169 protein-coding genes, 3 pseudogenes and 1 other annotated feature (1 of these 173 only partly in view) are annotated in these 192,540 nt (G+C 58.0%); of the genes and pseudogenes, 79 read left to right on the top strand and 93 right to left on the bottom strand.

Annotation, left to right across the window (positions count from 1 at the left end; genetic code table 11):
* On the bottom strand, nt 1-637 hold a 637-nt coding region (locus H7A77_RS05600), incomplete at its 3' end, for a TfoX/Sxy family DNA transformation protein (RefSeq protein WP_182073917.1).
* 243 nt (nt 638-880) lie between these two features.
* Here H7A77_RS05600 and sulA point away from each other — a divergent pair.
* Together sulA and ompA are read left to right on the top strand one after the other, a co-directional pair.
* Nucleotides 881-1,387 (top strand): SOS-induced cell division inhibitor SulA, encoded by a 507-nt coding sequence (gene sulA / locus H7A77_RS05595; RefSeq protein ID WP_147837859.1) that lies wholly within the window; start codon nt 881-883, stop codon nt 1,385-1,387.
* A 357-nt stretch (nt 1,388-1,744) separates the two neighbouring features.
* Nucleotides 1,745-2,824 (top strand): porin OmpA, encoded by a 1,080-nt coding sequence (ompA, locus tag H7A77_RS05590; protein WP_046899347.1) that lies wholly within the window; start codon nt 1,745-1,747, stop codon nt 2,822-2,824.
* 101 nt (nt 2,825-2,925) lie between these two features.
* Here the strand turns inward: ompA and matP are convergent, their stop codons facing one another.
* Complete coding sequence (matP, locus tag H7A77_RS05585; RefSeq protein WP_033642591.1) at nt 2,926-3,384, bottom strand: macrodomain Ter protein MatP; 459 nt, start codon at nt 3,382-3,384, stop codon at nt 2,926-2,928.
* Nucleotides 3,385-3,594: 210 nt separating this feature from the next.
* On the opposite strand from matP, the gene H7A77_RS05580 reads away from it, so the two are divergent.
* The 4 genes from H7A77_RS05580 to fabF all read left to right on the top strand — a co-directional run bounded on the left by H7A77_RS05580 (nt 3,595) and on the right by fabF (nt 8,177).
* Nucleotides 3,595-5,343 (top strand): Lon protease family protein, encoded by a 1,749-nt coding sequence (locus H7A77_RS05580; protein ID WP_182073916.1) that lies wholly within the window; start codon nt 3,595-3,597, stop codon nt 5,341-5,343.
* Between the two features lie 68 nt (nt 5,344-5,411).
* Entirely contained in the window at nt 5,412-5,930 is a 519-nt protein-coding gene (gene fabA / locus H7A77_RS05575) for a bifunctional 3-hydroxydecanoyl-ACP dehydratase/trans-2-decenoyl-ACP isomerase (RefSeq protein WP_004928144.1), read from the top strand.
* A gap of 445 nt (nt 5,931-6,375) precedes the next feature.
* A complete protein-coding gene (locus H7A77_RS05570) occupies nt 6,376-6,903 on the top strand; it encodes a helix-turn-helix domain-containing protein (protein WP_033650691.1) in 528 nt (175 codons plus the stop codon).
* The gene (gene fabF / locus H7A77_RS05565; RefSeq protein ID WP_182073915.1) at nt 6,900-8,177 is read left to right on the top strand and encodes a beta-ketoacyl-ACP synthase II; all 1,278 of its coding nucleotides are present in this window, start codon (nt 6,900-6,902) and stop codon (nt 8,175-8,177) included. Before H7A77_RS05570 ends, fabF begins: the two co-directional genes overlap by 4 nt.
* A 64-nt stretch (nt 8,178-8,241) precedes the next feature.
* Here the strand turns inward: fabF and rmf are convergent, their stop codons facing one another.
* From rmf to rlmKL, 6 genes are all read right to left on the bottom strand, one after another.
* Nucleotides 8,242-8,412: a ribosome modulation factor gene (gene rmf / locus H7A77_RS05560; protein WP_004928150.1), complete on the bottom strand. Its 171-nt coding sequence runs from the start codon at nt 8,410-8,412 to the stop codon at nt 8,242-8,244.
* 270 nt (nt 8,413-8,682) lie between these two features.
* On the bottom strand, nt 8,683-9,243 hold the full coding sequence (pqiC, locus tag H7A77_RS05555) for a membrane integrity-associated transporter subunit PqiC (protein ID WP_108680405.1): 561 nt from the start codon (nt 9,241-9,243) through the stop codon (nt 8,683-8,685).
* A complete protein-coding gene (gene pqiB, locus H7A77_RS05550; protein WP_033642587.1) occupies nt 9,240-10,886 on the bottom strand; it encodes an intermembrane transport protein PqiB in 1,647 nt (548 codons plus the stop codon). Before pqiB ends, pqiC begins: the two co-directional genes overlap by 4 nt.
* Nucleotides 10,873-12,186 carry a paraquat-inducible protein A gene (gene pqiA, locus H7A77_RS05545; protein WP_369825817.1) on the bottom strand — a complete coding sequence of 438 codons (1,314 nt, stop codon included), beginning with the start codon at nt 12,184-12,186 and terminating at the stop codon, nt 10,873-10,875. The genes pqiB and pqiA overlap by 14 nt, the downstream gene beginning before the upstream one ends.
* A gap of 76 nt (nt 12,187-12,262) precedes the next feature.
* A complete protein-coding gene (locus H7A77_RS05540; protein WP_047024933.1) occupies nt 12,263-14,167 on the bottom strand; it encodes an ABC transporter ATP-binding protein in 1,905 nt (634 codons plus the stop codon).
* Between the two features lie 5 nt (nt 14,168-14,172).
* Nucleotides 14,173-16,299, bottom strand: a complete 2,127-nt coding sequence (gene rlmKL / locus H7A77_RS05535; RefSeq protein ID WP_089192583.1) for a bifunctional 23S rRNA (guanine(2069)-N(7))-methyltransferase RlmK/23S rRNA (guanine(2445)-N(2))-methyltransferase RlmL — start codon at nt 16,297-16,299, stop codon at nt 14,173-14,175.
* Nucleotides 16,300-16,402: 103 nt separating this feature from the next.
* On the opposite strand from rlmKL, the gene H7A77_RS05530 reads away from it, so the two are divergent.
* Nucleotides 16,403-17,506 carry a YcbX family protein gene (locus H7A77_RS05530; RefSeq protein WP_046897092.1) on the top strand — a complete coding sequence of 368 codons (1,104 nt, stop codon included), beginning with the start codon at nt 16,403-16,405 and terminating at the stop codon, nt 17,504-17,506.
* A 6-nt stretch (nt 17,507-17,512) separates the two neighbouring features.
* Here H7A77_RS05530 and H7A77_RS05525 read toward each other — a convergent pair whose 3' ends face one another.
* Nucleotides 17,513-18,061, bottom strand: coding sequence for a cell division protein ZapC (locus tag H7A77_RS05525; RefSeq protein ID WP_004928171.1), 549 nt, complete (start codon nt 18,059-18,061; stop codon nt 17,513-17,515).
* A gap of 176 nt (nt 18,062-18,237) precedes the next feature.
* Nucleotides 18,238-19,248 (bottom strand): quinone-dependent dihydroorotate dehydrogenase, encoded by a 1,011-nt coding sequence (gene pyrD, locus H7A77_RS05520; protein ID WP_108680404.1) that lies wholly within the window; start codon nt 19,246-19,248, stop codon nt 18,238-18,240.
* Nucleotides 19,249-19,506: 258 nt separating this feature from the next.
* Here pyrD and ssuE point away from each other — a divergent pair, with 258 nt between their 5' ends.
* The 5 genes from ssuE to ssuB are packed head-to-tail and all read left to right on the top strand — an operon-like array spanning nt 19,507 to nt 23,819.
* Nucleotides 19,507-20,085: an NADPH-dependent FMN reductase gene (gene ssuE / locus H7A77_RS05515; RefSeq protein ID WP_033642583.1), complete on the top strand. Its 579-nt coding sequence runs from the start codon at nt 19,507-19,509 to the stop codon at nt 20,083-20,085.
* A 24-nt stretch (nt 20,086-20,109) separates the two neighbouring features.
* Complete coding sequence (locus H7A77_RS05510; protein WP_182073914.1) at nt 20,110-21,075, top strand: sulfonate ABC transporter substrate-binding protein; 966 nt, start codon at nt 20,110-20,112, stop codon at nt 21,073-21,075.
* 19 nt (nt 21,076-21,094) lie between these two features.
* Nucleotides 21,095-22,243, top strand: coding sequence for an FMNH2-dependent alkanesulfonate monooxygenase (gene ssuD, locus H7A77_RS05505; RefSeq protein WP_016928301.1), 1,149 nt, complete (start codon nt 21,095-21,097; stop codon nt 22,241-22,243).
* Nucleotides 22,244-22,254: 11 nt separating this feature from the next.
* The gene (gene ssuC / locus H7A77_RS05500; protein WP_033650683.1) at nt 22,255-23,049 is read left to right on the top strand and encodes an aliphatic sulfonate ABC transporter permease SsuC; all 795 of its coding nucleotides are present in this window, start codon (nt 22,255-22,257) and stop codon (nt 23,047-23,049) included.
* The gene (gene ssuB / locus H7A77_RS05495) at nt 23,046-23,819 is read left to right on the top strand and encodes an aliphatic sulfonates ABC transporter ATP-binding protein (protein ID WP_182073913.1); all 774 of its coding nucleotides are present in this window, start codon (nt 23,046-23,048) and stop codon (nt 23,817-23,819) included. Before ssuC ends, ssuB begins: the two co-directional genes overlap by 4 nt.
* A gap of 52 nt (nt 23,820-23,871) precedes the next feature.
* On the opposite strand, the gene pepN is transcribed toward ssuB, so the two are convergent.
* Nucleotides 23,872-26,496: an aminopeptidase N gene (gene pepN / locus H7A77_RS05490; protein ID WP_182073912.1), complete on the bottom strand. Its 2,625-nt coding sequence runs from the start codon at nt 26,494-26,496 to the stop codon at nt 23,872-23,874.
* A 336-nt stretch (nt 26,497-26,832) separates the two neighbouring features.
* Between pepN and H7A77_RS05485 the strand changes: the two genes are divergently transcribed.
* From H7A77_RS05485 to H7A77_RS05465, 5 genes are all read left to right on the top strand, one after another.
* Nucleotides 26,833-28,533, top strand: a complete 1,701-nt coding sequence (locus H7A77_RS05485; protein WP_182073911.1) for a GGDEF domain-containing protein — start codon at nt 26,833-26,835, stop codon at nt 28,531-28,533.
* Nucleotides 28,534-28,788: 255 nt separating this feature from the next.
* Nucleotides 28,789-29,994 carry a nicotinate phosphoribosyltransferase gene (gene pncB / locus H7A77_RS05480; protein WP_182073910.1) on the top strand — a complete coding sequence of 402 codons (1,206 nt, stop codon included), beginning with the start codon at nt 28,789-28,791 and terminating at the stop codon, nt 29,992-29,994.
* 217 nt (nt 29,995-30,211) lie between these two features.
* Entirely contained in the window at nt 30,212-31,612 is a 1,401-nt protein-coding gene (asnS, locus tag H7A77_RS05475) for an asparagine--tRNA ligase (RefSeq protein ID WP_033642576.1), read from the top strand.
* Between the two features lie 301 nt (nt 31,613-31,913).
* Nucleotides 31,914-33,023, top strand: coding sequence for a porin OmpC (gene ompC, locus H7A77_RS05470; RefSeq protein ID WP_072627944.1), 1,110 nt, complete (start codon nt 31,914-31,916; stop codon nt 33,021-33,023).
* A 244-nt stretch (nt 33,024-33,267) separates the two neighbouring features.
* Nucleotides 33,268-34,458, top strand: a complete 1,191-nt coding sequence (locus H7A77_RS05465; protein WP_033642574.1) for an amino acid aminotransferase — start codon at nt 33,268-33,270, stop codon at nt 34,456-34,458.
* 74 nt (nt 34,459-34,532) lie between these two features.
* Here H7A77_RS05465 and H7A77_RS05460 read toward each other — a convergent pair whose 3' ends face one another.
* From H7A77_RS05460 to cmoM, 7 genes are all read right to left on the bottom strand, one after another.
* A complete protein-coding gene (locus H7A77_RS05460) occupies nt 34,533-35,180 on the bottom strand; it encodes an MBL fold metallo-hydrolase (RefSeq protein WP_108680401.1) in 648 nt (215 codons plus the stop codon).
* Between the two features lie 64 nt (nt 35,181-35,244).
* A complete protein-coding gene (locus H7A77_RS05455) occupies nt 35,245-35,793 on the bottom strand; it encodes a YcbK family protein (protein ID WP_004928217.1) in 549 nt (182 codons plus the stop codon).
* A 180-nt stretch (nt 35,794-35,973) separates the two neighbouring features.
* Nucleotides 35,974-37,782, bottom strand: a complete 1,809-nt coding sequence (gene ldtD, locus H7A77_RS05450; protein ID WP_071991639.1) for a L,D-transpeptidase — start codon at nt 37,780-37,782, stop codon at nt 35,974-35,976.
* 221 nt (nt 37,783-38,003) lie between these two features.
* Nucleotides 38,004-42,452, bottom strand: a complete 4,449-nt coding sequence (gene mukB / locus H7A77_RS05445) for a chromosome partition protein MukB (RefSeq protein ID WP_182073909.1) — start codon at nt 42,450-42,452, stop codon at nt 38,004-38,006.
* Nucleotides 42,449-43,177: a chromosome partition protein MukE gene (gene mukE, locus H7A77_RS05440; RefSeq protein ID WP_004928226.1), complete on the bottom strand. Its 729-nt coding sequence runs from the start codon at nt 43,175-43,177 to the stop codon at nt 42,449-42,451. The genes mukB and mukE overlap by 4 nt, the downstream gene beginning before the upstream one ends.
* Nucleotides 43,158-44,480 (bottom strand): chromosome partition protein MukF, encoded by a 1,323-nt coding sequence (gene mukF, locus H7A77_RS05435; protein ID WP_004928228.1) that lies wholly within the window; start codon nt 44,478-44,480, stop codon nt 43,158-43,160. The genes mukE and mukF overlap by 20 nt, the downstream gene beginning before the upstream one ends.
* Nucleotides 44,477-45,262, bottom strand: coding sequence for a tRNA uridine 5-oxyacetic acid(34) methyltransferase CmoM (gene cmoM / locus H7A77_RS05430; RefSeq protein ID WP_033642570.1), 786 nt, complete (start codon nt 45,260-45,262; stop codon nt 44,477-44,479). The genes mukF and cmoM overlap by 4 nt, the downstream gene beginning before the upstream one ends.
* 152 nt (nt 45,263-45,414) lie before the next feature.
* On the opposite strand from cmoM, the gene elyC reads away from it, so the two are divergent.
* Entirely contained in the window at nt 45,415-46,188 is a 774-nt protein-coding gene (elyC, locus tag H7A77_RS05425) for an envelope biogenesis factor ElyC (RefSeq protein ID WP_042784114.1), read from the top strand.
* 9 nt (nt 46,189-46,197) lie between these two features.
* Here the strand turns inward: elyC and H7A77_RS05420 are convergent, their stop codons facing one another.
* The 6 genes from H7A77_RS05420 to H7A77_RS05395 all read right to left on the bottom strand — a co-directional run bounded on the left by H7A77_RS05420 (nt 46,198) and on the right by H7A77_RS05395 (nt 50,466).
* Nucleotides 46,198-47,094 carry a YcbJ family phosphotransferase gene (locus tag H7A77_RS05420; protein ID WP_033642568.1) on the bottom strand — a complete coding sequence of 299 codons (897 nt, stop codon included), beginning with the start codon at nt 47,092-47,094 and terminating at the stop codon, nt 46,198-46,200.
* Between the two features lie 151 nt (nt 47,095-47,245).
* The gene (gene kdsB, locus H7A77_RS05415) at nt 47,246-47,995 is read right to left on the bottom strand and encodes a 3-deoxy-manno-octulosonate cytidylyltransferase (protein WP_182073908.1); all 750 of its coding nucleotides are present in this window, start codon (nt 47,993-47,995) and stop codon (nt 47,246-47,248) included.
* Nucleotides 47,992-48,174, bottom strand: a complete 183-nt coding sequence (locus H7A77_RS05410) for a Trm112 family protein (RefSeq protein WP_004928237.1) — start codon at nt 48,172-48,174, stop codon at nt 47,992-47,994. Before H7A77_RS05410 ends, kdsB begins: the two co-directional genes overlap by 4 nt.
* Nucleotides 48,175-48,471: 297 nt before the next feature.
* On the bottom strand, nt 48,472-49,698 hold the full coding sequence (locus H7A77_RS05405) for a winged helix-turn-helix domain-containing protein (RefSeq protein WP_182073907.1): 1,227 nt from the start codon (nt 49,696-49,698) through the stop codon (nt 48,472-48,474).
* A 113-nt stretch (nt 49,699-49,811) separates the two neighbouring features.
* Nucleotides 49,812-50,033, bottom strand: a complete 222-nt coding sequence (locus H7A77_RS05400) for a cold-shock protein (RefSeq protein WP_004928241.1) — start codon at nt 50,031-50,033, stop codon at nt 49,812-49,814.
* A gap of 223 nt (nt 50,034-50,256) precedes the next feature.
* Nucleotides 50,257-50,466 (bottom strand): cold shock domain-containing protein, encoded by a 210-nt coding sequence (locus H7A77_RS05395; RefSeq protein WP_004928244.1) that lies wholly within the window; start codon nt 50,464-50,466, stop codon nt 50,257-50,259.
* A 525-nt stretch (nt 50,467-50,991) separates the two neighbouring features.
* Here H7A77_RS05395 and H7A77_RS05390 point away from each other — a divergent pair.
* Complete coding sequence (locus H7A77_RS05390; RefSeq protein ID WP_033642565.1) at nt 50,992-52,398, top strand: VOC family protein; 1,407 nt, start codon at nt 50,992-50,994, stop codon at nt 52,396-52,398.
* Between the two features lie 2 nt (nt 52,399-52,400).
* Here the strand turns inward: H7A77_RS05390 and lpxK are convergent, their stop codons facing one another.
* From lpxK to ansB, 9 genes are all read right to left on the bottom strand, one after another.
* Nucleotides 52,401-53,381 (bottom strand): tetraacyldisaccharide 4'-kinase, encoded by a 981-nt coding sequence (lpxK, locus tag H7A77_RS05385; protein WP_042784110.1) that lies wholly within the window; start codon nt 53,379-53,381, stop codon nt 52,401-52,403.
* Complete coding sequence (msbA, locus tag H7A77_RS05380; protein ID WP_033642563.1) at nt 53,381-55,129, bottom strand: lipid A ABC transporter ATP-binding protein/permease MsbA; 1,749 nt, start codon at nt 55,127-55,129, stop codon at nt 53,381-53,383. Before msbA ends, lpxK begins: the two co-directional genes overlap by 1 nt.
* A gap of 35 nt (nt 55,130-55,164) precedes the next feature.
* Nucleotides 55,165-57,441, bottom strand: a complete 2,277-nt coding sequence (locus tag H7A77_RS05375) for a ComEC family protein (protein WP_370528298.1) — start codon at nt 57,439-57,441, stop codon at nt 55,165-55,167.
* Between the two features lie 270 nt (nt 57,442-57,711).
* On the bottom strand, nt 57,712-57,996 hold the full coding sequence (gene ihfB / locus H7A77_RS05370) for an integration host factor subunit beta (RefSeq protein ID WP_004928264.1): 285 nt from the start codon (nt 57,994-57,996) through the stop codon (nt 57,712-57,714).
* Between the two features lie 62 nt (nt 57,997-58,058).
* On the bottom strand, nt 58,059-59,732 hold the full coding sequence (gene rpsA, locus H7A77_RS05365) for a 30S ribosomal protein S1 (RefSeq protein WP_004928267.1): 1,674 nt from the start codon (nt 59,730-59,732) through the stop codon (nt 58,059-58,061).
* A gap of 184 nt (nt 59,733-59,916) precedes the next feature.
* Complete coding sequence (cmk, locus tag H7A77_RS05360) at nt 59,917-60,606, bottom strand: (d)CMP kinase (RefSeq protein ID WP_004928270.1); 690 nt, start codon at nt 60,604-60,606, stop codon at nt 59,917-59,919.
* A 258-nt stretch (nt 60,607-60,864) separates the two neighbouring features.
* Entirely contained in the window at nt 60,865-62,151 is a 1,287-nt protein-coding gene (gene aroA, locus H7A77_RS05355; RefSeq protein ID WP_042784109.1) for a 3-phosphoshikimate 1-carboxyvinyltransferase, read from the bottom strand.
* Between the two features lie 113 nt (nt 62,152-62,264).
* The gene (gene serC / locus H7A77_RS05350; RefSeq protein WP_028127991.1) at nt 62,265-63,350 is read right to left on the bottom strand and encodes a 3-phosphoserine/phosphohydroxythreonine transaminase; all 1,086 of its coding nucleotides are present in this window, start codon (nt 63,348-63,350) and stop codon (nt 62,265-62,267) included.
* A 302-nt stretch (nt 63,351-63,652) separates the two neighbouring features.
* On the bottom strand, nt 63,653-64,699 hold the full coding sequence (gene ansB / locus H7A77_RS05345) for an L-asparaginase 2 (protein WP_033650671.1): 1,047 nt from the start codon (nt 64,697-64,699) through the stop codon (nt 63,653-63,655).
* A gap of 148 nt (nt 64,700-64,847) precedes the next feature.
* Between ansB and ycaO the strand changes: the two genes are divergently transcribed.
* The 4 genes from ycaO (at nt 64,848) to pflA (ending at nt 71,290) form a co-directional block, all read left to right on the top strand.
* Complete coding sequence (ycaO, locus tag H7A77_RS05340) at nt 64,848-66,611, top strand: 30S ribosomal protein S12 methylthiotransferase accessory factor YcaO (protein WP_182073906.1); 1,764 nt, start codon at nt 64,848-64,850, stop codon at nt 66,609-66,611.
* Nucleotides 66,612-67,071: 460 nt separating this feature from the next.
* Nucleotides 67,072-67,932: a formate transporter FocA gene (gene focA / locus H7A77_RS05335; RefSeq protein WP_019454548.1), complete on the top strand. Its 861-nt coding sequence runs from the start codon at nt 67,072-67,074 to the stop codon at nt 67,930-67,932.
* A gap of 54 nt (nt 67,933-67,986) precedes the next feature.
* Nucleotides 67,987-70,269: a formate C-acetyltransferase gene (pflB, locus tag H7A77_RS05330; RefSeq protein WP_004928286.1), complete on the top strand. Its 2,283-nt coding sequence runs from the start codon at nt 67,987-67,989 to the stop codon at nt 70,267-70,269.
* Between the two features lie 280 nt (nt 70,270-70,549).
* Nucleotides 70,550-71,290: a pyruvate formate lyase 1-activating protein gene (gene pflA / locus H7A77_RS05325; protein ID WP_031299859.1), complete on the top strand. Its 741-nt coding sequence runs from the start codon at nt 70,550-70,552 to the stop codon at nt 71,288-71,290.
* Between the two features lie 49 nt (nt 71,291-71,339).
* Here pflA and H7A77_RS05320 read toward each other — a convergent pair whose 3' ends face one another.
* Nucleotides 71,340-72,491, bottom strand: a complete 1,152-nt coding sequence (locus tag H7A77_RS05320) for an MFS transporter (protein WP_033642558.1) — start codon at nt 72,489-72,491, stop codon at nt 71,340-71,342.
* A 163-nt stretch (nt 72,492-72,654) separates the two neighbouring features.
* On the opposite strand from H7A77_RS05320, the gene H7A77_RS05315 reads away from it, so the two are divergent.
* Nucleotides 72,655-73,020: a DUF1801 domain-containing protein gene (locus tag H7A77_RS05315; RefSeq protein ID WP_182073905.1), complete on the top strand. Its 366-nt coding sequence runs from the start codon at nt 72,655-72,657 to the stop codon at nt 73,018-73,020.
* Nucleotides 73,021-73,074: 54 nt separating this feature from the next.
* Here H7A77_RS05315 and serS read toward each other — a convergent pair whose 3' ends face one another.
* From serS to lrp, 5 genes are all read right to left on the bottom strand, one after another.
* Nucleotides 73,075-74,367 carry a serine--tRNA ligase gene (serS, locus tag H7A77_RS05310; RefSeq protein WP_033642556.1) on the bottom strand — a complete coding sequence of 431 codons (1,293 nt, stop codon included), beginning with the start codon at nt 74,365-74,367 and terminating at the stop codon, nt 73,075-73,077.
* Between the two features lie 109 nt (nt 74,368-74,476).
* The gene (locus tag H7A77_RS05305) at nt 74,477-75,763 is read right to left on the bottom strand and encodes a replication-associated recombination protein A (RefSeq protein WP_046897122.1); all 1,287 of its coding nucleotides are present in this window, start codon (nt 75,761-75,763) and stop codon (nt 74,477-74,479) included.
* A gap of 67 nt (nt 75,764-75,830) precedes the next feature.
* Nucleotides 75,831-76,442: an outer membrane lipoprotein chaperone LolA gene (lolA, locus tag H7A77_RS05300; RefSeq protein WP_033642555.1), complete on the bottom strand. Its 612-nt coding sequence runs from the start codon at nt 76,440-76,442 to the stop codon at nt 75,831-75,833.
* A gap of 198 nt (nt 76,443-76,640) precedes the next feature.
* Nucleotides 76,641-80,267 carry a DNA translocase FtsK 4TM domain-containing protein gene (locus H7A77_RS05295; RefSeq protein WP_182073904.1) on the bottom strand — a complete coding sequence of 1,209 codons (3,627 nt, stop codon included), beginning with the start codon at nt 80,265-80,267 and terminating at the stop codon, nt 76,641-76,643.
* 120 nt (nt 80,268-80,387) lie between these two features.
* Nucleotides 80,388-80,882 (bottom strand): leucine-responsive transcriptional regulator Lrp, encoded by a 495-nt coding sequence (gene lrp, locus H7A77_RS05290; RefSeq protein ID WP_004928318.1) that lies wholly within the window; start codon nt 80,880-80,882, stop codon nt 80,388-80,390.
* A 654-nt stretch (nt 80,883-81,536) separates the two neighbouring features.
* On the opposite strand from lrp, the gene trxB reads away from it, so the two are divergent.
* The 5 genes from trxB (at nt 81,537) to infA (ending at nt 87,336) form a co-directional block, all read left to right on the top strand.
* Nucleotides 81,537-82,508, top strand: coding sequence for a thioredoxin-disulfide reductase (gene trxB, locus H7A77_RS05285; protein WP_019454557.1), 972 nt, complete (start codon nt 81,537-81,539; stop codon nt 82,506-82,508).
* 240 nt (nt 82,509-82,748) lie between these two features.
* Nucleotides 82,749-84,515: a cysteine/glutathione ABC transporter permease/ATP-binding protein CydD gene (gene cydD / locus H7A77_RS05280; RefSeq protein WP_033650665.1), complete on the top strand. Its 1,767-nt coding sequence runs from the start codon at nt 82,749-82,751 to the stop codon at nt 84,513-84,515.
* Between the two features lie 2 nt (nt 84,516-84,517).
* Nucleotides 84,518-86,257, top strand: coding sequence for a cysteine/glutathione ABC transporter ATP-binding protein/permease CydC (cydC, locus tag H7A77_RS05275; protein ID WP_182073903.1), 1,740 nt, complete (start codon nt 84,518-84,520; stop codon nt 86,255-86,257).
* Nucleotides 86,258-86,286: 29 nt separating this feature from the next.
* Nucleotides 86,287-87,012, top strand: coding sequence for a leucyl/phenylalanyl-tRNA--protein transferase (aat, locus tag H7A77_RS05270; RefSeq protein ID WP_182073902.1), 726 nt, complete (start codon nt 86,287-86,289; stop codon nt 87,010-87,012).
* Between the two features lie 105 nt (nt 87,013-87,117).
* The gene (gene infA / locus H7A77_RS05265) at nt 87,118-87,336 is read left to right on the top strand and encodes a translation initiation factor IF-1 (RefSeq protein ID WP_002211347.1); all 219 of its coding nucleotides are present in this window, start codon (nt 87,118-87,120) and stop codon (nt 87,334-87,336) included.
* A gap of 206 nt (nt 87,337-87,542) precedes the next feature.
* Here infA and clpA read toward each other — a convergent pair whose 3' ends face one another.
* Both clpA and clpS read right to left on the bottom strand, forming a co-directional pair.
* Nucleotides 87,543-89,822: an ATP-dependent Clp protease ATP-binding subunit ClpA gene (gene clpA / locus H7A77_RS05260; protein ID WP_025302261.1), complete on the bottom strand. Its 2,280-nt coding sequence runs from the start codon at nt 89,820-89,822 to the stop codon at nt 87,543-87,545.
* A 27-nt stretch (nt 89,823-89,849) separates the two neighbouring features.
* Entirely contained in the window at nt 89,850-90,170 is a 321-nt protein-coding gene (clpS, locus tag H7A77_RS05255) for an ATP-dependent Clp protease adapter ClpS (protein WP_004928347.1), read from the bottom strand.
* 355 nt (nt 90,171-90,525) lie between these two features.
* On the opposite strand from clpS, the gene cspD reads away from it, so the two are divergent.
* Nucleotides 90,526-90,747 carry a cold shock-like protein CspD gene (gene cspD, locus H7A77_RS05250; protein ID WP_004928349.1) on the top strand — a complete coding sequence of 74 codons (222 nt, stop codon included), beginning with the start codon at nt 90,526-90,528 and terminating at the stop codon, nt 90,745-90,747.
* A gap of 87 nt (nt 90,748-90,834) precedes the next feature.
* Here the strand turns inward: cspD and macB are convergent, their stop codons facing one another.
* Entirely contained in the window at nt 90,835-92,781 is a 1,947-nt protein-coding gene (gene macB, locus H7A77_RS05245) for a macrolide ABC transporter ATP-binding protein/permease MacB (RefSeq protein ID WP_033642549.1), read from the bottom strand.
* Nucleotides 92,781-93,896, bottom strand: coding sequence for a macrolide transporter subunit MacA (macA, locus tag H7A77_RS05240; RefSeq protein WP_182073901.1), 1,116 nt, complete (start codon nt 93,894-93,896; stop codon nt 92,781-92,783). Before macA ends, macB begins: the two co-directional genes overlap by 1 nt.
* 194 nt (nt 93,897-94,090) lie before the next feature.
* Here macA and H7A77_RS05235 point away from each other — a divergent pair, with 194 nt between their 5' ends.
* Nucleotides 94,091-95,044: a VirK/YbjX family protein gene (locus H7A77_RS05235; protein WP_089191452.1), complete on the top strand. Its 954-nt coding sequence runs from the start codon at nt 94,091-94,093 to the stop codon at nt 95,042-95,044.
* Between the two features lie 14 nt (nt 95,045-95,058).
* On the opposite strand, the gene H7A77_RS05230 is transcribed toward H7A77_RS05235, so the two are convergent.
* On the bottom strand, nt 95,059-96,717 hold the full coding sequence (locus H7A77_RS05230; RefSeq protein ID WP_033650660.1) for an ATP-dependent endonuclease: 1,659 nt from the start codon (nt 96,715-96,717) through the stop codon (nt 95,059-95,061).
* A 187-nt stretch (nt 96,718-96,904) separates the two neighbouring features.
* Between H7A77_RS05230 and H7A77_RS05225 the strand changes: the two genes are divergently transcribed.
* The 5 genes from H7A77_RS05225 (at nt 96,905) to ltaE (ending at nt 103,702) form a co-directional block, all read left to right on the top strand.
* Nucleotides 96,905-97,801, top strand: coding sequence for a lysine exporter LysO family protein (locus tag H7A77_RS05225; protein ID WP_164057333.1), 897 nt, complete (start codon nt 96,905-96,907; stop codon nt 97,799-97,801).
* 181 nt (nt 97,802-97,982) lie between these two features.
* Nucleotides 97,983-99,632 (top strand): hydroxylamine reductase, encoded by a 1,650-nt coding sequence (gene hcp, locus H7A77_RS05220; protein ID WP_042784099.1) that lies wholly within the window; start codon nt 97,983-97,985, stop codon nt 99,630-99,632.
* Nucleotides 99,633-99,688: 56 nt separating this feature from the next.
* A complete protein-coding gene (hcr, locus tag H7A77_RS05215) occupies nt 99,689-100,690 on the top strand; it encodes an NADH oxidoreductase (protein WP_099783638.1) in 1,002 nt (333 codons plus the stop codon).
* A 198-nt stretch (nt 100,691-100,888) separates the two neighbouring features.
* Nucleotides 100,889-102,610: a ubiquinone-dependent pyruvate dehydrogenase gene (gene poxB, locus H7A77_RS05210; RefSeq protein ID WP_042784096.1), complete on the top strand. Its 1,722-nt coding sequence runs from the start codon at nt 100,889-100,891 to the stop codon at nt 102,608-102,610.
* Between the two features lie 75 nt (nt 102,611-102,685).
* The gene (gene ltaE, locus H7A77_RS05205; RefSeq protein ID WP_182073900.1) at nt 102,686-103,702 is read left to right on the top strand and encodes a low-specificity L-threonine aldolase; all 1,017 of its coding nucleotides are present in this window, start codon (nt 102,686-102,688) and stop codon (nt 103,700-103,702) included.
* Between the two features lie 29 nt (nt 103,703-103,731).
* Here the strand turns inward: ltaE and H7A77_RS05200 are convergent, their stop codons facing one another.
* Nucleotides 103,732-104,079: a DUF1294 domain-containing protein gene (locus H7A77_RS05200; RefSeq protein ID WP_033642539.1), complete on the bottom strand. Its 348-nt coding sequence runs from the start codon at nt 104,077-104,079 to the stop codon at nt 103,732-103,734.
* A 150-nt stretch (nt 104,080-104,229) separates the two neighbouring features.
* Between H7A77_RS05200 and H7A77_RS05195 the strand changes: the two genes are divergently transcribed.
* A complete protein-coding gene (locus tag H7A77_RS05195) occupies nt 104,230-105,669 on the top strand; it encodes a DUF2867 domain-containing protein (protein ID WP_047024953.1) in 1,440 nt (479 codons plus the stop codon).
* A 158-nt stretch (nt 105,670-105,827) separates the two neighbouring features.
* Nucleotides 105,828-106,838 (top strand): NAD(P)-dependent oxidoreductase, encoded by a 1,011-nt coding sequence (locus H7A77_RS05190; protein WP_004928393.1) that lies wholly within the window; start codon nt 105,828-105,830, stop codon nt 106,836-106,838.
* Here the strand turns inward: H7A77_RS05190 and H7A77_RS05185 are convergent, their stop codons facing one another.
* Entirely contained in the window at nt 106,839-107,675 is an 837-nt protein-coding gene (locus tag H7A77_RS05185; protein WP_047024954.1) for an N-acetylmuramoyl-L-alanine amidase, read from the bottom strand.
* Between the two features lie 187 nt (nt 107,676-107,862).
* On the opposite strand from H7A77_RS05185, the gene H7A77_RS05180 reads away from it, so the two are divergent.
* Nucleotides 107,863-109,428, top strand: a complete 1,566-nt coding sequence (locus tag H7A77_RS05180; RefSeq protein ID WP_182073899.1) for a DUF3300 domain-containing protein — start codon at nt 107,863-107,865, stop codon at nt 109,426-109,428.
* A gap of 53 nt (nt 109,429-109,481) precedes the next feature.
* On the opposite strand, the gene H7A77_RS05175 is transcribed toward H7A77_RS05180, so the two are convergent.
* Nucleotides 109,482-109,805 (bottom strand): heavy metal-binding domain-containing protein, encoded by a 324-nt coding sequence (locus H7A77_RS05175; protein ID WP_004928400.1) that lies wholly within the window; start codon nt 109,803-109,805, stop codon nt 109,482-109,484.
* Between the two features lie 159 nt (nt 109,806-109,964).
* On the opposite strand from H7A77_RS05175, the gene H7A77_RS05170 reads away from it, so the two are divergent.
* The 8 genes from H7A77_RS05170 (at nt 109,965) to H7A77_RS05135 (ending at nt 115,219) form a co-directional block, all read left to right on the top strand.
* Complete coding sequence (locus tag H7A77_RS05170) at nt 109,965-110,507, top strand: lipoprotein (RefSeq protein ID WP_033642535.1); 543 nt, start codon at nt 109,965-109,967, stop codon at nt 110,505-110,507.
* Nucleotides 110,508-110,771: 264 nt separating this feature from the next.
* The gene (gene artP, locus H7A77_RS05165) at nt 110,772-111,500 is read left to right on the top strand and encodes an arginine ABC transporter ATP-binding protein ArtP (RefSeq protein WP_089192582.1); all 729 of its coding nucleotides are present in this window, start codon (nt 110,772-110,774) and stop codon (nt 111,498-111,500) included.
* Between the two features lie 32 nt (nt 111,501-111,532).
* On the top strand, nt 111,533-112,264 hold the full coding sequence (gene artJ, locus H7A77_RS05160; protein ID WP_033642533.1) for an arginine ABC transporter substrate-binding protein: 732 nt from the start codon (nt 111,533-111,535) through the stop codon (nt 112,262-112,264).
* Nucleotides 112,265-112,273: 9 nt separating this feature from the next.
* Entirely contained in the window at nt 112,274-112,990 is a 717-nt protein-coding gene (gene artQ, locus H7A77_RS05155; RefSeq protein WP_025159684.1) for an arginine ABC transporter permease ArtQ, read from the top strand.
* Complete coding sequence (gene artM / locus H7A77_RS05150; protein ID WP_182073898.1) at nt 112,990-113,658, top strand: arginine ABC transporter permease ArtM; 669 nt, start codon at nt 112,990-112,992, stop codon at nt 113,656-113,658. Before artQ ends, artM begins: the two co-directional genes overlap by 1 nt.
* Before the next feature lie 199 nt (nt 113,659-113,857).
* A complete protein-coding gene (gene artJ / locus H7A77_RS05145) occupies nt 113,858-114,592 on the top strand; it encodes an arginine ABC transporter substrate-binding protein (protein WP_015377297.1) in 735 nt (244 codons plus the stop codon).
* 101 nt (nt 114,593-114,693) lie between these two features.
* Nucleotides 114,694-114,945 carry a type II toxin-antitoxin system Phd/YefM family antitoxin gene (locus H7A77_RS05140; RefSeq protein ID WP_004928423.1) on the top strand — a complete coding sequence of 84 codons (252 nt, stop codon included), beginning with the start codon at nt 114,694-114,696 and terminating at the stop codon, nt 114,943-114,945.
* The gene (locus tag H7A77_RS05135) at nt 114,935-115,219 is read left to right on the top strand and encodes a type II toxin-antitoxin system RelE/ParE family toxin (protein ID WP_033633469.1); all 285 of its coding nucleotides are present in this window, start codon (nt 114,935-114,937) and stop codon (nt 115,217-115,219) included. The genes H7A77_RS05140 and H7A77_RS05135 overlap by 11 nt, the downstream gene beginning before the upstream one ends.
* On the opposite strand, the gene rlmC is transcribed toward H7A77_RS05135, so the two are convergent.
* The 9 genes from rlmC to H7A77_RS05090 all read right to left on the bottom strand — a co-directional run bounded on the left by rlmC (nt 115,216) and on the right by H7A77_RS05090 (nt 123,540).
* A complete protein-coding gene (gene rlmC, locus H7A77_RS05130) occupies nt 115,216-116,343 on the bottom strand; it encodes a 23S rRNA (uracil(747)-C(5))-methyltransferase RlmC (protein ID WP_182073897.1) in 1,128 nt (375 codons plus the stop codon). The two genes, H7A77_RS05135 and rlmC, sit on opposite strands and share 4 nt — an antisense overlap.
* 68 nt (nt 116,344-116,411) lie before the next feature.
* Nucleotides 116,412-116,891 carry a YbjO family protein gene (locus H7A77_RS05125; RefSeq protein ID WP_047024958.1) on the bottom strand — a complete coding sequence of 160 codons (480 nt, stop codon included), beginning with the start codon at nt 116,889-116,891 and terminating at the stop codon, nt 116,412-116,414.
* Nucleotides 116,892-117,052: 161 nt separating this feature from the next.
* Entirely contained in the window at nt 117,053-117,898 is an 846-nt protein-coding gene (gene potI, locus H7A77_RS05120) for a putrescine ABC transporter permease PotI (RefSeq protein ID WP_042784088.1), read from the bottom strand.
* Complete coding sequence (potH, locus tag H7A77_RS05115) at nt 117,895-118,857, bottom strand: putrescine ABC transporter permease PotH (RefSeq protein WP_042784087.1); 963 nt, start codon at nt 118,855-118,857, stop codon at nt 117,895-117,897. The genes potI and potH overlap by 4 nt, the downstream gene beginning before the upstream one ends.
* Before the next feature lie 24 nt (nt 118,858-118,881).
* On the bottom strand, nt 118,882-120,015 hold the full coding sequence (potG, locus tag H7A77_RS05110) for a putrescine ABC transporter ATP-binding subunit PotG (protein ID WP_004938650.1): 1,134 nt from the start codon (nt 120,013-120,015) through the stop codon (nt 118,882-118,884).
* Nucleotides 120,016-120,135: 120 nt separating this feature from the next.
* Entirely contained in the window at nt 120,136-121,245 is a 1,110-nt protein-coding gene (gene potF, locus H7A77_RS05105) for a spermidine/putrescine ABC transporter substrate-binding protein PotF (RefSeq protein ID WP_033642524.1), read from the bottom strand.
* Between the two features lie 406 nt (nt 121,246-121,651).
* On the bottom strand, nt 121,652-122,131 hold the full coding sequence (locus H7A77_RS05100; RefSeq protein ID WP_004938666.1) for a YbjN domain-containing protein: 480 nt from the start codon (nt 122,129-122,131) through the stop codon (nt 121,652-121,654).
* 136 nt (nt 122,132-122,267) lie between these two features.
* Nucleotides 122,268-123,170, bottom strand: coding sequence for a 30S ribosomal protein S6--L-glutamate ligase (gene rimK, locus H7A77_RS05095; protein ID WP_033642523.1), 903 nt, complete (start codon nt 123,168-123,170; stop codon nt 122,268-122,270).
* A gap of 55 nt (nt 123,171-123,225) precedes the next feature.
* Entirely contained in the window at nt 123,226-123,540 is a 315-nt protein-coding gene (locus H7A77_RS05090) for a YbjC family protein (protein ID WP_033642522.1), read from the bottom strand.
* A gap of 230 nt (nt 123,541-123,770) precedes the next feature.
* Here H7A77_RS05090 and H7A77_RS05085 point away from each other — a divergent pair, with 230 nt between their 5' ends.
* Nucleotides 123,771-124,034 carry a GrxA family glutaredoxin gene (locus H7A77_RS05085; protein ID WP_004938676.1) on the top strand — a complete coding sequence of 88 codons (264 nt, stop codon included), beginning with the start codon at nt 123,771-123,773 and terminating at the stop codon, nt 124,032-124,034.
* Between the two features lie 39 nt (nt 124,035-124,073).
* Here the strand turns inward: H7A77_RS05085 and H7A77_RS05080 are convergent, their stop codons facing one another.
* A complete protein-coding gene (locus H7A77_RS05080; protein ID WP_033642521.1) occupies nt 124,074-124,463 on the bottom strand; it encodes an inner membrane protein YbjM in 390 nt (129 codons plus the stop codon).
* A 294-nt stretch (nt 124,464-124,757) separates the two neighbouring features.
* Here H7A77_RS05080 and H7A77_RS05075 point away from each other — a divergent pair, with 294 nt between their 5' ends.
* Nucleotides 124,758-126,446, top strand: coding sequence for an aspartate:alanine antiporter (locus H7A77_RS05075; RefSeq protein WP_004938680.1), 1,689 nt, complete (start codon nt 124,758-124,760; stop codon nt 126,444-126,446).
* A 293-nt stretch (nt 126,447-126,739) separates the two neighbouring features.
* Here H7A77_RS05075 and H7A77_RS05070 read toward each other — a convergent pair whose 3' ends face one another.
* Nucleotides 126,740-126,955 (bottom strand): ogr/Delta-like zinc finger family protein, encoded by a 216-nt coding sequence (locus H7A77_RS05070; protein ID WP_182073896.1) that lies wholly within the window; start codon nt 126,953-126,955, stop codon nt 126,740-126,742.
* Here H7A77_RS05070 and H7A77_RS05065 point away from each other — a divergent pair.
* Together H7A77_RS05065 and H7A77_RS05060 are read left to right on the top strand one after the other, a co-directional pair.
* Nucleotides 126,906-127,985 (top strand): annotated as a pseudogene (locus tag H7A77_RS05065) (terminase large subunit domain-containing protein); the annotation flags it as partial. The gene H7A77_RS05070 and the pseudogene H7A77_RS05065 overlap by 50 nt on opposite strands.
* Nucleotides 127,985-129,017 (top strand): annotated as a pseudogene (locus tag H7A77_RS05060) (phage portal protein). The pseudogenes H7A77_RS05065 and H7A77_RS05060, both read left to right, overlap by 1 nt.
* Before the next feature lie 35 nt (nt 129,018-129,052).
* Here H7A77_RS05060 and H7A77_RS05055 read toward each other — a convergent pair.
* The 3 genes from H7A77_RS05055 to H7A77_RS05045 are packed head-to-tail and all read right to left on the bottom strand — an operon-like array spanning nt 129,053 to nt 131,651.
* Nucleotides 129,053-130,099, bottom strand: a complete 1,047-nt coding sequence (locus tag H7A77_RS05055) for an SH3 domain-containing protein (RefSeq protein ID WP_182073895.1) — start codon at nt 130,097-130,099, stop codon at nt 129,053-129,055.
* Nucleotides 130,100-130,137: 38 nt separating this feature from the next.
* Nucleotides 130,138-130,794: a hypothetical protein gene (locus H7A77_RS05050; RefSeq protein ID WP_182073894.1), complete on the bottom strand. Its 657-nt coding sequence runs from the start codon at nt 130,792-130,794 to the stop codon at nt 130,138-130,140.
* Nucleotides 130,794-131,651, bottom strand: a complete 858-nt coding sequence (locus H7A77_RS05045; protein WP_182073893.1) for a hypothetical protein — start codon at nt 131,649-131,651, stop codon at nt 130,794-130,796. The genes H7A77_RS05050 and H7A77_RS05045 overlap by 1 nt, the downstream gene beginning before the upstream one ends.
* Nucleotides 131,652-132,066: 415 nt before the next feature.
* Here H7A77_RS05045 and H7A77_RS05040 point away from each other — a divergent pair, with 415 nt between their 5' ends.
* Entirely contained in the window at nt 132,067-132,915 is an 849-nt protein-coding gene (locus H7A77_RS05040) for a hypothetical protein (protein WP_182073892.1), read from the top strand.
* A 66-nt stretch (nt 132,916-132,981) separates the two neighbouring features.
* Here the strand turns inward: H7A77_RS05040 and H7A77_RS05035 are convergent, their stop codons facing one another.
* The 6 genes and pseudogenes from H7A77_RS05035 to eco all read right to left on the bottom strand — a co-directional run bounded on the left by H7A77_RS05035 (nt 132,982) and on the right by eco (nt 138,895).
* The gene (locus tag H7A77_RS05035) at nt 132,982-133,149 is read right to left on the bottom strand and encodes a hypothetical protein (protein ID WP_255443854.1); all 168 of its coding nucleotides are present in this window, start codon (nt 133,147-133,149) and stop codon (nt 132,982-132,984) included.
* An 80-nt stretch (nt 133,150-133,229) separates the two neighbouring features.
* Nucleotides 133,230-134,560: pseudogene (locus H7A77_RS05030) on the bottom strand (replication endonuclease); the annotation flags it as partial.
* A gap of 323 nt (nt 134,561-134,883) precedes the next feature.
* On the bottom strand, nt 134,884-135,627 hold the full coding sequence (locus H7A77_RS05025; RefSeq protein ID WP_182073891.1) for an ankyrin repeat domain-containing protein: 744 nt from the start codon (nt 135,625-135,627) through the stop codon (nt 134,884-134,886).
* Nucleotides 135,628-135,715: 88 nt separating this feature from the next.
* Nucleotides 135,716-136,489: an ankyrin repeat domain-containing protein gene (locus H7A77_RS05020; RefSeq protein ID WP_182073890.1), complete on the bottom strand. Its 774-nt coding sequence runs from the start codon at nt 136,487-136,489 to the stop codon at nt 135,716-135,718.
* On the bottom strand, nt 136,486-137,967 hold the full coding sequence (locus H7A77_RS05015; protein ID WP_182073889.1) for a phospholipase: 1,482 nt from the start codon (nt 137,965-137,967) through the stop codon (nt 136,486-136,488). The genes H7A77_RS05020 and H7A77_RS05015 overlap by 4 nt, the downstream gene beginning before the upstream one ends.
* Nucleotides 137,968-138,382: 415 nt before the next feature.
* A complete protein-coding gene (eco, locus tag H7A77_RS05010; protein WP_033642514.1) occupies nt 138,383-138,895 on the bottom strand; it encodes a serine protease inhibitor ecotin in 513 nt (170 codons plus the stop codon).
* Nucleotides 138,896-139,186: 291 nt separating this feature from the next.
* Here eco and H7A77_RS05005 point away from each other — a divergent pair, with 291 nt between their 5' ends.
* Complete coding sequence (locus tag H7A77_RS05005) at nt 139,187-139,921, top strand: phosphatase PAP2 family protein (RefSeq protein WP_033642513.1); 735 nt, start codon at nt 139,187-139,189, stop codon at nt 139,919-139,921.
* Nucleotides 139,922-139,926: 5 nt separating this feature from the next.
* Nucleotides 139,927-140,532, top strand: coding sequence for an undecaprenyl-diphosphate phosphatase (gene ybjG / locus H7A77_RS05000; protein ID WP_033642512.1), 606 nt, complete (start codon nt 139,927-139,929; stop codon nt 140,530-140,532).
* A 39-nt stretch (nt 140,533-140,571) separates the two neighbouring features.
* On the opposite strand, the gene H7A77_RS04995 is transcribed toward ybjG, so the two are convergent.
* Entirely contained in the window at nt 140,572-141,405 is an 834-nt protein-coding gene (locus tag H7A77_RS04995; protein ID WP_033642511.1) for a hypothetical protein, read from the bottom strand.
* 217 nt (nt 141,406-141,622) lie between these two features.
* Between H7A77_RS04995 and deoC the strand changes: the two genes are divergently transcribed.
* The 4 genes from deoC to H7A77_RS04975 all read left to right on the top strand — a co-directional run bounded on the left by deoC (nt 141,623) and on the right by H7A77_RS04975 (nt 146,962).
* The gene (gene deoC, locus H7A77_RS04990; RefSeq protein WP_033642510.1) at nt 141,623-142,303 is read left to right on the top strand and encodes a deoxyribose-phosphate aldolase; all 681 of its coding nucleotides are present in this window, start codon (nt 141,623-141,625) and stop codon (nt 142,301-142,303) included.
* A 153-nt stretch (nt 142,304-142,456) separates the two neighbouring features.
* Nucleotides 142,457-143,221: a DNA-binding transcriptional repressor DeoR gene (deoR, locus tag H7A77_RS04985; protein WP_042784074.1), complete on the top strand. Its 765-nt coding sequence runs from the start codon at nt 142,457-142,459 to the stop codon at nt 143,219-143,221.
* A 981-nt stretch (nt 143,222-144,202) separates the two neighbouring features.
* Nucleotides 144,203-145,501: an HAAAP family serine/threonine permease gene (locus H7A77_RS04980; protein WP_182073888.1), complete on the top strand. Its 1,299-nt coding sequence runs from the start codon at nt 144,203-144,205 to the stop codon at nt 145,499-145,501.
* 93 nt (nt 145,502-145,594) lie between these two features.
* Nucleotides 145,595-146,962, top strand: a complete 1,368-nt coding sequence (locus H7A77_RS04975; protein WP_004938700.1) for an L-serine ammonia-lyase — start codon at nt 145,595-145,597, stop codon at nt 146,960-146,962.
* Nucleotides 146,963-147,016: 54 nt separating this feature from the next.
* Here the strand turns inward: H7A77_RS04975 and H7A77_RS04970 are convergent, their stop codons facing one another.
* The 9 genes from H7A77_RS04970 to H7A77_RS04930 all read right to left on the bottom strand — a co-directional run bounded on the left by H7A77_RS04970 (nt 147,017) and on the right by H7A77_RS04930 (nt 155,391).
* The gene (locus H7A77_RS04970; RefSeq protein WP_069100894.1) at nt 147,017-147,682 is read right to left on the bottom strand and encodes a helix-turn-helix transcriptional regulator; all 666 of its coding nucleotides are present in this window, start codon (nt 147,680-147,682) and stop codon (nt 147,017-147,019) included.
* On the bottom strand, nt 147,679-149,067 hold the full coding sequence (locus H7A77_RS04965; RefSeq protein ID WP_182073887.1) for an FKBP-type peptidyl-prolyl cis-trans isomerase N-terminal domain-containing protein: 1,389 nt from the start codon (nt 149,065-149,067) through the stop codon (nt 147,679-147,681). Before H7A77_RS04965 ends, H7A77_RS04970 begins: the two co-directional genes overlap by 4 nt.
* Entirely contained in the window at nt 149,064-149,486 is a 423-nt protein-coding gene (locus H7A77_RS04960) for a hypothetical protein (RefSeq protein ID WP_182073886.1), read from the bottom strand. Before H7A77_RS04960 ends, H7A77_RS04965 begins: the two co-directional genes overlap by 4 nt.
* Nucleotides 149,487-149,510: 24 nt before the next feature.
* Nucleotides 149,511-150,065, bottom strand: a complete 555-nt coding sequence (locus H7A77_RS04955) for a fimbrial protein (RefSeq protein ID WP_149543025.1) — start codon at nt 150,063-150,065, stop codon at nt 149,511-149,513.
* 50 nt (nt 150,066-150,115) lie between these two features.
* Nucleotides 150,116-150,754: a fimbrial protein gene (locus tag H7A77_RS04950; protein ID WP_182073919.1), complete on the bottom strand. Its 639-nt coding sequence runs from the start codon at nt 150,752-150,754 to the stop codon at nt 150,116-150,118.
* Nucleotides 150,755-150,828: 74 nt separating this feature from the next.
* Nucleotides 150,829-151,593 (bottom strand): fimbria/pilus periplasmic chaperone, encoded by a 765-nt coding sequence (locus tag H7A77_RS04945; RefSeq protein WP_182073885.1) that lies wholly within the window; start codon nt 151,591-151,593, stop codon nt 150,829-150,831.
* Nucleotides 151,594-151,672: 79 nt separating this feature from the next.
* Entirely contained in the window at nt 151,673-154,207 is a 2,535-nt protein-coding gene (locus H7A77_RS04940) for an outer membrane usher protein (RefSeq protein ID WP_182073884.1), read from the bottom strand.
* 47 nt (nt 154,208-154,254) lie between these two features.
* Nucleotides 154,255-154,791, bottom strand: a complete 537-nt coding sequence (locus tag H7A77_RS04935) for a fimbrial protein (protein ID WP_033642500.1) — start codon at nt 154,789-154,791, stop codon at nt 154,255-154,257.
* A gap of 78 nt (nt 154,792-154,869) precedes the next feature.
* Nucleotides 154,870-155,391 (bottom strand): fimbrial protein, encoded by a 522-nt coding sequence (locus tag H7A77_RS04930; protein WP_025302212.1) that lies wholly within the window; start codon nt 155,389-155,391, stop codon nt 154,870-154,872.
* 664 nt (nt 155,392-156,055) lie between these two features.
* Between H7A77_RS04930 and H7A77_RS04925 the strand changes: the two genes are divergently transcribed.
* The 3 genes from H7A77_RS04925 to H7A77_RS04915 all read left to right on the top strand — a co-directional run bounded on the left by H7A77_RS04925 (nt 156,056) and on the right by H7A77_RS04915 (nt 157,950).
* A complete protein-coding gene (locus H7A77_RS04925) occupies nt 156,056-156,388 on the top strand; it encodes a hypothetical protein (protein WP_046686743.1) in 333 nt (110 codons plus the stop codon).
* Between the two features lie 232 nt (nt 156,389-156,620).
* Nucleotides 156,621-157,439, top strand: a complete 819-nt coding sequence (locus tag H7A77_RS04920) for a fimbrial protein (protein WP_033644236.1) — start codon at nt 156,621-156,623, stop codon at nt 157,437-157,439.
* Between the two features lie 19 nt (nt 157,440-157,458).
* Nucleotides 157,459-157,950, top strand: coding sequence for a fimbrial protein (locus H7A77_RS04915; protein ID WP_226772988.1), 492 nt, complete (start codon nt 157,459-157,461; stop codon nt 157,948-157,950).
* 103 nt (nt 157,951-158,053) lie between these two features.
* Here H7A77_RS04915 and H7A77_RS04910 read toward each other — a convergent pair whose 3' ends face one another.
* Entirely contained in the window at nt 158,054-159,259 is a 1,206-nt protein-coding gene (locus H7A77_RS04910) for a serine hydrolase (protein ID WP_033633487.1), read from the bottom strand.
* A 467-nt stretch (nt 159,260-159,726) separates the two neighbouring features.
* On the opposite strand from H7A77_RS04910, the gene H7A77_RS04905 reads away from it, so the two are divergent.
* Together H7A77_RS04905 and H7A77_RS04900 are read left to right on the top strand one after the other, a co-directional pair.
* Nucleotides 159,727-161,094, top strand: a complete 1,368-nt coding sequence (locus H7A77_RS04905; protein ID WP_117286969.1) for a cystathionine beta-synthase — start codon at nt 159,727-159,729, stop codon at nt 161,092-161,094.
* A 12-nt stretch (nt 161,095-161,106) separates the two neighbouring features.
* Nucleotides 161,107-162,252, top strand: coding sequence for a PLP-dependent aspartate aminotransferase family protein (locus H7A77_RS04900; RefSeq protein ID WP_033642498.1), 1,146 nt, complete (start codon nt 161,107-161,109; stop codon nt 162,250-162,252).
* 59 nt (nt 162,253-162,311) lie between these two features.
* Here H7A77_RS04900 and H7A77_RS04895 read toward each other — a convergent pair whose 3' ends face one another.
* Together H7A77_RS04895 and H7A77_RS04890 are read right to left on the bottom strand one after the other, a co-directional pair.
* On the bottom strand, nt 162,312-163,334 hold the full coding sequence (locus tag H7A77_RS04895; protein WP_033644235.1) for an isopenicillin N synthase family oxygenase: 1,023 nt from the start codon (nt 163,332-163,334) through the stop codon (nt 162,312-162,314).
* A complete protein-coding gene (locus H7A77_RS04890) occupies nt 163,279-163,515 on the bottom strand; it encodes a hypothetical protein (protein ID WP_071845076.1) in 237 nt (78 codons plus the stop codon). Before H7A77_RS04890 ends, H7A77_RS04895 begins: the two co-directional genes overlap by 56 nt.
* 107 nt (nt 163,516-163,622) lie before the next feature.
* Between H7A77_RS04890 and H7A77_RS04885 the strand changes: the two genes are divergently transcribed.
* Complete coding sequence (locus H7A77_RS04885) at nt 163,623-164,279, top strand: HAD family phosphatase (protein ID WP_033642497.1); 657 nt, start codon at nt 163,623-163,625, stop codon at nt 164,277-164,279.
* A gap of 91 nt (nt 164,280-164,370) precedes the next feature.
* On the top strand, nt 164,371-164,991 hold the full coding sequence (locus H7A77_RS04880) for a glutathione S-transferase family protein (protein WP_172756117.1): 621 nt from the start codon (nt 164,371-164,373) through the stop codon (nt 164,989-164,991).
* A 13-nt stretch (nt 164,992-165,004) separates the two neighbouring features.
* Here the strand turns inward: H7A77_RS04880 and H7A77_RS04875 are convergent, their stop codons facing one another.
* On the bottom strand, nt 165,005-166,105 hold the full coding sequence (locus H7A77_RS04875; RefSeq protein ID WP_033642495.1) for a PQQ-dependent sugar dehydrogenase: 1,101 nt from the start codon (nt 166,103-166,105) through the stop codon (nt 165,005-165,007).
* Nucleotides 166,106-166,236: 131 nt separating this feature from the next.
* On the opposite strand from H7A77_RS04875, the gene H7A77_RS04870 reads away from it, so the two are divergent.
* A complete protein-coding gene (locus H7A77_RS04870) occupies nt 166,237-166,656 on the top strand; it encodes a GNAT family N-acetyltransferase (RefSeq protein ID WP_182073883.1) in 420 nt (139 codons plus the stop codon).
* Nucleotides 166,657-166,667: 11 nt separating this feature from the next.
* Nucleotides 166,668-167,651 (top strand): magnesium and cobalt transport protein CorA, encoded by a 984-nt coding sequence (locus tag H7A77_RS04865; RefSeq protein ID WP_033642493.1) that lies wholly within the window; start codon nt 166,668-166,670, stop codon nt 167,649-167,651.
* Nucleotides 167,652-167,724: 73 nt separating this feature from the next.
* On the opposite strand, the gene H7A77_RS04860 is transcribed toward H7A77_RS04865, so the two are convergent.
* The 3 genes from H7A77_RS04860 to speB form a co-directional block, all read right to left on the bottom strand.
* Nucleotides 167,725-168,534 (bottom strand): nitrilase-related carbon-nitrogen hydrolase, encoded by an 810-nt coding sequence (locus H7A77_RS04860; RefSeq protein ID WP_182073882.1) that lies wholly within the window; start codon nt 168,532-168,534, stop codon nt 167,725-167,727.
* Between the two features lie 104 nt (nt 168,535-168,638).
* Nucleotides 168,639-170,024, bottom strand: coding sequence for a sodium:solute symporter (locus tag H7A77_RS04855; RefSeq protein ID WP_182073881.1), 1,386 nt, complete (start codon nt 170,022-170,024; stop codon nt 168,639-168,641).
* Nucleotides 170,025-170,101: 77 nt separating this feature from the next.
* Nucleotides 170,102-171,034, bottom strand: coding sequence for an agmatinase (speB, locus tag H7A77_RS04850; RefSeq protein WP_046686736.1), 933 nt, complete (start codon nt 171,032-171,034; stop codon nt 170,102-170,104).
* 250 nt (nt 171,035-171,284) lie between these two features.
* Between speB and H7A77_RS04845 the strand changes: the two genes are divergently transcribed.
* Entirely contained in the window at nt 171,285-172,199 is a 915-nt protein-coding gene (locus tag H7A77_RS04845; RefSeq protein WP_182073880.1) for a LysR family transcriptional regulator, read from the top strand.
* A 6-nt stretch (nt 172,200-172,205) separates the two neighbouring features.
* On the opposite strand, the gene H7A77_RS04840 is transcribed toward H7A77_RS04845, so the two are convergent.
* Nucleotides 172,206-173,030 (bottom strand): SDR family oxidoreductase, encoded by an 825-nt coding sequence (locus H7A77_RS04840; protein WP_033642487.1) that lies wholly within the window; start codon nt 173,028-173,030, stop codon nt 172,206-172,208.
* A 229-nt stretch (nt 173,031-173,259) separates the two neighbouring features.
* On the opposite strand from H7A77_RS04840, the gene hisL reads away from it, so the two are divergent.
* The 10 genes from hisL (at nt 173,260) to H7A77_RS04790 (ending at nt 181,335) form a co-directional block, all read left to right on the top strand.
* Entirely contained in the window at nt 173,260-173,307 is a 48-nt protein-coding gene (gene hisL, locus H7A77_RS04835; protein ID WP_100396937.1) for a his operon leader peptide, read from the top strand.
* Nucleotides 173,283-173,409, top strand: a sequence feature (His leader region). Its footprint overlaps the gene before it by 25 nt.
* Before the next feature lie 70 nt (nt 173,410-173,479).
* Nucleotides 173,480-174,379, top strand: coding sequence for an ATP phosphoribosyltransferase (gene hisG / locus H7A77_RS04830; RefSeq protein ID WP_015377256.1), 900 nt, complete (start codon nt 173,480-173,482; stop codon nt 174,377-174,379).
* A 4-nt stretch (nt 174,380-174,383) separates the two neighbouring features.
* Nucleotides 174,384-175,691, top strand: a complete 1,308-nt coding sequence (gene hisD / locus H7A77_RS04825) for a histidinol dehydrogenase (RefSeq protein ID WP_089191430.1) — start codon at nt 174,384-174,386, stop codon at nt 175,689-175,691.
* Nucleotides 175,688-176,776, top strand: coding sequence for a histidinol-phosphate transaminase (gene hisC, locus H7A77_RS04820; RefSeq protein ID WP_072627990.1), 1,089 nt, complete (start codon nt 175,688-175,690; stop codon nt 176,774-176,776). Before hisD ends, hisC begins: the two co-directional genes overlap by 4 nt.
* On the top strand, nt 176,773-177,840 hold the full coding sequence (gene hisB / locus H7A77_RS04815; protein WP_015377254.1) for a bifunctional histidinol-phosphatase/imidazoleglycerol-phosphate dehydratase HisB: 1,068 nt from the start codon (nt 176,773-176,775) through the stop codon (nt 177,838-177,840). Before hisC ends, hisB begins: the two co-directional genes overlap by 4 nt.
* Nucleotides 177,840-178,430 carry an imidazole glycerol phosphate synthase subunit HisH gene (gene hisH, locus H7A77_RS04810; protein WP_021504315.1) on the top strand — a complete coding sequence of 197 codons (591 nt, stop codon included), beginning with the start codon at nt 177,840-177,842 and terminating at the stop codon, nt 178,428-178,430. The genes hisB and hisH overlap by 1 nt, the downstream gene beginning before the upstream one ends.
* Before the next feature lie 5 nt (nt 178,431-178,435).
* Nucleotides 178,436-179,173, top strand: a complete 738-nt coding sequence (hisA, locus tag H7A77_RS04805; protein WP_042784058.1) for a 1-(5-phosphoribosyl)-5-[(5-phosphoribosylamino)methylideneamino]imidazole-4-carboxamide isomerase — start codon at nt 178,436-178,438, stop codon at nt 179,171-179,173.
* The gene (hisF, locus tag H7A77_RS04800) at nt 179,155-179,931 is read left to right on the top strand and encodes an imidazole glycerol phosphate synthase subunit HisF (protein ID WP_033642483.1); all 777 of its coding nucleotides are present in this window, start codon (nt 179,155-179,157) and stop codon (nt 179,929-179,931) included. The genes hisA and hisF overlap by 19 nt, the downstream gene beginning before the upstream one ends.
* The gene (gene hisIE, locus H7A77_RS04795; protein WP_072627992.1) at nt 179,925-180,539 is read left to right on the top strand and encodes a bifunctional phosphoribosyl-AMP cyclohydrolase/phosphoribosyl-ATP diphosphatase HisIE; all 615 of its coding nucleotides are present in this window, start codon (nt 179,925-179,927) and stop codon (nt 180,537-180,539) included. The genes hisF and hisIE overlap by 7 nt, the downstream gene beginning before the upstream one ends.
* Before the next feature lie 154 nt (nt 180,540-180,693).
* Nucleotides 180,694-181,335: a hypothetical protein gene (locus tag H7A77_RS04790; protein ID WP_072627993.1), complete on the top strand. Its 642-nt coding sequence runs from the start codon at nt 180,694-180,696 to the stop codon at nt 181,333-181,335.
* Nucleotides 181,336-181,373: 38 nt separating this feature from the next.
* On the opposite strand, the gene H7A77_RS04785 is transcribed toward H7A77_RS04790, so the two are convergent.
* Nucleotides 181,374-183,587 (bottom strand): glycosyltransferase, encoded by a 2,214-nt coding sequence (locus H7A77_RS04785; RefSeq protein WP_072627994.1) that lies wholly within the window; start codon nt 183,585-183,587, stop codon nt 181,374-181,376.
* Nucleotides 183,588-183,754: 167 nt separating this feature from the next.
* Here H7A77_RS04785 and H7A77_RS04780 point away from each other — a divergent pair, with 167 nt between their 5' ends.
* Nucleotides 183,755-184,561, top strand: a complete 807-nt coding sequence (locus tag H7A77_RS04780; RefSeq protein ID WP_089191428.1) for a polysaccharide pyruvyl transferase family protein — start codon at nt 183,755-183,757, stop codon at nt 184,559-184,561.
* A gap of 61 nt (nt 184,562-184,622) precedes the next feature.
* Here H7A77_RS04780 and gndA read toward each other — a convergent pair whose 3' ends face one another.
* The 7 genes from gndA to H7A77_RS04745 form a co-directional block, all read right to left on the bottom strand.
* Complete coding sequence (gene gndA / locus H7A77_RS04775) at nt 184,623-186,029, bottom strand: NADP-dependent phosphogluconate dehydrogenase (protein ID WP_004938815.1); 1,407 nt, start codon at nt 186,027-186,029, stop codon at nt 184,623-184,625.
* 137 nt (nt 186,030-186,166) lie between these two features.
* On the bottom strand, nt 186,167-187,348 hold the full coding sequence (locus H7A77_RS04770; protein ID WP_072627996.1) for a polysaccharide pyruvyl transferase family protein: 1,182 nt from the start codon (nt 187,346-187,348) through the stop codon (nt 186,167-186,169).
* Between the two features lie 16 nt (nt 187,349-187,364).
* On the bottom strand, nt 187,365-188,507 hold the full coding sequence (locus H7A77_RS04765) for a glycosyltransferase family 4 protein (RefSeq protein WP_072627997.1): 1,143 nt from the start codon (nt 188,505-188,507) through the stop codon (nt 187,365-187,367).
* A gap of 14 nt (nt 188,508-188,521) precedes the next feature.
* The gene (locus tag H7A77_RS04760) at nt 188,522-189,421 is read right to left on the bottom strand and encodes a glycosyltransferase (RefSeq protein ID WP_072627998.1); all 900 of its coding nucleotides are present in this window, start codon (nt 189,419-189,421) and stop codon (nt 188,522-188,524) included.
* Nucleotides 189,418-190,575 (bottom strand): UDP-galactopyranose mutase, encoded by a 1,158-nt coding sequence (gene glf / locus H7A77_RS04755; RefSeq protein ID WP_072627999.1) that lies wholly within the window; start codon nt 190,573-190,575, stop codon nt 189,418-189,420. Before glf ends, H7A77_RS04760 begins: the two co-directional genes overlap by 4 nt.
* 4 nt (nt 190,576-190,579) lie before the next feature.
* A complete protein-coding gene (locus H7A77_RS04750; RefSeq protein WP_182073879.1) occupies nt 190,580-192,475 on the bottom strand; it encodes a DUF4422 domain-containing protein in 1,896 nt (631 codons plus the stop codon).
* 29 nt (nt 192,476-192,504) lie between these two features.
* Nucleotides 192,505-192,540 carry the final stretch of an ABC transporter ATP-binding protein gene (locus H7A77_RS04745; RefSeq protein ID WP_072628001.1) on the bottom strand. The gene runs 705 nt beyond the window's last position, so the window shows 36 of its 741 coding nt (coding positions 706-741); the start codon falls outside the window, past its right edge; it ends in the stop codon at nt 192,505-192,507.

Raw genomic sequence — 192,540 nt, 5'->3', positions numbered from 1 at the left:
CCTGAATAACCGGCTCATGCCCATGACGGCGCATCGCCATCGTATGATCGAACCAACGCACTAACTCGCTGCGTAATTCGGCCGGCAACGCCGCCTGATGATAACCGGCTATCGCCCCGCCCAGCGACAGCAGCACTCGTAGCCCCAAATTAGTCTGCTGTTTCAATAAACGGAGATAGCTGCGTTTGGCGCCATGCAGCCGCAGGTCATAAGCGTTGCGAATGCCCGCTCGCCACAGCAGACGTTCCATATTGACGTCAATATTCGGCAATGCCTTCAGTCGGCCGTGATCGCCAGCCTTAAGCCGCTGCTCCCGGCGCGCCTCCCTGACAGCTTGCCAGGCCAGCCCCACCAGCTCGTTGCGTTCCCGCCACAGCGACTCGTCAACCCAGTAATAACGCAAGGTAATGGGCACACCGCGTTTGGAATAGACCATATTGACCATTCCGCGGGCGCGAAAGGCGGGTTCCATGCTTGCCGTAGCTCGCAAATACAGCTCACCCTCCGCTATCACCGCAAACATGACGCCCTCAGCCAGCAGACCGTAACCGCCGAACTGCGACCGAGTCGTGATGGCCCCCAATGCCGCAAAGCAATTTTTAGCCTGCGCGATTCTTCTCGTCGACATCCTTTTCATAGCGTTCCTCCTTTTTAGGTTCTGGCCTTTAGGTTCTGGCCGTATTATTTCTCTCATCAATGAAAAAAGTAACGTGAACAAGTAATTAGAAAAATACGCACTATCCGTCCGCCTGCCAATCACAAAAACCGTCGGTACAAAAAATGATCGCAATTATGCGAGCCGCTACGAAAATTTGGGTTGATCTTATCCTAAATCAGGGATACTGTATAAACATACAGTAACACGACGGGCGGGAACTTTATGCGTACTCAATCACTCTACCAACCTCATTTCGGCCATGGCTCTTATACAACGCGCAATGTTGCGAAGAACACGGATGTCGGCAAAGAGAATGGCTTGATCAGTGAACTTGTTTACAACGAACGCCAGCCCGCAGTGGCTCAACTGCTGTTGCCCCTGCTGCAGCAACTGGGCAAGCAGTCTCGCTGGCTTCTGTGGCTCACGCCGCAGCAAAAATTAAGCAAACAATGGCTGCAGCAATCCGGCCTGCCGGTGGATAAAGTGGTGCAATTGAGCCAGATCAGCCCGATGAATACGGTTGAGGCAATGGAAAAAGCGCTGCAAACGGGGAATTACAGCGTGGTTCTCGGCTGGTTGCCCGAGCTAACGGAGGAGGATCGTCTAAAATTAAGACGTGCGGCAGAATTGGGTAACGCATACGGGTTTATCATGCGTCCACAACGTGACATTAGCCCGACTCACGGACAGTGTTCTACCCTAAAAATTCACTCTTCTTTGTATCATTAAGTAAATTTAGGATTTTTCCCATCATTTTCGCACCCCGTAAAGGGAACCTTTGCGGGATAAGGCAAAAAGCTAGTCCAGCCGCGGTTTGGCAAGGGAAAATGCCCTGTTGATCGCCGTTTTTTTGAGCTGAGAATGTTAGCAAATATGTACGATTCTGCGTTTTTTTTTAGAGCCTTATCACATCACACTTGTAACTTTCGCGCCACGTTGTAGACTTTACATCGCCAAGGTTGCTCTATAACGTCAGAAAAACTGGCGAGTAACAAACGAGGGCTTAAACCTTGGCGAAGGAATTTAACCAAGGGCTTAAAACAGCTTTAAAGCTCATTGCCTATTTGGATGATAACGAGGCGCAAAATGAAAAAGACAGCTATCGCATTAGCAGTGGCACTGGCAGGTTTCGCTACCGTAGCGCAAGCCGCTCCAAAAGATAACACCTGGTACACCGGTGCTAAACTGGGTTGGTCCCAGTACCATGACGTTGGCTTCTACGGCAACGGTTACCAGAACGGTATCGGCAACGGCCCAACCCACAAAGATCAGCTGGGTGCAGGCGCGTTCCTGGGCTACCAGGCAAACCAATACCTGGGCTTCGAACTGGGCTATGACTGGCTTGGCCGTATGCCTTACAAAGGCAGCGTGAACAACGGTGCTTTCAAAGCGCAGGGCGTTCAACTGGCCGCTAAACTGAGCTACCCAATTGCTGACGATCTGGACATCTACACTCGTCTGGGTGGTATGGTATGGCGCGCAGACTCCAAAGCTAACTACGGCAACGGCACTCGCCTGAGCGACCACGACACCGGCGTTTCTCCGCTGGCTGCTGTTGGTGTTGAATACGCACTGACCAAAAACTGGGCTACTCGCCTGGACTACCAGTTCGTAAGCAACATCGGTGATGCAGGTACCGTTGGTGCGCGTCCAGACAACACCATGCTGAGCCTGGGCGTTTCTTACCGCTTCGGTCAGGATGACGTAGTTGCTCCAGTTGCTCCAGCTCCAGCTCCGGCTCCAGTTGTTGAAACCAAGCGTTTCACTCTGAAGTCTGACGTGCTGTTCAACTTCAACAAAGCAACTCTGAAGCCACAAGGTCAGCAGGCTCTGGATCAGCTGTACACCCAGCTGAGCTCCATGGATCCTAAAGACGGTTCCGTAGTTGTTCTGGGTTACACCGATGCAGTAGGTTCCGCTCAGTACAACCAGAAACTGTCTGAAAAACGTGCACAAAGCGTTGTTGACTACCTGGTCTCCAAAGGCATCCCGTCAGACAAAATCTCTGCACGTGGCATGGGCAAAGCTGATCCAGTTACTGGCAACACCTGTGGCTACAAAGCTGGTCGCGCTACCAAAGCTCAGATCGAATGCCTGGCACCAGATCGTCGCGTAGAGATCGAAGTTAAAGGTATCAAAGACGTTGTAACTCAGCCTCAGGGCTAAGTTTACTCGCCTAATAAAAAACCCCGCAATGCGGGGTTTTTTTTCGTCCTTTTTTTGTCAGAGCATTCAAGACCTGGTGCAACGAAGGCGCTCTGCCCCGTTTACTTAGGTTCTTTGCCGAGAATCGCCTTCAGGTCTTCTTTCAACGACGACATCTGATTCGCATACTTCTCTTTGCGCTCAGCATCTTCGATAAGCTGCACGACGGTTTCCGACAGCGTCACACCGCGACGACGCGCCAGGGCAGCCAAGCGTTGCCAAACCAAAAACTCCAGATCGATAGATTTTTTACGCGTATGCTGGTGTTCTGCGTTAAAATGACGTTTGCGGCGGGCGCGGATCGTTTGTTTCATCCGGTTATCCAGATCCGGATTCATATGAGCGGCAATCCATGCAAGTACCTTTACCGGCTCATTTTCCAGCTTCAGCAGCTCGTTAACCGCTTCCTGAGCAGCGCTGTTTTCAATGTAGCGGGTAATGAGTTCCCCTTCCCGGTGCTTCTTCACCAGGTACTTCCATTTCCAACCGCTCTCCAGATTTTCCAGTTGCTGATATTTCATCTTGAGCTCTTCAGTGACCGCGTAACTTCAAATAAGCATAACAGCTTTACGCCGAATTTCCCCGGCAATTAAGCCGTCTTTTAGACTGTTTTTTGCACAGTCATCGCGCGATGTCAAACTCCCTGATGCCAACTGGCACTCCACATGTATCAAGCTGCCGTTATTCTTGTATAATCGCCCTTTCCCTTTTTAACGATTGCATCTAACACTTTGACCAATAACCGACTTGAATGGCAATCTTTATTGCCGGACGTAACGCCTTATCAGGCGATATTTGATACCGCCGCTCAGTTGGCACCCGTGCCCTTTTCCGCCATTCAGCCTCGGCTGGAAAATGCCCTGACGCTATTTTGTCACCCCCAATCGCCACCGCGATTCATGCTGTTGAAAGCGCAAGAAACGCGAGAATACCTGGAACTGATCGCTAACGCCGTCAAACCACTGCTGCCGCAAAACACGGCATGCCTCGGCAGCCACTATGTCATTCAAGATGGCAAGGTCAGCGTAGAGCCTGCCAGCCATGGCGATGAACCTTTCGCTGCCGGCGGTGCCTGCGTGTTCGAAGAGTGGATTGAACCGGAGCAGCTGTTTGGTTGCGTGCGGATCCACAATGGCGACATCACTCTGCAGCCCGGCCTGGTGCACCAGGCCAACGGCGGTATTCTGATCCTGTCAGCCCGGGCGCTGCTGGCCCAGCCGTTGCTATGGCTGCGGTTGAAGCAAATGATCGGCCAGCGTCAGTTCCATTGGGTTTCGCCTGACGAAACCCGCCCGCTGCCGGTCGCTATTCCGCCGATGCCGCTGGATCTGCGGCTGATTGTAGTCGGCGACCGCCACGGCCTGGCCGATTTCCACGATATCGAGCCAGAACTGAGTGAACAAGCGGTCTATGGCGAATATGAAGACGATCTGCAACTGACTGAAGTTGATGATATGGCGCAGTGGTGCGGCTACGTCAACGGTGTGATCGCCGAGCGGCAGTTACCGATGTTGGCGGCCGATGCCTGGCTGCCGCTGATCGTTCAGGCGGTGCGTTATAGTGGCGATCAGGGCATCCTGCCACTCTCTCCGGTTTGGCTTGGGCAGCAGTTGTCCGAAGCTGCACTGTACGCCGAAGAAGACCGCATTACGGCCAAAGCGTTTGAAGCGGCATTGAATGCCCGCGAATGGCGTGAAAGCTATCTCGCCGAGCGTATGCAGGATGAGATCGAACTGGGTCAGATCCTGATCGAGACCGAGGGTGAAGTGGTTGGGCAAATCAACGGCCTGTCAGTCCTGGATTATCCCGGCCACCCACGCAGCTTCGGCGAACCGTCGCGCATCAGTTGCGTTGTGCATCTCGGCGACGGCGAATTTACCGACGTCGAACGCAAGGCCGAGCTGGGCGGCAACCTGCACGCTAAAGGTATGATGATCATGCAAGCGTTCGTGATCGCCGAACTGGACCTGGATCAGCAGTTGCCCTTCTCCGCCTCGATCGTTTTTGAACAATCTTACGGTGAAGTGGATGGCGACAGCGCCTCGCTGGCTGAACTGTGCGCCCTGATCAGCGCCCTGTCACAGCAGCCGATCACACAACAGATCGCCGTCACCGGCTCCGTTGACCAATTCGGCAACGTACAGCCGATAGGGGGCGTTAACGAAAAGGTCGAAGGTTTCTTCGAGGTTTGTTTACGCCGCGGCCTGACGGGCAAACAGGGCGTCATACTGCCCGTGACCAACGTGCGCCACCTGTGCCTGCGTCAGGATGTCGTTGACGCAGTGCGCGAGGGGCAATTCCACCTGTGGGCGGTAGAGAGCGCGGCGGAAGCCTTGCCTTTGCTCACCGGTTGCCTCTACTCTGACGAACAACAGCCGAATTTGTTGGCGGCCATTCAGGAACGGATTGCGCAGGTGAGCCTGCAGGAACGCCGCCGTCCATGGCCGCTACGCTGGCTCAACTGGTTCAACCACGGCTGATCGGACTTGTTCAGCGTACACGTGTTAGCTAACCTGCGTCCTTCATTAAAATAAGGCTTACTGAGAACATGGTAGATAAACGCGATTCCTATACGAAAGAAGACCTCGAAGCATCCGGCCGCGGCGAGCTGTTCGGCGCCGGTGGCCCACCGTTGCCGGCGGGTAACATGTTGATGATGGACCGCGTGGTCAAAATGACCGAAGACGGCGGGACTCACAACAAAGGTTATGTGGAAGCGGAGCTGGATATTAATCCGGACCTATGGTTCTTCGGTTGCCACTTTATCGGCGATCCGGTCATGCCGGGCTGCCTGGGCCTGGATGCGATGTGGCAGCTGGTCGGTTTCTACCTCGGTTGGCTCGGTGGCGAAGGCAAAGGCCGCGCGCTGGGCGTCGGTGAAGTCAAGTTCACCGGCCAGGTGCTGCCGACCGCGAAAAAGGTAACCTATCGTATTAACTTCAAACGCGTCATCACCCGCAAGCTGATCATGGGCGTCGCCGATGGCGAAGTGCTGGTTGACGGTGAAGTGATCTATACCGCCACCGATCTGAAAGTGGGCCTGTTCAAAGATACCACCGCGTTCTAATCACGCTGACGAGAAGGCGGCCACTGCCTTCTCTCTAACGTTCTTCGCATGCCGTCATGTTCGACGTGATGGCATTTCTTTCTCTTATCCTTTCCCGGCTTTTCAAAGACTCCCGCCCCTCTTTTTAGCCGCCGTTAGCATCATCTTATTATTCAGTTCTCATCAAAGAGGATTAGGGCCGATAGCGAAGATGCACTGTTGGGCGATATGAAGACGCTGGGTGCTCCTTATTTCATCGCCCGACATCGAAATGTCTTCCCCCACCGCTCTCTGCCCTATGCTTACCCGAAGCGGCCAAAGCAACAGGCAGCCTGAAAGGCGGCCTCCCTCAGTACCCGCATCGGTGCGATAGCGGTTTTTTTGCATCCGGTTATTCTCTTGCCCCTCAAGATCCTCTAACATGACTAGCATAGTAACTACAATAATTGTACTTAGTGAGAAAGGTATGCAAAAAACCCGCTTTAGCGACGCGCCTTGCCCCGTAGCGCGTGCATTGGATCGCGTGGGGGAATGGTGGAGCATCCTGATCCTTCGCGATGCTTTTCAGGGGCTGTCCCGGTTCGACGAATTCCAACAAAGTCTGGGGATGTCACCCACGCTACTGGCGCGTCGCCTGAAGGATTTGGTGGCCCACGGCATTCTGTATAAAGAACGTTATCAAACGCGGCCGGCGCGCTATCACTACCTGCTTACTGAGCGCGGCAACGATTTTCTCCCGGTGTTGGCGGCGCTCTCACAATGGGGCAACAATCATCTGACCGACGGGGACGTCAGCGCCCTGTTGGTCGACGGACGCAACGATCGGCCGATCCAAGTCCAGTTGGTCAATCGTGATACCCAACAGCCGGTGCCGCCGCAGTTCATTACGCTGGCGCCAGGGCCGGCGGCAAGCGACGGCATACATCAACGCGCCGAACTGATGCGGCAGCGGCGCCTCGCCGATTTACCCGAATTTACCAAGGAGCCATCATGAGCAATCGTCGTATCGTCATTACCGGCATGGGCGCCGTTTCACCGCTAGGGTGCGGTGTTGAAGCCATCTGGCAGCGTTTGTTAAGAGGAGAATCCGGCATTCGAGCGTTGCCTGACGAGATCGTTGCAGATTTACCGGTCAAGGTCGGAGGGCAGGTCCCGGCGCTGGCGCAAGATGCTGAAGCGGGCTTCAACCCCGACGCCTCCGTCGCCCCCAAGGACCAAAAGAAAATGGACCGCTTTATCCTGTTTGCTATGGCGGCGGCGGACGAAGCCATTCGTCAGGCCGGCTGGATAGCCGATACGGACGAAAAACAAGAGCGCACAGCCACCGTCATTGCCTCGGGTATTGGCGGTTTCCCGGCGATTGCCCAGGCGGTGCGCACAACCGACAGCCGCGGCGCCAAGCGGCTGTCGCCGTTCACCATCCCCTCATTCCTAGTCAATCTGGCGGCCGGCCACGTTTCAATCAAACACCACTTCAAGGGGCCGATTGGCGCGCCGGTCACCGCCTGTGCCGCCGGCGTGCAAGCCATTGGCGACGCAGTGCGTATGATCCGCAATGATGAAGCCGATATCGCCGTGTGCGGCGGTACCGAAGCCGCGATAGATACCGTCAGCCTGGGCGGGTTCGCCGCCGCGCGCGCCATGTCCACCGCTCCGGCCGAATTGGCGCAACAGGCCTCTCGGCCCTTCGACAGCGCCCGGGACGGATTTGTCATGGGGGAAGGCGCCGGCATGCTGGTCATTGAAACGCTGGAACACGCGCTGGCGCGCGGCGCCACCCCGCTCGCGGAAATCGTCGGCTATGGCACCAGCGCCGACGCCTACCATATGACATCCGGCGCTGAAGACGGTAACGGCGCCTATCGGGCGATGAAAATCGCGTTGAAGCAGGCGAACGTCGTTCCCGAGGAGGTACAGCATTTAAATGCTCACGCGACGTCGACACCCGTAGGGGATTTGGGCGAAATCAACGCCATCAAACACCTGTTTGGCACGGCCGGGACTGTCGCCGTGACCTCAACAAAATCAGCGACCGGGCACCTGCTGGGCGCCGCCGGCGGGCTGGAAACCATCTTTACCGCCTTGGCTCTGCGCGATCAGATAGCCCCTGCCACGCTAAATCTGGATAACCCCGACCCGGCGGCGGCAGGTTTGCATCTGGTCGCGAAACAGGCGGAATCGATGAACATGATCTACGCCTTATCAAACGGCTTCGGCTTTGGCGGCGTGAATGCGAGTATTTTGTTGAAACGCTGGCGGGATGAATAAGCGCCTGAAACAAAAACCTCCGCCAAGGGGCGGAGGTTATTCCTTTTATTTGACAGGGAGCCGCTTAAGCGGTCACAGCCCTGTCTTCCATGGCTTCTCGCCAACCTCCCAGCCATTGAGACCGGGCGTCCACTGATGATTGGTAGGGACAATGTTCCCTGGAACGCCCTAAAATACCTGCCTGATACCCTCTCGAATGCGCCCTTTCCAGACGATCGCGTTTCTGTCTCTTCATGCCTCGTTTCCCTCATTTTGGTCTGGTGGAAAGAAAACAATGGCTGCTTTTTGCGCAGCCACGAGTAATCAATAGCGCTAAAAGAAGAGAAGATCAATGCGCAAAATTCACGCCAATGTCATATTTGTGAGCTACGCCCGAGGAAAATGCTAAGTGGCTGATCTGCAGGGGAAGGGGTTAACCAATTGAAATAAAATAGAAATCCCTGCCAGCGAGAAAAAACGACTTTTCACGCCGACAGGGATTAGACGATTTTAGACCAAATTATGACTAAATGCCGCCCATCTGTGCTGCGATAGCCTGGGCTTCCTGCTGCCACCCCTGCGCCAGAGTGCGCACCAGGGCATCATAGCCGTCTTCACCCTGTTTCAGCTCCAGGTTGAAAGGCCTTTTGATCAAACGCCCCTGGCGGTTCAGCACCCACTCGCCGCGAATGATCGCTTTCCCGTCAAAGCGGCCGTGGAAGCCGCTGATGGTCACGTTCAGCACATCCTGATCGCTGCTCATCGGCTGCGAAGAGACCACCCACCCCGGCAGCGCGCTGCTCAGGTTGGTGACCAGCGTTTGCTGCAGCTGCTGATCGAGCGGGCTGGCCCACAGGTTGTTCTGGGCTATCACATACTGCACGTCGTTGGTCTGATACACCACGCCGCTCTGCGCCAGATAATCCGCCACGCTCACGTGCTCCAGCCACAGCTGGCGCGTGGAGGCGGCGCTGCTGCCGGCCGCGGCCGGCGCGCCCAGCGCCGGCAACTGATAGTAAGTCTTCTGTGGCGAACTGCTGCAGGCGCTGAGCAACAGCGCCAGGGCTACCGGGATCCATTTCATCATTTCGTGGCCTTCTTCGGCTGAGGGTCATTGCTGCCGGCGGCTTCAAACACCAGCGCGTTGCTCTTCTCATTCAGGGTGCGCAACACCGGTTGCAGCTCACGCAAGACCTGATCGAGGCGCTGCATGTCGCCCACCATCTTGTTGTAAGCCGGTGAACCAGGCTGGAACCCTTTCATGCTGCGATTCAGCTCCAGCAGCGTTTTCTGCATGTCCTGCGGCAGCGCCTGCATCTCTTTGCTGGCGATGATGTCGTTCAACGACTTCATGGTCTGCTGCGTCGACTTCATGGTTTTCTGGCTTTCCGCCAGCGTCTTGGTCGCTTCGCTGATCATCGGATTGATCGGCATCGAATTAATCTTATCCAACGTCTGCATCAGTTTCTGCTGGATCTGCGCCAGACCGCCGCTGGTGGTCGGCATCAGCGGATAACCGAACAGCTCGCGCGGCCCTTTCCACGGTTTTTCCTGCGGATAGAAGTCGAGATCGATGTACAGCGAACCGGTCAGCAGGTTGGCGGACTTCATCGAGGCGCGCATGCCGCGGGATTCCGCATCTTTCAAGTGCCCTTCAATATCGAAGTTGCCGCCCAGCTGTTTCTGGAAGCGATCCGGCTCGATGCGGATCAGCACCGGAATGCGGTAATCGTTATCCAGACGCTGCGCCATGCCGTCTTTATAGAACGGCACCTGCGCCACCGTCCCCAGACGGATGCCGCGGAACTCGACCGGCGCGCCCGGCTGCAGGCCGCGTACCGAGTCGGAGAAGAACAGCAGGTAGTCTTTATGCACGGTATACAGCGAATCCTGCGTGCTGCGCTGGTTGTCGAACAGCCGGTACTCCGCTTTCTCTTTCGCCTGCTCACCGCGATCCCAGCCGTCCGGCACATCGAAGCTGACGCCGCCGCTGAACAGCGTGGTCAACGAGCCCATCTCCACCCGCATGCCCTGTGCCGACATGTCAAACGCCACGCCGCTGTCTTTCCAGAAGCGCACGTTGGTGGTGACCAACTGATCGTAAGGCGCAGTGATGAACAGCTGATAGCGCATGGCGCGCTCTTTAGGATCGAAGTAGCTGGTTTCCACCGACCCGACGCGATAGCCGCGGAACAGCACCGGATCGCCGGCGTTGAGCTGGCCTGACTTCTCGCTGTCCAGCACGATGCGCAACCCTTTGGCGTCCGGGGAAGCCAGCGGCGGCGCATCGAGCAGCTGATAGTTGTCTTTGCCGTCTTTGCCTTTGTTGCCCGGCTGCAGTTCGATATAGGCGCCGGAGAGCAGCGTGCCCAGCCCGGAGACGCCTTCACGGCCGATCTGCGGCTTCACCACCCAGAAGGCGGAATCCTGGCGCAGCAATTTCTCCATGCCGGAATTGAGACGCGCCTGCACCATCACCTTGCTCAGGTCATCGCTCAACGTGACGGTTTCCACCACGCCGACATCAACGCTACGGCTTTTAATTTTGGTTTTACCCGCTTCCAGCCCTTCCGCCGTCGTGGTCACCAGCGTCACCACCGGCCCCTGATGGCTGAAGTGGTAAAACAGGATCCAGGCGCCGATCAGCGCGGTCACGATGGGAATGATCCACACCGGCGACCAGCGTTTGATCTTCTCGACGTCCGCGACGCTATGATTATTTTCCGTCACCTTGCGGCTCCTTGTTTATTGTTTCACTTGCGCGATCCCAGGTCAGCCGGGGATCAAATGTCATGGCGGCGAACATGGTGAGGATCACCACCAGCGCGAATAGCACGGCGCCCGTCGCGGGATAAATGCTCATCAACTGCCCCATTCGCACCAACGCCGACAACACGGCGATCACAAACACGTCGATCATTGACCAACGACCAACGAATTCGACCACTTCATAAATCAGATGCATACGCTCGCTGTCGGCGCGCGGTTTCTTCCTGCCGTTCGCATCCCAGCACAGCCAACCGATCGCCAACATTTTCAGCGACGGCACCATGATACTGGCGATGAAAATCACCATCGCTACCGGATAAGAGCCGTCCCCCCACAGCAGGATCACCCCCGCCATGATGGTGGAATTCATCTTGTTACCCAGCGCCTCGGTCACCATGATGGGCATCAGGTTGGCCGGAATATACAGCATGACAGAGGTCACCAGCAGCGCCAGCGTCCACTGCAGGCTGTGGCGGCGACGCACGTAGCCCTTGGTGTGGCAGCGCGGGCAGCGCACCTGATCGGCCGGCAGGATCGCCGTGCAGCACGCGCAGGAGCGCACGCCCTGGCGCATGCCGGTGCGCCCCACCGTCAGCGGGCGATTAAGCCGCGGCGCCGGTTCGATATCCTGCCACAGCCAGCGCCGATCCACGCACTGGAAAGCGCGCACCTGCAGCAGACAGAACAGGCAGTAAGGCACGAAGCTGCTGCCGATGCCGATGTCGCCGTAGGCCATAAGCTTGACGAAGCTGACCAGCACCCCGGCGAGGAAAATTTCCACCATGCACCAGGTCTTGAACTGGAACAGCACCCGGGCCATCCACTCTTTGAGACCCAGCGGCAAGCGCACCCTGGCGCACAGCAGGATGATCGCCACCATGCAAAACGCCGGGATCAGCTGCACGAACACCATAAACAAGGTGGCCATGCTGGCGTAGTCTTCCGCCACCATGACTTCCGGGATTTGGATCAGCCGGATTTCGTTGCCGAGGCCGGCGACGCGCATGTTGATAAACGGGAAAATGTTGGCCAGCACCAGCATGAACAAGGCGCTGAGCGCGTAACCGATCGGCCGCTTGCGCGGCTCGTCCCAGCGGGCGCTGAGCGTGGTTTTGCAGCGCGGGCATACCGCTTTGCTGCCATAGGCCAGCGGCGGCAGCGCCACCAGCATGTCGCACTGCGGGCACAGCATCAGGTTATCCTGCTGCGCCGCCGAGGGTGCGGAATGACTATGCTGCTGATGATTGTTGTGGGAACACACCATATTCCTCCTAAATAACGTTGCTCACCGGCACGTCGATACCGCCCGCAGCAGCGCGCGGGCGGTATCGCAACGGTCAGCCGTTTTTCATCGCTTCCAGCTCTTCCCAGCGGGTAAAGGCCTGCTCGAGCGCCTGCTCGGCGTTAGCCAACGCCGTCAGCACTTCTTGCGTTTCGCTGTGCGGCCGCGTGAAGAAGTCGGCATCGCTCATCTGCGCCTGCAGCGCTTCGATTTCCGCTTCCAGCTGTTCGAGCCGCTGCGGCAACTGTTCCAGTTCGCGCAGCAGGTTGTAACTCAGCTTGGCCGCCGCTTTCTTCGGCTGTTCGGCCTTTTTCTCCGCCGCCGGTTTGCTCGCGCTCGGCGCCGCCTGACGAATCGGTTTCGCTGTCGCGCGCTGGTGATGCGCATCGTAGTAACCGCCGACGAAGGCGTTGATCACGCCATTGCCTTCGAAGATCCAGCACTCGGTCACCGAGTTGTCGACGAACTGACGATCGTGGCTGACCAGCAACACGGTGCCCTGATAGCCGTCGATCAGCTCTTCCAGCAGCTCCAGCGTTTCGACGTCGAGATCGTTGGTTGGTTCATCGAGGATCAGCAGATTGCTCGGCTTCAGAAACAGCTTAGCCAACAGCAAGCGGTTACGCTCACCGCCCGACAGCGCCTTCACCGGCGTCATCGCGCGTTTCGGGTGGAACAGGAAGTCCTGCAGGTAGCCCAGCACGTGGCGAGGACGGCCATTGACCATCACTTCCTGCTTGCCTTCCGCCAGGTTGTCCATCACCGTGCGCTCAGGATCGAGATCGGCCCGGTGCTGGTCGAAATAGGCCACTTCCAGCTTGGTGCCGCAGTGCACGCGGCCGCTGTCGGCTTTCAGCTGACCGAGCATCAGTTTCAGCAGCGTGGTTTTGCCGCAGCCGTTCGGCCCCACCAGCGCAATCTTGTCGCCGCGCTGCACCTGGGCGGAGAAACCGCGCACCAGCACCTTTTCGCCAACCTGATAATTGACGTCTTCCAGCTCGAATACGATTTTGCCGGAGCGGGTCGCCTCTTCCACCTGCATCTTGGCGGTGCCCATCACTTCACGGCGCTCTGAACGCTCGACGCGCAGCGCCTTCAGCGCGCGCACGCGGCCCTCGTTGCGGGTGCGGCGCGCCTTGATGCCCTGACGGATCCAGACCTCTTCCTGCGCCAGCTTGCGGTCGAACTCGGCGTTTTGCAGCTCTTCCACCCGCAGCGCTTCTTCTTTGCTCTGCAGGTACAGATCGTAGTTACCCGGCCAGGAAACCAGCTTGCCGCGATCCAGATCGACGATGCGCGTCGCCATGTTGCGGATAAACGAACGGTCGTGCGAGATGAAGACGATGCTACCGTCGAACTCTTTCAGGAAACCTTCCAGCCAGTCGATGGTTTCGATATCCAGGTGGTTGGTCGGTTCGTCGAGCAACAAAACGCGCGGCGAGCTCACCAACGCGCGGCCCAGCGCCGCTTTGCGCAGCCAGCCGCCGGACAGCGAGGAAAGCTCTGCGTCGCCGTTCAGCCCCAGCTGCAGCAGCACTTCGCTGATGCGGCTGTCGAGCTGCCACAGCCCCTGGTGATCGAGGATCTCCATGATTTGCGCCATGCGCGCCAGGTTTTTCTCGCTCGGGTCGCTTTCCACCAGGTGGGAGATCGCGTGATACGCCTTCAGGTGTTCCGCCTGCTCCGCGACGCCTTCCGCCACGAAATCGAACACGCTGCCGCCGATATTGCGCGGCGGATCCTGTTGCAGACGCGCCACGATCAGATCCTGTTCGTAGATCACCCGGCCGTCGTCCAGCGGGATCTCTTTGCCGAGGATTTTCAGCAGCGTGGATTTGCCGGCGCCGTTGCGCCCGACCAGACACACGCGCTCGTTGTCTTCGATATGAATTTCGGTGTTGTCTAACAATGGCGCATCGCTGAAAGAGAGCCAGGCGCCGGACATGCTGATTAACGACATAGTAATTATTTTCCTTCGCCGGCGTGAGTCACCAGCCAGCAGTTGTGGATCTGACGGTTACGGGCAAAATCCTGCGACAGCGTCTTGGCGGTGATCTCTTTCGCCTCCAGGCCCAGCGCACTCAGCCCTGCCATATCCATTTGGAAACCGCGCTTGTTGTTCGAGAACATGATGGTCCCGTTGCGGCGCAGCAACCGTTTCAAATCTTTCATCAGCGCCAGGTGATCGCGCTGCACGTCAAAGGTGTTCTCCATCCGCTTGGAGTTGGAGAACGTCGGCGGATCGATGAAGATCACGTCGAACTGTTCATTGGCATTGCTCAGCCACGACAGGCAGTCGGCCTGGATCAGCCGATGCTGGCGGCCGGTCAGGCCGTTGGCGCGCAGGTTCTTCTCCGCCCATTCCAGGTAGGTGCGCGACATGTCCACCGTGGTGGTGCTGCGCGCGCCGCCCAGCCCGGCATGCACGCTGGCGGTGCCGGTATAGGCGAACAGATTGAGGAAGTCCTTGCCGCCGCTCATCTCGCCCAGCATACGGCGCGCGATGCGGTGATCGAGGAACAGGCCGGTATCGAGATAGTCGGTCAGGTTGACCCACAGCTTGGCGTTATACTCTTCCACCAGCAAGAACTCACCCTTCTGCGCCAGTTTCTCGTACTGGTTTTTGCCCTTCTGCCGCTCGCGGGTTTTCAGGATCAGCTGATTCGACGGCAATTCCAGCACCGCCAGCGTCGCGTTGATGACATCGAACAGACGCTGACGCGCCTTCTGCGCATCGACGGTTTTGGGCGGCGCATACTCCTGCACCACCACCTTGCTGCCGTAACGGTCCACCGCGACGTTGTATTCTGGCAGATCGGCGTCGTACAGGCGGTAGCATTCGATGCCTTGTTGCTTCGCCCACTTGTCGAGCTTCTTCAAATTCTTGCGCAGACGGTTGGCGAAATCTTCCGCCACCTGCACGCCGCCGGTAGCGTTGCCGGCCGGGCTTGCCGCCAGCTGATAGTTTTTCTGCACGCACTCCAGCGGGCCGTTCTTCGCCTTGAACTGGCGCTCGGCGCGCAGCTGCAGGCAGCTCAACAGCTCCGGTGAGGCGCTGAACAGCGACAGCTGCCAACCGCCAAAGGCGCTTTTCATCACGCGGCCCAGCATGTTGTGCAGCGCGATCAGCGCCGGTTCGCTTTCCAGACGCTCGCCGTACGGCGGGTTGCTGATCACCGTGCCGTGCGGGCCTTCCGGCAGCGGGTTGGTCAAGCGCGCGACGTCGCCGACGTTGAAGGTGATCAGCTCGGCGACGCCAGCGCGGCGGGCGTTGCCGCGCGCCATCTCAATCACCCGGCGATCGATATCGGAACCGAAGAAGCGAGAGGTAGTTTCCTGCAGGCCGCGACGCGCGCGCACCTGCGCTTCGGTGGTGACTTCACGCCACAGTTCGGCGTTGTGACCATTCCAGGCGCTGAAGCCCCAGTGTTGACGGTGCAGGCCCGGCGCGCGATCGGCGGCGATCATCGCCGCTTCGATCAACAGCGTGCCGGAGCCGCACATCGGATCGAGCATCGGCGTGCCCGGCTGCCAGCCGGAACGCAACACGATGGCGGCCGCCAGGTTTTCCTTCAACGGCGCCTGGCCGGTGAGATCGCGGTAGCCGCGCTGGTGCAGGCCTTCGCCGCTCAGATCGAGCGCCACGCTGGCCATATCGCGTTGCAGGAAGACGTTAACGCGAATGTCCGGCTGCTGTTTGGCAACCGTCGGGCGTTGGTCGAGCTTACGGGTGAAGCTGTCAACGATGGCGTCTTTCACCTTCAGCGCGCCATACTGGCTGTTGCGGATCTCTTCGTTCACGCCGCTGAAATGCACGGCGAAGGTTTTATCCACGCCAAAAATGCTCGGCCAGTCAATCGCCTGCACGCCGAGGTACAGATCCAGGTCGCTGTGCACGCGGAATTCGTTCAGCGGCAACAAAATGCGCGAAGCCAGGCGGCTCCACAGCAGGCTTTGGTACAGAAGACGATCGTCACCCTGAAAATGTACCCCGCCCTGCACCACTTTGCAGTCGTGAGCGCCAAGCGTTTCCAGCTCGCTTTTTAACAGTTCTTCCAATCCACGCGCCGTGCTGGCAAACAGAGAGTTCATATCGTACTTATCACCAAAAAGAAAATTGTTGCGCATTATAGCTAATCCGCACCGCTTGTCATAAAGTTGCTCCCTTCTATTTAATCATCGTACGGAGATAAGGGTGATCACGCTTTCCAGACTCTACGTCCATCCGGTTAAATCACTGCGCGGCTTGCAGCTTTCCTACGCCCAGGTCGGCAGCAGCGGTCTGGCCTTCGACCGCAACTTTATGATCACCGAACCGGACGGCACCTTTATTACCGCGCGCCAATATCCGCAGATGGTGTTGTTCACGCCGGCGCTGTTACCGGACGGGCTGTTTCTGACCGCGCCGGACGGTGAAAGCGCCGCCATTCGCTTCAGCGACTTCGCGGCCGCGCCGCAGCCGACCGAGGTGTGGGGCAACCATTTCACCGCGCTGATCGCGCCGGATGAGATCAACCGCTGGCTGAGCGGCTATTTCCAGCGCGACGTGCAGCTGCGCTGGCTGGGGCCGGAGCTGACCCGCCGGGTCAAGAAACACCCTGAAATCCCGCTGACGTTTGCCGACGGCTACCCTTATCTGCTGATTAACCAAGCCTCGTTCAACGACCTGCAGCAGCGTTGTCCCGGCAGCATCAAGCTGGAACAGTTCCGCCCAAATCTGGTGGTGAGCGGCGCTACCGCCTGGGCTGAAGACGGCTGGCAGGTGATCCGCGTCGGCGACGTGATGTTCGATCTGGTGAAACCCTGCAGCCGCTGCGTGCTCACCACCGTCAGCACCGAGCGTGGCCGCAAGCACCCGAGCGGCGAACCGCTCAGCACGCTGCAAAAATTCCGCTCCGCCGACAACGGCGACATCGATTTCGGCCAGAATATGATCGCGCGCAACAGCGGCATCATTCGCGTGGGCGATACGGTGGAAGTCTTGTCAACCAAGCCGCCGCGCCCTTATGGCGCAGGTAAAGTGGTGGAGAGCGTGCAGGCGCCGCAGGACAGCGCGCACAGCGTCACGATCGAATATGAAGGAAAGGTATTTACCGGCAATAACCAGCAGATCCTGCTCGAACAACTGGAACAGCAAGGCATTCGCGTGCCTTACTCGTGCCGCGCCGGGATTTGCGGCAGCTGCCGCATTACATTGCTGAGCGGTGAAGTCGCGCCCCTGAAGAAAAGCGCGCTGGGCGACAACGGCACCATCCTGTGCTGCAGCTGCATCCCGAAAACTGATTTGACGTTGGCGTAATCCGCCTTATACCGCCCTGTCGTAAGCCGGGGCGGCGCTTTCATCCTGCGCGCAAGGTTTCAGCCGATCGTGCATCACCTTGATGGCGTCGCCCAAGACCATGGTGCGGCCGGCGACCGTCAGCTGATTTTGCGCCAGCAGGCACAGGCTGGCGTTATCCCCGGCCTCGACCACCAGCAGGCGCGCTTCCGCGCCGCTTTCCATCACTTTCACCGCCGCCAGCTCGCCGTTTTTCGGCTGCAACGGGTAGTGCTGCTGCGAGAAATGCCAGCTCTTCGGCATCAGCGGTTTCAGGAAGCGGTAGGCGACCAGCGCATTCAATACCAGCTCGGCGCGCTGTTCATGGCTCAGCTTGACCTGCTTGCACTGTTCTTCATAGGTGAAATAAAGGGCGGCGTCATCCACGCAAAAAGCGCATTCATCGAAGGCGTCCGGCGTTAACATTTTGGCCGGGAAACGTGAACGAAAGATCATACCATTAGCTAAATCCAGCATTAGCCGATCGTGTTCGGCATCAAAATACCAACGCCAATTATCGTCAGGTTTTATCTTCATTTCGTATCCTTCTCGCTGCCCATGCCAACGCCGCACTCACCCTAAAAGGCGATTTTATCACCGATGAAATAGCTTAAACATCGGATAATTCCGCGAACGATATTTAAGCTAACGAACAAAATATAGACGAGCCGGGGGCAGAAATAAACCCCCGGAATAAAATGAGAGGAAAAATATTAGATATGGGTAACGATATCTTTAATCAAACGCGGGCCGTGATAGATAAATCCGGAATAAATTTGCAGCAGGCTCGCGCCGGCCTCCATTTTTTCGCGCGCCGCCGTCAGCGAATCGATGCCGCCTACGCCGATAATCGGCAGACGTCCTTGCAGCTCGGTGGAGAGGCGACGGATCACTTCGGTGCTGCGTGATTGCAACGGACGCCCACTTAACCCGCCCGCTTGTTCGCAGTAATTCAGCCCTTGGATCAATTTTCGATCCAACGTGGTATTGGTGGCGATCACGCCATCGATATTATGCCGCACCAGGCTATCGGCAATTTGGATCAATTCTTCTTCAGAAAGATCCGGCGCGATCTTTACCGCTACCGGCACATATTTGTGATGGCGCGCATGTAATTCCTGCTGCTTATTTTTAATCGCAGCCAAAAGATCGTCCAACGCTTCGCCATACTGTAAGGATCGTAACCCCGGCGTATTCGGTGAAGAGATGTTAATCGCGATATATCCGGCATACGGATAAACTTTATCCATGCAGATCAAATAATCGTCTTTGCCCTGCTCGACCGGCGTGTCTTTATTCTTGCCGATATTGATCCCAAGAATGCCGCCGAAATGGGATTTCTTAACGTTTTCAACCAGATTGTCCACGCCATGGTTATTGAACCCCATGCGGTTAATCAGGCCTTCCGCCTCAACCACGCGGAACAAGCGCGGCTTGTCGTTGCCCAATTGCGGACGCGGCGTCACGGTGCCGACTTCCACATGGCCGAAGCCCATCGCGCCGAACGCATCGATGCATTCGCCGTTTTTATCCAGACCGGCGGCCAATCCCAGCGGGTTTTTAAACGACAGCCCCATGCAGCTGACCGGTTTGGTCGGCACGGACTGACGGACAAGAAACGCTAATGGGGTGCCGGTAATACGGCTGAGCTGACGAAAGGTCACTTCGTGCGCGCGCTCCGGATCGAGCTGGAACAACGCTTTCCTGATGAGGGGGTAGTACATGGACTCTCCTGATTTCCCGGTTGCAAACCGGGGGCGTATTATCCGGTATCCCCCGCCTAATTGGAATTGATTAAAGGCAAAAAAAGCCGTTTTTACGCAATCGTTTTCCCTCTTCATCGCCAAATCGGCGCCAATCCGCTTTTACGCATATCCAAATCAAAAAATGAGATTTAAAAAACGCGCCCGGTTGCTGGTAGGTTTAAAACACTTCCCATTAATTTTCTAATTAAACCTAACTTTTAGTTATAAGGAGTGGCAATGCGCGTTATATCACTGGCCGGTAGCCCACGCATCCCATCACGTTCCGCCGCGCTGCTCTCGCTGAGTCAGAACTGGCTGCGGCAACAAGGGGTGGAGGTGACGGCCTATACCCTGCACGACTTCGATGCCGAAGATCTGCTGTACGCCAACTTCAACAGTCCGGCGATCAAGGCGTTTGCCGACCAGCTGGCGCAGGCCGACGGCCTGCTGATTTCCACGCCGGTTTATAAAGCGTCGTTCTCCGGCGCGCTGAAAACCCTGCTGGACCTGCTGCCGGAACGCGCGCTGGACCATAAAGTGGTGCTGCCGCTGGCGACCGGCGGTTCTGTCGGTCACATGCTGGCGGTGGACTATGCGCTGAAACCGGTGCTGGCGGCGCTGAAAGCGCAAGAGGTGCTGCACGGCGTGTTCGCCGACGACAGTCAGATCCAGCTGACCGGCGAAAGCGCCACGCTCACCGACGCCGTGGCCGCCCGGTTGGAAGAAGCGCTCGCCAGTTTCTATCTGGCGCTTGGGCGCCGCAAACCGCCCGCGCTGCGCGTCGCCTCGCCGCTGACGGCGCGTCAAACCGCCTGAAATGCCTGGAAAAGGAGAGCCTGAATGAAAGAACGCAACGCTTTGCGACGTTGGCTGAACGCAGCGGCCTTCACCGGCCTGCTGTCGCTGGTCTGGGCCAACGCCGCCGTCGCGCAGGATCCGGCGCAATTTCGCATCGGTTACCAGAAAGGATCGGTGAGTCTGGTGCTGGCGAAAAGCCACCGGCTGCTGGAGGAGCGCTTCCCCGCCACCCGCATCAGCTGGATTGAATTTCCCGCCGGCCCGCAGATGCTGGAAGCCTTGAACGTCGGCAGCATCGATCTGGGCAGCACCGGTGATATTCCGCCGATCTTCGCGCAGGCCGCCGGGGCGGACCTGCTGTATGTCGGCGTTGAGCCTCCCAAACCGAAGGCGGAAGTGATCCTGGTGCCGGAAAACAGCCCGATCAAAACCGTCGCCGATCTGAAAGGCCATAAGGTCGCATTTCAGAAAGGATCCAGCTCACACAACCTGCTGCTGCGATCGCTGCAAAAGGCCGGCCTGAAATTTACGGATATCCAACCCGCCTACCTGACCCCCGCCGATGCGCGCGCCGCATTCCAGCAGGGCAACGTCGATGCCTGGGCTATCTGGGATCCTTATTATTCCGCCGCGCTGCTGCAGGGCGGCGTTCGGGTGCTCGGCGACGGCACCGATCTGAACCAGACCGGTTCCTTCTATCTGGCGGCGCGCCCTTATGTCGAAGCCAATGGCGCCTTTATCAGCCAGGTCCTGACGGTGCTGACCCAGGCCGATGCGCTCACCCGCAGCGACCGGGCGCAAAGCGTGATCTTGCTGGCCAACGCCATGGGGCTGCCGGAACCGGTGATCGCCAGCTATCTGGATCACCGTCCCCCGACCGCCATCACACCGCTCGATGCGCATACGATCGCCGCGCAGCAGCAAACCGCCGACCTGTTTTACGCCAACCGGCTGGTGCCGGTGAAGGTCGACATCTCGCAACGCATCTGGCGCCCAAGCGCGCAATAAATACGGGAGAGCATTGACGATGAGCCTGAACGTTTTCTGGTTTTTACCCACCCATGGCGACGGCCACTATCTTGGCAGCGCACAGGGCGCTCGCAGCGTCGATCACGGTTACTTGCAACAAATCGCCCAAGCGGCGGACCGGCTGGGATTCGGCGGCGTGCTGATCCCCACCGGTCGCTCTTGCGAAGACTCCTGGCTGGTGGCCGCCTCGCTGATCCCGGTCACCCAGCGGCTGAAATTTTTGGTCGCGCTGCGGCCGGGTATCATCTCCCCTACGCTGGCGGCGCGTCAGGCGGCGACGCTGGATCGCCTGTCCAACGGGCGCGCCCTGTTCAATCTGGTCACCGGCGGCGATCCGGAAGAGCTGGCGGCGGAGGGGTTGCATCTCAGTCATGAAGAGCGTTACGAAGCCTCGACCGAGTTCACTCATATCTGGCGCCGGGTGCTGGAAGGTGAAACCGTCGATTTCCACGGCAAGCATATTCAGGTGAAAGGCGCCAAACTGCTGTTCCCGCCGGTGCAGCAACCGCGCCCGCCGCTCTATTTCGGCGGATCCTCCGCCGCCGCGCAGGATCTGGCCGCCGAGCAGGTAGAAATGTACCTCACCTGGGGAGAGCCGCCGGCACAGGTCAAAGAGAAGATCGAAGAGGTGCGCGCCAAAGCGGCGGCGAAGGGCCGGCAGGTACGCTTCGGCATCCGTCTGCACGTCATCGTGCGGGAAACCACCGAAGAAGCCTGGCGCGCCGCCGATCGGCTGATCGCTCACCTCGATGAGGAAACCATCGCCAACGCGCAGCAGGCCTTTGCCCGCTTCGACTCCGTCGGCCAACGGCGCATGGCGGCGCTGCACGGCGGCAAGAAGGATAATCTGGAGATCAGCCCGAACCTGTGGGCCGGCATCGGCCTGGTGCGCGGCGGCGCCGGCACCGCGCTGGTGGGCGATGGCCCGACGGTCGCGGCGCGCATGCAGGAATACGCCGATCTGGGCATCGACACCTTTATTCTCTCCGGCTATCCGCATCTGGAAGAGGCCTACCGCGTCGGCGAACTGCTGTTTCCTCACCTCGATCTGGCGCAGGAGGAAACGCCCGCGCGCCTTCAACCGGTGCGCCCGCAGGGCGAAGTGGTGGCCAACATCTATGTTCCGCAAAAAGTGTCGCAGAGCTGAGGAGCGCCCCGATGGCAAAGAACGCGCAACGCATCCTGTACCGGCTGGCCCCTTGGGCGCTGCCGCTGGCGCTGGTGATCATCTGGCAAGTCGCCGTCGAAACCGGCTGGCTGTCCAACCGCATTTTGCCGGCGCCGAGTGCGGTGCTGGCCGCCTTCTGGCGCCTGAGCCAAAGCGGCGAACTGTGGCAGCACCTGAGCATCAGCAGCCAGCGCGCGTTGATCGGCTTTGGCATCGGCGGCAGCATCGGACTGATTCTCGGCTTTATTACCGGGCTGTCGCGCTGGGGTGAACGCCTGTTGGACAGTTCGGTGCAAATGATCCGCAACGTGCCGCACCTGGCGCTAATCCCACTGGTGATCCTGTGGTTCGGCATCGATGAATCCGCCAAGATCTTTCTGGTGGCGCTCGGCACGTTGTTCCCGATTTATCTCAATACCTATCACGGCATCAAAAACATCGATCGCGGCCTGCTGGAGATGGCGCGCAGCTACGGTCTGAGCGGTTTTCGCCTGTTCACGCAGGTGGTGCTGCCGGGCGCGTTGCCGTCGATTATGGTCGGCGTGCGTTTCGCCCTCGGGTTCATGTGGTTGACGCTGATCGTCGCCGAAACCATCTCGGCCAACTCCGGCATCGGTTATCTGGCGATGAACGCGCGTGAATTTCTGCAAACCGACGTGGTGGTGGTGGCGATCGTGCTGTACGCCCTGCTCGGCAAGCTGGCGGACGTGGGCGCACAACTGCTGGAACGCGTCTGGCTGCGCTGGCATCCGGCCTATCAACTGAAACAGGGAGAAGCGCTATGACCCTTCCCGCTCGCCTTGCGCAAGGCACGCCGGTGACGCTGGAGTCCATCGGCAAACGTTACGGCAACCGCACCGTGCTGGATAACATTCAACTGCGCATCTCCGCCGGGCAGTTCGTGGCGGTGGTCGGCCGCAGCGGCTGCGGCAAGAGCACCCTGCTGCGTCTGTTGGCCGGCCTGGAACAGGCCAGCAGCGGCGCGCTGCTCAGCGGCAATGCGCCGCTTGCCGCCGCCAAAGAGGATACCCGGCTGATGTTTCAGGATGCGCGCCTGTTGCCGTGGAAAACGGTGATCGACAACGTGGGTCTGGGGCTGCGCGGCCAGTGGCGCGACGCGGCGCTGCAGGCGCTGGCCGCGGTCGGTTTGGCGGATCGCGCCCGCGACTGGCCGGCGGCGCTGTCCGGCGGACAAAAGCAGCGGGTCGCCCTGGCGCGCGCGTTGATCCACCGCCCCCGCCTGCTGCTGCTGGACGAACCGCTCGGGGCGCTGGATGCCCTGACGCGCATCGAGATGCAAGGGCTGATAGAATCGCTGTGGCAACAGCACGGTTTTACCGTACTGCTGGTGACGCACGACGTCAGCGAAGCCATCGCGCTGGCGGATCGGGTGATCCTGATTGAAGAGGGCCACATCGGACTGGATCTGAGCATCGATCTGCCGCGGCCACGCCGTAAGGGTTCAGCCAGGCTGGCGGAACTGGAAGCTGAAGTGCTGGAGCGGGTGTTATCGCCGCCGGTCACCGCGGCCAGCCCACGCCAGGCGGCGAATTGAACGAAAAAAGGGACGGCGCAGGCCGTCCCTTTGGGTATTCACGGTGAAAAGATTAGGCGTCGAGCGCCTTGCTGATCTTCTCGTACAGATCGCCGGACAGGTTTTCCAACCCTTTCAGCTGTTCCAACGCTTTGCGCATCAGCGCCTGGCGACCGGCGTCGTAACGCTTCAGGCGAATCAGCGGTTCGATCAGGCGCGCGGCGATCTGCGGGTTGCGTTGGTTGAGATCGCTGAGGATCTCCACCAGGAATTGATAACCGCTGCCATCCGCCGCATGGAACGCCGCCGGGTTGCCGGAAGCGAAGCCGCCGATCAGCGAGCGGGTGCGGTTCGGGTTGCTCAGGCTGAACGAGCGGTGTTGCAGCAGCGCACGCACCTTGCTCAACACATCCGCCGACGGGCTGCTCCCCTGCAGCACGAACCATTTGTCCATCACCAGGCCATCCTGATGCCGATGCCAGCGCTCGTCGAACGCCGCCAACAGCGCATCGCGACACGGCAACTGGGCCGCAACCGCAGCGGACAGCGCCGCCAGCGAGTCGGTCATGTTATCCGCCTGGCGATACTGTTCGCTCACCAGTTGGTCCGCCAGCGCCGCATCTTCGCCGAACGCCAGATAACCCAGGCACACATTGCGCAAGGCGCGCTTGGCGATGTCGGCGTGCTCCACGCGGTAGCCGTCGGTCTTGTTGGCGTGATACACCGCCAGCCACTCATCGGCCAACTCCCGCGCCAGGCAGCGAACGATCGCTTCGTGCACCGCGGCGATCGCTTCCGGATCGATGGTGGCGAACAGTTCAGCGATTTCGTTCTCCGACGGCAGCGTCAGGATCTGCGCCGCCAGCGCCGGATCCAGCGTCTCGTTCAGCAACACCGCACGGAACGCGTCGGCCACGTGCAGCGGCAGCGACAACGGCTGCTTCTGCTGGTGCCGCGCCACGTTCAGTTTGATGTAGGTCGCGAGCAGGCTCTGCGCCGCATCCCAACGCGCAAACTCATTGCGCGCGTGCTGCATCAGGAAGGTCAGTTGCTGATCGCTGTACGGATAATCCAGTTTCACCGGCGCAGAGAATTCACGCAGCAGCGACGGCACCGGCTTGTGCGCCACGCCGTCGAACACGAAGGTCTGCTCCGCTTCGGTGACGTTCAGCACGTTGTTGACCGGCAGGCCACCCTTCTGCAGCGCGATGACGTTGCCTTCGCTGTCGTACAGCTCGATATCCAGCGGGATATGCAGCGGCAACTTCTCAGGCTGATCGGCGGTCGGCGCGGTTTTCTGGCTGACATGCAGGCGATATTGCTGAGTTTCCGCATCGTACTCGTCGCGCACCGTCAACAGCGGCGTGCCGGACTGACTATACCAACGGCGGAAGCGCGACAGATCCACGTTGGACGCGTCCTCCATCGCCTGTACGAAGTCATCGCAGGTGGCGGCGCTGCCGTCGTGGCGTTCGAAATAGAGCTGCATCCCTTTCTGGAAGTTCTCTTCCCCCAGCAGGGTGTGCATCATGCGGATCACTTCAGAACCTTTCTCATACACCGTCAGGGTGTAAAAGTTGTTCATCTCGATGACTTTATCCGGACGAATGGCATGCGCCATCGGGCTGGCGTCTTCGGCGAACTGCGCGCCGCGCATCACGCGCACGTTATCGATACGGTTGACCGAACGCGAGCCCAGATCGGAACTGAACTCTTGATCGCGGAACACCGTCAGCCCCTCTTTCAGGCTGAGCTGGAACCAGTCGCGGCAGGTGACGCGGTTGCCGGTCCAGTTGTGGAAGTATTCGTGGCCAATCACTGCTTCGATGTTCAGGTAATCTTTGTCGGTGGCGGTTTCCGCCTTCGCCAACACGTATTTGGAGTTAAAGATATTTAACCCTTTGTTCTCCATCGCGCCCATATTGAAGAAATCGACCGCCACGATCATATAAATGTCGAGATCGTATTCCAGACCGAAGCGGGTCTCGTCCCACTTCATCGAGTTTTTCAACGAGGTCATCGCCCAGTCGGCGCGATCCAGGTTGCCGCGATCGACAAACAGCTCCAGCGCGACCTTACGGCCGGAACGGGTGGTGAAGCTGTCGCGCAGCACGTCGAAGTCCCCCGCCACCAACGCGAACAGGTAGCAAGGTTTCGGGAACGGATCCTGCCATTGCACCCAGTGGCGACCATCGGCCAATTCACCCTGGCCAATACGGTTGCCGTTCGACAGCAGGAACGGATAGCGCGCCTTGTCGGCCACGATGCGGGTGGTAAAGCGCGCCAGCACGTCCGGGCGATCCTGGTAATAGGTAATATGATGGAAGCCTTCGGCTTCGCATTGCGTGCACAGCGCATCGCCGGACAGATACAGCCCTTCCAGCGCGGTGTTTTTCGCCGGGTGAATATCGTTGACGATGGTCAGAGTGAATTGTGCCGGCAACGCTTCGACGATCAGCTGGTTATCCTGCTGACGATAGGCGCTCCACGGTTGACCGTCGACCTGAATGCTCACCAGCGTCAGATCCTCGCCATCCAGCACCAGCGGTGCGCCGGCCGCGCCTTGACGTTTGATTTTACTGACGGCGGTCACGCGCGTGGTTTCCGCGTCCAGACTGAAGTCCAAATCGATGTCGGTCGTGGTGTAATCGGGCGCGCGATAATCGTGGCGATATTTTGCCTGTGGCTGTTGTGTCATAAAAACCCTTAAACGTCTCAGTGAGTTATAGGTGCCAGGTCGCTCTTCTCCTCCGCGCCGTCGCTGGAGATTTCCCCTGCGGCGCTCGGCGAACCTGATTGTGAATAAACTGTATCACAGCTGGCTGAAAAGCCCAGATCCGCCGGGCAAGCGCGATAAAGAAATCAGAGGCAAATCATAGTTCACCCACCAGATGGCAGCGCGGGTGACCAATGGATAAATAAAAATCAGCATTTAATGCTAAAAAACCGCCTTCGCGGCGCTCCGGCATTGTTGAGGCGGCACAGGCGGCATGATGGTATAATTGCCGAATCAGGCTCAGGGATGACTCGCACTATGAAAATCAAATACGCTATCTATTTTTTCACCCTGTGCCTGATGACCTCCTTCTCGCTGTTCATCGTCGAGGAACTGCTCGAAGCCCATACCGAGTACCGCGATAACCAGCTCAACCTGTATAAGATCGATCGCGCCAAAGAAATCTCCGAGGCCTTTCAGGCTTCGCTGCTGGCTCACCGTCTCAAACGCTTGAGCCTGATCGATCCGCAAATCACTCGCGCGCAGTGTCTGGCCGCCGATCGGGTGGCGCGCGAGAAAATCGCCCGGATCCGCGAGCATCTGAACGACACGGTCGCCAGGGAGCTGGGTGTGCGGCAAAAAATCGCCGCGCTGTCGATGATTGGCCTGATGGAACAGTTGCTGGATAACGACAACCTGCAGCTTTCGCAGGTCAACAACGCCAACGCCAACCTGTTCAACATCAACAGCGCCTATTACATCTCGCAAACCAGCAAGAGCTATTACCGCTACACCTACGATACTCGAATGGTGGATACCGACTCCTTTATGTTTCTCGAGGCCATTCGCCTCAACAACCGGCTGAATATGTCGCTGACGGAGTTAAGCGATCAGATTATCGACGTCAACGTCAGCCCGCTCGATCGCAAAGACGCCTATCTGAAGTCCATTCAGTTGACCGGCGTCCTGAACGCGCTGAGCACCCGGTTGATCTTCATGAAGCTCAACTACGACGACGTGCAAACCACCAGCATCGTCAATCAGTTGCTCACCCAGGTGTCTACCGAACGCCTCAAGCAGATTACCGATGGACTATACACCGCCATCAATACCCAAAAGCCCTACCCCGCCGCGCTGATCTCACGCTATGTCGACGAGTTGAGCGGGCTTTCTCAGACGCTGTATCAACGCAGTTTCGAGCTGGAAACCGTCGCTTCGCGTCACAAGATTTATGACAGCCAGACCACCATTTACGGCATGATCGCGCTCGCCGGTCTGGGAGTGCTGCTGTTCATTTTGCCGGCGCTGGTGTTCTGCACCAACATCAACCGCTGGTTGACCAAAACCCACAACAATATCGTGCGGCTGTCGCGCGGCGAGATGAATATCGATCGCAACGACGCCTTCTACAGCCGGGAACTGATCGCCATCAGCGACGCCATTCAACAGCTCAGACAATATCAGTTGGACAAGGTCTCGCTGGAAAGCGAGAAACAGCTGCTGATTAAAGAACTTGAGGCCTCTTCCTTCCTCGATCCGCTCACCAACATTTATAACCGCCGTAAATTCTTCCTCGAATGCCAGCTATTGGGCGACGGTAGCTACCCGCAGGCCTTTTGCCTGATCGATATCGATAACTTCAAACAGCTCAACGACAGCTACGGCCACGACGTGGGGGACCGGGCGCTGGTGGAATTCGGCCATCTGTTGCAACGCGCGTTTCGCGCCAGCGACATCTTCTGCCGCTACGGTGGCGAAGAGTTCGCGGTGCTGCTGGGCAACTGTTCGTTGGACAACGCGCGGGACATCATGGAGCAATTGCGCGCCCGCACCCATCGCCTGACGCTGAATCTGGCCGACGGGCGGCAAGTGCGTTTCACCACCAGCTGCGGCATTGCGCCGGTCAACGCGTTCACTGCGCTGCAGGCGGCGATCAAACAGGCGGACGAAGCGCTCTATTTTTGCAAAAAGAACGGCAAGGATCGGGTCAGCGTGCACACCCAGGCCGGGTTTATCTGATTTGTTGTTTAAAATAATTAACATTATAATTTTTATGACTAATTAGGCTAAGTCATTCACCTTACAGGCATATCTGGCTTTTTTCCCCCGCCGCCGTCGCCAGCCCGCCATAAAGGCACGTTTAATCCTCGACCCGCTTCGGTGATTTATGGTGTGATGCAGCTTCAATAACAGGATAATCCGGGTATACTCCACCCCCACTTTTATGATTATCCGGATTTGGACACGCGCCTGACGAGGATGCTGTAACGCGCTATGACTCAATACGCTTCCCCGATTTTGACATCACTGCTTGATACCGATGCTTACAAGCTTCATATGCAGCAAGCAGTGTTCCATCGCTATCCCGCGATCAGCGTGGCGGCGGAATTCCGCTGCCGCGGCGACGAACTGCTGGGCGAATATGCCGACGAGATCCGCGCGCAGGTCGCCCTGATGAGCCAGCTGGCGCTGACCGACGCAGAATTCGCTTACCTTTCGGGCCTGCCCTTCTTCCGTCAAGATTACCTGAGCTGGCTGCGCACGTTCCGATACGATCCGCAGCAGGTGACCATCGACAACCGCGACGGCAAGCTGCAAATCCGCATCGCCGGGCCGTGGCGTGAAGTGATCATGTGGGAAGTGCCGCTGCTGGCGGTGATCAGCGAAGTGGTGCACCGTCGGCGTTCTCCGCTGGAGACGCCGGAACAGGCGGTAGCCCACCTGCAAACCAAGTTGGCGCAGTTCAAGATGCTGGCGGGCGATTTGGATCTTTCACGCTTCAAGCTGATGGACTTCGGCACCCGTCGCCGTTTCTCCCAGGGCGTACAACAGGCCATCGTCAGCACCTTGCAGGCCGAATTCCCGTACCTGTCGGGCACCAGCAATTACGATCTGGCGCATCAGCTCGGCCTGGCGCCGGTCGGCACGCAGGCGCATGAATGGTTCCAGGCGCATCAGCAGATAAGCCCGGTGCTGGCCAACAGCCAGCGCGCCGCATTGCAGGCCTGGCTGGATGAATACCCCGATCAGCTTGGCATCGCGCTCACCGACTGCATTACCATGGATGCTTTCCTGCGCGACTTCGGCCCGCAGTTCGCCGAGCGTTATCAGGGGCTGCGCCACGATTCGGGCGATCCCGTCGAGTGGGGCGAGAAAGCCATTGCCCACTATCAGAAACTGGGCATCGATCCGATGAGCAAAACGCTGGTGTTCTCGGACAACCTGGATCTGGAAAAAGCGCTGGCGCTCTATCGCCACTTCTATCAGCGCATCAATCTCAGCTTCGGTATCGGCACGCGCCTGACCTGTGATATTCCGGGCGTTAAACCGTTGAATATCGTGATCAAGCTGGTCGAATGCAAAGGCAAACCGGTGGCTAAGCTCTCCGACAGCCCCGGCAAGACCATCTGCCAGGACCAGGCATTCGTGCGGGCCTTGCGCAAGGCCTTCGATCTGCCGCTGGTGAAGAAAGCCAGCTGAACCTTCTCTATATAGAGAGAAAGAAAGCCGGCCCGGTTTACGCGCCGGCTTTTTTGTTTTTATCCCGAACGCCCTCTTTTCAGTCAGCCGCGATAAATGTTGCGCCAATCCGATGATTTCTGCTTGTGCTCTGCACCGCGGCAAGTAACATAGCCATTGCCCCCATATTCTTGGGTTGTAAGCTATTTCTAAACCAAATTATTAAAGAGAGAAATCTATGAGCGTAGTGCCTGTAGTCGACGTACTGCAAGGTCGTGCTGCGGTTGACAGTGAAGTCACCGTACGCGGCTGGGTACGTACCCGGAGAGATTCAAAAGCTGGTATCTCCTTCCTGGCCGTCTATGACGGTTCCTGCTTTGATCCGTTACAGGCCGTCGTTAATAATTCTCTGCCGAATTATCAGGATGAAGTGCTGCATCTGACCACCGGTTGTTCGGTTGAAGTCACCGGCAAAGTCGTCGCTTCACCGGGCGAAGGCCAGAGCTTCGAACTGCAGGCTACCGCAATCAAAGTGGTCGGCTGGGTCGACGATCCGGACACTTACCCGATGGCGGCCAAGCGCCACAGCATCGAATACCTGCGCGAAGTGGCTCACCTGCGCCCGCGCACCAACCTGATCGGCGCCGTGGCGCGCGTACGTCATACTCTGGCGCAGGCGATCCACCGCTTCTTCCATGAAAATGGGTATTTCTGGGTCTCTACTCCGCTGATCACTGCCTCCGATACCGAAGGCGCCGGCGAGATGTTCCGCGTGTCCACGCTGGATCTGGAAAACCTGCCGCGCACCGACAAAGGCACCGTCGATTTCAGCGAAGACTTCTTCGGTAAGGAAGCCTTCCTCACCGTTTCCGGCCAGCTGAACGGCGAAACCTACGCTTGCGCGCTGTCGAAGGTTTACACCTTCGGCCCAACCTTCCGCGCCGAAAACTCCAACACCAGCCGCCACCTGGCGGAGTTCTGGATGATCGAACCGGAAGTGGCCTTCGCTACGCTGGACGACGTCGCCGGCCTCGCCGAAAGCATGCTGAAGTATGTGTTCCAGGCGGTGCTGGATGAACGTGCCGACGATCTGAAATTCTTCGCCGAGCGCGTGGATAAAGACGCTATCGCTCGTCTGGAGCGCTTCGTGTCTTCCGATTTCGCCCAGGTGGATTACACCGACGCCATTGAGATCCTGCTGGCCTCGGGCCAAACCTTCGAAAACCCGGTTTCCTGGGGCATCGATCTCTCTTCCGAGCATGAACGTTACCTGGCGGAGAAACACTTCCAGGCGCCGGTGGTGGTGAAAAACTACCCGAAAGACATCAAAGCGTTCTACATGCGCATGAACGAAGACGGCAAGACCGTCGCGGCCATGGACGTGCTGGCGCCGGGCATCGGCGAAATCATCGGTGGCTCGCAGCGTGAAGAACGCCTCGACGTGCTCGATCAGCGTCTGGAAGAGATGGGGCTGAATAAAGAAGACTACTGGTGGTATCGCGATCTGCGCCGCTACGGCACCGTGCCGCATTCCGGTTTCGGCCTAGGCTTTGAACGTTTAATCGCCTATGTCACCGGCGTGCAAAACGTGCGCGATGTGATTCCATTCCCGCGCACGCCGCGTAACGCAAGCTTCTAATTTATACGATCACACGTTTTTTAAACGATTTCGTTACAAAACAAAGGCCAGCATCGCTGGCCTTTCGCATTTTTTAATATTGACGCACGTCACAAAGTTCCCGAAAAATTACATTTAGTTACACATACTTTCCTTTTGCAACCTGATTGGGACATTGGTATCATTTTCGTCCTAGATTAACCCGCCTGTGAATGGAACACTGCGTTCAGACACAGGACGACACCAATCTATCAACAATAGTTCCCAAAGAATTATTGGCGGCAGTGGCAAAGGTGTCCGAATAACACCAATGAGGGTAATAATGATGAAGCGCAACATTCTTGCAGTGGTAATCCCGGCTCTGTTGGCTGCTGGTGCAGCAAACGCAGCTGAAATCTACAACAAAGACGGCAACAAGCTGGATCTGTACGGCAAAGTTGACGGTCTGCACTACTTCTCCAAAGACAAAGGTAATGACGGCGATCAGACCTATGTTCGTTTCGGCTTCAAAGGTGAAACCCAGATTACTGACCAACTGACCGGTTACGGCCAGTGGGAATACAACGTTCAGTCCAACCACTCCGAATCTCAGGGCACCGAAGGCACCAAAACCCGTCTGGGCTTCGCCGGTCTGAAATTCGCTGACTACGGCTCCTTCGACTACGGCCGTAACTACGGCGTACTGTACGACGTGGAAGGCTGGACCGATATGCTGCCAGAGTTCGGTGGCGATACTTACACCAACTCCGACAACTTCATGACCGGCCGTACCAACGGCGTTGCGACCTATCGTAACAACAACTTCTTCGGTCTGGTTGACGGTCTGAACTTCGCTCTGCAATACCAGGGCAAAAACCAGAACGACAGCCGTGCTCTGAAAAAACAGAACGGCGATGGTTTCGGTATCTCCTCTACTTATGACATCGGCGAAGGCGTAAGCTTCGGCGCTGCCTATGCGTCATCCAGCCGCACCAATGATCAGAAAGATTTGTCTACTGCTGATGGCAAGAAAGCTGACGCATGGACCGTGGGCGCGAAATACGACGCCAACAACGTCTACCTGGCGGCGATGTATGCAGAAACTCGCAACATGACCCCATACGGCGAGTCTGACTTGACTATCGCTAACAAAACTCAGAACTTCGAAGTGACCGCTCAGTACCAGTTCGACTTCGGTCTGCGCCCAGAAGTGTCTTACCTGCAGTCTAAAGGTAAGGACCTGGCTGGCCGCACCGCGCACAACGCTCGCTTCAACGGCGGCGACGCTGACCTGGTTAAATATGTTTCTGTTGGTACCACCTACTACTTCAACAAAAACATGTCCACCTACGTTGATTACAAAATCAACCTGCTGGATGACAACGACTTCACCAAAGCTAACGGCATCGCAACTGACGATATCGTAGGCGTTGGTCTGGTATACCAGTTCTAAGTTGTCTCGCTTATCGGCGGTTCACCGTCGGCTAAGTTAAAAAACAGGGCTTCGGCCCTGTTTTTGTTTGTATCAGCCGGTAACTTTTTATCCTGCCGATTCCCCCTTCCCCATCATTTTTTCTGTCGAATCCTTCACGTTCATAAGATCGCGGTGTTTTTATCGCAAACGGTTGGCAAAGCCGATAACTGGCGCTACCCTGATGCTTCTGTCTGCTTAACTCCGAGATTTGGAAGCACCTGACATGTTTGAAAAAATCACCGCCGCACCCGCCGACCCGATCCTGGGCCTGACCGACATTTTCCGCGCCGACGCCCGCCCGAATAAAATCAATTTAGGCATTGGCGTTTATAAAGACGAAACCGGTAAAACCCCGGTGCTGACCAGCGTAAAGAAAGCTGAACAGTATCTGTTGGAAAATGAGACCACCAAAAACTATCTCGGCATTGAGGGCATCCCGGCGTTCGCCAGCTGCACGCAAGAGCTGCTGTTCGGTAAAGAGAGCCCGATCGTCGCCGATCGCCGCGCGCGCACCGCACAGACGCCTGGCGGCACCGGCGGCCTGCGCGTGGCGGCAGACTTTATCGCCAACCAGACCAGCGCCAAACGCATCTGGATCAGCAACCCAAGCTGGCCGAACCACAAGAACGTCTTTAGCGCCGTGGGCCTGGAAGTGCTGGAATACGCCTACTATGACGCCGCCAACCACGCGTTGGATTTTGACGGCCTGCTGAACAGCCTGAAACAGGCGCAGGCCGGCGATGTCGTGCTGTTCCACGGCTGCTGCCATAACCCGACCGGTATCGATCCAACGCCGGAACAGTGGGCGCAGCTGGCTGAACTTTCCGTCGCCAACGGGTGGTTGCCGCTGTTCGACTTCGCTTATCAGGGCTTCGCCAACGGCCTGGAAGAAGATGCGCAGGGCCTGCGTATTTTCGCCGCCAAACATAAAGAACTGATCGTCGCCAGTTCCTATTCGAAAAACTTCGGTCTGTACAATGAGCGCGTCGGCGCTTGCACTATTGTAGCCGCCGATGCCGAAACCGCCGATCGCGCCTTCAGCCAGGTGAAAGCGGCCATTCGCGCCAACTACTCCAACCCGCCGTCACACGGCGCTGCCGTTGTCGCCACCATTCTGGGCAACGATGCGCTGCGCGCGATGTGGGAACAAGAGCTGACCGATATGCGCCAACGCATTCACCGCATGCGTCAGCTGTTTGTGAACACCCTGCAGGAGAAAGGCGCGCAGCAGGACTTCAGCTTCATCATCCAGCAGAACGGCATGTTCTCGTTCAGCGGCCTGACCAAAGAGCAGGTGCTGCGTCTGCGTGAAGAGTTTGGCGTTTACGCTGTGAACTCGGGCCGGGTGAACGTGGCGGGCATGACGCCGGACAATATGGCGCCGCTGTGTGAAGCCATCGTCGCCGTGCTCTAAGCGCGTCGGCGAAAGCCACCAGTTTGAAGGGGCGCGCTATGCGCCCCTTGATTATTTCTGCCGGGAAATGATCGTTACCACACCGCCGGCTCTTCGCGCAGGAACGGGTTGGTCTGGCGCTCGTGACCGAAGGTCGACATTGGACCGTGGCCGGGAATAAAGCGCATGTCGTCGCCTAACGGCAACAGCTTGGTGCGAATAGAGGCGATCAGCGCCTGATGGTCACCGCGCGGGAAGTCGCTGCGCCCCACGCCGCCGTTAAACAGCACGTCACCCACCAGCGCCAAACGCGCCTGCTCATTGATAAAGACGATGTGGCCCGGTGTGTGCCCAGGACAATGCAACACCTTGAGCTTTATCTCGCCCACCTGCATCTCATCGCCTTCCGACAACCAACGGGTCGGGGTCAGCGGCGCACACTCTTCCAGCCCGAACATCCGGCTCTGCGCCGGCAAACCATCCAGCCAAAAAGCGTCCTCTTTATCCGGGCCGTAAATCGGCACCTGATAATGTTCCGCCAGCTCCGCCGCCGCGCCGACGTGATCCAAATGGCCGTGCGTCAGCAAAATCTGCGTGATTGTCACACCCTGCTTCGCCACTTCCGCTTTGATTTTTTCCGCTTCGCCGCCGGGATCGACCAACGCCGCCTGCTGCGTGTTTTCACACCAGATCAGGCTGCAATTCTGGCTAAAAGCGGTAACGGGAATAAGATGGTATTTCATAAGGCTCCAACGACAATAACGCCGCCTCCGCAAGGAGCGGCGTTATTCACTGAGGGCACCGCGATTACCAGCTCCGAACCGGGCCGGTATCGATGTGCACGAAGTTGCTACGTGGGTAATATCCTACACCACCAGCGCGCATTTTTAACGCCGCTTTACGGATATTACTCAATTGGATACCTTCAATATGGAAATCCATCGCCTGGCCCTTGGTATGGTAGCTGTGCTTGGCCACACCACGGCTGTGCGCGCGCAATTCGTTGTTGGTATCTACGGAACGGTAACCGGAGATCAGCTGCACCGGCTTGCTGGTACCCAGCAGCCCCTGCAGGCGATAGAGGTGATCAAACAAACTGGGATCGATCGATTTAACCTTGTTGGCGCGATAATCGCGGAACAGATGATTTAGCCGAACCAACTCTTCTTTATTGTAGCCTTTGCCGTCAAAGAACTCGGCTTTAATAGATTCACCGGTATTCAGGTTATTCAACACTAAAATACGCGGTCGAGCGGTGGAAAGACTGGCAAACGCCTGCCCTGGAAGCAGCGCTATGCCCATAGCTGCGCCGCCTAGCGCCAGCCATTTACGGCGATGATGATCAATTTTGTCCATGACTCTGTTAAACCCGGCAAGAATGTCAAAATAAATGCACAAAGCAGCGCACTGTCCGAACCATAACCGCCTGCGTATGCTGAGTCAACCCGCGATACGCCTAGGTTTACAGGCCCCCAGGTAAGAGGGCCTGCGGTATAGCCAAACATTCTGACCGTTATTTATTTATAATTACTGCATTTACTGCATTAATTTTTTGGCCTGAGCCAAAATTTGTGCGCCCGATCTCACCGTATTATCATAATTGTAAATATCTGTACGGAATTGCGGTTGGCCGTCATCCGAAACCCAGGCGGTCAGATAATACAGTTTTACGGGAATACGCTGGCGAATATTCACATAAGTGGTATTCCCTTCTTTCAGCGTGGAGGAAACGCGGCTATTGTTCCAGCCGGCATCCTGCAGCAGCATATTCGCCAAATCGGAAGCCTTGTTCACCCGCACGCAGCCGGAGCTAAGCGCGCGAATGTCTTTCTGGAACAGGCTGTGGTTCGGGGTATCGTGCAGGTAGATCGCGTCCGAACTCGGCATATTGAACTTGAAACGCCCCAGCGAGTTGGTGGCGCCCGGCGCCTGGCGCACGCGATACGGGAAGTTGCGCGCAGAGACCATGCTCCAGTCGATCATCGCCGGGTTGATCACCTCCGCATCGTTGCTCCAGCCCGACAGCACGGTATAGCCGTGTTTCTGGAAATAGTTACCGTCGCGCATCGCCTTCGGCACGATATCCTCACGCACCAGCGTAGTCGGTACGTTCCAAGGCGGGTTGACCACCACGTTGTTCAACGCGCTGCTCATCAGCGGTGTCTTGCGGCTCGGTCGCCCGACGATAACGCGGGAGGACAGCACTTCGTTGCCGTTCTGGTAGTAGGTCAGCGAGTAGTTGGGAATATTCACCATAATGCCGGTGCCGACATGCCCCGGTAAAATTCGCAGACGTTGGATATTCAGCGCCAGCAGCGCGGCGCGGGTTTTCGGTGACACGTTGAGCCACTCGCGAGTGCGCACGCCGATCACGCCGTCCGCCGTCAGCCCCTGCCATTTCTGGAAACGTTTGACGCCCTCCACCAGCTCGTTGGTATAGAGGTTGTCGCTCACCACGCTGCCGACCTGCGGCGGCGTCTGTTCAGCGGTCAACTCCGTCACCGGCGCCGCCGACGGACTGACCGTCACACGCCCCTTCTCTTCGTCTACCGTCAGCCCGCCGTCATCAGGCTCATTGCTCTTCGCCGAGACGACCGCCGGCTCCGGCTCGGCCTCCGGCGCCGAAGCGGCCAGCATGCCAGTGCGCGTCAGGATTTCACGCAGCGCAGGAATATCGTTGCTCATTTGTCCTGGGCGCAGGCTCGGGCCGCTGCCCACCTGCGGCCAGGGGCGGTTATCCGCCAACATATCGCGCAGCGCCTGATGCATCTTGGCGTATTGCGGGTGCTGCGGCGCGAGCGAATTCACATAGCTCAGCGTGCGCGCCTGACGCACCGCCAGCTGCCATTGGTTGATCACCGCAGTGGGCGGCAAGCCAAGCTTGTAGGGAATATTGCTGTACAGCCAACTGGTGCCGTTGGCGCCGATAGCGGACACGAACTGCAAATAGCCCAACATCGCATCGGACAGCACCACATCGCGGCCTACGTCATTGAGCGCCGGATTGGTCAACATCTTCACCCATTGGGTGAACTGCGGCTGCACGCCGGACATCGCCAGCTCGGCCAGCTGCTGTTGAAACTGCTGAACGGCCTCGCGATCCTGCCACATCGGCTGCATATGATTCGCCGCATACAGCGGCGCCAGCGTGGAAAGGTAGTGCAGATCCATGCCGCGCGGCAACGCGGCCAGCAGTTCAGAACGGCTCTGCGCAACGGACATGCCTGCTGATGCCACCGGTAACGCCGTTACGGTGGCCAATGCGGAAAACGACGACACAAGACTACAGGCGATAGCGCCACTCAGCGCCAAACGTCGTAGAGAGTTTCCCTTTTTAAGCAACATCCCTTGCCCCCTGTATGCTCACAAAAAAAACGTCAAAAAACTGCATATAGCTTCAGTATACAAACAGAAAGGCCGTTTCGCCCTGCGGACGTCGAATTACTGTTTATCTGATTAAACTAACCGCTTTTCAACGGATAAAAAAGCAGGACTATCATCCACGCGCACAAAAAAATAGCCACCCTGCGGCGGCTATTTTCAGATTTTTAGGGCGTTTTTCTGCGTTACGGCGTTTCGACCGGCGCAGTACCCAGCGCCGGCGGCTCGCTGGCGAAACCGCGCAGCCCCACAACGTGCACATGCTCGTGGTTCTGGAACACCTTACGCACCAGTTTATAGGTGGTGCCCTTCTCAGGACTGATGTTTTCCGGCGCCGCGATGATCAGCTGCATCTCAAGACGGTCACACAACTCGAACAGCGTGGCGATCGATTTGGCATCCAGACGCGCCGCTTCATCGAGGAACAGCAAGCGACATGGCGAGATATCTTTACCGCGCAGGCGGCGGGATTCTTCTTCCCAGCTCTGCACCACCATCACCAGAATTGACATCCCGGTACCGATGGCTTCACCGGTAGACAAGGCGCCGCTTTCCGCACGCAGCCAGCCGTCGGAGCCACGGTACACTTCCACTTCCATCTCCAGGTAGTTGCGGTAGTCCAGCAACTCCTCACCGATGGTTTGCGGCGTGCGCTGCCCCATATCGATCTGCGGATTCAGACGCTGATACAGCTTGGCCAACGCTTCGGAGAAGGTCAGGCGGTTGCTGTTGAACAGATCCTGATGCTGTTCCTGCTGCTCGGAGAGCACGTCCAGCAGGGTGGCGTGCGCTTCGCGCACGTTGACGTTCAGACGGACGCTCTTCACCTGACCGAAAGCAACGGCCTGCAATCCCTGGTTCAGCATGCGAATGCGGTTCTGCTCGCGCTGAATGGTTTTGCGAATGATGTTGGCCACGCTTTTCGAACTGATCGCCAGCTTCTGCTCGCGCGCGGTCAGTTCTTCGGTCAGACGGCCCAGCTCAATCTCCATCTGCTCGATGGCCTCGACCGGATCATCGGTACGGATGATGTCCTGGCGGATACGTTCGCGCAGGTGTTGGTACACCGCAATATAGAACTGAATCTTACGCTCCGGCCGCTTCGGATCTTCCGACAGACGCAGCACGTCGCGCAGGTGTTCGTTGTCCGCCACCGCCAGACGCAGCGCGCCGAGCGCCTTATCCGACATCGAGCGCAGCTCGTCGCCATCCATATACGCCAGCTCGCGGCGATGCAGGCGGCGTTCCATGCCGTTGTCTTTCACCAGACGCATCACCGCGCACCAGCCCGCCTTGGCGGTCACCACCTGCTCGCGCAGCTGATGGTAGTCGCGTTCCAGCTTGCGCAGTTTCTTCTGCAGGCCATCCATTTCGGCTTCGCAGAAGGTCAGCTGTTTCTCCAACTGATTGCGGCGAGCGCGGTTGTTGCTCAGCGCCGCATGCAGCTCGTCGCGGCGCTGACGCGCGCGCGCTTCCGCGTTGGCGTCGGCCTGCACGCCGATATCCACCAGCTCCTGGCTCAGCTCTTTCAACATGTCGCGCTTGGCGTCATACGAGCTTTTCAGCGAGGCCAGCACCTGGCTGTATTGGGTGAACTGGGTTTGATATTGACGCAGCTGCTCACGGGCGCGGGCGCGTTCGGCTTCCGCCTGTTCCAGACGCTGGCGCAGCTTGTCGTTGAGATCGTTGTTGGCATTCTGCATGCCGGCGGAGTCGGTATAGCTGAAGTGCGCGCGACGCTGCACCACCTCTGTCAACGCGAACGCCTGCTGTTTGGCCTGACGCTGCACGCTTTGCGCCTGCGCGTAGTCCTGCTGCAGCTGTTCATGCTGCTGCGGATCGCTCTGCAGCACCGACAGCAGCGGCTCCAGTTTGGTCAGCGACACCCCGTGCTGTTGAATGTGGCGCGCGGCGTCCTGCGCTTCTTCCAGCTCTTCACGGATCTCGTCGACGCGATCCTGCAGCGTTTCATCGTTCAGCAACGACACCAGCGGCATCAGGCGGTTGAGCGCGGAAATGCCCTCTTTGGCCTGATCGTACTGCTGGCGCTGCTGCTGATTCTGCGCTTCGTGATTGTTCAGCGCACGTTCGATCTCGCCGCGACGGGCGTTCAGATTGCGGATCTCCGCTTCCGGGTCAGCGTCGAACGCCACCGCCAGATGGGTGCCGATAAAGCGGCTGAAGGCCTGATGCGAACGCTGGGTTTTCTGCACGTCGAACGACAGCGTGGCATAGCGCTCCGCCAGCGTTTCACGCTCGGCATGCAGCACTTCCAGGCGGTTTTCACGCGCCGCGCGGCCGAACAACGGCACTTCCGGGTAACGGGAATAACGCCACTGGCGATCGGCGATCTTCACCACCACCGCTTTGTCCTGCTCTTCGACGGCGAATACGCTGTCATCGAACGACTGCGGATCCCCTTCGATCAGGTAAAGATCTTCCGGGCAATCTTCCAGCCCTTCCAGCATCTCGCGCACCAGCGACAGATCCGGCACCACGATGGCGTGGCGCGAAGGGCCGTACAGCGCCGAGAAGTAAGGCGCGTCGTCGATGGTGACATCATCGTAAATTTCCGACAGCAACACGCCGCCGAAACGTTCGGCCAAGGTGACCAAGCGTTGATCTTCCGCGCCGCCCGGCTGGCTGAGACGTTCGATCTGCGCTTCCACTTCGCGCTTGCGGGCCGCCACCTCGTCGCGCTCGACGGTGGTTTCACGCTCACGCTCCAGCAGCTGCTGCATGTATTCGGTCACCTGCTGGCTGTTTTCCAGCGGCTCTCCGCTCTGCTCGCTGAGCTGGCTCAGGGCGTCCTGCGCCGCCAGCCACACCGGTGCGCGCGCCGTCAGCTCACGGATGCGCTGCTGGATCTGCTCCAGCTCCTGGCGCATCTCCATGCGGCGTTCACCGGCTTCGCTGACGTTCTGCGACAGCGCTTCCAGGCGCTCTTCCAGCTCCTGCTGCAGCATGTCGAGATCGTCCGGCTGGTACTCCTGACCATGGCGTTTGCAAAATTCTTGCAGCAGCCGCTCGGCGTCCTGCTGCGAGCGCAGGCGCTGTTCCAGTTCGCTCAGGCGCAAACGCAGCGGCTGAACGCGCTCGGCGAGGTGTTGCTGCGAAGGCCAGTCGCGCAGCAATTCGCGCGCACACTGCCAGGCTTCGCTGCGGCTGACCTGGCCGGCGATTTTACCCACCAGCTGATAGGCCTGCTCGAACTGGCCGTGCGCGGCGTCGGCCACGCTCAGCTTCTGCTCCAGCATCAGCAGCGCTTCGGTCGCCTCCTGCTCACGAGCCTGGAAGGTGTCCAGCCACTGTTCGGCGTTGTCGGCGGTCAGGTCCGGCAGTTGGCACAGCGCGCGCGCGCGCTCCAACGCCTGCAGCGCCTGTTGGTACTGAATGGCGCGGGTCTGCTGCACGTCAAGCGCCTGCTGGTAGTCGGCCAGCTGGCTCTTCAGCTCATCCACTTCCAGCTCGGCCGCTTCGGCGCGCGCTTCGTTCTCGGCCTGCTGCTCGCTCGCCTCGGCCACCACTTCGTTCTGCTCTTCCAGACGGTAGGTCAGCTCTTCCAGATCGGCTTCATAGCGTTCGATCTTCTCCTGCTGACGCATCGCCGTCTGCACCAGGTTCAGGTGGTCGCTGGCAGCCTGGTAATCGGTTTCCAGATCGGATTCGGCGCCGCTCTGCTCGCTCAGCTCACGCGCCATTTCCACATGGCGATACTGTTCGGCGGCCAGCTGCTTGCGGCTGCCCAACAGATCGCTGCGCAGCGCCAGCGCGCCGTCCAGGTGGATGCGGCGTTCGTTGGCGTGTCGCATATAATCCGCCGCCACATAAGAGGTGGCCTCGGAGATCAAATGCTTGAACAGGTCGCGATCCGACTGGGTAACGCGGATCGCTTCCAGCGTCATGCGGTTTTCGCGCAGCGCCGCTTCCATGTCCTGGAACGCCTTGCGCACGCCGCTGTTTTCCGGCAACAGGTAGTCGCGCAGCGAGCGGGTGATGGCGCTGGAGATGCCGCCGTACAGCGACGCTTCAATCAGACGATAGAATTTGCTGCGATCGGCGGACGAACGCAGGCGTTTCGGGATCACGCCCAGATCGAACATCAGCGAGTGGTAATCGGTGATCGAGTTGAACTGCTTGAACTGCACGCCTTCCATCTCTTCCACGCGCTCTTTCAACTCTTGCAGCGACAGCACGCGCGCCTGGCGCTCACCCACGGTCTGGGTCAGCAATTCAGTCGGCTGTACCGCGGTCGGCAGGCCCTGGATGGTGAAAGGTTTGATATCGACCTTGCGATCGCGTCCCGCCACCTGCTGCAGACGCACGCCAACCACCACGCGCTGGTGGCGCGAGTTGACGACGTCGAGGGTGGAGTAACATACGCCGGCGCGCAGCTTGCCGTGCAGGCCCTTGTCGCGCGAACCGCTGGTGGCGCCCGCTTCGGTGGTGTTACGGAAGTGCAGCAGCGTCAGATCGGGGATCAGTGCGGTGACGAAGGCCGCCATGGTGGTGGATTTCCCCGCCCCGTTCCCGCCGGACAGCGTGGTCACCAGCTCATCGAGATCAAAGGTGCGGGCAAAGAAGCCGTTCCAGTTAACCAGCGTCAGCGAGCGAAATTTACCGCGTTCAATCATTCCTGTTCATCCTCTGCACCGTCAGGAGCGTTATCAACCTGCTGATCCTCAGCGTCATTCTCATCGTTAAGCGACAGGCTGGTTTCAACCGGCATCGCCTCGCCGTCGCGAATCATGCGCAGCTGCGCTTCACGCGGATCGTCGCCGCTGCGCACGTCGGCGCCGAAGCGGAACACCGCCTCGGTAATGCGGAACTTGCTGCTGTCATTGCCCATGAAATAGACCATGCCGAGGCGGCGCAGGCGGTTGAGCGAGGTGCGCACCTTCTCGTGCAGCTTCTGCCGATCGAGATCCGAACCGGTAGAGCGCTGGTTGACGAACTTGAGCAGCTTGTTCTCATCCGCCAGGCTCAGCAGTTCATCGTACAGCTCCTGATGGCTGAAAATGCCTTCGTGCGCCAGGCGCTCGGGGCTGAGATACAGGTAACACAAGATCTTGCCGACCATCATATCCAGCTCGGACAGCACCGAACGCGGGATCAGCGTGGTGGAGCGCGGGCGCAAATAGAAGAAACCTTCCGGCGCCCGAATCAGCTCGACGCTGTAACGGTTGTAAAACTCTTCCAGCTCATCCTGGAAATCCATTAAAAAGGCGTGGTTGTCCAGCTCATCGATACCGATGTGACGACCCGCGCGCAGTTGGCTGTCCAGCGCCGGGAACAGCGAGTTGGACAACGCTTTGGCCAGCTTGACTGGCATTACTTGTTCAATATTTGTCGATGACATGGGCCTGGACCTTGGCTCCGTAATCATTGATTGCCTGCCATTCCGCCGGCAACCCTGAGAAATCTGCTTCAGCCACACCGAGGCGCACTGCCTGGTCGACCACTAAACGTGCCACGTCGAAATGACGCGCACGCGGATATTGCGCCAGGTAATCGCGCATCACCGCTGCAAGGTTGAGCGGCATCTGCTGTTCCTGGTACACCTTCAACGCCTCTTCGATCATCGCCGCCAGCTGTTCGCGAATCTCGCTGAACTCTTCGAACTCCAGATCCGGCGGCAGTTCCCCGGTCACTTCCTCGCTGCGCAACGCCAGTTCTTCGTCGCGCATGTCCAGCAAACGATCGGCATTGGCATGGGTCAGCGCCCACGGGTGGTCGAAATAGGTTTGCACCGACTGGCGCAGGCGTTGGGCGAACACGCGGTTTTTATCCATATCGATAGCGGTACGGATAAATTTGTGTACGTGGCGATCGTAGCCGATCCACAGGTCGATCGCCTGTTGACCCCAGCTGATGATGCGATCCAGCTTGCTCTGCAGATCGAACACCAGCTTGTCGACGAAGCCCAGCTCCACGTTGCCGAGGGTCGCGTCCTGGATGCGCAGCAGGTTGGCCTGCAGCTTATCGCCCGCCGCATCCAGCGTATCCTGCAGTTCGCGCAGGGTGCCTGAGGTTTCCGACAGCAGCATTTCGCAGCTGGAGATCGCCGCCCGCCAGTCTTTGCTCAGCAGCGCCGCGATGTCATTTTTCACGCTCTGCTGCTGCTCGTCCATCACGCGTTGCGTCATGTCGATGCTGTCGAAGATTTCCGCCACCGAATATTTCAACGGCGCGAACACGTTGCGGTGCCAATGGAAATCGTCGCCGCCCTCGTCGGCGGCATCGGCGGCGCGCTTCAGTTCCTGCGCCACGATCGACAGCTGCATCGACAGACGCAGCGTGGAGAATTCGCGTTGGCGAATATAGTAATCGGTAATGCCAATACCCAGCGGCGTCAGGCGGTAAATCGCGTTACCGTCCGCCAGTTCGCTGGTAAAGCGGTTCAACAGGCGCTGGCGCACCATGTCGTTGATCGCATTGTTGGCGCGCATCGCCACCGTTTCATGCGTCTGTTCAAAACCCTTGCTGACATGGCGAAATGCATCAACCAGCTCACCTTCGCTCATCTCGCCGTCCAGCCGTTCGCCATTCAGGGTGGCGATAGCGAGCAGAAATGCGAGACGCTCCGTAGGGAGCGAAATAGAGAAATCATTTTTCCGTGCCCAGGCGACCAGTTCGGGTACTGTCTGGGAAAATTCACTCATAGTTCGTCCTTCAGGTTTGGTTTATGCGCCATGACGTGAATATAGCGCCCCAAACTCACGTACGGCTCCTGCCGGCAATAGTGCTGTTCAAGCGCCAGTAACTCTTCAAATTTTTGGGTTTGCAGCTGTCTGCTCTGCAGATAGTCGTGGAACACCCGCACGCCGGTTTTGCCGCTGATGCGCATGCCCAACTGTTCCAGCCAGCCGTAGACCAATAGCGGATCGTGCGGATATTGCGGCGACAGCGAACGCTTGCGGCGCCGTCTGACCTCGGGATCCACCAATTGGAAGTTACCCAACACCACGTTACGCATCAAGAGACCGTTGGCGTTGAAGAACATCAGCGACAGCGCCCCGCCCGGCGTCAGACAATCGCACAACGCCTGCAGCGCCGCCACGGGTTCAGCGATCCATTCAAGCACTGCATGAAACAATATCAGATCAACCGGCTGTTCCAAATGTTGAGCGATATCCTGCGCAGAACTTTGTACGAATTGCATGTTCTGGCTCACACCTTTCTGCTCCGCCAGCTGCGCGGCGCGCTGGATCATCTCACCAGAAAGATCGCACAACAACACCTGATGTCCTAATTCTGCCAGTTGGCAAGCCATATGGCCTTCACCGCCCCCGGCATCGAGGATGCGCAGCGGCCGCTGCGGCAACTGGGCCAGCAGCCCGGTCAGATCCTGCCAAACCACCGCCTGGCGGATTTTTCCTTTCGTGGTGCCGTAAATATTACGCGCAAATTTTTCAGCAATATCGTCAAAATTACGATCCTGCATGGACAACGGCTCCGCTGATCTCAGTCTTGTCGGCGGCAAAGCGCACGCCCATTCAAACCTGCTATTTTGGCACAGACTGGCTTAGAATGTATCTTCTTGCGGCCTGTTTATGCCTGGATGCCGTTTTTTCACTCAAAAGGATCTGATTTTCGATGCTGTTCAACCTGAAAAAGTTCTTTGGCGCTCTGCTGATGCCGCTGCCGCTGTTGATGCTGCTGATGGGGCTGGCGCTGCTGCTGCTGTGGTTCACCCGCTGGCAAAAAAGCGGTAAGACGATTTTCACGCTGAGCTGGCTGTTTTTACTGCTTTTCAGCCTGCAACCGGTGGCCGACCGCCTGCTGCGGCCGATCGAAGCCGAATACCAGACATATCGCGGCAACGATGCGGTCAGCTATATCGTGGTGTTGGGCGGAGGCTATACCTACAATCCCGACTGGGCACCCAGCTCGAACCTGCTCGGCAACAGTCTGCCGCGCGTGACGGAGGGCGTGCGGCTCTATCTGGCGCACCCTGGCGCCAGGATGGTGTTTACCGGCGCGCCCGGCGGGCGCATGCAGAGCAACGCCGCCACGGCAGCGCTGGTAGCGGAAAGCCTGGGCGTGCCGCGCAGCGACATGGTGATCCTGGGGGAACCGCGCGATACCGAGGAAGAAGCCGCTCAGGTCGCCAAGTTGGTCGGCGAACACCCCTTCCTTCTGGTGACTTCCGCCAACCATCTGCCGCGCGCCATGCGTTTCTTCGAGGCTAAGGGCCTGCACCCGATCCCGGCCCCGGCCAACCAATTGGCGATCGACTCGCCGCTGAATATCTGGGATCGCGCCACGCCGTCGTCCATGTTCCTCGGCCATACCGAGCGCGCCTGGTATGAAACGCTGGGCAGTCTGTGGCAGCGGCTGAAAGGCGCGGATAGCGCCGGCGCCGAGTAAGGCCCCGTTTCAACCGGCCAGCCAGGGCAGCAGCTGTTGCGACGCATAGTCGAACGGCTGCCGCTCCAGCTTGCCGGTATGGATCAAACGCCCTACCGCTTCCCACACCACGTACAGCCAGCGCCGCGCCAGGAAAGCGTCGGCGACCGGCGCCCGCTGCAGATAGCTGAACAACAGTTGGCTGGGCATGCCCGCTTCGCAGAGGCGGAAAAGATCGTATTCGCGCGGCGCCCACAGCACCACACCGGGATTAAGCATCGCCAACAGCTGATCGCTTTTGGGATCTTTCAACATGCTGCGCAGCGACAGGTTACCGTGCACCAGGACACAGGGATCGTCGAAACCGACGAAGAAATGGGTCAGCGCTTCGCGCGTGCGGTACAACAAACGCCGATCTGCCATGGTCAGCTGCGGGGTAGTGAGATTGACCACCGTCGCCCACAGCACTTCGACCCGCTGTTGATACCAGCAAAACCAGTCATTTTCCTGCGTACTGTCAACGGTGCCGACGCTGCCATGGCTGTCGATGCGGTGCCAGGCCAACATCCCGTCAACGATCTGCTCCATTAACATGTTCCAGCGATCCGGCGAACGCGTTGGCGCTTCGGCCGACACGCCGCGCAGACGCTCGATCAGCAGGATTTCCGTATACGGCGCCTGGTGGGTGCATACCACGCCGTACACCGTGGGCAGGCGGATATCCCCGTCGCGCGCCAGCATCGACAGCTTGTACGCCTCCTGCTGGGCGATGCCCTGGCAGATAAAACTTTTCGCCATCAGCGGGATAGCGTTGCCCTGGCGATCGTACAGTGAATACATGTGCGCATAAGGCTGTTCGCTCACCCGCTCCAGCCGGCTGACGGACTCACCCAGCACGATGCTCAGTTCGGCGCGTAACTGCTCCATAAGGCATTCACCTCAGGCTAATAAGGGGGTATGCGTAACATCATCGAACGGTGAGCGGAAAAATTCTTCAACGCAGATCAACAAAACGGGGATCAATAATGGGAGGTATTGCATCGTCGGCGCGTTGCGCGCCGCGCCGACGAAATCAGGCTCAGGGTTGAATGCTGTCGCGCACGCGCTGGAGATCTTCCGGCGTATCGACCCCCACGCTCGGGACCGCTTTCGCGACCGCCACGTGGATTTTTTCACCGTACCACAGCACGCGCAGCTGTTCCAACAGCTCGATCTGCTCCAACTGGCTCGGCGCCCAGCTGACGTAGCGGCGCACGAAACCGGCGCGGTACGCATAGATGCCGATGTGGCGCAGCAGGCTATCGCCGATGCTCCCCTTCGACGCGGCGAAACGCTCGCGATCCCAGGGAATGGTGGCGCGCGAGAAGTAGAGCGCGTAACCCTGCGCGTCCATCACGACCTTCACCGCATTGGGGTTGAATGCCTCTTCGGCGCTGTCGATCGGCACCGCCAACGTCGCCATGCCGGCCTGGCTGCCCGCCAGGTTTTCCGCCACCTGCCGCACGATAACGGGTGGGATCAGCGGCTCATCGCCCTGCACGTTAACGATGATCTGGTCGTCGGCAAAGCCGTAGTGCGCGATCACTTCCGCCAAACGCTCGGTGCCGGAATGGTGATCCGGGCTGGTCATGCACACTTCGCCGCCGGCGGCTTCTACCGCTTTGGCGACTTCAGGGTGATCGGTCGCCACGATGACGCGGCTGGCACCGGACTCACGGGCGCGTTCCATCACGTGCACCACCATCGGCTTGCCGTGAATATCGGCCAGCGGTTTGCCCGGCAAACGGGTTGAGGCGTAGCGGGCGGGAATAATAGCGATAAAACTCATGCGTGCTTCTCGTCCAGCGACAGCGCACGCGCTTCATTTTCCAACAGCACCGGAATGCCGTCGCGCAGCGGGTAAGCCAACCCGTCCGCTTTGCACACCAGCTCCTGGTTTTCTTTATTGAAATAGAGTTTGCCGTTGCATACCGGGCAGGCAACGATTTCGAGTAAACGGTGGTCCATGCATCCTCCGCAAGGGGATAGGTCATCTGGGAAGGCTGTGAGGATAGCATAACGCCCGGCCTCAGGTTAATCATCGGCGGCGCCAAGCCGCCGATATTTCCTCATGGCGCCCGCGCAACGGCTTGAACTGCGGCGCCACACGGCGTAGAATTTTGTGATGAAAATCACAAAAAAGACCGTAATACGTGATCAAACGTCTGCATAAAATCATCGCTCTGTTCGCTAACTTCAGCCACTGAGCCCCCTTTGTAACGAGCGGCGCTTAACTTCGTTTTACCCCACCGACGGCGTCGCTCGTTATCCCACTTCCCAGCCGGCTCCCCATTCAGCGGCCAACGCCGCCGGAATGTCGCCCAGCGCAACGCGTTGCGCGCCGTGCCAATGAGCCGTGCGCGCGATGGCTTGCCGGATATCCTGAGTTCGCTGTTTGCCGAAGCGCACCTGCGGCTCCGCATGGAAACTGATGATCTCGAAGATGCCCTGGCGTCGGTGCGCCTTGGCATCAATCCGCCCCACCATGTCGCCCCGATGCAGCACCGGCAACGTGAAGTAACCGTAGCGGCGTTTTTCTTTCGGCGTGTAACACTCCAGCCGATAGTCAAAGTTGAACAGCTCCAGCGCCCGACGACGATCCCACACCACCGGATCAAAAGGCGACAACAGGCTGGTGACCGTCGATTTGAGTTTGCCCTGCTCCGCCAGCGGCAGCAGTTCCGCCAGTGATTCATGCACATAAAACGGCCCTTCCAGCCCCTCGACCCGCACCGGCGTAATCTCGCCCTGCTCCTGCAGCGCTGCCAGCAAGGCTTTTGGCGCCACGCGCTTCAGCCGATAGTAGTCCGCCAACCACTCGGCGCGGAAAATGCCCAGATAGCGGCAGGTGCGGCACAGCATCTGCCGGCGCGCCTGCTCCACGGGCAGCGCATGCCGCGCATCGTCCCAGGCCGGCAGCAGCCTTTCGGTCAGATCGTAAACCCGGTGGAAATTGCGACGTTCGGCCACCATCAGTTTGCCGGCGGTAAACAGGATCTCCAGATGCCGTTTCTCCGGTTTCCAGTCCCACCATCCGCTGTTGCCCTTCTTCTCGGCGCTGAAATCCGCGGAGCGCACCGGCCCCTGTTGTTCGATGTGCCGCAGCAAGCTGTCCATCGCGGCCTGGTGCTGCTGCACCCAGTCGACGGAGTATTTCCAGCCCATATCATGCGGCGCCAGCATGCGGTGGCGCAGCAGACCAAAATCTTCGATCGGCAGGAAACAGGCCTCGTGCGCCCAATACTCGAACAGCTTGCGGCCGGCGAGCGCCTGTTCAAGCCACTCCGGCTGATAGGCTCCCAAACGGCTGAACAGCACCAGATACGGGCTGCGAGCAACGACGCTAATGGTATCGATTTGTAACAGCCCCATGCGCTGGATCGCACTCACGACGTCATCGGGCCGAGTCTGGCGTTTAAGCGGAGAAAGCAGCCCCTGGGCGGCAAGGTGCAGCGCGCGAGCGGCGGTAAGGGAAATGGTCGGGGTGGTCATCCTGATATCCGTGGCGAGTAGGCAATGGCCTGATAATAGTGGATATCGCGGGATTTATCTTCGCCAGTGCTTGCGGGTGGCGACACCGGCACTGGCGAGGAAGGAGGATGCGATCAGAACGCGATAACGTCTGCCGCGGACAGCCCATGCGAGCTGCGATAGATCGAGAACTCAACGTTCTGACCTTCGTTCAACGACTTATTTTTGGTGTTGGCGATAGCGTTGCGATTGACATAGATTTCGTCGCTGCCATCTACCGGTGAAATAAAACCATAGCCTTCGGCCTGATTAAACCATTTCACACGGCCCATTTTTAACACAGTATTTTTAAACATAACTTATATCCTTTTACTTGAGCATCCTTGACAACGTCATTTTTTATATTGTCTGGACGCTACCAGCCCATCCTAAAGTTTTTCGTAACAAACCTCTCGTGAGCAAAAAATTAAAAAACCCGCACTAAGGCGGGCTTGTTGAACTTAATATCTTCCGCATGACTCAGCGCTGAAGCGTCACCATGGTTGTATTAAGATCTCTTTATACGCGTTCCCTGTCTTCTTACAGAGCAACTACGTTGGCGGCAGCCGGCCCGCGCGGGCTGTCCTGGATGGTGTACTCGACGCGCTGGCCTTCAGCCAGGGTCTTGAAACCGTCGGTCATGATTGCGGAGAAGTGTACGAATACATCTTTGCCGCCATCGTGCTGCTCAATGAAACCAAAACCTTTGCTTTCGTTGAACCACTTAACTTGACCCGTCTTCTTAGACATTACTTTTACCTTTAAATATATTTACAAAATCTGCCATAAGAGGCAATTGCGGCCATTTCAGAAACATTACTTATGGGAGGTACTTAGAAGGTTCGTCTTTGAAGCGGAATCGGATGATAACGTTTTTGGAGGAACTGCTTAACTCTAAACTCGAACATAAATAGGTCTGGATCACAGGCCGACTTGCATTTACTCATAAAAATGCTGAATGCACAAGGGGTTTATTGCATTAAATTCATAAATACGCCGAATTTATTTTTATCCCCCTGAATATGCATGACTTAATTTAACGCTCGCCGCGGCCGATCCATCGCGTTCCCCTCCTCACCGGGGCATCGTTTGTCCGTCCGTGCGCTGCAAATGAGAGCTAACGCATAAAACTCTAATATGCTTGCCACGTCTATAACAAATCCCAAATCAGATGGCTAAACTTGAGGGGAAAACAAGGCAGACGGCTTTTTCGCCAGCACTTTTGCCGCTAAAAACACTATTTTTCAGATTATGCTGAATCAAGGAGCTATGCGCATGACCGCCCAGCAGTTCGTTTCACCTAATGAAATCCGCGCCAGATTCTCTCACGCGATGTCGGACATGTACCAAAAGGAGGTACCGCTGTACGGCGATCTGCTGGAACTGGTGGCGGAAACCAACCGACAGGTTCTGCGCGAAGATGCCGCACTGGCTCATCAACTGCAAATCACCGGCGAGATCGAACGCCTTGCGATGGAGCGCCACGGCGCGATCCGGGTCGGCACGGCGGACGAACTGGCCACCCTGCGCCGTCTGTTCCGGGTGATGGGCATGGCGCCGGTCGGTTACTATGATCTGTCGGTGGCGGGCGTTCCCGTCCACTCGACCGCCTTTCGCGCCGTACACGAAGACGCCCTGCAAATCAGTCCGTTCCGCGTGTTTACCTCCCTGCTGCGCCTGGAGCTGATAGAAGATCCCGCGCTGCGTGAGCTGGCCGAGCGCTTGCTGGCGCGCCGCCGCATCTTTACCGATCGCGCGTTGGAACTGATCGCGCTGCAGGAAGCGCAAGGCGGGCTGAATGAAGTGCAGGCGCAAGAATTTGTCGAACAAGCGCTGGAAACCTTCCGCTGGCACAACCAGGCGACGGTCAGCGCCGAAGAATACCGGCAGTTGCACGATCAGCATCGCCTGATCGCCGACGTGGTGGCGTTTAAAGGGCCGCATATCAATCATCTGACACCGCGCACGCTGGATATCGATCGCGTTCAGCAGGCGATGCCCGCCCGCGGCATTACGCCCAAGGCGGTCATCGAGGGCCCGCCGCGTCGCCGTCGCGCGATCCTGCTGCGCCAGACCAGCTTCAAGGCGTTGGAAGAACGCGTCGATTTCGTCGAGCATGACGGCCGCGTCGTCGCCGGTCATCATACCGCGCGCTTCGGCGAGATTGAACAGCGCGGTGTGGCGCTGACGACTAAAGGAAGAGAACTCTACGACCGTCTGCTCAAGGCCACCAACGATGCGCTGCAGGCGCCGCCGAGCGAGAAAAATGCCGAACGCTATTATCAGCTGCTGGAAGAAAACTTCCGGGCGTTTCCGGATGATTACGCCACGCTGCGCGAGCAACAGCTGGCCTGGTTCCGCTATTTCCCAACCGAATGCGGCCTGGCGGCCAAAGAATCACTGGATAAGCACAGCACCCTGGAGCAACTGATCGAGAAAGAACACGTTCGCTTCCAGCCACTGGTATATGAAGATTTTCTGCCGGTCAGCGCGGCGGGGATTTTCCAATCGAATCTGGGGGATAGCCGCCATACACAGTACAATGCGGCGTCAAGCCGGGCAGCGTTTGAACAAGCGTTGGGCAGTGAGGTGATCGACGAGCTGGCGCTGTATCAGCAAACCCAGCAGCGCTCGCTGGAAGCCTGCGCGCAAGCCTTGGGGCTTGTCACGCTGGCATCCTGAGATTACTTAGACAGCAGGGACTCGATATCCTGCAGCAGTTGCTCAGCCTGAGCGGACGGTAGCACCGCATCAACCGGTAGATACCACCAATTGGGCTGGGCAAAGGCGCGACACTTCACCGCGTCCTTCTCCGTCATCAACAGCGTTTGATCTGCATTAACCAACGCCGCCAGCTGCGCCTGCTGATATTCCTGATGATCGGCAAACGCCACTTCCTGCACGACTTCGACGTTCAACTTTTCCAACGTCGCGAAGAAACGCGGCGGATGGCCGATACCCGCCATCGCCACCACGCGCGGCAGCTCGGCCGCCGGGCGACGTTCACCGCTCAGCAGGTTCACCGCATCACGCGCCTGCAGACGCATGGCAATTTCCCCGGCCTGCGCCACGCCGCCATTGGCGACACGCGCATCGACACTGCCAAGCCGCGCAGCGCGCTCGCGCATCGGCCCGGCCGGCAACCACCAGCCGTTACCGAAACGACGCACACCGTCGATGACCACCAGCTCGAAGTCACGCTGTAAAGCGTAGTGCTGCAAGCCATCGTCGGTGATGATCACATCCAGCGGCTGTTGTTGCAGCAGAGCCTGCACCGCCTCGGCGCGCTTGGGCGCGATCGCCACGGGCGCCCCGGTACGCTGATAAATCAGCACCGGCTCATCACCCGCCTCGCGGGTCGACGTATTCTGACCCAGCACCAGAGGATAGACCGCCGACTTGCCGCCGTAGCCGCGCGACACCACCCCAACACGGTAGCCCCGTTGCTGCAGGTGCTCCACCAGCCAGATCACCATCGGCGTTTTGCCGTTGCCGCCGGCGGTGAGATTACCCACCACCACGACCGGCACCGGCGAACGCCAACTTTTACGCAGGCCGCAGCGGTAACTGAGGCGGATCAGCCAACTGAACAGGCCATACAGCCACGAGAGCGGCAATAGCGCCAGATAAAGCAGCGAACCGCCGGACCAGATGCGCTCAATCATTATTGACCAAACTGCATGCGGTGCAGCTGCGCATAGGCGCCCTGCCGCTCAAGCAACTCGGCATGCTCACCGCGTTCGACGATGCGGCCGTCTTCCACCACCAGGATCTCGTCCGCCTTTTCAATAGTCGACAGACGGTGCGCGATCACCAGTGAAGTTCGGTCTTTCTGCAGTTCGTCCAGCGCGGCCTGAATGGCCCGCTCGGACTCGGTATCCAGCGCAGAGGTCGCCTCATCCAGGATGAGGATCGGGCAGTCACGCAGCAGCGCGCGCGCGATGGCGATGCGCTGGCGTTGGCCGCCGGACAGCATGACGCCGTTTTCACCGATCACCGTATCCAGGCCGTTTTCCATCTTGTTGATGAAGTCCATCGCGTACGCCATTTCGGCCGCTTTTTCGATCTGCTCGCGGCTGTATTCGCTCTCACGCGCATAGGCGATATTGTTGGCGATGGTGTCGTTGAACAGGTGCACGTTTTGCGAAACCAGGGCCACCTGATTACGCAGTGAGGCCAGGGTGTATTCGCGCAGATCGTGGCCATCCATCAGAATTTCGCCTTCCTGGATATCATAGAAACGCGTCAACAGGTTGGCGATGGTCGATTTCCCCGAACCAGAACGGCCCACCAGCGCTACGGTCTTGCCTTCGGCGATGTTCAGGTTGATATCACGCAGCGCCGGCGTTTCCTTCGACGGGTAGTAGAAGGTGACATTGCGGAATTCGATATCGCCTTTCGCGCGCTTCACTTCGCGGGTGCCGGTATCTTTTTCCTGTTCCATATCCAAAATGGAGAACAGCGTCTGGCAAGCCGCCATCCCGCGTTGGAACTGGGCATTGACGTTGGTCAGCGACTTCAGCGGACGCATCAGCGCAATCATCGACGAGAACACCACGGTAATGGTGCCGGCGGTCAGGGTTTCCATCACGCTTGGGAAGCTGGCGGCAAACAGCACGAACGCCAGCGCCAGCGAAGCGATCAGCTGAATGATCGGATCGGAAATCGAAGACGCGGAAACCAGCTTCATGCCTTGCTGACGCATGCGGTTGCTGACCGAATTAAAGCGCTCGGTTTCCACCTGCTGGCCGCCGAAGATCAGCACTTCTTTATGGCCTTTCAGCATCTGTTCGGCGCTGGTGGTCACCTGCCCCATCGTGTTCTGCATGTTTTTGCTGATGTTGCGGAAACGCTTGGACACCAGGCGAATGGCAATGGAGACAATCGGCGCCAGCACGATCAGGATCACCGACAGCTGCCAGCTGTAATAGAACATCATGATGAACAGGCCAATGATCGAAGCCCCTTCGCGCACCACGGTCACCAGCGCGCTGGAAGAGGAGGAAGCCACCTGTTCGGAATCATAGGTAATGCGCGACAACAGGGTCCCGGTGGACTGTTGATCGAAGAAGGCCACCGGCATTCTCATCATGTGGCCAAACAGGCGGCGGCGCATCTGCATCACCACCATGCCGGAAACCCAGGAAATGCAGTAGCTTGAAACAAAGCTGGTTACGCCGCGCATCAACATCAGCGCGATGACGGCCAACGGCATCCACACCAGCACGCTGCTGTCGGTTTTTCCAAACCCATCGTCCAATAGCGGTTTAAGCAGAGACAGCATCAGCGTGTCCCCCGCTGCGTTCATAATCAACGCAATGGCGGCTACAATCAGCCCGGTCTTAAAAGGAGTGATCATCGGCCAGAGTCGACGGAATGTCTGCCAGGTCGAGAGATCTTTATCATTCATCATGCAAATACCAGCATCGGAAGAAATAGCGGCCTATTTTACTCATTATCACCCTCTACGCCAAACCGCTGATGGTACCAACGGGGCATTAATTGTTCGCGAAAGCCCTTAATTTGCCAATCGTTGTCGAAAAAAAGTACCGATAACTGGCCGGAGCGCGTCGTATCGCGCCATATAATGCCATTTGCCCGGTATCTGGCGACCACTTTACGCGCCGGCAAACGCCATTTGTTGTAACGAGATGCTGACGCCAATGCCGCCTGAGGATTGATCGCGCGCAGAAACGGCGGCGTGGAAGAGGTTTTGCTGCCATGATGCCCCACCTGCAACACCGTCGCCGCCAAGCGATCGCGCCGCAATCGGAGCAGCTGCGCCTCCGCCTTTTTTTCCGCGTCGCCGGTCAGCAGCAGGCTGTGTTTCCCGTCGTCGATACGGATCACGCAAGAGTCGTCATTGCCCGGCTTTTTACGCGTTTTCGGCGGCCACAGCACTTCGAATTGCAACCCCTGCCAGCGCCAGCGCTCACCGGCGACGCAGGGCAAGTGCCCCTCCCCGCGTATCGGGCTGCGTATCGTAGCCCCTGGAAACGCCCGTCGCACCGTCGGCAGGCCACCGGTATGATCGAGATGATCATGGCTGATAATGATCTGTTCCAATTCAATCCCCCGCCAGTTCAACATTGGCAAAATATGCCGTTCGGCGGCGCTGCCGCCCGGCCAACGATCGCCGGTATCGTACAGTATTCCCTTGCCGTTTCGCTCAATGACCACCGCTAAACCGTGCCCGACATCGAGCATATCGACTCGCCAGCGGTATCCCGGCTCTTTTTCCCGCCACAGCACACAGCATATCGCTATCGTCGCCAGCCCCGGTGCATAACGCCGCCACCAATGAAAGCGCCAACAGACGACGATGAGCCACCCCGCCGCGCTGGCCAGCAGCGAGGCAGCCCCCAGATCCATCCAACCGCGTTGCAGGTAATGCAGCGGCACAAACACCCAGTACAGCGTGAAGTCCGCCAGCCACCATAGCCCGTAGCTTAACGAGGGCAAGAAGCCAAATATCACCGCCAGCAAAATCAGCGGCACCGTCACCAATGAGACAATAGGTACCGCCCACAGATTGGCGGGTAGCGAGGTCAGCGTCAGGCCCAGAAACAGCGCGGCCTGCATCGGCACCAGCAGCAGCGTCATGCCGAGCTGAATATGCAGCCAGCGCACCGGCGCCCCATACCAGGCCGACCGGAATCGCTCACCGAGCGGCGCCCATTCAAACCAAAAAATCAGGCAACCTACCGCCAGCACCGATAGCCAGAAACTGTCTGACAATACCGCCAGCGGATCGCACAGCAAAATCAGCCCGATACACCATAGCCACACCTGCCAGGAAGAACAATGAACGCCGCGCAGGCGCAGCAACATCCACAATGTCATGGCCAACACGGTACGCACCGCCGGCGGCTGGGCGCCCACCAACCAGACATAGATCAGCGTCGCCACCCAGCCCGCGACCAGAGGAAAACGATAGCCAATCAGATGGGAGGGCAGAAAAAACTGCAGCGCCCGCAGCGCAGCCCAGAACAAAATGGCGACCATCGCCACATGAAGCCCTGAAATGGCCATTAAATGCGCAATACCGGTTTTCAGCATCAGCGTGCGTAAAGGCTGTTCCAGCGCGGTTCGCTCCCCAAACGCCAGCGCCAACAATACCGCCTTGTAACGCAGCTCACCGATGTTGGTTTCCGCATGGCTGATTATGCGCTGACGCAGGCTACAACCGCCATCCAGCAAACGGGCCTGCCTGACCAGGCCCGTCAACGGCTGGCGCTGTGCGATCGCCCAACGTTGGCTGTCGAAGCCCCCTTCATTGAGCTTGCCGTGCACCGGCCGCAAGCGCAGTTTCAATTGCCAACGCTGCCCGGCGCACAGCCGCTGCTGTTCCGGGGCCCATAGCGTGGTAAACATCAATGCAGGCGCCAGCCAATGGCCATCGATCCGCTCGATACGCATTAGCGTCTGCTTGCTGGCGGCCGGATTCAACGCGATGCTGCTTACCTGCACCACCGCCGTCACTTCCGGCCCGCGGATCAAACGCTCCATTTGCCCGATCAGGCTTCCGGCATTGAAAACCGCCCACGCGAACCCCAACCCCAGGCAGGCCAAATAACGGCAGAATGGCCTGCGCGTGCGCAGCAGTAAACAGACAACAAGCAAAAGCGGCCACAGCAGCCATTGCTCGGGCAACTGCGGTAAAACCAACAGCGGCAGGATGCCGCAGATAACGGCGAATATCGCCAGATCCAGCGAAATTTTGATCGCTTTTCTCCCATCGGCTCCGCCATGAGCAAAGACGCGTCACGGCAAGCAAGCAGGATCATTCAGGCGACACGTCGCCGCCAGCGGGCTTTAACGAAGATGCGCTGAACATGGCAGGATAAGAGAGATCTATGCAGGAGCCACATCGTCAATGCGGCGCAGTACGCAACTCGCGAGCGTATCGCGGAGAATTGCAGGCGAAAAAAAACGGCGCCTTACAGGCACCGTTTTATATTCTTTTCAAGCAACAACGCTATGAGCAGTCAGCGACTAGCCATAGATATTGGCGCGGTCACGCAACTCTTTGCCTGGTTTGAAGTGAGGAACGTACTTGCCGTCCAGCTCAACTTTGTCACCGGTTTTCGGGTTGCGACCTACACGCGGGGCACGGTAGTGAAGAGAAAAACTGCCGAATCCGCGGATCTCAATGCGTTCGCCCTCGGCCAGCGTAGCGGCCATGTGCTCAAGCATCTCTTTCACTGCATCCTCAACGGCCTTCGCCGGAATATGAGATTGCTGGCCAGCAAGTCTTTCAATAAGTTCAGACTTGGTCATAGTACCTCCAAGCTTTGCAGCTAAACTACCGTATCGGGGCGGTCAGAGACCGCCCCCCGTCATTACTCGCCTTTAGCCGCTTTGAAAGCTTCAGCCATTGCGTTAGAGAAGTTGCCTTCTTCCTGTTTGTTGTTAACAGTTGCGATGGCGTCTTTCTCGTCAGCTTCGTCCTTAGCACGTACGGACAGGCTTACAACGCGGTTCTTACGGTCAACGCCGGTGAATTTAGCTTCAACTTCGTCACCTACGTTCAGAACCAGAGTTGCATCTTCAATGCGGTCGCGAGAGGCTTCAGATGCACGCAGGTAACCTTCTACGCCGCCTGCCAATTCAACTGTAGCACCTTTGGCGTCAACTGCAGTGACTTTACCAGTAACAATAGCACCTTTCTTGTTCATAGACAGGTAGTTATTGAACGGGTCTTCAGCCAGTTGCTTCACGCCCAGGGAGATACGCTCGCGCTCTGCGTCAACTTGCAGAACAACCGCAGCGATTTCGTCGCCTTTCTTGTATTCACGTACTGCTTCTTCGCCTGCAACGTTCCAGGAGATGTCAGACAGGTGAACCAGGCCGTCGATGCCGCCGTCCAGGCCGATGAAGATACCGAAGTCAGTGATAGACTTGATTTTACCTTCAACGCGGTCGCCCTTGTTGTGGGTCTCTGCGAACTGCTGCCATGGGTTGGATTTGCACTGCTTCAGGCCCAGGGAGATACGACGACGTTCTTCATCGATGTCCAGAACCATCACTTCCACTACGTCGCCCACGTTAACAACTTTGGACGGATGGATGTTTTTGTTGGTCCAATCCATTTCAGAAACGTGTACCAGACCTTCAACGCCTTCTTCGATTTCCACGAAGCAGCCGTAATCAGTCAGGTTGGTTACACGGCCAGTCAGCTTGGTGCCTTCTGGGTAACGTTTCGCGATAGCAACCCATGGATCTTCGCCCAGCTGTTTCAGGCCCAGGGATACACGAGTACGCTCGCGGTCGAACTTCAGCACTTTAACAGTGATTTCATCGCCAACGTTGACGATTTCGCTTGGATGCTTAACGCGTTTCCAAGCCATGTCAGTGATGTGCAGCAGGCCGTCTACGCCGCCCAGATCAACGAATGCACCGTAGTCAGTGAGGTTCTTAACGATACCTTTAACTTCCATGCCTTCCTGCAGGTTTTCCAGCAGTTGATCGCGCTCAGCGCTGTTCTCGGATTCGATAACCGCACGGCGAGAAACGACAACGTTGTTGCGCTTCTGATCCAGCTTGATGACTTTGAACTCAAGCTCTTTGCCTTCCAGGTGCAGAGTGTCACGTACCGGACGCACGTCAACCAGGGAACCTGGAAGGAACGCGCGGATGCCGTTCAGCTCGACGGTGAAGCCACCCTTCACTTTGCCGTTGATAACACCGGTTACAGTCTCAGCTTCTTCGTAGGCTTTTTCCAGCGTGATCCAAGCTTCGTGACGCTTAGCTTTCTCACGGGACAGCAGGGTTTCACCGAAGCCGTCTTCAACAGCATCCAGAGCAACGTCAACTTCGTCACCAACCTGGATTTCCAGCTCGCCCTGGGCGTTTTTGAATTGCTCAGCCGGGATGGCAGACTCAGATTTCAGACCGGCGTCAACCAGTACGATATCTTTGTCGATAGCAACAACAACGCCACGAACGATGGAACCCGGGCGGGTTTCGATTTCTTTTAAGGATTCTTCAAAGAGTTGAGCGAAAGATTCAGTCATGTTGTTAATCTTCAGGGTTCTTTAGTTTAACGTCCATTTAGCATCCCGCCGAATGGGGTTGTTTCACATACCCCGCCATTGGCTCCATGCCGACAGGGTTTAAGGTTACAGGGGTAAAATTTTACCCGATATATTGCGATACCGCTATGACAAATATGACAAAAAGCCAATAGCGCCGCCGCGCTTATTGCTGCGGCAACGCCAACACTTTCTGTGCATACGTCAACGCCTGCCGGATCACTTCTTCGATCGACATGCTGGTAGAATCCAGCACGAGGGCGTCAGAAGCGGGCACCAGAGGCGCGATAGGCCGATTACGGTCACGGTCGTCCCGTTCCTTTATCTCGGCTAAAAGACGTTCAAAGTTAACATTAAAGCCCTTTTCCTGCAACTGCAGCATGCGGCGGTGCGCGCGCTCCTCCGAGCTGGCGTCGAGGAAAATCTTGACCGGCGCGTCCGGGAACACCACCGTGCCCATGTCGCGGCCATCGGCAATCAGGCCGGGCGCCTCGCGAAACGCGCGCTGGCGGCGCAGCAGCGCCTCGCGCACGCGCGGAAACGCCGCCGCTTGCGACGCAGTGTTGCCGACGGTTTCGGTGCGGATCTCATTGCTGACGTCCTCACCTTCCAAAATCACTTGCAGCTTGCCGTCCTGGGCAACGAAGCGAACATCGAGATGTGCGGCCAGCGGAACCAGCGCTTCCTCAGAAGTGATATCCACCTGATGATGCAACGCCGCCAGCGCCAGCACGCGATAGATCGCGCCGGAATCCAGCAAACGCCAACCAAGGGACTCGGCCAACGCTTTACACAGCGTGCCTTTGCCTGCGCCACTTGGTCCATCAACGGTTATCACCGGGGCTGTAGCCGTCATTTCTCTCTCCTTCAGGTAGAAAACCTCACAGAGACACGGCGCGCTTCGACTCGAAGCCCGGGTGCTCTGTCACCTGCCCAATCAGGGGCAAATACGGTGGCGTATTATACGCTGCCCTACGGCGATCTGTTACCCTGGAACTGTCCGGTTGTTGAAAATAAGCGCACAACCGCGAAAAAGTATAGAAGAAACGCCGGTCGCCGGGGGTTAAAAACGATAAAGGCCCGCAAAGGGGCCTTAAAAGAAATGATCTGACGGTTACGCCGGCTGGCTGATGCGCGCCAGCTGTTCGAAATAGTCCGGGAAGGTTTTCGCGGTGCATTTCGGATCGAGAATGGTGACCGGGGTATCCGACAGCGCCACCAGCGAGAAGCACATCGCCATGCGGTGATCGTTGTAGGTACCGATCTCGGCGAACTGCAGTTTGGCCGGCGGCACGACGTGAATGTAGTCTTCGCCCTCGTCAACTTCCGCCCCCACTTTACGCAGCTCGGTGGCCATCGCCGCCAGACGGTCAGTTTCCTTCACCCGCCAGTTGTAGATATTGCGGATGGTGGTCGGCCCCTCGGCGAACAGCGCCGCGGTGGCGATGGTCATCGCCGCATCCGGAATGTGGTTCATGTCCATATCGATGCCGCGCAGTTCACCGCGGCTGCACTCGATGAAATCGTCGCCCCAGGTGATGCGCGCTCCCATCTTCTCCAGCACATCGGCGAATTTGGTGTCGCCCTGCACGCTTTTGCGGCCGATGCCGGTCACGCGCACGGTGCCGCCTTTGATCGCCGCCGCCGCCAGGAAGTAGGACGCAGAAGAAGCGTCGCCTTCAACCAGATAGTCGCCCGGCGCGATATACGTCTGGTGCCCCTGAATATGGAACACCCGGTAATTGTCGTGGCTCACCGATACGCCGAAGGTGCGCATCAGGTGCAGCGTGATGTCGATGTACGGCTTGGAAACCAGCTCGCCTTTGATGTGGATTTGCGTATCCTGCGGCGCCAGCGGCGCAGTCATCAGCAACGCGGTCAGGAACTGGCTGGAGACGCTGCCGTCAACGGTGACGTCGCCGCCCTGGAAACCGCCGCGCAGGCGAATCGGCGGGTAATCGGTCTGCTCGAGGTAATCAATCTGCGCCCCGCCCTGGCGCAACGCGTCCACCAGATGGCCGATCGGGCGTTCTTTCATGCGGGGTTCCCCGGTCAGCACCACATCACCTTCACCAAGGCACAGCGCCGCCGCCAGTGGGCGCATCGCGGTGCCGGCATTGCCGAGGAACAGTTCCAGCGGCTGGTCGGCCACCAGCGGCCCGGCCACGCCGGTCACTTCACACACGGTGCGGTCGGCGGAAAGCTGGTAGTTCACGCCCAACGCCTGCAGCGCATTCAGCATATGACGCACATCGTCGCTGTCCAGCAGGTTGGTCAGCCGGGTCGTTCCCTCCGCCAGCGCTGCCAGCAGCAGAGCGCGGTTAGAAACGCTCTTCGAGCCGGGTAAGTTGACGGTGCCATTGACCAGGGCGACCGGTTGTAACGTCAGGGAATCCACCATGTGAACAAAACTCTCCAATTCTGATAAACGAAACGGCTCCGGAATAATGCCGGAGCCGCTTTAATGCAAAAGGACAACAGCCTGGTCAGCCCGCGCCCGGCGAGCTGACGGAATCAACCGTGACGACGCTCGAAATCGGTCATAAAGTCGGTCAGCGCCTGTACGCCGGCCAGCGGCATCGCATTGTAAATAGAAGCGCGCATGCCGCCAACTACGCGGTGACCTTTCAGCGCCTGCAGGCCAATGGCCTCGGCTTCGCTGAGGAACACCTTGTCCAGCGCCGCATCGGCCAGCTGGAACGGCACGTTCATCCACGAGCGGTTGGCGATGGCAACCTGGCTGCGGTAGAAGTCGGATTTATCGATGGTCGCGTACAGCAGCTCGGCCTTGGCCTGATTGCGTTTTTGCATCTCCACCAGGCCGCCCTGCTCTTTCAGCCATTTGAACACCAGCCCGGACAAGTACCAGGCGAAGGTTGGCGGGGTGTTGAACATCGAATCGTTCTCGGCCAACACGGTGTAATCGAGGATCGACGGCACTTCTTTACGCGCCTTGCCCAACAGATCGTCACGCACGATCACCAGCGTCAGACCGGCCGGGCCGATATTTTTCTGCGCGCCGGCGTAAATCACGCCGAAGCGGCTGACGTCGAGCGGGCGGGACAGAATGGTCGAGGAGTAATCGCCGATCACCACTTTGTCGCCGAAGTCCGGCGTTTCATCGATGGCTACGCCGTCGATGGTCTCATTCGGGCAATAATGCACGTAAGCCGCGTCGTTGCTCAGCTGCCACTCTTTCATCGGCTTGATGCCGCTCAGGCCGTCGATGCGGGTTTTCACGTCGATGACGTTCGGGGTGCAATACTTTTCCGCTTCCTTGATGGCGCTGTGCGCCCAATAGCCGCCGTCGATGTAGTCGGCGGTGGCCTTGTCGCCCAGCAGGTTCAGCGGCAGCGCGGCGAATTGCGCGCGGGCGCCGCCGTGGCAAAACAGCACTTTATAGTTGGAGGGGACTTTCAGCAGATCGCGCAGATCCTGTTCCGCCTGCTCGGCAACGGCGATGAATTCTTTGCTGCGGTGACTGATCTCCATCACTGACGTGCCCAGGCCGTGCCAATTGCACAGTTCCTGTTCCGCACGACGCAACACTTCCACCGGCAGCATCGCCGGGCCAGAGCTAAAATTATAAACCTGAGTCATTTCCCCTCACCACATTCACTGTTCGCCGCAGAAAAGCGACCTGTCGAAAAGATGCCCGAAGCTAACGCTCGCGTTAACCAACCCTTCGGTTTTATCACTCACGCCCCATGGCTGCAACGCTTATTCGCCCGCCGGCGGCAAACAGGCGCGCCGGGTTATGACAGGCTCTGCGGCCGGCGCGTTTTTTTGGACGATAAAACCCTGCGACATGGGGAAATTCAGCGGGTTAACGCGGTGTTTTATGCTGTATTCAGCCGAGATGGCTGCGGGAGCCCGGACGGCCCCCGCAGGAGAGAAAACGATCAGTACTGATTGAACATTTGCTGGATCTGCTTCGCGTCTTTGGTTTGCGTCAGCGCCAGCTGCAGCAGAATGCGCGCTTTTTGCGGATTCAGCGTGCCGGCGGCCACGAAACCGTATTTGGCGTCGTCCACTTCCGCATCCTCGGTGGTCGCGCCGGTCGGCACGCGCGAAGAACGCACCACCGCCACGCCGTTGTGCGCCGCCGTCGCCAGAGTGTCGAACACGGTTTTATACAGGTTGCCGTTGCCGACCCCGGCGCTGACGATACCCTGGTACCCTTCGGCGATTAGCGCCTTGGCCGGCGCATCGGAGGCGTTAGCGTAGTTGTAAATGATGCCGACCTTCGGCAGTTCGTTCAGCTTGCTGACGTCGAACGGCGTCTCCCGGGTGTGCTTGCGCTGCGGCGAACGCTGATAATCGATCTTGCCGTTGTGGATGTATCCCAGCGGGCCGAAGTTCGGCGACTGGAAGGTTTGCACGGCGGTGGTGCTGGTTTTAGTGACATCTCGTGCGTCCAGCACGCTGTCGTTCATCGCCACCAGCACCCCGCGGTTGGCCGATTGCGGATCCGCCGCCGTCACCACCGCGTTATACAGATTGAACGGGCCGTCGGCGCTCATCGCCGTCGCCGGCCGCATCGCCCCGACCAGCACTACCGGCTTGTCGCACTTCACCGTCAGATCGAGGAAATAGGCCGTCTCTTCCAGCGTATCGGTGCCGTGGGTGATGACGAAGCCGTCGGTTTTGCCGCAGTCGGCGTCAATTTTCTTCGCCAACGTCAGCCAGACCTGATCGTTCATGTCCTGCGAGCCGATGTTAACCACCTGCTCCCCCTGCACGTTGGCGATGTTCTTCAGCGCCGGCACCGCATCGACCAGCGCCTCGACGCCCAGTTTGCCCGCGGTATAGTTGGATTTCGTCGCCGAATCGCCGCCGCCGGCGATGGTGCCGCCGGTCGCCAGCAGGGTGATGTTGGGCAGCGCCAGCGCCGAGGCGCTGACGCCGGTCAACAAAAGGGTTAACACGCTGAGTTTCACTGATTTCATTAGATTTCTCCGTGACAGATAACTCGCTGAATTATGGCCTTTATCCTTAAAAAAACTGTGACTTTGCCGCCGCTTTAGGAATACGTGGAGCTCCAGCGTAAAACCCCGTATCATTGCGCGTTTTTAGTACGCGCAAAAAGTGAAGACAATGACGCAAACTTTTATCCCCGGTAAAGACGCCGCCCTGGAAGATTCCATCGCCCGTTTCCAGCAGAAACTGAGCGATCTCGGTTTCAACATCGAAGAAGCCTCCTGGCTGAACCCGGTGCCGCACGTATGGTCGGTGCACATTCGCGATCGCGATTGTCCGCTGTGCTTCACCAACGGCAAAGGCGCCAGCAAAAAAGCCGCGTTGGCCTCTGCGCTGGGTGAATATTTCGAGCGCCTGTCCACCAACTACTTCTTCGCCGATTTCTATCTGGGCAAGCAGATCGCCGAAGGCGACTTCGTGCACTACCCGAATGAGAAATGGTTCCCGATCCCGGCGGACGATGCGCTGCCGGCCGGCATCCTCGACGAGCGTCTGCACGCCTTCTACGATCCGCAACAAGAGCTGAGCGCCAGCGATCTTGTCGATCTGCAGTCCGGCAATGCCGATCGCGGCATCTGCGCGCTGCCGTTCACCCGTCAGTCCGATCAGCAAACGGTGTACATTCCGATGAACATCATCGGCAACCTGTATGTTTCCAACGGCATGTCCGCCGGCAACACCGCCAACGAAGCGCGCGTGCAGGGCCTGTCGGAAGTGTTCGAGCGCTATGTGAAAAACCGCATTATCGCCGAATCCATCAGCCTGCCGGCGATCCCGGAAGAGGTGCTGAACCGCTACCCGGGCGTGGTGGAAGCCATCGCCAAGCTGGAAGAGGAAGGTTTCCCAATCCTCTCCTACGACGCCTCGCTGGGCGGCAACTACCCGGTGATCTGCGTGGTGCTGTTCAACCCGACCAACGGCACCTGCTTCGCCTCGTTCGGCGCGCACCCGGACTTCGGCGTGGCGCTGGAGCGCACGGTGACCGAACTGCTTCAGGGCCGCAGCCTGAAAGATCTCGACGTGTTCACCGCGCCGACCTTCGATGACGAAGAAGTGGCGGAACACACCAACCTGGAAACGCACTTCATCGACTCCAGCGGCCTGATCTCCTGGGATCTGTTCAAGCAGGACGCGGACTATCCGTTCGTTGACTGGAACTTCAGCGGCAGCACGCAGGAAGAGTTCGCCACCCTGATGAACATCTTCGACAAAGAAGACGCGGAAGTGTACATCGCCGACTACGAACACCTGGGCGTCTACGCTTGCCGCATCATCGTGCCGGGCATGTCCGATATCTACCCGGCGGAAGACCTGCTGCTGGCCAACAACAGCATGGGCGCGCACCTGCGCGATACGCTGCTGGCGTTGCCGGGCAGCGAGTGGGAGCCGGAAGAATACCTGGCGCTGATCGAGCAGTTGGACGACGAAGGACTGGACGATTTCACCCGCGTACGCGAACTGCTGGGCATTGCCAGCGGCAAAGACAACGCCTGGTATACCCTGCGCGTGGGCGAGCTGAAGTCGATGCTGGCGCTGGCGGGCGGCGATCTGGATCAGGCGCTGATTTGGACCGAATGGACGCAGGACTTCAACGCCTCGGTGCTGAGCCCGGCGCGCAGCAACTACTACCGTTGCCTGCAAACGCTGTTGCTGCTGGCGCAGGAGCCTGAGCGCGAAGCGGCGCAATACTATACCGCGTTCGTGAAAATGTACGGCCAGGAAGCGGTGGACGCGGCCTCGGCCGCCATCAGCGGTGAAGAGCGCTTCAACGGGCTGTTCGCCGTCGATGCCGATCTGAAGGCGTTGCCGGCCCATCAGGCGCTGCTGGCGGCCTACGAGAAGCTGCAGGCGGCCAAGCGCCGTCACTGGGCCAAGGCCTAATCGCCATTGGGGGTACCGCCACTTTTGGGGTACCCTCCCCGGTCAAACGCCGCACTCCGCTGCGGCGTTTTCATTTTGCGGTTTATTTCAACGCATTCTGTTTTATTTTCCCGCAGGAAAATAGGCGGTTAAACGAGCATAAGAATAAATAAACCGGCGATTGTTGCCGGACGGTGAAATAATAATTAACCGATAATTAAACTTTCAGCGACGAACGGCGACAAAACGCCTAAAAATTTAACTTTGACACCCTCGGCACATCGGGTGGATTCAAAAAAAATTGCAAACATTAAAAAATTGTTTTTTGTTTAAATTCAATAAATTAACCATAAAAACCACACAAAAAACATGTCATTTTGGCACTCTACTTCCCCGCCTTATGATCCAAATCAAATTTTCCCCTATACTGCTTTGCTAGTATCTCATTGCGTTGTTTTAACCCTTAAGAGCGAGAGTTAGTTTGAAAACTGACAGCCCATTCGATCTGATTTTACCTGCGGCAACGGCGAAAATCGCTGAAGATGCCGGCGTGTATAAAGCCACCAAACATCCGCTGAAAACGTTTTATTTGGCGATCACCGCCGGTGTCTTCATTTCCATCGCCTTCGTTTTCTACATTACGGCGACCACCGGCACCGCCGGCGTGCCTTTCGGGCTGGCGAAACTGGTCGGCGGCATCTGTTTCTCTCTCGGGTTAATGCTGGTGGTGGTGTCGGGCGCCGACCTGTTCACCTCTACCGTGCTTATCGTCATCGCCAAGGCCAGCGGCCGCATCAGCTGGGGCCAACTGGGCGCCAACTGGCTGAACGTTTATCTCGGCAACCTGGTCGGCGCGCTGTTCTTCGTGGCGCTGATCTGGTTCTCCGGCGAGTATATGGTCGCCAACGGCCAGTGGGGCCTGAATGTTCTGCAAACCGCGGACCACAAGCTGCATCACACCTTTATCGAAGCCGTCTGCCTCGGCATTCTGGCTAACCTGATGGTCTGCCTGGCGGTCTGGATGAGCTACTCCGGCCGTACCCTGACCGACAAGATGCTCGCCATGGTGCTGCCGGTCGGTATGTTTGTCGCCAGCGGCTTCGAACACAGCATCGCCAACATGTTTATGATCCCTATGGGCATCGTGGTCAAACACTTCGCCACGCCGGAATTCTGGCAAGCCGTAGGGGCGGTACCTGAGCAATTCGCTCATCTGACAGTAAGCAACTTCATCATCGACAACCTGATTCCGGTCACCATTGGTAACATCATCGGCGGCGGTCTGCTGGTTGGGTTGACTTACTGGGTAATTTATCTGCGCGGGGGCCGCGAACAGCACTAAGCTGTGAGTTACCGCGCGCAGAGTTAGAAATCCACAATCAAAGGTAGGTGTACAATGACCGAACTTAACGAGAAATTAGCCAACGCTTGGGAAGGTTTCAGCAAGGGTGACTGGCAGAATGAAGTCAACGTTCGTGACTTCATCCAGAAAAACTACACGCCTTATGAAGGTGACGAATCCTTCCTGGCTGGCGCAACTCAAGCCACCACCACCTTGTGGGACAAGGTTATGGAAGGGATCAAACTGGAAAACCGCACTCATGCGCCGGTTGATTTCGACACCAACGTTGCTTCAACCATCGTTTCTCACGACGCGGGTTACATCGCCAAAGAGCTGGAAACCATCGTGGGTCTGCAGACCGACGCCCCTCTGAAACGCGCGCTGATCCCGTTCGGCGGCATCAAAATGGTCGAAGGTTCGTGCAAAGTGTACGGCCGCGAACTGGATCCGCAGCTGAAAAAAGTGTTCACCGAATACCGTAAAACCCACAACCAGGGCGTATTCGACGTTTACACCAAAGACATCCTGAACTGCCGTAAATCCGGCGTGCTGACCGGTCTGCCAGACGCTTACGGCCGTGGCCGCATCATCGGCGACTACCGCCGCGTGGCGCTGTACGGCATCGACTTCCTGATGGCCGACAAGCTGAACCAGTTCAAATCGCTGCAGGAAAAACTGGAAAACGGCGAAGACCTGGAAATGACCATCCAGCTGCGCGAAGAGATCGCTGAACAGCATCGCGCTCTGGCTCAGATCAAAGAGATGGCCGCCAAATACGGTTACGACATCTCCGGCCCGGCCACCAGCGCCCAAGAAGCAGTGCAGTGGACCTACTTCGGCTACCTGGCCGCGGTGAAATCCCAGAACGGCGCCGCCATGTCCTTCGGCCGCGTGTCTACCTTCCTCGACGTGTTCATCGAACGCGACATCAAGGCGGGCAAACTGACCGAAGAGCAAGCGCAGGAACTGATCGACCACCTGGTGATGAAACTGCGTATGGTGCGCTTCCTGCGTACCCCTGAGTACGATGAACTGTTCTCCGGCGACCCAATCTGGGCGACTGAATCCCTGGCCGGTATGGGCGTCGACGGCCGTACCCTGGTCACCAAAAACAGCTTCCGCTTCCTGAACACCCTGTACACCATGGGGCCGTCTCCGGAGCCGAACATGACCATCCTGTGGTCTGAGAAGCTGCCGCTGAACTTCAAGAAATTCGCGGCAAAAGTGTCCATCGACACCTCTTCCGTACAGTACGAAAACGACGACCTGATGCGTCCTGACTTCAACAACGATGACTACGCCATCGCCTGTTGCGTCAGCCCGATGATCGTCGGTAAGCAAATGCAGTTCTTCGGCGCCCGCGCCAACCTGGCGAAAACCATGCTGTACGCCATCAACGGCGGCGTTGACGAGAAACTGAAAATGCAGGTCGGCCCGAAAGAAGCGCCGATGATGGACGAAGTGCTGGACTATGACAAAGTCATGGCCCGCATGGACCACTTTATGGATTGGCTGGCCAAGCAGTACGTGACCGCGCTGAACATCATTCACTACATGCACGACAAGTACAGCTACGAAGCTGCGCTGATGGCGCTGCATGACCGTGACGTTTATCGCACCATGGCTTGCGGCATAGCCGGTCTGTCCGTTGCGGCCGACTCCCTGTCCGCCATCAAGTACGCGAAAGTCACCACCATTCGCGACGAAGACGGCCTGGCTATCGACTTTAAAGTGGAAGGCGAGTATCCGCAGTTCGGTAACAACGACGCCCGCGTCGATGACATCGCCTGCGACCTGGTGGAACGTTTCATGAAGAAAATTCAGAAACTGCGCACCTACCGCAACGCGGTACCGACTCAGTCCGTACTGACCATCACCTCCAACGTGGTGTACGGTAAGAAAACCGGTAACACCCCGGATGGCCGCCGCGCCGGCGCACCATTCGGCCCAGGTGCCAACCCGATGCACGGCCGTGACCAGAAAGGTGCAGTCGCCTCCCTGACCTCGGTAGCCAAACTGCCGTTTGCCTACGCGAAAGACGGGATCTCCTACACCTTCTCCATCGTGCCTAACGCGCTGGGTAAAGACGACGACGTGCGTAAAGCCAACCTGGCGGGCCTGATGGATGGTTACTTCCACCATGAAGCCTCCATCGAAGGCGGTCAGCATCTGAACGTCAACGTAATGAACCGCGAAATGCTGCTGGACGCGATGGAAAATCCTGAGAAATACCCTCAGCTGACCATCCGCGTCTCCGGTTACGCCGTGCGCTTCAACTCGCTGACCAAAGAGCAACAGCAGGACGTCATTACTCGTACCTTCACTCAAACGATGTAATAACGCCGACCGGGCGGGAAACCGCCCGGTGCCAACGTCAGGGCCGGTTCTGCCGGCCCTTTTCTCCCACCGCTCTCCCCTGACTCTGTACGAGTCTGTTTTGCCGGACATCTATACTTAAATGGATAGCCGGCAAAACAGTTATCCGGCAACTGACCGGCCGACAGGCATCATTACCCCCGGTGGCGGATCCCCGCCGCTGCATCGCAGATACCTGGCCGGCGGCCACGCGCCTATTTTTAGACTGCGTTTGACAGTCCATATTGGAGAAAACCCCGCAATGTCAGTAACTGGTCGCATCCACTCCTTCGAATCCTGCGGCACCGTCGATGGGCCCGGGATCCGTTTTATCGTCTTCTTCCAGGGCTGCCTGATGCGCTGCCTCTATTGCCATAACCGCGACACCTGGGACACCCACGGCGGCAAAGAAGTGACCGTCGAAGAGCTGATGAAAGACGCGGTGGCCTACCGCCACTTCATGAACGCTTCCGGCGGCGGCGTGACCGCGTCCGGCGGCGAGGCGATCCTGCAGGCTGAATTCGTGCGCGACTGGTTCCGCGCCTGCCATGCCGAAGGCATCAACACCTGCCTGGACACCAATGGCTTCGTGCGCCGCTACGATCCGGTGATCGACGAATTGCTGGACACCACCGATCTGGTGATGCTGGATCTGAAACAGATGAACGACGAGATCCACCAGAATCTGGTCGGCGTCTCCAACCACCGCACGCTGGAATTCGCCCGCTATCTGGCGAAACGCAACCAGCGCACCTGGATCCGTTACGTGGTGGTGCCGGGTTGGTCAGACGACGATAAATCGGCGCACCTGCTGGGCGAGTTCACCAAGGACATGACCAACATCGAGAAAATCGAGCTGCTGCCTTACCACGAGCTGGGCAAGCACAAATGGATAGCGATGGGGGAAGAGTACAAACTGGACGGCGTGCATCCGCCGAAGGCCGAGACCATGGATCGCGTCAAAGGCATCCTGGAAAGCTACGGCCACAAAGTGATTTACTGACTGACGCAGCGCCAAAGAAAAAACCGGCTCATGGCCGGTTTTTTTATGCTCAGGCGGCGGCGAACGGCGTGTGATGGCGATCCGGCTTCTGCTTTTTCAGCAGCATCAGCAGGTAAACCAGCGCCACGGCGGCGATCATCACGAACAGCACGCGGTCGGAATAGTTCTGCATCAGCAGCGCCGTCATCGATGGGCCCAGCAAGCTGCCGATGGTGTAACTCATCAGCAGCGCCTGGTTCATCGCCACCAGTTCGTGCGGCATTGCCTTCTCACAGGCCCAGGACATCGCCACCGGATACAGGGTAAAGCCGGCGCAGCCGAGGATGAACAGTGAAGGCGCCATGGCGTAGTTGCCGAGCATCGCCACGCTGGCGAGGATCACCACAAACACCTGAATGCGCAGCACCAGCAGGCGCCCGTAACGATCGGCCAGGCGCCCGACTGGCCATTGGCCGACGATGCCGGAGCTGACCAACAGCGCCATCCAGTAGCCGACGTTAGCATCGCTCATGCCCTGATGAGAGAGATACAGCGGCATCAGGCCATACAGCGAACCGAGCACGATGCCGGAGATGATGCAGCCGTTGATGCCCAGGCGCGCGCTGCGGCGTCTCAACATTGTCCATACCGCCGCCTGCTGCGGCTCGTCTTCATGGCGGTTTACCCGCGCAAACAGCATCGGCAGCATGGCGCTGATCACGATCGCGGTCACCCACGGCACCACGTGCAGCAATTCGGTCGAGGTCATGCTCAACAGTAACTGGCCGGTCACCGTACCGAGGTAATAGACAATCATATAGGCCGCCAGCAGCTGGCCACGGTTGCTCAAATTGCCGCTGCGCAAAAGCGCGCTCTCCACGATCACCCAGATCCAGGCACACCCGACGCCGGCGAAGAAGCGCCAGCCCAGCCAGCTCCAGAAATCGATCGACAGCACCATGCCGGCGGTCGCGGCGGCGAACAGCAAACAAGAGAGATGATAGCTGCGGGTGAAGCCAACGCGCTGGATCAGTTTGCCCGCTACCAATGTGCCCAACAGGTTGCCGCTGAAATAAGAGGAGCTGACCATACCCACTTGCCAGGTCGACAGCTGAGCATGGGTTAACCAAAGCGGCACTAACGTATTCAAAACGGCAATGGATACCGTGAGCAGCAAAAGGCCGCAGAGCAATAAGAGCACCGGGCGGGAGTAAGCGGACATAGTGAAATTGTGACCGAACGCGCAATGAGAGTGCGCGCATCATGCCACTGGCGATAAAAAAGTCAATCGCCTCTTATCATTCCAGCGCACGATTTGTTTCCGGCTAAGCGGCTGAAAAAGCGCTATGCTCAGCGCAGAGCGGATTTAACGACGGAGAAGCGAGATGAGTCAGGCAAATAATGCGGCGGTCGAGACCTTGCTGGCAGACATCGGCAGCACGCACGGCGAGCTGCTGGAGATCGTACAACAGGTGCGCCGGGTCGCTGCGGCGAGCGGCAGTGGCGTCACCGAATCGGTCAAATACGGCGGCATCATGTTCTCGCATACTCAATTTTTATGCGGCGTTTTCGCCTACCGCAATCACGTCACGGTGGAATTCGGCCAAGGACACCGACTGGAAGATCGCTATCAGCAACTTGAAGGCAACGGCCAATATCGGCGGCACATCAAGCTCCACTCGCCCGCCGAAGTGAAAAGCAAGCATCTGGCGGACTACATTAAACAAGCCTACGCGCTGGCGACAGACTGAATTTCCGACATAAAAAAAAGCGCCCGCAGGCGCTTTTTTCAAATGCTTTGCCGTTTAACCGATGTATTCCAGGCCGCCCATATAAGGACGCAGCACTTCAGGCACCTGAATGCGACCGTCGGCCTGCTGGTAGTTTTCCAGCACCGCCACCAGCGTACGGCCAACCGCCAGGCCGGAGCCGTTCAGCGTGTGGACCAGACGCGGCTTCTTGTCGGCCTTGCTGCGGCAGCGAGCCTGCATGCGGCGCGCCTGGAAGTCCCACATGTTGGAGCAGGACGAGATCTCGCGGTAGGTGTTCTGCGCCGGCAGCCACACTTCCAGATCGTAGGTCTTGCAGGCGCCGAAGCCCATGTCGCCGGTGCACAGCAGCACCTTGCGGTAAGGCAGGTTCAGCAGCTGCAGCACTTTCTCCGCATGGCCGGTCAGCTCTTCCAGGGCATCCATCGAATCTTCCGGACGGACTATCTGCACCATTTCGACCTTGTCGAACTGGTGCATACGGATCAAACCGCGGGTGTCACGGCCGTAAGAACCGGCTTCCGCACGGAAGCATGGCGTGTGCGCGGTCATCTTCAGCGGCAGAGTTTCCTCTTCCACGATCTCGTCGCGCACAAGGTTGGTCAGCGGCACTTCCGCCGTTGGGATCAGCGCGTAGTTGCTGCTGTCGGCTTCTTCTTCCAGCGGGCGGGTATGGAACAGGTCTTCGCCGAACTTCGGCAGTTGGCCGGTGCCGTACAGCGTGGCGTGGTTGACCAGGTAAGGCACGTAGGCCTCCAGGTAGCCGTGCTGTTCGGTGTGCAGATCCAGCATGAACTGGGACAGCGCGCGGTGCATGCGGGCGATTTGCCCTTTCATCACCACGAAGCGCGAACCTGTCAGCTTAACCGCGGCGGCAAAATCCAGCCCGCCGGCCATTTCGCCCAGATCGACATGATCGCGCACCGCGAAGTCGTATTGGCGCGGTTCACCCCAGCGGGTGACTTCCAGGTTTTCGCTGTCGTCTTTACCGTCCGGCACGGCGTCGTCCGGCAGGTTAGGCAGCGTCAGGGCATAATCGCGGATCTCGCTCTGCAGCGCATCCAGTTCCGCCTTGGCGGCATCCAGCTTGTCACCCAGCTCGTTCACTTCGCGACGCAGCGGCTCGATGTCTTCCCCACGCGCTTTGGCCGCGCCGATGGATTTCGATCGGGAGTTGCGTTCCGCTTGCAGCGTTTCAGTTTCTACCTGCAGAACTTTGCGGCGTTCTTCCTGCGAACGCAGCAGATCCAGATCGAGTTTAAAGCCTCGGCGAGCCAGTTTGACGGCGACTGCGTCTAGCTCATTACGCAGCAGATTGGGATCGAGCATGCTAATCCTGTGCTTGTTGTTATTGAAAGAAGTGTTGTTGTTCTATGCGGCTGATTTATAGCCGCATAAAAGAAGAGTGATACCCGCTAACCTTACCGCAACGGCCACGCTAGCGGTAGCGTTTTGTCGGGCTATTTTGATCCTGCTCAGCCAGCCATGCCAACTTTTCGCCGATTTTCCCTTCCAGCCCGCGCGAGGTCGGTTGATAGTAGCGCGTGTTGGCCATTTCGGGCGGGAAGTAGTTCTCGCCGGCGGCGTAGGCGTTGGGTTCGTCGTGAGCGTAACGGTATTCCGCCCCCAACCCCATTTCCTTCATCAGCTTGGTCGGCGCGTTGCGCAAATGCTCCGGCACGTCATAATCGGCCTGCTCTTTGGCGTCGCGCATGGCGGCCTTGAACGCGGTGTAAACCGCGTTGCTTTTCGGCGCGCAGGCCAGGTAAACAATCGCCTGCGCAATGGCGCGCTCACCCTCCGCCGGCCCCACGCGGGTGAAACAGTCCCAGGCGGCGATCGCCACCTGCATGCCGCGCGGATCGGCGTTGCCCACGTCTTCAGAGGCAATCGCCAACAGACGGCGCGCCACATAGAGCGGATCGCCGCCGGCGGTAATGATGCGCGCATACCAGTACAGCGCGGCGTCCGGCGCCGAACCACGCACCGATTTATGTAGCGCGGAAATCAGGTCGTAATAACGGTCGCCCTTGTTGTCGAAGCGCGCGCTGCGCTCGCCCGACACCTCCTTCAGCAGCTCCGGCGTCAGCACCCGCACGCCTTTGGCGTCGAGCTCCGCCATGTCCGCCATCATTTCCAGGCTGTTCAGCGCCCGGCGCGCATCGCCGCCCACCAGCTCCGACAGCAGGCGGCGCGTTTCCGCCGGCAGCTCGACGTTCTGGCCGCCAAAACCGCGCGCCTTGTCGTTCATCGCCTGATCCAGCACCTGGCCGATATCTTCGGCAGTCAGCGCCTTCAACAAATAGACGCGGGCGCGCGACAGCAGCGCCGAGTTCAGTTCGAACGACGGGTTTTCGGTAGTGGCGCCGATAAAGGTAATGGTGCCATCTTCAATGTGCGGCAGGAAGGCGTCCTGCTGACTTTTGTTGAAGCGGTGCACTTCATCGACGAACAGAATAGTGCGGCGGCCGGCGTCGCGGTTTTGCCGCGCCCGCTCGATCGCCTCGCGGATCTCCTTGATCCCGGAGGTCACGGCGGAGATCCGTTCGACGTCCGCCTGACCATAACGGCCGATCAGCTCTGCCAACGTCGTCTTCCCTGTGCCCGGCGGCCCCCATAGAATCATCGAGTGCAGTTGCCCGGCCTCGATAGCGCGCGGCAGCGGCTTGCCGGCGGCCAGCAGGTGCTGCTGGCCGATATACTGCGCCAGCGTGGTCGGCCGCATACGCGCGGCCAACGGCTGGAACTCGTTCTGGGAAAAATCGAGCGACAGATTATTACTCACTTGCACCTCACTGGCGCTGGTCGTCCAGCGTCACCCCCTTCGGCGGGGTAAATTTGAATTTGGCCGGATCGGCGGTGACGTTCTGCTGGCTTTTCAGCGTATAAGCGCTGCGCTGGCCGTCCTGCTCCACCGCGGCGAAGCTGCGGATGGTGCCGCTGTTGGTCACGCTGATGGCGAACTGCTTCAGGTTGCCGCTGGCGGATTTCGGCGTCAGCTCGAAATCATCGCCCTTTTGCTTCACGTTGTACTGCTTCCAGTCGCTGGCATTGTTGCGGGTGATCAGCATAAACGGCGTATTGCCGGTGGCGTTCTTCAGCCAGGTCGCCGTCACCTGCTCAACGAACGGGTTATAGAACCACAGGGTTTGGCCATCGGAGACCAGCACGCTCTCATCGGGTGACGTCATGTGCCAGTTGAACAGGTTCGGCCGCTTCACCCACAGCTCGCCTTCACCCTGTTGCACTGCGGCGCCGTCGGCGCTGGTCACGGTTTGCGAGAAGCTGGCGTGGAAACTGTTCACCTTCGCCAGGCGACTTTGCAGATCCTGTGCGGCGTCGGCCAGCACGGAGGTAGAAGCGAATCCCGAAAGCAGACAGCAGGCAACTAACAGTTTTTTCATTATTCCAGATACCTTATGAAATGCGTTAACCGCAAGGCGGCGCCGTGCGGGTCAAATCAACCCTTTACCCCGTTACTTTACCCGAAGCCGGCGAACGGCCGGTAGGCCAATGTTCCGAGAAGAAACGGGTTTACGCTTCTTTGCACAAGGGCCGCTTAAGCGGCCCTTTCTTATTGAGTTGCAATGGCTAAACGACCATCAATCGTGCCGCGGCGGCGCCAGCACCTCGCGGTTGCCGTTGTGCCCCTGCTCGCTGACGATGCCCTGCGCTTCCATCTGTTCGATGATGCGCGCGGCGCGGTTATAGCCGATGCGGAACTGGCGCTGTACGCCGGAGATGGAGGCGCGGCGTTTATCCACCACGAAATCCACCGCCTGATCAAACAGCGGATCCAGTTCTTCGTCACCGTCCATACCGCCGCCGGCACCGCCCTCGCCGTCTTCACCGCCGCTGAGAATGCCCTCTTTATATTGGGGCCGCTCGCGCGCTTTCCAATCCTTGACCACCGCGTGCACTTCCTGATCGCGCACGAATGCGCCATGTACGCGCACCGGGATCGAGGAGTTCGGCGCCAGATAAAGCATATCACCCATGCCCAGCAAGGACTCGGCGCCCCCCTGATCGAGGATGGTGCGGGAGTCTATCTTGCTCGACACGGTAAAGGCGATACGCGTCGGGATGTTGGCCTTGATCAGGCCGGTGATCACATCCACCGACGGACGCTGGGTCGCCAGCACCAGGTGGATGCCCGCCGCACGCGCTTTTTGCGCCAGACGGGCGATCAGCTCTTCGACCTTCTTGCCGACCGTCATGATCAGATCGGCGAATTCGTCGACCATCACCACGATGTACGGCTCTTTCTCCAGCACCGGCGGCGTGATGTCCATGCTGTCGGTCGGTTTCCAGAACGGATCCGGGATCGGACGCCCCATCGCTTCGGCCTGATCGACGCGTTCGTTGTAGCCGGCCAGGTTACGCACGCCCAGGGCAGACATCAGCTTGTAGCGGCGTTCCATTTCACCCACGCACCAACGCAGCGCATTGGCGGCGTCTTTCATGTCGGTGACCACATCGGTCAACAGGTGCGGAATGCCTTCGTAAACCGACAACTCCAGCATTTTCGGGTCAATCATGATAAAGCGCACTTCTTTCGGCGTGGCCTTATACAGGATGCTCAGGATCATGGCGTTGACCCCGACCGATTTACCGGAGCCGGTGGTACCGGCGACCAGCAAGTGCGGCATTTTGCCCAGATCGGCCACCACCGGCTCGCCGGAGATGTCTTTACCCAATACGATGGACAGCGGCGACGGGTTGTCGCGGAAGGCCGGGCAATCCAGCACCTCGCGCAGGTATACCGTTTGCCGCTTGGCGTTCGGCAGCTCCAGACCGACATAAGGCTTACCGGGGATCACTTCCACCACGCGCACCGCCGAAGTCGACAGCGAGCGCGCCAGATCGCGCGACAGGTTGGAAATGCGCGCCGCTTTAACGCCCGGCGCCAGATCCAGCTCGAAGCGGGTGATGACCGGCCCCGGCAAGATGTCCACCACGTCGGCTTTCACGCGATAATCGGCCAGGCTGGCCTCCACCAGGCGCGCTTTCTGTTCCAGCGCGAAGGAATCGACCGGCTCCACTTCTTTCGGCGCTTCGGTAAGCAGATCCAGCGTCGGCAGAGGCGTGGTCGGTTTCTGCAGCGGCTGATCGTTGCGCATCAGGAACGGGTGAATCAAGCTGTCCATCGCCGGATGCTGCTCGGCCTGAGGTTGCTGAGGCTGCTGCACCTGCGGCTGTTGCTGCGGCTGCTGATACGGTTGCTGCTGCGGCTGTTGGTATTGTTGAGGCTGCGGGTGCGATTGCTGAGGTTGGGCAGCCGGCGCCGCAGGCTCAAACTGGCCGAACGGCACGTCGTCCTCTTGTTCGCTTTCCAGTTCAATGCGCTCTTCAAGCTGCGGCGACAGCGTGAACATCGGCTCGCTCGGACCATCGTCCACCAGATCCGCCATCGGCGAGAAGCTGAAAGCATTGCGGGTATCGACAGGACTGGCGGCCGGCGCCTGCGGAGCAGGCTCTTGCTGGCCATAACGCGCCTGCTGCTGCTCGGCGAATGCCTGACGCAGCGCAGCCTCTTGCCGCGCTGCTTCGTCGTCCTGCTGGTCTTCGCCGTAACGCTGGCTCTGTTGCTCGGCGAACGCTTTGCTCAGCTCAGCCTCCTGCTGAGCCTGTTCATCATCCTGCTCCGGCGCGTAGCTTTCGCCGTAGCGCTGGCTTTGCTGCTCGGCGAACGCCTGGCGCAGCACGGCTTCTTGCAGCGCCTCTTCTTCCTGCGGGTTCGCCGCCGTCAGCTGTTGAGGCTCCGCCTCTGTCTGGCGCTGTTCCTGTTCGGCCGCACGCTGCGAAGGCAGCTTGATGCCGTAGGAAGCCAGCTCGCGACGGGTCGGGATGCGCACCGGGTTCGGCCGCGGCAGCTCAGGACCGATGCCCTGCTTAACCTGCGGATTGCCGTCGCTGGTCGCCGTGAAGGCCGGCATAAAGGTCGCCGCCGCAACGCCCGCAGCAGCGGCTGCCGCCGTATCCGGCTGCGGTTTGGCGCCGGTGGCGCTGAAACCGCTCGAACTGCCGATGTCAACGCTGTCACGCTGTGCGGCGGTAAAATCAAAGGGAGAACGCGCCGGCGGCTGCGGCGCGGCCGGCTCTTGCCAGTTGCCAAGGCGCGGCTCATCGTCATCCTGATAAGGATCGACAGGACGCGTCGCCTTAGGCGCAGGCGTTTCTTCCGGGATCTCGAAGGAATACAGCGGCGGCGTAGCGTCTTGCGCCGGCGCACTTACCGGGTGCTGATTGACCGAGGCCGGCGCGGCCGGCGCCACCGTTACCGACGGCGCCTGAGCGGCGATCGGCGCAGCGACGGGCTCGTGGATCTCTGCCTTCACCGTCGGTGCAGGCGAAGCCACCGGCGCGCTGGGTGCGGCTTCTGCTTCAAGCTCACCATCGTCGGCGCGCAGGCCGCTGAGCAACGGATCGGCGGCGTCTTCCGCCGCCGCTTTGGCGCTTTCGGTAACCGAAGGCGCGGAGAACAGCACGTCGTCATCGGCGGCCGCGGCTCCGGCGGCGGTCGCGGCAACCGCTGCGGCGGCGCCCTTCCCTGCCTGCTCAGGCTCGTCGTCAACGTAACGCTCGTCATCCTCGAAATAGCGCTCTTCGCGACGTGAGCGATTGGTCATCACCGTCGCAACGCCCAACACCGCCCCGCCGATCTTCTCGGCGATCACCAGCCAGGACCAGCCGGTAAACAGCGTCAACCCCGCCGCCCATACGCACAGCAGCGCCAGCGTAGCGCCGATGCCGTTGAACCACGGCAACATGGCGTTGCTCAGCAGGCTGCCGATCACGCCGCCGGAGGCGAAGTAATAGAGATCGTCAACGTTCAGCGCCGCCAACCCACAGGAGGTGAGCACTAACGCCAGGGTGCCGATCAGGCGCAGGGAAAGCGCGAAATAGTCGATGTAGTCTCTGTTGCTGCGTTGGCGATAAGCCGCCCAGCACAGGACCAGCATGATCGGCGGTATCGCGTAGGCGAGCACCCCGAAGGTGAAGAACAGCGTATCGGCCAACCAGGCCCCGACACCGCCGCCCAGATTGTGAATCGGCTCATGCCACGCGGTCTGCGACCAGCTTGGGTCAGACGGGTTGAAACTGACCAGCGCAGCCATGAGGTAAACGGCAAAAATCGCTACCACGATAAGCACAGCTTCCAGCAAACGCCGGCCACTGCTGAGTCTTTTCAGGGTAACTTCTTTATCTTCTGTATATTCCTGGCTCAAGAAAGGCTCTCCAGGTTCCTGTTAGCTGACATAGCAACAGCGCCGAGAAACTGCCCCGGCGCCGAAACTGTATGAATAAACAGGAGTGTAACCAATTTAATCAGGTTTTGCACCTGCACCTTACCGTGTTTTGATAACCAGACGGTTACTCTGTTTCACTTCTTCCATCACTACGTAGGTACGGGTGTCGTTAACCCCCGGCAAACGCAGCAAGGTTTCACCCAGCAATTTGCGGTAAGCCGACATGTCCGGTACGCGGGTTTTCAACAGGTAGTCGAAATCGCCGGAAACCAGATGACACTCCTGAATCTCTTCAAGCTTCTGCACTGCCGAGTTGAATTGCTCAAACACATCCGGCGCGCCGCGGTTCAACGTGATCTCCACGAAAACCAGCAGGGACGCATCCAGATAATGCGGGTTCAGCAATGCGGTATAGCCATGAATGAAACCCTGGCGCTCGAGACGGCGCACGCGTTCCAAACATGGTGTCGGGGATAACCCCACGCGCTTCGAAAGCTCGACGTTCGAAATACGCCCATCCTTCTGCAGCTCATTCAGGATGTTGCGGTCGATACGGTCAAGATCTTTACCCGGGCGTTTCTTGTTGTCTGCCATTATTATTGTCTCTCTTATTTTCTTCCGTGCACTTGCCACACCCTAGCCAACGTCAATGTGTAAGGGTTCGTTCCAAGCGAAGACCCGATGCCTGTCATGTGCTTCTTCACTACCATCATTCCACGCCGCGCAGCCTGTCTGTCCAACTCCGTGCAGCGCCGGCAACGATGTTTCGGTCGAGAAAAAATCAGCAAACGCTTGCGCGCCCTGCTCCGCACTCCCGCTACGTATCGTCGCCTTGCGGCGCAAATACGTACGATTTGCTGGTGTTACGGGGATAATTTCTTCTTCCTATGATGTTTTCGCAAATGCGCAGCGGATTGTCAAAGTAAAAGAAGCAAAATCAGAACAACGTACCGTCATGAAAAGTCTGCATCCCATTTTTGATTATGAATCGCTGGCTGATAAACCCCGGTCGGGAGCGGCGGAAGCCGCAGAGTGCGCCGTTTTTGCACGGTTGGCGATTCGCTGGCCGAATGCGGCTTTGATAAGTTAAATTTCTGCGTTCGACGACCGATTTACCGACAACGGATGCATTAATAGGCGACAACTATCATACAAATCGTTAACAACGTCGCCCGGCGCTTTTTTTACTGCGCCATTTTCCCTACAATCGGCTTCATTGTCCGCCATTGTGGAATAAAGAGGTTATTCATGGGCACGGCTAAACATAGCAAATTACTGATTCTGGGTTCCGGCCCGGCCGGTTACACCGCCGCCGTCTACGCGGCGCGCGCCAACCTGAACCCGGTGCTGATCACCGGTCTGGAACAAGGCGGCCAGCTGACCACCACCACCGAAGTGGAAAACTGGCCCGGCGACGCCGAAGGCCTGACCGGCCCGGCGTTGATGGAGCGCATGCGCGAGCACGCGGAGAAGTTCCAGACTGAAATCGTCTTCGACCACATCAACAGCGTCGATCTGCAGCAGCGTCCGTTCCGCCTGTTCGGCGACAGCGGTGAATACAGCTGCGACGCGCTGATCATCGCGACCGGCGCCTCCGCCCGCTATCTTGGCCTGCCTTCCGAAGACGCATTCAAGGGCAAAGGCGTTTCCGCCTGCGCAACCTGCGACGGTTTCTTCTACCGCAACCAGAAAGTCGCGGTGGTCGGCGGCGGCAATACCGCCGTTGAAGAAGCGCTGTACCTGTCAAACATCGCCGCCGAGGTTCACCTGATCCACCGTCGCGACAGCTTCCGCTCGGAGAAAATCCTGATCGACCGGCTGATGGAAAAAGTGAAGAGCGGCAACATCGTGCTGCACACCGACCATACGCTGGACGAAGTGCTGGGCGATGAAATGGGCGTGACCGGCGTGCGTATCCGCAGCACCAAAGCGGAAAACGAAACCCGTGAGCTGGAACTGGCCGGCGTGTTCATCGCCATCGGCCACAGCCCGAACACCGGCATCTTCGGCGGTCAGCTGGAGCTGGAAAACGGCTACATCAAGGTGCAGTCCGGCATTCACGGCAATGCGACCCAAACCACTATCCCCGGCGTCTTCGCCGCGGGCGACGTGATGGATCACATCTACCGTCAGGCGATCACCTCCGCCGGCACCGGCTGCATGGCGGCGCTGGACGCAGAGCGTTATCTGGACGGCATCGCCGGCGCAGAAGTCTGCTAAGACGTTTTCATCATCGGCAAAAAGCGGCTCTCGAGCCGCTTTTTTTGTTTCTGGGTTCAGCAATCTCTCCCTCCCATCTGTTATAGCCATATTTGCCCGCTTTATTCTTTTCAGTCTGCCGGGTCACGAGGTAACATGAGGCCTCGCTTGTTTGTCGCCGATTGCGCCAAACACTATTATTTAACAGTACGTTAACCCAGCCCGTAACAAACGGGCGCCGGCGACGCAGACGCATATCTGATGAAAAAAACCAGACAGCAACAGTTAACCCGTTGGCTTAAAACCCAGAGTTCGTTAGCGCAGCGTTGGCTGCGCCTTTCCATGCTGTTGGGGTTGTTCAGTGGCCTGCTGATCGTGGCGCAGGCGTGGCTGCTGGCCAGCCTGCTGCACGCCCTGATCATCGAACACACCCCGCGTGAGCAACTGATCCCTTCGTTTATCTGGCTGGCCGTCGCGTTCGCGCTGCGGGCGCTGCTGAGCTGGCTGCGGGAACGGGTCGGTTTTCTGTGTGGGCAGGTGATCCGCCAGCGCATGCGCCGGCAGGTGCTGGATAAGCTGCAGCAGCTCGGGCCGGCCTGGATCCAGGGCAAACCGGCGGGCAGCTGGGCCAGCATCATCGTCGAACAGATCGAGGATATGCAGGACTATTACTCGCGCTATCTGCCGCAGATGTATCTGGCGGTGTTTATCCCGCTGCTGATCTTGATCGCCGTCTTCCCGATCAACTGGGCCGCCGGTTTGATTCTGTTGGCGACCGCGCCGCTCATCCCGCTGTTTATGGCGCTGGTGGGCATGGGGGCCGCCGACGCCAACCGCCGCAACTTTGTGGCGCTGGCGCGATTGAGCGGTAACTTCCTCGACCGCCTGCGCGGCCTGGACACCCTGCGGCTGTTCGACCGCGCGCAGGCCGAAACCGCGCAGATCGCCAAATCCTCCGAAGACTTCCGCAGCCGCACCATGGAAGTGCTGCGCATGGCCTTCCTCTCCTCCGGCGTGCTGGAGTTCTTCGCGTCGATCTCCATCGCCGTAGTGGCGGTGTATTTCGGCTTTTCTTACCTCGGCGAACTCAACTTCGGCAGCTATGGCCTCGGCGTAACGCTGTTTTCCGGTTTTCTGGTGCTGATTCTGGCGCCGGAGTTCTTCCAACCGCTGCGCGATCTCGGCACCTTCTATCATGCCAAGGCGCAGGCGGTCGGCGCGGCGGAAGCGCTGGAAACCTTCCTCAGCGCCGAAGGCGAGCAGATGGGCAACGGCACGCGGAAGTTGCCCGCCGATCAACCGCTGACGCTACAGGCGAACGAATTGGAAATTCTGTCGCCGAACGGCGTGCTGCTGGCCGGGCCGCTGAGTTTCACCCTGCAACCGCAGCAGCGCGTGGCGCTGGTCGGGCTGAGCGGCGCCGGCAAAAGTTCGCTGCTCAATCTGCTGCTCGGTTTTCTGCCCTACCGTGGGTCGTTGACCGTCAACGGCATCGAACTGCGTGACCTGTCCGCAGAGAACTGGAGGCAGCAGCTGAGCTGGGTCGGGCAAAACCCGCACCTGCCGGCGCAAACCTTGCGCGCCAATATCCTGCTGGGCTGCCCGCAGGCCGACGAAACGCAGCTGCAGCAGGCGGTGGAACACGCCTACGTCAGCGAGCTGCTGCCGTATCTGCCGCAGGGGCTCGACACCGAAGTGGGCGATAACGCCGCCCGTCTGTCGGTCGGCCAGGCGCAGCGCGTGGCGGTCGCCCGGGCGCTGATCGGCCCGCGCCGCTTGCTGCTGCTCGATGAACCGGCCGCCAGCCTCGATGCCCATAGCGAACAACGGGTGATGCAGGCGTTGAATGCCGCTTCGCATCAACAAACCACCCTGCTGGTGACGCATCAGCTGGAAGATACCGAAGACTACGATCAGATTTGGGTGATGGATAACGGGCGTATCGTGCAACAGGGCGATTACGCCACCCTCAGCGCCCAACCGGGCCTGTTCGCCACTCTGATCGCCCACCGCCGCGGGGAGCTTTAATCATGCGCGTGTTGCTGCCGTTTTTGGCGTTGTATCGCCGCCATAGCCTGCTGATTAGCCTGGGCATCATTTTGGCGATCGTCACCCTGCTGGCCAGCATCGGCCTGCTGGCGCTCTCCGGCTGGTTCCTGGCCGCCTCTTCGCTGGCCGGATTGGCGGGCCTGCTAACCTTCAACTACATGCTGCCCGCCGCCGGCGTGCGCGGCGCGGCGATCTTCCGCACCGCCGGGCGCTACGCCGAGCGCGTGGTCAGCCACGACGCCACCTTCCGCGTGCTGTCGCACCTGCGGGTGTTCACCTTCAGCAAGATCCTGCCGCTGACGCCGGGCGGCATCGCCCGTTTCCGCCAGGCCGACCTGCTCAACCGCCTGGTGGCGGACGTGGACACGCTGGATCATCTTTATCTGCGGGTGATCTCGCCGCTGATCAGCGCGGCGGTGGTGATCCTGGTCGTCACTTACGGCCTGAGCTGGCTGGATCCTGCGCTCGCCCTGACGCTCGGCGGCATTCTGCTGCTGTTGCTGCTGCTGGTGCCGCCGGTGTTCTATCGCGCCGGCAAACCGATCGGCGGCCAACTCACCGCGCTGCGCGGCCAATACCGCACCGACCTGACCGCCTGGCTGCAGGGGCAGGCGGAACTGGTGGTGTTCGGCGCCGTCAACGACTTCCGCCAGACGCTGAACGCCACCGAACAGCGGTGGCAACGCCACCAGTGGCAGCAGGCCTCGCTGAGCGGCAAGGCGCAGGCGCTGATGATCCTCGCCAGCGGGCTGACGGTGACGCTGCTGCTGTGGCTGACCGCCACGGGCATCGGCGGCGATACCCAACCCGGCGCGTTGATCGCGCTGTTTGTCTTCGCCGCGCTGGCGTCGTTCGAAGCGCTGATGCCGGTGGCCGGCGCCTTCCAGCATCTCGGTCAGGTGATCGCCTCCGCCACGCGAGTCAAACAGATCATCGATCGCCAACCGGAAGTCACCTTCCCTGCCGCCGGCCCGGCCGCTGCCGATCGGGCGCAGCTCAGCCTGCAGCAGTTGAGTTTCACCTACCCCGATCAGCCGCAGCCGGTGCTGCGCGACGTCACGCTTGAGGTGGCGGCCGGCGAACACATCGCCTTGCTCGGCCGCACCGGCTGCGGCAAGTCCACCCTGCTGCAGCTGCTGACCCGCGCCTGGCGCACCGACGGCGGCAAAATTCTGCTCAACGGCGAACCGCTGGAGGATTATGATGAAACCACGCTGCGCCGAATGACCACGGTCGTCAGCCAGCGAGTGCATATCTTCAGCGATACGCTGCGGGAAAACCTGCGGCTGGCCGCACCGAATGCCGACGACGCTCGCCTGAGTGACGTCCTGCAGCAGGTGGGGCTCGGCAAATTGCTGGCCGGCGACGGCGGGCTGAACGCCTGGCTCGGCGAAGGCGGCCGCCAACTGTCCGGCGGCGAACAGCGCCGTCTGGGCATCGCCCGTGCGCTGCTGCATCCGGCCCCGCTGCTGCTGCTTGACGAACCGACCGAAGGGCTGGACGCCGAAACCGAGCAGCAGATCCTGGCGCTGCTGCGCCGGCATTGTCAGGGCAAGACGCTGATCCTGGTGACGCACCGCCTGTATGGCCTGGAACATCTCGACCGCATTTGCGTGATGGACGACGGCCGGATTGTCGAACAGGGCAATCACGCGGCCCTGATGCGCCAGCAGGGCCGCTATGCCCGCTTTCGCAACCGTATCAGCAACCTGGCGCCTTAATCGGCCCGTAGAGGACGCAGAGACCCTGTATGCGCATCGTTAAGCTCTCCCCGCAGTCGCTGGCGTTTCCCTCGCCTGAGGGCGCCCTGCGCGACCCCAACGGCCTACTGGCGATCGGCGGCGACCTCACGGCGCCGCGGCTGCTGGCGGCCTATGAGCGCGGCATCTTCCCCTGGTATTCGCCGGGAGAGGCCATCCTGTGGTGGTCGCCCGATCCGCGTGCGGTGCTGTTCCCGGCCGAGTTTCATCTTAACCGCAGCCTGAAACGCTTTCTGCGCCACGATCCGTTTCGCATCACGCTCAATCACGACTTCGCCGCGGTGATCGCCTCCTGCGCCCACCGGCCGGATGAAGGCACCTGGATCGGCCCGGAGGTGCAGCGCGCCTATCAGCATCTGCATCGCCTCGGCTACGCGCACTCGGTGGAGGTCTGGCAGGATGATCAACTGGTTGGCGGCATGTACGGCGTGGCGCAGGGCGCGTTGTTCTGCGGCGAATCGATGTTCAGCCGCGTCACCAACGCCTCAAAATGCGCATTGATGGCCTTTTGCCGCCATTTTGCCGCTTATGGCGGGGAATTGATTGACTGCCAGGTGCTGAACGCTCACACTGCCCGCCTTGGCGCGCGTGAAATTCCGCGCCGTCAATTCTTGCAGCAGCTCAGTACCCTTCAACGGCGGCCTTTGGCACCGGCGTGCTGGGCGCCGCAAGTCATATCCCCACAGCCGGTTGAACCGCCCTATCCAGTAAACTAATTGATGGAAACGGTGCAATGTTCACCGACACATCTTTACATAATGGGGGTTTTTCGGCATTATCTTGCCGGTTAAAAACTAAGGTAGTTAGACCTAGAGGATTCGATGGCCAAAGAAGACAATATTGAAATGCAGGGCACCGTTCTTGATACGCTGCCCAACACCATGTTCCGCGTTGAATTGGAAAACGGGCACGTGGTAACCGCACACATCTCCGGTAAAATGCGTAAAAACTATATCCGCATCCTGACGGGCGACAAAGTCACTGTAGAGCTGACCCCGTACGACCTGAGCAAAGGCCGCATTGTCTTCCGTAGCCGTTAATCGGCTCACCGCGCGCCACACGCTGGCGGCATCGAGGATGTAATCCCTCGGGAGCCCTTTCCGTTTACCCCCGCAGCGACGTTAAACAACGGGTTGCAGGTGCGCAGGTAAACTGAGAGGGCTCACTCGTTTCTGTTGTACGGTGAATCTCACCCATAAAAAAAAGCGATGCCGAAGCATCGCTTTTTCTTTGCCTGCAGGCAGCCTTAGTGCACCGCGCCCTCGTCCGCCTTGCGCTTGGCGGCGCTGAGGAAGTGGTAAGTCAGCTGTTTCTTGTCCTTGTCCAGCTCGACCTTCACGGAACCGCCGTCCACCAGCGAACCGAACAGCAATTCGTTGGCCAACGGTTTCTTCAGGTTTTCCTGCATGACGCGCGCCATCGGACGAGCGCCCATCGCACGGTCGTAGCCCTTCACCGACAGCCAGTCGCGCGCTTCGTCGCTCACTTCCAGCGAGACGCCCTTCGCATCCAGCTGCGCCTGCAGTTCGACGATAAACTTGTCGACCACCTGCTGGATCACCTCGGTAGACAGATGGTTGAACCAGATGATGTTGTCCAGACGGTTGCGGAATTCCGGCGTAAACACCTTCTTGATCTCTTCCATCGCGTCGGTGCTGTTGTCCTGCTGCACCAGGCCGATCGACTTGCGTTCGGTTTCCCGCACACCGGCGTTGGTGGTCATCACCAGGATCACATTGCGGAAGTCCGCCTTGCGGCCGTTGTTGTCGGTCAGCGTACCGTTGTCCATCACCTGCAGCAGCAGGTTGAACACGTCCGGGTGCGCCTTCTCGATCTCATCGAGCAGCACCACCGCATGCGGATGCTTGATCACCGCATCGGTCAGCAGCCCGCCCTGATCGTAACCAACGTAGCCCGGAGGCGCGCCGATCAGACGGCTGACGGTATGCCGCTCCATGTACTCGGACATGTCGAAACGCAGCAGCTCGATATCCATCGCCTTGGCCAGCTGTACGGTGACCTCGGTTTTCCCGACCCCGGTCGGCCCGGCGAACAGGAAGGAACCGACCGGCTTGCGCTCGTGGCCCAGACCGGCGCGGCTCATCTTGATCGCTTCCGTCAATGCTTCGATCGCCTGATCCTGGCCGAATACCAGCATCTTCAAGCGATCGCCCAGGTTTCTCAGCACGTCGCGATCGCTGGCCGACACGGTTTTCTCCGGGATGCGAGCGATACGCGCCACCACGGATTCGATATCGGCCACGTTGACGGTTTTCTTGCGCTTGCTGGCCGGCATCAACCGGCTGCGGGCGCCCGCCTCGTCGATCACGTCAATCGCCTTGTCCGGCAGATGGCGATCGTTGATGTATTTCACCGACAGCTCCACCGCGGCGCGGATCGCCTTGGCGGTATAACGCACGTCGTGGTGCGCTTCATACTTGGTCTTCAGGCCGTTGATGATCTGGACGGTCTCTTCCGCCGTCGGTTCGGTGATATCGATCTTCTGGAAACGGCGCGCCAGAGCGCGATCCTTTTCGAAGATGTTGCTGAACTCCTGGTAGGTGGTCGAGCCGATCACCCGGATCTTGCCGCTCGACAGCAGCGGTTTGATCAGGTTGGCGGCATCCACTTGCCCGCCGGAAGCCGCACCGGCGCCGATGATGGTGTGAATTTCATCGATGAACAGGATGCTGTTCTGATCCTGTTCCAGCTGCTTGAGCAGCGCCTTGAAGCGTTTCTCGAAGTCGCCGCGGTATTTGGTGCCGGCCAGCAGTGAACCGATATCCAGCGAATACAGCGTGCAGTCCGCCATCACTTCCGGCACGTCGCCCTGCACGATACGCCAGGCCAGGCCTTCGGCGATGGCAGTCTTGCCCACGCCGGATTCGCCGACCAGCAGCGGGTTGTTTTTACGACGACGGCACAGCACCTGAATCGCGCGCTCCAGCTCACGATCGCGGCCGATCAGCGGATCGATGCCGCCCACACGGGCCAACTGATTGAGGTTGGTGGTGAAGTTTTCCATACGGTCTTCCCCTCCGGACTGCTCTTCGTTCACCGGGTTTTCCGCATTCGGCGCTTGGCCCGGCTCGTCTTTACGCGTGCCATGTGAAATGAAGTTCACCACGTCGAGACGGCTGACGTCGTGCTTGCGCAGCAGATAGGCCGCCTGCGATTCCTGCTCGCTGAAAATAGCCACCAACACGTTGGCGCCGGACACTTCGCTGCGGCCGGAGGATTGCACATGGAAGACCGCGCGCTGCAGCACGCGCTGGAAGCTGAGCGTCGGCTGAGTGTCGCGCTCTTCTTCGCCGGCGGGCAGCGTCGGTGTGGTTTGTTCGATGAAGGCTTCCAGCTCCTGGCGCAACGCGGCCAGATCCACCGTACATGCCTCGAGCGCTTCTCGCGCGGCAGGGTTGCTCAGCAACGCCAGCAACAGGTGCTCCACGGTCATAAACTCGTGTCTGTGCTCACGCGCCCTGGCGAAAGCCATGTTGAGACTGAGTTCCAGTTCTTGATTGAGCATAAGCACCTCCCCAATAGATTGCCTTATTCAGGCTTTTTCCAGCGTACAAAGCAACGGATGCTCGTTCTCCCTTGCGTACCGGTTCACATGGACGACTTTGGTTTCCGCCACCTCGGCGGTAAAAACACCACAGATCGCCTTGCCTTGATAGTGGACCGTGAGCATCAGTTGCGTTGCGCGTTCAATATCATAAGAAAAGAACTTTTGCAGAACGTCAATCACAAATTCCATCGGTGTGTAATCGTCGTTGTTAAGTATAACTTTATACATAGACGGCGGTTTTACCGCATCGATTTGTTTTTCTTCGGCCAAGTGTTCAAAGTTTAGCCAATCGTTGTTATTGCCCATCGCTGCTCATCTTCTCTGCTCTGCCCTCTGATATGGGGACAGGTTTCGGTTATTCAAAGTGGGGATAGTTACTATTTTATCATCTTCGGCATCGTCCCGCCGCACTGTAACGTGCGCAAAAAAACGGGCCAATTGTGACTGAATCGTGGCAATAGCGTTACCTGCTTCAAACTTTGGTGAACTGCTCCCCGCCGACAAAAGCCGATCCCTTGACGCCCCGATCATTTGCTCTAGAGTGTAAATTCGTGGCTGGTGGTCTTTTAACCACCCCTTGTCCACCCTGCTACTCGCCCACGGCGAGTGCGAAATCAGTTATTCATCTCACTTAAAATAGCGTTGCGAGGGATGTAAAAGCATGGAGACGGGTACTGTTAAATGGTTTAACAACGCCAAAGGTTTTGGCTTCATCTGCCCAGCCGGCGGCGGCGAAGATATTTTCGCGCATTATTCCACAATCAAGATGGATGGTTACAGAACGTTGAAGGCGGGCCAGCAGGTCAGCTTTGACGTGCATCAAGGGCCCAAAGGCAACCATGCCAGTCTTATTGTGCCAGTGGAAAGCGAGGCGCTGTCCTAAACGCTTCCGGCAGCGTCGCGCTGCACTGACTCTGACTGCGATAAAAATGCCAGCCGCCGTGTGACTGGCATTTTTTATGCCTGTGACTTACTCGCGCGCCAGCGCATCGATCGGATTCAGCCGCGCGGCATTGCGCGCCGGCAGATAGCCGAACACCACGCCGATGCCGGTGGAACAGAGGAACGCGCTCAGCAACGCCGCCGGCGGGAAACTGATCTGCCAACCCGGCAACACCAGCTGCACCGCCAAACCGATAGCGAACGACAGCGTAATCCCCAGCGCGCCCCCCACCAGGCAGACCAAGACAGCCTCGATCAGGAACTGCTGCAACACATCGCCGGAACGCGCGCCCACCGCCATGCGGATGCCGATCTCGCGCGTGCGCTCGGTCACCGACACCAGCATGATGTTCATCACGCCGATGCCGCCCACCACCAGCGAAATCACCGCCACCAGCGTCAGGAACAGCTGCAGCGTGCGAGTGGTTTTCTCCGCAGTTTGCACCAGGCTGTCCATGTTATAGGTGAAGAAATCCTTCTTGCCGTGGCGCAACGTCAGCAGACGCGACAGCTGTTGTTCCGCTTCCTTGCTGTCGTAGCCGTCGCGGATGCGCACGGTGATCGAATCGAAATAGCTGTTGCCCATCAGCCGGTTGGCCATGGTGCTGTACGGCACCCACACGTTCAGCGTCTTGCTGCTGCCGAACATCGACTGCTTCTCTTTAGCCACGCCGACCACCGTCGCCGGCATGTTGCCCACCAGGATCACCTCGCCCACCACGTTTTTTTGGTGCGGGAACAGCCGCCGTTGGGTATTGGCGTCGATCACCACCGTCTGCGCCTGTGACTGCACCTGCATCGGGTCGATGCCGACGCCCTGGGTAAAGCTCATGCCGTACACGCGGAAGAACTGCTCGCTGACGCCGTTGACGTTGGCCGCCGCGTCGACGTTGCCCAGCCGCAGCCGCATGCTGCTGCTGATGCTCGGCGACAGCGCGCTGATGTACGGCTGTTCGCGCAGCGCGTCGAGATCGCCGTATTTCAACGATTGCCGGTAGGTCGGATCGTCGTCGCCGAAGTCCTTGCCGGGGTAGATATCGACGGTGTTGGTGCCGATCGATTTGATGTCCGCCAGCACCATCTGCTTGGCGGCGTCGCCGATCACCAGGATCGATACCACCGAGGCGATGCCGATAATGATGCCGAGCATGGTCAGCGCGGTGCGCATCTTGTTGGCCGCCATCGCGCGCCAGGCCATGACCAGCGCTTCGCGAAAGCGGCCGCCCATCTGCCGCCAGGAAGGCGCCGCGGCGGCCAGCGTCAGCGGCTTGGCCTGGGCATCCTCCGACGGCGCCGGACGGGAATCGGCGATGATTTCGCCGTCGCGGATCTCGATGATCCGTTCAGCCTGGCGCGCCACCGCCGGATCGTGAGTCACCAGGATCACCGTGTGGCCCTGGGCGCACAACTGTTTGAGGATCGCCATCACCTCTTCGCCGGAATGGCTGTCGAGCGCGCCGGTCGGCTCATCCGCCAGGATCACCTGCCCGCCGTTCATCAGCGCGCGGGCGATACTGACGCGCTGCTGCTGGCCGCCGGAAAGCTGGCTCGGCCGATAGTTGACGCGCTCCCCCAGCCCCAGACGGCGCAACAGCGCCTCCGCCCGTTCGCGCCGCGCCGCTTTGCCCAGCCCGGCGTACACCGCCGGCACCTCGACGTTATGCGCCGCGCTCAGGTGCGGCAGCAGATGATAACGCTGAAAGATAAAGCCGAAATGCTCGCGCCGCAGCTGCGCCAGCGCATCGTCGCTCAGCGTCGCCACGTCCTGGCCGGCCACCCGATAGACGCCGGCGCTCGGCTTGTCCAGGCAGCCGAGAATGTTCATCAGCGTCGATTTGCCGGAGCCGGAAGCCCCCATGATCGCCACCATTTCACCGGCGTCGATGCTCAGACTGATCCCCTTCAGCACCTCCACCGTCTGCTCGCCGGAACGGTAGCTGCGGCGAATGCCGTTCAGCTGCAACAGCGCCGCCATCAGCCGGCCTCCACGCCGCCGCGGCTGACGATCACCTCATCACCCGCCTCGAGCCCGCTGAGGATCTGCACATCGATATTGTTGCGCAGGCCGATGGCCACCTCACGCTTCTCTTCCTTGCCCTGTTTCAGCACCGAAACGTGGTAGCGATTGTCGGCGATCTGATCGCCCAGCGCCGCCAGCGGGATCACCAGCGCCTGCTGGACGCCGGCCAGTTGAATGTGCACCTGCGCCGTCATTTGCAAGCGCAGCAGCCTTTCCGGGTTGGGCACTTCGAAACGCGCGTAATAGAAGATGGCGTTGTTGACCTTTTCCGGCGTCGGCTGAATGTCTTTCAGCACGCCGTCGAAGCGCCGGGTCGGATCACCCAGCACCGTGAACCAGGCCTTCTGACCCGGCTTGAGGTTAATGACGTCGGCCTCCGAGACCTGCGCCTTCACCAGCATGGTGCCGAGATCCGCCAGCGTCAGAATGTTCGGCGCCTGTTGCGCCGCGATCACCGTCTGGCCCTGCAGCGTGGTGATCTGCACCACGTCGCCATCCATCGGCGCTTCGATGCGGGTATAGGCCAGATTGATCTTGGCGGTATCCAGGCTGGCCTGGTTGCGGGCGATCTGCGCATTGATGGTGCCTACCTGCGCCTTCTTCACCGCCAGCTGCGTCGCCGCCTGATCCAGATCCTGACGCGATACCGCCTGCAGTTTGGCCAGCGCCTGGTTGCGCTGCAGCGTAACCGCCGCCAGCTGCTGTTCCGCCTGCGCCTGCAGCAGTTGCGCATGCAGCTCGCGCAGCGTCGCCTCGCCTTCACGGATGCTGTTCTGCGCCTGTTGCGGATCGATAACCCCCAGCAACTGACCTTTTTTCACCTTGTCGCCGATCTCGACATACAGCTTTTCCAACTGCCCGCTGACCTGCGCGCCGACGTCAACCTTGCGCACTGCGTCCAGCTGGCCGGTCGCCAACACGTTCTGCTGCAGATCGCGCTTGGTGACCTTTACCGTTTTGAAATCGGTCGGCGCCGGATGGCGGAAGTGCCAAACGGCCGCCGCAACAATCGCCGCAATCACCGCCAGTGCGAGTATCCAGCGGCGCTTATGTCCTTTAAACCCTGTCAAAATTGACCTGCCTGTGCTTGTGAATATCGACCGCCCATTGCGGCGGCGGAGCTAAATTAGCACGCACCGTAGGGAATAACTAAACCTTAGCTCAACACAATGTGGAGACACGCTTGGTTACAGTTCGGCATTGAACTCCCGTTTAGTGAAGCCTTGATGAAATAGCGCCATTCAACACAGCCAAGGATTTCATCATGTCACAGCTCAGCTACCCACTCGCCTCCGCCCGGCCGCTTAACGGCTGGCAACTGATGACGGCGCTGATCAATGGCGAAAAGGCACCGAGCAACGCCTGGAAAAAAACCTCGTTTCGCCTGAAGTTTCTCGGCCGTTCGCTGCTCAACTGGCGCACCACCAGCGGCCTGCTCAGCACCCTGGCCAGCAATCCGCTGCTGGAGGAGATCCTGAGCGCGCAGCCGAACCTGCCGTGCAAACTGCATCGTCCCTACCTGGCGGCCAACATGAGCAAGATCGAATGCCTGTTCGCCCTGCGCGATCATTACGATCTCATCGTACAGCGCATGCCGCTGAAGATGCGCCTCGGCCACCTCGGCCCGCACGCCTTCGTGCTGGCCAGCGCGATGGGCAAGAACGAAGCGCCGATCACGCTGGAGCTGGCGGCGATCGACAAACTGAATAAGGAAGGGGAAGCCACGCTGCTGCTGCGCAACGCCAACGGCGTGATGCTGGCGGAGATCACCTTTGCGCTGATGCATTATCAGCAGCAGCCGACGTTGTTCATCGGCGGTCTGCAGGGCGCGAACCATGACGTGCCGCACGCCGAGATCCAGCACACCACCAAAGAGTGTCACGGCCTGTTCCCTAAACGGCTGGTGCTGGAAGGCATCTGCACGCTGGCGCGGCACCTCGGCATCCGCCGGATCGTGGCGGTCGGCAACGCCACCCATATCTATCAAAACTGGCGCTACCAGAGTAAGAAGAAGGACAAGCTGCACGCCGATTACGATCAGTTCTGGCTGTCGATGGGCGCCAAACCGCTCGACAGCGGCTATTTCCTGCTGCCCGAACGCATCGCCCGCAAGCCGATCGAAGAGATCGCCAGCAAGAAGCGCGCCGAGTATCGCCGCCGCTATCAGCTGCTGGACGAGCTGGAACAGGGATTGGCGGCGCACTTCTGCGCCCGATAACACCCGGCGGGCCGTCAGTCCGCCCGGCCGCGCGCCAGCCAGATCACCCGTGAGAACATTTTCTTCAGCAGCGGCGGCACCGAGTCCGTGCCCCATTCGCCGGCCTGCATCGCGACCTCGATCGCCAGATCCGGCTTCGAAGAGTGGTGGACCGCTTTCAGGATCACCTTGCGCACCGGCATCTGCGCGTTGATCGGCACCGACGCCATTCGGTGATAGACCGGGGCGAACCCTTCGCGGAACATGAAGTGTTCCATGTCCGGCGCCGGCAGCGCGGTCAGCCGATCGCGTTCGTTGTCTTCATGATTGTCCAGCAGGCTGCGCACGGTGTTGGCGTACTTTTTGCCCGCCTCATCGCCGTCCACCAGCGCATGCCACTCGATGCCCATGCGGCGGGCAAAGCGCAGCAGCGGCTTCAGGCCGCACTGAGCGAATTCGATGACCCTTACCCCTTCCGCCTCGAAATGATAGCCGCACTGGCGCGCCAGTTCGTTCAGCAGCCACACTTCGGTCTCGCCCTCCACCAGCAGCCAGCAGCGGGCGAACAGCGACGACGGCCGGTTGAAACGGATGTGAAACGCGATGCGCCGCCCGTCTTCGGCGCTCAACCCGCGCGGCCCGAGACGATAGGTCGCGACGCGGCCCGACTCGCGCACCAGCCGGCACACGTGCTCCACCGGCACCAGCGACACCAATTCGCTGGAGTTGGTGGTGGTGATGCGCTGCAGCGGCAGCTGATTGAGCAGCCCCCAGGCCACCGACAGCATGATCGGATGCAGGCGAGTTTCCGGGTCTTCCACCAGCAGCAGCGGCCGGGCGTGCGGATCCAGCTTGACGTCGCCCTTGGCCTGCAGCAGGGTGGAAAACATGCCCAGCAGGATCAGACGCATGCTGCGGCTGTTCGGCTCGGCGACCATGCGGTTGATGCCGTCCAGCGCGCGCCAGGCGTCCTGCTCCGGTTCACCGCCGCGGCGGCGCGGCCGCGCCACCTGCGAGCTCTGCTCGGCAAAGTAGTGCTCGAGCAACTGCTGCATCGCCGCCAGCCCCTGACGCAGCTCGCCGTTGGTCAGCTTCTGCGGATTGCGCACCAGCTCGCGCGTCAGCTGATCCAGCTGCTGCGCCAACGCCTGCGTATCGGGTTTGCGTTCATCGCCGAGGCTGCTGGGGCGCAGGCGGCGAATAAAGCGCGCGTCGCGCAGGCGCAAAACCGGGTGGATGCGGATGATGGCGTGGGCCAGTTGTTCGATATGGTGCAGTTGAAAGGCGTTGCCGTCGGCGTCGAGAAAACCGCGCCAGGTGCACACCGTGCCGTCATCGGCCAGCTCGCCCTCGCAGCGGTAATGAATGCGGCTTAGGCCGTCTTCCCCCTTGACCCACAGCGGCGTCAGATGGCGGTAGCGCGGCAGGTGCGCGTGGCCGATGTCTTTCTCGCAGAAGGTGAATACCACCTGCAGGTGGCGCTCTTTGGCCGCCTCCTCACCGGGGGGAAAATGGAAGTCGTGCGCTTCAAATCGATACAGTTTCTGCTCCGGCGCCAGCAGCAGCGTCAGCGCATCCAGCAGGCTGGATTTACCCCAGGCGTTTTCGCCGAGCAACAGCGTGTTGTCGTCCAGCATCAGGGACAGCCGATTAATACCGCGAAAACCTACAATTTCGATACGCTCCAAGAACATCCGCCGCCTCCCGTGCGCGCCGTCGCCTCTTCAATGAGGCGACTTTCACAGAGCATGGTCAAAAAACCCCTTGCAGGTCAAGCGGCCAGCGTCAAATCTGCCGCTTTACTCCGGCCGGGCTTTTGGTTAGCGTGTGCTCCTCGCCGCCGTTCGTCGCGCATCAAAACTCAAGGACACTCGTTGCACCATGTACTCAGGACTGTTGATTATTCTGTTACCGCTGATTGTCGGTTACCTCATTCCCTTACGCCATCGCCCGCTGCTGGTGCTGATCAACCGGCTGCTGAGCTGGATGGTGTATGTGATCCTGTTTTTCATGGGCATCAGCCTGGCGTTTATGGAGAATCTCAGCAGCAATCTGATGCTGATCTTCCAGTACAGCGCGGCGTTCTTCTTCTGCATTCTCTGCGCCAATCTGCTGTTGCTGGCGCTGCTGGAGCGGCGCATGCCGTGGCGCAGCAGCCATAAACAGGAAAAGCTGCCTTCGCGCGTGCATATGGCGCTGGAGTCGCTCAAGCTGTGCGGCGTGGTGCTCGGCGGCTTCCTGCTCGGCCTGACGCAGTGGCAATGGCTGCAGTTCGCCCATAAAGGCAGCGAATATGCGCTGATCTTCCTGCTGTTGCTGGTCGGCATTCAGCTGCGCAACAGCGGCATGACGCTGCGCCAGATCGTGCTCAACCGCCGCGGCACGCTGGTGGCGCTGGCGGTGGTCGCCGCGTCTCTGGCCGGCGGCGCGCTGGCGGCGCAGCTGCTGGGGCTGCCGGTCAAGGCCGGGCTGGCGATGGCCTCCGGCTTCGGCTGGTACTCGCTGTCCGGCATTCTGATCACCGACGCCTACGGCCCGGTGATGGGCAGCGCCGCGTTCTTCAACGATCTGGCGCGCGAGCTGGTGGCGATCATGCTGATCCCGACGCTGGTGCGCCGCAGCCGCTCCACCGCCCTCGGCCTTTGCGGCGCCACCTCGATGGACTTCACCCTGCCGGTGCTGCAGCGCAGCGGCGGACTGGACATGGTGCCGCCCGCCATCGTGCACGGCTTCCTGCTGAGCCTGCTGGCGCCGGTGCTGATCGCCCTGTTCTCCTGATCCTTTCCCCTTGGGGGTCACCCGGCCCCCAAAGCGTAATCATTCCCATCCGCACGGCAAAATTGCGCTAAATCAAACTTGCCCGCAGTAGTCGCACAAAAGCCTTTTGCAACCCCGATCGCCGATCTATGCTTTTAAACAAGCATTATAAATGCAACTTTAAAAATAAAAGGAAGCGACTATGTTCTGTGTGCAATGTGAACAAACCATTCGAACCCCGGCAGGCAACGGCTGTGCGTATGCTCAGGGCATGTGCGGCAAAACGGCGGAAACCTCCGATCTGCAGGATCTGCTGGTGGCGGCGCTGCAGGGCCTCTCCGCCTGGGCGCTGCAGGCGCGTTCGCTGGGCATCGTCGACCACGAAATCGACAGCTTCGCCCCGCGCGCCTTCTTCTCCACCCTGACCAACGTTAACTTCGACTCCCAGCGCATCATCGGTTACGCGCGGGAAACCCTGCTGCTGCGCGACTCGCTGGCCGCCCGTTGCCGGCTGCTGGATGGCGGCGTGCGCGTCGATCACCCGATGGCGGCGCTGCAGCTGGCCGGTGACGCTATGCCTGCGCTGCTGCAACAGGCGGCGCAGTTTGCCCTCGACAGCGACAAGGCCGAGGTCGGCGACGACGTACACGGTTTGCGCCTGCTGTGTCTGTATGGCCTGAAAGGCGCGGCGGCCTATATGGAACACGCGCACGTGCTCGGCCAGTTCGACGAACAGCTCTATGCCGACTACCACGCTTTCATGGCCTGGCTCGGCACCCGGCCACGCGACGTCGATACCCTGCTGAACAACGCCATGGGCATCGGCAAGATGAACTTCAACGTGATGGCGATCCTCGATCGCGGTGAGACCCAGGCCTACGGCGATCCGCAGCCCAGCGCGGTCAACGTGCGCCCGGTGGCCGGGAAAGCCATTCTGATTTCCGGCCACGATCTCAAAGATCTGCGCATGCTGCTCGAGCAAACCGAAGGGCAAAACGTCAACGTCTACACCCACGGTGAAATGCTGCCGGCGCACGGCTATCCGGAACTGAAAAAATTCAAGCACCTGGTGGGCAACTACGGCAGCGGCTGGCAAAACCAGCAGACGGAATTCGCCAAATTCCCTGGCCCGATCGTGATGACCTCCAACTGCATCATCGATCCTAACGTCGGCAACTACGGCGATCGCATCTGGACCCGCAGCATCGTCGGCTGGCCGGGCGTCAACCATCTGGAAGGCGACGACTTCGGCGCCGTGATCCGCCAGGCGCAGGGCATGAACGGCTTCCCTTACACCGAGATTGAGCACCTGATCACCGTCGGCTTCGGCCGCCAGACACTGCTGAACGCCGCCGACACGGTCATCGACCTGGTGTCGCAGAAAAAACTGCGCCACGTCTTCCTGGTGGGCGGCTGCGACGGCAGCCGCGACGAGCGCAGCTACTTCACCGACTTCGCCCGCAGCGTGCCGCAAGACTGCCTGATCATGACGCTGGCCTGCGGCAAGTACCGTTTCAACAAGCTGGACTTCGGCACGCTAGAAGGGTTGCCGCGCCTGCTGGACGTCGGCCAGTGCAACGACGCCTACTCCGCCATCATGCTGGCGGTCAAGCTGGCGGATACGCTCGGCTGCAGCGTCAACGAGCTGCCGCTCAGCCTGGTGCTGTCGTGGTTTGAACAGAAGGCGATCGTCATTCTGCTGACTCTGCTGTCGCTAGGGGTGAAAAACATCGTCACCGGCCCGACCGCGCCGGGCTTCCTGACCGACAACCTGATGACGATCCTCAACGAGAAATTCGGCCTGCGTCCGATCACCACCGTCGAGCAGGATATTGCAGCGCTGCTCGCCTGATGCCGTTACGTTATGGGGCCGCCTGCGCCGGCCCCTTTGTTTTTTGAGGTGCCCCGATGACTCAACCCACTCCGCTTTGCCCGAACCGCATGCAGGTGCATTCCATCCGGCGTGAAACCGCCGACGTCTGGACGCTGAACCTGATCTGCGACGTTTTCTACCCTTACCAGGCTGGCCAGTTCGCGCTGGTCAGCATTCGCAACAGCGAGGAGACGTTGCGCGCCTATACGCTCTCCTCCTCGCCCGGCCAGAGCCGCTTTCTCAGCATCAGCGTGCGCTGCCTGCCGGACGGCGTCGGATCGCGCTGGCTGACGCAAGAGGTCAAGCCCGGCAACACGCTGTGGCTGTCCGACGCGCAGGGCGAATTCTGCTGCGAGCGCCACCCGGCCGATCGTTATCTGATGCTGGCGGCCGGCTGCGGCGTGACGCCGATCGTCTCGATGTGCCGCTGGCTGACCGCCAACCGTCCAACCTGTGATATCGCCGCGATCGTTAACGTGCGCACGCCCGCCGACACGATTTTCGCCGATCAGTGGCGCGCGCTGTGCGCCGCCCATCCGCAGCTGCGCCTGACGCTGATGGCCGAGCAGGATCTGCAACCCGGCTACCTCAGCGGCCGCATCGATGAACAGACGCTGCGGCAGGCGGCGCCGGATATCGCCGAACGCACGGTAATGACCTGCGGCCCCGCGCCCTACATGGATCAGGTGGAGCAACTTTGTCGCCGGCTCGGCGTGCCGGCCGAGCGTTTCCATAAGGAGCAGTTCCACACGCCGACGGCACAGGCTGACGCAACCGAAGGGCTGACGCTGCGCGCCGCCCGCCCGCTGCGCGAATTCCGCGTGCCAGTCGGCAGCACCCTGCTGGCAGCGATGGAGGCCAATGCCCTGCCGGTCAACGCCGCCTGCCGCGCCGGAGTATGCGGTTCGTGCAAAACCCGCATCCTCGAGGGCGACTACACCACCACCAGCACCATGACGTTGAGCGAGGAAGAGGTAGCGCAGGGCTACGTGCTGGCCTGCAGTTGCCAGCTGCAGGGCGATGTCACCCTGGCGTGATCCCTGGCCCCATCGCCGCGATGGGGCATTTATCGGCAAGTTCCCCGTGGCCAGCCCGGTTACACTTTTCCCCGTCCTACGCTCTTTACCCTTCCTGACCGCATCTCGTCCACAGCCGGTAAGCTATGCTTGCAGTTGTTCTGCTGCCACTCACCGGATCGAGTCCACATCGTTTTTCAAACCATGTTTGGGGGAACCATGAAGCAAACCGTAGCCACACTGATCGCCAAAACGCTGGATCAAGCCGGCGTAAAACGCATTTGGGGCGTGACCGGCGATTCGCTCAACGGCCTCAGCGACAGCCTGCACCGCATGGGCACCATCGAATGGCTGGGCACCCGCCATGAAGAGGTGGCCGCCTTCGCCGCCGGCGCCGAAGCCCAGCTCACCGGCCAGTTGGCGGTGTGCGCCGGTTCCTGCGGCCCCGGCAACCTGCATCTGATCAACGGCCTGTTCGACTGCCACCGCAACCATGTGCCGGTGCTGGCGATCGCCGCGCACATCCCTTCCAGCGAAATCGGCAGCGGCTACTTCCAGGAAACGCATCCGCAGGAGCTGTTCCGCGAATGCAGCCACTATTGCGAACTGGTCTCCAACCCGGAACAGCTGCCGCGCGTGCTTGAGATCGCCATGCGCAAGGCGATCCTCAATCGCGGCGTGTCGGTGGTCGTCTTGCCGGGCGACGTGGCGCTGCGCATGGCGCCGGAAGACGCGGCCGTGACCTGGCATACCCCGGCGCTGCCGCTGGTGCAGCCGCCGATGAGCGAGCTGAACAAGCTGGCGGAAACGCTGAACAAGGCGAAGAACATCACCCTGATGTGCGGCAGCGGCTGCGCCGGCGCGCACGATGAAGTGGTCAAGCTGGCCGAACTGCTGCAGGCGCCGGTGGTGCACGCGCTGCGCGGTAAAGAACATATCGAATGGGACAACCCGTACAGCGTCGGCATGACCGGGCTGATCGGTTTCTCCTCCGGTTATCACGCGATGATGAACGCCGACACGCTGGTGCTGCTCGGCACCCAGTTCCCCTATCGGGCGTTCTACCCCACCAACGCCAACATCATTCAGATCGACATCAACCCCGGCAGCATCGGCGCGCACTGCCCGGTCAATATGGCGCTGGTGGGCGATATCCACACCACCCTCACCGCCCTGCTGCCGCAGCTGGAGCCGAAGCGCGATCGGGCGTTCCTCGACAAGGCGCTTGAGCATTACCGCAACGCGCGCAAGGATCTCGACGGGCTGGCGACCGCCGGCGACGACCAACCGATCCACCCGCAGTATCTGGCGCAGCAGCTCAGCCACTATGCCAGCGACGACGCCATCTTCACCTGCGACGTCGGCACGCCAACGGTGTGGGCCGCCCGCTACGTGAAAATGAACGGCAAGCGCCGCCTGCTCGGTTCGTTCAACCACGGTTCGATGGCCAACGCCATGCCGCAGGCGATAGGCGCTCAGGCCACCGCGCCGGATAAACAGGTGATCGCCATGTGCGGCGACGGCGGCTTCACCATGCTGATGGGCGATTTCCTGTCGCTGGCGCAGCTCAAGCTGCCGGTGAAAATCGTGGTGTTCAACAACAGCGTGCTGGGATTCGTGGCGATGGAGATGAAGGCCGGCGGCTACCTGACCGACGGCACCGATCTGCATAATCCGGACTTCGCGGCGATCGCCAACGCCGCCGGCATCAAGGGCATCCGCGTGGAAAAAGCCTCCGATCTGGACGGCGCGCTGCAGGAGATGTTGGCGCACCCCGGCCCGGCGCTGCTGGACGTGGTCACCGCCAAGCAAGAGCTGGCGATGCCGCCGCAGATCAAGTTCGAACAGGCGAAAGGCTTCAGCCTGTACATGCTGCGCGCCATCATCAACGGCCGCGGCGACGAAGTGGTCGAGCTGGCGAAAACCAACTGGCTGCGCTAAGCAAGCTGCCCCGGTGAAATAAAGGGTATATGATGCCATGTACCCTTTTCCTCTCCCTTATATTCCAGGAACCCTATGCTTATCGATCTACGCAGCGACACCGTCACCCGCCCCAGCGCCGCCATGCGCCAGGCGATGGCTCAGGCAGAAGTCGGCGACGACGTCTACGGCGATGATCCGACGGTCAACGCGCTGGAGGCGGAAGCGGTGCGTCTGTCGGGCAAAGAAGCGGCGCTGTTTCTGCCCAGCGGCACCCAGGCCAACCTGGTGGCGCTGCTGAGCCACTGCCAGCGCGGCGATGAATATCTGGTCGGCCAGCAGGCGCACAACTACAAATACGAAGCCGGCGGCGCAGCGGTGCTGGGCAGCATCCAGCCGCAGCCGATCGAGGCCGACACCGACGGCACGCTGCCGCTGGACAAGCTCGCCGCCGCCATCAAACCCGACGATATCCACTTCGCCCGCACCCGGCTGTTGAGCCTGGAAAACACCATCAGCGGCAGAGTCTTGCCGCAGGCCTACCTGCAGCAGGCGTGGCAGTTTACCCGCGAGCGGCAGTTGGCGCTGCATATCGACGGCGCGCGCATCTTCAACGCCGCAGTGGCGCTGAACCTGCCGCTAAAAGAGATCGTGCAGTATTGCGACACCTTCACCATTTGCCTGTCGAAAGGGTTAGGCGCGCCGGTCGGCTCGCTGCTGTGCGGCAGCGAGGCTTTCATCCAACGCGCGCTGCGCTGGCGCAAGATGACCGGCGGCGGGCTGCGCCAGGCCGGCATTTTGGCGGCGGCCGGCCTCTACGCGCTGGAGCATAACGTCGCGCGGCTGCGCGAAGACCATGACAACGCGGTCTGGCTGGAGCAACAGCTGCGGCAGATCGGCGTAGAGATTGCCGAACCCGGCGCGCAGACCAACGTGCTGTACCTGCGCCAAACGCCGGCGCTGGCGGCCAAACTCGGCCCGTGGATGCGCGAACGCGGCGTGCTGATCAGCAGCGGCCCGCTGACGCGCATTCTGACCCACCTCGACGCCAGCCGTCAGGATCTGCAGCGGGTGGTCGAACTGTGGCGGGAGTTTCTTCAGCAGCACGCCTGATCGCTCGGGGCGCAGACCGCGCCCCGCACTCAGAAGATCCAGCGGCCGTAAACCCAGTACCACAGCCCCAGCACCGCCGCCAGATTGAGCGCCACGCTGAGGATGAACCAGGTTTTAAACGGCTGCTTCTGGGTCTTGTGGCGAAACAGCTGCTGCGCCAGCAGCGCGCCCAACCAGCCGCCCAACGCGCCGAACAGCAACAGCGTCGTCTCCGGCACCCGTCGCCATCCCTTGCGCGCCGCCAGCTTATCGCCGCCGTAGATCAGAAACGTCAGCAAGTTGGCCGACAGCAGCCACATCCACACCGGATGCGGCGAGAACAGGCTGGCGATCAGCGCCAGGCCCAGCAGGGCGTAACAAATCACATTGAGTTTCATGGCATTCGGTTTTTCGTGCGATAAGGGGCGCGTAGTGTGAACTCGCGCCGCGGCGGATGCAACCGGCTTATACCCATACAAAAAGTGCATTTAAACCCTGAATTTGGCATCCTGTCGTTCTGCCAATCCTCTACCGCACAAGGCGGCCCGATGACACCCCAACGCGTACTGGTTCTTGGAGCCAGCGGCTATATAGGCCAGAACCTGATCCCGCACCTGATCGAACAGGGGCACCAGATTACCGCCGCCGCGCGGCGCATCGAGTGGCTGCAGGAGCAGAACTGGCCGCAGGTCAACTGCCTGTATGTCGATCTGTACCGCCCGGAAACCCTGAGCGCGGCGCTGTGGGAGATAGATACGCTTTACTATCTGGTGCACGCGATGGGCGACGGCGACGACTTTATCGAGAAGGAACGCCAGGCGGCGGAAAATCTGCGCGATGCGCTGCGCAATGCCGGCGTCAAGCAGGTGATCTTTCTCGGCGCGCTGCAGCCGAACGACGACAGTTCGCCGCACCTGGCGGCGCGCCGCCTGACCGGCGAGATCCTGCGCCAGAGCGGCGTGCCGGTGACCGAGCTGCGCGCCGGCATCATCGTCGGCCCCGGCTCGGCGGCGTTCGAAGTGATGCGCGACATGGTCTATAACCTGCCGGTGCTGACGCCGCCGCGCTGGGTGCGCTCGAAGTCCTCGCCGGTAGCGCTGGAGAACCTGCTGGTTTATCTGGCCGATCTGCTGGCGCACCCGGCGCAAGAACACCGCATCTTTGACGTCGCCGGGCCTGAATACCTCAGCTATCAGGATATGTTCAAACGCTTTATCGCCATCAGCGGCAAGCGGCGCTGGCTGATCCCGATCCCCTTGCCGACGCGGCTGATTTCAGTGTGGTTCATCAGCCTTATCACCTCGGTGCCGACGCCGATCGCGCGCGCGCTGATCCAGGGCCTGAAGCACGATCTGCCCGCCGACGGCAAACCGTTGCAGGCCCTGATCCCGCAACGTCTGCACACCTTCGATCAGGCGGTCACCGCCACGCTGCAGCGCGAACTGGAGGTGGTCGATTCCGCCGACTGGGGCTACGATCCGGCGGCGCGGGCCCGCTGGCGCCCCGGCTACGGCTATTACCCGAAACAGGCGGGGTGTTCGCTCGACACCGCCGCCTCCAGCCAGGCGCTGTGGCAAACGGTGCAGCAGTTGGGGGGCGAGGAAGGCTATTTCTACGCCAATATCCTGTGGCGGATCCGCGCCCGCATGGACGACATGATCGGCAACGGCGTGGTCTATGGCCGCCCGGCGCGCGCGTCCCTGGCGCTGGGCGACGAGATCGACGGCTGGAAAGTCATCACGCTGAAGCCGCTGCGGCAGCTGGCGCTGCTGTTCGGCATGAAGGCGCCGGGGCTGGGGCGGCTGAGCTTCACCATTACCGATCGCGGCGATCGCCGCACGCTGGACGTGCGCGCCTGGTGGCATCCGGCCGGCTTCAGCGGGCTGCTGTATTGGTTCGCCATGATGCCCGCGCATCTGTTCATTTTTCGCGGCATGGCGAAGCGCATCGCGACGCTGGCCGAGAACCTGGACCGCCAACAGCGCTGAATGCCGTTCATTTGTCGATCAACCGCACAGTTTGCCGCTGTGCTTCGGGGCTTTCCGATTGCATAGCGCACGAAATCACGGAAGAATGGCATCTTATTTGCTGGGAGCGCCGCAAGCGCCCGCCGGTATTCCGATTTTGGGTGAGAATAGAGTCCGTTATGAAGGTATTGGTCACCGGTGCAACCAGTGGGTTAGGCCGTAACGCCGTTGAATATCTGCGCCGCCAGGGCATCAAAGTGCGCGCCACCGGTCGTAACCAGGCGATGGGCGGCCTGCTGGAAAAAATGGGCGCGGAGTTCATTCATGCCGATCTCACCAACCTGATCTCTTCGCAGGCCAAAGCGATGCTGGCGGACGTCGATGTGCTGTGGCACTGCTCCAGCTTTACCTCACCCTGGGGCACCGAAGAAGCCTTCGAACTGGCCAACGTCCGCGCCACCCGCCGCCTCGGCGAATGGGCGGCGGCCTATGGCGTGGCGCAGTTCATTCACATCTCTTCCCCGGCGATCTATTTCGACTACCACCATCACCGCAACGTAACCGAAGACTTTCGCCCGCAGCGTTACGCCAACGAGTTCGCGCGCAGCAAGGCCGCCGGCGAGCAGGTGATCCAGCAATTGGCGCTGTCCAATCCGCAGACCCATTTCACCATTTTGCGCCCGCAGGGCCTGTTCGGGCCGCACGACAAGGTGATGCTGCCGCGGTTGCTGCAGATGATCAAACGCTACGGCAACCTGCTGCTGCCGCGCGGCGGCGCGGCGATGGTGGACATGACCTATCTGGAGAATGCGGTGCACGCCATGTGGCTGGCGACGCTAAAAGAAGACACTCCGTCCGGCCGCGCCTACAACATCACCAACCAGCAGCCGCGCCCGCTTCGCACCGTGGTGCAGCAGCTGATCGACGATTTGGGCATGAAGTGCCGCATCCGCTCCGTCCCCTATCCGATGCTCGACATGATGGCGCGCGGCATGGAGCGCCTGGGCAGCAAAAGCGAAAAGGAGCCGGTGCTGACCCATTACGGCGTCGCCAAACTCAACTTCGATCTCACGCTCGATACCACCCGCGCGCAGCAAGAGCTGGGCTATCAGCCGATCGTCTCGCTGGAAGAAGGCATCGCGCGCACCGCCCGCTGGCTGAAAGATCACGGCAAACTGCACGGCCTGTAATCAACGCCACGCGCCGTACTTCAACAGCAGCGCATCGATAATCGCCTCACTCTCTGCATCCGGCTCGCCGCGAACATCGTCGGGCCGGAAATGCATCTGAAACGCCGCCAGCACATTGCGCTGCTGCCGCGCATCCCACGACGGGTCGATCGCGTAGCCGTAACGCGCCAGCTTTTCGAGCAGCGGTGCCAGCGGCACCGGCGCCTGCCTGTCTCGCCCCGCCAGCAGCCGCTGCACGTCTGCCTCGTCCGGCCATGCGCCGATGCCGGCCTGCGCCAGTTGCCGCCAGGGGAACAGCGGGCCGGGATCCTGTTTGCGCTGCGGCGCGATGTCGCTGTGCCCCACCACGTCCTGCGGCTGAATGCCATAGCGTTGGATAATGTCGCGGCTCAGCGGAATCAACACGGCGATCTGTTCCGCCGTGTAGGGCTGCCAGCGGGTGAACAGCATGCTGCGGGTGAAACCCTTGTTGACGATTTCAATGCCGATCGAGGTGTCGTTGAGATTGCTGCGCCCGCGCCAGCCGCTGGCGCCGGCATGCCAGGCGCGCATCGCTTCCGGCACCAACCGGTACACCGTCGGTTTGCCGTGTTCGCGCTGCGGGTGCGCCGGCAACAGGTAGTGTGCGCTGACGTGTTCATCGGTCAGCGTTTTCAATGATGAATGAAAGTCTTCCGCCGTATAGTGCATCACCAGAAACCGAATGCGCTGATCGGCGCCCTGCGCCTGATGCAAGGTTTCGAGCTGGTAAGCGCCACGATCGACGAGCGTGTCCTGCTGCGGATTTTGGCATCCCGCCAACAGCGCGGCGGCGATGATCCCTGGCCAAATTTTCACTTATCCTCCTGATTGACGTCCGTGAAAGATGTAACGCGACGCGATTGACCTGTATCCAATCATCACGCTCATCGAGAAATAATAACAGATAGCGCCGATGTGCAAGCGAGTGTTGCTCCCGGCTGGCGGCCTTTCCCGCCCATGATAGTCTCAAAGTATCATCTGCGCTGAAAGAGCGGAGTCGAACATGTTCACGCCACGCTATCTGTCCTGGTTGCTCTGTGCCGCCATGCTGCCGCTCAGCGGCTGCGATCGGCAAAAAGTCGCCGACGCGATGGGCGGGAGCGCCCCGCCCTCGGCCGCGCCCGTCACGAGTGCCAGCGCGCCGGCCTATACGCCACTGAGCGCCGATCAACTGTACCAGTTGGTCAGCCCGGTGGCGCTGTTCCCCGACAAGCTGCTGGCGCAGGTGTTGGCCGGCGCGGGCTATCCTGACCAAATCAGCGCCGCGGATGCCTGGCTGGCGCAAAACCGCGGATTGCAACCGGCGGCGCTCAGCTCAGCGGCCGACGCTCAGCCCTGGGATCCCAGCGTGCGCGGCCTGGTGCAATTCCCCGACGTGCTCGATCAAATGGCGAAAAACATCCCCTGGACCACCGCCCTGGGCAGCGCCTACCTGAACGATCCCACCGACGTGATGAACGCCATTCAGGTGATGCGTCAACGGGCGGCCAGCCAAGGCACGCTGAAAAACACCCCGCAGCAGCGCATCGTCGTGGCGCCAACGACGCGTTATGTCGAACAGCAGCCCTATCGCCAGCGCGTGGTGGCGGCGCCGGGCGAGACCATCGTTATCGAACCCAGCCAGCCGGATACGGTTTACGTCCCGCATTACGATCCCTGGCAAGCCTACGGAACGCCGGTCCCGGCCTACCCGAGCTATCAGTATCAGCCCTCGGGCTACAGCGGCGGCGACATGCTGGCTGCCGGCGTGATCAGCTTCGGCGTCGGCATCGCGGTGGCTACCTTGCTTAACCAGCACGACAGCGGCTGGCACAGCTGGGATATGCGCTGGGACGATCGCCGCCAGCCGGTGGTCTACCGCAATGCGCCCTATGTCTCACACTCCACCTCCGTGGTGAATCGCGTCACCAACATCAACCAATATAACAACGTGAACACTGTGAATCGCAGCAGCACCAGCACGGTGAACAACTACAATACCGCCGCCGCGCCGGCGCCCCGCGTCACTCAACCGACGCCCATCGGCGCGCCGCAACAGCCGCACGTCGCGCCTGCGGCCCACGCGCCGATGACGTTGCCGAACTTTGCGCATACCCAGCCGGTGGCGCCTCACGTACAGCAGCCGGTAGCCATACACCAGCCGGTAGCGGCCGTCCCGCACGTGCGACAGCCGGTCATCGCGCCTCATGCACAGCAGCCGATGAGCACGCCGACGTTCACGCATGCCGTTCCGACGGCACCTCACCCGCAGCAGCCGACAGCCGTACATTCAGCGCCGCTACAGACGCATCCGATGCCGGCCGCTGCGCCGGTGCATCCAGCCGTCGCGCGACCGCAGGTTCTGCAGGCCCCGCACGTCACTCAGCCAGTGATCCGCGAACCGGCAGCGCCGCAGCATCCGGCGGCGATAAGCCCGATGCCGGCGCCGCAACAGCGCATCATGCCGCATGCGGCCCCGGCGCCGCAGCGCCATCAGACGTCCGTTCAGCCGATGCCGCATCGCCAGGAGCCGGTGCCCACGAAGCCGCAGGAACACCGCCCAATCGTCGAGCAGCACAAGGTGGGATAAATCAAGAGGATGTCGCCCCGGCGGAATGGCCGGGGCGAAAAGAAAGCATGGCGTTAGCGGCTCACTTTCACCGCGGTGCCGCTGACGGTCACCATCAGCATGCTGCCGTCTTTACCAACGGTTTCATAATCGATATCAATGCCGACCACCGCGTTGGCGCCCAGCTCTTTCGCCTGGTCTTCCAGCTCTTCGAATGCGATCAGGCGCGCCTTGCGCAGCTCTTTCTCATAAGCGCCCGAGCGGCCGCCGACGATATCGCGCACGCCGGCGAAGAAATCACGAAAAATGTTGGCGCCGAGGATCGCTTCGCCGGTGACGACGCCGCAGTATTCGGTGATGGTAAACCCTTCCAGGGTCGGGGTAGTTGAAAGCTGCATCAGAACTCCTTGTTTGATTAATTCAACGTATATATGACCAGAAGATTGGCATTATGTTCGCTTAATCAATGGCACGCAGTACGAATGCAAGGCCAAAAAACGCATTTATACTGTAAGCTATCGGTCTTCATGGTAGAGACTTTCACATAAGGTAATAAGATGAAAACAAAAACGATTGCGGCTGTTTTACCCTTAGCGCTGTTGCTGAGTGCCTGTACCACGGTGGAACCGGCATACAAGGATATCGGCACCCGCAGCGGCAGCTGTGTGGAAGGCGGCCCGGATACGGTCGCGCAAAAGTTCTATGACCTGCGCATCCAGCAAGGTTCCAGCCTGCCGGACAGCAACCGCCTGGCGCAGCTGCAGCCTTATCTGAGCAAAGTGCTGTATCAGGATCTGGTCAGCGCCGCTCAAAATCCGGGCAAGCATCAGATAACCGGCGATCTGTTCTCCGGCAACGCGCAAGGGCCAAGCAGCGCGTCCGTCGCCAGCGCCTCGACCATTCCCAACACCGATGCGAAGAACATCCCGCTGCGCGTTGACTTGAGCTACCAGAAAGACGCCAACAGTACCGTGAACTGGCAAGACGAAGTGCTGATGGTGCGCGAAGGCACCTGCTGGGTGGTTGATGATATTCGCTACCTGAATGTTCCAGCACACGCCACCAACGGCAGCGTGCGTCAGGTGCTGGAAAACCGATAACCCGCACTCCCCGGCCGACGCGGGCCCGCCGCGTCGGTCGTTCCCGTCGCCCCTTGCGCCGCTCAGATTTCGTCCGATAGAAAAAATTTCGCTACCGATCTCACAGCCTGCGCCACAAATCCCCTCCCTCGGCCTGAGTCGCGGTATCTTGTGCTAATCTTTTACTGTCCCGCCGCACACTCATAAATTTTAACGCACAAAGATTGCATAAGTATTCTGTGGAAGTTAACATTTGCGGCATCAATGTCTATTCAATTCTGGCGCATGAGTATTCAACTTAACGGTATTAATTGCTATTACGGCGCTCACCAGGCGCTGTTTGACATCACGCTGGAATGTCCAGCCGGGGAAACCCTGGTGCTGCTTGGCCCAAGCGGCGCCGGGAAAAGTTCATTGCTGCGGGTGCTGAACCTGCTGGAAATGCCGCGTTCGGGTCAGCTAAAGATCGCCGGCAACCAATTCGATTTCAAGCAGGCGCCGGGCGAAAAAGCCATTCGCGAACTGCGGCAAAATGTCGGCATGGTCTTCCAGCAATACAACCTGTGGCCTCACCTCACCGTGGTCCAGAACCTGATAGAAGCGCCTTGCCGCGTGCTGGGTCTGACCAAGGCTCAGGCGATGGAGCGCGCCGACAAGCTGCTCAAGCGTCTGCGCCTGACCGACTTCGCCGATCGCTTTCCGCTGCACCTTTCCGGCGGCCAGCAGCAGCGCGTAGCGATCGCTCGCGCCCTGATGATGGAGCCGCAGGTGCTGCTGTTCGATGAACCGACCGCAGCGCTGGATCCGGAAATCACCGCCCAGATCGTCAGCATCATTCGCGAACTGGCCGGCACCGGCATCACTCAGGTGATCGTCACCCACGAAGTGGAAGTGGCGCGCAAGACCGCCAGCCGCGTGGTGTACATGGAAAACGGCCATGTGGTGGAGCAAGGCGACAGCAGCCACTTCACGCAGCCGCGGACCACCGAGTTTGCCAACTACTTATCACACTAACAATTAACTTGCTGTAATTTGGGGAGTTTGCGATGAAAAAACTAATAATCGCCGCCGTTCTGGCCGGCATCAGCGTTTCCGCCTCCGCAGCCGAAACCATCCGTTTCGCTACCGAAGCCTCCTATCCTCCATTTGAATTTATTGACGCCGGCAACAAAATTCAGGGTTTTGATGTCGATCTGGCCAACGCGCTGTGCAAAGAGATGCAGGCCGAGTGCACCTTCACCAATCAGGCGTTCGACAGCCTGATCCCAAGCCTGAAGTTCAAGCGTTTCGATGCGGTCATGGCCGGTATGGACATTACGCCGGAGCGTGAAAAGCAGGTGCTGTTCACCAAGCCGTACTACGATAACTCGGCGCTGTTCATCGCGCAGAAAGGCAAAATCGCCGACGTGGCGGCGCTGAAAGGCAAGAAAGTCGGCGTGCAAAACGGCACCACTCACCAAAAATACCTGACCGACAAGCACCCGGAAATCACCACCGTGCCTTACGACAGCTACCAAAACGCCATTTTGGATCTGAAGAACGGCCGCGTTGATGCGGTGTTCGGCGATACCGCGGTGGTCAACGAGTGGCTGAAGCAGAATGACGCGCTGGCGACAGTGGGCGCCAAAGTAACGGATAAAGACTACTTCGGCACCGGCCTCGGCATCGCGGTACGCCAGAAAAATACCGATCTGCAGGGCAAGTTCAACGCCGCCCTGGACAAGATCAAGCAGGATGGGACCTATGAAACCATCTACAAAAAATGGTTCCAGCAGTAATACGCCCCGATGAATGAATTACAACCTTTAGCAAGCGCCGCCGGCATGACCGTCGGCCTTGCCGTTTGCGCCCTGATCCTCGGGCTGATTCTGGCGATGCTGTTCGCCGTATGGGAATCGTCCCGCTGGAAAGCCGTCAGCTGGCTCGGCACCGCCTGGGTGACCGTGCTGCGCGGCCTGCCGGAAATCCTGGTGGTGCTGTTTATCTATTTCGGCTCGTCGCAGCTGCTGCTGATGCTCTCCGACGGCTTTACCCTTAACCTCGGTCTGTTTCAGTTGCCGATTCAGCTGGCGATCGACAATTTCGAGGTCAGCCCGTTCCTGTGCGGGGTGATCGCCCTGGCCTTGCTCTATTCCGCCTACGCCTCGCAGACGCTGCGCGGCGCGCTCAAAGCGGTGCCGCAGGGGCAGTGGGAATCCGGCCAGGCGCTGGGTCTCGGCAAAGCGGCGATCTTCTTTCGCCTGATCATGCCGCAGATGTGGCGCCATGCCCTCCCCGGCCTCGGCAATCAGTGGCTGGTGCTGCTGAAAGACACCGCGCTGGTGTCGCTGATCAGCGTGAACGATCTGATGTTGCAAACCAAAAGCATCGCCACTCGCACCCAGGAACCCTTTACCTGGTACGTGATCGCGGCGGCCATCTATCTGCTGGTGACGCTGTTCAGCCAATACGTCATCAAGCGCATTGAGCTGCGCGCCACGCGGTTTGAACGGGGGCCGGTCTGATGATTGAATATTTACCGGAAATCCTCAAAGGGCTGCATACCAGCCTGACGCTAACCGTCGCCGCGTTGCTGGTCGCGCTGCTGCTGTCGCTGCTGCTGACGGTGATCCTGACGCTGAAAACGCCGATCCTGACGCCGCTGGTCAAGGCCTATGTGACGCTGTTCACCGGCACGCCGCTGCTGGTGCAGATCTTCCTGATCTACTACGGCCCCGGTCAGTTTCCGGCGATCCGCGACTACCCGTGGCTGTGGAACCTGCTGTCGCAGCCCTGGCTGTGCGCGATGATTGCGCTGGCGCTGAACAGCGCGGCCTATACCACGCAGCTGTTCTACGGCGCGGTGCGCGCCATCCCCGCCGGACAATGGCAGTCGTGCGAAGCGCTGGGCATGTCGCGCCGGCAGACGCTGCGCATTCTGCTGCCGTTCGCCTTCAAGCGCGCGCTGTCATCTTACTCCAACGAAGTGGTGCTGGTGTTCAAAAGCACGTCGCTGGCCTACACCATCACGCTGATGGAAGTGATGGGCTATAGCCAGCTGATGTACGGCCGCACCTACGACGTGATGGTGTTCGGCGCCGCAGGTCTGGTGTACCTGTGCGTCAACGGCCTGCTGACGCTGCTGATGCGGCTGGTGGAGCGCCGCGCGTTGGCGTTTGAGCGCCGCAACTGAAGCCATCCCCCTCTCCAGCCCCGCCATTGCGCGGGGCTTTTTTTATCCCTATTGCAATATTTAATCATTTATATTGCATTTTAATTCACTCAGTGGCAGGGTTATCAGCAGGTGTCCTCGCAAAAACCTCTGGCGATTACCAGTAAAAACAAACGATAGCGAAATAATCACTTTCAGGATCCAGACAGGAGCTCTACGCATGAAAAAACTGCTGCTTGCCGCGACGATGTTGGCCGGAATGACCTTTAACGCCACCGCAGCCGAGACTATCCGCTTCGCCGCCTCCGCCACCTATCCGCCGTTCGAATCGCTGGACGCCAACAACCAGATCGTCGGCTTCGATATCGACTTGGCCAACGCGTTGTGCAAACAGATGCAGGCGCAGTGCACTTTCACCAACCAGGCGTTCGACAGCCTGATCGCCGCGCTGAAATTCAAAAAATACGATGCGGTGATTTCCGGTATGGATATCACGCCGGAACGCAGCAAACAGGTCGCCTTCACCCAACCTTACTATGCCAACTCGGCGATTGTGATCGCGCAAAAAGGCAAGTTCAGCTCGCTGGCGGATCTGAAAGGCAAAAAGCTCGGCATGGAAAACGGCACCACCCACCAGAAATACATGCAGGACAAGCACCCGGAGATTAACACCGTCTCTTACGACAGCTACCAGAACGCTATTCTGGAGCTGAAAAACGGCCGTATCGACGGCGTCTTCGGCGATACCGCCGTAGTGAACGAGTGGCTGAAAACCAACCCGCAGCTGGCGCCGGTCGGCGAACATATCACCGATGCGCAATACTTCGGCACCGGCCTTGGCATCGCAGTGCGTCCGGACAATCAGGCGCTGCTGGCCAAGCTGAACGCCGCGCTGGACGCCATCAAGGCCGACGGCACCTACAAGGCCATCAACGACAAGTGGTTCCCGCAGTAAGTCCGCATGTGGAGTCGCCCTCCTTCGGCGGCTCCATCGGATTGCTACCGCATCCGGTTAGTGCTAAATTTGATACTGAATTTAGCATCAAGGATAACATCATGACGGTTCAACCCATTCTTGCCGACTCGGCTGTCAGCATCAGCGATTTTAAGAAATCGCCCAACGCCGCCCTTAAAGAGGCACAAGGGCAACCGGTCGCCGTCCTGACCAACGGTAAGATTTCGGGATATTACGTCTCTCCGGAAACCTGGGAGGCGATCGCGGAATACCTGGAAGATATCGAACTCGCTGAAATCGTTCGTTCACGGATGAACGGCAAACGCATTAAGGTCAATTTGGATGACTTATAAGCTTGAATTCGAAGAACATGCGCTGAAGGAATTTAAAAAACTGTCCCCGGTGATCCGGGAACAGTTCAAAAAAAAGCTGGCATCGGTGCTGGTTAATCCCCACGTCCCCGCCAACAAACTCGCCGGTTTGCCCGATTGCTACAAAATCAAACTCAGAGCCTCAGGCTTTCGTTTGGTGTATCGCGTCATGGAAACGGAGATCGTGGTTCTGGTCCTGTCTGTGGGCAAACGCGAACGTTCAGCGGCTTACACCGCTGCCAAAAAGCGCCTTTAACACCGCACCAACAGCGTCAACACTTCGTAGTGCGCGGTATGCGGGAACATGTCGAACAACTGCACCCGTTCGATGCGGTATCCCGGCAACATCTCGATATCTTTCGCCATGCTCTCGGCGTTGCAGCTGGAATACAGAATGTAATCCGGCGCCATCCGGCTCAAATAATCGCACAGCGCCTGGCCGATGCCGCGGCGCGGCGGGTTGACCAACACCAGCTGCGGCACCTGCCCTTCGGCGGTGGCGAAGCGGGTGGAATCGAGCGCCTGAAAATCGACCTGCAGCAACCCCAATCGCTGCGCCGACTGGCGCGCGCAGGCGATCGCTTCCGCGCTGATTTCGATGCCGGTCAGGCGAGTTTGCGGCTGCGCGCAGTGCAGACCGAAACCGCCGACGCCGCAAAACAGATCCCACATGCTGTCGATACCCAGCGCGCGCACCCAGTCGCGGGCGGTGGCATACAGATCGGCGGCCACCTGCGGGTTGGTTTGGAAGAAGCTTTGCGGGCGGATGAACAGCGGCACCTGATTGAACTGTTCCTCCAGCGCCTGCTGTTCGGTCAGCGCGATCTCGCGCTCCCCTTCCATGATCGCCATATGCACCGGCTGAATATTGGCGGAGATCACCTTGAGCTGCGGCAGCTGCTGCTGCAGCCACGGCAGCGCGGCGCGCAGCTGCGCCAGCTTGGTTTCCGAGCGCAGCACGAAGCGCAGCATCACGCCGCCGTCGAGCGTGCTTTCGGTCAGCAGCAGGTATTTCAGCTCGCCGCGTTTGCGCGCCACGTTATACGGCGTCAGGCCGGCGCGGGCGATGAAGCTTTTCAGCACCGCAAACATCGGCGCAAAGCCGGCGGGATACAGCGGGCAGTCGCTCAGATCGACCGGCGTGCCGTCGCGGTGCAGCATGCCGAGCAGCGGGCGCTCCACGCTGCCGCTGACCACCATCTTGGCTTTATTGCGAAATGCGCTCAGCTCCCCCGCCACCGGCTGCAGCCACTGCGCGACATCGCGCCCGGCCAGCAGCGATTGCAGGTGATGCTGTTTGTCAGCCAGCTGCTGCGGATAGGGCTTTTCCAGCCACTGACAGGAGCGGCAGGTGCCCGCCGTATACAAAGCGCAATGCATGAAGATACCGTGAAGTTCAGGATGACGAATTAAGGGCGCAGAGTTTACCACTCCACGCGCCTAAAATCTCACTTGCGCGCGGTGAAGAAGCGGCGGCTGGCGGTGGGGACGAACAGCAGCGCCAGGATCACCGCGTCGGGGATCTTTTGCAGGATCAGAACGTGCAGGATTTGGCCGCTGGTTTCCCCTTCCACGGTGAACACCTCGGGGAAGACGCTGCCGATGGTGGCCAGCAGCAGGTAAAGCACCACGATGCACTGACAGGCCACGTAGCCCCAGCGCCCCCAGTTGCGGCCGCGCATCACCGCAAAACCGCAGCTGATTTGCAGGCACAGCAGCATCAGCCCGGCCAGAAAGATAAAGGTGGAATCCCACGCCTGCGCGCTGGTGCTGACAAACTCCTTCGCACCGTCGACGCCCAGCTCGCCCAGCAGCAGCACCACGCTGATACACTTGATCGCCACCATGGCGGTGCCCGCCACCATCACCGGCACCGGCGCATCCGAAGTCGATCTTATTCCCTGCCCGCTTTTCAGCATGTCTGACATATCCGTGTTCCGCTACGACGCGCCACTGCCCCTACGCCTTTCACATTGCCGCGTTGTTGGCGGCAGTGTGAAATTCATTGGAGCCATTCAAATGGCGCATGTAAAGTCAGGTAGTTAGTTGCAATACTTATTGATTGCAAAAATAGCAGGTTTGTTACGATTCAGCTACGGGCCGCCCGCTGCAATTCACGCGATCGTTGTTTTTCCGAGCGCGCCATAAACCACCAGGCGATCAGGCCGAGAATGCCCACCACCAGCAGGATCAGGCTGGCCAGCGCGTTAATTTCCGGATTCACCCCCATGCGCACGCTGGAGAACACCAGCATCGGCAACGTGGTGGCGCCTGGGCCGGAGACGAAACTGGCGATCACCAGATCGTCCAGCGACAGGGTAAACGCCAGCATCCAGCCGGAGATCAGCGCCGGCGCAATCATCGGCAAGGTGATGACGAAAAACACCTTCAGCGGCGGCGCCCCCAGGTCCATCGCCGCCTCTTCAATTGAGCGATCCACCTCGCGCAAGCGCGAACTGATCACCACCGCCACATAAGCGGTACAGAAGGTGACATGCGCCAGCCAAATGGTGAACATGCCGCGCTCCGACGGCCAACCGAAGGCGTGCCCCATCGCCACGAACAGCAGCAGCAACGACAGGCCGGTGATCACGTCCGGCATCACCAGCGGCGCGGTCAGCATAAACGCGAAGCCGGTCGAGCCGCGAAAACGGCCGAAACGCACCATCACCACCGCGGCGATGGCGCCCAGCACCACCGCGGCAGTGGCGGCGGCGGCGGCGATGGTCAGGCTGAGCCCCACCGCGCTAATCATCGCCGAATCGTGGAACAGTTCGCTATACCAGCGCGTGGACCAGCCGGCCCACACCGTCACCAGCTTGGAGCTGTTGAAGGAGTAAATCACCAGCATCAGCATCGGCGCATACAGGAAGGTAAAGCCGACAGTCAGGATGGCGATGCGCCACGGTGAACGCACTACCGGCAAGTTGTTCATGCCTGGCCTCCCATTTCCTTGTTCTGGTGCTTGTGGAACCACAATATTGGCACGATCAGCAACAGCAGCATGATGGTGGCGACCGCCGAGGCCACTGGCCAGTCGCGGTTATTGAAGAACTCCTGCCACAGCACGCGGCCGATCATGATGCTGTCCGGCCCGCCGAGCAGCTCCGGGATCACGAACTCCCCCACCGCCGGAATGAACACCAGCATCGAGCCGGCGATGATGCCGCCGCGCGTCAGCGGCACGATCACGCTGAAAAAGGTTTTCAGCGGCCGGGCGCCCAGATCCAGCGACGCCTCCACCAGCGAGTAATCCAGCCGGATCAGCGCCGTGTAGATCGGCAACACCATAAACGGCAGGTAGGAATAGACGATGCCGATATACACCGCCAGGTTGGTGTGCAGGATCACCAGCGGCTGGTCGATCACCCCTAACCACATCAGAAAGTTGTTCAGCGTGCCGTTGTTTTTCAGAATGCCCATCCAGGCATAGACGCGGATCAGGAACGAGGTCCAGGAAGGCAGGATCACCAGCAACAGCAGGATGTTGCGAGTCGACGCCTTGCTGTGGGCCACCGCCCAGGCCAGCGGATAGCCGATGATCAGGCAACACAACGTCGAAACCGCCGCCACGCGCAGCGACTGCAGATAGGCGTCGATATACAGCGGATCGTCGGTCAGTTGCAGGTAGTTGGCGAAGTTGAGCGCGATGTTCAGTTTGCCGTCCACCCAGCTCATCAGCTCGGTGTAGGGCGGCACCGCCATCGCCAACTCCGCCAGGCTGATCTTGAACACGATCAGGAAAGGCAGCATAAACAGCAGCGTCAGCCATAAATACGGCAGCGCGATAACCAGCTTGCGGCCATGGGCCATCAGCAGGCGATGGAACAGCGCCCTGAGGGCACCAGGCGCTTTGGCCGGCGGTTCCGGCGCGCGTTCAGAAAGCAGGGTCATACGGGTTACTCCTCACCGGATCCACTACACCGTCAACACGACGCAGCTGTCGGTTTCCCAACATAGACGCACTTCATCGCCCCAGGTGGGCATCCCCTTGCGGAAACGATGGCCGTTTTGCAGCTGGGCGCTGATGATCTGCCCGCTGTGCAGCTTCACGTGGTAGATGGACAGATCGCCCAGATAGGAAATGTGCGCCACTTCCCCCACCGCGAAGTTGCAGCCGTCTTCCGGCACTTGTTCGCACAGCAGGATCTTTTCCGGCCGCAGCGCGACCTGGATCGGCACGCCGTCCACCACCGAGGCGTCCGGATCCACTTTGATCGCATGGCGCAGCCCCGGGCTTTGCAGGATCAGCGCATCGTCGTGGCGCTCTTGCAGCACGCAGTCGAAGACGTTGACCGAACCGATAAATTCGGCGCTGAAGCGGCTGTTCGGATGCTCGTAGATCTCTTCCGGCTCGCCGATCTGCACGAACTTGCCGCGGTTCATGATGGCGATGCGCCCCGCCATGGTCATCGCTTCTTCCTGATCGTGCGTCACCATCACGCAGGTCACGCCGACGCGCTCGAGAATGTCGGTCACTTCCAGCTGCATGCGGTCGCGCAACTTCTTGTCCAGCGCGCCCATGGGTTCATCCAGCAGCAGCAGCTTCGGCCGCTTGGCCAGGCTGCGCGCCAGCGCCACCCGCTGCCGTTGGCCGCCGGAAAGCTGGTGCGGTTTGCGCTTGGCGTACTCCTGCATGTGCACCAGCGCCAGCATTTCCGCCACCCGTTCGGCGATCTCCGCCCGCGGCATTTTGTCCTGCTTAAGGCCAAACGCGATATTCTGCTCCACGGTCATGTGCGGGAACAGCGCGTACGACTGAAACATCATATTGATCGGCCGCTGGTACGGCGGCACATGCGACATATCCTGCCCGTCGAGCACGATCTGCCCTTCCGTCGGCTGTTCAAAACCGGCCAGCATGCGCAGCAAGGTGGACTTGCCGCAGCCGGACGGGCCAAGCAGCGCAAAGATCTCACCCTTATAGATGGTGAGGCTGACGTCTTCGACCGCATTCTGCCCGTCGAAGGTTTTGGTGAGGTTACGGATTTCCAGCAGAGGGGTGAAAACCTTCTGCGACTTGGCTTGAGGACGAGGAATAGCGTCGTTCAATCGGGGTGCTCTCCGGCGTAAAGCGGCACAAAACCACGGCGAGCGCCGTGGCCCAAAACGGCAATGCAGGCGGGGAACACCCGCCTGCCGGTTTACCGACGATGGGGGGCTCCCCCATCATCACTTCCCGCTTTTAACTTTAGTCCATGCGCGGGTAATGACACGGTCCAGCTTCGGCGACTGCACGTTGAGCGTGAACAGCTTGGCGCGCAAATCGGCCGGCGGATAGACGTTCGGGTTATCGCGCACTTCGGCGTTCACCAGCGGCGTGGAATCTTTCACCGCATTGGCGTAGTAAATGTGGTTACTGATGTCCGCCATCACGTCCGGCTTCAGCAGGAAGTTCAGGAACTGGTAGGCGGCGTCCTTGCTTTTGGCGTCCGCCGGCATGGCGAACATGTCAAAGTAGGTCAGCGCCCCCTCTTTCGGGATCGCATAGGCCACATTCACGCCGTTCTTCGCCTCTTTGGCGCGGTTGGCCGCCTGCATCACGTCGCCGGACCAGCCGATCGCCACGCAGATGTCACCGTTCGCCAGATCGTTGATGTACTGAGAAGAGTGGAAATAGCGGATGTTCGGCCGCAGCTTCAGCAGCAGATCGTTGGCCGCGCCGGTGTAGTCCGCCGCGTTGGTGCTGTTGGGATCTTTGCCCAGATAATGCAGCACGGTGGCGTAGACCTCGCTCGGCGCATCGAGGAAGGAGACGCCGCAGCTCTTGAGCTTCTCCAGGTTTTCCGGCTTGAAGATCAGATCCCAGCTGTTGACCGGCGCGTCTTTGCCCAACGCCGCCTTCACCTTGTCGACGTTATAGCCGATGCCGGTGGTCACCATCATGTAAGGGATGCCGTATTTGTTGTCTTTGTCGTTATGCGCCACCAGCTTCAGCATCTCGGGATCGAGATTTTTGTAGTTGGGGATCTTGCTCTTGTCGAGCGGCTCGAAAATGCCGGCCTGCGACTGACGCTCGAGGAAGTTGGATGAAGGGACCACCAAATCGTAACCGGTGCTGCCCGCCATCAGTTTGCCTTCCAACACTTCGTTGGAGTCAAAGACGTCGTACACCACTTTGATACCGGTTTCTTTCTGGAATTTGGCCAGGGTATCCGGCGCGATATAGTCGGACCAGTTATACACGTGCAGCGTTTTCTCTTCGGCTGACGCCGTGACGGACGCGGCCATCAACAGACCGGCAACCACACCCGATAACCACTTTTTACGTTGGGTGACCATCCGTAACTTCCTCCAAAACAGGGTAAATCATAGAATTGAACTTGTATCTGCAGCGATACAAAACCTTTCCTGATTGAGCGCAATCGTTGCAACCGCGAAATGAATGGCTATGCATATGATTGCATGCGCCTTTTTGCACTGCCCTGCTCGCGTGGTTACAAGGGAAATCGCAAGCCCTTTGCAGAATCAGCAGCATAGCCGCTGCCATCGCAACCCGCCAGCCCCCAGGGTAAAAAACGCCATTTATCGATTTTTTATGCAATTTTTCTCTATGTGATACGGCATTAACGGCGTAAAAGCCGAGAAAGATCGGGCGGCAGAGGCCTAAGTGCAGAATATTTAATTGCGGAGGGGAGTCACGGCAGCATGCCGCCGGAGCGACGGCATGCTTAAGGTACAGCGAGGATCAGTGCAGCATCGGCTGACGCACGGCGCCAGCGGGGATCTCTTCTTCGTCGCCCATAAACAGCAGATCGTTCGCCCGCGCCTCGAGGATCACCATCGAGACCTGCTCTTCGCCCTGCTGCATGAAGTGGGTGAACTGCTCGTAGGTGATGCCGACCGCCACGCTCAGCGACTGGCAGACGATCAGCTTCGGCAGGTTGTCGTCCTGAATGTCGACAAAGGCCTTGATGGTCAGCGAGCTGGCGTTGATCTGGCTCAGGTCCGCCACCAGCGGGATCAGCGCGGTCGGCTTCACCTCGGCCAGCGCGGAGAACAGAATGACGTTGTCCACCAGATCTATCTTGGCGTCGAACACACCGTCGAAGTTCTGCATGTGCGGCAGGTGCAGCGCCTGGCAGGAATCGCACTCAAAGAAAGAAATGCCCGACTGATCCAGCCAGCGCCGCAACAGCGCCAAATCGGGGACAATGAGTGAATCCATAATAACCAGCCTCACAATATTCAAAACGCGAAAAGGCGCATAGCTTACGGAATATTCACCCGATACGCCACGATCAATGCGGCTTAATTCACTAATTAAGATATTGCTCGGCGGGAAAAGCGCAACGCGCGTACCGTCAGCCGCCCGATTTCAGGCGGAACCCCGGCCGGCCGCGCTGCTCGATGTATTCGATCATCATGCCGGCAATATCCAGCCCGGTAGTGGTTTCCACCCCTTCCAGCCCCGGTGAGGCGTTGACCTCCATCACCAGCGGGCCGCGCTCGGCGCGCAGGATATCCACCCCGGCGACGTCCAGCCCCAGCGTGTTCGCCGCTTTGACCGCAATCGCCCGCTCCCTGGCGGTGATGGTCACTTTGCGGGCGCTGCCGCCACGGTGCAGGTTGGAACGAAACTCGCCGGGCTTCGCCTGCCGCTCGATGGCGGCCACCACCCGGCCGCCCACCACCAGGCAACGCACGTCGCGGCCCTGCGCTTCGCGCACGTACTCCTGCACCAGAATATGGGCGTTCAGGCCGCGAAAGGCGTCGATCACGCTTTCCGCCGCCTGGCGAGTTTCCGCCAGCACCACCCCGATGCCCTGCGTGCCTTCCACCAGCTTGACCACCAGCGGCGCGCCGCCGACCAGTTCGATCAGATCGCCGGTATCGTCCGGTGAATGGGCGAAACCGGTGATCGGCAGATCGATACCCTGCCGGGCCAACAGTTGCAGCGAACGCAGCTTGTCGCGGGCGCGGGTAATGGCCACGGATTCGTTGAGCGGGTAGCTGCCGAGCAGCTCGAATTGGCGCAGCACCGCGGTGCCGTAAAAGGTGATGGCGGAACCGATGCGCGGGATCACCGCGTCATAACGCTCCAACTGACGGCCGCGATAGTGAATGGTCGGCGCCGCCGGGTTGATGTTCATATAACAGGAAAGCGGATCGATGATATCGATGCTGTGCCCGCGATCTTCCGCCGCTTCACGCAGCCGCTTGCACGAATAGAGCGATCCGTCGCGAGAAAGAATGGCAATTTTCACTCGTCACCCCAAAAGGCCAATGCCTGCCCCGCAGGCGGGTTAGCGGCCGCGGCGCTCAGGCGCGCGGATCGCTGTCCTGATGATTTTTCGATGCGTCCGCATCTTGCGGCTTGCGGCGATCGTTTTCCGGCGGCAGGCCGCCGCGCATCAGCGGCCCGAACCCCTGCACCACGCGCCATACCAGAAACGCCGCCGCCGGCACCATCAGCGCCACGCCGAGGAAAATCATGCCGACCGCCGCCTGCTGCGACGCCAGCCAGCCCGGCAGCTGCAGGTGCCCGTGAATGCTGAGGTAGGCCAATACCAGCATCACGATGCCCAGCCCTTCCAACACCAGCACTGGGCGCGGTAAGTCACCGAATGAACGCATATTTTTCTTCTCCAGAAGGTCTGCCCCCAGTGTAGTGAATTCCCGTCGACGACGACAGCCCCGGCAGACTAATTGGTTACATGAATCAGATTAACAGGTAATTCCTGCTTTTTTTTCACCGCCTCAACGGGCATAGTAGGCGCCATCTGACGCAGGTAATGACTTTTTCGGTGACGGGATGTCGTTGCGGTAGCGAACAATTTTTTGAAAATCCAATTAAGGAGCGTTGCATGTTTGCAGTAATCTTCGGGCGTCCTGGCTGTCCTTATTGTGTCCGCGCTAAAGAACTGGCGGAAAAACTGACTGAAGAACGCGACGATTTCAACTTCCGTTACGTTGACATCCACGCGGAAGGCATCACCAAGGCCGATCTGGAAAAAACCGTCGGTAAACCGGTTGAAACCGTTCCGCAGATCTTCCTGGACGAGAAGCACATCGGCGGTTGCACCGATTTCGAAGCTTACGCTAAAGAACACCTGAACCTGTTCCAGTAAGTTTTTGAACGACAAAAAAGGCGCTTAACGCGCCTTTTTTTATTGCCGCTGCCGCCGATGCAGCTGCTGGAGCGTGTGCAACAGACCGAGGGCGAACAGCATCAGCATCGCGCCGAACACGCACCAGAACACCGCGCTGGTGGCGTAAGCCAGCTCCTGCCAGAACGAATAGGACGGCGTCAGCCAGAAGTGACGGATCAGCAGGCAGAGCGGCAAGGCATAAAGCGCCCCCAGCAGCGGACACAGCAGCCGCTTGCGGCTCGACAGATAGCTGGCGATCGCGCCGGGGATCACAAACAGCAGCAGGCCGGTTTCCCCGTGGTGCTCATGATCCGTGCTGCCGAACAGGCCGGTTTGCTGGCCGAGAAACACCAGGTTGAACAACAGAAAACAGCTGAGAATGCCCAGCCAATATCGATAACTCGTCATGCGAATTCTCCCCCGCCCAATTACCGCATCAATAGAAATCAGCCCAGCCACCCGTGAGGTGACGCTGAACCGAATTTTTTCCTTGGCCAAAAGAGAGTTAAATGCGCACGGCGGCGCAGGAAATCAGCTTTCTGTGCTGGCTGTCATCGGTCATAGCGTCTAGAATGAACGCTGCCGAACGATGGTTCGCTTCGCTTTCTGCTGGTGGTGATTTATGACGTCGTTTTAAGGCTGAATTTATCTCTTATAGTTATCTATATCAAGCACTTACTGGTAAACAATAAGTTATCCTCCGTGAACATAAACGTCGCTAGTTTGTTAAACGGTAACTACATTCTGTTACTGTTCGTGGTACTCGCGCTGGGGCTGTGCCTCGGTAAACTCCGTCTGGGCTCCGTCCAACTCGGTAATTCCATTGGCGTTTTAGTGGTTTCCCTGTTGCTCGGCCAGCAACACTTCGCCATTAACACCGAGGCGCTGAATCTCGGCTTCATGCTGTTTATTTTCTGCGTCGGGGTGGAAGCCGGGCCTAACTTTTTCTCGATTTTCTTCCGCGACGGTAAAAATTACCTGATGCTGGCGCTGGTGATGGTCGGTTCGGCGATGGTGATCGCCATCGGTCTCGGCAAGCTGTTCCACTGGGACATCGGCCTGACCGCCGGCATGCTGGCCGGCTCGATGACCTCCACGCCGGTGCTGGTGGGGGCCGGCGATACGCTGCGCAACACCATCGTCAACGGCCCGGCGCTGCTGGCGGCGCAGGATCATCTGAGCCTCGGCTATGCCCTCACCTACCTGATCGGTCTGGTCAGCCTGATTTTTGGCGCGCGCTACCTGCCGAAGCTGCAGCACCAGGATCTGTCCACCTCCGCCCAGCAAATCGCTCGTGAACGCGGCCTGGACACCGACAGCCAGCGCAAGGTCTACCTGCCGGTGATCCGCGCCTACCGCGTCGGCCCCGAGCTGGTGGCCTGGGCCGACGGCAAGAACCTGCGCGAGCTGGGCATCTACCGCCAGACCGGCTGCTACATCGAACGCATCCGCCGCAACGGCATTCTGGCCAACCCGGACGGTGACGCGGTGCTGCAGGTGGGCGATGAGATTTCGCTGGTCGGCTACCCGGACGCCCACGCGCGGCTGGATCCGAGCTTCCGCAACGGTAAGGAAGTGTTTGACCGCGATCTGCTCGACATGCGCATCGTGACCGAAGAGATCGTGGTGAAGAACAGCAACGCGGTGAACAAACGCCTGAGCCAGCTGAAGCTGACCGACCACGGCTGCTTCCTCAACCGCGTGATCCGCAGCCAGATCGAAATGCCGATCGACGACAGCATCGTGCTCAACAAAGGCGACGTGCTGCAGGTGAGCGGCGACGCGCGCCGGGTGAAGAGCGTGGCGGAGAAAATTGGCTTTATCTCGATTCACAGCCAGGTGACCGATCTGCTGGCGTTCTGCGCCTTCTTCATCATCGGCCTTTTGATCGGCCAGATCACCATACAGTTCAGCAACTTCTCGTTCGGCATCGGCAACGCCGCCGGCCTGCTGATGTCCGGCATCATGCTCGGCTTCCTGCGCGCCAACCACCCGACCTTCGGCTACATTCCGCAGGGCGCGCTGAACATGGTGAAAGAGTTCGGCCTGATGGTGTTTATGGCGGGCGTAGGCCTGAGCGCCGGCGCCGGCATCGGCCACAGCCTGGGCGCGGTCGGCGGCCAGATGCTGATCGCCGGGCTGATCGTCAGCCTGGTGCCGGTGATTATCTGCTTCCTGTTCGGTGCCTACGTGCTGCGCATGAACCGCGCCCTGCTGTTCGGCGCGATTATGGGCGCCCGCACCTGCGCACCGGCGATGGAGATCATCAGCGATACCGCGCGCAGCAACATCCCGGCGCTGGGCTACGCCGGCACCTACGCCATCGCTAACGTGCTGTTAACGCTGGCGGGTTCACTCATCGTGGTGCTATGGCCGGGCATACTCGGCTGATCGATTAGCGAGAGAGATGGATCGGCGATAAAAATATTTTGATTTTTTTGTCGCCGGCCAGAACTTTCGTTGGGGGCCGCAGTCTGAATTAGTGCCACTGCTTTTCTTTGATGTCCCCATTTTGTGGAGCCCGATAATCCCGCCTTTTAGGTTCAAGATTATCGGGTTTTTTGTTGCCTTGAAAAAATATCCTTATAAAACAATGCCGCACAAAGCACATAACTACCCTGTGGCGACAAAGTGGCGACAGCCATTTTACGGGCATAAAAAAACCTGCTTTCGCAGGCTTCTTGTTAAATCCAAAGTGTTCCCTGATTGCTTCGGGTTGGGTGTGGCGGAGCGATATCAACTTTGCCCGGTGATACGATCTGCCGCTGAATAGATTCCAACGTCACAAAAGTACAACTGCAATTTATGTTTTGGCATTGATGATAACGCTCTTTAGTGTTCCCACTAAGAGATCCGATGGTGCTGCCGAACGGCTCCCGCCTGATGTTCCTCGGCACCAACGTGCGCACCGCGCAGAGCTACACCGGCAATCTGTATCTGGATGAGTATTTCTGGATACCGAAGTTTCAGGAGCTGCGCAAAGTCGCCAGCGGGATGTCGCTGCACAAGCGGTGGCGCACTACCTACTTTTCCACGCCGTCGAGTCTGGCGCACTCCGCTTATCCGTTCTGGCCAGGGGAACTGTTCAACAAGGGGCGCCGCAGCAAAGCCGATCACGTTCAGCTCGACCTCAGTCACAGCCACCTGTCAAAAGGCGTGCTGTGCGGCGATGGGCAATGGCGCCAGATTGTCATGGTTGAGGATGCGCTGACCGGCGGCTGTAACCTGTTCCTCGATCAGCTGTCGCTCGAATACAGCCCGGCAGAGTATCAGAACCTGCTGATGTGTGAATTTGTGGACGATACCGCGTCGGTATTCCCGTTCGCCGAGCTGAAAGGCTGCATGGTCGATCCTTACGCCGTGCGGCCGTTTGGCTATCGCCCGGTGTGGATCGGCTACGACCCCTCGGAAGCCAACGGCGGCGACAGCGCCGGGTGCGCGGTGATCGCGCCGCCAATGGTGGCCAGGGGCAAGTTCCGCGTGATCGAGCGCCACCAGTGGCAGGGCATGAACTTTGCCGCTCAGGCCCAGAAGATTAAAGACCTTACCGAAAAATATTGCGTGGAGTACATCGGCATCGATGCGACCACCGTCGGCCAAGGTGTTTTCCAGCTGGTGCGCGAGTTCTTCCCGGCCGCGCGGGAAATCAAATACACCCCGGAAATCAAAACCGCCATGGTGCTGAAGGCAAAAGACACCATCGGGCGCGGCTGTCTGGAATACGACACCAGCCACACCGACATCACCGCTGCCTTTATGGCGATCCGCAAAACCATGACCGCCAGCGGCGCGCGCTCCACCTAGACCGCCAGCCGCAGCGAAGAAGCCAGCCACGCCGATGTCGCGTGGGCAATCATGCACGCCCTCTTAAACGAACCGCTGACCGCAGGCAGCGGCCACAGCAGCCCGAACATTTTGGAGTTTTACTGATGAGCAAGCGCAAAGGCCGCAAGGCATTTACCACCCCGGCATCAGCCCCGGCAGCAGAGCAGAAGCAGGATTTTGAGGCTTTCACCTTTGGCGAGTCGTCGGCTGTGCTGGATAAGCGGGAAATTCTGGATTACATCGAGTGCACGACCAATGGCAAGTGGTACGAGCCGCCAATCAGCTTCGATGGGTTGGCACGTAGCGTGCGCGCCGCTGTGCATCACAGCTCGCCGATGTACGTTAAGCGCAACATTTTAGCGTCAACGTTTATCCCGCACCGGCTGTTAAGTCAGCAGGAGTTTAGCCGCTATGCGCTGGATTATCTGGTATTTGGTAACGCCTTTTTAGAGGTCAGGAAAAATCGACTCGGAGAACCACTGCACCTGCAGTGTTCACCGGCAAAATACACCCGCCGGGACGTTGTACCTGATACGTATTGGTTTGTGCAAGACTGGAAAGAGCCGCACCAGTTTGCATCGGGTAGTGTGTTCCATCTGATTGAACCAGATATTAACCAAGAGCTTTACGGCTTGCCGGAGTACCTCAGCGCGTTGAATTCAGCGTGGCTGAATGAAGCGGCGACACTGTTCCGCCGCAAGTATTACCAGAATGGCGCGCACGCGGGTTACATTCTTTATATATATGACCGACGCAGCGCAGAGCACCAGCGACGTCGACAGAATGCGTCAAGCAATGCGAGATACAAAGGGGTTGGGCAACTTCCGCAATTTGTTTATGTACACACCGAACGGCAAGCCCGATGGCATTAAAATCTTGCCGCTGAGTGAAGTCGCTACCAAAGATGATTTCTTCAATATCAAAAATGCTACTCGAGATGATTTACTGAGTGCTCACCGCGTGCCGCCTCAGATGATGGGGATTATTCCGAATAATACTGGCGGGTTTGGGGATATTGAGAAGGCGAGTCAAGTATTTGTACGAAATGAACTAATACCATTACAAGAAAGGATAAAAGAGTTAAATTATTTTCTAGGGGATAACATAATAAATTTTTCAAAATACGACCTAAAATAAAATTATAGGCCACAAGCAAGTGGCCTTGAAAAACCTCAATACTTAAACCTTTCCGTATAACGAGTAAACACCCATCCAGTAACTGCTTGACCATCTTCACACTTTACTTCAACTTCTATCCAGTTCTTATTTTTTGAAACAACAGAGACAACTTGCCCCAAAACCAGCTCGTCAATTACATTGTGTTTTATTGATGGCCCATCTCTTAAGTTAACGAAGTTCTTAGTAATAAATCGCACGTTTGATTTATCAATACTTGTCAGTGGCAATGATTTTATTTTTTTTATTTTCTCACTATCGTTTCCGCTTTCACTTGACAAATAACCTTGTACTATTTCAGTAATAATATTAACAGCAACACCGGTCGTCGTGTCTCTTAAGATAGGAGCCAAAAAGTATACCATCACAAGAATAATGTAAAATTTTAAATTTTTGGGGATACTATCTAGAAATAAAATTAGTTTACTTTCGCTATCAACCTCATCAAGTTTTTCCAACTCATCTTGATAAGTTGCTAATTCAACATCTGAAATGCTATAGGTTTCCTCGATCCTATCACTTATAATTTTGGGAATAGGTACATAATCAGCTCCCTTGGTACTCACAAAGGAGTTTTCTTTTAACCATGCCTCTATATAGCTAATCATGCTCTGCTGCGGCATTATTTTAGCGAGCGATTCATACATTTTCTCATAGTCAAAAACCTCATCATGGATACTGGAGTTTATTTGACTTGAAATTTGTTTGTAACCTTGATTTTTAGTAAACCTCTCAATCAAATCAAACATTCGTCGAGAATAACTCTCAACATTAGACATGGTTGAAAAATATCTCTCAAAAACATTATTCCTTTTGACATACCGAGATAACTCATTATTTATTAAGCTCACATCACCAGCCATCTTACTAATAGCAGAAATAGTCTTATCATGATTTGCTAATCGATTAATCTCATTGGCCGCCAAAGAAACCCTCGCGAGGGTGTTGATAATATTTTCATTTCCAATTATGTTCTGGAAATTCTTAGAAATAATGGTATAATCAGCAATGTTAATCACTTCTTTATTATTATCTTCTTTCATTTAATAATTCCCACACTAAATTCAAATGCGACTACTCCTCACGGGGCAACTAACTCCACATCCGCACCTTGCAATACTTTCTCAGCCACATATAATGGAATAAAATTCCTTATGTAAAACAAAAATAGCCTGAACTGTAAGAACACAACAACGCCGATCAAAAAAACACCAACACAGTATTCATGCCATATATTAACATTCATGCCAATAATTATTGATAATATTACTGCCATAATGTATTCAATGTTTACACTTAAACACTTCATCTTTATTTTTTGCTTATCTAAATCAGAAGAAAGATCTTTTGAGAGATAATAATTAACAAGTTCATCGTTAGATTTCAGATTTTGATATTTATTTTTTAGCTCTACAGTGAGTTTAACTATATCATGTCGTTGTATCATAAAACTGAACGTTTTTTTATTCAACCACTCAAATAGCCGCCCCAAAAAAGTAGTAAGTGCTATACAAATTATCAGTTGTAACACTGATATGTTAGCAATTAGCCCCGATTTAAAGTCAAAGATAAACCCGACCTTTACAACATCAAATGATTGTAATAATGGCGTTTTATAATTCCAGCAAGAATTAATAGATAACATTAATAAAAACAATATTAAAAAACGATGCATTGGGTATTTTGACACCAATTCATCAATATATTTTTGCTGTATTGTTTTTGCTAACTCTTCCATTATGCCAACCTAACAAAATAAACATCACCTGACATCGGGTCATATGAACCATATTCTATATATGGGCAACCAATAAATTGCATCGAAGTTTCACTTTCAAAAAATGACACTGCCTCTTGGAAATCACTTTTTTTTGTAAAAAATAAATTTGCAATTGAATTATTATTAGTGTTAACTATCTTAGCACTATTATTATAGCGATCCATTTTAGAAATCGTTACATTATACAACACTGGGTCACCTAATTTCTTCTGCGTAATAACCTTATGAAATGCAGTTGCTTTAGGTTTATCAAACTCAAATTTTGCAGTTTTATTCCCTTCAAAATAAAATTCCAGAGTACTATCCCCTGAATGTGAAGAGCGAATAATTGATAGTATTTGATCAATTTCTCTAACTATAGCTCTATCGCCATATCGTCGTACTGCTAAGTTATCCGGTGAATTCAAGAGGTTTTGGTAGCTTTTTGCTTTTACAACACCAGAATCAAGTTGAGCCTTTCGAGTTTCAACCGAGCGTTCAATACTCTCAGCCTTATTACTAGCATCTTTTTTAGCATCATCAACCGCATCATCAATTGCCTGCATAACTCTATCAATTACTTTTTTTGTAGTAGCATTCTGAGTAAGGAAGTCTATTATATACCCCCCCTCTCTTGGCTCTTGGACAAGCAACTCTACTTCTTCGTAATATGAATGATGCATTTTTGCATATTTTTTTAGAGAACCATCGTGCATTTCTAAAAAAGCACGATCAAGAGAACTTTGTAAGTGCGTAAATGATTTTGCTAAAGTACGAAGCGAAACCTGATGGTTTGGCGCTATATCGCCATCAAAATGTAGTTGTACCTTTGCCATTCTAGATAATCCGTTATAAATAATTTACATTACATCCATCATTATCATGAATCCTCCCTCATTACCACTACAAAAAACACATACATAATTAGAAAGCTATTTATTTCCCACGTTTATTAATGCAACTTAACTCTATCATCCATAATAATTAGTATTGTTATGAACAACGCGCAATGCTATCCCCGCCTCGCCTGCCCGCTTCATGTATCGCTTTTAATGCAGTTGCATAATCCAACACGATCCGCGCCAGTGCTGGCGCTGCGAGGGTAAAAGTCACACCGGATCATCATGCGATTTCATGCACCTAGTACATGCATATCATACTGTATACTGGATTATGGCTTTAAGTACTCGCCTTCATTAAAGGCTAAATATAAAATAATTACTTCAGAATCTGACCTTGGGGTAAAAGTCAATGTGGATAAAAATAAAGAAAATAATCTCTGTATGGTTGCTTAATCATTACATATCAGTTTTTGTAAGAAAAAAAACACCAGATAGATTATCCCTATCGTCGGAAAAATCAAAGCACTATGACCTTTACGAAGTAAGATTTTATCCTAAGGAGGATAAAAACTACTTACTTAATGATGTTGCGGGAAATAATGAGGTAAGTGTCTTTGAATGGGATGATTTTGGCCAGAAAAAAAACAAGCAAGTACATATTAAACACCTTAGCACTATGCAACATCAAATAATTCATTATTATAAAGGTCACATATTAGAATATGATGACATCATTAAATATGCCATTGATAAAACAATTATGCTTAGGTGCATAAGGATTTTTATCTCCAACATAGTAAATAAAACATCCCTATATTTATTCTACAGAAAGAAGTTAGTTATTGCCAACAGAATGAAGTTATTAGACATGTTAATCGAAGATAGAATATCATCTGGTGATAATTATCAGGGGAAAGATAAGATTGCAATATTATCCCTACATTTCAACCAACATTGGATTCTGCATCCGGATAAAGATAGGTTAATGAAAACTATACAGTTATATTTGGAGTCTTTCATTTCCGGAGGTGAGGTAATAGTCATCAATAACTTTAATTATAAAGTTACTGGAAAGGCATTGGAAACATATACTAAGTACATTCAAGAAGAACAACGACACCAACAAGCAATAAAACAACAAAAGAACATGATATATTTGACCATTGTTATATCCATACTAACACTATTCACCACCATTTCAGCTTTAGGACAAGCTGGAATTATAAGCTTTCCAACGTTGATAAATCTAAAAGGCTGAACTAAGGAGATAACAGGTGCGCATAAAGCGCACCTTCTAGTAAAAATTAAATAATGGAAAAGGTAGTTAGTTGCATTTCAAGCTAACATCCTCAACCAGAATATTTCCACGCATTATTTCTGCTAATTCAGAAATCCATATCAGTGCAATATCTTTATCTTTCGTTTGGCTCTCATAACAACCCCCCAGACGGGCGATGAGTTCAATTCTTTCTAAAACAACCACTTCATCCACTGCTTGCACTCTTTCCCTCCGATGCTTAATTACTGCATATATATACAGCATATGCCTATCAGATTTAATTGCGCAAGAAATTATTGGAAGCCCGCCGAATCGCTAACCGCTGGATAGTGCATTGAAATATCACCAAATTTGACTTTAGCGCCGCGCACCACTGCCTCAAGTTCCCAGCGCGTCGGCTCGACGCCATGTAGTGCCAGCTCTGAGTAAATTCTGGTTACACGATCGTGCTCGTTGGTAGTCAATCTGGCCGAGGCAGCAGGCTCTATGCGCTTATGTGGGTCAATTCCTCTTTGCTGCCTGTTTATCTGCGGAGCATTTGCCCGTAAACGCGTCATAACAGACAGTGCAACGGTCATGTCATCCCAGTCATCTGGGTTTCCGGTGCACGTTCCATCACCGCCACAGCCTCTACAGGCTCCCCATCCTGCGTATTTTCGGTGCCACCGCTGCCGACCAACCCACAGTTATTGACAGGACTCCGAGGCGCGCCGGAGGCGCTTTTCAAAGTCAAAGGCTCAACGGCAACGGCTTTAGCGACGATGCGCCATTGCGTGGTGCGGGTTTAATAAACGCGATCGGCGCCGATATGCGGGGCAAAAATCCCCGCGATTTTCTACACTTCTTCGTCATAGGCGTTGCGTTCGTCGGCAACCCGGCGAGCTACACGCACGGTCTGATCGTCGCGGGCAACGTTAGGGCCACCCTGCGCCAGAATATAAGCGGCAAAATCACCTGCATCGGCAGCAGCGCGCACCGCTCAACGGTTTCGTCAAACTCATCGGCCAGACTGACAGAGCGGATCTTGCGGCACTCACGCCATGCGCCGCGCGACGGCAGGCCGATAAAGTGGAATTGAGGGATACGCCATGTTGACACCCACGCGGTGACGGCGGCCGCCGTATCAGTCACATAATCGCGCTCGCCGTCCAGCGCGTAGCCGTCGATGTTTTTTGCAATGTATTTGGCGATATAGCCCGCCGCGCCGCCTTTGTTCAGGTGCTTGCAGTCAAAACGATTTTTGGCGGCGTCGCCATCTTCAGCCGTGGCATAACGGCGCATGATGTCGATCACCTGCTGGCGCTGTTTTTTTGGAGGTAAACAGCATCATATGCCAGTGCGGCGTCGCATCATGGTGCGGTTCGACAACGCGCACGCCGTAGGCCTGCAGGCCCGCATCTTTAAACGCCGTGCGGATCTTGCTAAACAGCTTCACAGGATAGCGCTGGCCGTCTTTTGGCGTGTAGGCTTCATCGTCCCACTTGTGGTTAAAATGCACCTTTGGGCTGTTCTTGCCGACGGCGCGCGTCGGGTGATATTTGGATGGGGTGGTGAGGGTGATAAACATCCCTTTATCGCCACGGATAGCAGCGGCCTGCTCAAAATCGGCGATCATCGTCATTAGCGAGGAAATCGGTTTTTTGTTGCCTGGAACAGACTCCGATGGCCGCCGTTACTTACCTCACCATCAGGCATAAAGCATCCTATCTCTGAGCGTCGCTTACGCCAGCCTCCCTATCAATGTGCAGGTTTCAACATAGAAACGCTGCTTGTGGGTCCTCCACTGTTCAAGAGATGGCGTCACAAACGGGACTTAACAACAGCACTCTCGTCGCCGTCGGCTGGGTGCTCTTTGGTGGCTCATTCCATCATCTTCCTGTATATCATAACGTCATGTTACCGCACTGAAAGAAGACCAGCATTGTCCCCCATGATAGTCGAGACTATCTAATTCACCTGTTTTATTTTTTCTTTAATTTTAATTAGTTTCTTTATATACGCATTGCTCTTATCCCCTTTAGCTATTTCCGCAGAAATCAGCGAGAGGAAGCTGTCATTAAAATCATCTTTGGCTAATGGATTAGCTCCATGAGCCAAAAGAACCTCAATGTGTTCTGGGCAACTGTTATACAGCGCATTAATTAATGGCGTTCTGTTCATAGCCCCTTTGATATTAACATCAGCTTTGTAGGCTATTAGAGTACTCAATGTCTCTGTATTAACCGCTTGAAAACTTTTGAAAATTATTGGCTGATTGTTTATTTCATCCCTTGCATTAGGCGATAGTCCGCCTTCAAGCATAGCCTGTATCCAGACGCCTTTATCCGCTTTCATGACATACTCAGCCGGGCTACTTCTCCCTTCCGGCCTTGGCTGCAATGGGTCTGCTCCCGCCTTGACCAAATCCGTAATGATCTTGAGCCGCTCTGGCGTGTTCTTGTCAAAGATAGCGTTATTTATCGCCCAGAATAACAACGTCATCTCCGCCTTGGCCGGTCGATTTAACGTTTCTTTGCTCACCGTCGATAAAACCTTATCCAGCTTTTGTCTGTCACCCTCGTAGATGATATTGGCGATGTCCAGCTGCGTCCCTTCAAAATAATCTTGTGGCTGTAGATCCCTACCTTGTTCGCATCCCTGCATCATGAGCATCGACAGCAACATGATAATGATAAGAGCGCTGTGCCTCATGCCATCTCCATTTTAAGCGTAACCACGGTTCAACTTTGCTTTTTCACCGTATCAGCATCCCTCTATGCCCTTGGATACTGAGAACGGCTTATTGACTGACAGGGAGAGGTGGCCATTTCCCACCACGCTTAATTAGCTCGTCTTTGATGCGCTCAAGAGACGCTTTCGCCTCGCTGCCATCCTGACTTCTATTAATCAGCCGTTGCAGTTGATTGCCCATCGTCCAACCTGAGTTGCCTCTTATATCGCTATTGGCGCCTTTTTCTAATAGAAAAATGACGTGGTCATAGGAGTGATAATCTAAAGCATCGATGAGCAGCGTATCACCCAGTGAATTTCTTATATTTATATCAGCGCCATAATCCAACATGACCTCTAATGTCTCTGTGTTTTTTGCAAAGATGCTATTGAATATAATGGGTTGATTATGAACCTTATCCTTAGCATTTGGAGAGAGTCCGCCCTCTAACATAGCCTGTATCCAGATGCCTTTATCCGCTTTCATAACAAATTCAGCGGGACTACCCGGCGTGTTAGATTGAGGCTGTAAAGGGTCTGCTCCGGCTTTTACCAAGTCAGTGATAATTTTCAGCCTTTCAGGTGTGGTTTTGTCATAGATGGCATTGTTTATTGCCCAAAACAATAAGGTCATTTCTTCCTTAGCTGGACGATTTAAGATCTCTTTGTTTACTGATGACAATAAGTTATCCAACTGCGGCCTGTCACCATCATAAATGGCTTTGGCAATGTCCAATTGCTGACCGTCAAAATAATCCTGTGGTTGTAAATCCATACCTTGTTTGCACCCCTGCATGATGAGCGTAGACACTAGCATCGTGATAATGAGTATGATTTTTTTCATATTCGTCCCTTGATTGTGGCAATGTCATCGTCTTTCTCATTTTCAATGCATTGTATCGCCTGGTCTATACCGTGCTTATCCAGCAGTGAACCTGTTCCACCGGGAAGCGTATGCTTTACTCCCACGGCGTCAGGCGCCAACATGGACAACCGTTCTTTCGCCATCACCGCAGGCGGATAAAATTTGAGGTCTTTGGCATCCTCCCACAAATCAACCTCCTGCAGCTTGGTCAACAGCTCTCCTTTTACGCGATACGCCTGAATATTATCGGCGCTGCCTATTATAGAGCCGCCGTATTTTTCGACGGTTCCCGCATTCAGGCCTGCTGCATTAAACGTCCAAGCCGGTTTGCCGCTGGCCATAGAGGCCGCGGACGCCATACCTCCTCCTAATGAATGACCTGCAACGTCGATATTGGATACTTTTGAAATTTTATCGCCAATACCAACCGCTTTTTTGTAGTATTCAGAATTAAGTCCTATTCCTTGAGCACCGTTGTTTTTCCAGTCACTGAGATTTTTAACGCCTGACAAGTCCCCCCTTAATAAGGCTTTTTGGGCTGCGTGGCTTATCCCCTCCGGGAATTCTGGTGCGCGCGATCCGCGGAACACCACCGTCGGGTTCATCGCCTTACCAAAGACACTCTCGTCTGGCTGATAAACTCGGGCTAAAAAATCGGGATTCATTGGTTTGTCATAAAGCATGTTACTGCTCAAACCTAGCCGACCCAGCGCCCCATCATTGTTACTGATATCCTTCCAGCCTTCAGGGATGTCTATCGTGTCCTTGAGCGGGTTAGTGGTCTTATAGACATTCTCAGCCAACTTCGCCTTTTCGACCGCGATGTTGTTCTCCGCCAGGCGCTGTGCCGCCAGGCGCGCATCCGGGTAAATGCTGCGGTTGCCTCGCCCTATCAGGTACTGGCGTTCTTGCCAGCGTTCTGCCTTGGTCAGTGGACGGATGGCCTGCACCGTGGCGGCAACGGTTGCCACTGCGGTCGCGATGGCTTGTTGCAGAGGGGGATTCCGGGTCGTACTCTGCCTCGCCGGCAGCACCGTCGGTTTTGCCCGGTGGCCATAGCGGCTGACCATTTCTTCATAGCGGGCGATCACGCGCCCGGTAGGATAAAAGGCGGGAAGAGAGCTGCCTGGGTAGCGCTGTAATCGGCCTTCCGCGTCGACGTAAAAGGCATATTTCGTCGGCGTCCAGGTGCCCATTCCCTGATCAATCGCCAGCAAGCCGCCCCGGTTGATCTCATCGAGTACGCTGCGCTTCATAGCCACGTCCTCACGATAACCGGTGACGCCAATCCCGGATTGAGTATTGCGGGTGATCGGATACCGGCTGCTTATCGATATGCCGGCCGCGCCGCCGAACAAATAATGCCGTTCCAGCTCATGCCGCGCTGCTGTCGGGTTAAGTATCCTGGAAAAGCTTTCCGGCACCGTGTGTTCAGAGGAGAAATGAATCAGTTTCATACGGTGCCTGCCCACTCGCAGGGTTCCGTGGTCGGCACAGGCGCACCATCATCAAGCAACTCGCCAGGTGTGCGGCTGTTACGGGGCTCGTCGAGCGTTAGCGAACGATAACGCATTGGATATCCTTATCTTCTGTGTCATTCCATTAATAGGGCATGCGCAAAATTATCACACTTCAGTAAAGATTTCTTTGCTCTATTTCTATACGCGCGCATCCTCTTCCATCCATGCAGCTGCGTGCTTCCTGTGCACTTGTGAAGAGGTATTGGCTTGCGTATTTCGTTGCCATGTCGCGCCTAAAAGCCACGTCCGAAAGCAATCAGTCGAGTGTCAAAGATGCGGGAATGATCAGGAGACAGGAAGGAGAAAGGCTCCGCCAACCGGGAATGGCCAGCGGAGCGGCATCAGGCGGCGGTTATTTCTGCTCAGCCTGGCTTACGGTGTCTTCGGCTTTCCAGATGCGGTATTTCACTTCCGCGTCTTTCGGCGCATACACCACGATCGGCAGGCGGCTGTTGTAGCGCTGCATCGCGGCGTCGCCCAGGTTAGCGGCGATGAATTTCTTGGTCTTGGTATTGTCCGGGCAGGCCATCATGGTCGAGGCCGGTTCAGACAGCTTCTCCAGCACCAGGTAGTCGTAACCCCAGCCGGACAGGGTTTTGGTCTCCAGCGTGCCGCCAATCATATGGCGGTTGCAGTCCACTTCCAGCGTCTTGCCGATCAGCAGTTCTACCTTGTAGTTCTCTTCGTGCTCTTGCTTCGGCAGGTAGATCACCTGGCGATTCATGCCCTTCTCGGCTTTCGGGTAAGGCGCGACTTTTTCCAGCGGCTGTTTGCTCATGTCTGCGTCATCGCCAGAGGTCGCCGCCATAGCGCCAGCGGAAACGGCCATCAGCAGGCCGGAAAATACAACGGATGCCTTGTTCATGTTTTATCCCTACACTTTGTCAAATAATCCGACTATAAACTAATACACTACCGCCAAGCCCGCCACAGGTTTAATCTTCTTTACAATATGTGATCAATAGTGACAATCGCCTTATATAAACCGTTAAGCGGAGCAATTAGCCAGCACCCCCTCGGGTTAAGACGAGAAAAACAAGCGATTACCTTCGCACAAGCGGGTGTATCAGATAGGGTTTTCTTGCCGGCGGACTAAGGTTTTCTTAAGACAGAATTATTACAGTGACGTCATTCAATCCTGTCACCGAGCCTGCGCGTGAATCCAGAATCGTCATTAAATCAATCCTCAACGACACCGCAAATTAAGACAACCGCCCTTTACTCCCTGTCGACATCCTTTTACCGTTGGCAGGTTTTTGGCCTGCTGATCAGCGGTCTGGCGTTTCTGTGGCTCTCCCGCAACGAACAGCTGGATTGGGCGATCAGCAACTATTGGTACGATGCCGCCAGCGGGCATTTCCCGTGGCAAAACAATTATTGGCTGGATCTGATCAATCACCGCCTGTTGAAGCAGATAGTGATCGTAGGGGCGGTGCTGACGCTGTTTTGGGGCATCTATCGCCGCAGCGCGCGCCTGATCGTGACCATGCTGCTGATTGGCATCGGCCCGCTGGTGGTGGGCATTCTCAAAGCCACCAGCGCGCACTCCTGCCCGTGGGATCTGATTGAGTACGGCGGCAAAGCGATGTCTTTCCCGCTATTCGGCGCGGTACCGGCACTGCCGGGCCCCGGCCGCTGTTTCCCCGGCGGGCACGCCTCGAGCGGTTTCGCGGTGATGGCGTTGTTTTTCCTGTTTTATCCGCAGCGTCCGCGCCTCGCCTGGTGGTGTTGGTGCGGCGGCATCGCGCTTGGCATGGTGATGGGCTTTGGTCAGATCATGCGCGGCGCACATTTTCTTACCCATAACCTGTGGGCGGGTTGGTGGGTTTGGTTAAGCCAGTTGGCTATTTATTGGACGGTTAGCGGCTATTGGCGCCGCAAGACGAGGTAACGGTTATGGAACAGTTGAACCATTTTCTTTTCGCCTGGATCAATGCGACTCCGGCGTCTCCCGAATGGATGATCGATTTCGCCACCTTTTTGGCGCGCGATCTGATCATCATCGTGCCGCTGCTGATCGTCGGTCTTTGGCTGTGGGGGCCGCAAAGCCAGCTGGTTTCGCAACGCCAGGTGGTAGCGAAAACCACTATCGCGCTGCTGTTCGCCATGCTTGCCGCTTCCGCTATCGGCGCGCTGCTGCCGCATGAGCGCCCGTTCGTCGCCGGCGTCGGTTATACCTTCCTGCCACACGCGCCGGACAGCTCGTTCCCGAGCGATCACGGCACCGCCATCTTTACCTTCGCGCTGGCGTTCCTGTTCTGGCACCGCGTTTGGTCCGGCGTGCTGCTGATGATCGTCGCCGTCGGCATCGCCTGGTCACGCGTTTACCTCGGCGTGCACTGGCCGCTGGATATGGTCGGCGGTTTCCTGCTCGGCCTGGTGGGCTGCCTGTTCGCCCAACTGGTGTGGAATCTGTTCGGCGATGTCATCGCCGACAGGCTGTCGCGCCTGTATCGTTTCCTGTTCGCCTTCGCCATTCGCCGCGGTTGGGTGAAAGAGTAACCGCACAACATGACAGGGGCGTTACCGCCCCTGCTTATTTCACACCACGCCGGTGGTCACGCAGAACGCCCGCGTTTTTCCCGCTCCCAGCATCACTCCCTCACCCTCTGGCGCATTCGGGCGGCAGTTTGCCGGCTGGATAAAGGAAAGCAACTGCCGGTTGCCCTGAACGGCGATGCGCCGGAGACCATAGTTGAATTGCCCGGTGGCGAAACGCGTTACATAGCGCCGGCCTTGCGGCGCCAGCATAAAGAATTCGGCTCGGTCCACGTAGCGAGACAGATCCTCGGAACACAGCAGTTCCTGCCCGAGCGCCTCCCCCAACAGCGCCGGCGTCGGCAAGTTTTGGCGGAATACCGCGTCGGGAATGCAATCGTAGTTGAGGCGGCACACATAGCGCAGCGGCTGCGGCCGATCGGCCAGATTGGTGACTTTCATCTCAATGGCGAACTGCGCGCTCTGCGCCGCCAAACGCAGCGCCGGGCCGATGCGCCATCCCTCGCCCAACCGCTCGCCTTCGCCCTGCAACGTCAGCTCGTCGCCCGCCAGCTGCAGCCACACGCGTTGCATCTGGAGCGATGCGCCGTCGTGACTCGGCCAGGCGGGGCAGAACGCGGCGACATCATCGCGCTTTCTTCCGGCGCCCCGCCCGCTGCGGCGGCCCGATTTCAATGAGTAACCGTCAAATTCAGCATCCCAAATCGCCAGGCCCTGATACGGCAAGACCGTCAGTGCCCCGCGCCGATTCGCCAGCGTCAGCATTGGCCCGCGCTCTGCGCAGCGATGGGCGCTCACCGCGAAATCCGCATTGCGGAACAGCGCCTGCCGATGCGCCCCGAACGCGGCAGGAACCAGATCAATGTTGATTTTCATCGTTTTCCCTCGACATTTCGCCCGCGCAGGCCGCGAGCGGCCGCTGAAAATGTTATTTAAATAACAAATACACCTCCCCTAAGTTATACATATAACAGTGAGATAACTATGATCTCGTCGACATTTTTCAAATCCCGCTAGGTTTACCCGCATTGCAATGTTATTATTTTCACATCCTCTATCAACGCTCTTTTCTCAACTTCATTAAGGAACCGCGATGACCTCCGAAAACATCGATTACGCCCGCTATGTCGACCACACCCTGCTGGCCATGGACGCCACCGAAATGCAGATCGCCAAACTGTGCGAAGAAGCCCAGCAGCACAACTTCTATGCGGTGTGCGTCAACTCCGGCTACGTGCCGTTGGCAGCCCAGCTGCTGCAGGAAAGCACCGTGAAAGTCTGCTCGGTGATCGGTTTCCCGCTGGGCGCCGGCCTGACCGTCGCCAAAGCCTTTGAAGCCAAAGCGGCGATCGCCGCCGGCGCGCAAGAGATCGATATGGTGATCAACGTCGGCTGGCTGAAAAGCGGCCTGCTGGACGAAGTGAAAGCCGACATCGCCGCCGTGCGCGAGGTTTGCGCGGCGATCCCGTTGAAGGTAATATTGGAAACCTGCCTGCTCAGCGATGCGCAGATCGTCCAGGTTTGTGAAATGTGTCGCGAACTCGATGTCGCCTTCGTTAAAACCTCCACCGGCTTCAGCACCGGCGGCGCTCGGGAAGAGCACGTCAAACTGATGCGCGAGACGGTGGGCAGCGAAATGGGCGTGAAAGCTTCCGGCGCCGTGCGCGATCGCGCCACCGCCGAGAAGATGATCAAAGCCGGCGCCACGCGTATCGGCACCAGCTCCGGCGTTGCCATCGTATCCGGCGCGCAGGCGGCGGCTGGCAGCTACTGATCGTCGGCGCGCCTTGACGGGCGCAGCCAATACACTCCGATGCGGGACAATACGGGCGGCCGATGCGGCCCGATATTGCCCCGCATCGTTGTGTTTAGCGCCGGAAACGGCGGCACGCTTTTTTACCTCTACTACCTGTGGGAAGACGGATCTATGGAAACGCGGCGCGAAGAACGTATCAACCGGTTAGTTCAGGCGTTAAAACGCGCTGACAAGATCCACCTGAAAGAAGCCGCCGCGCTGCTGGGGGTCTCGGAGATGACCATTCGCCGCGATCTGAGCGCCGAGCCGGCGGCGGTGGTGCTGCTCGGCGGCTATGTGGTGACCGATCCGCGCAGCAACGGCGTGACCAACTACTTCGTTTCCGATCAAAAAGCCAAACAGGTCACGGAGAAACGGCGCATCGGCCTGCTGGCGGCGCCGTTGATCAATGAAAACGACACGGTGTTTTTCGACTGCGGGACCACTACCCCGACGATCATCGACGCCATTGCCGACGAACTGACCTTCACCGCCGTGTGCCATTCGCTGAACACCTTCCTGGCGCTGCAAGACAAACCGAATTGCAAGGTGATCCTGTGCGGCGGCGAGTTCAAACCGAACAACTACATCTTTTCCAGCGTCGGCGGCCGTAATGAGCTCGATCACATCTGCCCGAACATCGCCTTTATCTCCGCCGCCGGCCTCAGCCTGAGGCACGGCGCCACCTGCTTCAACTTCGACGAGCTGGAGATGAAGCATCGCGCGATGGCGATGGCGCAGCAAAAGATCCTGGTGGCGGATCACAGCAAGTTCGGCAAAATCAAGCCGGCCTGTATCGGCCCGCTGACGCAGTTCGATCGGGTGATCACCGATCGCCAGCCGGACGCCGACTTCATGGCGTTCTTCAACGATAACGCCATCGCTACCCGCTATTGATCCCCCTTCAGCGCCGTCGGAAACGACGGCGCGCCGCTGAAATCTCTCTTTTCCCACAGCCCGAGATGAACAAATAATGCGCAATCGATACGCATTTTTCGCTTATCCTCACGCAACATCAGGTTAATAAAATGCAACAGGTCACCCGAGTGATTATTTTCTCTCTGGTCAAACCCGCCTTCGGCTGGATGAATTAACGACTATTTATGGCTTTTATATGATAAATCGCGCCAAAGACCGGGATGTTTAAATAAACGGCCGGTTAGGCTATTGCAGCAAATCTCGCCAATACCTGTTAGCTATCTGTTATTTATATGATGAATGGTTACGCATTTTTATCCGCTAACCACGTAAGTAATTTCCCTTCGTTACTAGCGGTGTTTTTCAATTAAAATCCTTTAAAAACAAATCAATACTTCCCATTTGACTTAAAAATACAATGTGATCTACGTCACTAAAACTGCTTAATCCGGGTTTTTAGCTAGATCCAAAACCACGCATAAAATATATTGCTCGGCTTGCTGCTGAGCACAGCGCTTTATCCGGCTAATTATTGTACAAGCCGCATAATCGCAGAAATTTTTATGAGAGCGTTCTCAGCACAAAATCTTACACAAATGTGCAACAAATGCGCGAAAAATCGATAAAAAAGCAGATAACTGCACATATTACGCATTTGAGAGCAGGATCACGGTTGTTTCTACTGTAAATCGTTATCTTGCCGCCAACAAAAATCGACAGGCAAAGACCTGTCGGCAGCGGTAACGACTTTTATCACCCCGTGGCGGTGAAAAGTCTTTGGTGAATTACCCGGCGCTGTGCCTGTGGTAATGAACACAATAAACAACCAGGGGGACGCCAAAACATCCCCGCAAGCAACACCTGATTCTTACCGCAAGCGTTGCCTGAATAGGACGTTTGACGGTTTAACCTTAAGTTTTGCCTTTTAATTTTAAATTCGTGTTCACTTCGGAGATATTTATGGACACTACACAGACCGGCACAATTGCCTCTGCGGCTTCGGGTTCCAGCACTACCTGGCGTAAAACGGATACCATGTGGATGTTGGGCCTGTACGGCACCGCCATCGGCGCAGGCGTCCTGTTCTTGCCAATCAACGCCGGCATCGGCGGTTTGATTCCTTTGATCATCATGGCCATCATCGCTTTCCCGATGACCTTCTTTGCCCACCGCGGCCTGTGCCGTTTCGTTCTGTCCGGTAAAAATCCCGGTGAAGACATCACCGCCGTGGTAGAAGAGCACTTCGGCATCACCGCCGGTAAACTGATTACTCTGCTGTACTTCTTCGCCATCTACCCGATTCTGTTGGTTTACAGCGTGGCGATCACCAACACCGTCGACAGCTTCATTACCCACCAGTTGGGCATGACGTCGCCGCCGCGCGCCATCCTGTCGCTGATCCTGATCGTCGGCCTGATGACCATCGTGCGCTTCGGTGAGCAGGCCATCGTGAAAACCATGAGCATCCTGGTCTTCCCGTTCGTGGCGGTGCTGATGCTGCTGGCGGTATACCTGATCCCTAACTGGACCGGCGCCATCTTCGAAAACGTGTCGCTGTCCGGCAGCGGTACCGGCATGGGTCACGGCCTGATCATGACCCTGTGGCTGGCAATCCCGGTGATGGTGTTCTCCTTCAACCACTCGCCGATCATCTCCGCCTTCGCCGTCGCCAAACGCGAAGAGTACGGCGCAGACGCCGAGAAGAAATGCTCCCGCATTCTGGCTTATGCACACATCATGATGGTGCTGACCGTGATGTTCTTCGTGTTCAGCTGCGTGCTGAGCCTGACGCCGGAAAACCTGGCGGAAGCCAAGGCGCAGAACATCTCGATTCTGTCTTACCTGGCCAACCACTTTAACAACCCGATGATCGAGTACATCGCGCCGGTTATCGCCTTCGTCGCCATCACCAAATCGTTCCTGGGCCACTACCTGGGTGCCCGTGAAGGCTTCAACGGTCTGGTCGCCAAGTCGATGAAGAGCCGCGGCAAAACCATCAGCACCGCCAAGTTGAACCGCATGACCGCTATCTTCATGCTGGTGACCACCTGGATCGTCGCCACCCTGAACCCAAGCATCCTGGGCATGATCGAAACCCTGGGTGGCCCAATCATCGCCATGCTGCTGTTCCTGATGCCGATGTACGCCATCCGTAAAGTGCCTGCCATGCGCAAGTACAGCGGCCACATCAGCAACGTGTTCGTGGTTGTGATGGGTCTGATCGCCATCTCTGCCATCGTGTTCAGCCTGCTCGGCTAATCACGCCCGGCCGGCGCCGCTTGCGCGCCGGCCCTCCCGCACTCCCCCATTTCCCGTATTCACCGCCTGAAACCTGAAGAAGGAGGCGAGACCATGGTCAGCGTTTTCGATATTTTCAAAATCGGCATCGGCCCATCCAGCTCCCACACCGTTGGCCCGATGAAGGCCGGCAAACAGTTCGTCGACGATCTGATCGCGCACCAACAGTTGCAGGACACCACCCGCGTGGTGGTCGACGTCTACGGTTCGCTGTCATTGACCGGTAAAGGTCACCACACCGACATCGCCATCATCATGGGCCTGGCCGGCAACCTGCCGCACGATGTGGACATCGACAGCATTCCGGGCTTTATTCGCGACGTTGAGCAACGCGGCCGCCTGCCGCTGGCCAACGGCCACCACGAGGTGGATTTCCCGCTGCACGGCGGCATGAACTTCCACAGCGACAACCTGCCGCTGCATGAAAACGGCATGCGCATCCGCGCCTTCGCCGGTGAACGCCTGCTGCACAGCAAAACCTATTACTCGATCGGCGGCGGTTTTATCGTCGACGAAGAGCACTTCGGCCAGTCCGCCGAGGGCGCCACGCCGGTGCCCTATCCGTTCAAATCAGCGCACGATCTGCAGCAGCATTGCAAGGAGACCGGGCTGTCCTTGTCCGGCCTGGTGATGCAAAACGAGCTGGCGCTGCGCAGCAAGGCGGATATCGACGCGCATTTCGCCGATGTCTGGCAGGTGATGAGCGCCGGTATCGAGCGCGGCATCAACACCGAAGGGCTGCTGCCCGGCCCGATGAAAGTGCCGCGCCGCGCCGCCGCGCTGCGCCGCATTCTGGTGACCGGAGACAAGAACAATATCGATCCGATGAACGTGGTCGATTGGATCAACATGTTCGCGTTGGCGGTCAACGAAGAGAACGCGGCCGGCGGCCGCGTGGTCACCGCGCCGACCAACGGCGCGTGTGGCATCATCCCTGCGGTGCTGGCCTACTACGACAAGTTCATCCGCCCGGTGAACGCCAACTCCTACACCCGCTATTTCCTGGCGTCCGGCGTGATTGGCGCGCTGTACAAGATGAACGCCTCGATCTCCGGTGCCGAAGTGGGTTGCCAGGGGGAAGTGGGCGTGGCCTGTTCAATGGCGGCGGCCGGGTTGACCGAGCTGCTCGGCGGCAGCCCGGCGCAGGTGTGCATCGCGGCGGAGATCGCCATGGAGCACCATTTGGGGCTGACCTGCGATCCGCTCGCCGGCCAGGTTCAGGTGCCCTGCATCGAACGCAACGCCATTTCCGCTGTTAAGGCGGTCAACGCCGCACGCATGGCAATGCGCCGGACCAGCGAACCGCGGGTTTGTCTGGATAAGGTGATCGAAACCATGTACGAGACCGGCAAAGACATGAACGCCAAATACCGCGAAACCTCACAGGGCGGGCTGGCGATCAAGGTCGTGGCCTGCAACTGATCGCCACGGCGAGGCACTTAAGGCGCCGGCCGGTGTGACTTGGCCGGCGCCGTTTCAATAGCGATCCTTTCCTGCCGCAATTCCGGGCTGAATGCCCGCGCGAAGCCCCACAGCCCCGGGACGAGCGCTGTGCCGCAGCCAGCCGTAAAGTTCGGCATTACGCCGGAATCCCATTTTGCGCATGACGCTCATCTTGTGATTGCTGACCGTCTTCACGCTAATATCCAGCATCCGGGCGATTTGCGTGACTCCCATCTCCCGCGTCATGCAGCGCATGATCTCTTGTTCGCGCAACGTCAAGCCCCGGTGTTGGCATGCGCAGTTCCTGCCACAGCTCAGTCGGCCCGGCCATTTGCTGCGCCGCTCCAGCTCGGCGCTCACCTGATACAACGCCGAAACCAACGGCATATCGTGGTAGATGACGCCGGCCTCCAGCGAGCAGCGGTTACCGACGGTGCGTTTATGCCGTCCCTCCGGCGTTCGCAACGAGAAATACAGCGTTTTACGCCCCACGGGCTGCGCCTCAGAGAGGTGACAAAAACAGCTTTGCACGCCGGGAGGAAAATAGCAGAACACCAGATCGGCTTCATGAGCCTGCCGCGCATCCACTAACAGCGTGCGCTTGCCGTAAGTGCTGAAGTGCAGCGCCAGAGCCTCTTGCCAACCTGCGCTGAAGTATCGATTCTCATCAAATAGCGCGATTTTTATCATCGTGTTCATCCCTGCTCTCCCGCCGTGTCGGCTTCCCGTTTAACCGCCTGGACGCCCTTTGCCGGCGCCTGGCTGTTGTCGATGCGCAATTCATAAACCATGGTGGCGTTGGGCGGCACCTTCGGCGGGTAGCCGGTTTCACCGTAGGCCAGCGCCGGCGGCACGACCATCGTCAACGAGCCGTGGTTGTGCAGATGACTTATCGCCTCCCGGAACAGCGGCGGGTATTCGGACAGCGGTTGCGACAGCACCTTGCCGCTCAGATCCATATCCTGGATCACCGTGCCGTCGGTCAGCTTCTCTTTCACCACAACATCGACCACCGCCGTTGGCGCCAGCGCCCCCTCCCCGGCATAATCCACCCGATACCAGAAGCCCATCGCCGACTGCTTTACGCCCTTTTGTTGACTGAACTGCGTCAGGTAATCGTCATCGCGCCGCCGCTGCTGGTTAACGCGTTTCTCACGCGCGGCCACGGCGGCGGCATCCGCCTGCGCCGTCAACGTATTCAGTTCCTGCGGCGACAGCTGCAAACGTCCCGACACGCTGTCGATAACGCCCGCCAACAGGCTGTCGCGATCCACCGACACGCCCCAGCTTTGACGCTCCGTCATCAACCCCTGAATATCCCGCCCCAGCGCACTGCCCGCCGCATAGGACAACCGCTTGCGTTCATCCTTCAACTGCTCCGGCGTCATCTCCCATTGCAGCCGCTTACGCAACGCCAGCAGGTCTTCGCGCGCCTGCTGAGTCGCCTTCTGCTCACCGGCCCGCTTCTGCTCGCTTTCTTCCAACGCGGCGCGCAGAGCGTGCAACGCCTCCTGGTGCTCACGTTGGCGTTGTGCAAGCGTTTGTGCCGATGCCTGCGCGGCAGACTCAAGTTCGGTGACGCGCCGTTCGGCCTGCGCCGCCGTCGCTCTGCTTTTGGCGGTTTCCTGCGTCGCCTGACGCAACAGCGCCTCGGCGCGCTGCGCGTCGGGCGAACCACGCCAGGCGGCGCCCAGCCCGGCGATCCACTGTTGAAGCGTTGACGAGTCCGGCAACGCCGCGACGGGGGGGACCGCTTTCTCCGCCCGCAGCGCGGCGAGCTCCTGGCGCAGCGCCGTCAGCGCCATTCGCTGGCGCGCCAGCTGTTGATCGCGCGCCAATAATTCCTGGCTCAGCGTAAACGTTTTGGCCGGTGAGGCGGATTGACTGCTGTCCGACAGGCGCTTCGCCGGCTCACGCTTTTTTTTCCCTGACTCACGGTCGTCCGGCGCCGTTTTTTCGGTCGCCGGACCGATATTCTGCCGTTGATACTGCTCGGCAAACTGCAGCAGCGCCGGCACGCCGTCGTCCGCTTGCGCGACGCCGGTGAACAGCAAAGCGACACAGCCCAGCAGACGCAGCCTCATTTAACCTGCTCCCCGCGATCCGCCAGCCCGGTCAACACCGCCTGATTCACCCCGGCGCACAGATAGTTGACCTTGTAGCGATACAGCGCATCCACCGTCTCCTGCGTGTCACCGTTTACCCGGGCGCGCAGGTTGGCGTACTGGGAAGCGCCGCTCATCAGGCTGTCGAACGCCTGTTTGTAGCGCTGATACTGTTTCTCGTTGATCGTGCGCAATGCGCCCAGTTGCTCCTGACACTGCCTCAGTTGCTCGGCCTCACGCTGCTTGCGCAACACCTCTTCTGACGGAGGTTGCACAGCCTGATTTTGGGTGTTCACGGCAGGCTTGCCCGGCTTTTGGCTTTGGCAAGCGGCGGCGCTCAACGCCAACAGGCACAGCATCCCCATGCGCAGGGCGTGATTGACGTGCTTTCTCATCATTGCGTTTCTTGTCCTTGTAGACGCTTACTCGTATTCCAACGTAAAGGTGGCCACCGCGCTGAAGGTGCCGCGGCCGATGGACTTCGTCTGGATGGCTTCCGGTTCTCCCTGCACATAGGCTTGCAGCGTGAGTGTGGTGTTGCCGGCGTTCAGACGGAATTTATCGCTGGCGCGATTGATCGGCAGCGCCTTGCCGCTGCTGTCCTCCAGCCCGATGCCGATCCCCGACGCCAGGCTGCCGCCATCCAACGCCAACAGGCCGGGCAGTTTGGCGTTCTCAGTACCGGTAAACGTAATGGCCACCGTATTACCCAGGCTGAGATCGCACTCGGTCAGGTGCAACGCGAAGGTTTGGCTGTGGGTGCGGGTGTTCAGGTACAGGTATTTGTCGACGATGGTGCCGAAATCCAGTTGGATGTCCTCATCCCCCGGTTGTATGACACACGGCTCGGCCACCAGCGTACCGTGAAAGCGCATGTTTTCCGCCGCAGCCGCCGGCTGCGCCATCATGCCGGCCAGCATCACCATGCCGGCTCCCAGCAGCGCGCTTCGGCGCCGGTTCGTCTCTGTCGCGCGCATGACGCCACTCCCTTTGGTTATGCTTGCGCCTGCCAGGCGCAAGCGGCGTATTAGTCGTAATAAAGACGGAAATCGATCGCCGCGCGGTAAGCGCCGGCGCTCAGCGTCGCCGGAGTGCGCACCGGCGTCACCGTATACGTCAGGGTGTTTTGTCCCGGCGTCAGCAATACCGGTTTGTTGCGCGCGCCGAGGCGGACCGGCAGACCGCGGGCATCCGCCAACTGCAACCCCAAACCGGTGACGCCGGCGACCCTGACCAGACCCGGCGCGTCGTCATCCATCGGCGCGGAAAACGCGACGGACACCGCAGGCTGGCTGCCGCTCCAGGCCAGCACCCCGGTCCAGGCGTCGCGGTTGCTCGCCGGCGCCCGCAGGCAGTCTTTCAGCGTCAGCTCGAAGGCGACCGGCGTGCCGCGATCGCCCGGGCGCTGGAAGTGCGCCGTTCCCGTCTCGCCCAGCCATACCTCCTGGCGGGCGGTGGTCATTTCCAGACTGCAGGCGCTTTCCGTTAACGCGCCGTAGACGTGGAGCGTGCCGTTCGCCCCCTCAACGTCCCAGTTATCCACCGCGCGGGCCGGCGGCATCAGCATCAGCATCGTGCCCGCCGTCAGCGGCACCATCAGCGCGGCCAACACCGTCAGCCCAATAGTGCGTCGCTGATGACGTTCATAGGCCTTTCCCAACAGCATGGGGTTCTTTCGTTGCATGATTCGTTCACTCCGCTGTGTTCATGACTTGGTCTTCCCTGCTTGCGCGCGGCGCGTCATTTGGCGACCGGCACGACCTGGCAGGCATTGCCGGCGCAGCGGAAGTTCAACTGCGGCCGACCACCGTAATCGTTGATGTACGCCAGCGACGGGCCGCTGCCGAGGCTCGCGGCTGAGACGTTCAGCGAGGCGCTGGCCTTCGGCGCCACCATCAACGGTTCAAAGCCGGCGGCCTCTTTCCCGCCCTTGCCGGCGCTCGCCTCAACGATCGTCACGTAATACGGGGTCGGATTGTTCACCACGTACTTGTCACCCTGCCGGGTCAGCGTCAGCTGCTCCTGCCACGGTGCGGCGTTCTTTTTCGGGGCGAGCGCCGCCGGGCGATAAAACATTTTGATGCGCGTCTGCAACGCTATCTGCAGCGTGTTCGGCTTATTGCTGCGCGGCGGGATCTCGCGCAGGTTGAAGTAATACAGCGTCTCCCTGTCCTGCGGCAGCTGACGCGCCGCCGGCAGCGACTGGATCTTCACCTGGCTCGGTTTGCCCGGCTCCACCCGCTGCACCGGCGGCAGCACGGTGAAAGGGCTTTGGATCTTGTTGCCGCGATCGTCTTCAATCCACCCCTGGGCCAGATAGGGCAATTGCTTATTCTGATTGCTGATGTTGAGGCTGACCGTTTTCTGGTCGCCGTCGAAAATCACGCGCGTGCGATCCAGCGCGATAGCCGCATGGGCGGGCAGGCCGATCGCGCCGATCGTCAACGCGGCGGCGAGCGAGCTCAAAAGGGAAACGGTCTTTCTGGTCATAGTCAGATTCATCATGTCTTCACGGTTCCAGTCAGCCGAAGGCGGGCGATTCCGCCCCGGCGGTTTAGCGGCGAAGCACGCTCCGCCGGGGGTATCAGTTGACGTTCTCCGCCGGCTTGTTACCGGTGAGAGGACGGCAAGGCAGCAGCAACGTGTTCATCAGCATTTCGGCCGGCAACGGCGCCGGCAGCTGGATTTCACACTGCGCCGCGCCGTTCCAGTGCACGCTCATGCGCTCGCCGGGGTTGAGGCCCGACAGGTAAACGCTGCCGCCGTCATTGATGATGCCGGTCTCCTGTTTGCGGGCATTCAGCACCGTGGCGCCAAACGGCGGCTCACTGCCGTCCGCCAGCTTGACGATCGCCATCGCCTTCTCGCCGGCAATCACCTCGAACTTGCGGTAGCCGATGGCGCCCTCGGTCAACGTGGCCTGCACCACGGAACGCGTCGCCTCGACGTTGTCGCCCAGGCTGTTGAGATCGATGCTGGCCTTGTTGCGGTAGTAGCTGTTCACATCCGCCACCACCGCCTTGCCGTAACGGTTGGTCAGCACCGTACTGCCGTAGCCACGCACCGGCACACCGGCGACGCCTTCGGTATCGAGCAGCAAGCGCGTGCCGCCCGGCGTATTGACGCGATGCAGCACCGCCCCTTCCGCCGCCATCGTCAGGCCGCCCTGCGCGCCGATGCCGACGGCGCTGTAGCGACCGGCCTGGTAGCTGGCGTTGGCGTTGATCTGCGCCATATCGCCCTGATGGCTGTAATACCCGCTGGCGGTCGCCCCACTGCGCGCGGCGCCCGCGCTGATCTGATAGTTGTTGTGTTCATCGACCCGGTTGTAGTAACCGACCCGATGAGCGTTCTCTTCACGATCGAGCGTCATGTTGTAACTGAGCGTCCCGGCGCTGCCCCAGGGCAGCGACAACGACAGGTACATCCCGTCGTCGTTGCGCTCGTTGTAACGGTTGCGATAGGCCGACAGCGATACGCTGACGTTCTTGAAATCGCCGATATCGAAGTAGCGCGATACCATCAGGTTGTAACGATCGTTCGGCGCCCGATCCCAATAGGTTTGGTGGCTGTAGTTGAGATAGGTGCTGAGCCCCAGATCGCGGAACTGTTTGTTGAAGGTGATGGTGTACATCTCCTTGCTCTTGCCGCTGCGTCCCCCTTCGTAACGCGCATCGAGGTAGTCCCCCATGCTCATGAAGTCCTCCTGGGAGAAGCGGTAACCGGCGAAGGTGACCTGGCTGTCGTATTCATCGAAGTTCTTCGAATAGCTCAACCGATACGAACCGCCGGTAAGCGTGCCCTCCTGCGGCAAACGCGCGCGCGACTGCGTGGCGTCGAACGACAGCGCCCCCAGCGCCATCAGATCGCGCCCGATCCCCAGCGACAGCGCGTTGTAATCGCCGCCGGCGATGCCACCGCCGTACAGCGACCAGCCGTTGCTGATGCCCCAGGAGAACTCGCCGGTGCCGAACATCGGCCCGCGCAGGTGATGCCCCCACTCCGACGGTTTGCCCGTCGCCAGCTTGTAACGCACCGTGCCCGGGCGCGTCAGGTAAGGAATGTTGGCGGTGTTCATCTTGAACTCCTGCACACTGCCGTCCTGCTCTTCGACGCGCACGTCCAGCTCGCCGGAAACGGCGTCGTTGATGTCCTGAATGCGGAACGGCCCCGCCGCCACTTGCGTTTCATACAGCACGCGCCCTTGCTGGCTGACCACCACCTTGGCGTTGGTTTTCGCCACGCCGGTCACTTCCGGCGCATAGCCGCGCAGGTTGGGCGGCAACATGCTGTCGTCGGATCGCAGACTGACGCCGGTAAAGCGCAGGCTGTCGAAAATGTCGGAGTTCAGGTAATCCTCCCCCATCGTCAGCCGCGAACGCAGCGCCGGGATCGCCCGATAGGCGTAATAGCGGCTCCAGTCGAACTGTTTGTCAGTCGGCTGAGAAGATCCGGTCTGGTGGTTGAGGTTGGCCTGCCAGTCGGCGCGCAGGCGCCAGGCGCCCAGGTTGGCGCCGCCGGTGCCGTTGCCGCTCAGGCTGTAGCTGCTGCCGCCTTTCTGGTGCTTTTGCGTTTGGGCGTTGACGTTATAGTCAAACAGCAGCCCGGGAATACCGTCATCCCAGCGCGAAGGCGGATCCCAGTTTTCCGAGCTGTACTCCAGATAGGCCTGTGGGATGTTGAGATACAGCGCGGAACTGGCGAGATCGCCGCGCGCTTCCATCCCTGCCAGACTGGAGGCGTCAAGGCAGCGGCCGCCGTGTGTCCAGTTCAGCGTGCTTAACAGCTTTTCTTTCAGCCCCAGTTGGTTGACCAATGCCGGTGAAAGACAGGCTTCGCTGCCTTTAGGATCGTTCTCAGGCGCCAAAAACGTCACCGGCTGTTCCGGCAGGTCGTTCTTATTGACGTGCACCACCATGGTATAAACGCCCGGCATGATGTAGCCGCTGCGCGTAAATTGGCTCAGATCGATATTTTTACGATCGTTGATGTCTAATACGTCAGTATTGAATTGAATAACGTCGGCGGCATAGACCAACGCGATCGGATTTCCCAGAGAAAGGGCAACACAAAGCCCCAAAGCTTGAAGACGAAATAACTTCCCTGCCGGTGAAAGCATAATAAAAGTCCTTTCAATAACGAATTAACCGTCAGTACGAGAAAAAATCAAAAATAATCCAGCTTAAAACGCACTGTGGAAAAATACGCTCCCGCCTTCAACGGCTGATGATTCGGCATCAACGTCATGGAATAATTCAGCACTCTATTTCCCGGTATTATTCCTTCCATCGGTAAGGGTTTCCCTGGAATAACCGGCGTGCCGTTGCTGTCTTTTATCTTCAATGCGACGCCGCGCGCCTCGCCCTGTACGCCAAACAGAGCGCCTTCCGCATAACCATCAAACGTGACCTGAAAGAATTTCCAATCAGGTTTATTTTCCGGCCGTTCCAAAATGCAGTTGACCAATTCAATACTGAAAGGTTTGGTCATCCCCTGGCCGTCACGAATGATCTGCCCGAGAGGAAGAGTGTCCATATCGATCGTCTGATCGCGGCTGCCGGCGGCAATGGCGCAGGCGGTGTCGATAATGGCGCCGTGCATGCTGACCTTGCCCCACCCCTGCGCGGCGGAAGTTGCATAGCCGGGCGCAAACGCCAACGACGCCAAAAGAACGGCACCCGCTCGATTCCTTGGTAAAAACATCGCGACATTCCTTTGACAGGGAGATTCACCAGGCATGCGGCGAGCCCCATGCCTGGTTGATTAAGCCTTCGGACTCACTTACTGATAAGCCAGGGTGAAATCGGCTACGGCGGTGAAGTCGCCCGGAACGATGGCGGCGGAAGCGCCTTCGCCCTGCAGGTAGGCGGCGAAATGCAGGGTGTTGTTGCCGGTGTTCAGGGTCTGCGCGGTAGTCGCTTCACCCAATTTGATCGGCTGGCCGTTGTAAGAGATGGCTACGCCGGCGCCGCTGGCGGTGCCCGCGATGCCCAGCAGATCCTTATCGGTAGACGATGCTACGCCGCTGAAGGTGGTTTTAACGGTTTTCAGGGTGGTGATGTCGCACTGCTCCAGCTTGATTTCAAACGGACGCGGGTTGGATTTGCCGCCGTTTTTCAACGCCACGTTGGACACCTGGCCCAGATCTACGGTCTGATCGATCGACTCAGGCGCAATAGAGCATGGCGCATCAATAATAGAGCCCGTGAAAGTGACCTTACCGTGTCCCTGATCGGCTGCCTGTGCAAAAGAACTTGCGCCAAATGCAATCACTGCAGCCATCATGATTTTGTTAAGTTTCATAGAACCTATATTCCTTATAAGAAAAAATGCATATTCCAATCAAGAAAAAGAGCAACAGCAAACCTGCTCGCGCTTATATGTGCGCAGCCCTGATTCTTTAGCATCTTGCTAGTTGGTTAACTGCCAAAACCCAAAGGCACCGACAATAAAAAGTCGATAACGGTAAGTCTGCAGCGGCCCACCCATTAATGAATTCGTCCTATAAAAATAAACGAAACCACAACGAGCAGGGGCCAATACTTTCTAATCCGCCCTTCTTGTCCGGCGATGAATATTCTGGCAAATGCCTCTCAGCAAAAAAAGGCTTTTTTTGATCAAGGCGAACATTCGCAATTTATTTCCTAATTAAAGTTAATTTACTGTTATTTTTAGGCTCATAGATCGTAAAAAATACTTTTATAGAGCAATATCCTGTTTTTGCGAGATTCACAAGTAATCAGATCGCAAAGTGGCACTTTGTGAATATAATAAACCAAAATTTTAGGTTTCTGCGTGACGCCACCCCTGCCTGAACATAGGTAAAAACGGGGCGGGCAACGCCTTTTTTTTCAATCCTGATAAATAGATAGGAATTTTCTTTGTTCGCGTTTTACCTCGTTGTTGGTAGACGGCGAATGTTTGTTTTTTCTTAGGAATACGGCAATCGGAATACAGAGGAAGTGCTATGGAAGCGTTATCTCCGAAACAAAAGGAAATACGGCAATTGCAGCACGATCTGCTGCAAACATTATTCGCGCAATCGCCCCGTCAATGTCCCGTCGCCGGGCCGCCGCCACAGCAGCAGTGGCTTTCGACACGGCAACTGGCCAATGCCGTCAACGTCGGTGTTTACCGGGCTCGACGGCTGTTATTGGATCTTGTCGCCCGACAAGAAGTGATTGTGACAGACGGCTCCATCAACAACTCGTTGAGGTGGTATCCCACCGCGTTGCTGGGCGGTGGCGATAACAACGGCATACCCAACAAAGATGCATCTCACTCTCCTTTAACGGAATAAATATGGCCAGCCGGCCTGATTGGCAATATTTCATTGCGGAGTAACGCCGCACACCATTTATATATATCGGGATATTATCGTGAGAAAAACAGCCCTGCTATTTTTACGTTGCTGCCTGGCACTCTCTTTCTTCCTGCTGTTTGGCAACGCCAACGCATTTACTTGCCGCACGTCCGATGGCGGACTTATTCCCCCGGGGGGATCGGCCACGCCGGTTGACGTCCGGGTTCGCATCGGGCCGCAGCTTTCTTATGGCAAAAACGAAATCGTCAACGTCAGCCAGGTCACCTGTAAAAACGACGTCGCGAGCTGGTACGACTATCTCAAAACCGATAGCCCGGCGCTGTCGATGAACGGCGCGATTTTTGGCTCGATCGGCAGCGGCACGACCATCAACGGCAGCGACTATAACTCCCCGGTGCCTGCCGGCATCAGCGTACTCAGCCTCACCGGCTTGCAGACCCAGTCTGTCGCCATCCGGGTCTATATCGTGTTGAACCGTTTCCCAACGCCGGACATCAAGGTGAATAAGGGTGACGTCATCGGCCAAATCAACTTTATTCAGACCAACGATCAACCGGGCTGCCCACAGTGCGGCGTTTATCGCTGGCGCCTGATCGCCGACAACGACGCCTACTTCGTCACCACCAGTTGCACCATCAACAACGGCCAGCAAATTAATGTCGATTTTGGTCAGATCCGCCAGGACTTCCTGACCCAGAGCGCCAACGACGCCCAGATCAAACAGGACAAAGCGCTCAGCTACCAGTGCGATGATCAGAGTGCGACGCAGGATATTCTGATCCGGATGGTCAGCGACGCCAGCGGATTCTCCAGCGATTTTATCAAGACCACCAACCCCAACGTCGGCGTGGCCATGGTGTACAACGGCGCGGTGGTAAAGCCCAACAATGCCTTCAGAACGCGCATCGTCAACGGTCTGGGCAACGACACCGTCACCTTTGTGCCGGTGAAGAACAATGTCCCTTACACCAGCATCGCCACCGGTCCGCTGTCGGGCTCGGCCACGCTGATCTTCAGCGCACCTTGAGACGGGAGCCAGAATGAACATGACGATAAAAACGGGCTGCGCCCTGCTGTTGGCGCTGGAGTTGATTAGCTCGGCCGCTCAGGCCGCCGATCAGGGCACCAAAGTCAACATCACCGCCACCGTGGTGGCGCCTCCGCCTTGCGTGATCAACGACGGGCGCACCATCGATATCGACTTCGGCAAGGTCGGCATCAAACGCATCGACGGCAGCCGCTATATGCAACGCATCGATTACAGCATCAAATGCGAGTTTCTGGATAACAGCCGCCAGTTGAAAATGAAGATCATGGGCAGCGCGGCGGCCTTTGACAACAGCGTGTTGACCAGCAGCGTCACTGGATTGGGCATCAAGCTGTTGGCCAACGGTAAGGCCTTCGCCATCAATACGCCGCTGAACATCGACTACGCCAATCCGCCGACGCTTGATGCGGTGCCGGTAAAAAACAGCGCCGTCACCCTGGCGGAAGGCGACTTCTCCAGCGGCGCCACCATGCTGGTGGACTATTTTTAAAGCGCCGCTTCGGCCGGATACTGAAAATAAAAAAAAGCCGCAACGTCTCCGTTGCGGCTTGGTCGAGGATGGTGCGCCCGGGGCGCTCCTCACATCAGGCTATTCAGCCGAAGATCCCGCCGAACCACTGGCTCAGCTTCATCATCACCATATCCCAGATGCGGCTGAAGAAGTTGCCCTCTTTCACCTCTTGCATCACCACCAGCGGGTGCTGTTCGATGGTTTTGCCATCCAGCTGGAAATCGATGGTGCCGACCACCTGGTTTTTCGCCAGCGGCGCTTCCAGCGTCGGTTGGGTCAGCTTGTAGCTGGCCTTCAGGTTTTTCATCTGCCCTTTCGGAATGGTGACCGAGGCGTCTTTCGCCACGCCGAGCGGCACTTCGCTGACGTCGCCGAACCACACTTTCTGGGTGACGAATGGTTTATCGGCCTTGATCGGCGTCGCGGTTTCATAGAAGCGGAAGCCCCAGGTCAACAGCTTTTCGCTTTCGCTAAAGCGCACGCGATCGCTCGGCGCGCCCAGCACCACCGAGATCAGGCGCATCGGGCCGTCGGTGGCGGACGCCACCAGGTTGTGACCGGCGCCGCTGGTGTAGCCGGTCTTGATGCCGTCAACGTTCAGGTTGCTGCTCCACAGCAGACGGTTGCGGTTAATCTGGCGGATCTTGTTGAAGGTGAACTCTTTCTCTTTATGCAGCGCGTATTCGTCCGGCACGTCGCGGATCAGCGCCTGACTCAACAGCGCCATGTCGCGCGCGGTGCTGTACTGCCCTTCCGCATCCAGGCCGTGCACCGTCAGGAAGTGGGTATTCTGCAGGCCCAGGGATTTGGCGTAGTTGTTCATCAGGCCGACGAACGAATCCTGGCTGCCCGCCACGTAGTCCGCCAGCGCGATGCTGGCGTCGTTGCCGGACTGGATCACGATGCCCTTATTCAGTTCCAGCACCGGCACCTGATCGCCCGGCTTGATGAACATCAGCGAAGAGCCGCGCAGCGCCGGGTTACCGGGCGCCCAGGCGTCTTTGCCGACGGTGACCATGTCTTCCGGCTTGATCTTGCCGGCCTTGATCGCCTGGCCGATCACGTAGCTGGACATGATCTTGGTCAGGCTGGCGGGATCGAGACGCGTATCGGCATTGCCTTCAGTCAGCACCTTGCCGCTGTTGTAGTCCATCAGAATGAAGGCCTTGGCGTCTACCTGCGGCGGCGCCGGCGGCTCGGCCGCGTGTACGGCCGGGGCGGCCAGCAACAGGATGCCTACGCTGAAGGTCAGTTTTTTCAGGGAAGTGGATAAGTTTTTTTTCATCATGACGTCGCCAGAGTGTCCATTCAAAACCATTGAAATAGCGTTAACTTTCAAACATGTTCACGTTTTAAGCCAACCAGCGAGAGTGGCCCGGTGCGCGCGTGCCGGCCGCAACCCCCTGCGGCGCCCGTAGCGGGTAACACAACACACCGAAAATGCCCTTGCTGTGAGTTTATGTGATTTATCTTATTTTTGCAGGGTTTAGCGTGAATTTTCAGCATTTTTACATAACTGTACGCAGGCACGCACTTATCGTTCAAAAAAGCATCGAGACGCGCACATTCGCCCCCATCCACGGCTAAACGGCCAAGCATCTGCACCGCTAAACATCTGCGCATCCATACGTCTAAAAAAGATTAATATATTCCATAATGGCATATAGAACCGTTATTTGTTCTTTTTAAAGCGCTTATCCTCAGCGCTATCATCCGCACAAAGACTTTTATACCGAATAATCCTGGAGATGAGTCATGGCAATCCCCCATTCCGTCATCGAGATGATTGGCAATACCCCGATGCTGGAACTGACCCAGTTCGATACCGGCCCATGCCGGCTGTTCGTCAAGCTGGAGAACCAGAATCCCGGCGGTTCGATCAAAGACCGCGTGGCGCTGTCGATGATCGAACAGGCCGAGCGCGACGGCAAACTGCAGCCGGGCGGCACCATCATCGAAGCCACCGCCGGCAATACCGGCCTGGGGTTGGCGCTGGTAGCGGCGCTGAAAGGCTATAAGCTGCTGCTGGTGGTGCCAGACAAGATGAGCCGCGAGAAGATCTTCCACCTGCGCGCGCTGGGCGTGGAAGTGCTGCTGACCCGCTCGGACGTCGGCAAAGGGCATCCGGCTTACTATCAGGATTACGCCAAACGTCTGGCCGGGGAGATCCCCGGCGCCTTTTATATCGATCAGTTCAACAACCCGGCCAATCCGGCGGCCCATACCACCACCACCGCGCCCGAACTGTGGCGGCAAATGGAGCATGACGTGGACGCCATCGTGGTCGGCGTCGGCTCCGGCGGCACGCTGGGCGGGCTGAGCCACTATTTCGCCGAGGTTTCGCCGCAGACGGAATTCGTGCTGGCCGACCCTGCGGGTTCAATACTGGCGGACTATCTCGACAACGGCCACATCGGCGAAGCGGGCAGCTGGCTGGTGGAAGGCATCGGCGAAGACTTCGTCCCGCCGCTCAGCGACTTTGACCAGGTCCGCAATGCTTACCGCATCGGCGACGCCGAAGCCTTCACCACCGCGCGCGAGCTGCTGCGTAAGGAAGGCGTGCTGGCGGGCTCCTCCACCGGCACCCTGCTGGCCGCCGCCCTGCGTTATTGCCGCGCGCAAACCGAACCCAAGCGGGTGGTGACCTTCGTCTGCGACAGCGGCAACAAATACCTGTCTAAAATGTATAACGACCACTGGATGCTGGAACAGGGTCTGCTGAGCAAACCGCAGCACGGCGATCTGCGCGATCTGATCGCCTACCGCCACGACGAAGGCGCCGCCGTTTCCGCCGCGCCGGACGATACGTTGGCGATCGTGCACGCCCGCATGCGGCTGTACGACATCTCTCAGCTGCCGGTGCTGGAAGGCGATCGGGTGGTCGGTCTGATCGATGAGTGGGATCTGCTGAACGCCGTCCAGGCCGACGCCACCCACTTCAGCCTGCCGGCCGGCAGCGCGATGACCAAACAGGTCCATACGCTGCAAAAGGAAGCCGGCTACGAGGAATTACAGGCCACCTTCAACCATGGCCACGTCGCGGTGGTGCTCGACGGCGAGCGCTTCCTCGGCCTGATTACCCGCACAGACGTGCTTAACGCCTGGCGCCAAAAATTACGTTAATAAGGACCCATTATGGCCAAGTTTGATACGTTGACCGTTCACGCCGGTTACACCCCGGACGCGACCGGCGCAGTGATGCCGGCGATTTACGCCACCTCCACCTACGCCCAACCGGCGCCGGGCGAACATACCGGCTATGAATATTCCCGCAGCGCCAACCCGACGCGCACCGCGCTGGAAAGCGCCATCGCCGAACTGGAAGGCGGCAGCCGCGGCTACGCCTTCGCCTCCGGTCTGGCGGCCTGCTCCACGGTGCTGGAGCTGCTCGATAAAGACAGCCACCTGATCGCGGTAGACGACCTGTACGGCGGCACCTATCGCCTGCTGGAAAAAGTGCGCAGCCGCACCGCCGGCCTGCGCGTGACTTACGTGTCGCCGGCGGATCTCGCCGGGCTGGAACAGGCGATCGAGCCGGATACCAAAATGATCTGGGTCGAAACGCCGACCAACCCGCTGCTCAAGCTGGCGGATCTGAGCGCCATCGCCGCGATCGCCAAAAAGCATCAGCTCATCAGCGTGGCGGACAACACCTTCGCCTCGCCGTATCTGCAACGTCCGCTGGATCTGGGCTTTGACGTGGTGGTGCACTCCGCCACCAAATACCTTAACGGCCACTCCGATGTGGTGGCGGGCGTCGCGGCGGTGGGGAATAACCCGGCGCTGGCGGAACAGCTCGGTTTCCTGCAAAACGCGGTCGGCGGCATTCTCGATCCGTTCAGCAGCTTCCTGACGCTGCGCGGCATTCGCACTCTGGCACTGCGCATGCAGCGCCACAGCGACAGCGCGCTGCGCATCGCCCAGTGGCTGGAGAGCCAGCCGCAGGTGGAAAACGTCTATTACCCCGGCCTGCCGAGCCATCCGCAGCATGAGCTGGCGGCACGCCAGATGACGCGCTTCGGCGGCATGATCTCGGTACGGCTGAAAGGCGACGACGCCTATGCGCGCCGGGTCATCCAGCGTTCGCGCCTGTTCACCCTGGCGGAAAGCCTGGGCGGCGTGGAAAGCCTGATCAGCCAGCCGTTCAGCATGACGCACGCCTCCATTCCGCTGGAACAGCGCCTGGAAACCGGCATCACGCCGCAGCTGGTGCGCCTGTCGGTAGGGATTGAGGATGTGGAAGATCTGATCGCCGATCTGCAGCAGGCGCTGGCGGAATAATCACCGCATCAGCGCACCATCAGCCCGGCCGACGCGCCGGGCTTTTTTACGCCCGGCGTTCAGACGCCGATGACGTCCTGATAAAAACGGTGCGCCACATCGGGGTGAGAGCGGATGCGCCCTTTCAGGTAATTGTCGCCCACGTCGCGAAACAGCGGGTTGAGCGGATCGCTGGCCGGGCCGCGCGCCTGCGCCGCCAGCTGCGGCGGCAGTTGATACAGCGGCACCACCGCGTCCAGCCGCGCGCCGAGGAAGAAAGCGATCGACAACCTGTCGCGCCCCGCCGGCGGCGTTTCCACCCGGTGCACCGTGGCGCGCAGGTAGCCGTTGGTCGCCAGCTCCAGCAGCTCGCCGATGTTCACCACGAAGGTGTCTTCACGCGGCTGCGCGTCTATCCATTGCCCTTCGCTCACCTCTACCTGCAGCCCTTTTTGCGCGTCCTGCAGCAAAAAGCTGAGAAACCCGGAGTCCTTGTGCGCGCCGACGCCCTGTGCGCTGCCGGTGGCGTCCCGCCCCGGATAGCGGATAAGTTTGATGTGCTCGTTGGGCTTCTCGCCGTACAAACGATCGAACGCCTGCTCCGGCAGTGACAGCGCCAAAGCGAAAGCGCGCAGCAGCCGCAGCGACATGGCGGTCATGGCCTGTTGCCACTGCAGCAGCAGCGGTTTCAGCGTCGGCAGCGCCGCCGGCCACTGGTTTGGCCCCTGCAGGCGCGCCCAGCGCGGCGTGTCATCAGACAGCGTCAGCGCCGGGCGCTCGGCGCCGATATCGAACTGCTCGCGCCAGTCAGGCTGCCCGCGCGTGAGTTCCGCCGCCGCCCGGTTGTAACCGCGAAAGTGCGGCGAATGCACCATCTGCACCGCCAGCTTGTCGGCTTCCGGCAGGGCGAAAAATTGCCGCGCGGCGTGCTGCAGCCGCGCATTCAGCGCGCCGTCCACGCCGTGCCCACGCAGATAGAAAAAACCGACGTCGCGGGCCGCCGCGCGCAGATCGTCGAGAAAGGCGCGCCGTTGGCGCGCATCACCGTCAAGCTGCGAAAGATCCAGCAGCGGCAGCGTCTTCTGCGTCGTCAGATGCGTCATCATGCGGTTCCTCTTCTTCCCCGATCACGATCGGGCTGCCATACAGGCGAATAATCAACATTGTCACTCCCCAGCGGGTAGCTGCATTTGCTTCATAGTTATCACCGCGCTCGCCGGAGCGGCCAATATTGTTGCGTTCTAAGTTATGCAAACGTTCAACAAACTGTCGCAAAACCGTCATCAATGTTTCTTATGCTCTGCGCAATTTCGCCGACGCCGCTGGCTGGCGACGTGCGCTATCCGCTATCCTGTAAACGACCTCATACCCTGCCTGCCGGAGAAATACTGATGGATTTAGCCTTATTCGACCTGGATGAAACCCTGATTGACGATGACAGCGCCAGCCTGTGGATCCGCTGGCTGGTCGGCCAGGGGTTCGCGCCGGCGGAGCTGGAACTGCAGGAGCAGCAGCTGATGCAGCTCTACTATCAGGGCAAGCTGTCGATGGAGGACTACATGCAGGCCACGCTGGCGCCGCTGGCCGGCCTGAGCGTGCAAACCGTGGCCGGCTGGGTGCAACGTTACATCCGCCGCGACATCCTGCCGCGCGTCTATCCCGCCGCCCGCGAACGCCTGCAGTGGCACCGCGAACGCGGCGACTGCATCCTGGTGATCTCCGCCACCGGCGAGCATCTGGTGGCGCCGATCGCCGAACAGCTCGGCGCCGACGATGCGCTGGCGATCGGCGTGGAAATCAGCGATGGCCGCTTCACCGGCAACACCTACGGCACCATGACCTATCAACAGGGCAAGGTGATCCGCCTGCAGCACTGGCTGGCGCAGCACCCGCACCTGAAGTTCGAGCACAGCCACGGCTACAGCGACTCTCTCAATGACAAGGCGATGCTGCAATTCGTCGACAGCGCCACGGTGATCAACCCCGACAGCGAACTGAGCGCGCTGGCGGCGGAGCGCGGCTGGGAAGTGTGCCGCTGGGAACGCTGAGCGGCAGACAAAAAGTGCCCTGCGGTGTGACAAAAAGCGCGTTGTGGCGTAGGTATAGAGGGTCCTTATTATCCGCTAACGGAGTTATCCCATGCTGACCATTTGGGGTCGTGAGAATTCGAACAACGTCAGGAAGGTGCTGTGGTGCGCCGCCGAATTGGGGCTCAACTACACCCACATCAACGCCGGCGGGGCGTTCGGCAAAGTCAACGAAGAGAGTTACCGCGCGTTGAACCCGAACGGCTTGGTGCCGCTGCTGCAGGACGATGACTTCGTGCTGTGGGAGTCCAACACCATCGTGCGCTACCTGGCGGCGAAATTCGGCGACGCGACGTTCTATCCGCAAGATCTGCAGGCGCGCGCCGCCGCCGAGAAATGGATGGACTGGACCACCTCGACCATCGTTCCGGCCTTCACCATCGTCTTTTGGGGCCTGATCCGCACTGCGCCGGAGTTGCGCGACATGGCGAAAATCGAAGCGGCGATCGCCACGCTGGAAAAACACTTCGACGTCATTGAACAGACGCTGGCGCACCAGCCTTACCTCTCCGGCGACGCGTTCGGCTTCGGCGATATCCCGCTCGGCAGCTTCGCCTACGCCTGGTTCGAAATGCCGATCGCCCGCCGCCCGCGGCCGAACATGGAGCGCTGGTATCAGCAACTGCGCGCACGCCCGGCCTACCAGCGCGGCGTGATGAGCGCACTCACCTGACGCGTGCGGGGCGTTACGACGCCCCGACCTTCAGCAGCTTGCCGTCCCGTTCGTCCGTCAGCAGATACAGGTAGCCATCCGGCCCGCTGCGCACCTCGCGGATGCGTTCGCCGCGATCGCCCAGCAGCCGCTCTTCCGCCACCACCTTGTCCCCCTTCAGCGTCAGGCGAATCAGTGCCTTTTGCGCCAGCGCGCCGATGAACAGCGAGTGCCGCCAGGCGGGGAAGCGCTGCCCATCATAGAACGCCATGCCGCTGAGGCCGGGCGAAACTCGCCAATAGTGGAGCGGTTGTTCGGTGCCGGGCACCCGCTCCCCCTTCGCCTCGGGGATCGGCTGGCCGGAATAGTTGATGCCGTAGGTGGCCAGCGGCCAGCCGTAGTTTTTACCCGGCAGCGGGATGTTGAGCTCATCGCCGCCGCGCGGGCCGTGCTCATGCTCCCAGATTGCGCCGCTCCACGGGTTCAACGCCAGCCCTTGCGGATTGCGATGGCCGTAAGACCAAACCTCCGGGCGTTTACCTGCCTGGCCGACCCAGGGGTTGTCCGGCGGCACGGCGCCCTCGGCGGTCAGCCGCACCAGCTTGCCCTGCAGTTTGTCGGTCTCTTGCGCCGTCGGCCGCTGATTGTTTTCGCCCAGCGTGATAAACAGGTAGCCTTGCCGATCAAACGCCAATTTGCCGCCGAAGTGATTGCCGACCGACAGCTTGGGCTGCTGACGGAAGATCACCTTAAAGTTTTCCAGCCGCGCGCCATCGTCGCTCAGGCGGCCATAGCCGACCGCCGTGCCGGCTTTGCCGCCCTCGCCCGGTTCGGCGAAGCTGAGATACACCCGGCGGCTGGCCGCGAAATCGGGCGCCGGCAGCACCTCCAGCAGGCCGCCCTGCCCTTCGGCGTAGACCTGCGGCACACCGGCGATCGGCGGCGACAGCCCTTTATCCTGCTGCCACAGCCGCAGCCGGCCGGGCCGTTCGGTGATAAGCAGGCCTTGTTCCGCCGGCAAGAAGGCCAGCGACCAAGGGTGTTCCAGGCCGTCCTGCAATTGGCTGACCGTCGGCGCGGCGTGCGCCAGGCCGCTGCATAGCAGCAAACCGGCCAGCAGAGTCAATCGGGGCATGGCGTCCTCCTGAAGATAAAATAACCCGTTTAGTGTAGCCCACTCAGCGGCCGCGGTCGTTTGCATTACATTTCAACGGGTTGCCTTTTAGCCGCCATGTGCTTAAGTTAATCCATTACCCAGGAGGAAAAATGGACATTACCGTTACCGACGCGATCGACGAACAAACCCTCGATGCGATCAGGCAAGGCCTGCGCGCTTACAACCTGCCGCATATCGACGCCAGCCACCGCAAGCCGCTCAGCGTCTATGCGCGCGACGAAGCCGGCGCGGTGATCGGCGGCCTGACCGCCGAAACCTGGGGCAACTGGCTGAGCGTCGAGTGGCTATGGGTGGCGGATACCCAGCGCGGCAGCGGCCTCGGCGGCCGGCTGATGCGCGCCGCCGAGCACGAGGCGCTGGCGCGCGGCTGCCGCTACGCCCGCCTCGACACCTTCAGCTTTCAGGCGCGGCCGTTCTACGAAAAGCTCGGCTATCAGCTGCAAATGACGCTGAAAGAGTATCCGGTAGAACATGAGTGTTATTTACTTACCAAAACGCTGACTGATTAATGGATGGACGGATGGACAGCAAAAGCATGGTGGTGAACTGTGTGGCGTACAAAGCCGGCCAACGGCTGGGCGAAGTGACCATCGACGATATCAGCGAGGTGGTCAAACAGCCCGACACCTTCATCTGGCTGGGATTAAGGCAGCCGGAGCCGGCGTTTATGCGCAAGGTGCAGGAGGAGTTCGGGCTGCACGATTTGGCGATCGAAGACGCGCTGTGCGCGCACCAGCGGCCGAAGCTGGAGACCTACGGCGACTCGCTGTTCATCGTGGTGAAAACCGCGCAGTGGGGCGAGCACGACGAAATCGAATATGGCGAGACCCACTTCTTCGTCGGCAAAAACTTTCTGGTGACGGTGCGCCACGGCGCTTCGCCCAGTTACGCGCCGATCCGCGCCAAGGCGGAAGAGAACCACAAGCAGATGTGCCGCGGACCGGGCTTCGCCCTCTATTCAGTGTTGGACTTCGTGGTGGATAACTACCGCAGCGTGGTGGCGCGCTTCGAGAGCACCATTGAGAACATTGAAGCCAACATGTTTCAGTCAGAGTTCGATCAGGCGGCGATCGAGAACGTCTATACCCTGCGCCGCCATCTGCTGGCGCTGCGCAACGCCGCGCTGCCGATGGATGAAATCTGCAACCAGCTGATCCGCCTGCACGAAGAGGTGATCCCGAAAGAGCTGCGCGCCTACGTGCGCGACGTGCAAGATCACGCCCATCAGGTGGTCAGCAATATCGACGACATGCGCGAAATGCTGACCAACGCCATGCACGTCAACCTGGCGCTGGTGACGGTCAAACAAAACGAAGTGGTGAAACGGCTGGCGGGTTGGGGGGCGATTTTGGCCATCCCGACGGTGGTCTTCAGCCTGTACGGGATGAACTTCGCCGACATGCCGGAACTGAAGTTCCCGTGGGCCTATCACGCCACGCTGGGAGTGACCGCCGTCGGCTGCATTTTTCTGTATCAGAAACTGAAGAAATCGGGCTGGCTGTAAGCGCCTGAGCGGCGCTTTTCCCGCCGACGAAAACGATCGCGGGGCGGCTGGGATCAGCAGCCGCCCCGCCGCTTCAATACAGCATCGGCCGCCGATCGCGATGCACGTGATTGTGGCGGCCGATGTGCTTGTCATCGGCCGCGCCGATATCCATCGATGCCAGCACCATGCCTTCGCCTGTCAGGCTCTGCGTCAACGGATAGCCATCGGCGTCGACGATCACCGAACCGCCGATCCACGCAACGCCGCGCTCCGTTTCGCAGCGATCGCACACCGCGATGAACAGCCGATTGACGGCGGCGTTGGCCTGCGCCTTCACCATCTCCGCCGGCCGTTCGCCCTGCGGGCGCGGCGCCAGCGGCCAGTTGACCGGCGCACACAGCAGCTGAGCGCCGGCCAACGCAGGCAAGCGCACCCACTCCGGAAACTCGAGGTCGTAACAGATCATCACCGCCAACCGGCCAAAGCGCGTCTCGACGACCGGCGGCGGCCGATCGCCGGCGGTAAAGATCGAACTCTCTTCATGCCACAGGTGTGCTTTGCGATAAATCGCCCTCACCCCCTGCGCATCGATCAACGCCGCGCTGTTGGCCACCTCCCCCTCGGGCAGGCGCTCGCAAAAACCGGCGACGATCGCCACATCCAGCTCACTCGCCAGGGCACACCACAGGCTAAAGCTGGGCCCATCTTCGGCCTCGGCCAACGCCCGCGCCTCCGCCTTGTCGCGCAGCACATAGCCGCTGTTCACCAACTCCGGCAACACGATGACGTTGGCGCCACGCTGCGCTGCCCGGCGGATCGCCTGGGCGGACAGCGCCCGATTATGTTCCGCTTCCCCTACCCGCAACGCCAACTGGCAACATGCGACGCTGATCGTACCCATGACTCACCTTCTCCTTACCCTCACCGTTAAACCGACAGGGCGGCGATACCCCCCTACTCCTCAGTAAATCAGTAAAGGCGCCGTGATAAAAGCCCGGCCGCCCCTCAGCGTTCAGTTTGAGTCTCCAGCTGCGGCGCCGGACGGCTCAGCAGGCTGCCCAGCACGAAGGCGACGCCGCCGCCCAGCAGACCGCCGTAGATCGGGCTGTTGGCGTCGATGCCGTGCCAGATCATCAGCCCCACCACGCACAGGCTGCCGGCCAGCATGCTGGCGATGGCGCCGGCGCTGGTGGCGCGCGGCCAGAAGATAGCCCCCACCAACGGGATCAGCATGCCGCCCACCAACAGGTTGTAAGCCAGCGTTAGCGCCGCCAGCACGTCGCGCACCACAAACGCCAGCCCCAGCATGACCGCGCCCATGAAAAGCGTGGTGAAGCGCCCGGCGGCCAGCCCGCCGGAAGGTTTGCGCCGGATGGCCGGCAACACGTCCTCCAGTGCGATGGTCGAAGACGCCAGCAGGCAGGCGCTGGCGGTGGACATCAGCGCCGCCAGGGCCGCCGCGGCCACCAGCCCGCTGACGCCGACCGGCAACACCGCTTGCGCGATGGCGGCGAAGGCGCCGTCGGTATTACTGAGCGACGGCAGCACGATCTTGCCGGCCATGCCGATCAGCGCGCCGGTCACGCCGTACAGCACGCAATAGACGCCCGCCCCCAGCCCGGCGAAGCGCGCCACATTGGCGCTACGGGCGGTGAACACCCGCTGCCAGATGTCCTGACCGATCAAAATGCCGAAGAAGTAGATCAGGAAAAATACCAGAATAGTATCCAGCCCGATCGACGACAGCTGGTAGTAACCGGCGGGCAGCAGGCTGGTGAACGCCTCCCAGCCGCCGGCCTTGACGATGCTCATCGGCATCAGCACCAGCATCATGCCGACGGTCATGATGATGAACTGAATGATGTCGGTCAGCGTCAGCGACCACATGCCTCCCAGCGTCGAATACAGCACCACCAGCCCGCCGCCGAGCAGGATAGACGCGCTGAACGACAGGCCGAACATCACCTGCATCACGCTGCCGATGGCGATGATCGAGGTCACCGCCACCATCAGGTCATACGCCAGCATGATCGCGCCGCTGGTGACCCGCGCCGCCGGGTGATACCGCCGCGACAGCACCTGGCTGACGGTATACAGCTTCAGTTTGAGCAGCGGTTTGGCCAGCACCAGACTCAGCACCACAATGCCCAGCCCGAGCGCGCCGCACAGCCAGACGCCGGAGATGCCGTAGGTGTAGCCGAGCTTGACGCTGCCGATGGTCGACGCGCCGCCGAGCACCACCGCCGACAGCGTGCCCAGATACAGCCCCGGCCCCAGGTTGCGCCCGGCCACCAGATACGCCTCTTTGGAGTTGGCGCGGCGAATGCCCATCCACCCCACCGCGCCTATCACCAGAAAGTAAATCACCACAACCAGCAGATCGAGATTCATGGGTACCTCCACTCCTTTGTTATTGTTATCAGGGGGCCCGACGCAACCGCTCCGCCGGCAGGGTCAGTACGCCGGCCTCAGCGGGCCGGCAGCACGCACAGCATTTCAAACAGCAGGTTGGCCGCCAGCAGCGCCGTATTGCCGGAGCGATCGTAAGGCGGCGACACCTCCACCACGTCGCCGCCAATCAGGTTCAGCCCACGGCAGCCGCGCACGATCTCCAGCCCTTGCCAAACCGACAGTCCGCCGACCTCCGGCGTGCCGGTGCCCGGCGCGAAGGCCGGATCCAGCCCGTCGATATCGAAACTGAGATAAACCGGCGCATCGCCCATCTGCTCGCGGATCTCCGCCATCAGCGGCGTCAGCGACCGATGCCAGCAGGCTTCGGCCGGCACCACGCGGAAGCCCTGGCGCCGTGACCAATCGAAGTCATCCGCCGCATAGCCGCTGCCGCGCAGACCAATCTGCACCACTTTTTCCGGCGCCAGCAGCCCCTCCTCAAACGCGCGGCGGAAGGTGGTGCCGTGCGCCAGCTGTTCGCCAAACATCTCCTCGTTGGTGTCGGAATGCGCATCGACGTGGATCAGCCCGACCGGGCCATGTCGATGGGCGATGGCGCGCAGCACCGGCAGCGTCAGGGTGTGGTCGCCGCCGAGCGTCAACGGCGTGCAGCCGTGCGCCAGGATCTCGCGGTAAGCCGCCTCGATGCGCCGTACGCTGTCCGCCAGGCTGTAGGGGTTAATGGCGACGTCCCCCAGATCGGCCACCTGCAGCCGTTCGAATGGGGCGGAGCCGGTGCCCATGTTGTAGGGGCGGATCATCACCGACTCCTGGCGGATCTGGCGCGGGCCATAGCGGGTGCCGCTGCGATTGGAGGTGCCGATATCCAGAGGAATGCCGACAAAGGCGGCGTCCAGACCACGCGCCTGATCGGCGGCGGGCAGGCGCATCATGGTGGGGAGACCGGCAAAGCGCGGCATGTCGTTGCCGCTTTGGGGTTGGTTCAGCATGGCGTTTCCTTGTCTTGGGCTTGCGATAAATTGAAACATTTAAGCAACATTCGCAGACTACCCCGTTGACCGCACCGGCTACCATTCCCGCTTTTGCATGTAAACATCGAAAAACACGATGTAACTAACCCATTGAAGTGTTGATTTTTATTTCAATCTCATGCCATAAGAAAGGCCATATCTTCAGCGCCGCGCCTATTTCTTCAATGTTAAAAATGGGTTAAGCGGCCGACGTTCTGCGGAGGGGGCGATGCTCACTAACCTAAGCGATATCGATCTGAAGCTGTTGCGGGTGTTCGTCGCGGTGGCGGAAGCCCAGGGCGTCAGCGCCGCACAGGAAACGCTGCTGATGAACCAATCTACCATCAGCACCCATCTGGCCTCGCTGGAAACGCGACTGGGTTTTCGCCTGTGCCAGCGCGGGCGCTCCGGCTTCCGGCTGACGCCAAAAGGGGAACGCATGCTGATCGCCTGCCGCTCCTTGTTCAACGCCGCCCGCGACTTCACCCGGGTCAGCCAGTCGCTGAACGGCCTGCTGACCGGCGATCTGCAAATCGGTCTGGTGGATAACCTGGTTTCACTGCCGGGCAACCCGTTCAGTCAGGCCATCAAGCACTTTCAGCGGCGCCGCCAGGACGTGCAATTGCAGTGCCGCATCTGTTCACCGAACGAGATTGAACAAGGGCTGCTGCACCGGCAGCTCGATCTGGGCATCGGCTACTTTGGCCAGCAGCTGGAGGCGTTGCGTTATCAACCGTGGCTGGAGGAGACGCAGGCGATCTATTGCAGTGAGGATCACCCGCTGTTCGCGGTGGAAGAACCCGAGCGCGAGCAGATTGAAAACGCGCGCTGGGTCAAGCGCGGCTACCTGCTGGCGCAGCAGCTGTGCCCGATAGCCCCGCCGCATCTGGCCGCGGTGGCCCACCACATGGAGAGCGTCGCCCATCTGGTGCTGAGCGGCACCTGTCTCGGTTATCTGCCCACCCACTATGCGGCGCGCTGGGTGGAGCAAGGGCTGCTGCGGCAGTTGGGCGGCGCAGCGCTCTCTTACCGCGCCACGCTCAGCCTGGTCAGCCGCCCCGTCCAACCCGACGAGGCGTTGAACGCGCTGCTGGAGGATTTGGCGCGCGCCGGCGAAAAAAAGCCCCGCATGCGCGGGGCCTGACGGACGTTAACTGACCGGCATGCGCGCCGGATCGGGATACTGGTATTCAAAACCCAGCTCGTTGCAGATGCGGTTGCCGTCCACCAGCCGCTCATCCTGTTCCGCTTCGTCGGCAAACTGCGGCGGCTCCAGGTGCAGCTGCTCGGCCAGGGCCGGATAGAAATCGCGCTTGGCCGGATGACGCGGCGCGCACAGGTTGTACACGTGGCCGCCCTTCGGCAGCTTGAGCAGCAGTTGGATGGCGGCGATGACGTCGTCCTGGTGCACCAGATTCACCCCCTGCGAGCCCCCCTTCACATCGAGCTTTCCCGCCAGGAAGCGGCCAGGGTGGCGATCGGCGCCCACCAGCCCCGCCAGGCGCAGAATGTCCACCGAGGTATTCGGCAGCTCGTGCAGCCAGCGCTCCAGCTCGGCCAATACCCGGCCGGACGGCGAGACCGGCCGCAGCGGCGACTCTTCGCGCAGCGTGCCGGCGGTTTCGCCATACACCGAAGTGGAACTGGTGAAGATCACCCGCGGCACGCCGAAAGCCATTGCGCTGTCCACCAGCATGCGCACCGCATTGAAATAGTTCTCGCTGCCTTCGACGGTGCGGCGCGCGGGCAGCGTGACCACCAACGCATCCACGCGCAGCAGCGACGCCAGATCGTCCGGGTCGCAGATCAATTCCGGCGTCAGCTCCAACTGATAACATTCGATGCCGCTCATCCGCGCGGCCTCGACGCCGTCCGGCGTGGTTTTGCTGCCGACCACGTCGTACCCGCGGCCCATCAGCGACAACGCCAGCGGCATGCCCAACCAACCCAGACCAATAATGGCTACCTTTTTCATCCTCTTCCTCTCCTGAAGATCGCAGCGCCCTGCCCCTAAGGCTACGCCACTGCGCGCGGCGATACAATCTGACCGGCTTAAGGTTAGGTAAAGCCGTGTGTGGCTAATAACTCAACCTGTTTCAATAAATTAAATTTATGACGATAAAAAAGAGTTGCACGGCGGACAGCGGATAGTTTAGCTTAATTGCCATACGGTTTTTTACCGACTTTTGCTGAGAGAAAACACCATGACACGCGTTCAGTTCAACCACCATCATCACCATCACCCTGACTAGTCTTTCAGGCGATGTGTGCTGGAAGACGGTTTGTTAATCTTCCAGTGGCGCGCAGAACGCAAGAGAGAGCCCTCGGAAGATTTCTTCCGAGGGTTTTTTTTTGGCTCCGGACAGACAGAAAGAATAGTTTTTACAATAAATTCATAAAATTACAGATTAAACAGAGGTTACCATGCTGGACAAGACACGTTTACGGATCGCAATGCAGAAGTCGGGCCGCCTGAGCGATGAATCCCAGGAATTGCTGGCGCGCTGCGGCATCAAGATTAACCTGCAGCAGCAGCGTCTGATCGCCTTCGCCGAAAACATGCCGATCGATATCCTGCGCGTGCGCGACGACGACATTCCGGGTCTGGTGATGGACGGCGTGGTCGATCTCGGCATCATCGGCGAGAACGTGCTGGAAGAAGAGCTGCTCAGCCGCCGCGCCCAGGGTGAAGACCCGCGCTACTTCACCCTGCGCCGCCTCGATTTCGGCGGCTGCCGCCTGTCGCTGGCCACCCCGCTCGACGCCGAATACGCCGGCCCGCAAAGCCTGCAGGACGCCCGCATCGCCACCTCTTACCCGCACCTGCTGAAGCAATACCTCGACAAACAGGGCGTGCGCTTCAAATCTTGCCTGCTGAACGGCTCGGTGGAAGTGGCGCCGCGCGCCGGCCTGGCCGACGCCATCTGCGATCTGGTCTCTACCGGCGCCACGCTGGAGGCCAACGGCCTGCGCGAAGTGGAGGTGATCTACCGCTCCAAAGCTTGCCTGATCCAGCGCGACGGCGAAATGCCTGAAGCCAAACAGCAGCTGATTGACCGCCTGATGACCCGCATTCAGGGCGTGATCCAGGCGCGCGAATCCAAATACATCATGCTGCACGCGCCGAGCGAGAAACTGGACGAGATCGTCGCGCTGCTGCCGGGCGCCGAACGCCCGACCATTCTGCCGCTGGCCGGCGCGCAGAACCGCGTGGCGATGCACATGGTCAGCAGCGAAACCCTGTTCTGGGAAACCATGGAAAAACTGAAAGCGCTCGGCGCCAGCTCGATTCTGGTGCTGCCGATTGAAAAGATGATGGAGTAACGCCATGTCGACCTTCAACACGCCGATCGATTGGGCGACGTGCAGCGCCGAACGCCAGGCCGAGCTGCTGATGCGTCCGGCGATCGCCGCTTCCGACAGCATCACCCGCACGGTCAACGAGATCCTCGACAACGTGAAGGCCAACGGCGATCGGGCGTTGCGCGACTACAGCGCCCGTTTCGACAAGGCGGAAGTCTCGACGCTGCGCGTCAGCGCCGAGCAGATCGCCGCCGCCGCCGCGCGGTTGGGCGACGACATCAAACAGGCGATGGCGGTGGCCGTCGCCAACGTGGAAACCTTCCACAACGCGCAGCGACTGCCGCCGGTGGACGTCGAAACGCAACCGGGCGTGCGCTGCCAGCAGGTGACCCGCCCAATCGACTCGGTGGGACTGTATATTCCCGGCGGATCGGCGCCGCTGTTCTCCACCGTGCTGATGCTGGCGACGCCGGCGCGCATCGCCGGCTGCCGCCGGGTAGTGCTGTGCTCGCCGCCGCCGATCGCCGATGAGATCCTGTATGCGGCGCAGCTGTGCGGCGTGCAGGAAGTGTTTCAGGTCGGGGGCGCGCAGGCGATCGCCGCCCTGGCGTTCGGCACCGAAAGCGTGCCGCGCGTGGCGAAGATCTTCGGGCCGGGCAACGCCTTCGTGACCGAAGCCAAGCGGCAGGTCAGCCAGCGCCTTGACGGCGCGGCCATCGATATGCCGGCCGGTCCTTCGGAAGTGCTGGTGATCGCCGACGCCGGCGCCACCCCGGCATTTGTCGCTTCCGATCTGCTGTCGCAGGCCGAGCACGGCCCGGATTCGCAGGTGATCCTGCTGACGCCGGACGCGGCGATGGCGCAGGCGGTGGCCGAAGCGGTGGAAAGCCAGCTGGCCGAACTGCCGCGCGCCGACACCGCCCGCCAAGCGCTGGCGAGCAGCCGCCTGATCGTGGCGCGCGATCTGCCGGAGTGCGTGGCCATCAGCAACCGTTACGGCCCGGAGCACCTGATCATTCAGACCCGCAATGCGCGCGATCTGGTGGACGGCATCACCAGCGCCGGTTCGGTGTTCCTCGGCGACTGGTCGCCGGAGTCCGCCGGCGATTACGCCTCCGGCACCAACCACGTGCTGCCGACCTACGGCTACACCGCCACCTGCTCAAGCCTTGGTCTGGCCGATTTCCAAAAACGCATGACGGTGCAAGAGCTGACGCCGCAGGGCTTCAGCAACCTGGCTGCCACCATCGAGACGCTGGCTGCCGCCGAGCAGCTGATCGCCCACAAGAACGCCGTGACCCTGCGCGTCGCCGCCCTGAAGGAGCAAGCATGAGCATCGAAAAACTGGCGCGCGCCAACGTTCGCGAGCTGACCCCTTATCAATCGGCGCGCCGCCTCGGCGGCAAGGGCGACGTATGGCTGAACGCCAACGAATACCCGATCGCCCCGGAATTCCAGCTGACTGCGCAAACCTTCAACCGCTATCCGGAGTGCCAGCCGGCGCAGGTGATCGAACGCTACGCCGCCTATGCCGGGGTCAAGAAAGAGCAGGTGCTGGTCAGCCGCGGCGCCGATGAAGGCATCGAGCTGCTGATCCGCGCCTTCTGCGAGCCGGGCAAAGACGCCATTCTGTTCTGCCCGCCGACCTACGGCATGTACGCCGTCAGCGCCGAAACCTTTGGCGTGGAGCGCCGCACCGTTGCCGCCAAAGAGGACTGGCAGTTGGATCTGCCGGCCATCGCGGACAGCCTGGACAACGTGAAACTGATCTACGTCTGCAGCCCGAACAACCCGACCGGTAACCTGATTGACCCGGACTCTCTGCGCAGCCTGCTGGAGATGGCCAAAGGCAGAGCGATCGTCGCGGTGGACGAAGCCTATATCGAGTTTTGCCCGCAGGCCTCGGTGGCCGGGTGGCTGAGCGACTACCCGCACCTGGCTATTCTGCGTACGCTGTCGAAGGCCTTTGCGCTGGCCGGCCTGCGCTGCGGCTTTACGCTCGCCAACGAAGATCTGATCGCCCTGCTGCTGAAGGTGATCGCGCCTTACCCGCTCTCGACGCCGGTGGCGGATATCGCCGCGCAGGCGCTGAGCGCCGAAGGCATCCGCACCATGCGCCAGCGCGTCACCGACATCGCCGCCACCCGCAGCTGGCTGCAGCAACAGCTGGAAAAATGCGCCTGCGTCGAGCAGGTTTTCGCCAGCGACAGCAATTACCTGCTGGCCCGCTTCACCGCCTCAAGTAATGTGTTTAAAAGCTTGTGGGATCAGGGCATCATCTTACGAGACCAAAACAAACAGCCCGGGTTGTCCGGCTGCCTGCGCATCACCATAGGCACCCGCGACGAATGTCAACGCGTGGTGGACGCCTTGTCCGCCCTGCCCGGCGCCAACCAGACTCGCCAGGAGCCAATGTGAGCCAAAAAATCCTCTTTATCGATCGTGACGGCACGCTGATCGCCGAGCCACCGGAAGATTTCCAGGTTGACCGCCTGGACAAGCTGGCGCTTGAGCCGGACGTGATCCCTTCCCTGCTGGCGCTGCAACAGGCGGGGTATCAGCTGGTGATGATCACCAATCAGGATGGGCTCGGCACCGCCAGTTTCCCGCAGGAAACCTTCGATCCGCCGCACAACCTGATGATGCAGATCCTTAGCTCGCAGGGCATTCAGTTCGCCGATGTGTTGATCTGCCCGCACCTGCCGGCGGACAACTGCGACTGCCGCAAGCCGAAGACCGCGCTGGTGAAGGGTTATCTCGAACCCGGCGTGCTCGATACCGCCCACAGCTACGTGATCGGCGATCGGCCGACCGACGTGCAGCTGGCGGAAAACATGGGCATTCAGGGGCTGCGCTACCAGCGCGGCGTGCTGGGCTGGAAAGAGATCGTGCGCCAGCTGACCCTGCGCGACCGTCATGCGCGGGTTAACCGCGTGACCAAAGAGACGCAGATCGATGTCAACGTCTGGCTGGATCGCGAAGGCGGCAGCAAAATCAAAACCGGCGTCGGCTTCTTCGACCACATGCTGGATCAGATCGCCACCCACGGCGGCTTCCGCATGGAGATCGACGTCAAAGGCGACCTGTATATCGACGATCACCACACCGTAGAGGACACCGGCCTGGCGCTGGGCGAAGCGTTGAACAAGGCGCTGGGCGACAAGCGCGGCATCGCCCGCTTCGGCTTCGTGCTGCCGATGGACGAGTGTCTGGCGCGCTGCGCGCTGGATATCTCCGGCCGCCCGCACCTGGAGTACAAGGCCGAGTTCAACTATCAGCGCGTCGGCGATCTCAGCACCGAAATGGTCGAGCACTTCTTCCGCTCGCTCTCCTACACCATGGGTTGCACGCTGCACCTGAAGACCAAAGGCAAAAACGACCACCACCGGGTCGAAAGCCTGTTCAAAGTGTTTGGCCGCACGCTGCGCCAGGCGATCCGCGTCGAGGGCAATACCCTGCCGAGCTCGAAAGGAGTGCTGTGATGAACGTGGTGATTTTGGATACCGGCTGCGCCAACCTGGCCTCCGTCACCTATGCGGTGCGGCGCCTGGGCTATCAGCCGGAAGTGAGCCGCGATCCGGAGATCGTGCTGCGCGCCGACAAGCTGTTCCTGCCGGGCGTCGGCACCGCGCAGGCGGCGATGGATCAGCTGCGCGAACGCGATCTGATCGAACTTATCAGGGCCTGCACTCAGCCGGTGCTGGGCATCTGCCTCGGTATGCAGCTGCTGGCGGCCAGCAGCGAAGAGAACGGCGGCATAACGACGCTCGGCCTCATCGATACGCCGGTAAAGCAGATGACCGACTTCGGCCTGCCGCTGCCGCACATGGGTTGGAACCAGGTATCCGCGCAGGCGGGCCACCATCTGTTCCGCGGCATCGATGACGGCGCCTACTTCTATTTCGTTCACAGCTATGCGATGCCGATATGCCCCAGCACCATCGCTCAGGCGAATTACGGCGAGCCCTTCACCGCCGCCGTGCAAAAAGACAACTTCTTCGGCGTACAGTTTCATCCAGAACGTTCTGGAGCGGCCGGCGCGCAACTGTTGAAAAACTTTCTGGAGATGTAGGCAGCATGATTATTCCGGCTTTGGATTTGATCGACGGCAACGTGGTGCGTTTGCATCAGGGCGATTACGGCCAACAGCGCGACTACGGCAACGATCCGCTGCTGCGCCTGCAGGACTATCAACAACAGGGCGCCCAGGTGCTGCACCTGGTCGATCTGACCGGCGCCAAAGATCCGGCCGCGCGCCAGATCCCGCTGCTGCGCAAGCTGTTGGCGGGGGTTAACGTGCCGGTGCAGGTCGGCGGCGGCATCCGCAACGAGCAAGACGTCAGCGCCCTGCTGGAGGCCGGCGCCACGCGCGTGGTGATCGGCTCCACCGCGGTGAAACAACCGCAGTTGGTGCAAAGCTGGTTCGAACGCTATGGCGCCGACGCGCTGGTACTGGCGTTGGATGTGCGCATCGACGCGCAGGGCGTGAAGCGCGTGGCCATCAGCGGCTGGCAGGAGGATTCCGACGCCACGCTTGAACAGGTGGTAGAGCAGTTCCTGCCCTACGGGCTGAAACACGTGCTGTGCACCGACATTTCGCGCGACGGCACGCTGGCCGGTTCCAACGTGGCGCTGTATCAGGCGATCAGCCGCCGTTATCCGCAGGTGGCCTTCCAGGCCTCAGGCGGCATCGGCAATCTGGACGACATCGCCCAGTTGCGCGGCAGCGGCGTTGCCGGCGTGATCGTCGGGCGCGCCCTGCTGGAAGGTAAATTTAGCGTTGAGGAGGCGATTGCATGCTGGCAAAACGGATAATCCCGTGTCTGGATGTTAAAGACGGGCAAGTGGTGAAAGGCGTGCAGTTCCGCAACCACGAAATCATCGGCGACATCGTGCCGCTGGCGCAGCGCTATGCGCAAGAAGGCGCGGACGAGCTGGTGTTTTACGATATCACCGCCTCGAGCGACGGCCGGGTGGTGGACAAAAGCTGGGTGTCGCGCGTGGCGGAGGTGATTGATATTCCGTTCTGCGTCGCCGGCGGCATTAAAAGCGCCGAGGACGCCAGCCAGATCCTGTCTTTCGGCGCCGACAAAATCTCCATCAACTCACCGGCGCTGGCCGATCCCGATCTGATTAGCCGCCTGGCGGATCGCTTTGGCGTGCAGTGCATCGTGGTGGGCATCGATACCTGGTTCGACAGTGAAACCGGCAAATACCACGTCAATCAATATACCGGCGACGAGAGCCGCACCCGCGTCACCCAGTGGGAAACCCTCGACTGGGTGCAGGAAGTGCAGCGCCGCGGCGCCGGTGAGATCGTGCTGAACATGATGAACCAGGACGGCGTGCGCAACGGTTACGATCTGCAGCAGCTGCGCCGAGTGCGCGAGGTCTGCAAAGTGCCGCTGATCGCCTCCGGCGGTGCGGGCACGATGGAGCACTTCCTGGAAGCGTTCCGCGATGCGGACGTCGACGGCGCGCTGGCGGCATCGGTGTTCCACAAACAAATCATCAATATCGGCGAACTGAAAAGGTTCCTGGTCGAACAAGGCGTGGAGATTCGCGTGTGCTGACAGAACAACAGAGAAACCAGCTGGACTGGGAGAAAACCGACGGCCTGATGCCGGCCATCGTGCAACACGCCGTTTCCGGCGAAGTGCTGATGCTGGGTTACATGACGCCGGAAGCGCTGGCGACCACCGAGCAGAGCGGCAATGTCACCTTCTTTTCGCGCACCAAGCAGCGCCTGTGGACCAAAGGCGAAAGTTCCGGCCACTTCCTCAAGGTGGTCAGCATCACGCCGGACTGCGATAACGACACGCTGCTGGTATTGGCCAACCCGATCGGCCCGACCTGCCACCTGGGCAACAGCAGCTGCTTCCATCCGGCCGCCAGCGACTGGACGTTCCTCTATCAGCTGGAACAGCTGTTGGCGGAGCGCAAGCATGCCAGCCCGGACAGCTCATACACCGCCAGCCTGTACGCCAGCGGCACCAAACGCATCGCGCAGAAGGTCGGGGAAGAAGGCGTGGAAACCGCGCTGGCCGCCACGGTCAACGATCGCGAAGAGCTGACCAACGAGGCCTCGGATCTGATCTATCACCTGCTGGTGCTGCTGCAGGACCAGGATTTGGATCTGAGCGCGGTGATCGGCCGGCTGCGCGAGCGGCATCAGAAATAACCACCACTGGCAGGGCTCGACTTTTGTTGGGTTCTGCCCTTATACGCACCATCAAATTTTCACCGATGCCTCACATTTTAAAAATCTCTTGCTTCATCAAATTATTTTTGGTTTAGAATTAGATTAGGCCTACAACAATTTAGGATTGGCAGCTATGGGAAGTGATAAACTTTCATGCTTCGAAAGCATGGGTGATAATTGCGAGTTTGGTTTCTATTTGCGTAAAAAAGGCATCGAAAGCGGCAGTTTATTCCGTTGGTCGCTCATCAAGGATCACCAGGATCTTCTCAATCTCATTTCCAGTGATTTTAACGAATTCTATCAGTACCATAATCTGCAGCCTACCTGGAGAAATATGCTGGTTGATAGATCAAATGGTGTTATATTCCACACTGAGCTCTTTAGTCAGCAGGTTGGTGAACACTGGGAGTTTGAAGATGATGAGGATACAAGAAAGGAAAAATACCTGACAGAGAAGGAAAAAATCGATTATCTTGTTAACAAATTCAATAATGCACTGAAAGAAGGCAACAGAGTTTTCGTTATCAAAAAGAACAACAATCAAATTGATATGACTGTCATTGAAAAATTAGCAAACAAACTCAATCAATCTGGCAAAGCCAAGATATTAGTGGTCTTCCAAAACGATGATAAAAACAAGCTTGGCTTGGTTGAACATTATAATGAAAACATATTAATTTCTTACATCGATCGCTTTGCAGATTATAGCCAAGCCGACAATATTTCAGTTGAAGGCTGGGATAAAATCATCAACAATGTAACAAATAAACTCTAATTATTGTAGAAGCGCCGCATATTGCGGCGCTTTATTTATTAGCGGCCACGAAGAGTATTAAATACTTTCCTTGTGACACGATAGAAGAAACCTCGTTTATTTACCGCTGCATACAATGCATTGAATCGGTCATGTGCCCAACCATCACGCTGCTGAGAAATAAGGTAATCAAGTTTTTCGTTGATTATACCAACCTCAGCGGATCCGTTAACATTAGGGTTATTACGATAGAATGCCAGATCGCGTTCCAGCCGATGAATCCTATCGATATAAGATGGGATCAATCCCATAGTGTACTGAATTCGATTATCAGGAGACATAAATGGACGATAGCTGCGGAAGTTATTCTTTCCTTTATTTCCACTAATTAACATACCTGTATTAGCAACTCGGTACCAGAATAAAGCTTCAGGCACCAACTGCATCTTGTATCCAGCCAAAGCGACACGACAGAAGAACTCCCAATCTTCGTGCCCAATACCATAGTCTTCAGTAAAACCGCCAACGCTGTCAAAAACACTTTTTCTGATCATTGCATTAGCATCACCGAAACAGTTAGCAAAGCTGGCGACGTTCAGATCTGCACCTAAGGGTAACCAACAATCCTTCATTTTACGGAACGGCGATGGGAACTCATCCCCATAAATCAAATCACTCGGTGTTGTCAAAAGATCACTGCCGGAGTAAACCGCCGCACGCACGAATGTTTCAATCTCATGCGGTTTAGCAACATTGTCGTCATCCATGAAGATCAAAAATTCACCAGATGCGTGCTTTGCAGCTAAGTTACGAGCAGCGCCTAAATAATTATTAGAACTCTTTATAATCTTCCAGCCTTTCTCAGAGAACTCTTTATTTAGAAGATCTAGATAACGGCGGGACTCATCCTTGACACTTCCATCGTCAACGAGAATGACCTCAAAGTTGGAATAGGTTTGCGTTTTTAGCGAGGCGATAGCCTGTTGCAGCAAATGGCTTCGATCATGGTGAACCAAGCAAACGCTCACCAACGGTTCTAAATTTGCGTCAGCCTGCAAGCGAGTAGGTTCAAAAGATTCGCTAAGCGCCTCAATCCAACGTGTTTTAATTTCATCAACGTTTTGAACCAACTGCGATTTAACATGAAGATTGTCGAGCCGCAACGTAATTTTTTGATACAATGAACTAGGTGTTGGTTCAAATATAATCTCAGGATGGTTCTCTACGGGAATCAGTTCTTTTATGCCACCAACCGAAGAGGCTATAAAGTTAACATCACCGATCAAACTTTCGTAGACAGTATAAGGCGAGTTCTCAACTAAAGAAGGAATAACAACGAGTGTATTCTCTCCTTTGATATAAGCATCAGCTTGTGTACGATCATAGTCGGTAATAATATTAACTTCGACATCGAGCGAATCCGTTTTCGTTCTTATATGTTCAATGGAGTTAAAACCTTCCGCAACTACTGCTTTCCCCATAAACGTAACTGCCGAAATTTTGACTAGCTCGTCTTTTTTCAGGTTATGCAAGGCCCGTAGAAAAATATCTAATCCTTTTCTGGTTTCTAAGCGACCGAAGAAAACAAGTTCAATACCGTTAGCTATTTTTTTAGAGCGCTTTGGAAGTATTGCATCATCAACTGGATTGATTGAGAAGGGTTCGCAGTTAAGAATAACATGACTTGCCGCAGGCAAAATCCAATTTTTATCACGCATCCAATCTAGCAAGTATTGTGAAGGGCTAATAACCTCATCAGCCATCTCGACGACCTTCTGCTCCATGAAATAAAGCTCCATGTGGTTTTGGTCGTACGGAAGTTGATAATTTCCTTCATCAGCCCAGAGAGTAGAGCTATGCGTGTTTACAATGAACTTGGTATCCGCAAAGAATAGTCCTTGCCCTTTTGCAAGAAGCGAGTAATAAAGATCCGCCTGCCATTCACAAGCAATGACAATATCATAAGGCGCCCTTTCACTTTCCTTCATCCATTCATAAACTGCGTAGCTTTTTCTTCGGAAATAAGGAGCATCGATATTTATATCTGTTAGTGCAGGAAGCACCTTCAGATTAACACCATGATCTTTATATACCTCAATCCAATGTTCGATTTTTCGCTCACCAGATTCGGAGTAATCGCCACAGGTATAAAGAACCTCGACAGCGAAGCCTGACTTTGCCATGTTTACAGCCAAAGAGGTAAAAGCCGTTCCAATTCCTCCGTTTCGGATCGGGCCTTCGATATCAGGAGTAACTATAAGAACTTTTTTCATACAAACATATCCTTCGAATCGTTCTAATAACTTGCGTTGATTATTGTTATCACAATCTTTACACTACGACCGTCTTGTCGAACAACAGCTCTTTCTGTACTGTGACAAGATACTTGAGTAGATGCCTGTTTTCTGCTTATCCATCATTTGAATTCATGAGGTCAAAAATGTCCCATAAGAATGAAAATCAGTTTACCTCAATGTTGCGAGAACTTTGTAAAAGCTATCATTTTGTCTATAAAGCCAATCCAGGAAATGCAGGCGATGGCGTTATCGCCGCAGCAACATATGATTATTTGGAGGCCAATGGATTTGATTACTCTCCATTCAGATCCTCGGAAGAGTATAGTCCAGAAACTCACGTCCTGCTTTTTGGTGGTGGCGGAAATTTAATTGAGAACTATTACGCTGAAGGTCGTGACTTCATACAGAAAAATATCTCAAACTTTGCCAAAGTCATTATATTCCCTTCAACCATTTTCGGCTACACTCAATTTTTCAAGGAAAATATAAAAAAACTCTTTGTCTGTTGTCGAGAGAAAACCTCGTATGAACGTTTATTAAAATTAGGTTATATTCCAGACGAGTCAATCATCCTAACACAGGACATGGCATTTTATCTCGATAAAGATAAATATATCAATGATGTAACACCAACTAAGGAAGTAGCATCTTGTTATCGCACTGATTCAGAGTCCTTGACTAAACTACATCATGAAAATAACCATGACATATCTCTAACGTGGAATGGTGACTATTGGGACAATGTTAATCTCGCACGAAACTCAACCCGTTCACTTATCAGTTTTTTACAAGATTATAAAGCGGTTAATACAGACAGGTTACATGTCGCGATTTTAGGATCGCTATTAGGCATGGAGGTTAATTTTTATCCTAACTCATATTACAAAAATGAGGCTGTCTATGATCACTCCTTAATGAATTACTTTCCAAATACCTATTTTATCAAGTAAATCTCCAATATAAAAAAACCGCCAGGTATTAGCCTGGCGGTTCTTATCATCAAGAAATAAATTATTCCATCCATTCGGTATGGAACACGCCTTCCTTGTCGATGCGTTTGTAGGTGTGCGCGCCGAAATAGTCGCGCTGCGCCTGGATCAGGTTAGCCGGCAGCACCGCTGAACGGTAGCTGTCGTAGTAAGCGATCGCGGCGGAGAAGGTTGGCGTAGGGATACCGTTCTGCACGGCATAGGCCACCACGTCACGCAGCGCCTGCTGGTACTCGTCGGCGATTTGCTTGAAGTATGGCGCCAGCAGCAGGTTGGCGATATCGGCATCCGCTGCGTAAGCGTCGGTGATCTTCTGCAGGAACTGGGCACGGATGATACAGCCGGCGCGGAAGATCTTGGCGATTTCGCCGTAGTGCAGATCCCAGTTATTTTCTTTGGACGCGGCTTTCAGCTGAGAGAAGCCCTGCGCGTAGGATACGATCTTGCCCAGATACAGCGCGCGACGCACTTTCTCGATGAACTCGGCTTTGTCGCCGGTGAACGGTGCCACTTTCGGCCCGGTCAGCACTTTAGACGCGGCAACGCGCTGATCTTTCAGCGAGGACAGGTAGCGTGCGAACACCGATTCGGTGATCAGCGACAGCGGTTCGCCCAGATCCAGCGAGCTCTGGCTGGTCCACTTGCCGGTGCCTTTGTTGGCGGCTTCGTCCAGGATCACATCGACCAGGTATTTACCCTCTTCGTCTTTCTTGGTGAAGATGTCTTTGGTGATGTCGATCAGGTAGCTGTTCAGCTCACCCTTGTTCCACTCGGCGAAGGTTTCGGCCAGTTGCTCGTTGCTCAGGTTCAGCGCCTGCTTCAGCAGAGAATAGGCTTCGGCAATCAGCTGCATGTCGCCGTATTCGATGCCGTTGTGCACCATCTTCACATAGTGGCCAGCACCGTCAGCGCCGATATAAGTCACGCAAGGCTCGCCTTCCGCAACCGCAGCGATTTTCTCCAGGATCGGCGCTACCAGCTCGTAAGCTTCTTTCTGGCCGCCAGGCATGATGGAAGGCCCTTTCAGCGCGCCCTCTTCACCGCCGGAAACGCCGGTGCCGATGAAATTGAAGCCCTGGTCGGACAGTTCGCGGTTACGACGGATGGTGTCCTGATAGTAGGTGTTACCGCCATCGATCAGGATATCGCCCTTGTCCAGATGCGGAGTCAGCGAGGCAATGGTTTTATCCGTCGCTTCGCCCGCTTTCACCATCAGCAGGATGCGGCGTGGTTTTTCCAGCGATTCAACAAACTCTTCAACGGTGTAATACGGCGCCAGGTTTTTGCCCGGATTCTCAGCGATTACTTCGTCAGTCTTGTCGCCAGAACGGTTGAAAATGGAAACGGTGTAACCACGGCTCTCGATGTTCAGCGCGAGGTTGCGGCCCATTACCGCCATGCCGACAACGCCGATTTGTTGCTTGGACATTTAGGAACTCCTGTCTGAGGATGACCCTGCTGGCAACGTCGGCCAGCAGGTTTTGTGATGTGGCACACATGTTAACTCAGGATTGAGCCGGGTGGGTAGTGATTGGTGCGATAGGCTTTGCAACAGATTATAAAACGTTAAAAATTGTACAACTGCCTCAATAACAGCTGTTTGGACTGTTGGACCTGCTCCAGTTCCTTTTGCCTGTCTCCATGCGCAAACAGTAAAAAAGCCCGTAACTCCACCAGACTGATATCCGGTCGAATCATTGGCCAATTTGACATTCGTTGCAGGCTGGTGAACTTGTTGTCGTAGTAATCAGACCACGAAAGTGCGATCCCAGGAAGACCAAGACTGGCTGCGATAACCTGAAAATGGAAACGCGAACTGATACAAAAATCATGCGGCGCGAAAGTCAATCCATCTTGCCAAACCTGCTCAAACGGCACCAACTCGGCCAGGGGAAAAAGCTCGAGAACTTGCCGGAAGAAAATTCCATCCGAGCCCGGCCGAAATTCATAAAATTTAATCTTCGCATTCGGATGTTTTTCCAGGAATATCATTGTCGCTTGTCCTAGTAAGCCCAATAATTTCCCAGTAAGAACATCATCTTCCGACAGCTCGGTATGAATGCACAGATGTAAAGTAAACGGCTCACGCTCTACAAGGTGCCCTACAGAATAGGACGAAAAAGCAAAATAATCGTCACCTGTAAAACCGAGTTGTGGTAGCTCAAATGGCGCTAAAACCTCGTAACTCGCCCTATCTCTGACATCAAACCGGTCAAACTGGCGAATGTAAGGAACAAGTTGCCCGGCCTTTTCAGGAGAGAGCGGTTGCAACCCCAGTCCGGTTGCATAACACGCGAGCTGGTATTTTTTGGCAAAATATGCCGCCACTTCAATTAGCCGTGAGTTGGCGCCCCAGAGCTCATTGATATAGCCCCCACCCAGTAGATGAATGCTGGTGGTGGAGGCAAACGCCTTGGACATCAAACGTTCACGCAACGGTAGCGTGTAAGGATCGGCAAGCTTTTCTTCCAGGGAGCCATCATCGCCCAACGCTTGCACCAGCCGCCATAAATAATCCACGCATCGCACACCGGGAAACAATCCTGAGGCAACGACGGCGTCAACGGCATCCAGATAAATGGTGCAGCCGGGGAAGCGCCGCTGTAATTCCGTTACCCAAAATCGCGTCAGCATATCATCGCCAAAATTGGGCATACCTGCAGCGGAAACCAAATAGAACACTTTCACTGCCGAAACAGGAACATCCTCATTACATTTTTTCGTCCACAGTTTCGTAAAAAAAGTCACTACGGCGCTCCTGAAGTTAATAACTTCTGGTTGCAATCGCACGTTGATAAAGCTTCAAAGTATCGTCAATCACCAACGACGACGCAAACTTGTTCTCGATACGCTCACGGCTGCGCACGCCCATCTCAACGCGCTTGCTTGGACTGGTAAGCAACTGCTCCAACTTCTCTGCCAGAACCTCGATATTGCGCATCTCCACCAGGCTGCCGGTGTACTCATCAATAATCAGACTTTGGCAACCACCCACGTCATAAGCGATGCAAGCACGCCCAACCGAAGACGCTTCCAGCAAAATACGCGGAATGCCTTCTGAATACGTAGAAGGCAGAGCGACAACGTTAGAGGCCTCAATCAGGCTGTAAACGTCGCTGCAACGACCCAACCAATTGATGAGCCCCTGCTGGTGCCATTCTTCTATTTGCGACAGCGGAATCGCATCCGGATCGTCAACAATGGAAATTCCCGCCACATTCAACACAAAATCCACGCCTTTCTGCGCCAAGCGCTTTTTCACCTCGACCAGATCGCCCAATCCTTTGCTCCAGAGCAATCGGCTGGCGAACAAGACGACCGGTTTTTCGCGGTTGATTTCTAGCGAGTAGTGATAAATATCGGGGTTAATGCCGGCACCATCGATAACAACCGTTTGGCTTTTTTTCGCTTCAGTCAGCGCAAGAAGTCGATCGCGGTCGTGTTCGTGCTCAAAGGCCAGCAAGCATTTTTTGTTCTTAAAGATATGATTGTACGAATGTAACGTCAGATAACGAATGACGTTCATTGACAATTTGTCTTCCATAAAGACACGCCCAAGCCCGACAAAGCCCAGAATAATCGGTTTGTTGTAAAAACGCGCAAAGAACCCCCCCATCAAACAAGGTTTGATAGTGATGCAATGCAGTACGTCTGGGTCAATTTTTTTGAGCAACGACCATACCTTGGCCAATGAACCAAAGAAGTTGAACGGGTTGATGGACAGCTCAGATACTGATGAATCGTGGCAGATAAAACCTTTATCTGCCAACTTTTGCTGAATGTCGTCTCCCACAAAGTGGCTAACAACGTGGATTTCATAGCCAGCAGCCTGAGCCGCCAGCGCTCTTTCAACCCAATGCAGTTCAAAGTACCAATCTGAGTTGATAAAATAACAAATCTTTTTCATTTAACTCTTACCGGCTAATGTTGTTTACCATTTTTACGTGATATACCGTCAACAATACCGCGCACTACGTATTTAATATATTCACCTTTTTTGCCTTGAGAGGTAAAAGAAAGTAAATATTTTGCAATACGTAACACGATAGCTCCGAGTGAGTAAGGTCTTTCATGTTTTTTGAAAAGCATCCTTGAGAGGAGCAGGTTTCTGACCAGATAGTAGACTTTCCAGGACGGGTTTATCCCCCCCTGGCTAGCAGGCACATCGTGCAGAAATACCAACTCTGGTGAGTACCGGAACCGATACCCTTGTTGACTCAACCTGTAAGAGAAGTAAAGATCATCATAATAAATAAAAAGTTCTGGCCAAATGTACTCAATGTTAGCGGCTAAAACGTCTTTGCGTATTATTGCACCAACAAATGAGAAAGTCACGACATCCGCAGGCTTAAACTCTGCGGGGATGTAACGTTCGGGTCTGGCAATATAACCCAACGTGTTTACCAACGACGTAGGCATCTTGCTGAAAGGTACGTTCATTTTGCATAACGTCCCTTGTCTATCCAGGACTCGGCAACAGTAGGCCTCATAGTCGAACCGTTGCGCCAATTCAGCGAAACGTGTCAACAATGTGCGATCGGGATAAGCGTCATCATCGAACATAAACACCCAGTCGGTGTCTATCTTACTCACAATATATTCACTTCCGAGCCTGAACCCGCCTGCGCCGCCGTCGTTTTGCGCAGCGCGTATGGCGTGCAAACGGTTATCTTCGATACTGTTTAGCCACGACTGCGTTTCGTCGGTCGACGCGTTATCGACAATGACAATGTCATCAAACGGCAACGCAGAGGTTGCCGCCCAACACTGTTTCAATTTTTCCAGGCGATTGAATGTAACAATTAACGCCGAACATCTCATCTGATGCTGACCGTGAATACTGGCATAGCGTTTTCTTGCTCCAGACTGGCCAGGTAGGTTTCAGCCGTTTTCAGTGCTTCGGCAATGGTCACGTCCATATCCAGGTAGCGATACGTACCCAGGCGGCCAATGAAGGTAATGTCATGTTCTTTTTCGGCCAAATCGACGTATTTTTCCAATAATGCCATTTCACCGACCTGACGAATCGGGTAATAAGGGATATCATTTTCTTCGCAAGCGCGGCTGTACTCTTTATAGCAAACCGACCCTTCGTGCTGTTCCCAAGGGGAGAAGTACTTATGCTCGGTGATGCGAGTATAAGGTACCGACTGTTCACAATAGTTCATCACCGCACAGCCTTGATAATCCCCTTCCACGGTGAATTTCTCAAAGTCCAGCGTACGGTAGCCGAGGCGCCCAAACTGGAAGTCATAGAACGCATCCAGCGGACCGCTGTAAAACACATGATCGTAGCCCTCACGATCCTGCATTTGGAACTGGGTATCCAACGTCACCGAGATATTCGGGTGATCCAGAATACCTTCCACCATTTTGGTATAACCGTCTTTCGGCATCCCCTGGAACTTATGATTGAAATAGTTATCATCATAATTAAAACGAATAGGCAGACGCTTCAGAACCGAAGCCGGCAACTGTGCCGGGGACATGCCCCATTGCTTGATGGTGTAACCTTTGAAAAAGGCTTCATACAGTTCTTTGCCGACAAAGCGCAGCGCCTGTTCTTCGAACGATTGCGGATCGGTGATACTGGAATCGCCTTTCTCGGCGATCAAGGCTTTCGCTTCCGTTGGTGAACAAGTTTTTTTGAAGAATTGGTTGATGGTGTGCAAATTGATCGGCAGCGAGAAAACCTGGCCGTTTACCGTCGCTTTTACGCGGTTAACATAAGGCATCATTGTGGCGTACTGATTCACAAAGTTCCAGACTTGCTCGTTGTCGGTATGGAAAATATGCGGACCATAAGTATGCACCATCACGTCCGTCTTTTCATCCCGAGCGTCGTAGCAGTTGCCAGCGATATGAGTACGACGATCGATAATATGAATTTGATGGCCTTGCTCAGCCAATTTTCTCCCGATCACTGCACCGGAAAAGCCTGCACCTACGATTAAGATTTTCTTACTATTCTTCATCAAGTTATCCGATAATTACACGTCTGACCTTGTAATAATACTTCGTCATTAGATTACGACGCGAAGAGCCCTTTGGCGCTAACTTATTAACGACAGGCATTAGCGCGCGCTTGATCTTAGTCTGCAACAATTCTTGCTTCTGTTCTACCTTCTGACCCAACCGAGGGAAACCGGCAGGAGCTATAAGACGTTCATAAGCTTCCAATGCCCAAGGAGTCTGTATGATGTTCTTATGATAATTATCGAAGAAATCCACATGACGCGTATTCCAGGGTTTGTTTTCACCTGCAAAATGGATCATTTTAGGCTTGCTGCGTGCATCGAGAAAACGCATGTAAGTCGCAAAAGGCAAATTCGGGAAGAAATCATTAGTATTGCCATTGCCATGATAAACATTCCACTCCAGCGGCAAATAATGCACACGACCATGGAAAACTTTATTCATAATATCTTGATCAAGGAACCAATAGGTTTTGCTTTTCATTGCAGCCATCAACCTGGAGAACGTATTCTCCTGATTCATCTGCTCAATATTAAAGACTAAGATACCCGCCTGGAAATAGCCGTCCGGATCCGCCATTCCCAATGAGGTCGACAGATATTCTTTCGCCGGCATAACGCCATCGCTGGACTGCGACATTGCGCCAAACAACACAAAACCTTCCATGACGATATCTTTGACCGCCGCGATCAGGTTATCGCCTAACGGCACATCTAGCAATTCGGATAGATCGTTTTCCACTACGGTATCCGAGTCGATAAAGATCACCTTGTCAAACTGGGCAAACAGCTTAGGAATAAATAGACGAGCATAGGTCGCCGCACTGAAGTGGGCGCGGGTAAAGACACTTTTCATCTCTGAGAACGCATTGACGTCAAAGAAACGCAGATGAAAATTCTTATGTTCCGAGAGCATAGAGAAGAAACGTTTCTTACTCGCAAGTGAAACGCCGTTCTCTAACACCACCAAGTCATAATTAAGCTCGGGATTGGCATGCTTGATAATAGAGTTAATCAATGCCGCACCACTGATCGCATAGTTATCATCAAAGCAGATAACTATCGGCACATTGTTAGCAGTAAAACTTGGCTTTAGCGTGGCAGTGAACGTTTCCTGTTGAACGAAAGTGCGCTGCAATTCTTTTATTTTCAAGTTGCGTCTAGAGACCTGATACTCAATATAAATATTTAGCAGACGCTCGGAAATGTGCCCAACAACTCGTTTTTCTTGGATACTATAATTTTTAAACCTAAGCTCAGACTCAAGTCTATCTAAAATAGAGAACAACCATACGGAATACTCATCAAACATGTCCTTTTTCATAACAAACATATTTGTATAATAACCGTCCGATGCATTATTAAACTTGTCGGCCGCAGCCTGGTACTCTGGGTAAAGCTCACCAAGAATCTTTAACGCAGCATCGTAATCTTCTATATGCAAATAATCGGAAACTTTATAATGTTGGTAATTGTTTTTACTACCCGCAGCACTGACATTCCATTTTTTCGGGAGAATAACATCCACACCGGTAAGACACCGCGAGATTTGCTCGTCATTCAAGCCAAACTGTTGGTGGTAAGCTTCATCAATCTTCTCATGATTAACAACCCCCCAGTTATCCTCTTGGTAGTTTTGGATATCAGAAAAATTAAAATGACGGCGATAGTGCATAAAACCGATAAAGTCGGCAGGCTTAGCGTTTTTCCAAACCCAATAATGAGCAGTGAGCTCACAATAAAATGGGTTTTTAAAGGAAATATTGTCACCTGTATTATCACCTGGACATCCGATATCGTTGAGGCTATTGTTCTTCCCAACGTGAATAGGATACACGAGCGTCGAATCAAGAAAGGCGCTCGGCTTATGGTGACAAGTGTATATATTAATCTTTTCCATTCAAACCACCTAATAATAAAAAAGTAAACTCAGGCCATAGCTGCTCTATATTGAGATATAATAGA

The sequence above is a fragment of the Serratia sp. ME47 genome, assembly GCF_903970925.1.
GTDB lineage: Bacteria > Pseudomonadota > Gammaproteobacteria > Enterobacterales > Enterobacteriaceae > Serratia > Serratia ureilytica.
Note: the sequence above shows the minus strand (reverse complement) of the source record. Positions and strands in the feature narration are given on the sequence as shown.

Excerpts from the sequence above, each read along its gene's own strand:
- sulA (WP_147837859.1), top strand. The coding sequence starts at position 881 with ATGCGTACTCAATCACTCTACCAACCTCATTTCGGCCATGGCTCTTAT.
- ompA (WP_046899347.1), top strand. The coding sequence starts at position 1,745 with ATGAAAAAGACAGCTATCGCATTAGCAGTGGCACTGGCAGGTTTCGCT.
- matP (WP_033642591.1), bottom strand. The coding sequence starts at position 3,384 with ATGAAATATCAGCAACTGGAAAATCTGGAGAGCGGTTGGAAATGGAAG.
- fabA (WP_004928144.1), top strand. The coding sequence starts at position 5,412 with ATGGTAGATAAACGCGATTCCTATACGAAAGAAGACCTCGAAGCATCC.
- H7A77_RS05570 (WP_033650691.1), top strand. The coding sequence starts at position 6,376 with ATGCAAAAAACCCGCTTTAGCGACGCGCCTTGCCCCGTAGCGCGTGCA.
- fabF (WP_182073915.1), top strand. The coding sequence starts at position 6,900 with ATGAGCAATCGTCGTATCGTCATTACCGGCATGGGCGCCGTTTCACCG.
- rmf (WP_004928150.1), bottom strand. The coding sequence starts at position 8,412 with ATGAAGAGACAGAAACGCGATCGTCTGGAAAGGGCGCATTCGAGAGGG.
- pqiC (WP_108680405.1), bottom strand. The coding sequence starts at position 9,243 with ATGATGAAATGGATCCCGGTAGCCCTGGCGCTGTTGCTCAGCGCCTGC.
- H7A77_RS05540 (WP_047024933.1), bottom strand. The coding sequence starts at position 14,167 with ATGTCGTTAATCAGCATGTCCGGCGCCTGGCTCTCTTTCAGCGATGCG.
- rlmKL (WP_089192583.1), bottom strand. The coding sequence starts at position 16,299 with ATGAACTCTCTGTTTGCCAGCACGGCGCGTGGATTGGAAGAACTGTTA.
- H7A77_RS05525 (WP_004928171.1), bottom strand. The coding sequence starts at position 18,061 with ATGAAGATAAAACCTGACGATAATTGGCGTTGGTATTTTGATGCCGAA.
- pyrD (WP_108680404.1), bottom strand. The coding sequence starts at position 19,248 with ATGTACTACCCCCTCATCAGGAAAGCGTTGTTCCAGCTCGATCCGGAG.
- ssuE (WP_033642583.1), top strand. The coding sequence starts at position 19,507 with ATGCGCGTTATATCACTGGCCGGTAGCCCACGCATCCCATCACGTTCC.
- H7A77_RS05510 (WP_182073914.1), top strand. The coding sequence starts at position 20,110 with ATGAAAGAACGCAACGCTTTGCGACGTTGGCTGAACGCAGCGGCCTTC.
- ssuD (WP_016928301.1), top strand. The coding sequence starts at position 21,095 with ATGAGCCTGAACGTTTTCTGGTTTTTACCCACCCATGGCGACGGCCAC.
- ssuC (WP_033650683.1), top strand. The coding sequence starts at position 22,255 with ATGGCAAAGAACGCGCAACGCATCCTGTACCGGCTGGCCCCTTGGGCG.
- ssuB (WP_182073913.1), top strand. The coding sequence starts at position 23,046 with ATGACCCTTCCCGCTCGCCTTGCGCAAGGCACGCCGGTGACGCTGGAG.
- pepN (WP_182073912.1), bottom strand. The coding sequence starts at position 26,496 with ATGACACAACAGCCACAGGCAAAATATCGCCACGATTATCGCGCGCCC.
- H7A77_RS05485 (WP_182073911.1), top strand. The coding sequence starts at position 26,833 with ATGAAAATCAAATACGCTATCTATTTTTTCACCCTGTGCCTGATGACC.
- pncB (WP_182073910.1), top strand. The coding sequence starts at position 28,789 with ATGACTCAATACGCTTCCCCGATTTTGACATCACTGCTTGATACCGAT.
- asnS (WP_033642576.1), top strand. The coding sequence starts at position 30,212 with ATGAGCGTAGTGCCTGTAGTCGACGTACTGCAAGGTCGTGCTGCGGTT.
- ompC (WP_072627944.1), top strand. The coding sequence starts at position 31,914 with ATGATGAAGCGCAACATTCTTGCAGTGGTAATCCCGGCTCTGTTGGCT.
- H7A77_RS05465 (WP_033642574.1), top strand. The coding sequence starts at position 33,268 with ATGTTTGAAAAAATCACCGCCGCACCCGCCGACCCGATCCTGGGCCTG.
- H7A77_RS05460 (WP_108680401.1), bottom strand. The coding sequence starts at position 35,180 with ATGAAATACCATCTTATTCCCGTTACCGCTTTTAGCCAGAATTGCAGC.
- H7A77_RS05455 (WP_004928217.1), bottom strand. The coding sequence starts at position 35,793 with ATGGACAAAATTGATCATCATCGCCGTAAATGGCTGGCGCTAGGCGGC.
- ldtD (WP_071991639.1), bottom strand. The coding sequence starts at position 37,782 with ATGTTGCTTAAAAAGGGAAACTCTCTACGACGTTTGGCGCTGAGTGGC.
- mukB (WP_182073909.1), bottom strand. The coding sequence starts at position 42,452 with ATGATTGAACGCGGTAAATTTCGCTCGCTGACGCTGGTTAACTGGAAC.
- mukE (WP_004928226.1), bottom strand. The coding sequence starts at position 43,177 with ATGTCATCGACAAATATTGAACAAGTAATGCCAGTCAAGCTGGCCAAA.
- mukF (WP_004928228.1), bottom strand. The coding sequence starts at position 44,480 with ATGAGTGAATTTTCCCAGACAGTACCCGAACTGGTCGCCTGGGCACGG.
- cmoM (WP_033642570.1), bottom strand. The coding sequence starts at position 45,262 with ATGCAGGATCGTAATTTTGACGATATTGCTGAAAAATTTGCGCGTAAT.
- elyC (WP_042784114.1), top strand. The coding sequence starts at position 45,415 with ATGCTGTTCAACCTGAAAAAGTTCTTTGGCGCTCTGCTGATGCCGCTG.
- H7A77_RS05420 (WP_033642568.1), bottom strand. The coding sequence starts at position 47,094 with ATGGAGCAGTTACGCGCCGAACTGAGCATCGTGCTGGGTGAGTCCGTC.
- kdsB (WP_182073908.1), bottom strand. The coding sequence starts at position 47,995 with ATGAGTTTTATCGCTATTATTCCCGCCCGCTACGCCTCAACCCGTTTG.
- H7A77_RS05410 (WP_004928237.1), bottom strand. The coding sequence starts at position 48,174 with ATGGACCACCGTTTACTCGAAATCGTTGCCTGCCCGGTATGCAACGGC.
- H7A77_RS05405 (WP_182073907.1), bottom strand. The coding sequence starts at position 49,698 with ATGACCACCCCGACCATTTCCCTTACCGCCGCTCGCGCGCTGCACCTT.
- H7A77_RS05400 (WP_004928241.1), bottom strand. The coding sequence starts at position 50,033 with ATGTTTAAAAATACTGTGTTAAAAATGGGCCGTGTGAAATGGTTTAAT.
- H7A77_RS05395 (WP_004928244.1), bottom strand. The coding sequence starts at position 50,466 with ATGTCTAAGAAGACGGGTCAAGTTAAGTGGTTCAACGAAAGCAAAGGT.
- H7A77_RS05390 (WP_033642565.1), top strand. The coding sequence starts at position 50,992 with ATGACCGCCCAGCAGTTCGTTTCACCTAATGAAATCCGCGCCAGATTC.
- lpxK (WP_042784110.1), bottom strand. The coding sequence starts at position 53,381 with ATGATTGAGCGCATCTGGTCCGGCGGTTCGCTGCTTTATCTGGCGCTA.
- msbA (WP_033642563.1), bottom strand. The coding sequence starts at position 55,129 with ATGATGAATGATAAAGATCTCTCGACCTGGCAGACATTCCGTCGACTC.
- ihfB (WP_004928264.1), bottom strand. The coding sequence starts at position 57,996 with ATGACCAAGTCTGAACTTATTGAAAGACTTGCTGGCCAGCAATCTCAT.
- rpsA (WP_004928267.1), bottom strand. The coding sequence starts at position 59,732 with ATGACTGAATCTTTCGCTCAACTCTTTGAAGAATCCTTAAAAGAAATC.
- cmk (WP_004928270.1), bottom strand. The coding sequence starts at position 60,606 with ATGACGGCTACAGCCCCGGTGATAACCGTTGATGGACCAAGTGGCGCA.
- aroA (WP_042784109.1), bottom strand. The coding sequence starts at position 62,151 with ATGGTGGATTCCCTGACGTTACAACCGGTCGCCCTGGTCAATGGCACC.
- serC (WP_028127991.1), bottom strand. The coding sequence starts at position 63,350 with ATGACTCAGGTTTATAATTTTAGCTCTGGCCCGGCGATGCTGCCGGTG.
- ansB (WP_033650671.1), bottom strand. The coding sequence starts at position 64,699 with ATGAAATCAGTGAAACTCAGCGTGTTAACCCTTTTGTTGACCGGCGTC.
- ycaO (WP_182073906.1), top strand. The coding sequence starts at position 64,848 with ATGACGCAAACTTTTATCCCCGGTAAAGACGCCGCCCTGGAAGATTCC.
- pflB (WP_004928286.1), top strand. The coding sequence starts at position 67,987 with ATGACCGAACTTAACGAGAAATTAGCCAACGCTTGGGAAGGTTTCAGC.
- pflA (WP_031299859.1), top strand. The coding sequence starts at position 70,550 with ATGTCAGTAACTGGTCGCATCCACTCCTTCGAATCCTGCGGCACCGTC.
- H7A77_RS05320 (WP_033642558.1), bottom strand. The coding sequence starts at position 72,491 with ATGTCCGCTTACTCCCGCCCGGTGCTCTTATTGCTCTGCGGCCTTTTG.
- H7A77_RS05315 (WP_182073905.1), top strand. The coding sequence starts at position 72,655 with ATGAGTCAGGCAAATAATGCGGCGGTCGAGACCTTGCTGGCAGACATC.
- serS (WP_033642556.1), bottom strand. The coding sequence starts at position 74,367 with ATGCTCGATCCCAATCTGCTGCGTAATGAGCTAGACGCAGTCGCCGTC.
- H7A77_RS05305 (WP_046897122.1), bottom strand. The coding sequence starts at position 75,763 with ATGCGGCCGACCACGCTGGCGCAGTATATCGGCCAGCAGCACCTGCTG.
- lolA (WP_033642555.1), bottom strand. The coding sequence starts at position 76,442 with ATGAAAAAACTGTTAGTTGCCTGCTGTCTGCTTTCGGGATTCGCTTCT.
- lrp (WP_004928318.1), bottom strand. The coding sequence starts at position 80,882 with ATGGCAGACAACAAGAAACGCCCGGGTAAAGATCTTGACCGTATCGAC.
- trxB (WP_019454557.1), top strand. The coding sequence starts at position 81,537 with ATGGGCACGGCTAAACATAGCAAATTACTGATTCTGGGTTCCGGCCCG.
- cydD (WP_033650665.1), top strand. The coding sequence starts at position 82,749 with ATGAAAAAAACCAGACAGCAACAGTTAACCCGTTGGCTTAAAACCCAG.
- cydC (WP_182073903.1), top strand. The coding sequence starts at position 84,518 with ATGCGCGTGTTGCTGCCGTTTTTGGCGTTGTATCGCCGCCATAGCCTG.
- aat (WP_182073902.1), top strand. The coding sequence starts at position 86,287 with ATGCGCATCGTTAAGCTCTCCCCGCAGTCGCTGGCGTTTCCCTCGCCT.
- infA (WP_002211347.1), top strand. The coding sequence starts at position 87,118 with ATGGCCAAAGAAGACAATATTGAAATGCAGGGCACCGTTCTTGATACG.
- clpA (WP_025302261.1), bottom strand. The coding sequence starts at position 89,822 with ATGCTCAATCAAGAACTGGAACTCAGTCTCAACATGGCTTTCGCCAGG.
- clpS (WP_004928347.1), bottom strand. The coding sequence starts at position 90,170 with ATGGGCAATAACAACGATTGGCTAAACTTTGAACACTTGGCCGAAGAA.
- cspD (WP_004928349.1), top strand. The coding sequence starts at position 90,526 with ATGGAGACGGGTACTGTTAAATGGTTTAACAACGCCAAAGGTTTTGGC.
- macB (WP_033642549.1), bottom strand. The coding sequence starts at position 92,781 with ATGGCGGCGCTGTTGCAGCTGAACGGCATTCGCCGCAGCTACCGTTCC.
- H7A77_RS05235 (WP_089191452.1), top strand. The coding sequence starts at position 94,091 with ATGTCACAGCTCAGCTACCCACTCGCCTCCGCCCGGCCGCTTAACGGC.
- H7A77_RS05230 (WP_033650660.1), bottom strand. The coding sequence starts at position 96,717 with ATGTTCTTGGAGCGTATCGAAATTGTAGGTTTTCGCGGTATTAATCGG.
- H7A77_RS05225 (WP_164057333.1), top strand. The coding sequence starts at position 96,905 with ATGTACTCAGGACTGTTGATTATTCTGTTACCGCTGATTGTCGGTTAC.
- hcp (WP_042784099.1), top strand. The coding sequence starts at position 97,983 with ATGTTCTGTGTGCAATGTGAACAAACCATTCGAACCCCGGCAGGCAAC.
- hcr (WP_099783638.1), top strand. The coding sequence starts at position 99,689 with ATGACTCAACCCACTCCGCTTTGCCCGAACCGCATGCAGGTGCATTCC.
- poxB (WP_042784096.1), top strand. The coding sequence starts at position 100,889 with ATGAAGCAAACCGTAGCCACACTGATCGCCAAAACGCTGGATCAAGCC.
- ltaE (WP_182073900.1), top strand. The coding sequence starts at position 102,686 with ATGCTTATCGATCTACGCAGCGACACCGTCACCCGCCCCAGCGCCGCC.
- H7A77_RS05200 (WP_033642539.1), bottom strand. The coding sequence starts at position 104,079 with ATGAAACTCAATGTGATTTGTTACGCCCTGCTGGGCCTGGCGCTGATC.
- H7A77_RS05195 (WP_047024953.1), top strand. The coding sequence starts at position 104,230 with ATGACACCCCAACGCGTACTGGTTCTTGGAGCCAGCGGCTATATAGGC.
- H7A77_RS05190 (WP_004928393.1), top strand. The coding sequence starts at position 105,828 with ATGAAGGTATTGGTCACCGGTGCAACCAGTGGGTTAGGCCGTAACGCC.
- H7A77_RS05180 (WP_182073899.1), top strand. The coding sequence starts at position 107,863 with ATGTTCACGCCACGCTATCTGTCCTGGTTGCTCTGTGCCGCCATGCTG.
- H7A77_RS05175 (WP_004928400.1), bottom strand. The coding sequence starts at position 109,805 with ATGCAGCTTTCAACTACCCCGACCCTGGAAGGGTTTACCATCACCGAA.
- H7A77_RS05170 (WP_033642535.1), top strand. The coding sequence starts at position 109,965 with ATGAAAACAAAAACGATTGCGGCTGTTTTACCCTTAGCGCTGTTGCTG.
- artP (WP_089192582.1), top strand. The coding sequence starts at position 110,772 with ATGAGTATTCAACTTAACGGTATTAATTGCTATTACGGCGCTCACCAG.
- artJ (WP_033642533.1), top strand. The coding sequence starts at position 111,533 with ATGAAAAAACTAATAATCGCCGCCGTTCTGGCCGGCATCAGCGTTTCC.
- artQ (WP_025159684.1), top strand. The coding sequence starts at position 112,274 with ATGAATGAATTACAACCTTTAGCAAGCGCCGCCGGCATGACCGTCGGC.
- artM (WP_182073898.1), top strand. The coding sequence starts at position 112,990 with ATGATTGAATATTTACCGGAAATCCTCAAAGGGCTGCATACCAGCCTG.
- artJ (WP_015377297.1), top strand. The coding sequence starts at position 113,858 with ATGAAAAAACTGCTGCTTGCCGCGACGATGTTGGCCGGAATGACCTTT.
- H7A77_RS05140 (WP_004928423.1), top strand. The coding sequence starts at position 114,694 with ATGACGGTTCAACCCATTCTTGCCGACTCGGCTGTCAGCATCAGCGAT.
- H7A77_RS05135 (WP_033633469.1), top strand. The coding sequence starts at position 114,935 with ATGACTTATAAGCTTGAATTCGAAGAACATGCGCTGAAGGAATTTAAA.
- rlmC (WP_182073897.1), bottom strand. The coding sequence starts at position 116,343 with ATGCATTGCGCTTTGTATACGGCGGGCACCTGCCGCTCCTGTCAGTGG.
- H7A77_RS05125 (WP_047024958.1), bottom strand. The coding sequence starts at position 116,891 with ATGTCAGACATGCTGAAAAGCGGGCAGGGAATAAGATCGACTTCGGAT.
- potI (WP_042784088.1), bottom strand. The coding sequence starts at position 117,898 with ATGAACAACTTGCCGGTAGTGCGTTCACCGTGGCGCATCGCCATCCTG.
- potH (WP_042784087.1), bottom strand. The coding sequence starts at position 118,857 with ATGACCCTGCTTTCTGAACGCGCGCCGGAACCGCCGGCCAAAGCGCCT.
- potF (WP_033642524.1), bottom strand. The coding sequence starts at position 121,245 with ATGGTCACCCAACGTAAAAAGTGGTTATCGGGTGTGGTTGCCGGTCTG.
- H7A77_RS05100 (WP_004938666.1), bottom strand. The coding sequence starts at position 122,131 with ATGGATTCACTCATTGTCCCCGATTTGGCGCTGTTGCGGCGCTGGCTG.
- H7A77_RS05090 (WP_033642522.1), bottom strand. The coding sequence starts at position 123,540 with ATGCGTTCATTCGGTGACTTACCGCGCCCAGTGCTGGTGTTGGAAGGG.
- H7A77_RS05085 (WP_004938676.1), top strand. The coding sequence starts at position 123,771 with ATGTTTGCAGTAATCTTCGGGCGTCCTGGCTGTCCTTATTGTGTCCGC.
- H7A77_RS05080 (WP_033642521.1), bottom strand. The coding sequence starts at position 124,463 with ATGACGAGTTATCGATATTGGCTGGGCATTCTCAGCTGTTTTCTGTTG.
- H7A77_RS05055 (WP_182073895.1), bottom strand. The coding sequence starts at position 130,099 with ATGAAAGAAGATAATAATAAAGAAGTGATTAACATTGCTGATTATACC.
- H7A77_RS05050 (WP_182073894.1), bottom strand. The coding sequence starts at position 130,794 with ATGGAAGAGTTAGCAAAAACAATACAGCAAAAATATATTGATGAATTG.
- H7A77_RS05045 (WP_182073893.1), bottom strand. The coding sequence starts at position 131,651 with ATGGCAAAGGTACAACTACATTTTGATGGCGATATAGCGCCAAACCAT.
- H7A77_RS05040 (WP_182073892.1), top strand. The coding sequence starts at position 132,067 with ATGTGGATAAAAATAAAGAAAATAATCTCTGTATGGTTGCTTAATCAT.
- H7A77_RS05025 (WP_182073891.1), bottom strand. The coding sequence starts at position 135,627 with ATGAGGCACAGCGCTCTTATCATTATCATGTTGCTGTCGATGCTCATG.
- H7A77_RS05020 (WP_182073890.1), bottom strand. The coding sequence starts at position 136,489 with ATGAAAAAAATCATACTCATTATCACGATGCTAGTGTCTACGCTCATC.
- H7A77_RS05015 (WP_182073889.1), bottom strand. The coding sequence starts at position 137,967 with ATGAAACTGATTCATTTCTCCTCTGAACACACGGTGCCGGAAAGCTTT.
- eco (WP_033642514.1), bottom strand. The coding sequence starts at position 138,895 with ATGAACAAGGCATCCGTTGTATTTTCCGGCCTGCTGATGGCCGTTTCC.
- ybjG (WP_033642512.1), top strand. The coding sequence starts at position 139,927 with ATGGAACAGTTGAACCATTTTCTTTTCGCCTGGATCAATGCGACTCCG.
- H7A77_RS04995 (WP_033642511.1), bottom strand. The coding sequence starts at position 141,405 with ATGAAAATCAACATTGATCTGGTTCCTGCCGCGTTCGGGGCGCATCGG.
- deoC (WP_033642510.1), top strand. The coding sequence starts at position 141,623 with ATGACCTCCGAAAACATCGATTACGCCCGCTATGTCGACCACACCCTG.
- deoR (WP_042784074.1), top strand. The coding sequence starts at position 142,457 with ATGGAAACGCGGCGCGAAGAACGTATCAACCGGTTAGTTCAGGCGTTA.
- H7A77_RS04980 (WP_182073888.1), top strand. The coding sequence starts at position 144,203 with ATGGACACTACACAGACCGGCACAATTGCCTCTGCGGCTTCGGGTTCC.
- H7A77_RS04975 (WP_004938700.1), top strand. The coding sequence starts at position 145,595 with ATGGTCAGCGTTTTCGATATTTTCAAAATCGGCATCGGCCCATCCAGC.
- H7A77_RS04970 (WP_069100894.1), bottom strand. The coding sequence starts at position 147,682 with ATGAACACGATGATAAAAATCGCGCTATTTGATGAGAATCGATACTTC.
- H7A77_RS04965 (WP_182073887.1), bottom strand. The coding sequence starts at position 149,067 with ATGAGGCTGCGTCTGCTGGGCTGTGTCGCTTTGCTGTTCACCGGCGTC.
- H7A77_RS04960 (WP_182073886.1), bottom strand. The coding sequence starts at position 149,486 with ATGATGAGAAAGCACGTCAATCACGCCCTGCGCATGGGGATGCTGTGC.
- H7A77_RS04955 (WP_149543025.1), bottom strand. The coding sequence starts at position 150,065 with ATGCGCGCGACAGAGACGAACCGGCGCCGAAGCGCGCTGCTGGGAGCC.
- H7A77_RS04950 (WP_182073919.1), bottom strand. The coding sequence starts at position 150,754 with ATGCTGTTGGGAAAGGCCTATGAACGTCATCAGCGACGCACTATTGGG.
- H7A77_RS04945 (WP_182073885.1), bottom strand. The coding sequence starts at position 151,593 with ATGATGAATCTGACTATGACCAGAAAGACCGTTTCCCTTTTGAGCTCG.
- H7A77_RS04940 (WP_182073884.1), bottom strand. The coding sequence starts at position 154,207 with ATGCTTTCACCGGCAGGGAAGTTATTTCGTCTTCAAGCTTTGGGGCTT.
- H7A77_RS04935 (WP_033642500.1), bottom strand. The coding sequence starts at position 154,791 with ATGTTTTTACCAAGGAATCGAGCGGGTGCCGTTCTTTTGGCGTCGTTG.
- H7A77_RS04930 (WP_025302212.1), bottom strand. The coding sequence starts at position 155,391 with ATGAAACTTAACAAAATCATGATGGCTGCAGTGATTGCATTTGGCGCA.
- H7A77_RS04925 (WP_046686743.1), top strand. The coding sequence starts at position 156,056 with ATGGAAGCGTTATCTCCGAAACAAAAGGAAATACGGCAATTGCAGCAC.
- H7A77_RS04915 (WP_226772988.1), top strand. The coding sequence starts at position 157,459 with ATGACGATAAAAACGGGCTGCGCCCTGCTGTTGGCGCTGGAGTTGATT.
- H7A77_RS04910 (WP_033633487.1), bottom strand. The coding sequence starts at position 159,259 with ATGATGAAAAAAAACTTATCCACTTCCCTGAAAAAACTGACCTTCAGC.
- H7A77_RS04905 (WP_117286969.1), top strand. The coding sequence starts at position 159,727 with ATGGCAATCCCCCATTCCGTCATCGAGATGATTGGCAATACCCCGATG.
- H7A77_RS04900 (WP_033642498.1), top strand. The coding sequence starts at position 161,107 with ATGGCCAAGTTTGATACGTTGACCGTTCACGCCGGTTACACCCCGGAC.
- H7A77_RS04895 (WP_033644235.1), bottom strand. The coding sequence starts at position 163,334 with ATGACGCATCTGACGACGCAGAAGACGCTGCCGCTGCTGGATCTTTCG.
- H7A77_RS04890 (WP_071845076.1), bottom strand. The coding sequence starts at position 163,515 with ATGACGGTTTTGCGACAGTTTGTTGAACGTTTGCATAACTTAGAACGC.
- H7A77_RS04885 (WP_033642497.1), top strand. The coding sequence starts at position 163,623 with ATGGATTTAGCCTTATTCGACCTGGATGAAACCCTGATTGACGATGAC.
- H7A77_RS04880 (WP_172756117.1), top strand. The coding sequence starts at position 164,371 with ATGCTGACCATTTGGGGTCGTGAGAATTCGAACAACGTCAGGAAGGTG.
- H7A77_RS04875 (WP_033642495.1), bottom strand. The coding sequence starts at position 166,105 with ATGCCCCGATTGACTCTGCTGGCCGGTTTGCTGCTATGCAGCGGCCTG.
- H7A77_RS04870 (WP_182073883.1), top strand. The coding sequence starts at position 166,237 with ATGGACATTACCGTTACCGACGCGATCGACGAACAAACCCTCGATGCG.
- H7A77_RS04865 (WP_033642493.1), top strand. The coding sequence starts at position 166,668 with ATGGACAGCAAAAGCATGGTGGTGAACTGTGTGGCGTACAAAGCCGGC.
- H7A77_RS04860 (WP_182073882.1), bottom strand. The coding sequence starts at position 168,534 with ATGGGTACGATCAGCGTCGCATGTTGCCAGTTGGCGTTGCGGGTAGGG.
- H7A77_RS04855 (WP_182073881.1), bottom strand. The coding sequence starts at position 170,024 with ATGAATCTCGATCTGCTGGTTGTGGTGATTTACTTTCTGGTGATAGGC.
- speB (WP_046686736.1), bottom strand. The coding sequence starts at position 171,034 with ATGCTGAACCAACCCCAAAGCGGCAACGACATGCCGCGCTTTGCCGGT.
- H7A77_RS04845 (WP_182073880.1), top strand. The coding sequence starts at position 171,285 with ATGCTCACTAACCTAAGCGATATCGATCTGAAGCTGTTGCGGGTGTTC.
- H7A77_RS04840 (WP_033642487.1), bottom strand. The coding sequence starts at position 173,030 with ATGAAAAAGGTAGCCATTATTGGTCTGGGTTGGTTGGGCATGCCGCTG.
- hisG (WP_015377256.1), top strand. The coding sequence starts at position 173,480 with ATGCTGGACAAGACACGTTTACGGATCGCAATGCAGAAGTCGGGCCGC.
- hisD (WP_089191430.1), top strand. The coding sequence starts at position 174,384 with ATGTCGACCTTCAACACGCCGATCGATTGGGCGACGTGCAGCGCCGAA.
- hisC (WP_072627990.1), top strand. The coding sequence starts at position 175,688 with ATGAGCATCGAAAAACTGGCGCGCGCCAACGTTCGCGAGCTGACCCCT.
- hisH (WP_021504315.1), top strand. The coding sequence starts at position 177,840 with ATGAACGTGGTGATTTTGGATACCGGCTGCGCCAACCTGGCCTCCGTC.
- hisA (WP_042784058.1), top strand. The coding sequence starts at position 178,436 with ATGATTATTCCGGCTTTGGATTTGATCGACGGCAACGTGGTGCGTTTG.
- hisF (WP_033642483.1), top strand. The coding sequence starts at position 179,155 with ATGCTGGCAAAACGGATAATCCCGTGTCTGGATGTTAAAGACGGGCAA.
- H7A77_RS04790 (WP_072627993.1), top strand. The coding sequence starts at position 180,694 with ATGGGAAGTGATAAACTTTCATGCTTCGAAAGCATGGGTGATAATTGC.
- H7A77_RS04785 (WP_072627994.1), bottom strand. The coding sequence starts at position 183,587 with ATGAAAAAAGTTCTTATAGTTACTCCTGATATCGAAGGCCCGATCCGA.
- H7A77_RS04780 (WP_089191428.1), top strand. The coding sequence starts at position 183,755 with ATGTCCCATAAGAATGAAAATCAGTTTACCTCAATGTTGCGAGAACTT.
- gndA (WP_004938815.1), bottom strand. The coding sequence starts at position 186,029 with ATGTCCAAGCAACAAATCGGCGTTGTCGGCATGGCGGTAATGGGCCGC.
- H7A77_RS04765 (WP_072627997.1), bottom strand. The coding sequence starts at position 188,507 with ATGAAAAAGATTTGTTATTTTATCAACTCAGATTGGTACTTTGAACTG.
- H7A77_RS04760 (WP_072627998.1), bottom strand. The coding sequence starts at position 189,421 with ATGAGATGTTCGGCGTTAATTGTTACATTCAATCGCCTGGAAAAATTG.
- glf (WP_072627999.1), bottom strand. The coding sequence starts at position 190,575 with ATGAAGAATAGTAAGAAAATCTTAATCGTAGGTGCAGGCTTTTCCGGT.
- H7A77_RS04750 (WP_182073879.1), bottom strand. The coding sequence starts at position 192,475 with ATGGAAAAGATTAATATATACACTTGTCACCATAAGCCGAGCGCCTTT.